The sequence below is a fragment of the Paenibacillus sp. DS2015 genome, from assembly GCF_050433705.1.
Lineage (GTDB): Bacteria > Bacillota > Bacilli > Paenibacillales > Paenibacillaceae > Paenibacillus_AQ.
The window spans coordinates 1-201,613 of record NZ_JBNPWS010000006.1 but is presented as its reverse complement, the minus strand read 5'-3'; the positions used below and the strand labels follow the sequence as shown (position 1 = coordinate 201,613).

Below are 201,613 nucleotides of genomic sequence, written 5' to 3'. Positions count from 1 at the left end.
ACGCATCGTCGCCTTGGTGAGCCATTACCTCACCAACTAGCTAATGCGCCGCAGGTCCATCTATAAGTGACAGATTGCTCCGCCTTTCAACATCTTCTCAGGAGAGAAAATGTATTATCCGGTATTAGCTACCGTTTCCGGTAGTTATCCCAGTCTTACAGGCAGGTTACCTACGTGTTACTCACCCGTCCGCCGCTGAGTATTAGGAGTGCAAGCACTCCATCAACTCCGCTCGACTTGCATGTATTAGGCACGCCGCCAGCGTTCGTCCTGAGCCAGGATCAAACTCTCCAATAGAGATGATTTCTAAATTGCTTTGCAACAATTTCGGAATCATCTGGAGATGAATGCCAGATCAACTTTGCAGCGACCCAACATCCATCGAATGAAAAGAGCGATATGCTCATTTTGAAACAAACTGGCGAGAATTTGCATTCTCTACCAAATGATTTCTCATTTGTTTTGATCTCACTTTCGTGAAATCTTTACTCACTCGTTGTTCAGTTTTCAAAGATCAATTACTCTTTCGTTGTCATCAGTTGTTCTCGGCGACAACTTCTATATCATATCATGTCTTATGTTTTAATGCAAGAACTTTTTTTGAAGTTTTTAATTGAATTATATCATTCTATTAAAATATCTCTTCAACCATTCGCCTTAACAACGACCGGATAAATAATATAACATATAAATAGCTAGTATTGCAAGCAGTAATTTTAATGAAATCAAAAGAAAGAAAAAATACAAAGGAAATCTCCAAATCCACTATTATAGTGATTTTGGAGATCTCCTTTGTATTTTTGAAGCACTAGGAAATCATCTTGTATCTATCTCCCCTTCACTTATCCATTAATCCACGGATTATGACGTCTTTGCCGGGAAGTTTTAGATTTCGCTTGTTTTTTGCGCGGTGTTACATTGCTCTTTGGAGCAGATTTAATTATTGCTTGATAACCATTAGTCGCCTCTTCACCTTCTACTTCCTCTCTTGGACCCAACAGTTCATCAGAGTTCTCAATGGTGGCTTCTTCAATTGAATCAAATTCAGATACTTCTGCTTGTAGTAATTCATCCGGTTGTCGGCAACCGCAGTCTTTTGGAGGAGCATTCTCCGGCATTGAATGACCTGAACCATATGCTCCATATGGAGCCATTGGGACTGTTTGATATCCACCTTGTACCTCTGGCTGTGGGTAAGTCCATTCATAAGGTGGTGTGCATGAATAGTAAGGAGAATAGTTTACGGATACCGATGCCATTTCATTTGCCATAAGCATTGGTGTAGGAGCAAAGTTCACAAATTGAGAATTCTCCTCGAATACTGACTGTGATAGAGGTGTAGGCATACTAGATGAAATGTAACTTTCCGGGTTCGCATAACTCATTGGGAATACTTCAGGATAACAAGGCTGCTCGCCTTGAGCATTAGCCCAATTCTGTCCTCCTAAGTTCGATTGTTCATAGAATGGTGAACAGTTAAACTGCGTAGGTTGCGTAAAAAAACTATTGTCTGTTAAACCTGGATAATATGATGTTTTCTCCATACCTTGAGGTATCGTATCACTACAAGATATAGGATTAACTTCTACTACTGGTTGTTTCTCATACATTACCTCTTGAGCTGGAACTGGAAACTGAATGAATAAATGCTGCTTCATCTCGAAATGCTCAACCTCTAAGCTTTCTTTAGTAGGTAAAGGTTGGACAGGAGCTACTGACTTCTCAAAGACTGGTGATTGTATTGGTGCTACAGGTGTTGGTGTTGGTGTTGGTGTTGGTGTTGGTGTTGGTGTTGGTGTTGGTGTTGGTGTTGGTGCTGGTGCTGGTGGAGGATTCGGCAGAGGTGTAGTGGATACTTTCTCCTGCTGTTGCACTGGCATTTCTGGAAGTTGGGGCAATTGCGGTATAACGGGTGGCATAGGCTTAGGAGCAGTCACAATTTCCTTAGGTACTGTCACAATCTCTTTAGGTGCAGTCACGTTCTCCTTAGGCCCTGTGTAAGTTTTACTACCCGGCACCGTCTTATCCACAACCTGATTATGCTGCTGCGGTTGTTCCGATACCCCTGATTTAGGAATATTCACAATTTCACCAAGCAGCAGAGCATTAGGATTCTTCAGTTGCGGATTAGCCTCAATCATCTCTTGTAAAGAAATACCCCAAGCCTTAGATAACTTCCAAAGACTATCTCCTTGCTTCACAGCATGTTTATGGATAATATGTTCAGGTACTGGAACTGGGGTAGCTTGCGATGGAATTTTAATCTTATCTCCCACGCTTAGTTGATCTGGATTAGAGAGTTGAGGATTGACCTCGATTATCTTTTCCAATGCGACCCCGTACTTCTTAGATAATTCGTATAAAGTATCACCCTTCTTAACCATGTGTATTTTCACGCGACAATAACCTCCTAAACTTCTTATAAGCAGACTATAGCCCGCCTTCGTTACTTTCATCTTATGCAAGTGTTGGGCGGATGACATCATTCATCACAAAAAAAATCCTTCCATGCTTATGCATGAAAGGATTTTCCTCATATATTAGAACCTAACATCCGTTTTATTTACGCTTCCCACACCTTATATCCGTCTAAACTTACGATTTTGCGGAACTCTTCAAGCAGCTTTAATGTAATTGGTCCTGCTTGTCCCGAACCGATCACTCTTCCATCAATTTCTCTTGCCGCAATAACTTCAGCAGCAGTTCCTGTGAAAAAGACTTCATCCGCAATATACACATCATGCATTGTAAAAGGTTCTTCTTTAAGTTTATAACCTAATGTTTCACATAATTCGATAATCGCCAATCTAGTGATACCCTCAAGTGCTCCTAGATAGCAAGGAGGGGTATAAATGACATTATTTTTCACTATAAAAATATTGTCTCCCGATCCTTCCGTTACATAACCCTGAGCATTCATCATGATAGCTTCATCAGCATCGGCAAAGTTAGATTGCATTTTCACTAGAATATTATTCAAATAGTTCAATGACTTTATCTTAGGATTAAGAGCATCCGGAAGATTCCGACGTTGGGATACAGAAACTGCTCTAAGCCCGTTAATATATGCTTCCTCAGGATAAATAGCAAGTTGCTCCACTATAATTAATATCGTGGGGTTTGCACAACGACGAGGATCTAGGCCCAAGTTACCAACACCACGAGATACAACTAAACGAATATAGCCATTACGCATATCATTGCGGCGAATCGTTTCAGCCATAGCTTCACGTATTTCGTCTTGGGCGAGTGGAATAACAAGACCAATCGATTTCGCTGAATCGTAAAGGCGACCCAAATGCTCAGCACACTTGAATATGTTACCGTCGTAGATTCGGATTCCCTCAAAAATACCGTCCCCATACAAAAAACCGTGATCAAACACAGACACCTTTGCATTTTCTTTTGTTACATATTGTCCATCTAAGTATATCCATTGCTCTGACATGAATTACTGCACCTCCGAATTTTGTTTCTCATAGCTATAAATAGGATAACAACCCAAGATACGCACCTGACAACCCACTGCTTCAATCTCAGCAATAGAAGCTTGTAGCAATAACTTATTCATTTCTTCAAGTATATCAATATAAAAATAATAACTCCCAAGCCTCTTCTTCGTAGGGCGAGATTCAATCCGAGATAAATTCAGTTTTCTCCATGCGAAGGCTGATAATACCTGATGAAGTGCTCCTGGATAATCTTCAGGAAGTGTAACAGTAATACTTGTTTTCGTCTGGGTACTTGGACGTTGAAGCTCAATCGAGTCTGCACCAATAAGCACAAACCTCGTAAAGTTGTTATCATGATCCGTTATACGTGTTGCTATGACATCCAAACCATGAGTTTTCGCTCCAAGTAACGTTCCAATAGCAGCCCACCCTTGTCCCGTATGAGTCTTAACGATCTCAACAGCCTCAGAAGTACTTCCTACGTTCTCCAATATAGCCTGTGGAGCATGATTACGTATAAACTGCTGACATTGCGCAGTCGCTACCGGGTGAGATAAAATTTTAGTGATTTTACTTAGATCTAAGTTATCATTTTCGTTCATAAATTCTTCTTTATTACCAATTAAATTCTGTATTGAGGGATATACCCATTCCAATTGCATAGGGATATCCACCTCATTCACTAACCAATCCATATGCAGGCTTACAGAACCCTCAATTGTATTCTCAATCGGGATCACGCTATAATCACTGTTTCCTTGAACTGTAGAAAGAAATACATCTGATATTAGTTTATGGTGAACGAATTCCACCGGCTCATTTCCAAATAAGTGAACTACAGCCTCATGGGAGACCGATCCCTCTGGCAGCAACGCTATTCGTTTCATGCCTTAACTTCCCCTTTTATCATATCTATAAACGCTTCCGTCTGAACATCTGTATAGATAACAACACCGTCTTTTGAGGGTTCAAGCCATCTTGCAGATACTTGAATACCATGTTCATTCATCGTCCGAATCAAATAGGATTCTAGATTATGTTTCTGCTGACTTCCTCGATCCACCAGGGCAAGCAAAGTTGGGCCAGCACCACTCAGCGCAATACCTAATGCTCCATGATTGGATGCATCCCTTAAGATCGTTGACATCCCAGGGACTAGACTTGCACGATAGGGTTGGTGAAGCCGATCACGCATAGAAGTTCCTATCAGATCAAACCTCCCACTTGAGAGTGCCGCTACTAACAATGAAGAGTGACTAATATTGAATACAGCATCCTCTCGACTTATCTGCACGGGGAGTACTTTACGCGCTGCGGACGTAGACAACTGGAACTCAGGAATAACCACAAGTACTTCTAAATCTTCATGCGGTTCCATTCTTATATAATCTGCATGTGTACCGTCCCAAATAGCTGTAATAATACCACCGAATAACGACGCTCCAACATTGTCAGGATGTTTCTCTAGAGCCGCTGCCATATCAAAAAGTTTAGCATCAGTTAATGGTGAGCCTATTAAAGCATTAGCAGCAGCCATTCCCCCTACAATTGCCGATGCACTACTTCCAAGTCCTCTGGTTAACGGTATTTCTGAATACATAGAAATTTCAATATCTGGGATCTGCACACCCGCTTCATCAAACACCATTTGGGCAACTTGATACACGAGATTACTTTTATCCTTAGGGATTCCCTTCATTTCATCTCCATAGAAATGGAATGATGTCTGTTCAGAGACTTTCATTTCTATCCATGCATATAGCGATAATGCCATACCTAACGTATCAAACCCCGGTCCCAAATTGGCTGTACTCGCTGGTAGCTTGACTCGTACACCTTCCGATCTAATCATACTCGTACCTCTTTCAATTCCGTCTTTAATTCCGCAGTAGAACTCACAGTCATCTTCCGACCCTGCCTGATCACCTATTCAGATCATTGTTGTACAGACTGAGTCTGTATTCATCCTTAATACAAACTTCTAGAATTAACGATTAACCTTCGACACGATACACACTTTTGATTCTACGAATGACTTCAAGCCCTTCAAAATGATGTAGCACTTTATTCATACTTGCCTTGCTTGCATCATGTGTAACAATAATGATTTCAGCTTCTGGGTTATGTTCACTCGGCTGTTGTACTACGGATTCAAGACTGACATCAAACTGAGCAAATACCTGTGTAATTTGAGCAAGCACACCCGCTTTATCATCTACATGTAATAGAATAAAGTTCTTATATTTGATTTGTTCATCACTCTTGAGCTTTTTCTCTTTGTACGGAACGATTGCCTTAAGGCCATTCACACCAAGCTTCAAATTCTTAATAACAGCCACGAGGTCAGCTACTACTGATGTTGCTGTAGGCATTGCCCCTGCTCCAGCCCCATAGAACATCGTTTCTCCAACAGCTTCTCCGTATACATATACCGCGTTAAAGACTCCGTTAACAGAAGCTATTGGATGATTACGACGTACCATCGTCGGTTGTACACTAATGCTGAACTCTTCATCTTCACGTTCAGCAATACCCAGAAGCTTCATTTCATAACCTAGACGCTTGGCATAGGTAATATCCTCTTTGCTTACCTGGGAAATACCCCGCACACTCACATCATGAAGTTCGACATTAGTACGGAAACTAAGGGTCCCTAGAATTGCCATTTTACGTGCAGCATCTAAGCCTTCGACGTCAGATGTAGGGTCAGATTCAGCATATCCAAGCTGTTGAGCTTCTTGTAGTACATCATCATAAGAGGCACCTTCCTGACTCATTTTGGTCAGAATAAAGTTCGTTGTTCCATTCACAATGCCCATTACTTTCAATATTCGATCTGAAGAAAATCCTTCTATTAATGTACGAATAATGGGTATCCCACCGGCAACACTTGCTTCATAGAACACATCACATTGCTTCTCTTGAGCCTTCGCTAAAATTTCTGAGCCATGGAGGGCCATAAGATCTTTATTAGCTGTGATAATATGCTTACCACGTTCTAGAGCTTCTAAAATATAAGCCTTGGTCGGCTCAATACCTCCCATAACTTCTACTATGACATCAATCTCAGGGTCACGAATAACTTCCCATGGATCTTCTGTAAGTTTATTAGGATCAATCGGTATATCTCGAATTTTATCGCTGCTTCTCACTGCAATTTTCTCAATAATGATGGGTGATCCCACTTGACTACTTAGATCCTCTTGGTTACCTTCTACAATACGAACAACACCTGTTCCTACAGTTCCTAAACCTAATAAGCCTACTTTTACTGGTTTCATTTAACATAACCTCCCGAACTACTTATCCTTATATTCTATATTTCTACAATGCTACAATGACTAGCCTTGACCAATCATATGAACACGTTTAACTCCTGGGACAGCCTTCATCCCTATAATCATATCACCAAGCTCCTCACTCATTCGCGAAATCTCCACCGATATGACCACATTTGCAACACCTTGCAACGGAATACTCTGATGCATCGTTAGAACATTACCTCCAAAACCTGCTACAAGACTGAGCACCTTAGATAACATTCCTGAGCGATGTTCTAGATCAATGGATATGGTGACAATCCGTTCACGTTCTAATTGATGAATGAGATGGATTCCATCTTTATATTTATAAAAGGCACTGCGACTTAAACCAACTTGTTCGACGGCTTCATGTACCGTCTTCACTTCTCCGGCAGCAAGTAATTGCTTCACTCGCATCGTCTTAATGACCGCTTCCGGTAAAATGTCCTCCCGAACTAGGTAATAGCGTTCTTTCACGAACGTCCTCTCCTCAAAGACTGCTGTTTGCGTATTGTGGACAATTATAATAGATTTTACCTTTAGTGGTCAATAGACTCTAACCTTTTTCCATAAAAAAAACCGTATACAGTACTTTGAAAGTACCACATACGGTAGTGTCTCACTTAATAATAACTGCTTCCTTCGACAAATTCGAACTCGAAATCAGCAATTCGAACAATCGTTCCATCAACAGCTCCAAGCTCACGAAGCTCGTGGTCCACACCCATACTACGAAGAATACGAGCTAGCTTTAAGATCGCTTCATGGGAATTCAACTGCATTCTTTTCATGATATGCTCAATTTTGGCGCTATGAACAACAAAGGCCTCATTCTCACGAACGATCTTGAATGAATCTTCATCCTTCTTGTCTAACTTGTATACTTTTCTTTCGGCTATTTCTGAGACTTCCTCAATTACAGGCTCTTCAGAAATTTGGTCAAGGATATCCGTGGCACGATACAATAATTCCTGAACTCCATTACGTGTAACTGAGGAGATTGGCATAATCACCATTTCAGGTCTGAGTTGTTGTACACGCTCACGGAAAGAGGCCAAATTTTCTTCGGACTCAGGCATGTCCATTTTGTTAGCTGCAACAATCTGCGGACGCTTCATAAGTGCAGGGTTATACAATTCAAGCTCTTCGTTAATCTTAATCCAATCTTCAAAAGGATCTCGTCCCTCAGAACCAGACATATCCACAACATGGATAATAACTCTTGTTCGCTCTACATGTCGCAGAAACTCATGTCCAAGTCCGATGCCTTCATGAGCACCTTCAATAAGTCCTGGTAAATCGGCCATAACGAAACTACGTCCATCCCCTACATCCACCACTCCAAGATTAGGTGTTATCGTTGTAAAATGATACGCACCAATTTTTGGAGTAGCTCCAGAAACAACAGATAAAAGTGTTGATTTACCTACACTCGGAAATCCAACTAATCCGACATCTGCCATAACTTTCATTTCAAGTACGACATATCGTTCTTGACCTTCTTCACCATTCTCAGCAATTTCAGGTGCGGTGTTACTGATCGTAGCGAATCGCGTATTCCCTCTTCCGCCTCGTCCACCCTTTGCAATTACAATTTGTTGACCATGCCGAGTTAAATCCGCAATGACCTCACCTGTATCATCATCTATCAATGTAGTCCCCGGTGGAATACGAACAATCACATGCTCTGCATTAGCACCATGTTGATTTTTATTCCTACCTTTTATTCCGCGGTTTCCCTTGAAATGGCGTTGATAACGGAAATCCATAAGTGTGCGAAGACCTTCATCCACTCTAAAGATGATATCGCCACCTTTACCTCCATCACCACCAGCTGGTCCACCCTCTGGTACATATTTCTCACGTCGGAAAGCGACAAGCCCATCTCCACCGTCGCCACCTTTTACATACACCTTTGCTTTATCTACAAACATAACTTCACCTTCCTCATGTATCACACGGTACTCGCAATTGAATCGAAGCTTGTGAGGACTGAAGCTGCTTCGTTGTTAATCTTCCGCTCTGCACCACATTATGAATTTGCTTCTGCAACATTTCTGAATCAACCTGAGATCCTTCACCTTCAAAATGAGCCACAACTTCACCTTGCTCCTCGTACAAAGTAAGGATAAGCTTTCGACTCTCCCCCGAGGTTACAAAGTGACTATATTGATACGCTCTCACTGTCTGCATAATGGCAGAGACCCAAATCTCACTGTCTTCCTGTCTCATTCTGTCCGCCAGTTGAAGGTCATTCAAGACAACGACCTCAAGCTCAATATTGCTTCCTATTGTGCGAAAGGATTGTAGGTAAAATACCAAAGAAGGAATTCCGAGCGTTGAAATCTTACTTTCAACTTCCATCCTCTCCTTTATTCTACCCACACATCCTACCGATTTATCATGTTTTCCGAGTTGGATATATCCATACAGAATTTGTAGTTCATTCATCCAATCATGTCGATGGTGATTCAAAGTCTTGATAGCTGTCTGTTCAATACTTCGAATCGCCACTTTCTGTTTCACTTCACTGTTTCTTTGAATAGATCTCATTCCGATCCAGAGCACTGCAACTACCCACAAAGTGAATAGGACACCCCACAGTAAAGACTCATACCTCAATAAGAAAAACAAAGGAAACCATATGGATATGACAGCTAAAGCCAATAAACTTGTCCAGGATTTCACGGCTTCTCCCCGTTCCTCTTTTTGCAATTGGTTGTTTTAACCAATTATAAGTATAGCACAGTCCTTCTCTCCAAATCATCCTAAAACCTACAAAGAAGCCCCCGGCACTTATTGGCCGGAGGCTTCTTGTCCTAACTCTACTGTTACGTTAGCAATTTAAGCTTCCAATGCTGCCGCTACAGGAGCGAGATTTACCGGGTAGACGCTCACTTTCTTGCGATCGCGGCCCCAACGTTCGAATTTCACAACGCCTTCCACTTTAGCAAACAAAGTATCATCTTTACCGATGCCAACATTTGTTCCTGGATGAATTTTTGTTCCGCGTTGACGAACCAAGATACTTCCACCAGTAACCACTTGACCGTCTGCACGTTTCACACCAAGACGTTTCGACTTACTGTCGCGACCGTTCTTTGTGGAACCTACACCCTTTTTCGAAGCGAATAACTGAAGATTCAACTTTAACATGGTTTCTACCTCCTTCTTTAAAGAATAACTTCCTCTATTTGAATATACTCACCGTATGATTCAGCAATATCATTCAACATAAGTACCATGGACTCCAGTAATAGCTGCACTTTACTTGCTGTTGACTCATCCTCAATATGAGGGAGTACTCCACTCAAGAAACCATCATGCATTGTAGCTTCCAACAAGATACCCGTTAATGACTCGATCGAGTTAACCGTTCCGACTGTGACTACTGATACTCCAGCGCACACAATGTCTTCTCCGGCTTTCGCGTAACCAGCATGTCCCTTTACCTTGAAACTTTGGATAGCTCCATAACTATTCCGAAAAATACGTACGATAATCAATTCATCGCACCTTCTTATGCCTGGATTTTTCCGATTGTTACTTTAGTGTATGGTTGACGATGACCTTGTTTCACATGATAGTTTTTCTTAGGTTTGTATTTGTATACAACAACCTTATGACCTTTACCATGTTTCTCAGCTGTAGCAGTTACAGTCGCACCAGAAAGTAATGGTGTACCTACTACCAAACCATTGTCACCAGAAACCGCTAGTACACGATTGAAAGTTATACTTTCTCCGTCTTCTACGCTCAATTTCTCAATGAACAATACATCGCCCTCTTGAACTTTGTACTGTTTACCACCTGTTTCAATAATTGCGTACATATTCTTGCACCTCCTTCATGTCTCAGACTCGCCTAGTCTAGGTGGCAGCATTGTATACAACACTGCACTTTATAACCCGATTGGAGCGGTTACAGCATGTGTAGGAGAAATCTTCACCAAACACATACTAATAGATGATAGCACAGTCAGATACATGAGTCAATATACATGTAAAAGATTTATCCTGCCTGTTCCACCACAAGTATCACAAGGACAATAGAACATCATGGATGTATCATCCCTAACTTTTTTACGGGTGATTTCAAGCAAACCTAACTTCGTCCAGCCAACAACTTGACTCTTGGTTCGATCTTCCTTTATTCCCGCTTCTAGAACTTCAATTACGCTTTGGCGATTCTCTTCTTGTTCCATATCGATGAAATCGATCACTATAATACCACCTACATCACGTAATCGAATCAACCTAGCAATTTCTTCGGCAGCCTGTAGATTCGTCAATGTTACCGTATCCTCCAGACTATCTCCGCCCGTATATTTCCCAGTATTAACATCGACTACAGTCAAAGCTTCCGTATGGTCCCACACAATAGTTCCCCCACTTGAGAGTGTGACCTTACGGGCGAGGTCTTTTTCCAATTGTTCTTGCACACCATAGGCATTAAATATCCATTCAGACTCACGATATACCCTCACAGGGTTATATCCCACACCTGCAATTTCCTCTAGGAAGGTTTCCGCTTCTCGAGCTTCTCGATCATTATTTATGATAAGTTCATCATGAAATGGATCCAACACATCCCGAATGAGACGCTGAACAATACTAAGGTCTTTATGTAGTAAGCAAGGTGCCGATGCAACCTCTGCACGCTCTTGTATCAACTTCCATTGTGATCGTAAGAAATCCAGATCACCATGAATGGCCTCTGGATTCTCGTCCTGAGAAACAGTTCTCACAATGATTCCTTCGCCACTCGCTCTCATTCGTTCACTGATCGCTTTAAGTCGATTTCGTTCACTTTCTCTTTGAATTTTTTTGGATACCGCTACATAATCAGCAACAGGCATATAGACAATCCATCGTCCTGGAAGAGAATAATGAGTTGTTACACGAGGACCTTTACCTCGTAATGGTTCTTTCATCACTTGAACAACAACCTCTTGTCCAATTTTCAATAACTCTTCTATCGAAGGCTTATCCTTCGGCTGCTTCTCAAGATGGGGGTGTAACACATCATCAACATATAGAAAGGCGTTCTTCTTATGACCGATATCAACAAAAGCTGCCTGCATCCCCGGTAGAACATTGACGACACGGCCCTTGTAGAAACTGCCAACCAGACTTTGACTCTGGCTTTGACTACGCTCAGCTGCGAACTCCACAAGCTTTCCTTCCTCCATGAGAGCCATCTGTGTGAACTTCGGTTCACAGTGAACAATCATCTGTTTCATTTCATGGGTTCACCTCTGCTAGAAGAAATCTCATGTTCTATATGAGATCTCAAATATTAATGTTATTCTATTCCATGTTAAACGTCAGGGTAGACGACGGTCTTGGGCAAAATAGGCTGAAATTATACTTTGTTCTGGAAGTACACCTTTAATTATACCTCGTTTATTCATTACATAGATTAAATGATACTTATCTCTTTTAAATAGACGTAATATACCACCTAAATGTTTCGCTGGATCAGCGATAATGGGATGCCCATAATTACCATTAATAGAATTTTTTATATATAACGGCTCTCGATTCATTAAAAACCTCATAAATCGGTAAGGTAGATTCTTATAATCTACGTAATTTGAATAAAATAGAAATATTCCAATCATGAGTACATTGAGTTGAATCGTCCCTTCACCTCGAGCTAACGGCAATAAGGAATACGAAATTACAAAACCGCTTGCTACAATGCTAATTCTCGATGACCACAGCAAGGTGGAGTGATAGGCGATATAACGACTAACAAAAGCTTGCGTAATTTTCCCCCCATCAAGTGGAAGAATAGGAAGCAAATTAAATAAAGCAATAACAGCATTACCCTGGATCACATAAGATAGAAACGCACTATCTCCTGAACCTATCTCCTTGAAGAACATTGCGATTGCAATCATAATTACATTCTGTAAAGGTCCCGCCAAAGCAATTGCGATTTCCTTCCAGACAGTCATCTTACCTCCATCTTCAATCGTAACGACTCCGCCAAAAGGTAACAATTGAACCGACCGTACGCGAATTCCGAATATCATAGCTGCGCTCATATGTCCCATTTCATGAATTAACACAATCGCAAACAACGTAATTAATTCTATGAAGTGACCGGTTAAGATGGAAGTTAGCATTACAATCACAAAGAGTGGATGCAAGGATAAGCTTATACCCCCGATATTAATCAAGATGAATCACTTCCGCTGGATCAATATACGTGTTGTCCTGCTTAACAGCAAAGTAAAGGTTGGAGAGCTGACCATTTGCGCGATTCGGCAATTGACCCACAATATCTCCCGCCTCTAGCCAATCGTTGACTTTGAGCTCAGTGTTAGATAAATGCCCATAGATCGACACAATCCCACCACCATGCCGAATGGTAACGGTCCTTCCCGTTAAGGAATCGTCCGACACCTCTAGTACCAGACCTGTTGCTACGCTTTTAACCTGAAGCGCCATATTTGAATCTCCTGTTGGAGCAATTTCTATTCCTTTTAAACTTAAAGCATAAGATTGAACAATGTTTCCTTCAATAGGCTGGACTAATGAAAGGGATGCGTTCATTTTCTGTGGCGTTTCAGCTTCACTATTAAATATGGGTATGAATGAGGGAGCGCCACCAAAATGAGCAACGTACCAAGCTTCAGTTGCCTGAAAATTCATTTCTCGATTCAATGATTGGGTAATATAATGTTGGATGGGCAATGCCCATGACTGATGTGTACGAAATACCCCCCATATCATTCCGAACAACACACAACTAACGATGATTCGCCAAATAAAGCCTGACACAAAAGAATGTTTATTATTCTCCTCTTCTATCCCCCCCCATCGTCCATGTTCTTTCTTCCATAAGGCTTCAGGGTCCCGTTCTTGATATTCAGAATATTCGTATGACAACTGATCTTGCGGGTCATACGATCTAACTGTAGCAACAGGTGACACTGGCAGTTTCTTGAATTGTGGACTGACATCGAGGAGTTCCTGTATGCGTTCCTCTCTACGTTGCTTCATTGATGAATTTTTTATCATCTCGTCAATCCCCCTTGGGAGGCTTTTACTCCCATGTTTATGTAGGATGTCCGGTTATTTAGAACAAGCTATTCCCTATATAAATAACAAACGATAAGAAGAAGCATCTAAGGATGCCTATCTTATCGCTTATAAATCACTAGAAATAGTGAGATTCACAGACTATGGTCTTTATCTTTTTGAACCTTTGGCCCAGAACCCACCGTGCAATTGAATAGGCTCAGTAATAACTATAAAAGCCTTAGGGTCCATGTCGAGAATCGATTGATAAAGTTTCTTTTGATTTTTCCGTTTAGCTAACACTTCAAATACCAGTCTATCACCGTCTCTACCACTTCCTACCCATGCTGTTACACCGTAGCCTAAGTCACGAAGATGATTAGCCATGTTACTCTCTGGATCATTTAGGATTACCTTCATCGTAATATATCCTAGTGCAATTTTTCCCTCAAGCCATGAACCTGTGAGTACACCAAGTCCATAGCCTAAAGCATAAACGGCCAGACTCAAAGGCTGATTCACATACTTCAATACCATATTTAATCCGAGAACATATACAGTGATTTCAACAGTACTTAGAGCTGCCGCAAGATATCGTTGGCCCTTCAATGTAAATATCATACGCAAAGTAAAAAAAGAAACATAAATAATTTGTATAATTAATATCGTAGCTAAAGTGGTTAGCATGCGAGTCAACTCCTCAGATGTACAATTCCTCCAGCTAATCACAAGAAGAACCAGTTTCGCTATCCCTACCTAAGGGAGGCTAACCGCTTCACTTATAAGTATAGATAGTATACTGAGAGGCCATACTTGCTATATTAAAAAGACCAGTGCAAATGCACTGGTTCAACATGAAAGAAATAACCCGTATTATCCCATTCCAAATAACTTCTTAAATCGTTTAAATGCACCCTTTTTATTATCCAATTGCATCAATGGAACAGTATCCCCCAAAATACGCCGCGCAATGTTACGGTAAGCAATGGCTGCTTTGGAGTCTGGATTCATGACGGTCGGTTCTCCGTTATTAGCCGCTTTAATGACATATTCATCATCAGGAACAATTCCGATGAGATCAATGTTAAGCACTTGAAGTATATCCTCAATATCTAACATATCTCCTGATTTCACCATATTAGGACGTATTCGATTCACAACTAACTTAGGTGACTCCACATTGGAACTTTCGAGCAATCCAATAATTCGGTCAGCGTCTCTTACAGCCGCATTCTCAGGTGTTGTAACTACGATGGCTTTATCGGCTCCTGCAATGGCATTCTTGAAGCCTTGTTCGATCCCTGCTGGACAGTCGATAATGACATATTCATATTCTTTCTTCAATTCAAGAATAATATCCCGAACTTGTTCTGGTGAAATAGAGTTTTTGTCTTTAGTCTGCGCTGCTGGCAGCATATATAATTCGTCGAATCGTTTATCCTTCACAAGCGCTTGATTCAGGCGACATCTTCCCTCAGCAACATCACATAAATCATATATAATACGATTCTCCAATCCCATGACAACATCCAAATTACGCAATCCAATATCGGTATCCACCAAACACACCTTTTTGCCAAGCAGCGCAAGTGCTGTTCCAATATTAGCTGAAGTCGTTGTTTTGCCAACACCACCTTTACCTGAAGTGATGACGATTGCCTCTCCCATGTGCTACACCCCCTTAAACATGTTAAAATCACGCCGTAACCGCACAATATTATTCATCTTGTCAATCTGCATCATACCATCCTGCAAGTATGCAAATTCCATACTCGTCTCTCGGGTCTCCCACTCATCAGGTGGGCGGCTAATGATTTCGGATATTCTTAGCTGTGTGGGAGAAAAATGAGATGCTGCAATAATAGACTCATTGTTACCATCTACACCCGCATGGGCCATACCACGAAGTGCACCCAAAATATAAATATCTCCTGTACAAGTTATTGAACCACCCGGATTTACATCCCCTAAAAAAAGAAGCTGGCCATCGTGATGTAAAATTTGTCCAGAACGCACCATTCCGCTCATTACAGTGATACCACTATCACTTTTTTCTTGAGGTAGTAGTTCCGCTGATTCAACTGAGCGTACCAGTAGATTACCTTTTTGCTTCAAAATATCTAAGATACTTTGCTTTTGACCTTCTGTTATTTGTCGGGAGCCCATCTTCACGTCCACGTGAATAATAGGACCCGTCAAAATATTTTGGTGGCTGTGTTCTAACTTAAACCGAAGCTCAGTCAACACTTTCTCAAATTCACACTCGTCATTAAGTAAGAAAACCAGGCCATCTTTGATGCCCTTAATCACAACGTGATTGGATTTTACAGTCATAGGCCTGTCCCTCCCATCTTCTTTCATTTCGTGCATGGAGTCCAAAGTTCCTGCTTTGACCTCTAAAATGTCGGAATAGGTCTAAGCTGTCTTCTCATTGCTGCTGCGTTTATTCACCTTCTCCAACTGCGATCGTAGGGGAACATAGATAACTAATCCAAAGACAAAATGAAGAAACAAATTGGGAAGTATATGGTTTACTAAAGCCCAATCGTACGTCATGTGATTCAACTGAAATATAGTATAAAGACCAAACAAAGTACTATCCAAAACCAGACTGCCCAGGACAATAACAGTCATCATGATCGGCATTGGCGCTCGTGGAGTTTGAAATATGAAGCCCATTAAGTACGCCGAAAAACCCATAGCAAAAGAATATGTACCCATAATTTGTCCGTAATAAACGATATCGTGCAACATCCCAAAAGTGAGTCCTAGTACCAATGCTGTATGCCGATGATTATATATCGTGACAAATAAAATGACGATATAGACTAAATTTGGAACGATTCTAGTCTGCCAAGAATCGGGTACAAGCCAAGGTATAACAGCCCCCTCTAAGATGAACAGGACAAATAACAAAAGGATAAGAATCGGTCTACGCATCATCACTATTCTTCAACCTCTGGTGTAAACACCACAAATAATTGCTTCCAGTCCACGAAGCTTGCAGATGGTGTAATCGTTGCTGTTCTCAACAATCCCATCGAGCCTTCTTGAACGCTATCCACAGTTCCAATTACAATTCCTTTGGGATAGAGACCGCCACTTCCCGAAGATACAATCGTATCATCTTTTTTCAAAGGATCATCGGCTTTGATACTTGTCATTAATAACTTCTTCGTTTCCTCATTGTAACTCTCAATAATTCCAAATGTTTTGTTCTTATTATCAAGTGCTGTCACGGCAATAGAATTGATGTTAGGATCATTAGCATCCATAGTTGTGATCAACTTAACCGTGGAAGAAAAGTTACTCACCTGACTAATTACACCAACAAGCCCTTTTACGGAGGTCACAAACATATTGAGTTTCACACCCTCACGGGAACCAATATCGATGACTAAAGATCGGTTATTAGGATCAGAATTCACACTTACCACTTGTGTAATATTAAATTCATAATTATTTTTGGTACTCTGTGCAGTAGTGAATTTAAGATCCTCTTTAAGCTGTTCATTCTCTGTTTCCAGAATGTTGAAGTGCGTTTTCTCACGCGCATACTGTGCTAACGCAATTTTCAATCTCTCATTTTCATCGTAAATCTCTCTCATATTACCAACATCTTCAAACAAGCCCGCTATATAGCCAGCGGGCTTATAAAAGATATTTTGTACGAATCCTACCGTGTCCCTGACAAACTTCTCAGGCCAAGTCAACGTTGTTCTAGGTCCAATTGTGAATCCCATTAAGCCAATAAACATAACTAGCCCAATTAATATAACAAACAGTCTCTTGTTACCAAGCATCTTAAACAAGTTTCAGCACCCTCTAACATTACTGATTTCTCTCCCATATTAGGGGTTGACACACATCCATCCTACCGTCTTGATCTAGCAGAGGATTTAAACAAATGAATGTTCTCAAGTGCCTTACCCGTCCCAATTGCCACACAATCCAATGGGTTCTCCGCTACAATAACTGGCATACCCGTTTCTTCAGCAAGTAATTTATCCAAATTACGTAAGAGTGCTCCACCACCTGTTAATACAATACCACGATCCATAATATCCGCTGCAAGTTCAGGCGGGCATTTCTCAAGTGTTACTTTAACAGCCTCAATAATGGCATTTACTGTATCACCTAGTGCTTCACTGATTTCATCCGAGGTAATTGTAATCGTCTTAGGTAAACCCGACACTAGATCGCGACCACGAATTTCCATCGTCTCCACTTGTTCTAGCGGTAGAGCAGAGCCCACTTCCATTTTCAACTGCTCAGAAGTACGTTCCCCTATCATTAAATTATACTGACGTTTAATATACTGGATAATAGACTCATCCATCTCATCGCCTGCTACGCGAACAGAACGACTTGTTACAATGCCACCAAGGGAGATGACCGCTACTTCAGTCGTTCCTCCACCAATATCGACCACCATGCTTCCTGTGGGTTCCCACACCGGAAGATCTGCACCAATGGCTGCTGCAAATGGCTCTTCTATAATATAGGCTTCACGTGCTCCTGCCTGCTTCGTAGCATCCTCTACTGCACGTTGTTCTACAGCCGTAATACCTGAAGGTACACATACCATAACATTAGGATGACGTTGAAATAATGAACGTTGCTTCTGAGCTTGTTTGATAAAGTATTTAATCATCGTTGCTGTGATATCAAAATCAGCAATAACGCCATCTTTCATCGGTCTGATTGCCTGAATGTTACCAGGTGTACGACCAATCATTTTTTTGGCTGATTCACCAACCGCTTCAATGCTCTTCGTATCTAGTCTAATAGCCACCACAGAGGGCTCTCTCACAACAATACCTTTGCCACGAACGTACACGAGTGTATTCGCAGTCCCCAAGTCAATTCCTAAGTCTTTCGTGAAACTACCAAACATGCTGTAATCTCCCTTTCTCATCAATTTCACTTTATATTACATCATGCCTTTTTCCTTCAAACTCACATATTCACCATCACCAATAATAATGTGATCCAATACGTCAATCCCCACAATGTTCCCTGCCTCCACTAATCTGGATGTCAGAGAGATATCTTCGGGACTAGGCGTCGGATCTCCACTCGGATGGTTGTGTGCACATACAATAGATGCACTGCTACATTTGATAGCAGCCCGAAACACCTCACGTGGATGTACAATGGAGGCATTTAGACTCCCAATGGAAAGCGTTTCTTGGGCAATGATGTGATTTTTTGTATTTAGAAACAAACAAATGAAATGTTCCTTTTGCAAATACCTTAATTGCTCTCTGAGAACATCTGCTGCATCACGTGGACTACGAATGGTCACTGGATCGCCCATACGTGCTTTGACCAATCTCTGTCCCAATTCAATAGCTGCCTTGATCTGAACAGCTTTAGCATTCCCAATTCCTTTGATCTGTGTTAATTCTTCGATGCTGAGGTCTACCAGATTCCTAATACTTCCCACTTGATTCAAAATACGCTGAGCCAAGTGAATAGCCGATTCCTGATAAGATCCGGTTCGTAGCAATATAGCCAGCAATTCAGCATGGCTTAAGGCATCTACCCCATAATGCATCATGCGCTCTCTAGGTCGTTCTTCATGGGGGATGTCGCGTAATAAAATAGATTGCGACTCCACTTCTTTCCCCTCTTTCCATTGATCTCAAACAACACACACTAGCATTATAATACGTCTAGGCCCAGTTCCGATAACATATCTGAGAGAAGAGATACCGGTAATCCCACAACATTGAAATAACAGCCATCAATTCTATCGATCAGTGTTGCACCAAGCCCTTGAATAGCATAAGCACCGGCCTTGTCCGATGGTTCCCCACTGTTAACATAGGATTGGATGGTCTGTGCAGACAAGGACTTCATTGTCACTGAGGTTACTCGATGATTCACCAATGTTCTTCCAGTCGCTGCATCAATACATGCTACACCTGAATATACCTCATGCGTTCGACCCTGAAGTAATGACAACATCTCATATGCTTCATTATCGTCATTGGGTTTACCCATGACCTGATTGTCTAACAGCACAATCGTATCACTGCCTACTACAATGCAAGGTTCCTCAACGTGTGAGACCTTATTATACACCGTTTCTGCTTTGCGTAAAGCTAATCCCTCAACGATTTGTCGAGGGGTCCAGTCTGGAGGTGTATCCTCGTCTACAAAACTAGGCTGTATTTCATATGGGATGCATAGGGAGGCAATAATCTCCTGCCGACGCGGTGAAGTTGAAGCTAGAATAATTCGACGTGATTGTTGTGATATCAATGGAGTTCTCCTTTTTGTCCTAGTTACAGTCTGCGATACAGCCACACGGAGACAATGATGCCGATCAAACTAAGCAGGCTGAGTTTCATTTGAATGGTAAAATCATAGCTAATAATGTCTAAATTTGCTTGAGGTGACCATTTAATCATGGTTGATGCAGTAAGAAAAGAAAGACTTTTGACAGGTTCAAGCGCTTTAGCAATCCATGCCCCTACTAGCCAGCCAAGCAGAAGAAACAATAATAGTAAACCTTTGTTTTTCTTCATTCTTCTCTTCCCTCGCCATTTTTTGACACTCACATTATTATACGGTTAATTCAACTTCAATACAAACAAAAATCCGATAGGGGGAAGTATTTCCATATTCCCTAACGGATTGAACCCTCTGTGCTTATATTTAAATTCATTAAACAACGACCCTTCTCAATCCTCTAGCTCTTTTTGATCCTATCTATTAATTGTTTCTGTCCCATAATATATTGCATCATATTAGACTGAATTTCCCATAAATGCCCTTTAGACATATTCTTATTATACTCTGTCATAGAAGACAGAGCGCTGTTCATAGATTGTTCCATTTGTTTACCTATTTCGGCAGCCTCTACTGTAATTCCACCCTGCATGGTTTTCATAGTCTCGATCCATTGCTGATGTAATTTCGTTAACTCATTCGTCTCGTCACTATTCAAAGCTGTTGGACGTTCAATGCCAAGTCGCGTAGCGGAAATATTACTTAATGAGGAAATTAATGCACTGCTAACAGTATAGTATTGACTGATGCTCTCTGAGTCTCCAGCGAAGGCAAGCTCAGTAGCCGCAGGCAATTGAATCTCTCTCACATATAACTCTACACCTTGAGTCTTCAGTTGATTGCTTAACAATTTAGCCTGCTCCCGGTCAGGAGATACTCCTGCATAAACACGATTTTCTTGATCAGGATCGTTCCCTGCCGCAAGACCTATGCCTTGTAGTTCTTTTTTGGCCTGTTCTACCCTGTCTACACTGCTAAAGACACCATACTGTAGCATATAGTAAGTCTGAGGTTCGATATTCACCATAACCGTCATCAGCTGTTCTCCCGCTCCACCTTGTTCGGGACTACTGACAATGTCAGATTGTTGTATTGACACAGGCACAGCATCCTGCCCCATTATATCGCCTATATCAAAAAATGAGAGCACTACAAATCCAAACAACCCTCCCGTAACAACGGCAGCCGTTACAGTTCCAAATACCTTCCACAATGAAGTAGGGCGGCGTGGACGGTGTATTCCATAATACTCCTTATTGGAGTTCTCATTCTCCACCTCGTTCGACTGAATATTCATTTCGTATACAGAGTTAGATTCGTATAAAGAATTTGATTCGTATAAGGAGTCAGCTTCTGCCTCTTTAGAATCATTTAGTTGCTCAAGATTATCGAGTGTCAGCATCGTTTCCCAATGGTCCCTCTTACTGAAGGGATCACCCCAACCTTCCATCGATTCAGGTATTATCGCTATATGGGGAGATTTACGCATCTTAGGAACTTCTAAAGAGGGCAGGTCCTCGCCCTTCTGCAGCTCACCACTCCTATCCTCATGTAGATCTGGCAGACGTTTTCCTTCATCAAATCGGAATGTCATTTTTGCTTTGTTCACCGTGAACACCTCACCTTGTCTCATCTTCTATTATTAGTTATATGATAGATTCCGAGAAGATATGTTCACTATCTGTTATATATAAAAAAAGGCAAATTAAGGGGGATATCCTTAACTTGCCTTTTATATATAGTGTGTTCTTAACAATATAGATACAGTCTTATTTCACATATCATTTCATATCTTTGGCGAGTTCAGCTCCAACTTTCCAGATGTCACCCGCCCCCATGGTTAGCACTAAGTCTCCAGATGTTAGACGTTTCTTCAGGTCCTCTAGCACTTCTTCTTTAGTAGGAAGATATCTAGCGCCTGCGTTACTATTCTTTACAATGAGCTCAACTAATTTAGCTGAGTGAATACCTTCTATTTGCAACTCACCCGCAGGTGAGTAGATGTCTGTAATAATGACTTCATCCGCCTCACTAAAAGCACGACTAAAAGCATCAAGCAAGAAAAAAGTTCGGCTATATCTCTGAGGCTGAAACACAGCTATAATTCGCTTGCCTGTTGCCTTCGCAGCGCTAATTGTAGCCTCTATTTCAGTTGGATGATGAGCATAATCATCAATGATGAGAATACCGTTCTGATCACCCAGTACTTGGAAGCGCCGCTTGGCTCCATGAAATTCAGAGATCCCTTCTACAATAGAAGCAAAAGGTATACCCGCCTTTATGCAGACAACCACTGTAGCCATAGCATTGTAAATATTGTGAAGACCTGGTACCGGCAATTCCACACTACCTAGCATGTCACCTAAATGACTCAGAGTAAAAGAAACACGACGGTCTCCAAGAATAATGTCACTTGCCATATAGTCAGCATCTGATTTAATACCATACGTCGTAATGTTGCAACTTAGACTCGGAAGAATAGACTGAATATTGTGGTCATCGCCACATACAACAGCCATTCCATCCTCTCTAATCTGATTCAAAAACTGGACGTATGCTTCTTTGAGCTGCTCGAAGTCACTATTATAATTCTCCAAGTGATCTGCTTCAATATTAGTTACAACACCAAGCCATGGATGATATTGAAGGAATGAACCATCGCTTTCATCTGCTTCAGCTACCACATGTTCTCCCTGTCCCGCTTTCGCATTGGTACCCATATTCATAATTTCCCCACCAATAATATAGGTTGGGTCTACACCACACTTCTCCATTACGAGCGCAATCATAGAGGAAGTTGTTGTTTTTCCATGAGCACCTGCGACAGCTATTCCTTTACGTTCATTAAGTAGTCTGGCTAACATTTGGGAACGATGCAAGACTGGAATGTTAAGATTCTCTGCCTCTACTCTTTCTACATTATCTTTAGACAATGCAGTTGAATAGATCACTAGATCAGCACCATGTACTTGCTCTGCCACATGTCCGATATATATTTTGGCTCCTTTAGCAGCCAATTTCTCTGTCAACTCTTGTGAAGCCACGTCAGAACCCGTGACTGTATAACCCATTTCTAACATGACTCGTGCAATGGCGCTCATACCGTAGCCGCCAATACCTATAAAATGAACATGTTCTGAAGTATTCAACAGTTATTCACCAACCTTTTTCAGAATCGGATTGATTTAAGAGAGATCCCCGCACGTCGGCAATTAAGTACAATGTACCGGATATCACCCCAAGATCCTCCTCTTCCGTCCGTAACTTCAATATTTCTAGTGCTTGTTTCCAATCTGGTTCTACAATAATTTGCAAGTTCGGTTTGGCATAGTCAGGCTTAAGCCGCTCTACAATGTCCAGTAATGAATAAACATCCATTTTTTTACGGAAATTAGGTTCAGTAAGAATTAAGGTATCCACTATAGGAAGTATATGCTTCATATAGGATTCATGATGCTTATTGGAGAGCATCCCCATCATCAAATTTAATGATCGATAGTTATAATGTTGAGGAAGGCTCTTCGCAAGAGACATGGCACCTTCAGGATTGTGTGCACCATCTACAACAATTCTTGGAGAACTACCCATCTCTTCTAGACGTCCTGCCCAGAATGTATCTCTGAAACCCTTGAGTATATCTTCATCTTCCATAACATAGGCACTATATTGACGTAATAATTCAAGTACCATCATAGCCCCAGCAGCATTAGCAATCTGATGCTCACCCTTCATGGAGATATCGATCTTGAGTTCACGAAAGGGTCCGTCAAATTGAAAGGATTGTAATCCTCCCTCATAGTTGAAACGATGGACCTTAAATTGATCCCCTGCAAGATATAACGTCGACTTATTTCTAGCAGCTGTTTCTTTTAGCACTTCTATTACCTCAGGCTGCTCAGCACAACTAACGACGGGCACACCTGGTTTAATAATCCCTGCTTTTTCAGAAGCAATCTGCGTCAGAGTATCTCCGAGAATATCTGTATGATCCATTCCTACATTCGTAATGACAGAAACAACCGGATTTACAATGTTCGTTACATCCAGCCTTCCCCCAAGCCCCGTCTCCCATACGACCACATCAGGAACACAGACCTCAGCATAATATAACACAGCCAGTGCTGTAGATATTTCAAAAAAAGTGGGCGAACCCTCAGATGTAATCGAAACTTTATCCACTATTGGATGTAATCGATTCGCAAGCTCTAACAAGGTTTCCTCTGGAATGTCTTCGCCGTTATACTGAAATCGATTGGTGAATTTTGTGATGTATGGAGATGTGAATGTACCCACAGAATATCCTGCTTGTAAAAGTGTAGAAGTCAAAAAAGCACATGTTGATCCTTTTCCATTGGTTCCAGCAACATGTATAAATTTGAGTCTCCGCTCGGGATGACCTAACAGGTCCATCATCATTTCCATACGTGACAATCCAGGCTTAATTCCAAAAGGAATCAAGCCATTAATCCAATCTACCGCTTCTGTATATGTTGTCAAAGGAGTCTGAAGTTCAGCTCCAAGATGATCCCCCATGCATTCTCACCTTCAGATCCATTAATATAGTGTGTCCTTAGCCTTTTAACTCTTCAATTCTTGCTAGCACTTTACTACGTTTATCCGAATAATCCGCTTGCTTAGCACGTTCTTCCTCGATGACCTTAGCAGGCGCCTTAGATACGAATCCCTGATTGCTCAGTTTCTTCTCCACACGATCGACTTCACTATCTAAGAGCTGCACTTCTTTCTCAAGACGTACAATTTCTTCTTCGATATTAATTAGCCCAGCTAGTGGCAAATATAACTCAGCTCCAGTTATAACAGCAGACATCGCTTTATCTGGCGCAGGCATATCAATACCTACTTGGAAGCTTGATGTGTTACAGAAACGCTTCACATATTCTTCATTCCGGCTAATAATATTCAGCACGTTAGCATCCCCTGCTTTAATGATTAGCTCTACCTTTTTACTCATAGGTACATTTACTTCTGCACGTATATTACGAACCGTCCTAATGATATCCATCAGCGTATTCATCTCAGTAACTGCTAAATCATCCACAAAAGCTGCATCGAACTTAGGCCACGCAGCCAAAGTGATGGTATCTCCTGAATGCGGAAGGTGTTGCCATATTTCCTCAGAGATAAACGGCATGAATGGATGAATCAGACGTAATGTCCGATCTAACACAAAGCTAAGAACAGATTGAGTTGTCTTCTTGGAACCTTCATCTTCTCCGTATAAAGAAAGCTTGGCGAACTCAATGTACCAATCACAGAGGTCATCCCATATGAAATTATAGAGCAACCTCCCTGTCTCACCAAATTCGTAAGCATCTATTAGACGCGTAATATCACGCGAAGTTTCGTTCAGACGATGCAATATGAAACGGTCTGCCGTCTTCAAGTCACCTGTGATGTCAATATCATCATATGTGAATCCTTCTAAGTTCATGAGAGCAAAGCGAGAGGCATTCCATATTTTGTTAGCAAAATTACGAGCCTGTTCAACTTTCTCCAAGCGGAAACGTAAATCTTGCCCTGGAGTACTGCTCGTTGAAATCATGTAGCGCATAGCATCAGCGCCATATTGCTCGATTACATCAAGCGGATCTACTCCATTCCCAAGTGACTTGGACATTTTACGTCCATCGGCGTCTCTTACGAGTCCATGCATAAGCACATCTTTAAAAGGAATTTCTTCAGTGAATTCTAACGCTGTAAATATCATTCGAGCTACCCAGAAGTAAATGATATCATAACCCGTTACGAGTACATCCGTTGGATAATAACGTTTCAAGTCTTCTGTTGTATCCGGCCAGCCTAAAGTAGAGAAAGGCCACAATGCCGAGCTGAACCACGTATCAAGTACATCATTGTCTTGTCTCAGTTCAGTACATCCACATTTGGTGCAGACCGCTACATCCTCGTAAGCAACATGTAGTTCGCCACATGACTCACAATACCAAGCCGGAATACGGTGCCCCCACCATAGTTGTCTCGAAATACACCAATCACGAACATTCTCGATCCAGTGCAAATAGATTTTATCAAATCGATCTGGAACGAAATTAACACCGTCCCCTGATTTCTGAGCTTCAATAGCTCTCTCAGCTAAAGGCTTCATTTTTACGAACCATTGCGTAGATAGATAAGGCTCTACTACAGCTCCTGAACGCTCACTGTGCCCTACTTGATGAACATGGTCCTCGATCTGGTTAAGAATACCTGCCTCTTGCAAATCCTTAACAATTTGCTTCCGGCATTCTGTCCGATCTAGTCCTTGATATGGGCCTGCTTGTTGATTCATCTTACCGCTCTCATCCATAACAGTAATCTGAGGTAGGTTATGGCGAAGTCCCACTTCGAAATCATTCGGATCATGGGCAGGGGTTATCTTCACAGCACCGCTACCGAAATCTTTCTCTACATATTCATCGGCAATAATAGGAATTTCGCGGCCTACAAAGGGCAACACAAGCATCTGACCAATCAAATGGCTATAACGTTCATCCTCAGGGTGAACAGCAACAGCAGTGTCCCCTAGCATCGTCTCTGGCCGTGTAGTAGCCACAGTGATATGACCACTTCCGTCTTTGAGTGGATAGGTCAAGTGATAGAGATGCCCTTGTACTTCTTTGTATTCTACTTCGATATCAGATAATGCTGTTCTAGCCACGGGGTCCCAGTTAATAATATATTTACCGCGATAGATCAGACCTTTATTGTATAGTTTAACGAATACTTCACGAACTGCTTTAGATAACCCCTCATCTAGGGTGAAACGTTCCTTAGAATAGTCAAGGGATAGTCCCATTTTTGCCCATTGTTCGTGGATCGTATTTGCATACTGATCTTTCCATTCCCATACTTGTTCCAGAAATTTCTCACGCCCTAAATCATAACGAGATATACCCTGCTCACGTAGCTTTTGCTCTACTTTCGTCTGGGTAGCGATTCCCGCATGGTCCGTTCCTGGTAACCACAATGTGTCATACCCTTGCATTCTCTTCGTGCGGACAAGAATGTCCTGTAATGTAAAGTCTAAAGCGTGACCAATATGGAGCATTCCCGTCACATTAGGTGGTGGAATTACAATCGTATAGGTCTCTGCATCTGGACGTTGTCCAGCCTGGAAGAAGTTATTATCAATCCAGTATTTATACCACTTCTGCTCGGCTGCCTTTGGATCATACGTAGTCGGCATCTCAGCCGTCATCTTCGATTCATTCTCAGTCATTATTGTATACCCCCATTACATATAATCATCATAGCCAAATCATCAGCCAAAAACACAAAAAAACCTTCCGTCCTCAAAGGACGAAAGGTTACTCTTTCGCGGTACCACCTTTGTTTCGCGAAAATCAGGCAAAGTCCCTAATTAAACACGACACTCATACAGATAACGGCTGCAACCGGCTTATTCTACCCTATAAATATGCACAGAAATGCACAAAGGCTCAAATAGGCAACTCCAGGGTGACTTTCATTAGTCTGTACCCCACGGAATCTTTCAGCGCTGCAATTCCGCTCTCTGATGGGCATTCTAATTACTCTTCCCGTTCACAGTTTCTAATTAAATATTCTACTCCATAATAACTTGCTAGATGTTCTTAGTCAACTTCTCAAAATTATGAAGAACCCCATACATCAAGAATGTACGGGGTTCTTCACCAAATATAAGTCCAATCCTACACTTATGGAATATAAAGAACTTGCCCCTCTTCAATCGTCTGCTCTGATAGGCGGTTGTATAGAAGTAGCTCTCGCGAGCTCATTTGATATCGATCTGCAATCATATCAAGCGTCTCTTCCCTTTGTACTATACACAACCGAACCTTACTAAATGGGCTTTTTTCTGATGAACTACCCAGAAAAATACTCTTCCATTGTACGTCCTCAGCCCCACCTTTATCCAGTTCGATCTCTTCCGCTAATTGTTGTACTTCCTGAGCTTGTTGTTCTAATTCTCTCCTCGAACGACTAGATGACAAGATAGATGACAATCCAAAGTTTTCTTTCGCTTCCACTGATGGTTGCTTAGTCCCTAAGGCTACTCGCATCTCCAATTTCTCATCACTCGACTCAGTAGAGTGAATGCCATGCGCGCTTGTAAAAGGAGAGTTCGTTTCTTCTTCGCTGTCTTTTTCCAGTGAATTTAATGAGATCCCACCGTATTGGTTTTCTCCACTCACTTCTGCATCTACTAAATTCATGTTAATCTCAGGATACATCAATTCCGTCTCATCTTCGGGTTCGAAATGCCATACATTCGAGACTCTTGCAGCCCTATCCGCATCATTGGATTCGTTACCCGTATGTAATACGGATCTCTCAGGTAAATCCTCCCTAACCTCGTGGTCAGATATAACGTCCGTGTCCTTACTTACCTTATCAGGATCGTGAAGCTTGCCTGACTGTTCTGTGTGGGCGTTGTTCTCCGATGAAGACTGAGCACTTAACACATCATCTATCGGCCAATCTGGTGCGTGCACAACCGTAAACTCATCGGCATTCCATGTAGACTGCTCAATGGGTGGAGCCTCGATCCCCCGCAAAGAAAGAACACCTGTGATGTTAAGACTGCGCGTAGATAGAAGATCAATATCAAAATTCTCAATTTCTACAGCAATTTCATCAAGCGAAGTAACGCGGCTCAAGGGAACGGTAATTTCCACAGGAATGAAGTGTTCCAAACGCTGCGTCCCTTCTTCTTCACCTTCTCCTCTGTACAAACCAGTCAAAAGTAAATGACCTCGTAAAGTAGCTTGGTCTTCTTGACTGATCACCTGAATATGCGGAAGTAGTTCAATCTCCTCTAGCTCGGCAATTCCTGCAACATTGTCCGATAGTTGTATACGTTCATAAATATCAAAGCGCAAACCGTAGGACTGGTCAAACACAGTTAACGTCCTCCTTTTTGGCATATTCTTATAACCATGAGTCTACTCACGGCATGAGCCCAATATTCTTAACTCATTTTATTTATATGCTATAAAAAGGAGAGCATGACTCTTTTGACGTTATCCACTCCTTTTATGCTCGTAAAAGATCGTACAATTCAAGCATATCTTCTGGCCACGGATCATCAATTTCAATATATTCTTGGGTGATTGGATGTGTAAAAGCTAATCTTTCGCCATGTAGCGACTGTCTTGTCATTATAGTAGTATGACCACCGTATAACGCATCCCCTACCAGCGGATGCCCCACATGACTTAAGTGAACACGAATTTGATGTGTTCTTCCTGTCTCCAGTCTAAGACGAACTAGGCTGACTTCCTTGAATATTTCCTCAAGCTGAACATGGGTAATCGCTGTCTGGCCTGTGGAAGAAATACGACGTCGCTGTGGATGGTGTCTATCTTTACCAATAGCAAGGTCTATCACAGATAAACTCTGCTTAACGTTTCCTTCCACGAAAGCAACATACTTACGTTCAATTCTTTTATGTCGCATATCTTCATCTAGCTTTAATTGGGCCCATTCATTCTTTGCGTAAAGCACAGGACCTGTTGTATCCAGATCCAACCGATGAATATGCCTTACTGCCACTTCTTGACCCGTAGCTTCATAATGAGCAGCCACAACATGATCAAGCGTGACTAACCCTGCACGACCATCGGGGTGAATCGGCATTCCCACGTGTTTGTGAACAACTAGGCAGAAATCATCCTCATAAAGAATCTCAAGTTCCTGCCAAACAGGTGCAATTCCTAAAGGTTGAGAGGGAAAAAGATGTAGTTGTATCCGATCACCTTTCCATTGAATCTTCTTCTCATGTTTAAGGCGCTTCAACAGCTTCTCAGGCATCTGTGCTGAATGAAGTAACCAATCCAGTACTGCAGTGTCAGGATCCCCCGCACTTGAGATCGCTTTTCCTGGGATCAATTCCAGCCATTCACCTCGTCGGCTCCAGTTCACTAGATGACTCAAAGGCTTTCGAGAGCCTTATAATTGGCCGCAATCGTTGCATCAATATCTTCAATCGTGTGGGCAGCTGACACAAACATTCCTTCAAACTGGGAAGGGGCTACGCTAACGCCATTCTGAACCATCGCCGCGAAATAACGGCGGAAATGATCAATATTACTACTCTTAGCCGTGTCGAAGTTAATAACGTCGCTATCTGTGAAGAATGGACATACCATCGAACCTACACGGTTAATGGTGACCGGAACTCCTAGCTTCTGAGCATTGCTCTCAAATCCAGCCTGCAAGCGTGTAGCACGTGCTTCTAATTGCGCGTATACTTCTGGCGTTAGCAACTTAAGCGTTGTATATCCTGCGATCATAGCTAATGGGTTACCACTAAGTGTTCCCGCTTGATAAATAGGTCCAGTTGGCGATATTTGCTCCATAATCTCTCTTTTGCCACCATATGCCCCTACAGGTAGACCTCCACCAATAACTTTACCAAGGCAAGTCAAATCTGGTGTAATCGCGTACAGTCCCTGCGCACAATTTATATCCACACGGAATCCAGTCATCACTTCATCAAAGATGAGCAAGGAACCATACTGGCTAGTGATATCGCGTAACCCTTGTAAAAATCCAGGTAAAGGAGGGACAACCCCCATATTTCCCGCGATAGGTTCAACAATGATGCAGGCTAGTTCTTCACCATACCGTTCAAATGCGATTTTAACAGATTCTAAATCATTATATGGAACTGTGATCGTATTCGTTGCTACCCCTTCAGGTACACCAGGACTATCAGGCAATCCAAGCGTTGCAACACCCGAGCCTGCTTTGATTAGTAAACTATCAGCATGTCCGTGGTAAGAACCTTCAAATTTCAAAATTTTACTTCTCCCTGTATAACCACGCGCTAAACGGATCGCACTCATCGTCGCCTCAGTGCCCGAATTGACCATTCTTACAATATCAATGGACGGCACACGTTCACAGACTAGCTTTGCCATTTCCGTCTCAATTAAGGTTGGAGCACCGAAACTTGTGCCCTTCAAAGCCATTTCACGAATGGCTGAGATGACCTCAGGATGGGCATGTCCCATAATTAAGGGTCCCCAAGAACCGATGTAATCTATGAAACTATTTCCGTCGATGTCATAAATGGTTGAGCCTTCACCACGCTCAACATAGATGGGCGTAAGCCCAACACTTTTAAACGCACGTACCGGGCTATTCACTCCACCTGGAATGTACTGTTTCGCTTCTTCAAAAGCTGTGCGTGAAGCCTCTTCCTTACGAATACCAGAACCATTGCTCATTCTCGACACTCCTATCATCTCTAAGTAAATTTATCGTTCAAGCAACCAGCGAGCCGAATCTTTGGCAAAATAAGTGATGATAATATCTGCTCCTGCACGCTTCATTCCCGTCAACATTTCTTGGACGATTGCCTTCTCGTTAATCCACCCCTGTAATGCAGCAGCCTTAACCATGGAATACTCTCCACTAACATTATAAGCAACTAATGGCAGATCAAATTGATCTTTGATCATGCGCATGACATCCAAATAAGCGAGCGCAGGCTTAACCATTAACATATCTGCACCTTCAAGTACGTCTGATTCTGCTTCTCTAAGCGCTTCTCTGACATTTGCAGGGTCCATTTGATAGGTTTTACGATCTCCAAATTGAGGGGCTGAATCAGCAGCTTCGCGAAACGGACCGTAGAAGGCTGAAGCATATTTAACCGAATAAGACATAATCGGCACATTCTCAAATCCTGCCTCATCCAATCCACTGCGGATCGCATGTACGAATCCATCCATCATGTTAGAAGGTGCGATAATATCGGCTCCTGCTTTGGCTTGAGAGACCGCTGTCTGAACTAGTAAAGTAAGAGATTCATCATTTAGTACATCACCATGAATATGACCTTCATGTTCAAATGTATGTACCATCCCACAGTGCCCATGATCCGTAAATTCACATAGACAGGTATCCGCAATCACTAATAGCTCTGGATACCAAGTTTTGATCAATCTTGTTGCTTCTTGCACAATGCCATCTTCAGCAAATGCAGAAGATCCAATACTATCTTTCGTTTCGGGTATGCCGAATAACAACACTGCCGGTATTCCTAAAGCAGCAATTTCATCTACTTCTGTCTTTAGGGTATCCAAGGAGAAGTGATAAACGCCTGGCATCGAGGAAATTTCATTTCTAACGTTAGTTCCATAAGTCACGAAGATAGGTTGTACTAAATCTTGCACATTCAGAACCGTTTCACGAACCATATTACGTATGCCAACGGATTGACGCAAACGACGATGACGCATCATTGGAAAACTCATATTTATTGCCTCCTAAATATTTATGCCTGCACGGGCATCCTGTTGTATCTTCATTTTCTTAGTCATCAGTATTTAAAGACTAGCCTAAAAAGGTTTGCATATGTGATTAGACCTTAGCGTATGTTTGGGTATTGCCATTCCAGTGGCACAAAGCTTGCACTAGACTGGCAAGTGTAGCCTCCTCAGCAATCATTCCAACTGACAGACCCGCTTCCTTAGCTGTCCGAGCTGTAATTTCTCCAATACATGCCGTTTCGATACCCTCAAGTTGCTTCACTGGATCTTCAATTCCCATCCTCCGCATAATTTCCAAGAGATTCGTTACCGTTGAAGAACTTGTGAAGGTTATGGCATGAATACTGTGCTCCTCAAACATCCTCAACAACTCATCATCATCTTCACCACTGATAATCGTCTGATAGGTCACTGCTTCTGTTACTTCAAGTCCCATTTCTGTTAGCTTCTCTGGTAGCCACAAGCGTCCTTTGTCCCCTCTAGGTAAAAGCACCTTCTGCCCAGGCTGCAATTGATTAGCGAACGTATCGACCATCCCCTCAGCCTGAAAGCGTTCAGGAAGTTGTTCCGAAATAATTCCTCTTGATCTAAGCGATTCAGCAGTTGCAGGACCAACGGCTATCACTCTTGCTCTATATAACGCCCGAACATCACATTGCTGTTCCATCAAGTGCTGAAAAAAGAAATCTACACCGTTGGTACTAGTGAAGAATATCCAATCATATTGATCTAATTGCGAAAAGGCATTCTCTATCCCTAATACATCTTGCGGTTCTGAAGATTTAACAATCTCAATAACGGGGAATTCATAAGGCTCTCCACCCAGTTCTTCAATCATATCTACGAGTTCACTCGCCTGAGAACGAGCACGGGTAACAAGAATTCGTTTGCCAAACAAAGGTAGGAACTCTGCCCACTTGAGCTGCTCACGTTGCAACACAACATCCCCAACAACAATAACAGCCGGTGCTTTGAAACCCGCAGCCAACACCTTCTCTTCAATGTCTGAGAGTGTTCCTACCAATGTCTCCTGCTCTGCTCGTGTTCCCCAACGTATAAGTGCCACCGGCGTCGTAGCCGGTCTACCATGAGTGATCAATTGCTGACTGATGTATCCAATCTTAGCCACACCCATCATGAAAATTAGTGTGCCCGTTGCATTCGTAACTTTATCCCAATGAATAGACTGATCAAGCTTATCTGGATTTTCATGTCCTGTGATAATAGATAATGAAGAAGCCATCTCACGATGAGTGACTGGAATTCCCGCATAGGCTGGAACACTGATAGCCGAAGTAATGCCCGGAATAATCTCGTAAAAAATTCCGTTTTGTCTAAGCAGTTCCGCTTCCTCACCTACACGCCCAAAGATCGTTGGATCTCCACCTTTGAGTCTAGTTACTATCTTTCCCTCTAAGGCTAAGTCAACCAATAACTGGTTAATCTCTTCTTGTTTCATGGTATGACGGTCTGGGAGCTTGCCCACATATACTTTTCTCGCACCTTGCTTCATCGATTTCAATAGTTGTGGATTGGCAAGACGGTCATAAACAACGACATCAGCCTTCTTGATACATTGCAATCCTTTGACTGTAATCAATCTTGCATCTCCAGGTCCTGCTCCAACTAAATACACTTTCCCCACCATCTACATCAGCCCCTAACTTGTGCCAATATCTTCTCTGCTCCCTGAGATATTAGTTTATCTGCGACAGCTTGACCCAGCTTCTCCGGATCGTCCCCAATTAGCGTTTCTTTCAGAATGAGGTCACCTTCTGGCGATCCCACCATTCCTGTCAATTGTATCGTATTTGCTTCTTCTTGTGAGTGCTCAGATACACGATTTACCCAGATTGCATGAGCTCCAATGGGAACTTGGCATCCACCATTTAATACACGAAGAAATTTACGTTCAGCTCTTACTGTTAAAGAAGTCTTCTCGTCATTATATAGGGCAAGAAGCTTCCGTAACTCCTCATCATCTTCTCTGCACTCAATACCTAATGCACCTTGACCTACCGCTGGAAGACAAGTATCTACAGAAATATAAGAGGTCATTCGATCCTCCCATCCCATACGATATAACCCTGCTGCCGCCAGTATAATCGCATCAAATTCACCACTCTCTAGCTTTCCTAGTCGTGAATCGATGTTTCCGCGTATAGGCTCTAACTGCAGATCTGGGCGATATGCCTTAAGTTGGCTAGATCTACGCAAACTACTCGTTCCCACCTTAGCTCCTTGTGGAAGTTCTTCTAGACTCAAACCCTCACGAGAAATGAAGCAATCTCGACTATCTACACGACGCGGAATAGCAGCATTAATTAAACCTTCTGGCAATTCTGAGGGCATATCCTTCATACTATGTACGGCTATATCGATCTCACAATCCATCATAGCCTGTTCGATCTCTTTAACGAATAGCCCTTTACCACCTATTTTCGAAAGAGTCACATCTAAGATCCGATCCCCCTTGGTCACAATTTTTTTAACCTCAAAATCAAAATGAAACCCATGCTCAGCGCACAGGTTCTCTAAGTCACGAATCACTTGCCCTGTTTGCGTTAACGCTAGCACACTTTGTCTACTACCTACTACAATGGTCCGCATTACACTATTCCTCCTCATTATTCTCAATCCATGCAAGTACATCTGCTGGACTCCACTCTTTATATATACCCTGCTGTATATCATCAAGAATATGACACTGAGTCAATTTCTTTAAAAGCCTTTGTCTTTGTTTAGGAGAGGCCACGACTCGCTTGATTTCTGTACGTACCCTATAGAGAAAATCAAGATAGATTTCATACTCTTCTCCGAATTGTTCCTCTAGAAGGGAACAGATATCAACGGCTACTCCAGGACCCGCACCTTCCGTTGATACAGCGACCGTAAGTCGCCCACGCTGCATCGAGGCTGTATTCATAAAAGTACTTGCAGTAGCATCGCTTGCAACATTTACTGGAATTCCTTTAACACTTGCTTCCATTGCGATCTGTATGTTTACACTCTCGTTATCTGTAGTAGCATGAACCAGTGAATATCCTTCTGTATCACCCGACTCAAAGTTTCTACATATCCAATGGATCTTCCCAGCTTCAAATATCTCTTGCAGTCCCTTTGTGAGTTCAGGTCCAATAATCGTCACCTCCGCCTTCACTTCTAGGAGACGCAACGTCTTACGTTCAGCGACTACTCCTCCCCCTACAATGAGACAAAGTCGAGCTTCGCAGTCCAGCATAATAGGCAAGTAAGTAGCCATTATTAGCCTCACGCTCCATCCATATAGATTGGACTAAAGACCAACCCTCAAGTTCAACATATTGTATTGGAATAATTGAACTTCTGAGCACAACCTTAGTTTAATCTATCCATTAGTGAAAATTAGACCCCAAGTTGAACAAGAAATTAAACATAATAAAAACATACCCAATCAACGCCCACTTCGCCATCGTTGTCCCTGAGTTCTGCTTGGAGTTTCTTTTAATAAAATAATATATAAATATACCCAATCCTACAAATGTAGATAACACTTTCAGATCAAGGAATAAAGCAAATCGACCTTCAGCAATAATAGATAATACAGCAACAATAAGTGAGACGCCGAGAATGGGTGTCCCCACCAACATACCGTAATATGAATATTTATCCATTTTATCGAGACTAGGCAAACGTCTTACCGTATCATTCCACTTTTTGTTCTTAAGTTTTCTGTGTAGAAATAGATACATTGAAGCAAATACGGCTGATACAGTAAATGCTGCAAAACTTAGATTAGCAAGGATGATATGAAATATTAATAATCCATGTACCGCTTCCCAACTTGTAAGCAGACTATCACTTACAGGAAACCACAGACGATTAAGTACCATCACACAAAATCCAATAACGCTAAGTAGCAATACGGTAAATTCTGATCGTTTAAAGAAGCTCATACATAATGCTGAAATAACTAAGCTAAAGGAAAATATAAGCAAAAAATCATAAAGAGTAAATAAGGGAATCCTGCCTTCCTGCCAACTTTTCTTTCCAAGCACAGCAGATTGGACTAACCCTACAACTATAAGAAGCCCTGTGCCCATCCGCTTCGCACTCAAATTGCGTCGTATGCAATCCAAGAAAAAAAACAGAAGGCTCAGGGCATAAATATAAATGCCTGCATCATAAATTCCACTAAGTAGTATCATGCCTCTCACCGTCCTTACAGACCTGCTGGCGTCAACGACTTATTGTAGGTAGGGGGAGAGATTAACTCTGAATACCTACTCCCTAAACTTGAAACTTCACGTTTAACTTCACGTTTAGATTCTCTAGCTACCTTATCATCCTGATTTCCAGAGTCATCACCCATCTGGTCCTCAAGAGCAAATATTTGAGTAAAGAAATCCAATGCTTCGTTTCCTTGATTACCACCTGTCAATTCCTTAATCCGATTAATCGGATCATGCATCATCTGATTCACGACACTCTTCGTTAAGCGACGAATCACTTTACGCTGATGGTCGTCCAATTCAGGTAGCTTATTGAACAGACTTTCCATTGTTTCTTCATGAATTATGGAAGACTTCTCCTGCAATGCACGTATTGCAGGTCTAACACCTAATGTTTTCAACCAATGATAGAACACGTTCATTTCCTCTTTGATCATGACTTCTATTTTGGCGGATTCGGTACGGCGCATTTCAAGATTACTTTCTACAATGCCTTCCAAATCATCAATATCATATAGAAATACATTGGGTTGATCACCAATAGCTGGATCTAAGTCCCGTGGCACTGCAATATCAATAAGGAAAAGCGGACGAGCTTGACGATTCTTCATGCTCTCTCTAACCTGTGAGGCATTAAGAACATATTCCTCGGCACCTGTAGAACTAATAATAATATCAACCTCATGTATTCGCTCAATAGCCCTCTCAATCGTACACGGTGTACCATTAAACTTCTGTGCGAGCTCAGTAGCGCGCGAAAGTGTGCGATTCGCAACAATGACTTCATCTGCTCCATTAGCATACAAATGTTTCACCGTAAGTTCACTCATCTTTCCCGCACCAAGAATAAGCACTTTCTTATCCGTGAACATACCAAAAATTCGCTTACCTAGCTCTACGGCTGCATAACTAACAGATACAGCACTCTCGCCGATGGAGGTTTCCGAATGAGCTCGTTTCCCTAAAGTAACCGCTTGTTTAAAGAGCATATTAAACCAAGTTGCTGTAGCCTTATTCGTTTGAGCTTCTATGAAAGCATTACGAACTTGACCCAGAATTTGTGTCTCTCCAATGACCATCGAGTCTAAACTACAAGTGACACGAAAAAGATGAGAGATAGCTTGTTCGTCTTCATAAATATATAAATGTTGCGTGAACTCTTCACGTGAAATACCGAACCATTGCTCCATAAAGCTACGTATAAAGTAGCCACACATATGAAGTCGATCCACGACCACATAGATCTCTGTACGGTTGCAGGTTGCAACAATGACTCCTTCCAACACGCTCTTGGTCAGCTTCAATTGGTGCAGCGCTTCAGGCAATTCCTTGTCAGTGAATGAAAACCGTTCTCTCACTTCAACAGGCGCTGTGCGATAATTCAACCCTACAACAACGATATGCATTCCAATGTCACCTACCTCAATTATGATAAATATCCGAGTATGATGTTGTACATAGATCATCATTCTTAAACTATATATGTTAATTATATCACAATCGCCCAAGTCAACCTGTCGATTTTATGACATGTTTATGAATCCCAATAAACCTACCCTTAGTCTTGGTTGGAACTACAATAAGTATACCACGTTATGACTCCGAGAAAAGACTTTCTAAGGTTTCCCCTATCTGCTTTATATGATCTGCCTGAGAAGCCACGATTCTATTGTTGTTGTCTAGAAGCAAGGTGTATCCCGGAAGTAACTCTGCAAAAATAGTGCTATATTTCGTCAGAAGTTCATGTTCATTGTCAGTAAGTGGACGGTTCCCACCGATCTGCCATTGGGTGATCATATCGAGCAATTTCCTTAGAGCAGATAATGATTGTAAGTTATCCGTACCATAAGCTCTAACCATTCGTTCATGACTGTAATGGGCTGAATAGGCTGCAAGTTTTAACGCGTTAAGATCCTCCGTATGACTGGCCTGGAGTGCCTCCATCAGCGAAGTGTTTAGCACCTCCATTTGGAAATGTGTCACTTCAAAGAGCATCTTCCCCGCATCTTCTTGCTTCACAGAAGGCCTCATCATTCGGTAGCCTTCATACACTATACACGCAACTAACACCATAAGCACACATAAAAACAAAATATCTTTACCCTTTCTTCTACTCAACATCAACGCCCCCTGTTCCATACATAACTTCATAACTTGTCATTCTGTTATCAACAATCTATAGAACGAGCTATAGACTATATAACATTGTATGGGGGTGTGAAAAAACAAATAACCATGGACTTCTCCATGGTTATCGTATATAAAAAAATTAGTGACGTTGTTATACGAGTTCGACCTGTTTCATTACAGGAGTTTCAACTGTCATTTCTCCCAAGCCACGAACAAGTTTTTTAGCATAAGTTTTTTCAGGTTTAAGCACTGACACTAAATAATCAATAGCCATTTGTGGATCTACAGTTTCACCGCAGGTATAACAATCAATTGCTGCAAAACCTCTTTCAGGGTAAGTATGAATCGATAAATGACTTTCTGACAATAACACCAGCACAGTAGCGCCTTGTGGTTCAAACTGTTTGGATTGTACAGACATTACCGTTGCTCCGCACGCCTCCGCAGCTTCCACCATTTGAGATTGTAAAAATTCAGCATCGTTCAGTAGTCGGAAATCGACTCCCCAAGTATCTACAGCAACGTGTCTTCCGAAAGTTGAGTATTCCATTTCCATCTCTCGGTTTCCCCCTTCCTAGGAATAAAATGTTTGAAAAATTTCATCCGCTAGGACCTACGTCATTCACTTCTCGAGGGAATAATCTCTCGTAACATAATGTCCTGAGTGAATCCTGGTTCCTAATTATTCTTTTCAACGAGATTAAAAATAACATCTATCGATATGAAATGCAATACTTTTTTTGGAATTTATATAATTTAATTAATATAAAAAATGAACTTTTTTCTGTGATAGAAAAAAGTTCATTTTTTATAAGCTCATTATGCTTCCAAAAAAAATAATTTATTGCTATACAACTGTAGCATTACGTCAATGTTAGTAATATCTTCGTCGCTCAGAGCTTTGTTACGTTGATCTAGCCAAAAATTGATATCTCTGTATAATAGCGATATTTCATTCTCCACTTCAGTGCATTGATATAATTGCTCCAAGTCACTCATAGTGTTCTTATATTCATATACCAAGCGAGAACCCTTAGGTGTAATTTCAGCAATTCTTCTGACTGATCCTTGCTCATAATAATACATCATTGTGAATCCTTGATAAATACGATTCACCATTCCATGCCCTTTGAAGGTAACGAAAAGTTTACGCACCACATTCGTCAATCGAGGGTTCACCAAGCGGCATGATAACTCACAGACGTATACGCCATCATTACATACAATAGGTAAATGAACTTCCTCCCCATTCACATCTTCGAGTACAATTTCTTGTTCTCCACTACCTATCACTTTGATCAGAGATTGTACGTGGTAGCTTTCCGCAGAATGCAGAAACTGATTCAATTGAAGTTCTGTTAACTGTACAGTGGCTTTTACATATTCTGTGGCTAACCGCTGAGCCATAAAAATCTCCCCAATTCTGTTTAACAATCCTAAGTAATATTATACAGCACAATTTGGAATTATTTCTCGTCAACAAACCGATGATTTTCCACCGTATTTCATAAAATAACGGATTAATCTGGATTGTACAGCTAAATTCTTATAGGATGCTCACTTTCCTACCATTAAAACGTTAAAATGCTACATCATGCGTTGAAAAAATAGAGCTGGCTCATCCTTCAACATCCGATTCTTCTTCATCTCTATTACTTGTGTGCGATTGAATAATACTCCATAATTCATCCTTACCCAATCCGGTGTCAGATGAAAACAAAACCATCGGATGATCCAAACGCAGACTTAAACAATCTTTCATCTGCTTAATTTGCTTTGCCCAACGACTCCGCGGAATTTTATCAGCTTTGGTAGCCACAACACATATAGGAAGATCATAATGTGATACCCAGTCATACATGATAACATCATCTTTAGACGGTGGATGACGTAAATCTACAACTAATAAGAGCAGTTTCAACGTCTCACGCTCTAAGAGGTACTTCTCAATCATTGCACCCCAAGCTTGTCTCTGTACTTTAGAGACTTTAGCAAATCCGTAGCCCGGAAAATCCACGAAATATAGTTCATCATTAATACGATAATAGTTCAATTGTTGTGTTTTACCCGGTGTAGAACTTGTACGTGCTAGATTTTTACGATTAATCATTTTGTTAATTAAGGATGACTTACCCACGTTGGAACGCCCTGCCAGAGCAATTTCTGGCAAGGCATCCTCCGGGTATTGATCAGTGCCAACCGCACTGATCACAAACTCGGATTTAGTTACTTTCATAGTTACAATTCCTCTCTATTACACTTTCGTTTGTTCTACAAGCGCATGTTGCAGTACCTGATCCATGTGAGCTACAGGAATAAATTCCACTTCATTCTTTATGCTATCAGGGATATCACGCAGATCTCGTTCATTATCTTTAGGAAGTAGTATCTTCTTGTAACCCGCTCGATGAGCGGCAAGCGACTTTTCCTTTAGCCCACCAATAGGTAATACACGTCCACGCAAGGTTATCTCACCTGTCATGGCCACATCTTTAGATACAGCTCTTTTCGTTAGAGCAGAGACTAGCGCTGTTGCAATCGTAATTCCAGCTGACGGACCATCCTTCGGTATAGCCCCTTCAGGAATATGGATATGAACATCGTTCTTCTCGTGGAAATCAGCAGCAATACCCAGATCATCAGCTTTAGTACGGATGTAACTAAATGCTGCCTGTGCAGACTCCTTCATGACATCACCCAATTGTCCTGTCAGAATAAGTTTACCCGCCCCTGAGACAACTGTCACTTCAATCATGAGTGTTTCTCCACCTACTTCTGTCCAAGCAAGGCCCGCTACTGTTCCAATCTGATCTTCTAGATCTGCAATACCATGACGGAATCTAGCGATTCCCAAATAATCCTTTATCATATCAGGTTCAATCATAATGTTCAATTGTTCATTAGAAACAATTTTCTTGGCTGCTTTGCGACACAACGCTGCAATCTGTTGTTCCATATTCCGAACCCCAGATTCCCGTGTGTATTCACGTATAACTAAAAGTAAAGCCTCTTCACTTACTTGTAGTTGCTCAGGCTCAAGTCCATGTCCAGTTAGTTGCTTAGGTAGCAAATAACGCTTCGCGATCTGTAGCTTCTCGAGCTCCGTGTAACCAGGAATATTAAGAACTTCCATCCGATCCAATAATGGACGGGGAATATTATGAATGGCATTTGCAGTCGTAACAAACATGACTTGAGATAAGTCAAAGGGAGTTTCAATGAAATGATCACTAAATGTATTGTTCTGTTCTGGATCAAGCACCTCAAGTAATGCAGAAGAGGGATCACCTCGGAAATCAGCCGCCATTTTGTCAATCTCATCTAGTAGAAACACTGGGTTTATTGTCCCAGCAGATTTCATACCCTGAATAATACGCCCAGGCATTGCCCCCACATAGGTTCTACGATGCCCACGAATTTCCGCTTCATCCCTTACGCCACCGAGCGAAATTCGCACGAATTTACGATCCAATGCTCTTGCAATAGATCTAGCTAGAGACGTTTTACCAACTCCTGGAGGACCTACCAAACAAAGAATAGGACCCTTCATTTTCTTGACAAGTTGCTGTACGGCTAAGTATTCAAGCACACGTTCCTTAGGTTTCTCAAGCCCGTAATGATCTTCATCCAACACTTCTTCAGCCTTCATAATATCAAGGTCATCTTCCGACTTGTTCGACCATGGTAAACTTAATAGCCAATCCACATAATTGCGGATCACGCCACCTTCGGCTGAGCTCGTCGGCATTTTCTCCAGACGATCAATTTCCTTCTCAAGCTTTTCTTTGACTTTATCCGGCAGTTCTTGATTATCCATTTGCTCGCGAAGCTCATCTACCTCGCCAGCTCTGCCTTCCTTTTCACCCAGTTCTTTCTGAATAGCTTTCATTTGCTCACGCAAATAATATTCCTTCTGGGTTTTCTCCATCTGTTTCTTAACCCGTTGGCTTATTTTGCGTTCTAATTCAAGCACTTCACGTTCGTTATTTAGAATATCTAGTAGCTTCTCCAGTCGTTTATGAACATCAACCGTTTCTAGAATCTCTTGTTTATCCTTAATTTTCAACGCGAGATGACTCGTTATAACGTCAGCTAAACGACCCGGCTCTTCTATATCTGATACCGCTGCCAATGTCTCGGGTGTAACCTTCTTAGACAAATTAATATAATGTTCGAATTGGCTAAGTACGGCGCGCATTAATGCATCTACCTCAGGATCATCCGTCTCCTGCTCAGGAAGTTCCAGGGCAACTACTTCGTAATATTCCTCATTATCTACATAGTGAAGAATCTCAGCCCGTTCCATTCCTTCTACAAGTACACGAATTGTCCCATTTGGTAGTTTCAACATCTGCCTTACGTTTGCTACTGTACCTATCCTAAATATATCTTCTTGTGTTGGTTCTTCAATGTTCACTTCAGATTGAGAACAAAGGAGAATCAAACTATCTTCCACCATTGCTTTTTCCAAAGCCTTGACTGATTTCTCGCGACCCACATCCAGGTGTAACACCATACTTGGGTAAACAAGAAGTCCTCTCAAAGGCAGTAAAGGAAAACGACGACCTTTAGGTTTACCGGTCCCCATCGCTTTCGCACCTCCAGTTGCTCTCAGGTTATAACATTGTTTTATTTTAACAAAAGAAACTGTAAAACACCAATAACCTTAAGCCTTCAGTAATTCCCTGCATCTGTAACTTGACCAGGACGAACAGGTTTAGCATGCAAGAAAGCGGCCGGTATATCCGTATACCCATCCGATACAAGTGTTTCCTGCAGATTATTAGCAAGTTCCTTGCCGAATACGTGATGAAATACTTCCTGTACAGATTCCACAGGTATGACCCGTAAACCCTCCAAGTCCGCAAAAAGGGATTGCCAGTTCTCCTTAGGTATAATTACTGTCGTTGCTCCAGCCTGAAATGCCGCCTCTACTTTGGCAATGACGCCCCCGATTGGCTTCACTTTGCTGTGGATGCTAATCTCACCTGTCATAGCAATCCGATTATCCACAGGAATACCCTTAACTGCCGACACGATCGCTGTTGCCATTGCAATACCTGCGGAAGGTCCATCAATAGGGGTTCCACCTGGAAAATTAATATGAAGCTCATAGTCTGTCGTATCAAGACCCATTAGCCGCAGAACGGTTAGAACATTCTCTATAGATCCTCTAGCCATACTCTTACGACGAATGGTTCTAGACCCAGACCCTATCTCTTCTTCTTCTACTACACCTGTTATATTAAATTTACCTTGCCCTTTGACAGAAGCAGGTATCGCTGATACTTCTATCTCAAGTAGTGTACCCATGTTAGGACCATATACAGCCAACCCATTAACGACACCAATCTGTGGATGAGGATGAATAGCACGCTCAGGACGAGGTTGAAGCTGACTACTGTTAGCCACCCACTCTACATCAGCCGCTATTAGCGTATTTCTATTCTCCGTTAATGCCATACCCGCAGCAAGTTGAATAATATTAACGGCTTCTCGTCCATTCGTCGCATACTGCTTTACTACCTCAACGGCTTCTGGACAAGGTTGTAATCCGATTTTTAGAATAGCATCCTCAGTGATGGTTCCAATTTCTTCGGGCAGTAGTGGTCGAAAAAATATTTCCATACACCGCGAACGAAGTGCAGGTGGAATTTCTTGTGGAGAACGAGTAGTAGCTCCAACAAGCCTAAAGTCAGCAGGCAATCCATTCTGAAAAATATCATGGATATATGCAGGCGTGTTGCTATCCTCGGAATTATAATACGCACTTTCTAATAGAACCTTACGATCTTCTAGAACCTTTAATAGTTTATTCATCTGAATGGAATGTAATTCGCCAATCTCATCAATGAACAGAATTCCACCATGAGCTTTTGTAACCGCACCAGGTTTAGGCTGAGGAATACCTGCCACGCCCATCGAACCCGCTCCTTGATATATGGGATCATGCACAGAACCTATTAAAGGATCTGCAATTCCCCGTTCATCAAACCTTGCAGTGGTAGCATCTATCTCTGTAAATTTAGCCTCATTCTTAAATGGAGAGTTAGCATTCTTCTTCGCTTCTTGTAACACCACACGTGCGGCTGCTGTCTTTCCTACACCCGGTGGACCGTAAATAATTACATGCTGAGGATTAGCACTACATAGTGCCGCTTTTAAGGCGCGTAGACCATCCTTTTGTCCTACGATATCCTGTAATGTTTGTGGACGAGTCTTCTCCGCAAGTGGTTTAGTTAATGATATTGAACGGAGCTTACGGAGCTTATCCAACTCCTTACGCGACTCTCGATCGATGGCCGTGCGGTTCGTTTTCTGGCCACGAAGTAAATTCCAGAAGTATATACCGATAACGACACCAAAAAACAATTGAATCAACATAAATACCATACTTAAATTCATCGTAAACCCTCCCTTTTATTCATTGCCGCTTTCTGGCTAATACTTACTAGTATTGCCTGTTCCTTATCCCATAAACGCAGAACTTACGAATTTCGGTGAGAGGTCACCTAGAAATAAGGAAAAACGTTTACCCTTCATAGCGGAACGGTAACCGTTTCTCGTATAAATATAAGAATAACTACAGAAATACTTTCTTATATTAAAAAAAGCCACAAACCCATGTATAGGGTCTGTGGCTAATATGCATCGTCTAATGATGTTGTTTACGCCCAGGAATTTCTCCAGTTGCGTCGTATACCTCAACAATATGATCAATTTCTTTCTTCAATTCACTAACTAAGTCTGCTTCAGGAACTTTCCGAATCATCTCTCCGTACCGGAAAAGCATCCCTTCTCCGCGTGCACCCGCAATTCCAATATCTGCTTCACGTGCTTCACCCGGACCATTCACTGCACAACCAAGTACGGAAACCTTAATAGGAACTTTCAACTTAGAGATATATTCTTCGACTTCATTGGCAATGGAGAATAAATCAATATCAAGGCGCCCACATGTAGGACAAGAGATAAGTGTTGGAGCGTTAGAAATAAGTCCATAAGTCTTCAAAATCTCACGAGCAACCTTCACTTCTTCTACTGGATCAGCAGAGAGTGAAATGCGTAATGTATTCCCTATTCCTAAATTTAACAATGCACCAATACCAGCAGCACTTTTAATGGTACCTGAGAACAATGTTCCTGCTTCAGTGATCCCTAAATGTAGTGGGTAAGGAATGACCTCAGCAGCCTTGCGATAAGCTTCAATTGCCATAGGTACATCGGAAGCTTTAAGAGATACGATAATATCATGGAAATCTAACTCTTCAAGAATACCGATATGAAAAAGGGCACTTTCAACCATAGCATCTGGTGTTGGATAACCATACTTCTCTAGTAAATGATTCTCTAAAGATCCCGCATTAACTCCGATACGAATTGGAATATTACGCTCTTTACAAGCCTTTACCACTTCTTCTACCTTTTCCCTACGACCAATATTCCCCGGATTAATCCGAACTTTATCAATACCATTCTCAATTGCTGCTAGAGCTAATTTATAATTAAAATGAATATCCGCCACGAGCGGAATATGAATGCTTTTCTTAATTTCTTTGATTGCAGCTGCGGCTTCTTCATTGTTGACGGTCACACGGACCATCTGACATCCGGCTTCTTCCAACCGCAATATTTCAGCAACCGTTGCCTCCACATCAGCTGTCTTGGTAGTACACATGCTTTGAATAATAACGTCATCGTTTCCACCTATAGTTAGGTTCCCAACTTTAACAGGACGTGTGTCTTTTCTCAAGAACATGATTACTCTCTCCCATAACGCCAATTCTCCACCTCCAACCCTGACGCAAGTACACGACATGATGGGTGAAAGTGGAGAACGGGCAATCAATTTACAAGTACCTTGAGGTCATGATGACCTAGGCACTTTCTTCTTGTTTTTTATCTTGTTTGTCATCTTCTTTAGCGTTCAAAAGTTCCGGAATGTTCTTGTCCCGAACCACTTGTTCCGTAATTACACAATCCTTAATATCATCACGAGAAGGAACCTCATACATGACATCCAGCATAATGCCTTCAATAATGGCTCTTAGACCACGGGCACCTGTATTTCGTTTGATAGCTTCCTTCGCAATAGCAACTAAAGCGTCAGGTTCGAATGAAAGATTAACGTTGTCCATTTCAAGTAGCTTCTCATATTGTCTAGTCAAAGCATTCTTTGGCTCTGACAAGATACGAACAAGCGTATTCTCATCAAGAGGTTCTAAACTTGAAATAACGGGTAAACGACCCACAAATTCAGGAATCAAACCGAACTTAAGTAGATCCTCAGGAAGAACCATGGATAGATACTCACCTGGTTTAAGATCTTTTTGACCTTCACCCGTAGAGCTGAAACCAATCACTTTCTTACCAATACGACGTTTAATAAGTTGCTCTAGTCCGTCAAAGGCACCACCGCAAATGAACAATACATTCGTTGTGTCAATTTGAATAAACTCTTGATGTGGATGCTTACGTCCACCCTGAGGTGGTACAGAAGCTACGGTACCTTCAAGGATCTTCAATAGTGCTTGTTGCACACCTTCACCCGATACATCACGAGTAATGGAAGGATTCTCAGACTTCCGTGCAACTTTGTCGATTTCATCAATGTAAATAATACCGCGTTCTGCCTTTTCAACGTCATAATCTGCTGCTTGAATCAATTTAAGCAAGATATTCTCTACATCTTCCCCAACATAACCAGCTTCTGTTAATGAAGTCGCATCCGCAATAGCAAAAGGAACATTTAGAATTCTAGCCATCGTCTGAGCAAGTAATGTTTTACCGGAGCCTGTAGGACCCAGAAGAAGGATATTACTCTTCGATAGTTCTACATCTTCGATTTTGTTTTGTGTGTTAATACGTTTGTAGTGATTATATACCGCAACAGAGAGCGATTTCTTCGCTTGGTCCTGTCCGATTACATATTGATCTAGAATATCGCAAATATCTTTAGGTTTCGGGATATCCTTAAGGTCTAATTCGCCCTCTTCATGACCGAGCTCTTCTTCTACAATCTCAGTGCACAATTCGATACATTCGTCACATATATAAACACCAGGTCCAGCAACTAGTTTCCGTACCTGCTCCTGAGTTTTACCACAGAAAGAACATTTAAGTTGTCCTTTTTCATCATTAAATTTAAACATCTAACCACCCCTTTAAGATTTGATCGGTGATGTGAGAACTTGGTCAATTAGGCCATAAGCCATCGCTTCCTCCGCACTCATGAAAAAATCACGATCTGTATCGCGTTCAATTTTTTCAAGGGGCTGACCTGTACGTTCCACATATATTTGGTTAAGCTTTTCTCTAGTCTTAATGATCCATGAAGCATGAATTTGGATATCAGATGCCTGCCCTTGTACACCACCCAATGGCTGGTGAATCATAACTTCACTATTGTTTAGTGCATATCTCTTACCCTTAGCCCCTGCTGTTAAAAGCAGTGATCCCATACTGGCAGCCATTCCCACACAAATTGTAGATACATCTGGCTTAATATATTGCATCGTATCAAATATGCCCATTCCCGCAGTCACAGAGCCACCCGGTGAATTTATATATAGACTAATGTCCTTCTCCGGATCTTCAGCAGCTAGGAACAAGAGCTGTGCAATGACGAGATTGGCAACATCATCATCAATTGCATTACTTAAAAAGATAATGCGATCCTTAAGCAATCTGGAGTAAATATCGTAAGATCTTTCTCCTCGACTGGTTTGTTCAACAACCATAGGTACCAGACTCATTTGTCCAACCTCTTTTCTCTTATAAAAATGACATTTAAACCATTAACATACCATAGCTTCAAGGGTATTTTAACACGTTAGAAGCATGATGTCATTTTTTCAGCTACTTACAATCACATGATCACTCTAAAAAAACAATATGTATGAGCAAATAAAAACCATTTCATGCTAATATAGCCCATAAAATGGATGTCATAAGCTAGAAATAAGGCACGCAAAAAGACATACGTGCCTTAACCTAATTATGAAAAAACTAAGAGAATAGTTTTATTTATTTGTCTTCTGTAGTTGATTCTTCAGTGCTCTCTACAGGAGCGCCTTCCACGCTATTAGCAAGCAAGAAGTCAATCGTTTTGCGTAAAGAAATTTCTTCACGTAGGCTGTTAAGTGAACCATTAGCCTCAAGAACGCTACGAAGCTCTTCAGCGGAACGCTTATAAGTGTCAGCCATTGTTTCCAATTCTTTAGTTACGTCTTCTTCCGAAACTTCAATCTTCTCTTGCTTAGCTACTTTCTCAAGAACGAGATTGTTACGAACACGTTTCAATGCATCATCTTTCATTTGTCCTTGCAGATCTGCTGTAGTTTGACCAGAGAAGCTGAGGAACATTTCAAGATTCATGCCTTGAGCACGTAGACGGTTATCGAAATCACGTACCATATTCTGAACTTCACTATCAACCATGGATCCTGGAATATCGATTTCAGCAAGTTCTGCTACTTTGTCAACAACAGCACTTTCGCGAACGCCTTGTGCTTCTTGTTGTTTGCGAGCCTCTAATTGTTTGTTTAGATCTTCTTTGTACTCATTCAAAGTTTCGAATTCACTTACATCTTTCGCAAATTCATCATCCAATGCTGGAAGCTGTTTACGTTTAATTTCGTGAATTTTCACTTTGAATACAGCTTGTTTACCCGCTAAATCTTCGGCATGGTAGCTATCTGGGAACGTTACTTCAACGTCTTTCAGATCGCCTGTAGCCAAACCGACAACTTGCTCTTCAAATCCTGGAATGAACGTGTTGCTTCCAAGTTCCAAAGAATAACGCTCCGCTTGTCCACCTTCAAAAGGCACGCCCTCTACAGAACCATCATAGTCAAGAATTGCGATGTCGCCATTCTCAGCAACGCCTTCTTCAATTACAACAAGTTCAGCGTGACGTTCTTGAAGACGAACGAGTTCTTCATTCAATTCTTCTTCAGTAACTACTACCTTCTGTACAGGTACTTCTACGCCTTTGTATTCGCCCAATGTTACTTCAGGTTTAACAGTAACTTTAGCTTTGAACTTGAAAGTTTCACCTTTAGCAAATTGGTCGATATCAATATCAGGGCGGTCTACAGGAAAGATATCTGTTTGATCAACAGCCTCTGTATATACTTCTGGAAGTAAAATATCAATGGCATCTTGATACAAACTTTCTACTCCATAACGCGCTTCAAAAATGGAACGAGGTACTTTACCTTTACGGAAACCAGATACAGTTGCTTTCTTAACGACTTTGTTAAAAGCCTTATCCAGCGCTTCGGAAACACGGTCTGCTCCAACTTCTACTTCAAGAACGCCAAGGTTCTTCTCTATTTTTTCCCAAGTTGCTTTCATTTTATGCTTTCCCCTCCAAAAAAAATTCACATGGTTAACATGGTTAACTTCATTAACATATTATCACGCACAGAACAACCATTATAGTATAAACAAGATTCAATTCTTTTACAATAGCAGGCAACGCTCCAATTGACAAGAAAGTGAACGTTAATAGACTACTTATTCACTTAAACCTGCAGAAATAAATTGTTTCATGGTTCTATAGGCTTGCTCGAATCGAAACCGAATATTTTCCGTTATCCCATACATGGCCCTAATCTCTTCTTCATTACGACTTCCTGTCAGGCTCTCAGACACGATCTGATGTAGTGTAGCAGCCCATATATCCATTGCAAGATCTTCCTCAATAAGCATCGATTGATAATCTTGTGTTCCATAGATAGACATTACAAATTGAGACCATAGTTCTTGCGCAAAATAGTACAGTGTGGGTTCTTTTACTTCCGTATGTTGCGCTACCCGATCTAGTATTTGTTGCACAGATACCGGGAATTCTGCTTGAGTTAACGGAAGCGCCTCAATGTCAATATCAACTTCTTCTTGTCCACGTGTAAAAGTAATATTCCCTTGCATACCACGCTTATGAAGTGTCTGAAGAACACGATATTGCAATAGAGATGGCAGCTTACTAGTCTGTAACCATTCCACAAGGGCCTCGTCTATCTTATTATTTCCTGTCAGATGAGAAAGCTGTCCTAACGCTAGCATCGTTTGTTCAGACAAAGGCTCCTCCATAACAATATGGAGCATTTTATCTGCGTATAGAGAATCCTCTGCTAACTTGAAATGAGCATTCCGACGGGAGAGTTCTTCTTCATCGGGTTCATCCGGATCCAAATCTGAATTTGTACCTTCAGTTGAATGGATATATTGGGGAAACGCAGTTTCCAACCACTCTAGTAGCGCTTGCCATTCTTCATAATGCCGTTCTTCCTGACCTTGGCATTGTAATAGAAAACGCAGCAACGCTATAGCTTCCCCGTATCGTTCATTTTCCAACATGACTGTTAATTGAATCTGATAATAGTCAAGGGTCTTTGGAAAGAGCACAATGTTATCTTTTGCGGGGGATTTCGTGCTGTCTATAAATAGCCCTCCTTTTATTCCGATGCTTCTGCTAATTTGTAAATTATAGCATACCCAACTTTGAAGATTAAAAAAATGTTTTTATTCACAAATTAAATATTTCATAAAAATTGTTGAAATTTAGATCCCCTCATGATAAGATACTTCTTGCATGAATTTTTCTTGTCTCAGTAGCTCAGCTGGATAGAGCAACGCCCTTCTAAGGCGTCGGTCGGGGGTTCGAATCCCTCCTGGGACATACTAAGAAGCAGTCTTCCCTTTTGGGGAGGCTGCTTTTGCATTCAATGAAGGAGGACTCCTCTGAAGAGTCTCCTTTGTTGAATGTCTGTCCAGAAAATACAACAACTCACGCACATTAGAGCACCAAGCAAGGGTCGCTCGTAGAACGAGTGGCCCTTGCTTGCCTACTTGTGTAAATTAATTTTATCTACGATTCTATCGCTTTAAGTATCGATTATTTATCCATAGTGGTACACGAAATAAAGCATTAATGAGCAGGACTACAATGACAAGTACTGCCGCTGATCGATCAGCAATTTGATGTGCATCTTCTACGATAGCCTCTGATTGAACATACCAAAGATGGACAGCCAATGTCTCTCCAGGTGAAAAGAGGTTGAAGTCCCACATCTCACCAGAGGTGCTTAAGCCTGCCGTTAGTAATATAACAGCAGATTCACCAAATGCACGCCCTGCCACTAAGCAAATGCCCGTTACAATGCCTTGCAGTGCCATCGGTAACACGGCAGTACAAATACATTGGAACTTGGTCATACCTAGTGCATATGAGGCGTTACGGAGATCACTCGGCACAGCACGAACAGATTCCTCCGTTATACGCGCTAACATTGGCAAATTTAAAAAGGCTAAACTAACAGCCCCTCCTAATATCGTTAGACCGACCTGAAAGTATTCGGCAAAAATAGCTAGTCCTAGCATTCCGAACACAATCGAGGGAACAGAAGATAAGCTCTCCACACAAATTCGTAACAGATCTGTCCACTTGTTCTGAGGTGCATATTCTGCCATATAGATCCCTGCTCCTACACCGATTGGGATAGAAAGAACTAAAGATAGCCCTAATATGTAGAATGAATTAAATAAAACGGGCCCAATCCCACCGCCCACATCCATTTCTTCCGGGAGTTTCGTTAGAAATCCGAAGGAAAGACTCGGTAATCCTTTACTAAGAATCGTAAACAACAACCAACCTACAATGAGTAGAACACATGCTCCCAATCCATAAAATCCAATCGTAGCTAGTTTATTAAGCCACAGAGAACGTGTCATTTTTGCATTACGTGTAAATCCACTCACCTCACATCTCCCCCTTTTTTACCAAGGAATCTAATAAGCAAGATCAGTGAAAATGAGATTAATAGTAATAGAAAGGCCATCATATGCAGAGCATAATTCCATGTCGAATCAAAGTCGACATTCGAGATTTGCATCACAATATTACTCGTCAGCACGGAAGTTGGAGAGAATAAGGATTTGGCTAGCTGCGCCGTGTTTCCTATAACCATGACAACGGCCATCGTCTCACCGATCGCTCGGGTCATGCCCATAATAATCGCCGAGATGACACCTCTATTCGCAGCTGGAAGAATAACTCTATTAATCACTTGAAGACGAGTTGACCCCATAGCATATGCGGCATCACGGTATTTATTAGGAACAGAAGAGATGGCTTCGTCACTGATTCGACTAATCGTTGGCAGAACCATTAATGCTAATACTAGAGCTGCCGCAAGCAAACCATCGCCTAAATTTTCACCACTTAATTCACGTAAGAAAGGGATCAGTACAGTCAATCCTAAGTAGCCATATACAATAGAAGGAATACCCACTAACAAATCTAATACAGGTCGCATAAAGGACTTAAACCAATGAGGTGCGATCTCAGCAATAAGAATGGCCATCCCCACAGATACCGGTACAGCAATCAGAAGAGTTAGGAACGTCAAAGACAGCGTGTTAATGATAAATAAAGCGGCTCCAAACCGTCCCTCTTCTGGTGTCCAATCAAAATAGAAAAAGAAATCCGCGATCGAGACATGCTGAAATGTCAACAACGCCGTTCTGCCAATAAAGAAAATAACGAGTCCTAGCACAAAACATAGGGCCATAATACTGAATAGAAAATAATAACGGAACATCTTATTCGTTAAATGTACTCGCGCATATCGGTCGAAACGAAATTTCCTGGATAACTTCTGCGGAATGGTAGGTTCTTGGGGTAACGACTGATGTATAGGACTGCTCATTTTAATCCTCCCATACAGCAGCCAGCCTCAATATTCCGAGGCTGGCTGCCGAAGTATGCTATATCTTACTACAGACTTATTTCATCGCAGAAATCGGAATGAATTTCAATTTCTTAAGTGATCCTTGTTGGAACTTTTGACTCTGTACGTACTCAATAAATGCTTTAGTAGCACCGGTAGGTTGCCCTTTAGTCATGTAATATCCGTAAGCCCATACTTTGTACTTACCATTAATAACGTTATCTGTCGTTGGCTCAACCCCGTTATGTTTCACAGCTTTCAAATCACTATTAACATAGACAAGGTCAATGTATCCGATAGCATTCGGTGTGGTCGCTACAGCCGTTTTCATATCCCCACTTGATCCAACTTCTTTATAATTTTTCTCCTTCTTCGTAATATCACCACCACCAAGTGCCTTTGCTTGGTAATTTACACGAGTTCCAGAACCGAAAGCGCGAGTAATGACTACGATATCAGCGTTAGCTCCACCTACATCCTTCCAATTCGTGATTTTACCTGCGTAAATTCCTTTTAATTGGTCCGTCGTTAAGTTGCTAACACTGACATTCTTGTTTACGACTGTAGCAAATGGAATGACCGCCACTTTATTCGCTACCTGTCCCTCAAATGCTTTGAATCCAGGTACATCCATACTGGCATCCCAGTCACAAGCGCCAATATCCGCGATTCCTTTTTTGACAGCCTGTGGTCCTGTTACTGATCCTTTACCCGAAGCAGCTATTTTAACTTTTGGGTTTAGTTTCTGGAATTCTTTAGCTGCTTGCAACGTTAAAGGGAGTAAAGCTGTAGAACCATTTATTGTAATTTTACCGCTTAATTGACCCGGAGCTGCTGATGCTGACCCCATTAATGTAGACACTAACATGACTGATGTTATGGCTACTAAAGACACTTTTTTAAATAATTTCATTGAATTAAGTCCCCTCTCGATTTCACCTATTATTATTGGGTAAGCTCTAATACTTGCTCATTAACTACTACAATCACTTTACCGTCAGCGATAAGCGCCAATTGACTACCATCAGGTGAGAGACATGCTTCCGTAACATTACCATCCGTACTATATAATTCTTGAAGAGCACCTTCATTTGAGAGCTTGAGTACTTTCATCTGACCATCATGAGCAATTCCTACCACAATACTTGTTCCATTGTAGGACGTATTAGCATAGGTAACGTCCATATTCCGGACAATATTTTGCAATTTCCCATCTGGGCTGATGAGCTTCAGTACATTGGTGGCTGTAATATCATCAGGGTCTGCGCTGAGGTATACAGTACTGCCTCCACTTAATAGAGAAGGATAAAGTTTATTATCATTACTTGTTGTTAATGCCTTAGGTTTAGCGTCCTTCGTAGTTAAATCAAGAGTGTATAGTTGTGCTCCAGCACCCGAGTAGTCGATGGTTAAAGACTCCTCAGAACTGCTGTTATCATTCTTAGCAACACCCGTAATATTTACAATATAGACTAGCTTTGTTTCATCTGCAGATAGATGAACTTCAGATTTGTTCTCTACTTTATCTGCTAGTACAACCGTTATTGTCGCGGAGTCCACATTTATGTAAGAAATCTTATCCTGTTTGTCTCCTTGAACAAAGTATACTTTCGAACTATCAGAAGACCATGTAAGATCCGTTTTCACTGTTGTATCCTCACCAAGAATTTGCACTTGTCCATTGGATAAAGTCAGTAGAACCAAACGATCTTTGTCATCGGTGTAAATTCCCCACTGACCATTCGGAGATACTTCCATACTGGCTACCTCTGCATTTATAGAAAGCAGTTCTGCGTGGTACGTCTTATTCAATCTGAATACTTTAGGTGTAGTTTCATCCTGCTTAACTGCGATTACATGATCTGAACTATCCCAATGCAGAGAATCAAATTCACCCGTGAGTCTTTTCACACTTAACAATTGGTTAACGTGAGATGCATCACTAATCCATTCACCACCCAGTGCTATAACAATAGAAGGAAGTTCAACATACGTTCTTCCATCTTGTACTACAGGCGCAGATTTGAATGTATTGCTGCTACCATTCACTTGATACTTAGAAGACTTCGAATTCATTTGAATCGTATTTGCTGCCGTCGCATCTGTAATGGTGATCGTTCCTTGGGACGACTTGATCGTAGCTCCAACAGCCTGAGCAATGTCATTAAGCGCGTATAATGACACGTCTTTGACGAGAATGGATTTCATGGTGACGTTGACTCCATTTGCGCTAACTACAACGCTGTCCACTTTGTATTTTGCTGCTTTTACCTTAGTGCTTGATGTCTTGCTAGTTTGCTTAGGGGCGCTTGCTGCTTCTGCTACTCCAACCGATAAAGCTGATGTTACAAGTGCACCTGCTACCATCATCGTGAACACTTTACTGTTTCTCATTAATTGGCTTCACCCTTTTCTTCTCATTCGAGCTACAGCTTTATTGTCGTCTATCATTGTTAATTCTGTACCGCTGAAATGTTATCAAATAATTAAATACGTTGTTTTTTTCAAAATTTAGATCTATTCTGTTAAAAAGATCTATTATCACCCAATAGTTAGGAGCCGAAAATTTGTTATATGCTATCGCCTTTATTCTTTCCATGATCATTGTTCTGGTTTTAATTCCTCCATTGCGTAGATTAGCAGTCCGTATGGATTTTGTGGACAGGCCGACAAGCAGAAAAATACATAAAGAACCTGTCCCGCATCTAGCCAGTATTGCTATATTTCTTGGATTCATGATTCCTTATGTTCTGCTTACGAAACATTGGGATAAAGAGATGCTTGGCATTGTTATAGGATCTTTATTGATTCTAGGGATCGGTATGATCGATGATTGGTATAAAACAAAGGGTAAAGATTTCGGTGCGCTTCCCAAAACACTAGTTCAGGTGTCGGCTGCCGTCATCGTGTATTCTGTAGGTATTTCATTCGAGGGTATGAGCGTTCCTTTCTCTGGACACATGATCATCTTCCCTGAGTGGCTACAATTTTTGCTCACTATTCTCTGGGTTTTTGGAGTGACTACCGTTATTAATTTTATGGATGGTTTGGATGGGCTCTCTGGAGGGGTTGCTGCAATCTCTGCATTCACGCTGTTCATCGTAGCTATCGTAAAGGGACAACCACAATCTGCGATGATGGCAATCTTACTTATCGGAATCACATTAGGTTATCTCAAATATAATAAGCCACCAGCCAAAATATATATGGGTGATGCCGGAGCTACATTCATCGGGTTCATGCTCGGGATTATCGCTTTAGATGGAGCCTTCAAACAGGTTACTGTCATTTCCATTCTAGTACCTGTACTAGCACTGGGTGTTCCTATCTTCGATAATATTTACGTCGTTATCAAACGATATCTAAACGGACAACCTGTGTATAAGGCTGATCGCAGTCAACTTCACTACCGACTTCTCTCTTGGGGATTAAATCCTAAGCAAGCTGTCCTTTTCATTTATCTTATAAGTGCATGCTTATCACTATCCTCCATCATTCTGATGTTGCTAAGTTAAGTAGGTAATCTCAAAAGACCTCCCTGAAAGTGGGAACGAAGGTCTTTTGAGTCAATAAACAAAGGAATGTCATTTGAGATGATCGCAAATCGTTGTCCTTCTGCATCAAAATTGTACATTAAGAGCCACTCGTAAGTTTGAGTGGCTCTTTACTTATGGGTCATCTGTAGTTGTTCAAACGCAAAAACCGCCATCATTCACTTGGAAGATGGCGGTTCAATTTGGCTGCTGTCCTTCCGTTGTCCAAATACCTTTAAAGGACCACCGATGAACAAAATACTTTAACACTTTTAAATTCTATAAGTACTAAAAAGGAGCCCGTAGACACGGGCTCCGAAATATACAGGCTAAATGTCCCAGGAGGGATACTCTCCCTTTGTCGAGTCTGCGAAGGTTATGCTAACGCTGATTATGCTCCGACGAACCCCTATTGGGGTTCTCACCCTCTAGTACATAAAAAAATCTCTCCATATAGGAGAGATTTTTATGTGATGTCCCAGGAGGGATTCGAACCCCCGACCGACGCCTTAGAAGGGCGTTGCTCTATCCAGCTGAGCTACTGAGACACATTATGCAAACTACATGATCTCGAAAAGTCTGCAAGAAAGATTATATCATATAACCATGCAGAATCAAACATTAATTTTAAACCCCTCTTAAATAGAGGGGCATATTGAGTTTTTCCTACTTATTACCGCGTCGCCAATTTATTTTATCTTGCGTATGTTGAGCTGGATTTTTGGCTATCACTTCTTCTGCAAATTCATATTGATGTGCATATTTGTTACCTTTGACCTTCTTATACTTTTCTGCCATCTACAGCACCCCCTTTAAGGATAGTATGGATTTGCTGAAGCAGAGTTATGAGCTTTAATTATTGGTTTTTTCTTATCAGTAAATCGTTCTGCTTAAATTTATGCTGTTACAAACCAAGAAATGCATTAATTCCGGAACCTTTCATTTGTTCGCGTGTGTCTTCTGAACCTAACTCATAAATTTTCTGATATACATCGTCCAGTGCATCCTCATATCTGACGTTAACGACTTGTTCCGGAGTATCGGGCCAAGGAAAGACATAACCAGGAAAGGCTTCTTCTTCCTTCTCCTGTACCAATCCCATCAACAATAACATTTCCTCTGCCTGCGCTGGTGTCGCGTAGATCTCCCATTCATAAGCTGCCAGAGTCTTGTCAGGCAATACGGATCTTCCATGTACGGATACATAATATTTATGTTTGTCCAAGGTCAGACACCTCCTGTTGCGAACTACGTGCTCCCCTATAGTTTTATATAAGGACAGACATTTTATGCCTAACTTCGTCATATATCTGTATCACTTTGGTAAAAAAGAAAGGACAGCATGGACAAACGACAAAGAGAGGATGAACCACCATGTGCGGAATAACAGGTTTTATACAATGGAATGGCGATTTAACACAGGATTCGCAGTTACTTGTCCAAATGACCGAAAGCTTGAGTCATCGCGGTCCTGATGCTTATGGGACATGGATTTCTAATCCTTGTGCCTTTGGTCATCGGCGGCTTTCAGTCATTGACCCAGAGAATGGTGCTCAGCCAATGATTGTTCATCGAGATGAAGATGTATATGCGATCGTATATAATGGAGAACTATATAATGCAGCTGAACTTACTGCTGAATTACTCCAGCGAGGACATCAATTCCGCACACACTGTGACACGGAAGTCCTTCTTGTCTCTTACATTGAATGGGGGCCAGATTGTCTCGATCGTCTGAATGGCATATTCGCATTTGCGATATGGGACAGTGTTCAAGAACAAGTCTTTTTTGCACGTGATCGAGTGGGTGTCAAACCTCTCTTTTACAGCCATATAGATGGAACACTCATTTTCGGTTCAGAACCTAAATCTTTGCTTCAACATCCGAAGGTAGAGCCTATTGTTGGACCTGAAGGCTTAGCCGAAATCTTTATTGTGGGCCCGGCGAGAACACCAGGTCACGGTGTTTACCGAGATATATCTGAGTTACGTCCAGGGCACGCCATGATATTCAATCGCCGCGGACTTCGTAATTATACTTACTGGAAGCTAGAGAGCCATGAGCATGAAGATAATGTAGAGGCCACGGCTGCTAAGCTAAGAGAACTGTTGCAGGATACCATGGAGCGCCAACTTATATCTGATGTTCCTGTATGTTCCCTACTCTCTGGTGGACTGGACTCAAGTGCTCTAACAGCTCTTGCTGTAGACTTCTACCGACGGAGCGGTCAAGGCAATCTTCACACCTATTCTGTAGATTATGTAGATAACGACAAGCATTTCAAATCTCACGCCTTCCAACCTGGTGCAGATGCTCCTTGGATTAAACGAATGGTGGATGAACTAGGAACACAGCATCATTCTATGGAGATTGATACACCAGAACTTATTGCTGCACTTAATGCTTCAACAATAGCTAGGGATCTGCCAGGCATGGCAGATGTCGATTCTTCACTATATTTATTCTGCCGTGAGATCAAGAAAGATGCTACAGTGGCGATCTCTGGTGAAGCAGCAGATGAAATATTTGGAGGATATCCTTGGTTTCACCGTGATGACATGTTGAATTCGGGGACCTTTCCTTGGTCAGTCGCCCCCGACATGAGAGCGAGCCTACTGTCTCCGGAGATTAAGGACTGGATTTCCCCCCTAACATACCTTGGAGATCGTTACAGTGAAGCCGTCAACGAGGTCCCTACTTTACAAGGGGAGACGGGAAAGCAAGCTCAGATGCGAGTCATGTCTTATCTTAATATCACCCGCTTCATGCCTACATTATTAGATAGAAAAGACCGCATGAGTATGGGTGCCGGCCTTGAAGTTCGCGTCCCTTTTTGTGATCATCGACTCGTTCAATATGTATGGAATATTCCGTGGGCTATCAAGATGACGGGTGACCGCGAAAAAGGGATTCTTCGTAAAGCACTCGAGGGTGTACTCCCTGAAGATGTTCTTTACCGCAAAAAGAGTCCTTATCCCAAGACACACAATCCTGACTTTCTATCCGCTGTGAAGAACCAGGTACTATCGATATTAGATGACCCATCTTCTCCACTACTTCCCCTTATTGATACCGTCAAAATTCGGGAGTTAGCTTCATCACCGGATGCATCTACGAACCTGCCTTGGTTTGGCCAGCTCATGTCAGGCCCTCAATTATTCGCTTACTTAGGGCAAGTGGATCACTGGCTTCGCACATATAATGTCTCCATTCGCTAGTCTCATTATTCACATAAAGATATACGCCTTCGCTCACAGGAACGGCATTCGTTTACCGATGATTGTTACATGATAAGTCAGCGTTTTCGCTTTCCATATTGTAAAGAAGGCTACCCCTAATCAAACGAGGGGTAGCCTTCCTTTACAATCTATCCTATGACTTCTGTTAGCAGAGTTACTAATTTCCGCAATGCAGCACCACGATGGCTAATGGATTGCTTCTGTTCTAATGTTAATTCGGCCATCGTCTGCTCATATTGGGAAAGAAAGAACAAAGGGTCATAACCAAATCCTCCCTGACCCGCTACCTCAGTCGTAATCCAACCGTCTACTGTACCAGATGTTTCTATATGCCTTTTGGTAAAGGGATCGTATAGAACCAAAGCGCATTCGAAGCGAGCAGGACTGAGTAGGATCTGTTCCGTATCTTCTCCTTGCTTCAGTTCTCCAAGCTCGAGTAGAAGTTTATCATTATTTTCTTGGTCACTAGCATGCTCGCCTGCATAACGTGCCGAGTATACACCTGGACGACCTTCTAATGCATCTACACATAATCCAGAATCATCAGCCAGAACAGGTAAGCCTAGAGCATCACCAACTTCCGTGGCCTTTTTCAATGCATTCTGAACAAATGTATGCCCATCTTCAATCACATCAGGCAGTTCACTGTAATCGAACATACTCTTTACCTTCAACCCTAGTGGCGCGAAAGCATGCTCAAACTCACGAACCTTCCCTTTATTCTTCGTTGCAACTATAATTGTATCTTGGTCGAACTTCATCGTTACACTCCTTTGGCCGTTTGACCGGAACCAATCATTAATGCAATCGGACCTAGAACTTCCTTCTGACGCATAATAATCTCCCGAATACCTTGTTCACCAAGCTGAAGCAATTGATCCAATTCTTCACGTGAAAAAGGACTCTCTTCCCCCGTACCTTGAAGCTCTACGAATTTCCCATTTCCAGTCATCACCAGATTCATATCCACTTTAGCCTTAGAATCTTCTTCATAATTCAAGTCTAAACGTGACTCTCCTCCAATCACACCCACGCTGACCGAAGCCAAGAAATCAGTAATCGGAAAAATAGGAAGCCGATGTTGCTGAGCAATCTTATCTACGGCTATTGACAATGCTACAAAAGCACCTGTAATGGAAGTTGTACGTGTACCTCCATCTGCTTGTATAACATCACAATCGATCGTAATCGTACGTTCACCCAAAGCTTTAAGATTCACAATGGATCGAAGCGCTCTGCCAATCAACCTTTGAATTTCCATCGTCCGGCCACTAAGTTTACCGCGAGTAGCTTCCCGTTGATTACGTGTATGTGTTGCCCGTGGGAGCATAGAATATTCTGCGGTTACCCAGCCTTTCCCTTGTCCTTTCATAAATGAGGGAACCTTTTCATCTACAGTAGCTGTACAAATAACCTTGGTATCTCCCATCTCAATGTAAACGGAGCCTTCAGCATATTTGTTAACATTTGTTGTTAAATTCATCGGGCGCAGCTGATCGTTATCTCGTCCGTCTGATCTCATCTTTTCTGCCTCCTACATCATTAGCGATCCTTTAATTCAAGCAAACCAACCTTATTTTATCAAAGTGTCAACATAAAAGCATCTTTTTAGAGAAATCTCAGATCTCGTGGTGCATATACAAATGTAGATCTCTCTTAAAGAGGGATTTCGTTAATATACTCTGGTCTAGATACAGGTTCGCTATAATTTAATTGATCTAATCCAATAACAGGAGTCGTTCCGTTCAATTGAATTTTCACTTTAGGGTTTCCGGCATTCTCTGCAACGGTTAGAACTACTGACTGTAGCATTTCTTGCGGCACTTGCTCACCTTCTGCAAACATATCATCTTTTAGTGCTACCGTCACAGTCCCGTCCTTAGCAGTCTTTACGGATTCTAATGAAGTACCTGAAGTCATGACCTGTTCCAGACTCCCTCTTATTCCAGGTCCATGAATCAGCTCACCAAGCGCCGTATGTAGCTTATTCTCACCTGACTCCACTAACCTCGTGATCGGCACATAATATTGAATGCCTGTTGGTGATAGTGCAGAGAAATATACAACTACAGGGCTTGAAGTTAAATAACTCGCACCTTCTCCCTTTTCAAGGTTAATCCCAAATTCACGGCCAAGCGAATGATCAAGTGGTGTCTGATTTATCGGCATTTGTGTTAGCTTCTCACCATCTACCCAAATTTGGACATGTTCAATACTTGCATCCCCAGTTAGCGTCCACGTGATTGCTTCCAGCATAGCGCGTTCATTCTTTGCATCATACGTAACGAAAGGTTTACTAAATTCTACAATTGCAAGTTTCTTCTCCTTCTCCACACTAACATTCTTCACTTCAGTCCCTGCTGGCAACACTCCCGTAAAACCTTCGGGTATAAGGTCCTTGTATAGGCCATCCTTCACAATAGACTCAAGTGCTACACGAAGAGAGGCGCCAATGTTCTTATCATCTGATTGTGGAAGGGCTAGTGACACCGGAGCCAATAAGCCGTTAGGATTAGATAGATACACGGTTGCCGTAGGCGAACCAGCCGTGGTCTTCGTCGCTCCATCAGGGGCAACCAAACCGTTCATTGTCTGTAACATCTGAGCCTCCTGCTGTGCTGGCGGTGGATCTACATCCATAGATTCTTTACTAAAACCACTACATCCGGACAGAATAATAGGTACAGCCAACAACCCCGCGGCAGAAAAATTGCGTATTCTATAAATTTTAGACATAATCTATATTCTCCTCCTAACAATTTCATACAGTTTGTACTAGTATATATACGAGCCCCTTATTGAAAAAATAACCGTTTTTTATTTAAAATTCTGGAGTATACTACAAGAAAACGAGGTGATTTTATGGATAACGAGAAAATTCCATATAGTCTTAACAGCAAAGCGGTCGCAAATGCGACTCATGAATGGTTACATAAGAGAGGTATTAAAATACCGGAAATTGCTGAGCTAGTCATGTTTTTACAACAGAAATACTATCCCAGCCTTACTATGGAAGAATGCATTGAAAACGTTGAGATGGTTCTCAATAAACGTGAAGTTCAGAATGCTGTATTAACAGGAATTCAGTTAGATATTCTAGCTGAAGAAGGAAAACTAATCTCTCCTTTACAAGAAATGTTAGTGAATGATGAGGGACTCTACGGCGTGGATGAGATTCTTGCCTTCTCTATTGTGAATGTATATGGAAGCATTGGATTTACGAATTACGGGTATGTGGACAAGTTAAAGCCAGGAGTATTAGAAAGATTAAATGATAAAACCTCAGGACAAGTTCATACCTTCCTGGACGATATCGTAGGTGCAGTAGCTGCAGCCGCTAGTAGTCGAATTGCCCATCGAAAGCAAGCTGAGAAAGAAGAGCTCTACGCTAAGGATAATAAGGAATTTAATCCCCTCTAAAGAGATCAAAGAATAAGTTGAAGACCTTTAACATTATTGAAAGAAACAAACTAGGCTGAAGTCGTCAATGATCCCTGAATTAAACGAGCGGTCAACAATAAGGAAACCTCCAAAAAACCTCCAAGTTGACTTCTTAAAGTGAACTTGGAGGTTTTTTAGTTACTGTAAAGATGATGCCATCACCCAAAGCGGACGCTGAAGATTGTGCTTTACCCTGACGCACCAATTCCTGTAAATGAGCGAGAGCTTCACACATGGCAAACCTCATTTGGTGTAGGGATAATCTATTTCCAAATAGGGCAACACAAATTTCATACCCACTCTGTGGAGACTCCGTTAGAAGCTTCTCAATCTCTAATAAACGTTGTTCATGATGTGTGAGCAGCTGTTCTATTCGTTTATGGAAAGTAGTAAATGGATTCCGATGTCCTGGAAAAGCATGTTTCACCTCAACGTTGTTAAGTTTCAATAAACTGTTCAAGAAGGTATTCAATGGTTCAGGGTCACTACCCGGAATCAGACTGACATTGGGTGAAATCTGAGGTAAGACAGCATCACCACACATCATCATGCCGAAGTCACGATTGTATAAGGATAGATGTCCCGGTGCATGTCCTCCAGTCTCTATAACCAACCAAGAAAGACCACCTAATTCAAGGTGAGTGCCATCTTCTACTATTGTAATTTCAGGTCTGGGTGAAACCTGTGGCAAGAAATCAAGTAAATGTTGCTCAATCTGACCTGCCCACTCATTGGGCAACCCATGCTTTCGCAACCATAACGGTAGTTCAGCATTAATATCGGAGTCATTTCCCCACATCATAAGAGACTCATCAAAGGCTCTTTGAGACATGTATACCAAGCAGTCGCTTTGCAATTGAAGCCAGCCGGCTAGTCCATAGTGATCTGGATGATGGTGAGTAACAAAAACTTCAGTTACATCTTGAAGCGTGTAACCCAAATATTCAAGTGCTTTCTCCCATTCTTTTTCTGTTAGGCTACTGCGTGGTCCCGGATCGATAATGGCCACACCACCGATTGAACTTTGTAACACATAACTATTTACCCACCGTAAAGGATAGGACATGGATACTTTGACTTGATTGATCCCATAATCCCAAGTTATCATTTCTGGCATATTCACCATTACTTGCAATCTCCTTCCTCTTAAACCATACTCGTTTCTCAATTATAGTGTACCCTATTGACATTAACTTTGAAAAAATATATGATTTTACTATATTATTCTTTCAATTACTTCAACAACTAAATATCTTCCACCTGTAAAGGGGAGTAGCTGTACAATAAAGTCGTCAATACGAGAGAACCTTCTCCGGCTTTGTTGACAATTCACAACTGTTAGCGAGACCTTTACCAAGTAGTAAATCCTTTGTTTTTTAGAGGTTTTTACTTTCTTGGTAAAGGTCTTTTTTGATGTTATTAGTTTGGAAGAAGTCGCTTCATAGCGATTTCCTAACACCCGTAGAGAGTACTTTTATACTCTCTACATGATCCATTTAAACCACGGCTTAAAAAACCGTAGATGTTTATACTACAGAAATAGACATGAACAAGGAGGAGTAACGTTGGATATCGGTTTAATATTAGAGTATGGATGGGTACTTATTGTACTCGTTGGATTAGAGGGGTTACTCGCAGCAGATAATGCGTTGGTGTTAGCAATTATGGTAAAGCATCTTCCAGATGAGGAACGAAAGAAAGCACTTTTTTACGGATTGGCAGGTGCCTTTGTTCTTCGCTTCGCTTCATTATTTGTTATCTCATTCTTAGTAGATATTTGGCAAGTACAGGCTATTGGCGCCCTTTATCTATTGTTTATCGCGGCAAATCATATCATAAGAAAGGTCATTTCAAAAAAATCAAAAACAGAAGAAGACATTCATGGCAGCTCAGCTCAACCCAAAAAGAAAGCTGGCTTCTGGTTCACGGTACTTAAAATTGAAGTGGCGGATATCGCTTTTGCCGTAGACTCTATATTAGCTGCTGTAGCATTGGCAGTAGCCTTACCACCGAGTGGACTTCCGAAAATCGGGGGATTAGATGGTGGACAGTTTCTAGTCGTCTTTGCCGGAGGAATCATTGGATTGATCATCATGCGTTTCGCCGCGTCATACTTCGTGAAATTGTTGCATTCCCGTCCGGGTCTAGAAATTGCAGCCTTCTTCATCGTAGGTTGGGTAGGTGTCAAGCTTGCTGTGATCACACTTGCACACCCATCTCTTGGTGTTCTATCCGAATCTTTTGCACATGGTACCCTATGGAAAACCACCTTCTATATCATTCTAGTCTTGATTGCTGTCTTAGGTTGGTTCCTGAGCAGTAAGAATGAAGAACATAGTGAAGAAATTTCTGACTCTGATATGGATAAAAAACAAGCTAAAGTATTGAAATAAGATCATTTTATTCAGTTACTAAGGACCGCCTTCTGAGCGTATAGAAGGCGGTTTTTTCATATCTAATTACATATATACTTTCTAATTCCAAACACACACTGTGTCCATTTACCCTTTCGGATTTCAAGATAAATCTTTATAATTGTAAGTTTCCGATGATGTATTCAATCGTACAAGATTATAATTAGTAGAAATATTCCCACAACTAAGACAGGAATCAGGAGATATTTTGAGGTTAAGTCTCTTTTTTTCTCAGTTGGCAAAACAGCTATATTCCTTTCCATTCGTGATTCATTATTTCTAAGTTGAGCTTTGAAAGATGCATATAACAGAATGCCACAACGATCACAGAATTTGGCTGTATGGCTATTCTCAAAATTACACTTAAGACAGTTCAATGTTCATTCTCCTCTCTTCAATCCAATAAAAATAGAACCCATTAAAGTAATTATATACCATTTAAAACAAACAGTAAACATAATGAAACTAACAGTATATTAAATTTCTGTTAACCTTTCACTACTGTTTAGGGTGGAGGTTGATATCACGATGGATTACATGCAATTAGGAACACGGTTACGTCAAGAACGGCTTAAACATAATTTAACCCAAGAAAGATTAGCAGAAAAGATCGACGTCTCTCATGCCTATATAGGACAGATTGAACGAGGAGAACGAAGCCTTACTCTCGAAACACTTCTTAAGTTAGCCAATCAATTAGAAGTAACGGCAGATGAATTACTTCACGAGTCCCTCAAAATGAACGAAGGTCACTTTATCCATAAAATTACACAGTTGCTTCAAGAACGTCCAATAAGAGAGCAAGAAATGGCATTGAATATGCTCGAGGTTATGTTTACTCATTTGGATCAATTGAACTCAACGGAGCCGAAGAACTACAAATAACCTTCTAACGGGGAGCTCTCTAGTTAAGGAAGACTTCAGTCAGAAGGACAAAGAGAAATTGAAGGTTTAGGTAAATTGGCTTAGCTGGATTGTAATTTACAAGGGTGTCCTACAGCTGTTCATGGCTCGTGGGAAAAAGGAAGTAATCCGACGACCGTTTGTCACGGTACTGACAATGTGCGGAAAGAGAATAATGCTCAGTACGACTGTCTCGCCATCCATGAGCGGCTTCAGGTCTGGGTCTGGTATTTCGCTGAAGTTCCTACGTCCGAAGAATTTAAGCGTGTATGTACTCCGTTCTTTGCAGTCCCAGACGGACATTCCGTGCATGTAGGTTCCAGCCATTTCTACACACATGTCCTTAAGAGTGCCTATGCCGAGGCAAAGAGAGCCTGCGACTCTGGCGTTTACAGCGACTTTTTACTTTATTACGCCAACTAAGGAACTGCATGAGTTTGACGACTTCGATGGACAGGATGTCAGCAAGGCTGTAGAGAATGTGAAAAGCTGGGTTTCAGCAAACTGTAACCAGATATGAAAGTTCATAAACTTGGAGCAGAAGTCGGATATGCAGACCCCGCTTATTTTAATAAACTGTTCAAAAGGGTTGTAGGGATCACTCCAAACGAATATAAGATAATTTCACACTAGTCCGCTTTACCCTTATTCATGTACAACAAATAACCTTCTGACGGTGCGCTTCCTACTTAAAGGATGGCACAATCAGAAGGCCAAGGGGTATTGAAGGCTTAGGTCTTAGGTCAAATGATGAGTTCGCCAAGCTTGATTAGTTCGACAACTGCTTGAGAACGGCCTTTGACATTTAGTTTTTGCATGACATTGGAAATGTGGTTACGCACCGTTTTTTCGCTTATGAATAACTGCCCGGCGATATCTCGCGTAGTTTTATCTTGAACAAGCAATTCAAAAACTTCACGTTCACGGTGGGTCAACAAAAATTTGCTCTTGTGGTTGTCAATTCCCTTCAATGGTGTCACCCCTCCTTGCCCGGGTTTATATGGTCTAACAAGGTAAAGGGATACAGTCAACACATATTATGTTAGGTTACAGACATTGGTGTCGTGTATGCTTAAAAATGGGCAATTGATTCCTACTCTTCGCTCACAACGACTGCATCGCGGATCTGTTCGAAGGATAATGGCTTATAGTCCCAATGTTCAACACAGATATTGAAATAGTTCTTCCCTTCATACTTCTGCCCGTGGGTATGCCCATGAACGTTAACGAAAGGCATATGCTTGTTCATGTACATGGGTTCATGTGTGAGAAAAAAGAAGTCCTTATAAATAAGCGGGAGTTCACTCACTTCATTAAATCCTGCCTCAAGCCACCAGTTTCTTGTTCTTCCTCGATCATGGTTTCCCATAATAAGAACCTTATAACCATTAAGCTTATTTACGATCTCTCTCGTCTTATCTTGATTCAGAAAAGAAAAATCCCCCAGATGAAAAACCTTGTCCTCTTTGCCTACCCTTGCATTCCAACTTGTAATCATATATTCATTCATCTCTTCTACGTCAGTAAAAGGTCTAGATTCAAAATCTATAATATTTTTATGGCCAAAATGATGGTCTGAGGTGAAATAGACATTTTGCATACTTAAAATCACTCCCCAATGAATTATCATTTCTATTTTATACCAAACATCAAATAATATATATATTGACAGCTTCTCCAAAAGTCACTATGATAATGTCATTGCTTTGAAATTGATAATCATTATCACGCTAATAACCTGAATTATATATATTTTATTTCCATAAAAAAAAGGAGCTATTCTATTCATGAAATTTAAAGCCGTATTACCTGCTAGTGTACTTACTCTCTCCATCCTTTTTACCGGATGTGCCGAGAAAGACAACGCCGAAGTGTCAACAACGGAAGTATCAAATGAATCTGTGAAAGTAACACCTGCTGACACTACTCAAGTAGCGGCCACTGACTTTACAAAGGAAACAGAGCAATACCGAACCTTTGTCGTGGAGCAATGTGATCTTTTTGTAAAGGAAACTGAAAAGTTCACGAATGCTGTGAAATCAGGTAATCTTGAAGAAGCCAAAGCTCTTTACGCTCCAGCACGTATGTATTATGAACGAATTGAACCTATTGCAGAAGCACTAGGCGATCTTGATCCTAATATCGATGCCCGTATCAATGATGTTGAAGAAGCGGATTGGCGCGGATTCCACCGCATAGAACAAAGTCTATGGGAAAATGGCACAACGGATGGCCAGGAAGAATATGCTGACCAATTACTTAAAGACGCTCAATTGCTACGTGCAAAGGTTGAGACCGTAGAAATTGATGCTGCTATGATGGTAACAGGTGCTGTTGAACTATTAAATGAAATATCTTCATCTAAAGTCACAGGTGAGGAAGAATTATACTCTCATACCGATTTATATGATTTTGTAGCCAACGTAGAAGGAGCTAGTAAGATCTATGAGATTCTAAAACCTGCACTAGCAATCAAAGATGCTGATTTGGAAAAACAAATTGGAGAACGCTTTGCTGGGTTGCTCAAAGAGCTTGAGCCCTTCAAGGAAGGCGAAGGATATATTTCATATGAGCACTTAAAAGAGGAAGAAGTTCGAACTCTCAGTCAAAATTTAGATGCACTTGCCGAACCCCTCTCAAATATGGGTTCTCTACTGGGAGTGTAAATGATGGAATCTTCAGACTCTAAGCATCAATCAGAATCCATTCTTAAGAAAAAAATAAATCGTCGCGAACTATTACGTATCGCTGGCGTGGGCGGTATAGGTCTTATGCTTGGTGGAGCCGGTATGGGCGGCGTCCTGTCAACACGCACCAAAGTAAAATCTAATGATGCTACCGTTAACACTAGCTTGGATAGTATTCCTTTTCATGGTAAACATCAGGCAGGAATTATTACGCCTGCTCAGAATTTCATTTACTGTGCAGCTTTTGATGTCACCACTAGTGATATTAATGAAGTGCGTAAACTATTCCAAGCTTGGACTGAAGCTGCCTTCACCATGACACAAGGCAGTCTTATTGGTAATATTAATAGTCATCAGAATCTCCCACCTTCGGATACAGGCGAAGCTGTAGGTCTTTCGCCTTCTCGAAGCACCATTACCTTTGGTGTAGGTCCCTCCTTCTTCGATTCACGATTCGGGTTGCAGTCCAAACGCCCTTCTACCTTTCAAGATCTTCCGTCATTCCGTGGGGATTCGCTACAGCCCCAATGGTGTGGGGGTGACCTGATGGTACAGGTCTGTGCCGACGATATGCAGGTTGCCTTTCATGCCATTCGAAATTTAACAAGAATTGCTAGAGGGAAGGCCGTGCTACGCTGGACACAAGACGGATTTCAGCGAACGACTCAAGCAGATCCATCTGCCGGGACACCTCGTAATCTTCTTGGATTTAAGGATGGTACGGGTAATCCAGATGTGTCGGACCCTGATCTAATGAACCAAGTGGTATGGGCGCAAAATACAGATGGGGCGACATGGATGACGGGTGGCAGTTACATGGTTGTAAGACGTGTCCGCATGCTCATAGAAGTATGGGATCGATCAAGTCTCAAGGATCAAGAAACAACCTTTGGACGTTACCGTGATAGCGGTGCACCCATGGGAGCTAAACACGAATTTGATCCTGTAGACGTCAATGCTACAACGCCTGAAGGTAATCTTCATATCCCAGCTAATTCGCATGTGGCTCTATCTCATGGCGATGGCACTCTAAAGTTACTACGACGCTCTTATTCTTACTCTAGTGGGATCGATTCTACAAGAGGACAACTCGATGCAGGATTACTTTTTATAAGCTTTCAAAGAGATTTATATAAACAATTTGTGCCTATTCAGCAGAAGCTTGCTGCTGGCGATAAACTTAACGAGTATATATCAAATATTGGAAGTGCAGTCTTTGCTTGTTTTGCCGGCGTCGAACAAGGAAGATATATAGGCGATTCTTTACTATAACTTCATGAAATAAAAACCAAGGAGAGCTATTTCAATGCTATTACCTGCTCAACTCTCACGCTTAAGAAGTACAGCATGGATGACGTTCCTCGTCATCCTCTGTTGCATATGTGCTTATCCTCTCTCTGCCTCCGCAGAAACGGACAATAATTCCGCAATCGATCAACTTATGCCTGCAGTTGGGAGCGTTCTTGTAGAAACAGGTCAACAACAATGGCAGGCTGCGTTGGACGATTTACAGCAAGTACAACAAATGTGGGATACATTACAAATCAAAGAACCTCCAATTGATACTACCCTGACTAATGCTATCGACACTGCATTAACTGATTCCAGACAAAAGCTAGAAACCAAAGATGTCCAAGGATCTAAACAATCCTTATCTTTATTAGCCAAATCCATAGATCAATATATTACTGCTGTTCAGCCTAAGTCAGAGCAGGATACGACTAGCGGGCCCGAAACAGCTGGTAAACTCCTTCCTTATGCCAAAGAGAGTATGATTGCCATGGAGCAGCAAGATTGGAAAATAGCAGAGGAAAGCTACCAAAAGATTGTTAATGATTGGAAAAAATCAGAGTCAGCCATCCGTCTAGACCAATTTAATGTTTATGGGCAACTAGAAACTCAGATTAGTCTAATCCGCATAAATCTTCAGGCAGATCCAATGAAAGAAGATCAAGCAAAGCTTCAGATGCAGAAGCTCATCACCATCCTTGAAGATTATTCAGCAGGTAAAATAAATAATAGTCTCACCACCGACAAACATTCGATCAAAGATTTACTTCAAGTTCTACAATCTGCACGTAGTCAGGTCCAAAATGGACAAATAGATCAAGCTGCTCAGCAGATGGAACAATTTATTTCAGTGTGGCCTTCCGTTGAAGGTGAAGTACAATTATATTCTGCTAAACTATATACAGAAATCGAGAATCAAATGACCGCCGTATCAGGCTATTTACTATCCAATCCTCCTGTGCTTGCAAAAGCTACACAGACCATGGATGATATGCTTGCTTCTCTTGAGCCCATTTCAAGTAATCAGACATACACCGCTTGGGATGCTGCGCTTATCCTACTTCGAGAGGGATTAGAAGCCATCTTAGTGTTAGCAGCTCTACTCTCCTACCTTAAACGTAGTGGTAATAGCAATGCAAGAAAGTGGGTCTGGTCCGGCGCAGGTATCGGCTTAGTCCTAAGCTTCATACTCGCTATTGTGCTTCATTACACGATCTCTCAAGCAACTTCTGGGAGTACACGCGAATTTATTGAGGGTATTACAGGTCTCGTGGCGGTGGTCATGATGCTAACGGTCGGTTACTGGATGCACAGCAAAGCGAGTACCACGGCGTGGAACAATTATGTGAAAGATCAAGTAAATAATGCCCTTGCTAAGGGTAGCCTGTGGTCCGTATTTGCCGTATCAGGACTAGCTATTCTGCGGGAGGGTGCGGAGACAACCATCTTTTATGTAGGGATGGCACCTTCTATTGAGCCTTTTCAGCTCATCTTAGGGATTAGCATTGCATTAGCCATTCTTATTGTTGTTGGCTACGCCATTATCGTATTAAGTGTACAATTACCTATCCGAGGGTTCTTCCTTACAGCCACCCTATTAATTTACTATTTAGTATTGCGATTTCTTGGGCAAAGTATTCACTCGTTACAAGTTGCAGGTCAATTTCCTGCACACACCCATGAATATTTACCCTCCATTTCATGGTTAGGCATGTATCCTACTTGGGAAACCTCTATTCCTCAATTCATATTACTGGGTTATATCATCTGGCAATTTGTTTTCAAAAAATCGAAGTAACGAAAAAACCCTTGTTGAAAAACAAGGGTTTAATTATTGTATCGAACACATATTATTTATCTGGATCCATGGTACTATCATGCATTGGGAATATACGATACACTAATTTTTTGAAGTCAGTTACCAAATTCGTATTATCGACTTTATTAGCTCCATTACTGTATGTTGTAGCATATGTGCCTAGACGTTCCACAAAATCAGGATCAGAAGATGCATATACCTTTTTAATAGCAGGTACTTGCTTCTTTACGATGGATGTAATTTGCTCTCTGATCTTAGTAGGAATATTGTCCACGGCTGCACTATTAGTGCTAGTTCTATTATATCTTACACCTTCATTATCTAATGGTGTAACCTTGTTCTTGGTATTGAGGCCTGATATATTATCGTTTTGAACATTAAGACCTCTTCTTCCGATATTTCCAGTTTCTACCTTACCACTGTTATTGTTATTATCAGTAGTCATACCACGTAAAATTCCGTAGCTTCCTGTCCCCATCGTTCCATATAATCCTCTGTTTCCATCTAAATGATCAGTATGCGTCGTTGTGCCACGTTTCGCACTTAAATTATTCACTGTATTGCTGGCTGTGTTATCCAAAGAAACCGCGACATAAGCATTGTCATTCGTCAAGAATACATTCGCTGAACGTACTCCTTTGATTGCTGCGATCTTAGCCGAAAGTTTGCTATCGAAATGCAGATTCGTCATCTGATCAGTTACATTGTTATTACGTACAGTTAATCTGTCTCCACCATCTCTTAACGAATTAACACCAATACGTCTAGTAAGATCTGTGTTACGGACGTTCTTCGTGTTAATATTCGTGTTCGCAGGCTCTTTCGTCATACACCCCGATACACCGAACATACTTACAAGAAGCGCTGTAGTCAAGGATAAATTAATTGCTTTCGATCGTATCATTCATTCAGCCTCCATTCAACAGTGTGTGTTACATTGATTAGGATGACCCGCTGAACTAAGTGCTATGCTGAAAGGATTTGACATAAAAGCAATACTTACACAAAAAGAACCCAAATTGATTGACCATAGACACAGTAGCAGGAATAAGGCGTATTCTATAATATAAGAGGAGCTTGGAGGTGATCTGTATTGAAGGTATTATTCACATTCTATGTCCCCAGTGGTGGAGTTGAAACACTCAACCGCCTACGCTGTATTGCGCTACAAAAACAAGGTATTGAGGGACACTCCCTATATCTCCAATGGGGAGCAGGTCAGCAAAATAACCATGCTACGTCGACCTATATAACATCTGACGATTCAGAAATTTCAGCTATATTGCACAAACACCATTTTGATGCCATCATCGTGATCTCAGATTACTTTATGTTGGAACGCCTGCGTTCACTCGGATACCAAGGTCCACTTATATATGAGGCACAAGGTTTTGGGACACTTGAACAAGCTACAGCCACAGTAACCGGAGCGACGACTTATCTAGAACGTTATTGTAGCGGTGTACTACTCCCACAAACTACCCACTTAATTGAAACCTTTCGTTATCTATGTCCATGGTTACATCAATTTATCATTCCAAATATACTAGATGCTTCATCCTTTACGTATGTTACGAATGAGCCTCCCCCTTATCCTATAATTGGATGGGTTGGTAGACTAGAAGCCAATAAAAATTGGAGAGAATTATTGAATATTGGTTATCAACTATTACAGGTACAACCTGATATAAGAATCTGGTTGTTCCAAGATGCTAATTTATTCGAAGCACATGAACGCCAAGAATTCAAAGTCATGCTCAAACAACGCCATTTAGACACTTTAATCAGAGTTTTCTCTAATATTCCTCATCATGAAATGCCTAGATACTACTCTATAATTGGAGATTCAGGAGGATTTCTATTATCAACATCAATCCTTGAAGGATTCGGTTATGCCGTTGCAGAAGCTATGAGCTGTAAATGTCCTGTTCTGAGTACCGATTCTGATGGTGTCCGATCTTTCATTACTCATAATACTACAGGTAAATTCTATCCCCGTGGCAACCTAACCCAAGCTGTTGACGAAGGTATAGATCTCTTACGGAATAAGCCATTACGCCATTTGATTCAGACTCAAGGACAGGAACACATAACTTCACAATTCTCTCCCTCGAAATATATGGATTCCTTTCTTCAAATGATAAATGCAGTAAGCGTTTGTTAGAAAATTCGTCTTATACTGCGCACTATCCTACTGAACATGCAACAACGCTCACATCTATAAAGAAACTTCCAAGTCACTAGACAAGTGGCTTGGAAGTTTCTTTATGTGTATATTCATAGACTCTTCCGACTAACTATATCTACTACAGCTGATTCAAATGCGATATAACTTTTCTCCCAAGTAAAGCGATATGAATCTTGTTCTCCTCTCCTTGCCAAGTTCATTCGAAGAACTGGACTTTCTAAGAGTCTAATAATATCTGTAGCCAACTTATTCTCATATCTATAACTCATCAAACAATTCACTTCGTTTACTGCATATTCCGCATTCCCCCCCGCGTAGAGGGTCACTAATGCTGCCCCACATCTCATAGCTTCAAGACCTGGTAAAGAGCCGGCATCATAGGTACCAGAGCTCACGAAGATGTCTGTATGATTATAGTGATATCTCAGTTCCAGATCGTCGGCCGGTGTGAAGATCACGAAATGACCTGTCTCCTTCAACTTTTGTAAGATCGGTGACTGATAATATTCATTTGGTGGACAGATCAAGTTAATCCGAAGTGAAGGATGCTGAGTTTTAACCTGTATTAATTGCTCAATTAGATAATCCTGTTCTCGATGCCATGCAAATCCACCTTCAGGCATTCTGAGTATGGCGGATATATTTACAGCATGCACCCCCTCTTGGCGGATTTGAAGATTCCTAAAGAAATCATGGACTCCAATAGGAACGATACTCCCACAAATTCCGTGATTAGAAAGTATCATTTGCTGTTGCCAGCGAGATAAAACAAGTAAATGAGGAACCATGTGATAACTTGGAAAGGATACTTCATGATCTGACAGGAATGTCGGTTCATAACATAAGGAAAGACGAATATGAATCCCCTTTCCATTCATACTTGCTTGCTCAGCTATTGGAACCGTCGTATAAAAATTAGAAATAATAATATCACTTATCGGAAAATCAGCTTCAAACAATTGTGTTCGGGTTGTCTGAATGATATTGGAGTTGATTTCGTACTGAATAACACCTTGCTTTGGCATGACAATGTCAACCTCATGTCCACTCGCTATAAGTCGATTAGTAATTTCCGCCAACATTCGCTGGGCTCCGCCATGACACAACGTCAATATCGGAAATGTAAATCGCATCCCTCATCCCTCCTTCTCTAACACCCAATTCTTTGCAGTAATTGCACATACCGATCAAAATAACGTGCCTTAGTAGCAACGATCTCTTGTTCAATCGTAGTTTGATGTTTTAAAGTTCCCATTCCATCATGTATACGGTAGGCCGTTAACGATTGGTTGAGAAAAGGAAAGTCGAAGCCATCCAACAAGACGCGATACCACAGATCGAAATCGTGTGTGTACGGTAGTCCTTCATCAAATAATCCAACAAAACTAAACAGTTCCTTTCTCATCATAATGGTGCATCCGTTTATTGGATTCCCTTGTTTAAAGCAACTATAAAAGTCCTTAATATTACTGAAAGTTGCGCCTGCATTCGCTATTGTCACGTTACTGGTCGCATCCATTAAATTAAAATTAGTAGAAGATATATAAGCACGATGTTTCTGCATAAAGAGAACCTGATTATTAATTTTGGCTGGATAGAATTTATCATCAGAACTAAGCCAAGCCACATATTCTCCTGAGGCGTGTATGATGCCGTGATTAAGCGCCGTCGCGGTCCCCCCATTCCTTTTACTCAAATATTTTATATAAGGAAGGTAGGGTTCGATTCTATCTACTTGCTGTGTCGAGCCATCATCCACAACGATAACCTCAAGCTGGTCATAGGATTGCGAAAGGGCTGATTGTATGGCTTGATCAATATAAGGACAATTATAAAAAGGAATTACTATGGTTACCAACGGTCCTGTCATTCAACCTTTACCTCCTCCATTACGAAAGTACTCCATAATCTCGACAAGCGACTGCTCCCAAGGGATTTGCGGTTTCCATCCCATCTCATGCAAATCCTCACACGAGTAGTCATCATCTGTCGAAGAGGATTGAGGTGCGTTTCCCATTTCTAACACGATCGATACGTTGCCCAACTCCAACATAGAAGTCACGACATCTCCTAGGGAACATTCAATGCCCGAACATATAGGATACACCCTCCCCGACTCCCCCTTCCTAAGAATCAAATCGTAAGCTAGAATAGCATCCCTTACATCTACGAAATCACACATGTCATAACGTGAGGAAATACGAAAAGAATTCATACCCCTTCCCTGCTCACTATTGACAATGTGCCTAGCAAGCAATGCACAAATTCCTGTGGAGGACCCGGGTCCTATTAAATTACTCGGCTCAGCAAGCAATATGTGCTGGTGAAACAGCTCCCTCCACGATAATACCGCACACTCCTCTAACGTCTTACTCAAACTGTAAGGATGTGGAGAATAAGGAAAACTTACCAACGGAAATTTCAAACGTGAACCTACAATAAGAATGCGACATTCTGGATGGTTACGTAGTGCATCCAGCAAAGTTAAAGTGGATAGAACATTTTTCTCCATATATAGCAAAGGATCGTTCCATGATTCAGGAACCGAGTTTTTGCCTGCTAGATGTAGAACAAAGTCTGGGCTTATATCATCAACCATCGCCAAGACTTCATTCTTCACAGTCAAATCGCATACCCTTGGATCAACCCCTGAAATGGCTGGCAGACTATTCTGCCGACGGATCGCAGCGACAACCCTATTTCCCTTTGAGGCAAAATAATCACAAGCATGCCTTCCTGTAAATCCATTAGCGCCTGTTATAAGTAATGTCTGATCCTTCATCACATGTTCATCCAGGTAGCAAGTTCTTCGAGCATGAATCTATAAGAAGGTATGGAATAAGTCATATCAGAACGGGTTGCCTTCAAGGTTCGATCTTGTTCAAAGCTATCGTCTGCAATGACGTGAATATGGCTGATCTCCCATATCTCCTTCATCAGTAGAAGTAAGTTGTATTTACTTATAGGAACACTCGCTGTCAAATGAATAATCCCAGAGATATCCGTGTCTAGGAGATGTTCTATCGCTTTTGCAAGCTCTAGGGTTGTTATTCCATTCCATAATACACACCTATATCCTAGAACTTCTCCATGTTGCTTCATGAACCAACTCATCAGTCCTATCCCATTAGAGCGGGTCTCAGGTCCAATGATGGAGGTACGAATGGTTAAATGACCCGCCGCTCGAACTTCACCAAGTGCCTTAGTTAATGCATAAGGTGTTACTCCATCTGGGCATTCTCCCTCCCCATACTGACCCCGTGTTCCCAGAAATACGCAATCTGTACTTATATGAATAAGACGTGCAGAAATTCGATCAGCAGCTGTTTGAAGGCGATGCGGTAACAATCCATTAATATAATAAGCCTGGATCATGTCTTGTTCGGCATGATGATTGAGCACCCCGATTGCGTTAATGATCGCATCAGGATGGACAGCTTCAATGAGGTTATCTACCTTATGCATATCCATTACATCTAGCATAAGACCTGATGGGTCTTTGTCATTTCTTGTTGTGTAGAACACACTATGTTTCCCTTGTTTTGTAAAATAATTAACTATCATATGCCCTGCCATGCCATTCCCACCTAGAATCAGTAGCTTCATGATAAGAAGCCTCCTCGAACGAGGATATCTTTGATCTCCTCTTTAGTCATTACATTTTGTTCCGAACTGAAGCTACTGAAAGAAACATGAGGATAAGCGTCATACTGTTTTTTCACATGGGGAATATCAATAGTCGGAAGAATAACAAGATATTGTTCATCGTAAACAATCGTTGTTTGGCTCTCAAAATCACTCATCAAGATTTCGTGGATTTTCTCACCTGGACGAATACCTGTTTCAATCATGCTCACATGCTCAATCCCTGAAGCTTCGATGAGCACCTCTGCTAAATCCACAATTCGACAAGTAGGCATCGTCATAATAAATATTTCTCCACCTACACTTTCAATCGATGCCTTGAACAATAGCGCAATCGCATCTCTAAGTGTTAAGAAGAATCGTGTCATTCTCATATCCGTAATGTTGACTAGTCCCTTACGCTCAATTTGCTCGATGAATAGGTGGACCACACTACCATTTGTACCTAACACATTCCCACCGCGTACAGTAACAAATTGAGTCTTACTACGCAGTAGATTTGCATATACAATTAATTTCTCACCAATTGCTTTAGTCATACCGTAGAAGTTAGATGGATTAGCTGCTTTATCTGTAGATATATAGATAACCTTCTTCACATGATTCACAATAGCCGCTTCAATCACATTCTGCGTTCCGATGACATTGGTCTTAAGCGCTTCGTACGGTTGCTCCTCGCATACTGGCACATGCTTTAGTGCGGCTAAATGGAATATATAATCAACCTCTTGACAGGCCACTGTTAAGGCTTGGCGATCTCTAATATCACCGATGCGGAAACTTAGAAGGTCACTCTCAAATTGGCGACTCATGGCTACCTGAGTAGACTCGTTGCGCGAATAAATAATAACTTCCTTAGGCTGACGTGGCAGTAATTGTGCGATAAGCTCGTGCCCCCAAGATCCTGTCCCTCCAGTTACCAAAATACGCTGATTCTCAAACATATACTTTCCCTCCAAGCATAAATTTGACAACCTTATCGGATACATTGTCTACCAAATACCCTTCGGGACACTGCCAATTTCTTGGCATGTTCAACATCATCGATGCCGAATTAACAATAGCGTCAGCATCTACTCCCGATACTATATTGCTACCACAATCCACAGTCTCAGGACGTTCTGTAGACCAACGCATCGTAACGGTTGGAACATGCATGATACAACATTCCTCCTGAACGGTTCCGCTGTCTGTAAGAGCACAGCAAGCATGGCGCTCAAGCATGATGAAATCGAAAAATCCAAAAGGCTCATGAAATTCCACTAGTGGATGCATCTTCAATGACAAATGTTGCTTCATTTGAGAAGCTGTCCGTGGATGAATACTACATATAAGGCGACGCCCATGTCTCTCAGCAACAGCGTTCAATCCATTCATAATTTGAAATAAATGATCAGGTCGATCTACATTCTCCGCACGATGAGTAGTTACAAGAAAATATTCATCTGGTTTAAGCGATAGACGACTCATCACATTGCTATTTATGACCTTAGATTCATAGTGCTGCATAACCTCATAAATCGGATTACCCGTCAAAATAATGCGCTGACTTGGAACACCTTCACGAATAAGATGTTCTTTACTCTGCTGCGTATATGGCATATTAATAGAAGAAATTGCATCGATGACACGTCGATTTTTTTCCTCTGGAACATTCAAGTCGAAACAGCGATTACCTGCTTCCATATGCACGACAGGATAGCCAAGTCGCTCGCTTAAAATGGCGCATAATGCACTATTGGTATCCCCCAGGAGCAGAATAGCATCTAGCTTCTCTTGGCTCAGTATATGCTCGAGCTGTAGAAACATCGATGCCAACTGACCTCCAAGAGAGGCTGCCTCGTCTTGTAATATATAGTCTGGCTCCCGCAGACCTAGCTCCCGAAAAAACACACCACTTAAGCTCTCCGTGAAATTTTGTCCGGTGTGTACGAGTACATGCTTCTGTGCATATCGGTCCAGCTTAGGAAGGATCAGGCTGAGCCGAATAATTTCGGGACGTGTACCCAAAATCGTCATAATTCTCATGTTTCGCTTCCCTACCTTCTTTTTTCAATTGCCTATGAAGAATTCACTCTTCAAGGACTTACCCCTCTTCGAGATTACATGGTTCCAAACAGCAATTTGGAGAAGACGATAGAGATTTTATTTTTCTACGCCTAGCATGAATAGCCCTCATAATAGAAGGCTGTAATTGGTATTTAAAACCCTTGTATCTATGAAAACACAATAGACAACAGCTCATTTACTCTTATGCTATACGAATGGTCTCTATAGGTTCTTTCTAGCGCTGCCAAAGCTATTTCTTGGCGCTCCTTCTCATGCGTAAGATAGAACTCGATCTTCTCCAAAAGATCCTGTGGAGAACTATAAGTGACAATTTCCTTACCTGGCTCATAGAATCGTGCTAAGTCATCTCGCTCATCGCTCAGTTGCAAAGTTCCACAGGCGGATATTTCAAATGTTCGAGGATTAGGAGAGGCTGCAGCAATATTATTCGAATTCTTGTTAACGGTGTCGTCTTCATGAGAACGATGTAGATTAATGACAATTTTCGAAGCATTATATGCAGCCGCTGTTTCTACAGGCCCCATCCACTTTCCTAATTCAATCTTATGCTGATAAATAGGAAATTCGGGCAGTCGGTCCCACCATATCCCATTAAAACTTGTATTGTACTTCATCAAATGGGGGAGGATGGGATGCAAGAAGTGGATTCGATTCCAATAGGCAGAACCAATAAATCTGACATCACGTTTTAGTGTGGATGCTACTTGGACAGAATGAGGTTGGTAGTGTTCTGTATGAACACCAAAAGGGAGATAATATACCTGCTCACATCCCAATTGCTTATACAACCTGACGCAATTCAATTCTAATGTAAATACGTAGTCGTAATGTCTAACTTTCGTAATCGACAGATCCGAATAATACGGATCGTCTGTTAACCACACAGCTGTTAGAACTCCTTGCTCACGTACATTGTCGATTTCCTCAGTGTCTACATACGTCCCATCCAGAATGAGTACAAGATCTGGTGAGATCTGAGCTGTAGCTTCAGCAATCGAAGTCCCAGCATTAATGACAGTTACCTCGGTTACTAAGGAGTGCAAGGTGGTTGTAATAGCTTCATCAATAGGTGAATAGGGATATCCCTTACCTGATGAAACGAATAGAATATGAAGCTGTCGCATAGAGAATATTTCGGGGGGCTGACTAATAATTTTACTTGCACGTCCACGTAAATACCCTTCTTCATATCCATCTTGATATGGCTCTCCCAGTCGTTGATAAGTTGATTCAAAGCCTTGAAGATTAGAAGGAGGCCTTCCAGCCTCAGTTATGCTCTTAATTTTCGGCATTTGCTCACTCCTCTTTTCTGCTACCATCTTCATATGTCCTGTATAAGAATGTGCTTGTGGAATACGTCCTATCAGTCTCTCAAGTTCTAAGATGGTAACCATCGCAATACCCTTGCTTGTAGTAATTGCTATTCTTTTGGGAACTACGCTGTCCAGTCAGTCATGCTTTAGATGACCTGTATAACTATATGCCAAAAAGGCTAATGTATCGTGGACGGTAGCCTTGAAATGGGGAAATTGGCAGATGCCCTAACAATAACGACAAGAGCCTGGCCCGTAGTAAGTATCATGTTACTGTGAAGAAGCGACCTTGCTCTACAAGAAATGGATTCCAAAAAAAAGGCGACCCTCCCCCGTAGAATACCGAGAAGCGCCGCTTAAGCAAACTTTTTAAATTACTGTCTACTTGACAGGGATATGCCCAGAATACCTTCTGTAACTACGTTCCAAGCATGCTTCTTCACTAGAATACAAATAGTCGTTCTACTCAGCCAATATGATCGCCATCTTCAAATCCTTTAGTGAATCCTGCATTAAAACCTTCATCATACGTTTTTTCAATTGTAGGATTGAATGCACTATTCGGTGGAGTATTCTCTGCCACGATTGGCAGAGCAGTCAGAGCCGGTAGACATACCTTCGGCTCTTTATACCTCCGCTGATGCCTTTTTTTCTTAGAACTCTGTTTTCTGCGTCTTGAAGCGGCTTGGGAAAGTTGACGCCCCCTTACTAACTTTAATCTTTTACGTCTACGGTTGCGAATCTTGAGTGCACGTTTCTTCCGTAGGAGCAACAATCTATGATACCGGGCTCTTGCTTTTCTAAGAAGCAACAGCCTTCTCTTATTAATCATCCTTATTCCTCCTGTAATCCTCTTGGTAAATTAAGATTAGATACTTGAGTTAGATTCAGCCAGGGTAATGTAGGTACGCCATCTTTATGACAATGTAGCTCTATGCCTGTCATCATTCGGCACATCGTGCTCTGATATTGCGTAAGTAGTCTTATATTGTCTTGTAATCCGCGGGCTGATATTTCAGAATGGCAAGATACATCTGCTATGCTATTGAGAATTCGGGCAAGTGCGTTTTGACTAAGAGCAATAGAGTTTACTAGTGAAATTTTGGCCTCCTGCTGTTTGCCAAGATAATTCATCTGTCCATCTCTCCCATACCAAAGCCGCCACCCTCTCCAGAACCTTGCCCTTCCAAAACGGCCTTTAAGTTGCTACACATGCCGTTCTCGAGCTTAGTCATCCCTTCAAGAAGTTCTACAATTTGTCCATGGATTTGCATCGGTACACTTAGTTGTTTATCTAGACAATGTAGAGCATCTGCATCCAAACAATTCACAATCCAATTCCGAATCTTCTCTGCTTCAACAGCTTTAGCTTCAAGAATCAGAGCAATATTTAACTGTATTTTGGAGGAAGCTTCAAGCATTTGTAAAAAGGAACGTTCTCTGCTCATTTGTAGTCCTCCTCCTCATAACTTCTATTACTCTTCCTCGTCATGGCACAATTCCTTTACGACATGTTTTAAATTTTCTGCCAAGGCTTCCTGCAAATCAGCAAGACTTACCATGTAAGAAATAATGCTTTTATTAATCTGCTCAGAATTCTCGATTAAAGATTCTATCTCCTCACATTTTGGTTTAGGATCCGGTAAATCATGAATAATTTGAGCTATATGCACCGCCACATGTCGTTCAGCAACTAATATTCGAGCCATTTGCTGTTGGGAATGCGACAGATGATTAATGATCTCGTCGATCTTGGACTGCATCCAATTCCCCCAATCTAGAATTCATATCACCTGCACCAACAAAGTGATCTTGCTTTTATTTCCGCTTCTACCTGCTACATCATATGCAGCCCATATAAAGACAGTTACGGAATATTAGAATTAACAGCAAAAAAAGGAACTCTCCTTCAGATCTCTTCAGACCTTAAAGAATAGCCCCTATCTCATATCTAAACCCTAGGGTAGTAATCCTTTCAATTAGCGATCAGCTTGTTAATCCGCTGAATTCTGATACAAATGTGTACCCGTTTCATACACCGAAATAATGCCTTTTACTGCACTTCTCCTCCTTTAGGAGTGGATCTGATCTTTGAATCTATAAATAGATGTGGATCTACATGCCATTTATTTATGAATAGATGATAGTTCCTAGCGATTATGGCTTCAATATCTTCGGATGTATATGATGCTTTATAACTCACACCACCTTCATGGTAGAGAATCACATCTTGGCATACCAACAATTTATATCCAGCTGCCCGTGCACGAAAACAATAGTCATCATCCTCATAATGTCCGGGAGAGAAGGATTCATCAAACAACCCAACTTTATTCAGAACCTCTCTCCTGAACAAGAAACACCACCCTGCAATTCGTTGTGCTTCCAGCCAGCGATTCGGATCCAAACTATTATTAAGAGCTGCCATTTGCTGAAACTCTTCCATACTCGAATAGGTAACCTCAACATGCTGTAATCCAAGCGCATCATTACTACTAGGACCAACGATACCAATATCCGGACTGCTAGATAAAGCCTGAGTGAGATTAGATAACCAGTGTGGAGTACAGATAACATCATTGTTAAGTAGTAGCAATTGATCTCCTGAGGCTATCGATATCCCGATATTACAAGCATTTGGACATCCCATATTTACTGGAAGAGAAACGAACGTTATTCGTTCACGAATACAATACTCTGCTGTTCCATCCGTCGATCCGTTATCCACGATTATCAGCTCATATTGCTCAGCTATCGTATGACTTCGAATAGACTCAATACAATTTGATAGCCGTGTTAGTGCATTATAAGTAGGGATAATAATACTTATCTTCGTCATCTGCTATTCCTCCTTATAGCAACCTCAGAACGAGATTCCAAAGGTGTATCTAGCGGTATTCCATATTTCGACATGAGTTCATACAGCGCTTCTGCATGATCCCCCTTGATCATATCGGCTACTACATTATGTTTGCCACGATTACTAGTATGAGATCGATTTCTTGAGATTACATCTACCGAGTGAACAGATGCGACTCGATACCCTTGAGCTAGCGCTATTGCCTGTGCTTTGGGTGGAACCATCAATGAAGCTAACCCGATGCCTGAGATACATCGACTGGACAGGGCATGAGGTACAGCGGTGAGAGAATCAGCATGTAACTCTTGGCGTTGTAATATCATATTCAAGAAGCTTTTATTACGTGTCACCTCATCATGATAGTTAAACGAGGGCAGATAGGGTGTAATATGATTCAACGCCACATCCACCCCCCCATCCACTTCGTATAGAAATGGAGCTAATTCCTCAGCTGGAATTACAATATCCCCATCCGTGAAGAGCACGATATCGTCCTTAACAATGCCAGCCCCAATAGAGCGCCCTACATCATGTCCAAGACGCTGATCATAATGGACAATTGTTGTCCCTTTATGTCTTCTGGCAACATTAAAGCTATGGTCCTGACAGCCATTCAGAATAACGATGATGTTCATTAGAGGAAGCCTCTCTAACTCATTCAATACGAGGTGCAGACTCTTCTCTTCATTACTTGCACACACAACGGCAGCCGCGCTTCCTCGAAGTGCCAGAGGAATTCCCTGAACCTTCTTGCCTGTAGAATTCCCAACACCACGACAGTAAGCAGAAGAAAGCTTCTTCATGAGTAGGTAATTCGGTCGCTCCTTGAATTCAGTAAAGCACCAAGTACTGAAAGATTGTTGTACAGATTGAAACATCTCAGCTGATGTACCCAGTGCAGCTTCAATCTGTGAACCTACTTTTTCCCCTTCAAGAAAAGCTTGTTTCGTCCAACGGGATTGGCGATCCATTGAAGCTAAGTCACGGACTCTGGGCCTACTTATTCTGCGAATTTTCGATTGCATTTTCAATTGCCTTATGGATTGTTGTTTGGATTGTCTCTTCGGTAGTTGTTGGGATTGTCTCTTCGGTTGTCTCTTCGGTTGTCTCTTTGGTTGTCTCTTTGGTTGTCTCTTGGGTTGTCTCCTCGGTTGTCTAAACACACACATCACCTGACCCTATTTCGCTCTCGATATAAATCTCCACATCCATTCCTTTCATTCGTTTGCTCCATTAACCAACGAATCGCTTGCATGTGGTCTGAGACAATGATATTTAATAATGGATCTACGCTACCTCGTTTGGTACGCTTGCGGTTCATACGCCCTACCTGAAGAACACGAACTGCAGCTACCTTCAATCCGGAGTGTACAGCTATGGTTAACGCTAATGGTGGAACTGATAAACACTCGGATCCCAGAATATTGAGCGCCTTTCGACTTAATGCATGCGGAACAGCTGTCATTGAAGCACCTTTAAGATCTGAACGAGACAACATTCCATTCAATACATGCTTGGCTAACACAACGGGGTGAGCTTGTTTGTGATTAACAGGACCACTATATTGATTAAGAGCGACGTCAGTCCCCGAAAGAACAGCATCCACAAATGGGCGTAATTCCTTAGCAGAAATGATCATATCGCCATCTATAAACAACAATACTTTTCCCCTAGCAGCCTGCGCCCCCACAGTTCTTCCAACGTCATGACCTAGTGGGTTCTCATATTCCAGTACCGTCGCACCGTACCTTCTAGCTATAGAGGATGTTCCATCTGTACAACCATTAGCCACGACAAGTACTTCTACGCTCCGATGGACCTGTCTAGCTTCTCGAACGATCGCGCCAATCGTCTTTCGTTCATTCATCACTGGAACGATGACAGAAACAATGGGCACATCATGATGATTTCTCTTAGCTCTTTGTCGCACATCACGTAACGGATGCCGATCCTTGATGGGTCTCTTAGAGAAATGGAGTCTGGTTCTCATACTGACCCTCTCTCCTCCCTAATGCGAGTATAGATAATCTTGTTAATATTCAGTTTATGTTAGGTCAATCATCCCGTAACGGCGTTTGTACATCGAATATGTATAAATGTATGAAATAAAAATAGGTATCTCCCGAATGGAAAGATACCTAACTAAGATTCGATTATCTATCCGATGTTCTAATGACCTAGCTAATATAAGGTGAAGAACCCACTACAATCCAAGATAAATATCCAAACGACTGTGATCCCATACCTTCACGTCGAACAACTTCAATTTTGGCGCTTTCCTCTCGTTGTGATTTCAGCGATGCATAAAAGTCAGGATGGTTACACATGGCGACAATCACATAATGAATGTCTGGAAAAGATTTCTCAAAGGTAACCGACACCTCCACGCAATTCTCTCCCATTTTGAAAATAAAAGGTGTCATTCCGAACTGCTGTAGCGTCGGCTCACTTGAACTACTGCATACAGGAGTAAATGTGAGATGCTCTGGTGTGACAGATTCCGTCACCAAATGTTTACCCTCAACGGCACCCTCCTGCAAATGATCTGCTCCAACCAGTTTAGACCCGAGATGCCATTCTTGCACACTCTGCGCTTGCAGATGCTCCGAACCAACCGCACCCTCTTGCAGTGCTTCACTTCCTACTGCTTCTATGCCCATCTTCTCAGCTGTAACCGCATGATCCTGGATCGCTTGAGTTCCTACCGCTTCTGGACCCAATTTCGCCGCAGTAACGGCTCCCTCCTGGAGCGATGCAGTATTCACCGAGGACGCCGCCATGTGGTCATTGACAACCGCACCCATTGCGATATGCCACTCCTGCACACTTTGCGCTTGCAGATGCACCGAACCGACCGCACCCTCTTGCAGTGCTTCACTTCCTATGGCCTCCTTACCCACCTTCTCAGCCGTAACCGCATGATCCTGGATCGTTTGAGTTCCTACCGCTTCTGCACCCATCTTCGCCGCAGTAACGGCTCCCTCCTGGAGCGCTGCAGTATTCACTGAAGACGCCGCCAAGTGATCATTGACAACCGTACCCGATGCGATATGCCACTCCTGCACGCTCTGCGCTTGCAAATGCACCGAACCGACCGCACCCTCTTGCAGTGCTTCACTTCCTATTGCTTCTATGCCCACCTTCTCAGCCGTGACCGCATGATCCTGGATCGCTTGAGTTCCTACCGCTTCTGCACCCATCTTTGCCGCAGTAACGGCTCCCTCCTGGAGCGCTGTTGTATTCACTGAGGACGCCGCCAAGTGATCATTGACAACCGCACCCATTGCGATATGCCACTCCTGCACACTTTGCGCTTGCAGATGCACCGAACCGACCGCACCCTCTTGCAGTGCTTCACTTCCTATGGCCTCCTTACCCACCTTCTCAGCCGTAACCGCATGATCCTGGATCGTTTGAGTTCCTACCGCTTCTGCACCCATCTTCGCCGCAGTAACGGCTCCCTCCTGGAGCGCTGCAGTATTCACTGAAGACGCCGCCAAGTGATCATTGACAACCGTACCCGATGCGATATGCCACTCCTGCACGCTCTGCGCTTGCAAATGCACCGAACCGACCGCACCCTCTTGCAGTGCTTCACTTCCTATGGCCTCCTTACCCACCTTCTCAGCCGTAACCGCATGATCCTGGATCGTTTGAGTTCCTACCGCTTCTGCACCCATCTTCGCCGCAGTAACGGCACCCTCTTGAATCGCTGTAGTATTCACTGAAGACGCCGCCAAGTGATCATTGACAACCGCCCCCATTGCGATATGCCACTCTTGCACGCTGTATGCTTGCAGGTGCTCCACTCCTACCGTTCCTGTCTGCAGCGCTTCGCTTCCTACGGAATCTACACCGAGCTTTGCTGCTGTGACCGCACCTTCTTGCAGCGCTAAACTTCCCACGGAAGAAGCTGCTAAATGGTCGCTACCGACTAGGCCTGAAGCTAAGTGCCATTCCTGCACGCTCTGCGCTTGTAAATGCTCTGAGCCCACTGCTCCTGCCTGTAGTGCTTCGCTTCCTACTGCATCATTCCCCAGCTTCGCAGACGTAACCGCACCTTCTTGCAGCGCCAGACTGCCCACAGAAGATGCTGCTAGATGAACGCCATCTAACGCACCATCTGCAAGGTGTCGCTTATGCACACTCTGAACCTTCAGATGCTCTGAGCCCACAGCACCTGCCTGTAGTGCTTCGCTACCGACCGATTCGACACTCAACTTATCGGCTGTGACAGCACCTTGTTGTATCGCTAATTCGCTCACTGAGGATGCCTCTATCTGCTCAAATCCAACCGATTCAGGCGCAAGATGTCCTTTGTGCACACTTTGGGCCTGAAGATGCTCAGCACCTACTGCGCCTGCCTGTAACACTTCTCTTCCTACGGAAGCTGCGCCAAGCTTCGCCGCCGTGACCGCACCCTCTTGGAGCGCTGCATGGCCAACAGAAGAGACTGCCATATGAGCCGCATCTACCGTCCCTGGTGCAAGGTGCCATTTCCGCACACTCTGTGCTTGTAGATGCTCTGAGCCTATAGCTCCGGACTTCAGCGCTTCACTTCCAACCGAAGCCGCGCCAAGTTTTGCAGCCGTAACTGCACCTTCTTGCAACATAGAGCTAGCTACAGAGGATGCCGCCAAATGGTCGCTACCGACTGCACCAGGCATGATATGCCATTCCTGTACGCTTTTCGCTTGTAGATGAGCAGCCCCTACAGCTCCAGATTGTAACGCTTCGCTCCCTACAGCTTCCGTGGCAAGCTTCGCGGCAGTGACTGCACTCTCCTGCAGTGCTGCATTACCTACAGAGGAAATCGCTAAGTGTTCTGCAGTTACTGCGCCTAACACGAGGTGCTCCTTCTGTACGCTCTGTGTTTGTAGATGCTTTGAGCTCACTGAATTCTCTTGGAGTGTCTCGCTACCTACTGCGGCTTTGCTCATATTCACAGCTGTAACCGCACCCTCTTGCAGTGCAGCACCACTCACTGACGAAGCAGCCAAATGTTGACTCTTTACGGCTCCTAATCCAATCTTAGAAGTCGTAACGGCACCCTCTTGCAAAGAACGAGTGCTTACGGTCTCTCCCGCCAAATGTTCACTAGTAACAGCCTCAGGTGCGAGATGATACTCCTGAATACTATGCGTTCGCAGATGATCTGAACCTACAGAATCAGCTTGTAGGATATTTCCCCCGATCGAATCGGGTGCATAATGTCTTTCCTCCACGCTTTCCTCTTGCAAATGCTCAGAGCCTACCGCATTTATATCCAGGGCATCAGCTCCTACTACTGCTGAAGAAAGATGCTCACTCCGTATAGATGCAGCTTTGATCTTGGAATGTCCAATACTCCCATCTGCTAGCTTAGAGGAAGTCACCGCCAAATCCTGAATCTTATCACTGGATACACTTTCAGGGGACAATTTGAGCGAAGTTACAGCATGATCGGCTAGATGCTGCGGGAACACCACTCCATGGGCTAACTGCTCGGTCTTAATACTCCCCAAAGCTAATTTACTACCTGTTACAGCGCCATCCTTCAATATGTGCGTGTCTACACTTGCTTCTTGTAAGTGATGTGTCGATACGGCTCTCGATGCAACATGTCGAGACTGAACCGATTCAGCCTGAATCTGGGCTGAGCCAATACTCTGTTCTGCGATATGCTTATCCTTTATGGCACCCATAGTAATATGATGAGAAGCAACACCATTATTAGCGATAATATGTCCTCCAACAGCGCCAGCAGAGAGTTTACTAAAAGTCACACTACCTTCAGCAAGCTTATCTGTTGTAATACCTGAATTCTGAACATGTCTTGTCACAATGCTGTTATCTGCAATATGCTGTTCTTCAATACTCCGTACTTCGATTTTATCTGCCGTCACGGAACGCGACTGTAAATGAATATCAGACAGACTATCTGCTGTGATATGTCCACCATGGATTGCTCCAGGACGAACATGTGCAGCGACAATCGCTTCAGGCGTAATATGAATTTCAGTAATGGCAGCTTTGGAAATATGTCGAGTCATTACAGCTTCATCAGCAATCTTATGTGGCAAAATACTTTGATCCGCAATTTTAGATGCTGTCACGGTCTGTTCCACAATATGAATGGTTCCGACGGATTGGTCTGCAAGTTTATTAGATCCTATACTTTGATTCGCAAGATGCGTACTTGTAATTTCACCTACACCGATATGCCTTCCGGTCAATTTGATTCCTAATAAGTGCTCTATTGTCAGAGCATCCAGTGATAGCACCTGTGAAGTAACTGCCCCTTGTTGAAGGTGTGTTCTTCCAACAGAGTCTGGAGCTAATTGCTCGGAATTCACACTTTTCGGAGCTAATTGATCACTACCAATCGATTCCTTCGCAATATGCTCTGTGGTTACGGAGTGATCACTAAGATGAATACTTTCTATAGTCTGTTTCGCAAGTTTATCACCTGTAATTTCACCGTTTCGAATTTTAGATCCTGTTACTGCTCCCTCGCTAAGCTTAGAAGTCTTGATCACTTCATTTACTAAATGATGATCCTGTATGCTAGATCCAGCAATCTTGCTTCCAGTAACAGAATCATCCTGCAACAGCTCATTTGAGATTAGCATATGACTCAGATGGCGTGGACCAATCGCACCATCTGCGATTTTGCTGGCATCCATGATTTGATTAGCAAATTTGGAAGAAGTGATACTTCCATCTTTGATTTTCTCCCCACCTATAGATCGATCACGAATTTTATTACCTGATAAGGAACTGTCTACAATGTGCTCCTCAATGATCGAATCAGGAGCAATTTTCGAAGAAATAACGGAGCCGTCAGCAAGTTGTATATGTGTCACAGCGTAGTCTGCAATAAATTCACTACCGATAATACCTGGCTGCAACTTCGTACGATCAATAGCTCCTTTCGCAATTTTATCTGTTGTTACAGATCCAAGACTTAGATCTTCTGTATAGATGAAAGCTTGAGGGGCACCGGGCATTTTCTTCTCCGCCAGAATCCACTCTACCTCTCTATTCTCCTCCTCTACCACAACCACATCATCAACCGAGCTCATCTCTTCAACTTCTACTTTCTGCTCTGTATGCACGGGCTCTGTTTCTGTTATGCTCGTGGCTTGGAATTCGACCTCATCTGCAACAGGCGCCGATACAGAATGAACACTAACTTGATTGCCCTCATTTTGCGATTGACGTCCTACCTTCTTGGATTTATTGATTAAATCCAGTTCTTGTAAATCCGGGTTATCAACAAAATAGAGACGCTTATTGGCTTTGGCCGATGGACTGCTCACCTTTTTTTTCAAAGCACTCGCTCCTTCCTGACGTAATGCATCTTTGGCATCATATGCGGATTTGTGGGCGATTGTCACCAAGTCTAATTAAAAATAGGCGCTAGTGCAGGGACAGCCGCCCGTCTTCTCCTCATCTCCTAGACATACAATATGAAATACAAATCCTAGAACAGTTACAGAAAAGGAGGGTGGCTGGCTGTGCACAGAATACATGTGGGGATTTTATTCAATAATAAAACGTACCTAGGAATACCGAATAGAGTAACTGGAGCAGAGTCCATTGATAATTACGAGGAAGCAGCGGCAATGTATGGGTTAATTCCTTGTTATTTCAGATTACAAGATTTGAATCTTAATACAGGTCAATGCACAGCCTATCTCAAAAAAAAACAGAACTATGTGCGGACTGCTATGCCCATCCCGAGCATTATCCATAATCGTGCCATTTATACAGACGCCAAAGCAATGTATAAGATAGAGACGTTACTTAAGAAAGGATTCATTATCTTTAATAGCTTTAATCGATATGGCAAAGATGAGATACACAAGTTACTCAATCAGAATGCCACATTACAACCCTATCTTCCTCATACGGTAGACGCCTCTATATCTACCATCGCTGACATGAAGACACGTTACGACGATCTGATACTCAAACCTTGTAGTGGCAGTATAGGACGGGGAATTATGAGACTTCAATATGTCAAATCGAGCTGGAGAGTAACATACACAAAGCCTGGATTAGATCCGAAGTCAGTTACCGAATTATTACCGAACGGCAGACTTCCGCTATTTCTACGCAACCATATCTACCATACCCCCTATCTAATACAAGAACGCATCCAACTTGCAACATATAAGGATTGTCCTTATGATCTTCGAGTTACGATTCAACGCGGTCATACTAGTCACTGGCAAGTTACGGGGATGTTTGCTAAAGTAGCCATGTCTAATTCATTCGTTACTAATATTGCTCGCGGTGGTGGGGTTTTTCCAGTCGGATATATTCTCTCAAAGAGCCATGACAACCTTCAACCAGAATCCTTAATCCATCGAGTGGAACAACTAGCTCTTCGCATTGTATATCAGCTAGAGAAGTATATTCCCTTTGCCGCTGATTTAGGAATGGATATCGGTCTTACAGCCTCAGGTCATCCGTATTTTATCGAATGCAATGGAAGAGACCAACGTTATGGGTTTCGGAAAGCAAATCTTACGGAAACTTGGAAAAGTTCTTATAAACAACCGATGGGGTATGCTCGTTTTCTATATGATCATGAGCTCAAGAGTACAGACTAGCCGGTACGTAATAATACATGATATTAAATCATCGACCCAACGTAATAGAATTGACATCCCCCAAAAGCAGATCCTAAGTCAATTAACAATCATGGTTAAATGACTTCATCGTCCAAAAAAGACGGCATTCGTTTACCGATGAAAAGGAACTGCCTTCTTCCCATTCTAGCCTCACGATTTCGCTTCTCCCCTTATATTTCATGAGCCCCTGTTGGCAAGAATAGCGTTAACCTTATTGATTTAAAATCTATTCTATGTCAATATATTGCAGAGTGCTTACTTAGATCTGAAGGGAGAATTGACCATGGCAAAAAAAATAATGCGACTAATGACTGAGCTCTCCTCCAGAAAATCAATTTCCAAAATAATGGGTCGCTTTTCTCACAGCAGAGTAAGCCGACACTTCATCCCAATGTTTATCAAAACCTATCAAATCCCCGTATTTGAAGCGGAGAAAGATATACTTGAGTACCGTACACTTAATGCCTTCTTCACACGCAAGCTCAAAACGGGTATGCGACCCATCGATGAATCTGAACATTCATTAACAAGCCCTGTAGACGGCCTAATTACAGCAATGGGTCCAATTTCTTCTGGAACAATATTAAACGTTAAAGGGCAGAACTATACGGTAAAGGAGCTTCTTCATCACTCCCCTCATTTAGAGCTATATAATAATGGTTATGTATTCGTGTTATACCTTAGTCCAACCAACTATCATCGCATTCACTCTCCAGTCACTGGAATAAAGGTTGAAAGCGAACATATAAAAGGTCGGGTATATCCCGTGAATGATTTCGCTATGACACATATGCCCTCGGTGTTAAGCCGTAATGAAAGGCTCATCACATACATCAAGCATGAATTTGGAGAAATCGCTGTTGTAAAAGTCGGCGCTATGAACGTTAGCAGTATTCAATATAGTGATTCGGACGTAACAGCATGGGACAAGGGTGATGATTTAGCATATTTCGAATTCGGGTCAACCGTCGTCTTGCTGACTGAGAATGGTTCTTTTACACCATCTGGGGATCTAAAGGTTGGAGATGCTGTACGTATGGGCCAATACCTAGGTCATATGCATGTTTCTGAACAGTCTACTCAGCGTTAAGATTTCCTTGCTAGAAGCTTGAGTATCATACGCTGGAACCAACGTTCTGGCAACCCTCGCTTCGCAAGCATAGTGACTCTTGTTCCAAAAGGCGTCCGATATCGAAATGCTGGGGACTTCATTGCAACGATACGTGCCACAAGTTTGGCCACCTCCATCGGATTACCCGCATTCTCTGCACTCCTTTTGGAATAGTTCAGAATAGATTTCAATAACTCCTGATAAGGCGAATCTGCTTGGCTACTCATGGAAGAGAATCCTTTGTCCCAGATCGGTGTCCCGTATGCACCAGGTTGAATCAGAACGACGTCAATGCCAAAGGGCTTCACCTCGAGTGCCAGACATTCACTAAATCCCTCCACCGCAAATTTAGAGGAAGCATAGGGACCAAAGCCGGGAAACCCCACTTCGCCACTAATGCTGCTCAGCTGAATAATTCTTCCACTATTGTTTGCTCTCATCAGAGGTAGGACAGCCTTAGTAACACATACCATTCCAATGAAATTTGTCTCCATCTGCTCTCGCCAGACAGATAAAGGAATTTCCTCGATTAATCCTCCTAGTGCTTCTCCTGCATTATTAACCAACACATCCAAACGACCATAACATTCACTTATTTGTTGAACTACCGATGTCACTTGTTCTTCATTCCGTACATCCATTCCTTTTACAACGATAGATGATTCTACTCCTGCAACACGGGCCGCTTCCAACAATGCACCCTGTGCCTCGGGTCGGCGCATACTTGCCACGACTACATATCCTTGCTTGGCAAGTGCTATGCTTGTAAGGAGCCCGAATCCACTTGAGCAACCTGTAACAAGAGCAACACGCCCAAACTCAGTACCTCTCCCCATGATCACTCACCTCAACCTTCCTCATTTCACTTTCCTGAAGATTACATAACAATCACACAAAAAACAACTTTAGGAAAATACATTTCCCAAGCTGTTTTCTGTACTTCATATATAATTTCATCTTTTTCATTTTCATTGATAGGTTTAGAACCACATTGCGCTCTCAGCTTCACTTCGTTTCAATCGTCTCAAACGATTCTGAAACAAACTTCCGCAAATTACAACACTGACCCGGCTGCGAAACCGCCGTCTATAACTCATGCATTATACCTCCTTTCCTTCAATTAGAATAACAAAAGTATTTACCCTCGTTTCACACAATCGAATCACACTACTAAAGACTACATATTCCATTAGCGAATTTCCGAAGGATTCTGTCCTGTATATTGTTTGAATTGACGACTGAAAAAAAAGATATCACGATAACCCAACGCATCAGCTACTTCTGTGACATTCATCCCAGCGTGAAGTAATAAATGTTGAGCTCTCTCGATACGTGTCTTTATAATATAGGATTGTACAGGTGATCCAATTAACTCCTTAAATTTGATCGAGAAATAACGTGGCGACAATCCCGCACGAGCCGCCAAATCCTCCACGCGATGTTGAATACCAGGATGTTGTTTGACGTAGTTCGCTATTTCATGAATCACTTCCGCTAGCTGGTTACTAACGGTTTTCTCTATCGGCTTCTCCTTATCTTCCCGCAACAAATGAATCATTAATTGCTTTAGAATGAGCTGCCCCTCTTCTTCAGCTCCATAGGTATGTACTAAGAACAAACGTACATAACGGGCCAGCATATATTCAAAATCCAGCGTTTCTCGCACGGTTCGATAAGGAAGTGGAATTTCATTCACTGGCTCTAGTACATCAAAATGAATATAAGTCAGCACAAGTGGCTTCTGTGGATTGTGCGACGCACTTGTATGGTCTCCGGGACGGAAGAGAAAACAGCTTCCTTTACCGACAGAGAATGATTCATCATTCTGAAATACCGTACCCTCTCCACTCCAAACGTAGAACAGATCATAATTTTGCATTGGATTCTCTCGCTTTTGCCACTTCCAATTCGGTTCACATACAATTTTGGCCAAAGCAGGCTTGATCTCAAAAGAGGACGGCGATGCATGCAGCATGTCGTGATTCCCCCCTCATTTATGTATTCAACTACTGTCTATCCATAATACTCTGTCCTGACTGTTTTTGCACATCTTTCCATGCCTGTACGAGTCGTAGCACACCCTCTGTTAACATATTCTCGTCTAAATGCGCGAAACCAAAACAAACAGCTGGTGGACCAGATTCGAGCCGATATAACGAAGCATCCCTGAACTCTACACCTCTCGCTTTCGCAGCTGATACAAAAGCTGTAAATTGTTGTGGTGACTGTTGCCAAAGGGCATATACATGTAAACCTGCATCTCCGGGTACGATTGTGAACAATTCTGGAACATGCTTTGTCATGAGGCTACACAATATATCATACTTAGCCCCAAAAATGCGAGTCATCCGCCGTAAATGTCTCCCATAATGACCTCGACTCATAAAGTGTGCAAGCGCCCTCTGTTCAAGTACACCTGTCGAGAATGGGTCATACAGTGCCTTTGCACAAGCTACCGGCTCCACAAGTGAGCTTGGAAGGACAGCATAGCCTAGACGTAACCCCGCAAACATGGTTTTAGAGAACGAGCCAAGATAAATGACCCTATCCCCATCATCTAGGGTCTTCAAAGGTTCAATCGGACGACCGCCCCACCGGAACTCACTATCATAATCATCTTCAACAATCACTGCAGCATTCTTCTGGGCCCAAGCTAGAAGTTGCCTGCGCCGCCCTAGACTAAGTACCGCTCCAGTAGGATATTGACGACTAGGGGTTACGAAGAGCATTCGCGCCTTCCAATCCTGTGGGATGATCCCACTAGCATCCACATCAGCTGATAATATCATCCCACCACAAGCTTGCACGGCCCTATGGATGCCATGATATCCTGGATTTTCAACGATAACAGGATCTCCTTCGTTAACGAGTAATTGCGTAAGCAGAACGATCCCTTGCATAGATCCACTGAATAATACGATGTTGGAAGCTTGGGCATCCATGCCTCGCGTAACTCTTAAATGACCTGCAATAGCCTCACGAAGCTGAATTTCTCCTGCAGGATGAGTGAAATGGTGCAAAGACTCACCACCCCTTCCCCCTGCATATGCTAAGGAACTTCTCCACTCTGCATAGGGAAAGTAATCCATTGACCCCGCCTCAGGCAAGAATCTAATCACCTCAGGCAAGCTAGGTTCCATCGTTGAGATGCCTTGCAAATGGGTCATCCTCTGTCCCCATGATGATAATTGAATATCACTCGGGGATGGCTGAAATAGTTGAGGTGATGGGCCCGAATGTGCAACAAAAGTACCCCTACCTAATTCCATTTGAACATACCCCTCCGAGAGTAACATCTCATAACTCTGAGTCACCGACCCTCTAGAGATGCCATATAGATTCGCTAAATATCTAGTAGAAGGAAGCTTACTTCCGGCAGGCAACCTTCCTTCTCGAATGGCATCTCTCAGACTATGGTAAAGGGCCAAGTACTTATAGCGATATTTCTCCATGTAGGAGGTCATGGGTAATGCTAATTCCATATTCTATTCCCTCCTTGGTGAATCCTTGGTGAACCTTGGTGAACACTGAACAAGTCGAGTGGACTATAAAAATAACTCTAAATGGGATCTTTTTTATTGTCAATGAATGCCATAGGATGAGTCATAAGCAGCGAATATGAGTTGTATTTGACCAGGAGGCTCTAACCTATGAGAAGAAAAGAATTTAACATCCCTAACGAACATGAAATCGAACAATTTCTATCCAAAATGAGCTTTGGTTTTCTAGGAACTGTAGATGAAGATGGATCTCCCCGTGTGACACCGCTTAATTTTGTATTTGATCAAGGCTCCTTCTTTTTCCATGGAAGCCGTGTTGGGGAAAAAATGGATCACTTATCTGCTGATCCGCGGGTAAGCTTTACAGTGGCTGAAGAATTAGCCATCATTCCATCCTATTTCACGGATCCGAATATGGCTTGTCCAGCCACAGCCTACTTTAAAAGTGTAACGACAAGCGGAACAGCACAGATCGTTGTGGATCCCTTAGAAAAGGCAAGAGTTTTCACCCTACTCATGAACAAACTCCAACCTGAAGGAGGTTACGACCCTATAGACCCAACTGACCCGAGATATACATCAAGGCTGAAGGGGGTGGCTATGATTCGGATTACTCCTAACCATGTGACTGCTAAGTTCAAGTTCGGTCAGAATTTAGCAGAAGCTAGTATGGACAAGGTAATAAAGGGACTTCAAGAGCGTTCTTTACTTCATGATGAAGAAACCATTGAGCTCATGAAAAAATACTGCCCATACATGCCATAGTTTGTTATTTATCAGTGACGCTTCCTGAGCTAGGTGGTATAATATGAACCAGCGAAAATCGATTCTTACCATATCTAAACAGACTCGGAAGGATGGAACAAATGAACCCAATTGCTGGACAGTTAAATGAGAGTATCAAAGCAGCTAATACACACGTTTACGACATGTTATCGACACTCGGGAGGGAAATCTATTTCCCTAAGGAAGGTATTCTTAGTCAATCCGCTGAGGCCACCAGTCACGCTAAGAAATACAATGCAACGATTGGTATCGCCACTGAGGGTGGAGTTCCGATGCACTTAGGTGTTATTCAAGAGAAGCTATCTGCCTTTGAACCCAAGGATCTTTACAGCTATGCTCCACCAGCAGGTAAACCGGAGCTTCGTACAGTGTGGCGCAGCAAAATGCTGCAAGAAAATCCTACCTTACAAGATAAATCCTTTGGGAACCCCGTTGTAACCAATGCGCTAACACATGGTCTGAGCATTGTCGCTGATTTGTTCTGTAATGAAGGGGACGCTGTCATTTACCCTGATAAGAATTGGGAGAACTATGAGCTCACTTTTGGCGTTCGCCGTCATGGTGTCACAGTTAACTACCCACTATTCAGCGAAGATCAGACATTCAATAGTAATGGACTTCGTGATGCTCTGCTCTCTCAGAAAGACAAAGGTAAAGCAATCGTTCTACTGAACTTCCCTAACAACCCTACAGGTTATACCCCAGGTATTCAGGAAGGTGAAGAAATCGTCGCAGTCATCAAAGAAGCTGCTGATGCAGGTATTAATGTTGTGGTCGTTACTGATGATGCCTACTTTGCCCTTTTCTTCGAGGATTCCTTGAAAGAATCCCTGTTTGGTAAACTTGCTGGAATCCACCCCCGGGTCCTGGCAGTCAAAATAGATGGAGCAACAAAGGAAGAATTCGTATGGGGCTTCCGCGTTGGATTTATAACCTATGCATCGGACAGCAAGGAAGTTCTAGCCGCCTTGGAACAAAAGACATTAGGTATTATCCGGGCTACCATTTCAAGTGGACCTCATCCTTCACAGACTTTTGTTCTGGATGCTCTTAAATCTCCTGAGTTTAAAGCTCAGAAAGAAGAGAAATTCCAAATCATGAAGGGTCGGGCGAACCGAGTTAAAGCATTGCTGGATAATGACAAGTATAAAGAAGTTTGGGAGTACTATCCCTTTAATTCTGGTTACTTCATGTGTCTTAAGCTTAAAACTGTAACGGCTGAGGCTCTGCGTGTTCACTTAATTCATGAATATGGCGTGGGTACCATTGCTCTTGGAGAGCATGATCTACGAATCGCTTTCTCATGCATTGATGAAGAGTATTTAGAGGATCTTTATAGTCTGATCTATAAAGGCATTCAAGATCTACAAACTACGACAAAATAAGTACAGATTTTTACGATTTATTTGTATAGTGTTATGCCCAGTCATCCAATTGCCCACTTTCATACAATAAGATCGTACAGCATTACTTCGTTATGAGAGGGGAATGGGCATGGGTGCAGAAGAAGTAAGAGAGGGTTATGATAGTGGTGATTTTTCTAACACTGGTGCTATCTTAGTTCTCTTCATTCTTTTGGTTATCATCGCACGTTCTTTGTGGTAATAACGCCATGCAAAAAGGTACCGTCCATGTGGGCGGTACCTTTTTCTTTTAAAGAAATTGTTCCTCTATTAGACTACCTACCTAGATTATTCATCATCCGAATCTACGTTTCCTTTACGTGAAAGACGGATCCGGAATAACAAGGACATTAATAATCCTGCAACTAATGTTCCCACTAGCAGACCCACTTGTGATAATCCTGTACCCAGTAAAGGTAACCATAGAATACAAGCACTGAGTACAAGCGCGCGAAATACAAACTCAGTCGCATTCTCTTGTCTGCTGTTCGGCTGAATTGGATATATATTCAACCAAAAGGATTCACTGTGAAATCGTTTAAGAGACGATAACTGCATCCCAATAATGAATAAGAAGAACAAATAAATACCGCTAGCAAGCAAGCTCCCACGTGTCCACCATACAAGTAGTAATCCAAGTAGACCTGCGCGAATAATAATGCCTAGAATATCACTACGTATGAAACTTTTCGTAATAAGATATCTGTAAGCATATTGAGATTTCCAGGGTATCCCACTTCCTAATCTTGAGAGCAGACGGCGTGAATACACACGTTGCTGACGTTCTGGAACATTCACGAACCAACCTAGAACTAACATCACTCGGCCGATTTGAGTTTTCTCTTTCGCAATAAGTCGCTCCCATGCCACTAGATGCTTAACAGGAAAAGTACCCGCTACGATAAAGGTGATGCATAGTAACCCTATATAGACAAGACTCTTACCCGTAGGCTCCCATAGCCAGGACGCAATAGCAAGTGTCATAACTGCCCACCGGAGTAACCGATATCCCAGAGCAGCACGTATCGAGACCATAGATAGTTCCTTCCACCCACCATAGCTAGAAATAATTTTGAGGATAATGAGAAGTATCATAAAGCTCAAGAACGACTTGGGCTCAGCATCAGCTCGCACATAAAGCGGCCAGGAAATTAAGAAAACTAACACAAGGCCCACTACCTTATACACTACACCGCTAGTCCAACTTCCTGATAAGTACTCTTTCATTCTCGACTCCTGTGGTAGCAGGAATACAACATCTGGTGATTGTAAATAAGTTCGAAAACTACTGTGTATCGTCAAGGGTACTAACAGAATTAGCATGATCCAGCGAATAGGTAGCCCGTCCGGAATATGCTGTACAAAAGATGTATACCATGCAGAGAACGTAATGAATGCAAACATAAACATTACCGCAACACCACTCTGCATGACATATCCTAAATAAGGGATGATTTCACCCCAAAATTGTCGACGCCGATCAACTCGTAGACTCTTCAGATCCATACTCAGACCTTACCTTGAACAAGTGTATAGAAGAGTTCCTCAAGTGGAGCTCCTGGCATTCCTGCTTGTTCGGCAATTTCTTGCAACGTGCCATGAGCTATAATACTACCCTGATGTAGAACAATAAAACGATCACAATAATTCTCAATGGTCGATAGAATGTGTGAACTCAATAGAATGGAAGCTCCTGTTGCTTTGAGTTCCAACATGAAATCTAACAAGGAGCGAATTCCAAGAGGATCTAGTCCCAAGAATGGTTCATCGATAATATACAATGAAGGGCGTGCAATAAATGCACACATAATCATAACCTTCTGCTTCATTCCTTTAGATAAGATGGAGGATAAGCTATCCATCTTATCTTCCATCCGGAATAGCTCAGATAGTTTACTCGACCGTTCTTCATAATCTTTTTTCGATACATTATAAGCTCGTGCAGTGAACTCTAGATGTTCTCTAACCGTCATCTCTTCGTATAACAGTGGGGATTCCGGCACAAATGCAAGCGCACTATGATAAGCTTCAGAGTCTTCTTCTCTTTTTTTACCTTGCACACGAATATCACCCTTTTGAGGTGTCATAAGGCCTAAAATATGTTTCATAGTCGTACTTTTCCCAGCACCATTAAGACCGATCAGTCCGATCATTTCCCCAGTTCCCACCTCAAAATTTACATCATGTAGGACAGGACGATTCAGGCTATAGCCGCCGGTCAATCCTTGAATATCAAGTACAGGCGTATCACTCATTATTCTCACCTCGATTACATAGTAGCTACTGCCGAGCAGAAGGGGGACAATCTTATGATATTCTCTGCTCGCATACCCCTTGCAGTATATTACACACGTGGTGGCTTATTCTTCAGCCATTTAGGTGCACCTTTATTCTTACGTATACGCTCACGTTCTGCTTTACTACCTCCAGCGGACTTATCTCTAGGTTTTTTTGAATTCGATTGAGGCTGATTGTTAGTCGGAATAGTTATAGGGAGCACACCCTCCTGCCCCTTCGTTTGCACCACTTCTCTTGGCTCTGATGCAGCTTTAGCACTGTAGGAAACATCACCGCCTACCTTCCTCTGCTTAACCTCACCAGCACCTGTTACGTAAGGCTTACGTTTAACCTCATCAACCTTGCGTGGAGCTACAGGTTCACCTTTGTCGGGATACACTTTACGTATCTGGCTACCTGATGATACTTCGTTAGGATTCATGACTTTACCGCCAAACATCTCACGCAGTTCAATGGTAACATCCAGCTCTTTCATAAATTTTTTAATAATGAAGACTTGGCGATCCGTAACAATGGATAATACCGTACCGCTGCGTCCCATTCTCCCCGTTCGACCTGCACGATGCACATAGTGCTCAGAATCTGTCGCTGGGTCATAGTTGATAACCATCGTTAAGCCTTCGATGTCCAAGCCACGCGCAGCTAGATCACTCGCTACTAGCACTTGGAATTTTCCGCTACGGAAGCCCGCCAACACGCCGCTACGAGCCATCTTATCAGCGTCACCGTAAAGTGCTTTCGTGTTAAGTCCCATATGGTTCATCTTAGCTTCCACTTCAGCAATATCTTCTGAAGTATTAACAAAGACAATGGCCTTCTGTGGTTTATAGTGGCGAATTAATCTCCGAAGTGTATCCGGCTTGTTACGTTCTTCAGATACAAAATACAGATGCTCCAATCCTGAAGCGGTCATCTGTTCTGGATCGATTCCAACCTCTATCGGTTCCTTCATTTCACGCTTAACGAGTGCTGCGGTCTCCTTACTGACCGTTGCTGAAAGAAATACCAATTGCCGATCACGTTGAGCGCTGCGAATAATATGATCTACATCGCCAGCTGAACCAAGTTGAAATACTTGGTCTACCTCATCCACTACAATCGTTTTCACTTCATGCATTTTTAATTTACGCAATTCGATTAATCCCTTTATTCGTCCAGGGGTTCCCACTACCAGATGGCGGGGTACTTTCAGCTTCTCTATCTGCCGCTTAATTGCAGCCCCTCCGATTAAGCCGAGTACAGAAATTCCAAATTGCTCACCATATCGCTCACTCTCTCGCACAATTTGCATCGCTAGCTCTTGCGTAGGTGCTAGAATCACCTTTTGCGTAGATTTGTTGTTAACATCTATACTTTGCAGAATAGGTAACAAATACGCTAATGTCTTGCCCGTTCCTGTTTGTGAGTGAGCTAGAACGTCCTTGCCCTCTAGAATAGCAGGAATAACTTCCGCTTGTACTGGAGAAGGCTGTTTAATGTCGAATTCAGATAGTTTATTAACCAAATCCGTATGGATCCCTAGTTCTTCAAAAGAAGTTAAATTCATTTAAGTCCATCCTTTATGTTCATATCATTCATGATCTTTCAATATCATTATATGCTAAAATAGATTTCCCACCAAATGGTTGGCCAATAAATTATATTAAACCTAGTCATATTTCAAAAAGGCCAGCTCTCTTGAGCCGGCCTTGCTCACTTCTTATTCATCATTCGGTAAGTCAGTTTATCTGCAAACCGTGGACATAACTGATACAACCCTATCCCCACAGCAGCTAACCAAGGAAGATTAATCTCCTCCTGTTTCTTCTCCATGAGCTTCACCATTTTTCGGGCAACAAGATCAGGCTTCATCATGAACCAACGAATGTTATTCACATAACCACCTGTAGGATCAGCCAACTCAAAAAAAGGTGTATCGATCGGCCCAGGATTAACAGTGGATACCGTAATCCCTGTCCCGCGTAACTCTTGGCGAAGACTATTACTAAATCCATACACAGCGTGCTTAGTTGCCGTATACGCCGTGGACTTAGCTGTTCCGATCTTAGCTGCGATAGAAGCCACATTCACAATGTGACCTCCCCCCCTATCCAGCATATGGGAGAGAACGGCTTTCGTACAACGGACAGTACCCATATAATTGACATCCATCATATCGTTATAATGTTCCGCGGGCATGTCCACAATAGACTCAAATTTACCATAACCAGCATTATTAAGCAGAACATCTATACGTCCATACTTATGAATAATATCTTTCATCACTTGCTGTACTTGATCTTGTTTCGTGACATCCATAACCATAAGTCCGTATTGCCCTGATAGTTGATTCGCCACAGCTTCAAGCTTATCTTGAGAGCGTGCAATCAGTATCGGAATAGCCCCTTGCTTGGATAGAAGCTTTGCTGTCAGAGCTCCAATCCCACTGGAGGCCCCGGTTATTACTATTACTTTATCTTTCATCATAACTTCTTTGTTCCTCCTATGGAGAAGAGATATTCAGTTCATCGTATACTCTACGATATCATAACTTGAATATCCAGTTCTCCAATACCTTCCATAAGCAATGGAATGCAGAGCGCCCTTTGAGGTAAACTTGAAGTTAGATTCTCAAGCATGATAAGCTTAGGAGGAGTAATATCAACAATCACACCGCGATTGTAAAGGATCGTACTCGCATTCCCACTAATCATATTACCAAGTTCAGAGATTGCACTTTGTCCCATCTCATCCATCTCTGTCATAACAAAACCGCCCATCATCGCAGATACAATTCTTAATGCAACATCCTCTTGAAGTCCAAACACGATATTACCGGCTAATTGTCCTGTCATCCCCACTTGAATCCAGATATGGTTTTTATTAAACACAATATCCTTGATTCCGAGACTCCCCGTAGAGGGTGATATCTGAATGACCTGTTCGATTACAATCCGTGCTGATTCAAGGAACGGATTAATAATTTCTGCTTTCATTGTTAGTAGTCCCCCTTAAAACAGGAAATTTGTCACGGTTTCAAAAGTCCCATTTTCTTTAAAGTCATTATACTTTAATCCCTAAAATAAAGCACTTAATATTGTCGAACATTCTTGTATTAGTTCGAATTAACTATGTTTCTAGTTGCATACTCACTCATTCACTCAAGATTGCACATTTCGACATTTTTATCCTTTATATTTATCGGTCAAAGATCTCAATAAGTGAATGGAAAAGTAATGCCACATTGCTCTGCCCAACGGAATAACCTATAATTTAATGAACGATATAAACGAAAACGATATATAACAAATATATTCCTAGGAGGTCATGCATGAACATTAGTCAGTTGGAGACACTTCTAACCATCTCAAAGACCATGAGTTTCCGCAAAGCTGGAGAATTACTAAATCTAACCCAGCCCGCTGTCTCTGCCCAAATTAAAAGTTTAGAGGATGAGTTCAAAACTGTACTTGTGGATCGAAACCAGCCTGTTACATTAACAGATCGTGGGGATGTATTTCTCGAACATGCTGAGCGAATTTTGTCCATTGTCGAAGAACTTAAACAACGACTTTCGGATTTAAATCAGACACCTCAAGGACATATTACTCTTGGGACAACAACTTCTATTGCCATTCAAATGTTACCTCGTGTTTTATCATATTTTCAGGATCAATTTCCTTTAATCAAAACTTCCATTCAATCTATGCCCTCTTCCCAAATCTATAATAATGTTGAAAATGGGACTATCGACGTTGGCATTGGTTATCTAATTGAAAGGAACCCCAATTTAATTACATCTGTCCTTTATTATGATACTTTTCAACTTGTTGTATCACCACATCACCCTCTAGCCAAGCAAAACATTGCTACCATAGAGGTTCTACGAGATGTTCCGCTCATTCTACTCTCACCGGATACGGTTGGCCGGAGATTTATGGATGACTTATTCAAGAAATATAAAATTGCTCCTAACGTTGTAATGGAGTTATCCAGTAGTGAAGAAATCAAGCGAATGGTAGAACTTAACCTGGGCGCTGCTATTATTTCTAAATTGGCAGTCTCGTCAGAGCTTCGCTCAGGCTCACTCAAGGTTATCCCCATCTGCGAACTTGAGGTTACACATCCTGTAGGTGTTATTTATAAATCAGGTCGATATATAAACTCTGCTATGCAGCAGTTTATAAGTGATCTGAAAGGTATGCCAGAAACACAGTTTATCAGTTCAGAATAACTATATATAAAGGGAGTGCCTTCAACATGAAATTTGACCTTCACACACACCATTTTCGCTGCGGACATGCGTCCGGAAATATTCGGGATTATATCGAATCAGCCATTTCATCTGGCCTTCAAGTCATTGGTATTTCCGATCATACGCCTTACTTGGGCAGAGAAGAGGAGCAAGCATTCCCTTTAATCTCTATGGGTAAATCTGAGCTATCCTCCTATGTACAAGAAGTACTTGAACTTAAAGAGGAGTATTCTGGAGTCATTGATGTGCTTCTCGGTATTGAATCTGATTACTTCCCAATCCATGCTGAGCTCTATCGCAAAACACTTGCAGCATATCCTTTTGATTACATCATCGGGTCTGTTCATCATGTAGAAGAGATTAGTATCTTCAATGAAAATCGTTGGAAGAAGTTAGATACAGAACAACAAATCGCAGTCAAAAAAGAGTATTACCGCATGATCCAAGAATCTGCACAGAGTGGTATGTTTCAAATTCTAGGACATATTGACGCTATGAAAGGAAACTACCCTCCCTTCTCAGAAATTGCAGCTCATGAAGAGATCGATGAAACGCTGAAGGTCATTGCAGCCTGTGATGTCGCCATTGAGATCAATACTTCAGGTAAAACGAAAAAAAGTGGGGGCTGGTACCCCTCAGATGCCATACTCGAACGGGCATGCTACTTCGGTGTCGATGTGACTTTTGGCTCTGACGCACATAAACCTGAACGTGTCGGAGATGAGTTATTAGAAGTGAGTAACCGCCTTAAAGAAATTGGATTTAAAGAGTGGGTATACTACAAACAGAAGCAAAAACAAGTCGTTCCGCTTACTTAAACGACATGATAATAGGGGAGCCCGAGAGATTACATTCCTCGAGCTCCCCATTATACTGTAAGTGCAATCCCCCACACAACATTCTTCGTCAGTTTCTCATCTGCAAAAGTAAGTCTCCCGCAAAAAAAAAAGAGGACCCGTTAGCAACGGGTCCAAACGATATATTTCAAAAGGGGGTTATGTGATAATAATACCCCATCACTGTTAGAGTTGCGTAACGACTATATTTCATTTGTGTAACAAACGCTTACCTCTATGCAACAATAGGTAAAAGTGCTGCTTATACTTCTTGTGCCTCCTGTTTGGATTGTCGCCCCGATACATTTACAGTAATAATTCCCGCTACGACGAATAGAAGTGATAATCCGACCCAACTTGACACCTGTTCTTGCAGAATGATTGCAGATAGAATAACTCCAAAGACAGGGATAAAGAATAGATACATGGATACCCTACCTACCGAATTATATTTCATGACTGTATTCCATAATGCAAATCCAGCCGCAGATAATAAGGATAAATAGAGTAACAATCCCACAGCCTGTCCATCGAATGAATAGGGGACAAAACCTCGCTTCACTCCCCCAACAAGAAGCAGTCCCAAACCACCAATGAGCATTTGTTTGCCTGTTAATGAGATCACTGATTCATGCATACTTTCCTGCCGCGCCAGTACATTACCGAAGCCACCAAAGACCGCCGAAGCTAGTAGCAAGACTGAACCTATCCCAAACTGAAAATGGAGGCCACCACTTTGCCCGAAGCCCATGACAACAATACCTGCAAACCCCATAAGGAGTCCCCACCATTTAGCTGCAATAAGCTTTTCTCGAGGAGCCATAAACCGTGCAGTCAATATTTGAAAAAAAGATGTTGAGCCTACGAGAATTGAGCCTTCGATCCCTGAGCTATAACTTAATCCTACATATAACAATAAATATTGCATAAAGGTTTGAATCGCACCTAACCGAAATAACCTAGACAAAGATAATTTAGGTCTACCGATGTTTGTATTCTTTCCCAATATTGTTGAAAGTAAGATTAGAATGATACCCGCCATTGTAAATCGATAACCTGCAAATACCCATTGACCAAAAAAATCTCCCTGCTTCATATCCAGATGAGCATAGCTCAATTTAACGATCGGTAATGCACTTCCCCATAGTACCGTCGCTCCTAATGAGCTAATTAAAATCCCCATAGGGTGTCTAAACCATGTTTCTGCCTTCACAATTACTTATGTCCCCCTCGTTGATTCCCTACTCGTCTTCCTTTCATTTAAATGGTCTGGTTATGATCCTCAATGTTCAGGCCATAAATGTGAATGCCATCTTCCCCCGCTTCCAGTGATCCATCCATGCGTGGAAGAACCCGTTCCAATAGAAGTCCGTTCTTTAGCATAACTCTAGCTGAAGCCGTATTACCTTTACGGCATCTTCCTTCAATTCTACGCAGACCAAGCTTATTTATCGCATAATGAAGGAGAAGTGAAACTGCCTCTGTCGTTAAGCCTCGGTGCCAGTAAGCACTGTCTAACATGTAACCCAGCCTAGCCTCACCTTTATAACAATTCCAATGTTGAAGAGAAACAATCCCAATCAACTTCTCTTCTTCGTTACATAAACATATGGCTAAATGCAATGAGCCTCGCTGATTTTGACTAAGAAGCTGTGCTAATATTCGTTCAGTACGACGATAAGAAGAACCCGTGCTCCTATTCATGGAAAGCATAATCTTAGGATTAGATAATATTGACCATACGTTTGCTTCATCATGAACTCTTAGCGATCTTAACCGAACCTGTTTTCCTAGGATCACATGATCATTTACTGAACGCTCATTATTAAGCAAGCTCCTCTTCCCCTCATACAACCTAGATACACGCGAAATTATAGAATACTCATATTCACTATTCGTTTCGTTATCCTTATTTTAGACGGAGTTACTAATCAGCAGAATTTAACGTGAACACCGTCAGCTCAGGCTTACACAACAACCTTATAGGCAACTGTGTCGTTCCAATGCCACGATTAACATAGAGTAGCATATCGCTAGATTTAAAATCATATACGCCCTGAATATACCGTTTCGAACCCGGAGGTGTCGTAATTGCCCCTATCAAAGGAAGTCTCACTTGTCCACCATGACTATGTCCTGACAATTGTAGATCGAACGGATATAATGCTGCGGTATCGGCATAATCGGGTTCATGCATTAGCAACAAAGTGAATGTCCCTTCAGGGACTCCTTTAAGTGACTCATCTGGATCAGGCGAACCCTGTAAATAGTCATCCAACCCAACAACCGCTATGACCTTCCCATCCTTCTTCAGAAGTCGATGCGCGTTACGTAGGAAGGTGAAGCCTGCCTCTCTTAGCATACGAGCTACCTCATGAGCCTTACCCCAAAAATCATGATTCCCTAGAATAGCAAATTTCCCTAGCGGGGCTTCAAGTGAAGCCAAGTAAGGCACATAGCTCTCCATTTGCTTAGCATGGTGATCTACAATATCTCCTGTTAAGCAGATCATATCTGGTGACTGGTCCATAATGCTATCCATGAGCTTGCTGAAATCCTCCTCATGCGAGTGGTGGCCTAGATGAAGATCACTGAACTGAACAACCTTCAATCCATCAAAAGCAGCCGGAAGCCTTGTAAAACTAAGCTGAACACGTTCTATAGATAATTGCCGTGGCTCCCATAACCAAGAGTATCCACCGGTAAACAATCCGGCACCTATAATGGATGTTGCACTCGTACGAAGAAATTGCCTTCTTGTCATCTTATTATCGACTTTATACCTTCCAGAATCCTTCCTAGAAGGAATCTCTGCCGGAGGATGCCCATAAGAACGATCCTTACTATTCATTATATTGTACCCTCCAATATCATTAGTCCCTATAAACGATACCACGAGTCTTGCACAGACACAAAAATAAATGTAAAAATATGAGAACGGATACGATTATATCCCATAATATTCCAAAAGAAAACAAAAAAAGCTATCTCATAAGTAGTTTTTCACTACTAATGAAACAGCCCTGTATAGGTTCACAGGCTCGTATAGATTTTAGTTCATTCTAGTTAGCGGTAATTTCAAAGCGATGACGAACTTCCTCACTCTGCGCATAAGCATCTGATAGTCCTAACTTCTGAATATCACTTTTGGATACATAACGGCAAGGCAGTTCAATAGTTAATGATGATTCAAATGAAAATGGCGTAAGCTTCACTTGATTACGATCTATCCAGTTCGCTTGCATCATCTCTCCGCCTGGTAGGTTTAATTTCTCAGATACAGTGAAACCATCGCGCCACCATGGATGCTCATGTTCCTTATCCGATCCAGGCTCATTCAGACATAAATAGAGGGATAGATCATCACAGAGCTGTAATATAGACAAATGATAGATTAGCTCTCCCTCTGTTTCCAGATCTATAATTCCCAATTGTTCTTGGATATGATCTCTACGCAGCCGTTCCTGCTCCATATATTTACGGATTGCAGGATGCTGTAACTCAGCTTGGATCAATAACTTCTCATAATGTAAGCTACATAACAATGCTCCATAGGGACTTATTGCTTGCACTTCATCTAATCCTTTCGTGTAAAAGGCTAATTTAGGGACAATTGGAAAGTCCAAAAAGGTATAGGGAGTATCCTCAGAAGTATTCAAAAAAGGAGTATCATCCAAATCAATCCAACCTCGATCATGCTCGTATATGGCAAATATGGCTTCATCTTTACGTATACTCTCAAGAAAATCCTTAGAATTGAAAGCCTTTGCAAATTGACCTGCTATTAGTCCGTGCTGATGTTGTTCGATCATGACCCAAGCTTCCTTCAATTCTCGGCATATCATATCAATTCCTCCTGAATTAACGAGTTTATTCTGACCATTTCACTACATCACTCGTGTCCTGAAACGGGACCTATCCTTCATTCTCTTTACCCATTCTGGAGGTTGGGGACGCAGCAACACATCTTTCTACTCCTTTACCTTACTATTCTATGCCAAGCATGAAAACACCTCCACAAACTCGCGTGTGCGAAATGTAGAGGTGTCTATATAATATCATTTCATTCATTTTATCGTGAATTATACACTCAACCAGCGCTTGAACATATGCTTCGTGGTTTGTTTATTAAGCTCTGCAATAGAAGTTGTCAATGGAATACCTTTGGGGCACGAACGCACACAGTTCTGAGAGTTACCACAACCATCGATGCCGCCATCTTCCATTATCGTCTCAAGACGTTCATCTGCATTCATCTCACCTGTAGGGTGTGCATTAAAGAGGCGAACTTGAGAAAGAGCAGCAGGACCAATAAAGTCCGTCTTCTCATTCACGTTAGGACAGGCCTCGAGGCAGACCCCACAAGTCATACACTTTGATAATTCATAAGCCCATTGACGTTTCTTCTCAGGCATACGAGGTCCAGGTCCTAGATCATATGTTCCATCGATCGGAATCCACGCTTTAACTCGTTTCAGAGCATTAAACATTCTGCTGCGATCAATGACTAGATCACGAACGACAGGAAATGTACTCATCGGTGCTATACGCACGGGTTGTTCTAAGTTATCAATGAGTGCTGCACAAGCTTGCCGAGGTTTACCGTTAATCACCATCGAGCAAGCACCACATACCTCTTCTAGACAATTGGAATCCCAGCATACAGGTGCGATATCTTGACCTTGGATATTCACTGGATTACGCTGAATTTCCATAAGAGCGCTAATCACATTCATATTGGGACGATAAGGTAGATCAAACTCCTCGATATATGACTTCGCCTCAGGTCCATCTTGACGAGTAATTATGAATTTAACACTTTTACTTTTTGTTGGTGTCGTTGTATCAACTGCCATATGAATTCCTCCTTCCTATTTCTCTTTCGAATAGTCACGAATCCGCGGCGGGATCAAAGACACGTCAACTTCATCGTAAGTGATCTCTGGACCCGTAGACGTCCACTTAGCCTTCGTTGTCTTCAAGAACCTCTCATCATTACGTTCTGGGTAATCTGGCTTGTAATGCGCACCACGGCTCTCATCACGTAACAGAGCCCCTACTGTCATTGCGTGCGCCAGCTCTAACATATTCCATAACTGACGAGTAAAAGCTACACCTGGATTACTAAAGCGAGATTTATCTGTCATATTAATATTAGCATAGCGTTGCTTAAGCTCTTTAATCTTCTCTATGGTAGCTTCCAGCTTATCGTTGTAGCGAACAACTGTCATGTTGTTCGTCATCCACTCACCCAACTCTTTGTGAATCACATATGCATTCTCTGTACCGTTCATACTCAACAGATCCTCGTATTTATCCGTATGTTGCTTCATATAACGATCAAACAAGGATGTAGGTAAATCTTCAGCTTTCTTCTTGAGACCTTTAATATATTCAACAGCCTTAGGACCCGCAACCATACCACCATATATAGCCGATACTAAAGAGTTCGCACCCAATCGGTTTGCTCCGTGGTATTGATATTCACACTCACCAGCGGCAAATAGTCCTGGGATGTTCGTCATTTGATTGTAATCCACCCATATACCACCCATAGAATAATGAACAGCTGGGAATATCTTCATCGGTATTTTTCTTGGATCGTCACCCATGAACTTCTCATAGATTTCAATAATGCCACCTAACTTTACATCTAGCTCTTTCGGGTCTTTATGAGATAGATCGAGATACACCATATTCTCGCCATTAACACCCAATCCCTGATTAACGCATACATCAAAAATTTCTCTTGTTGCGATATCGCGTGGGACTAAATTTCCGTAAGCAGGATATTTCTCTTCGAGGAAGTACCAAGGCTTACCGTCTTTATAAGTCCAGATTCGTCCGCCTTCTCCACGTGCTGATTCCGACATAAGACGTAACTTGTCATCCCCCGGGATAGCCGTAGGATGGATCTGAATAAATTCCCCATTTGCATAATACGCACCTTGTTGATAAACAGCACTTGCAGCTGTACCTGTGTTGATGACAGAATTCGTTGTTTTACCAAAAATAATGCCGGGACCTCCACTTGCTAGAATAACCGCATCCCCAACAAAAGTATGGATTTCCATACTCTTGAGGTCTTGTGCACAAATTCCTCGGCATATGCCTTCATCATCAATGACTGCTGATAGGAATTCCCAGTTCTCATGCTTCGTGACTAATCCTTCTGATTCATAGCGTCTTACCTGCTCATCAAGTGCATACAATAATTGTTGTCCTGTCGTTGCACCTGCGAAGGCTGTGCGGTGATATTTCGTACCTCCAAAACGACGGAAATCAAGTAGCCCTTCTGGTGTACGGTTAAACATAACACCCATCCGGTCCATCAAGTGAATAATGCCAGGTGCAGCATCACACATCGCCTTCACAGGCGGCTGATTCGCTAGAAAGTCTCCCCCATATACAGAATCATCGAAATGTTCCCAAGGAGAATCCCCTTCTCCCTTCGTATTAACGGCTCCGTTAATACCACCCTGCGCACATACGGAGTGAGATCTCTTCACAGGTACTAATGAGAACAAATGAACATGTGTTCCTGATTCTGCCGCTTTAATGGTGGCCATCAATCCCGCTAAACCGCCACCCACTATAATAATATTCGTTGTTGCCATTTCAGTTCACTCTCCTTAACTACAAAACTGACTTGAATGTTTCTATGATTGCTGAAGCTGTATCGAATTCAACTGCACGGAAAGCAATAAGAGATAATACAAACATGATAGATACGACCACAAACATACTCATACATACATAAGAGGATACACGCTGTGCACGTGGTCCAACTGTAATTCCCCAACTTACGAGGAATGACCAAATGCCATTAGAGAAATGGTATGCCGTTGATAGTACACCAATTAAATACAAAGTAAAAGTGACAGGATTCATTACAGCAGCGTGAATAATGCCGCCCAGTTCTTCATGTGTGACATTTCCAAGAGCCACTTGAACTCTTGTCTCATATACATGCCAAATGACGAACATGAATGTGAGGACACCTGTGATCCGTTGAAACAAATAACGCCAGTTCCGTTCGTATTTATAATTCCCTACATTCGGATTAGACTGATATGCGATGTATAAACCATATACACCATGATAAAGCAATGGTAACCAAATAAGGAACATCTCCATGAACAATACCAGTGGTAAGCCGTTAAGAAAAGCTACACTGTCGTCAAAAGCGTCCTTACCTCCTTCAAACGCGGCAAAGTTCGTTACTAAATGCTCCAGAATAAAAAAGCTGAGCGGAATAACACCAAGTAGCGAATGCAGCTTTCTGGAATAATAGCCTTTCATAAATAGTTGTTCCCCTTTCGATGAGACAGCGTTTTCAAAAAAAATGTGATTTTAGAGCAATAATTATAAATAAAAAGTGAGAAATGCCGCAAAAAACATCTAAATTTAGCCGCCATTGTCACAATTATGTGAACAACTTGTGGCACTTTCATGTTACTCTAATTTATCTTATAATGGAATTGCAATATAATTATTAATGATTATAACATAAACGCATAAGCGAATATACGAATGAGGTGATTGAGATGTTTGAAGCCTTAGATGTTTTTGCAACCGTTGTAGAACAATCCAGTCTTAACCAAGCCTCTAAGCTCCTTAATCTGTCTCAGCCTGCTCTATCGCGTAAAATATCCAAGCTTGAAAGTGATTTAGGCGTGAGCCTCTTTAACCGTAAGGGAAAAAGACTCGTCCTAACTTCCGTGGGTCAACTAGCTTACACCTTTGCCTTGGAGCAAAGAAAACAACAACATATCTTTCTTCGTACATTGGCTCAATTTAAGGATGGAAGTCAAATGACCGTTACTCTTGGAGCTAGTCTGACTACTTTGCAGACGACCCTTCCGCCATTAATAAATGCCTTCATGGATAAACATCCATCCGCAGAGATTAAGCTCGTCACGGGCAAAACACATGAAATCGTATCTGCCGTACGTGAGAAGAAAGTTGATGTAGGCATCGTCGCTTCCTCCATAGCTGAACAAGGATTGCAGTGTATTCCCCTATTTGAAGATCATTTAGAATTAGTTCTCCCCCGTCATCATCCCCTTGCCGAATCCAAAGAAGTCCGAATGGAGCACTTACATGATCTACCCATGATTGTTTTCTCCAATGGAAGCTGGTATCGGAAATTAACGGATGAGCTATTCCAGCACTGTAAAGTGAAACCAGATATCAGGATGGAGATAGATTCTTTCGAAGCTATCGTTCGTTTACTGCCTACTTCCAAAGCGGCAGCACTACTTCCCAAATCCTATTTACGCCAACAACTACTTGATGATAATGAACTTATTGTTATTCACATCCCAGATTTAAAAGAAACAAGACGAACTACATCACTCATCTTTGGAGAACACGCAGAGTTAAGTACAGCCGCTAAACAATGGGTTCAAGAAACAGAAGCACTCTTTAATTCTCGTTAATAACTTCATTCTTAAATTGATCGATACTTTCATTAGAACCAATGACAACCATAATATCATTCGTATGGACCTGATCCATCGCTGTAGGAGCTACAATAACGCCACCAGTTCTATGAAGAGCTACAATGCTACAACCATACCTAGAACGAGTATTAATCTCTGAAAGGGTCTTCCCATCTAGGCATGATGGGACACTCATCTCTGCAATCGTATAATCTTTAGAAAGCTCAATGTAGTCTAGCAGATTCGGGGATACCAGTTGATGCGCAACTCTAATCCCCATATCTCGCTCGGGGTAAATGACTCGGTCCACGCCTATTCGTTCTAGAACCCTACCATGTAGCACAGAGATCGCTTTAGCTACAACCTTCGAAACCCCAAGCTCCTTTAATTGTATGGTTGCCAGTATGCTCATTTGAATATCATCTCCAATAGCCACAATACCGCAATCAAAGTTACGAACACCTAACGACTTCAGTACCTCTTCGTCCGAAGCATCCGCTACCACTGCATAAGTCAGCGACTCTACCATATCACTCACAATCTCTTCATTCCGATCGATTCCTAGTACCTCATAATTCAAGGCCATTAACTCAAGCGCTAGAGCCGATCCAAAGCGACCTAGACCAATAACTACAAACTGGTGTTTTTTCATTTTTAGTTCTATACCCCTTTTATCGTAATCCACTTCTTATATTAACCAATAATTATTTTCCCTTCAGGGTGTCGATATAGTTCTTTACCCTTTTTCGGCCCGATTGCATAGGCAAGTGTGAGTGGACCTAGACGACCTGCAAACATCGTCAGACTAATGAGTATCTTACCAACCATTGATAGTTCAGGTGTTATCCCCATACTGAGCCCAACCGTGCCAAATGCTGATGTAGTCTCAAAGAGTATCATTAGAAAATGAGTATCTTCTGTTGTAGACAGCACCATAGATACGCTTATTACGAGCAATAGAGCAAGAAGCATCACCGTCAGTGCCTTGAATATTCTCTCTTGAGCTAGCCGATAACGGAACAATACAATATCATCACGCCCTCGCATCATAGCAATAACGGCAACGACAATAATAGTAAATGTAGTGGTTTTGATCCCCCCACCTGTAGATCCGGGAGAAGCACCAATGAACATCAGAATAATCATGAAGAATTGAGAGGCCTGGCGCATGCTTGCAATATCTATCGTATTCGCCCCAGCCGTCCGCGGCGTAACAGATTGGAAGAGAGAACCTAGAATCTTACCTCCCCAATTGAGCGAGCCCAATGTTCTAGGATTGGTAAACTCAAACACGAATATCACGAGCGCTCCGAATATAATCAAAGCTGCTGTCATAGATAATACTACTTTAGAGTGTAATGAAAATTTACGATGCTTACGAAAGTCCACAAGGTCAGCGAGTACTATAAATCCAATCCCACCAGACACGATGAGGAACATCACTACAAAGTTTACTACAGGATCATATACATAATCTGTTAAACTGTGGAAGTGACCAAATAAATCAAAACCAGCATTATTAAACATCGACACGGCATGAAATACGCCAAAATAAAGAGCTTTGCTGAAGGGCATATCAAAGGCCCATCGTATCGTCAGAATCACCGCCGCTGTTCCCTCAATAATAAATGAAAAGAGCAATACTTTACGGATCAGGCGAACGATACCCTCCATCGTACTTTGGTTCATAGCCTCCTGTAGCAATAGTCGATCTCGTAGAGAAATTCTACGCTTCAAAATTAAAGAGAATAACGTTGCCATCGTCATAATGCCAAGCCCACCCACTTGTATGAGTGCCATAATAACCACTTGTCCAAATGTACTAAAGAAGATCCCCGTATCCTTTACAACAAGACCGGTAACACAAGTCGCCGAAGTTGCCGTGAAGAAAGCATCAATGAACCCAAGTGGAATTCCCGTAGTATTAGAGATCGGTAGCATAAGCAAAAGCGTTCCAATCAGTATAATGCCTGCAAATCCAATCACCAGAATTTGTGGTGGAGAAAACCTTAACCATTTTAAATGAAATCTCAAATTGTTTTCCCCCTTTAAAAAATCAACGAAAAAAGACATTGGAAATCCAATGCCTCTCGGGTTGGTTCCTGCTATTGTAGAAGTATACATAAGACTATACTTTCTAAATTACTTGTTATAATGGTCCCACCGTCATCTTCAAGAATACCAGCGAGATTGCATACCGATTATAATCCTTATATCAGGACTATACAAAGCATTATTTTTATTGAAAGAATGGAAATAAACCCAAATGGAGCATACTGAATAGACAGGAGATACACTTTCCTTGCGATTACGTAATATTTCTTCGTTTTTGTCATGTTTTCATCATTTTAATATAGAAACTGGTCCTAAAGTTAAGCCGTATGTTATGTTTACTTTATTCGTTCAGACTATACATTTAGGGGGTATTTAATGAATTCCATGGGGCAACCTTTAAAGCTCAAAGCAAACTACAAGGTTTTGGGTATACTCGGAGCATTGGGTCTAGTTGTATTTTTTATAATTAATTTTGTAATGCCTGCCATAAACGTTAGTTCTACAGAACTTCAAAGCGTGAAGATGATCAGTAAGGAGCAAGCTACACAAACAGCCACACAATTTGCACAATCTCAATTAAGTAACGACATATTTAACCATTCGGATACGATTGTCACCTATCAGTCCAACTCTGACTTGTATGGATACTTGTCCAAAAATAAGCTGATAAAAGACTATACAACCAAATTTGAAGCAAGTTATCCTTATGATGTTTTTCGTGTCCGTCTCGCTGAAGCAGATACTTATCTGAATGTAGATGTACATATGAACACAGGCAAAGTCGTTGCTTTTAGTTATGAATCTATAGGTAGTCGTCAACTCGAAGTACAAACCATGGACGAGACATTAAATTTGGAATCCAGATACAAGCTCACAGAACCATGGCTTGAACAATGGGGGTATACAAGCGCCAAGCTTAAACTCACCAAGAATGATAAATCCGGCCTCATTTACACGGATCCTAACACTAAAATTGGCGATTCTACTCTGCAATTTAAATTTACGTTCGACATGAATACGATCTCTTCTTTCGAGCCCTCCTTTTCAGTACCAGCGGATCATGTGGCCTATGTTAAAAAGGAAACAATGACAGCATTATGGTTAACGATACTTGGCTATGGACTGCTAACTTTAGTACTCGGTATATTGGCTATCATATACAGCGCACTAACCCATACGCATACTTCATTTCTAAGAGGAATTTTCCTAAGTGTATTTTATTTTGCTGTATCCATGTTGAGTACCTATAATATGATACCTGCATTAAAGGCTGAAGGGGGAACTACGGGGGATATAACCTTCACACTTGTTTCAACAGGCATCATTTCATTCTTCATGGCAGCCCTCCTCTATTTCTCACTCGTTGGCGGGAATGGCTTGTGGCGAAAAGAAGCGGGGTTAAATCCATGGCCTCGAGCCAAAGAACCCGGCTATGGATCGTATGTGCTAAATAGTATGTATGTAGGCTATTTATGGGCATTTATACTACTGGGTGTCCAATCTGTCATATTCCTTGTACTGGAACATACCTTGCATACATGGTCTACGACCGATTCATCTCAATCACCTTATAATATGCTTTATCCTTGGACATTTCCGCTACTGGCTTGGCTAGCAGGAATATCAGAAGAAGCCATTTACCGTTTGTTCGGTATCAAGATGATGAAGAAGATCGTTAAGAACACTTTTATCGCCTGTCTGATACCAACGATAATCTGGGCGTTAGGTCACACCCTTTATCCCATCTATCCCGTCGTATCCAGACCGATTGAGTTACTTGTCATCGGGTTAATCTTTAGCTTTATATTTCTGCGGTATGGTTTCATTGCTGCACTCTTCAGTCATGTTATCTTTGACAGCATCTTGATGGGCTTCAGTCTATTCGCACTTGGAGATACAGCCAATGTGTCAGCAGGCATTGTCTCTATGATCATGCCCGTGATTGTAGCCTACGTCATCTACGTATTCAATTCCAAAAAGAAAGAGAAGCCGTATGTTACGACTCCTCCTGAAGTGCTGCAATAATCGAAGCGGCGAGCTTATCGCCAATAGAGAGAGGCTTAAAGTCATCGAGACTGGCCTCTCTTATTTTTTTGAGCGAACCAAAATGCTTCAATAGCAACTTACGCCGCTTCTCGCCCACCCCAGGGATGGAATCTAAGCGAGAGGTTACCATGGACTTACCACGTTGCTCACGGTGGAAAGTAATCGCGAATCGATGCACCTCATCCTGAATCCGCTGCAACAAATAGAACTCTTGGCTATCTCGCGGAAGAGTCACAGCCTTAGCCGGATCACCAACCATAAGTTGTGATGTTCTATGCTTCACGTCCTTGACTAAACCACATACAGGAATAAACAAGCCAAGTTCATTCTCTAGCACGTCCACAGCGGCTGAAATTTGCCCCTTACCGCCGTCGACTACTATAAGATTGGGCATCTCAAGGTTCTCCTTCATCACACGCTCATATCGACGCCTAATGACTTCACGCATCGTCTCATAATCATCCGCTCCAACAACAGTACGAATCTTGTATTTGCGGTACTCTTTTTTCTCAGGCTTTCCATCGATAAATACGATCATGGCAGATACAGGATGGGTTCCTTGAATATTAGAGTTATCAAATGCTTCAATGCGGTGCAGAGAATCTAATCCTATGACCTGTCCAAGATTGGATGCCGCTTTAGAAGTACGTTCTTCATCACGTTCAATGAGAAGAAACTTCTCATTAAGTGCTACCTTGGCATTCTCTGTAGCCATCCCAATCATTTGTTTCTTTAATCCCCGAATCGGCACAAGCACCTTAATACCTAGCCATTCCTGCAATGACGAGGCACCAATTTTCTCATCGATTCCACCTGATCTAAGAGACATCTGACTTGCATCTGTCGCTTCTTCGGTCTCGTTTGCAGAACGAAGTTCTCCCCCAACCTCAAGCTCTTCCTTTAGCATATCAGGAAGCAGAATTTCCTGGGGCAATGCTGGATTATCACTATAATATTGAGTAACAAAAGAAATAAAGTCACTATACGGATCCCCGTAAAATGGTACGACAGAGGTGTGGCGTTGAATCATTTTACCTTGGCGCATATATAGAATCTGTACACACATCCAACCCTTATCTACCGCAAATCCGAACACATCTCGATCTCTCGCATCTACAGTCGTAATCTTCTGTTTCTCCATAATCGCGTCAATATTTATGATTTGATCCCTAAGCTCTTTAGCTCGTTCGAAATAAAGTTCCTCTGCAGCTTCCTCCATCTTCCGTTGAAGCTCCTTCTTGATCTGCTCATGTCCACCCCCAAGGAATGCGCTTATCTCCTGTGTGATCTGTTCGTAAGCAGACGGTGGAACCTCCTTCTCACAAGGTGCCAGGCATTGGCCCATATGATAATACAAGCAGACTTCCTTCGGCATAACCCCACATTTACGTAGTGGATACATACGATCAAGTAGCTTCTTCGTCTCTTGAGCCGCATATGCATTGGGATAGGGTCCGAAATACTTTGCCTTATCCTTCAATACACGCCGAGTGACTTCTAATTTAGGATGAGTTTCATTGGTTATTTTGATATAAGGAAAGGTCTTATCATCTTTAAGCAACACGTTATACCGCGGTTGATATTGTTTGATCAAATTACATTCTAAGATGAGAGCTTCCATGTTACTACCTGTCACAATATATTCGAAATCCCGAATTTCAGATACAAGTAGCTGTGTCTTCCCATTATGACTTCCAGTAAAATAGGAACGGACACGGTTCTTTAGAACCTTTGCCTTACCGACATAAATAATGGTACCTTCGCTATTCTTCATTAAATAACATCCCGATTGATCGGGTAATAAGGCCAGCTTATGCCGAATATTCTCCAGGGCTTTATCACGGTCATGATCAGTCATCGTTAACTTATCCATCGTTATATACTGCACCTCCCTTCTTGGAGATTGTACTGCTATTTAATAAAGCGCCCCCGAAAATTCGGAGGCGCTGTGGTATAACATACACCTTATTGGTGTTTAGAGATCATGTTCTTCAATGCTTCTTTAGAATTCAATCCAACCACTTTATCTACCGGTTGACCGTCTTTAAAGAAGATCAATGTTGGGATACTCATTACACCGAAGCGAGAAGCTGTTTCAGGATTTTCGTCGACGTTCAACTTTGCAATCTTCACATCGTCACCTAATTCAGTAGCTAGTTCATCCAAGATTGGAGCAATCATCTTACAAGGACCACACCAAGGCGCCCAAAAATCAACCAAAACCGTTCCTTGACCTCCTACTTCTGTGCTGAAGGACTGATCGGATACATTAACAATTGCCATGATATTACTCCTCCTTATAGGAAAGTTATAGAATTTCAAACTGATACGTCTTTGTGGACAGTTATAAGTATATCACATTATTATAGTCAATGTGAAATCTGTTTTTTCAAAGTTTATAGATATTCTTTACAAAATCTTGGGAAATTGGTTATACTTATTGCAACTCTGGTCTCCTTTGTCTATGATACTTATCATGTACAAAAGAAAGGACCTTTATGAGGGGGAATTGTTCATGGATACTAACGTACATTTCAACGATGCACGAGACCATGTGAATGAAGAGCCACGAAATGATCTATTCGATTTAATAGCTGGTGTTGGTGGAATGGCTGGTTTTATGACTGTTATTTTCGCCGCAATGGTTATTATCAAGTTCATCATCTCAGGTTAACATGCATCAAGCAAGAAATATAAGTCATTATATTTCGAAAAAGGTCTGATCTCCTTCATGTAAGAGAGAGCAGGCCTTTTTTTTACATTTAAATGAAGATGCAACACCTAAATCAGTACTTTCAAAAGAATGATGAATAGCCGCTTTGCGCATGGATCGTCCAATTTGAATCGCTGTTTCCTTCGCTACGCCTACCCTAGACGAAGAGATTTAGACTTAACTCTTTCCACGTTGGTTCTCTCCATGCAGATACACTACATCTACGAATGGAGAAATACGATCCATTAATCTTTGACCCTTATTGCCCTCTTCTCCATCCTTATTGGTGAAACTTAAATGCTTCTCCAGACCCTCAAGCGTATAATTGGATGTATAAAAGGTGGGCTTCCGATTCATTCTATAATTCAAAATTGAGCCCATGATATGATCTCTTGCCCATGGATTCAAATTCTCTGCTCCAATGTCATCAAAGATCAGAAGATCACAGTTCTTCATGATTTCTGTGCTTTCCTTTAGCTTCTGATTATCTGTCATCATCGACTTCAAATCTTCCACGAATTCAGGCATATATACAATCACGCCGGTATGTCCAGCAATAGCAAGCTCATGTAGTAAATAACTCATCAGAAAGGTCTTTCCCGTTCCAAAAGAACCGTAAAGATACAACCCACGCGTGGAAAGACCCTTTTCTTTCGTATCTTCAATATACCGGAACACTTGATTCACGGCCGGGGCACGAAGCCGATCTTTACTCATTATTTCAACTTCATTATAACCCTCATTCAAGGCGCGTTCATCAACATAAAAGCTACGAATTCTCTTCTTCACCTGATCCTCATGTTGCTTAGTTCTATGCAGAGCACAAGGAACCTTACGTTCATATATCTCCGATGCACCATTCACAATCTGCACTTCTAACTTACTATAATGTCCCTGAAAATCGTTAGGACAACGTTCAAGTCCTTGACAGTTATCACAATTACGCTTGTCACCAATATATTGATATAACCGACTCATATTTAATTTTAACGTCGAATCATCCAGTTCAGGGTGTTGCTCCCGAAGTTCCTTCACAAGTGGATTGTTCATGACTTCATTAGTAATTTCTTGTGATTGTTTGCGAAACGACGGATTCTTCATTTGTCGAAGAAGATCACCTATTGATTCCATTGACAAGTCCTCCTTCCCACATAAGTTAAGATTGATATCTTTTACGCGCCGCCCTTTTTCTTATTCGCTTGCATCTCAGCTGCCATCTTCATCATCTGTTCAAATTCTTCCTCAGATACCGTGTTATCCTCCCCATTGTCCTGAACAATAGGAATCTCGGGCTTCATCTTCACGGCCTTACCATACGATCTGGCCCGTCCACCTCCAGATGCCGCGGCGGCAGCTTGCTTACCTTTTACTTTCGATTGATCCTTAATATACTGTACAGCTTTCTCGTACGAATGAACCTGCTTAAGGAGCATGTTAGAAGCAATAGCCTCCACGAAATTACGGTTAATGCGCTGATCACCATCAGCAGACATGAGAGACATCAGATAATGAATTAACACATTGATGACTTCTCCAGGCAATTTATAGCTAAGATCAATTTTTTCAAATATATCAATTAAATTATCAGGCACTGAGCCTGGAAAGAATGTCTTGAGTAATTTCGTATAGGGTTCATTCCGAAGCATCATATTATATTGATGAATGTCACACTTCGTCTTGAACTGCATAGGAACTTCAACATAGTACTCCATTTGCACAGCGTGCTCCAGCTGAAGTGCACCCTCTGAATTCTCCTCATTCTGACGAATGGCAACAATCTTGCCGCTTAACACTTCACGTTGCTCTTGGCGTTTCTTCCCTTGACGGAAATGTAGATTCGCTTGGTGTTGAAGTTCATCGACCTTAATGTCCCCCTCAGGAGTGAATATACCATCCTCATCCAATAATCGGCATAAATCCTGCACACTAAGATCGTATTTATTCACGACATAATTGATTGTACCCATCTGCTCGAAGTTGAAGCGAAGTTTCTCTACGAAATGTCGATTGGCAGAGCCACGTGGGAAGCGAAGAATAATTTCGGCATAGTTCAGACCGCCGCCTTCTTCTCCAAATTGTATTCCGGGCTGTCTCGTGGTAGAGACTTCAGTTAAAGCCTGCTCCAACTCATAATCGATAACATGCGTATTGAGTTCAAAAATATCATAGAAAGGTACCGAAATATTTTCTTTATTCCGCGAAGTACCTGTCCATTCCTCAGGTTCCTTTGCCCAAAGTTCTTCCCGCAAGGAGAGAACAGCAAATTTACCAATTTTGTCACGCAGCAGAAGTGTTAAATGCTGTGTATTAAAAAATTCCGTAGGTGACAAAGGCGCCTGCAATTCATATTCGTACATATAATCATCGCTCTCAGGAACATAAATACGACTGGTTTGCAAAAGACCTACCGCTTCCAATTTAGAAGTCTGCTCGACAAGAAATTTCCGACCTGTTTCACTTGGCTCGAGCCCTAATGTTAGGAAAAGACCTCGCTGTTGTTCTGTATGCGAATAACCTATTTTCTCAATGGGAACCTGTTGAAATAGTAATTGATACAAGCTAATAGCGAACGCTCCGACCATGGGCTGGTATGTGTTGCTCAACATTCTGTTATCCAGACTGCTAAGACAGAAATCACGATAAACGCAGTATCTATGATTCTCTGTATAATGTAATAGACTCTTCATGCGCATCGGTTAACCCCCCATCATTTATATAGACTTCTTCCATTCTAACATAAATCCTCAGCAACGTTCGACGTAATTCGTGTTAAATACTGACAACAAAGCAGCCCTTCCTAAGGAAGAGCTGCCTCTCAATGTTTATATCCTTTAGTACATCTTGTATCCGGCGTTGCGCAGTTTCTTAATTGCCCATCCACTCAGTAAAGCCCCTACTAATCCAGCAATACCCGTGAAATAATCGACCATTTGGAATGAGCCTAGGTGACTCCATAACGTGTTGTTTCGATCCCACAAGGAATACACAACGATGGGTAAGATCACAATAATAAATAAATAGGACGGAAACCATGTTGTCTTCATTAACATATTAAGAATGAATCCAATGCCGAACATCATAACAAAGAACAATACCATCAGCACAAGCACAGGAATAAATTGCATTCTGACCAGTTCACCTCATCTTTATTGAGCCTGTTCTATTAACTATGTCACAGACAATACAAGCTAGTAGATAGTTTACTAAAAAAATTATAACGAAGCAACGAACATTTCATGAAGCGCGTGTTCAAAAAGACAGATTTGTAGCACTAAAAGCAAATGCTTACGATGCTGCGTTTATTCAAAACGCTTCAGATGGTGTCATCGTTTGCTCTAATCATTCTTAATGGGATACAATAGTAAGCAAAGTTAAAGGAAGCTACATACCCTTAGGAGTGATAAATCATATGTCAGAGGTTGCCTTAACATTAGAAGGTTGGTACGCACTACATGATTTCCGTTCTATTAATTGGACAGCTTGGAAGTCTGCTGATGATGAAGATCGAGCGATGGCGCTTGATGAACTTCAAGCATTTATTCAGGATTGGTCTGAGATTGAGGCCAGCAAACTAGGGAGCAGCACAGTGTACACGATTGTTGGTCAAAAAGCCGACTTTGTATTCATGCACCTTCGTGAAACGTTAGAGGAGTTAAATGCTGTCGAGACTGCTTTTAACAAAACAACATTTGCTCAATATACAACCAAAGCTTATTCATATGTAAGTGTTGTTGAACTGAGTAACTATATGGGTGGTGCAAGCGGTGGAGATCCGATGGAGAATCCAGATGTCATCGCTCGCTTGAAACCAACCTTACCTAAGAATAAATATATTTGTTTCTATCCAATGAACAAGAAACGTGATCTAGACGATAACTGGTACATGCGTAGCATGGAAGATCGTAAATCAATGATGCGTAGCCACGGTATGATTGGACGCAGTTATGCAGGTAAAGTGAAGCAGATTATCACAGGTTCCGTAGGTCTTGATGATTGGGAATGGGGCGTAACCCTATTCTCCGATGATGCGCTTCAGTTCAAGAAACTTGTATATGAAATGCGTTTCGACGAAGTTAGTGCTCGATATGGTGAATTTGGTGCATTTTACGTGGGTAGCCTGTTAAATGAACAATCTTTTGAAGAATTACTTAAATTGTAATTAGATAATACATGAATAGCTTTAATACAAACGATGCCTTATCCAGCTTCAGAACTGGAGAAGGCATTTTTGTATAAACACCTTATACAAGAAGGGTTTGCCATCGCTCAATTGGAGGCAAACCCTTCTTGTATTTCGTTATTCCTCTTCTTCATCCTTTAAAGAGTTTAGGAATTCCACTGTCGCTGCGTCCCTAGCTCTGCCCTTATCCTTCAACCTTTCAATAGCAGGAAGAATAAGAATATCCACCTCTTTTTGAATGGTATAAGCTAGGTCGTAGGACTCCTGCGACTCTAGATAAGAGCCAACTTCCATTAATGCATTGTACCGATCCAGTTCATCTCTCGTAAGCAGTCCGCGGACTTGAACGCTGCAATGGCGCATATTATAGGAATCTTCCCTTTCTTAGCATCAACGGAATACCCCCAATAGTAATGAGATATCTCATATCAACCACTTTTTTCAGTTGCGCGGCACTCCAACCTTTTAACAATTTATCACCGATAACAGCAATACCTTCGCCTTTACCAAGCGATGCAACGGTACCTTTATTACTGAATTCAAATTTCTTAAGTGGTTTATTACGAATCGTAGATACGACATTCTTTGCCGTACACACACCTTGTTGCATAGCAATTTGTGCCGTAGGTGGATATGGACGGCCTTCTGGATTCATCACAAGTGAATTATCGCCGATAATGAACACATTGTCATATCCTGGTGCACGTAAATGCTCATCCACTTTGACACGGCCTCTCATCGTTTCGAAACCAGCAGCTTCGATCATATGATTCCCGCGAATCCCTCCAGTCCATATTACAGTAGCTGCCTTGATCTCTTCACCTGTTGCTAGTAATACGCCTTCTGGTGTACATTCTTTGATCGCAATACCAATCTTGAATGTAACGCCTTTTTTTCTAAGCACATCCATCGCATACTCAACAAGTTCAGGCGCAAATCCAGGTAAGGCCGTCGGAGCTGCTTCACAGTTATAAATATTCACAAGATGTGGATCAACATCATACTCCTTACATAGTTCAGGAATACGGTCTGCTAGCTCAGCTACGAATTCAATCCCACTAAATCCAGCTCCACCTACAACAAAATTAATGCGTTCTTGTGGACTCTTCTCATTCTTATATAGTGCAAATTGATATTCGATATGTTTGCGGATCAAGCGTACCGAGTTAATGCTGCGGATGGTCATCGCATACTCATCAAGTCCTGGAATACCAAAACTTTCAGGTTCCCCACCTAGAGCAATAATTAAATGATCATATGAAAGAGTTCCATCTACCAATATTACCTTTTTCTCTTGCGGACGAATTTCTTTTACCGAGGACTTTACTAGGTCAATCTTAAATTCGTCAATCAACTTAGAAATAAAGACACGTGTATTTTCAATGCTGTCTGTACCTGCAGCAGGCATATGCAAATGGGTTGTAATATAATGGTAATCATGACGATTAACTAACGTCACGTCGGCTTCATTGTAATTCAATTCTTTTTGAAGACGTTGTGCCGTTAGAATTCCTCCATATCCAGCACCAAGAATTACTATTTTAGGTATGTTACTCATGATCTGATTTTACTCCTTCCAAATATCTATCTTTTTTCTCTCTCTATATATAGAAGGAACTAATTATGTAATCGAGCTAGTTCAATCTATATAGCATACTGTCTTTCTCGCTTAGTGAAAATATACACATTAATAGCGTGAGATACTCCATCATTCGGAGAAATGAGGCATTTCTCACATCCATTTTAAATGCTGACTCAGATTTCATCAAAAAATAATAAATGAGCCTGATCATGAATGATTATTTGTTCGAAGATAGACGAATTGCAACTTAACATACTATAGAAATACTAGCTATTTTGGGCCAAAAGATCAAGTGTTATTTCATGTTAAACCTCATTTATTGGTCTATTCTAGCTTAGTTTCATGTAAAGAATTACAAAATCCATTATTTTTATTTGTGTTTTGACAAATCTGAACTTTGCAGATATGCCTGGCCAGATTATAATGAATAAGATGATATGAACTACAACACTTTTCCTTGGAGGTGCTTTACCTAATGATATTCCCACAAACTGGTGATGAAATATCCGACTTGATCATTATTGGAGGCGGTCCAGCAGGTATGTTTGCTGCATTTTATGGTGGAATGCGACAAGCGTCCGTAACTATAATTGAAAGTATGCCACAATTGGGTGGACAACTTGCTGCGCTATATCCCGAGAAATACATCTACGATGTCGCTGGATTCCCTAAAGTGACTGCACAAGAGCTTGTAAATAATTTGTCCAAGCAAATGGAGCATTTCAATCCCACTTTGCGACTTGAAGAAAAGGTCGCCTCTGTTGAGAAGATCGAGGAACGTCACTTTGTCGTAACCACGGATAAAGGTAAATACGCTTCTAAAGCTGTTATCATTACTGCAGGTGTTGGTGCATTCGAGCCACGCAGACTTGAATTAGAAGGTGCAGATCGCTTTGAGAAGAAGAACCTCCATTACTTCGTGAATGACCTCAACGCTTTTAAAGGTAAAAAAGTACTTATTAGTGGCGGTGGTGACTCCGCTGTAGATTGGGCGCTTATGCTAGAACCTATAGCCGAACAAGTAACACTCATTCATCGTCGTGATAAGTTCCGCGCCCATGAACATAGTGTTGAGAACTTAATGGCCTCTAAGGTGAACATTATAACACCTTCAGAGATTGTAGAGCTTCACGGCGAAGAAACGATCACCAAAGTAACTCTTTCCCATATCAAGACTAAAGAAACACAAGAGATCGAAGTGGATGATGTTATTGTTAATTTCGGGTTTATATCTTCATTAGGACCTATTGCAGAGTGGGGCATTTCTATTGAGAGTAATTCAATCGTGGTGGATACACGTATGGAGACTAATATCCCAGGGATTTTCGCTGCTGGAGATATTACAACGTACCCGGGTAAACTGAAACTCATCGCTGTTGGTTTTGGCGAGGCTCCGACAGCTGTTAATAATGCTAAGGTGTACCTTGATCCTGATGCACGTCTTTCACCAGGTCACAGTAGTAATATGAAACTGTAAAAACAACTATATCATTTGTATAACGATAGAAATAGGGTATCCTACTTGACGATCTGTGCTACAGCCGTCTTTAGGATACCCTTGTTATTTGTGTTATGTCATGTAAGTAATTAATGTATGGACACCTCCGTAAGTCTAATAAAGATACGAAAACGTTCCATTAACGTGAGCTATGCTATAACTACACCATGATAAGTTCTTGAGATTGTAATTTGCGTTTGTGTATTTCAGCTAGCAATAACGTTATGAAATCATGCTCAAGCTTTAAATCTATTGCTAGATAATAGGATTCCAACAGCATTTCATCACTTAGTATAGCCATTTTCCTCACAACCTTTCCTCTTATTTCCTGAATCTATCATATCAAAGAATTGATAACGGAACAAGCGTTCGCTTTATCCACAAGCAGCTGTGGAGATCCTGTGTATAATTTGTTGGTAAGTCCATTAAGGCTAGTTAAACAGCAGTGGATATTGTGGATAATTGTTATACACAGGCTATCCAAACCTCAAAAAATGTCAAAAATTATTTTCTTTTTTTGGAATATATATACTATTTAACCCAATTACACATTATCAAACTATTAAACTTCAAATATATTATTAGGATAATATCAGCTTTTGAGGAATGCATGGAACAACTCTAGGATCAGTCAGCAGCGCTTGGTCTCTATCTATTTGCTCACTAATTGTCTTCCCACCACTCTTAGCACCTCCTCCTTGGCCGATAACACTTAACATAGTCGCAAACCTAGCATATTTCTTGTATGATTGTCTATGAACATGACCCTAATTCGGAAATGTCTGTACCAAATCATTCCAATAGAAATATTGGCTTACATCTATAAATCAGATATACTATGGAATAAATAATAAAGGGGGTTGGAATCAAGTTGGCACAGTTATTCGAAATATTGTACTGGATCGCCATCGTCGGCATGTCTGCTACACTTGCTTTAACGACCGCTATGATCTTTGCCATCGGCTTTAAGTTTATAAAGAACAAACGAAGTATTCTCGGCATGAGCTGTATTGCCTTTTCAATAGTAACAGCTTCTATGATCGTCCTGATGATCAATCACACATTTATAGCCCCTGTGTCCTAGCTATTTTTCAAACACCCACCTTATTCCTTATTTATCGGAATATAAGCGGGTTTTTTTTACCTTTTTCACACAATATTTATAATTGATACCTATTTTTTACTATTTAAAGGCTTTTCTCCAGCATTTAATAGGCCTATGGTAGGAACTTTTCATGATTTTATCCAGTAAAACAACAAAAATAACCTCCAAGAAACGTAAGTGTATTCACACTACAGTCTTGGAGGTTAACTTCATAACCAACATTACCAACTTAAAATGAATAAACACTTGGTACGTGTACAGTTTAAACCCTTCCTAACACTCACCCTCAGCAGCTGGTTTACCCGCATCCAGCGCCGTACGGAAGCTTGATCCACACCCACACGTGGCGGATGCATTCGGGTTGTTGATGGTAAAGCCTCCAGACATGCCGGATTCCTCGAAGTCGATTTCTAACCCATCCAAATACTTAATACTTTCTTTATCCACGACAATCTTCATATCGTTCACATTCATATATAGATCATTCTCTGTCTCATCATCATCAAATCCCATTGCGTATGAGAAACCGCTACATCCACCTGGCTGTACGCCAAGACGAAGAAACATATTGGGAAGTTCTTGTTCAGAGAGCATTACTTTTAATTGATCTGTTGCTGTTTCGCTAATATTAATCATGGTTCAACCTCCTTCTTTATATCCTACCTACTTATTATACTTACCAGAAACAAGTGTTGTTCAAGGTAACAAATCCTAAATTATTTCTATATGTTCCTATCTCAAGTATACCCTACAACCTCATTGCTCTCAAGTGAATCAGTGAAGTTCATATTAGTCAACCCCCTCTTTTCCTCTTCATCATATTGCGAAGCTTACAAACAGAGGTCTATAATGAGAAGGAATGTAATTAGGATAATTGTCATTATTTATTCACATATAGACTAGGGTCTATTGAACAGGAGGAATGAACACGATGTCTACACTTATAACGCCTTTTACAGATAACAAAATGACCGCGATCATAGAGAAGGTTCAGAACGGAGAGCGTCTTTCCATTGAAGATGGTGTCTTTCTTTATGAAAGTGATGATATTTTGACATTAGGGCAGTTAGCTAACCAAGTTAACTTACGTAAAAATGGTAAGAAAGTATATTTCATTGAAAACATGAGCCTTTATTTCACAAACGTATGTGAATCTTATTGTGCTTTCTGTAATTTCCGTAAAGACCAAGGGGAAGAAGGATCCTACACCCTTTCAGGTGAAGAGATGGTTAAATACGTGGATCAACATATTCATCCAGGTATTCGCGAATTCCATATTGTTGGGGGTCATAATACACATGTTCCTTTCCAATACTATGTAGACTCGCTACAAACTTTAACTGATCACTACCCCAATGTAACTTTAAAAGCTTACACTGCAGCTGAGATTGAATTCTTCACACGTATAAGCGGCCTCAGTACTACGGAAGTATTAAAAAGTCTTCAGAAGGCTGGGTTACAATCCTTAACGGGTGGTGGAGCTGAAATTTTGTCAGATCAATACCGGCAAAAAATGAAGGTTGATAAAGCGAATGTAGAACAATACTTAGACGTGCATCGTTCCGCTCACCAATTAGGAATGAAGACACACACAACCATGTTATACGGTTCCATCGAAAGTAAAGAAGATCGCATTCGGCATATGGTTCAAATTCGTGAGCTTCAAGACGAAACTAATGGATTCATGGTATTCATTCCATTGTCAATGCAACCTAAGAATAAAAATGCGGGTATTATGCGTCGTAACTCTGCTTACGAAGATCTTAAGACCATCGCTATTAGCCGCCTCATGTTAGACAATATTGACCATATCAAAGCCTATTTCATTAACATCGGTGCTCAGTTAACTCAAGTAGCCTTAAGCTTTGGCGCTTCTGACGTACATGGTACCATCATTAATGAACGAATTAGCCATGCAGCAGGTGCTTTAACTCCCGATGGTCTAACACGTAAGGAATTAATTTGGCTCATCAAAGGTGCTGGACGTATTCCTGTTGAACGTGACACATTCTATAATGAGATCGAGGTATTCGAATAACAAGCCAATATCAGCAATGTATAGATAAAGAGGGGTCTTATTATGAGGAAATTGGTGGTGCTTGGCGGAGGTTATGGAGGGCTTGCTATCATTCAAGAGCTGCTGAATAACCATCTTCCTGCAGATGTGGAATTAATATTAGTCGATCGTATGCCTTTTCAAGGGCTCAAGACAGAATATTATGCTTTAGCCGCTGGAACAGCATCTGATTACGATTTACGTGTTTCCTTTCCAGTACACCCTAAACTCAGCATCAAATATGGTGAAATCACTTCGATTGATCTTGAAGGTAAAAGAGTGCTCTTATCGCAATCAGAAGATATTATAGAATATGATTACTTAGTTATCGCTTTAGGTTGTACTGATAGTTACCATGGTATTGAAGGTGCTGAGGACTTCACTAGAAGTATTCAGACGTTCTCAAATACTCGTCACACCTATCAACAATTGAACAATGTGAAGCCTTATGGGATCGTGAATATCGTTGGGGGAGGCCTCAGCGGTGTCGAGCTGGCAGCAGAGCTCCGTGAGAGTCGACCTGATCTTAATATCGCCATTCTTGACCGTGGCAGTCGAGTATTATCCGCCTTTCCATCTAAATTATCAGTCTATGTGGAACATTGGTTTCAGTCACATGATGTCGATACTCGATCTCAAATTTCAATATCGCGTGTAGAAGATGGTGCTCTGTATAACGGGGATGAAACCATTCTCAGTGATGAGACGATATGGACCGCAGGTATTCAACCTGTCAAGGTCGTACAGAATCTCCTTATTGCTAAAGATCGGGGTGGACGTGTAATACTGAATCCCTTTTCTCAAATACCGGAATATCCAGATGTTTATGTCATTGGTGACTGTGCAAGTCTTCCCTTCGCTCCAAGTGCACAAGCTGCTGGCGCTCAAGCAGAGCAAGTAGCTCATGTCATTCACGCTTTGTGGCGAGGAGAAACACCTAAACTGAATGCTCTCCACCTCAAAGGTACATTAGGAGCCCTAGGCAAAAAGGCTGGATTCGGACTTATGGGTAAAACATCCGTTATGGGAAGAGTGCCACGTATCCTTAAAAGTGGTGTACTCTGGTTATCTAAACGTCATTTCGGTTAGTCTATCTCTAAGTTATCCCAGGCTTCCGCTTCCTTGATTTTTTCTATAATGGCAATATATAATTCATCGGAGCTGTTCGCTGACACAATCTCACCATCAACCATAGCATAGGGCATCATGTAGCATTGACCACAGTTGCTCAGACAGCCATACTCAATGACATCATAATCAGGATTGGCCTCCAACTTACTCATCACTTCATCCGTACCAAAATGCATATTATTGGTGCAAAATTCTATTATAGGTCTCATATTCTTATCACCTGCTCAGTTAGCCATTTTATTTTGTGTTCATTTATACTATAATAACACTTAGGAAGGAGTTGAACAAAATGAGCGAAAATGCACAAAGTACCATGTATGATGAGGTATTAGAAGTGTTGGATAAACTTCGTCCGTTCCTACAACGCGATGGCGGTGACGTAGAATTGGTTGATGTAGAAGACGGCATCATAAAACTCAGATTAATGGGTGCCTGCGGCAGTTGCCCAAGCTCCACCATTACTTTGAAAGCTGGGATTGAACGTGCACTTCTTGAAGAAGTTGAAGGTATACAAGAAGTTGTCCAAGTATTCTAAATCCTACATCTATAGAAATATAGAACAATATATGGTTAAAAATGAAGTCTTGGTGTTCTCGAAAGAGTCTACCAAGACTTTTTTTTATTATTTGATTTTTATGGCTCAAAGCAAAAATCAGCGGTTGACCGTAGAATATAGTGAAAACAGCGTTCCGTTTTGGGGGATGTTAACCTACAAAGAATACGTCGTCATTTATCCTTGATTACTTATCCAGGGCCTGATAGGATCTAGACCTCCAGAAATGTCCATGATGTTTCCTGTAATAAAGTCGGAATTCTGGTGACATAAGTATTGGATAACCCGTGCAATATCTTCCCCACTTCCAGGTCTCCCACGCGGAGTCTCCAAGTCCTCTATATGTTCAACCTCAGCAATTGTTTTTTCTTTGTTCAATCCCCTGATGTCTCCAGGACACACCATATTGACCGTAATACCATAGGGTGCCTCTTCCACAGCTAATGTCTTCGTAAATGAGACAAGGCCGGTCTTAGCTGCTGCATAAACAGCACGATGTGGCCAAGCTCTTGCCTCCCCTGCATGTCCGAATCCGAAATGAATAATCCGGCCCCAGTTCTTTTTGCGCATAGAGGGAATAACCAAATGGTCAAGTAACATGGCTCCAATCAAATTACCTTGGATAAGGGACATGATCTCAGTCTGTGTATACTCAAGAAATAATCTCCGTTCACGAATAAATGGACCCGCGTTGTTAACAACAATGTCTGGACTTTCAAGTTGTTTAGTCACTTTATCCACCAGCATTTCAAGCTGCTTCGGGTCAGATATATCTGCACGAACTGCAATACACTTCACACCTTTAGCTTGAATGGCAGCACGTAATTGTTCAGCCTCTGCGGCACTATGCACATAATTAAGAGCAATATGATAACCTTGATCGGCTAAGGCGAGCGCAGTTGTCTTGCCTAACCCCTTTGCACTCCCAGTAATAAGAGCTACTCTACCATTCAAGCCTTCTCCTCCTCCAAACAACCATGATACATTAAGTATAGAAGATTTAGGTCTACGCTACAAATAGAAATCCCGTAGAACCGAATCGGCTCTACGGGATTTGATTGGTAAATCGTATAATCGTTATATCAACCTTTTAAAGGGACTGTTCAAAAAGTCGACCTTTTACATTAAAATGCTGGGATAACCGCGCCTTTATACTGATCTTCTATAAATTTTCTCACATCTTCAGATGTAAGTGCCTTCGCCAACTTTTGAATGGCTTCGGAATCTTTATTATCTGGACGAGCTACTAGAATATTTGCATAAGGATTGTCTTTAACTTCAATGATAAGTGCATCGTTCACGGGATCTAGACCCGCATCAAGCACAAAGTTTGTATTAATAACAGCTAGATCTACTTCCTCTAATTGACGTGGCAAGATCGCTGCGTCGTTCTCTGTAATGACAAAATTTCTTGGGTTCTCCGTAATATCACTTAGTTTAGATTCAACTTTATTCTCATCCTGAAGCTTAATTAAACCATTTTTAGCTAGTAAACTAAGCGCTCGGCCACCATTGGTTGCATCATTAGGGATAGCGATTTTGGCACCATCAGGAAGCTCATCTATCGATTTGTACTTTTTGGAGTAGGCTCCAAGCGGCTCTACATGAACAGCAATAACAGAGACAAGATCCATACTGCGCTGCTTATTCTCTACATCAAGATAGGGTTGATGTTGAAAGAAATTAGCATCCAATTGTTTCTCAAATAACTGTGTATTGGGTTGAACATAATCTGTGAATTCTATAATCTCCAGATTGATGCCTTCCTTTTCTAGTACAGGCTTAATGTGCTTTAGAATCTCTGCGTGAGGTACTGCTGTAGCGCCTACCTTCAATGTTGCTTCATCACTCTTACCACATGCGGATAAAGCTACCACCAGTGCAAGACTTACTAAACCAAGTGTCCATTTCTTCATTTGTCAATTCCCCTTTTCTTCGATATGAATAATATGAATTATATGCGACCGAATTTCCATTCGGGTATTACCTTAATCACATAACGCTTATTTTCTTATAAAATGACGCACAACTCGATCGCCAACTACTTGAAGTAATTGTACTAATACGACCATCAGTGCTACGGATATCAACATGACTTCTGTCTCATAACGATAATAGCCGTAACGTATTGCTAAGTCACCTAATCCACCTCCGCCTACTTGACCCGCCATTGCGGTGTAGGACACAAGCATAACTATTGTAACCGTCATAGCTGCTAAGAGACCCGGTCTAGATTCTGGAAGTAGAACACGTAAAACAATCTGACTAGTAGAAGCTCCCATCCCCTCTGCAGCTTCAATAACACCACGATCTACCTCTGCTAATGCTGTCTCCACAAGCCGTGCGAAGAAGGGTGCTGCACCTACAACTAGCGGTGGAATGGTTCCTAGTACGCCCATAGATACCCCAACAATCCCTCTCGTAACAGGAATCATAGCCACAATTAGAATAATAAAAGGTACAGAACGCAATATATTTACAATGAAAGACAGGAGGGTATAAGTAACGCGTACTTTACGTGAAGCCGAACGTGAAGCAAGGTAAAGTATTACCCCGAGTGGAAGTCCTATAATAAAAGTAAATACAGCAGAGGCTCCCAACATACTCAATGTAGCTATTATGGCAGTTCCAATTTCATTCCATACAATTTCAGAAAAGTCTACCGCAAGAATCATGCCATCACCTCCACATCAAGACCTTGCTGAACAAGTTTATCAATTGTTCTGATAATACCTTCTTGTTCTCCCTCAAAACGTACAATCAATTGACCGTATGGCGTATCCTTGATCGTAGATATCGTTCCCTGTAGGATGGCAAAATCAACCCCCGTCTCTCGAACCGTCCTCGACAGTATCGAGCCATACGTGGTCTCACCTAGGAAGGTAATCTTAACAGCTTGTGAAAATGCAAGATGCGTCGCATGAATAGCTTGCTGTAACAGCTCATTACCACTAGCTTCGCCTCGAATAAATTCTCGTGTAACCACATGTTTCGGTTTAAGAAACACTTCGGTTACCGGTCCATACTCAACAATCCCACCCGCATGTATAACCGCAACGCGATCACAAATACTTTGAATAACATGCATCTCATGAGTGATGAGAACAATTGTTAGATTGAAGCGTTTATTTATGTCTAGCAATAGCTTCAGAATAGAATCTGTAGTCTGTGGGTCAAGCGCTGAAGTTGCTTCATCACACAGCAGTACTTCGGGATCACTTGCAAGTGCACGCGCAATCCCTACCCGTTGTTTCTGCCCACCTGAGAGCTGCGCTGGGTACTTATCACTATGCTCATCTAGCCCTACAAGAGCTAACAATTCATTCACCTTAGCTGCAATGGTTTCTTTAGAGGTATGAGCTATGCGCAATGGAAAGGCAATATTGTCATACACTGTTGCAGAGGATAGCAGATTGAAGTGTTGAAAAATCATCCCTATTCTTCGCCGTTCTTTCTGTAACTGCTGGGTATTCAGCGAAGTTAAATTGACGCCATCTACCCATACTTCGCCTGATGTGGGTCGCTCTAATAAGTTAATACATCGAATGAGTGTACTTTTACCAGCACCAGAGTGTCCGATAACTCCAAATATTTCACCCTTCTCAATTGAAAGATTCAAATTAGATAGTGCGGTAGTCACTCGATCGCCTTTACCGTACTCTTTCGTCAATTGCTTTAATTCAATCAATCAAGGTCTCTCCTTCGTAAATCTTACTGTTATTGACATATATTTCAAAGGGATTCAGGTAAAAAAATATAGAAAAAGCCCCTTTCACAGTATGAAAAAGGGCTCTCTTTGCGTAAAGACAATGCCATCTCATCTGCCAGACACGCTTGTTGTGCGATCTGTAGGAATTAGCACCATGACATCAAGGGAGAACATTCACTCTCCTTAATCGGTTGCCGGGCTTCATCGGGCCTATCCCTCCGCCTCTCTCGATAAGAAAAAATCCATATGAAATTATTATTGTTAGTATAGAATTTTTCAAGAAGATTGTCAAAAAGAAAAATCCACCTGTTATGTTAAATTAGCATCCGTATTTATGCTCCTGTTGTGCCATTGATCATAGATATAATGATAAGCGGCAGAAAGAGATTGGCAAATCATATCGATACCTAGCTTTAACTCCAACAAATGTTGATCCACATCTTCCAGCACGATTTTGTCGTGAAGCCCTTGGTGTCGTTGCCAGAGATCATCTTCCATCTCCGTATTCATATAATGAATTTCTGCATTCCTTCGTTTCCTCAGGATGTTAATAGGCTCACGATAATTATCCCTGATCGTTGATAACTGCCCACTTAAGGAATCGTGTTGCTTGTAGAGGGTCAGTTGACGTAGTACTGAAAAATACGAATATTGTGCTTTAACCTTTGCTGTCTGTAGATCATACTGCTCATTCAAGACCGTACCAAGCTTATCTAGCACAGAAAGGACACGAATAAATCCATTCTTATAGAAATATACATATCTTGAGTAATCCGTTTGCTCCGATTCTGTCATGTCATCCATAAATCCCATTTTTATAGATTTTCTAAAGAAGGAGGCCGCAGCGTAACTTTGCTCCAACTCCGAGAGTGAGAAAATAAGTCCCCGTGTCCAGATCTCTATCTTACGTAGATCATGCGTAGGGTCTTCGCTATCACTCATTTCCTTCTGTAATAGCTGGATCGTCTGTAGCATAGCTTGGTTAGCATCTTCCAGTAACGGATTGTTGTCCCCATGGGACAAATCTACAAGTAACTTACGCAGCATGGCAAGCGCTCCCTGATTATATTTGTGGAGAAGTCTACTGGAACTATCGCAACATTACGATGCCTCCTAGGGTTCACTTATATTACAGGGAAACCATGGATTAATGAGTTTGGTTCTTGATCATAGGTTTACTTAATTGCCACACTCTTACACTAAGATAACAAAGAACACCGAATAAGGAGGATACTAACAAGTTATGCAATAAGGCTGCAAACACATAAAGTTCAGGATTTCCTAGAGCGTAAATGATAAAAGCACCGCTGAATACCTGCATTAAGCATAAGGAAACCGCTGCAACACCTAACATTTGAAGTTCACGATTACCGTGATGTCTACGATATGCGAAGTGAGCCATGATAGCTATTAATATAAATAGCAATAGCGCAGCAAGTCTGTGAATGAAGGCAACTCTAACTCCACCTACCATTTCCGGAATCACTTCACCATTACAAAGTGGCCAACCGGAACAGCCCCCTGATGAATCTGTATGGCTAACATAAGCGCCAATATAGACTACTATGTAGCAGTAAATATTTGTTACCCATGTGAGATTACGGAAAGATATACTTACTCGTGGTAATATTACAAGTTCTACATCTACTATGGATTTAGATTTACTAACTCTCCTTATCCCTAATGCGAGCATAAGTGCACTGGCAAAAGCGATGAGTGAAAACCCAAAATGAAGGGCCTTAATGGCAGATGATTGATCCATGACCACCGCGAGAGCGCCCATGGTAGCTTGAACTAGAACGAACACTAAAGTCATTGCAGCATATACTCTTAAATCACGACGTTTGTTATACAGCCAGAATGCAATGACAGAAGCGAGCGCCAATAATCCTGCCATTCCGCTGACTAACCGATGTGAATATTCAATGAGCGACTCCACCGTGTGTGCTGGGATAAACTTACCATGGCACAACGGAAATTCATGACCACACCCAAGGCCCGATCCGGTCTTAGATACAAAAGTTCCTCCTACCGTAGCAAAAAACATGACAAAAAAAGTTAAATAACTCAACCATTTCAATTGCTTAACATTCAAATATCTCACCTGCTGATCAAATTGATAAACACATATATCATACTACCCAATTATACCTGATAAGTATAAGTCCCACATAGCCCTTATGTGACAAAATGTTCACAGAAAATCACGCCACTCATCTGAGCGACGTGATTTTCTTACTTGTGAATCGTACCATACACATCAACAGCCGTTTGTAGAAATTGCTCGATTTCCTCTTGAGACTTCCGAAGCTTGTTCACATACCGAACTAATTCTCTTCCGTCTGTATACGCTACAAAACTCGGAATTCCCAGTATGTTCTGTTCTTGACTTACAGTACCCACCTGATCTACATCTACTTCAACAAGCGTTAATTCGTGTGTAAATTTCTTCTCCACCTCAGGCATAAATGGATGAATATATTTGCAATCAGAACACCAATCTGCCGTAAATACTGCAACTGTTAATCTTGGAGATTGAATAGATACATCAAACTCTTCCTTCGAAGTTATCTTTTCCATTAATATCAGTCCTCTCAGTGTCGCTTTTATTTTATATAAGTGAATCAAAATAGAGAGTGGAAGTCAAACTTTTGACACATACTGTGGATAATACTCTAATCGGCTATACCAAATTATTTAGAAAGGAACATCATGATGCCTGATATCCATTCAATAAAACCCAACCGATTTACTGAGATTATAAGTCTTGTAAGCACGTATCCTAAAAATGCAACAGAAGTTGTCAAAGGTAAATACACCTGCTGGAGATTATCTCGTCGATTTCACAAACAACGCCGACCCTTACGATGGAATGAACAAACAGCCCAGATCATTCGCATGCAAGTGCTGAGGGTAAACGAAGATATTAATCGCTCATATGACAATTCTTTATACAAGCAAGACAGTAGTCAGCAATCGTTAACAGAGCAGGATTTCTCTATTTTACAACAAATTCGAGATGCCACCACTCAGGCCAATCGAAGTAATTTAACACGGACCAAAGCTTATTTAGCATGCTATGAAGCATATCCAGAGCTCCACTGGGCACTATTAGCCCATCTTGTATCTCGGAATGGTGGCTGGAATATGAGCGATCTCAAGGGCGGGTTAATGAACGACTTGATGACATCTCCTTTACGAGATGATATTTACCGAATGCTGGAACGTTGTAATGCACTTATTTTTCAAGATGCTTATCCACAGCTACAGCTCTACATGCATAGTAAACGTATCGGGAGCAGTTGTTTTCACCTCTTACCAAGCTTTCATACTTCAGCTTTCATGACTCCTTTTTGGAACAATTTCTGGATTGATCGGAACAGTGCGCTTTTAGCTGTCGGCCTCATTATTAATGAGCAACATTATATTGAAGAGCGCGTAGTTAAGCATAACTACTTCCAGAAAAATATTTTCCAAAGACCAGAGTATCGAATACAACATCTCGCTCATATCAATCAGATTTTATTTCCTTTAGGCAGAAGCAGCCTTACCGAATCCCCTCTCGATCGTACTACAGATCATGAACCTACTTGCGGATTAGTAGGCCTAGTACTTGAGAATTTCGCTGATTTAGATGAACGAATCAACCTTGGCAAAGCTCTATACGGTCTTCTATTTGGCTACAAAGAAGTGCTAGAACGAGTAACAATTTACGCCTTGCACACCGAACACCACGGTTCCCGCAGTGAGTACTGGCCTCAATTGTTCACCACTGACAAAGAAATAGCCCTGAACTCCCTACACGAGAGCTCAGAGCTATTAAAGCATGAATGGTTACCGCTTAAGAAGAGAATTTATAGCCCTATCCTAAATGATGTATGGTACGACATGCCGTATGATCCTATTCCTCGTTACGATTGGCTTCGGGATAAAAAAGAACTGACTTTATATATCTCTCAACCGCCAAGACCACTCTTCATTGAAATGAGTCATGCTCATCGGAATGCGATACACAAGACAAGCTTAGCCCATGATGTCATGGGCATGATGAACTGACTGCCTTTCATTACGATTCATCATCATGTTGTCGTGTTCTTAGCCGCGAAGATTGTAGTTTCATGAGGGGTGTAAATACTTTTCTAAGTATACGTGGATAACTCGCTAATTCTTGCTCCCTCAATACACCAAGTACAATAAGCAATACCAAATATACAACAACTACTACTCCTCCAACGATAAGACAGGTCAATAGAAACGCTAATCTACTCGGCATGATATGTACGAGCTGAATACCCGCTTGATTGAGTCCAAGTCCAACTCCTCCTGACACGGCCACGGTGATAAGGAAGCTCACCCAACGCGATCCAAGAATAGAGAAAGATACAATCTTCTTGAGGGCTCTCAAATTAAGTAAAGTGATGACTAAGAAACAGAGACCCGTTGCTGCGATAATCCCGTATATCCCAAAGAATGGAGCTAATAAATAACTGGCGCCAAACTTCACCACAATCCCTATCATGACATTTACCATGGATATTTTTGCTTTACCGATCCCTAGTAGAATAGCGTTGGATGTCATCATCGTAATTTGAAAGATCGTCCCAAACGTGAGCAACATAATAATTCCACTACTATCGAGGCTACTAAATAAAAGACCATTTACAGAATAAGATGCTGCACAAAGTGCGATAACAATAGGCATTCCCGTTAGAATAGCAATCCGCATCGCTAACGTAACCTGATGTTTTAGATGATCCTCATCACGCCGAGCAAACGCAGCAGAGATAATCGGTATAAGCGATGTACTCAGTGCAATGGCCAGAATAGGCGGAATACCAGCCACACTCTGAGCCCGGCTAGTCAGAATCCCTAGCAAATATGTTGCTTGGGCTTCACCCGTTTGAGGAATAAGCAAGCCTTTGATAATGGAAGAGTCAATAAAATTGACTACTGGAACGGCCAATGAAGACAACACGATCGGAATAGATAGTGTAAAAATATCCTTGTATATCCTCATCAAGGGTATGGTTGTATCGGGTCCATCTTGGAGGAGAGCAGCCTTGTCCTGCTTACGCAATTTGACCGTAAAGTACAGCATAACTCCAAATGCACCGATACTTCCTAACACCCCACCAAATGAGGCTCCAGCCGCAACCCAGCTATCACTATAATCCAAATTTAATAACACGAATGCCAGTATAATGGCTGTACCCACACGCGCAAACTGTTCAACGATCTGGGAAATTCCGCCGGCTGCCATGTTGTTGCGACCTTGGAAATAACCTCGCATCATAGCAATAGCAGGGAATAATAGTAAGGCTGGAGCAAGCGCACGGATCGCTAGTGCGGATTCCGGTACCTTTGCAACGTAGGTTGCATAATAAGGCGCACCGAAATACACCAACAGTGTCATAATAACCCCGATCACAGCAGCAAACAGTAAAGCTGCATGATAGACCCGCTGAGCCTCACCCGGTCTATCCAATGCATAACGCTCCGAGACCATTTTACTGAGTGTACTTGGAATCCCAGCCGTCGCCACCGTTAATAACATCAAATACACGGTATTAGCAATACCGAATGAAGCATTCCCGACACTTCCAAGCATATGCTCCAAAGGAACACGCTGTACAAGTCCGAGTACACGAGCAACTAAAGCCGCCGCTGCAAGAATAAGTGTACCTTTAATAAAAGATTCTTTTTTCGCCAAACCTTGTCCCTTCTTTCTATACTAAGCACCCATCCAAATAAAGAAAATAATGATCATACCAATCTGTAAAATCACCTTGACGACCATACTGCTAAATAAGCCCACCAAAGAACCCCAGCCTACTTTTACCGACTTCGATAACGAGGAACCCGATATCAATTCACCGACCAAGGCTCCAATAAACGGTCCAATAATAAGACCGAAGGCTGGAATGACAAAAGGACCAATAATAACACCGATCGTACTTAGAATAACCGATAGACGAGAACCTCCAAATTTCTTAGTTCCCCAGGCACCTACAATATAATCAGCTACAATAAGAACGACGACAATTAACGTCTGTATAATCCAGAACCATACTCCAAAGGCATCAAAGCCAAAAAACCAACCATATACAAAAAAGGCTGCATAGATAGCTAGTGCTCCTGGAAGAACTGGGAACACCGCACCCGCCAGTCCTATGCCAAACAAAGCAATAATGAGAATCCATCCGAGTATAGTCATTCTACTCCCAACTCCTATCCAAAGATATACTTCTGGATAACCTCTACAATTCCATCTTCGTTATTCGTTGCTACTACCACATCAGCTTCATCCTTCACAACCTGTTGCGCATTTCCCATAGCCACACCAAGACCCGCTTGCTGGATAACCGCTAGATCATTCATGCTATCCCCCACAGCGATGACTTCAGACATTTCGATCCCAAGTAACCGACATACTTCCAGAATCCCAGTTGCCTTGTTCACTCCTTGTGGGTTAATCTCCAAGTTAAACGGTGAAGAATTGGTAATTTCAAGCCCACCCATGTTCTGTAACTCCATCAGTATTTCATGACGGACGTCATGGTCCTCCGTGTGATAACCGAACTTAAGCCACTGCTCATTCTCAATCGGCTTCTGGATCCAATGCTCCTTGTTATAGACCGTATCCACTGAATAAGCCCAGAACCACGAATTCTTCCTTATCCCAATATCGTACATATCCTTAACTAATTGGACATCCATGTAAGAACGTCGATACAGATCGTGTGGTGCCTTCCATACCTCACTTCCATTCACAGTAACCATAGGCGTAGAAAGCCCTAGTTGCTCACCGTAAGGCAAAGCGCTAGCGAAACCTCGCCCTGTAGACAAACAGACGTGTATGCCATGTTCAACAGCTTTCTTAATCCATATTACTGTCTCTGGGGATATCTCATGATCATCTCTAAGTAATGTGCCATCCATATCTAGTGCCAACAATTTGTATTTATTACTCACAGTAATCCCCCTAATTCTCTCTGCAATTCTACCCTTTAAATGCGTAGTTGACTTTTAGACAACATATTTTAGCGGATGTTTATGCTTATTCTTCTGTGTCTACGTCCACTATCCCATCTGTCTTAGGGTGAGGTGTTCCATCCAATCCATAAACCTCGTCATACGCTTCGAACATTTTGAGTGCCACAGGTCCAGCACTGTTGGAACCAAATCCCCCTTCGGGAATCATCACAGCTACAGCCAATACCGGATTATCACGGGGAGCGAAGGATATGAACACACCGTTATCGACATCTTTTCCCCCTACCAACTGGGTCGAGGTTCCTGTTTTGCGGGCAACATCGTATTTGTAACCGTTGAAGGCTGTTACGCTACTATTCATACCCTTTTTAATTTCATTCCAATATGATTTATCGAAATCAACGGTATTCAGCACCTCTGGCTCGAATGTCTTCACTACATTCCCATTACTATCTTTAATCTCACTTACAAGCTGGGGCTTCATACGTTTACCTTCATTAGCAAGCATTGCCGTGTATTGGGCAAGTTGAAGTGTCGTATATTTTCCTTGTTGACCGAAAGATGCATATGCCATTCTAGACTGCGTACTTTCATCATCGTTCTCATACTCACGTATTCCTTTTTGCTCACCAGGGAGACCACTGCCTGTAACAACCCCGAGACCGAAATCCGTCATATACTTATCCCATACACCAATCACTTTAGAACCATATTTATTGTTGAGAGGTACCCCAACTTTATCCACCATAAATGCATTAGAAGAATGCAAGATCGCTTTAGCAGGGTCCATCATCCCATAAACATGCCCACCTGAGTTACGAACCCTTGCCTGATGACCTTCCTTACCAAAGTAAGCTGCACCCGTGTCATTATACCAAGTATCCGTTGTGAAAAGTCCTTCCTTCAATCCAACCAGCACACTAAGTGGTTTAATCGTAGAACCTAGAAGAACCACGGACTCCGGGTGTGCCCCTGTTTTACCTGGATTGAAGGAACGAATGGTCCCGTTCTGATAAATAAATTCAACTTTGTTAGTCCAATCCTTCGAGGCTATCGTCCCCGAACTCCAAAGGTTCGTATCGTAATCAGGCATACTCGCCATGGCAACAATCTTTCCAGTCTTCACTTCCATCGCTACAGCAAAGCCCGTTGTTGCATCAGGATGAAGCTTTCCAGAGACAGGGTTTCTATGCAGCCAGTCTAATTGATCCATAATGGCCTCTTCGGTTTTCACCTGAATCTCTTTGTTAATGGTCGAATAGATATCGTTCCCCTTCTCCGGTGCAACAATTTCATCTACACCTTCGGGCATATTCCTTGGATCGACAGGGACCTTTCTATATCCATTCTTGCCACGCAACTCATCTTGGAACATCAACTCTAAACCATCAAACCCTACAAACTCAGGTTCAGTGTAGATTAAGCCTGGATCTAGCTGCCTTCCACTTGAGATATCTTCACTAATGGTACTATATTTCGTCAATGTCTTGGATCTTTTGAAATCCTTAATATATCCAATAGTCTGTACAGCGACTGTATCTGGATCATAATGACGAATATTCTCCTCAACAACTTCTATACCAGGGAAATCCGTCTTATGCTCCATAAAGTATGCAACTTCATTTTCTGTAAGATCCATCTTAATACGCCGAGGGACGTATCCTTGATATTTTCTATAATTATTATCCATAGCATCCAGAACATCTTCTTTGGTTAATGGCGTACTGTTAGGATCGGCATATTTATCAAATACAACTACGATATCTTCCGCTATTTTCTCTAACTCAGGGTAATTTTTATCTCTTACCTTTTCACCATTATCATCCAGTTTATCGCTATAATTTTTCTGTAACGTGATATATAAGGACTGCGTCGGGGTGGAATAAGCTAATTTCACCGATCCCGTCGCGTCGAATATGGTTCCTCTTATTGGATTAAGCGGTACATTCTTAACATCTCTTCTTGTTTCTTCCCCCGCGAGTGTTGGTCCTTCTACGAACTGTAGAATTGCCAACCTTACGATAATGACACAAAATATGAGGAATGTACTAAAGAAAAACAGATTGATTCGCAAGTTAAAGCTATTCTTGTCTTTCGAAGATTCCTGCTGCGATCGATCTGGCACGTAATCACTCACCGATTCTCCTCCTTGTATTGTTAGTTTTTTCATGATGATATTCTCCATGAGAGCGTCCTTACTATTCTAGCACAAAAAAAAGCTACCTACATTAAATGGACTCCCCGTTTATTTCCAGATAAGAAGAAACGGATGCCGTCCTTTCAAGGGACGGCATCCGTTTCTCGTACAAATATAAGGACCATTTATTATGTACAGCATATAAATTCTTATATTTCAAAAAAAGCCAAAATCCCTTGTAGATTTTAGCTGAAGTACCCTTCGTTTGGTTGTTTATTGTCAATGCCCAATAGAACTTGTTCGACTCCCTCATCATGAGAGTCCTAGATCATCTAATTGTTGAACTAATTCGGCCCTATCACTCCTGTACTTGTAATCGGCAGCCATCACTTTCTCATAGGCACTTTGAAATTCAACCGGAAGTAAAGGTACGATCAGCTCCATCACTGTATTCAGTTGCGAGAAGGCATGCATCTCTTCATCCGTCCAATCTAACGGATATAGAGCAAAGTTACCTATGAATGCATACCCCTTTCCATATCCCTGGTGTATCACAGGGATATGCATTGCACTAAGGGCAACCATATCCCTATAAATCGTACGTTCTGTAGTTCCACAACGCTCCGCAAGTTCCCTAGTAAGAATACCAGGTCTCGCTTGAATTAACGTAATGATACGCATTAAGCGGATTAGCCTGTCAGTCATATAAACTCCCCTAGCAATTGTAGTAAAACAGACTCGAGAATATCTTATAACTAGTCCATTCGACCCTCTAGGTATATTTTCCTTCAATACTCTTATATTATTTAGAACTATTTAACTATTTATTTATATAGTAACCCAAAAAAATGATATTATAGTCCTAATTTTAGTTAATCTAGTGAAATTCCTTGGTATGCATCAACATATTGTTTGCTTAAACGATACAGCGTCTCTGCTTCTTCAATAAACTTGGGATCTCCCGAATGAATTGCAAACAATAGCAATTCATCTCCCTTTCTCCTTAATATGAATTCAGCGTGATCTGCCTCTCCTAAATTAAACCATTTATCTGCCTCCTTTATCACTGTAGGAGTTTTCAGTAGTTTAATATGCTTCTCTACATTGATATCTCCTGAATTCCGAAGGCGCCCCAGGTCATAGCTGTAATGGATATAAATTTCCTCAACAGAGCGTTGCCTAGCTCTCCCTCTACTCCCCTCCTTGTATCTCCATTGAGCTGAGAGTACATGCTTCTCACCTGGTGTTTGAGATAGTAGTGTGCACTCGATAACTAGACTCTGCCTTATTCCATTATAAAGATGCCCTAGCTGGACAATTAATAACTGCTGCTGAGATCTTTTCATTCCTTCACATCCATAGATATTTCCAACTAATATATAGGGTTCAAGCCATAAGTATAATTCAACGTCACGTGCTAGTAATTTCGGCGTGGATTTTCTTCTCGTTGTTGGCGTCATACATGCACTCCATTGAACTAATAAGTATATTTTGTTGGTACTTCCAGCAAATATGTACTCATGGTCCCAAAAATAACTGGCTTCAATCTCCATATCCATACGCTTCCCCTCTTCCTATACCTAATGTACCAATATAGATTGACAACTAGTTGTCACGGAACGTACGTTCGTATTATGTTTCTTGTAAAATATAGCAAAAAGCCGGTTGCATATGAGCAAACCGGCTCTTTTGAAGAATATGATTACATAGATGATAGATTTGTATGAAGGATTTATACAACAACCTGCAGTAGAAGTAATATAATTAAAGCATAAATACTAACTGCAATAGCAGATAATTTCAATTGTTGGCTACCTTGAACCCCATATATTTGAGATACTATCGTATTCGTACATACTAGAGCCAATAATAGACTGATCACCATTAACAATATAGAAAATTTAAAAGTAATAAAGGCTAACAATGCACTTAAGATAAATACAACTCCAAAAACGAGTTGGAATGCGCCTACCTTCGTAATAAAATCTAGCTGAGCCATCTTCTTCTTCGATACTGCATTCCCAACCAACCAATAGGTTGCCAGTAGAGCAACCGCAGATACTAATCCAATCCATAGAGCATTCCATCCCAAAGACAATTGACTAGCTATTCCTCCACTAAAACTATTCCCTATGCTCCCAGCTCCATCAAAAAAACCAGACAACTCACCAAATACGCTTGATATCATGTTGATCATCACTTGCTTGAGCGCTAGTGCATATAACAAAAACCCAATCAAACTTACGCCTAATCCTATTAACCCATACACCAGTCCTCCTTCAGAAGCATTCAACTTCAGAGCATTCATAGGATTCTTCAAGATCCCTAACAGCACGTGAAGATCAACTTTAACAGATTGAGGTTTACCCGCTGATGATACCATGGGGATAGCGTTATTTGCCGCACATTGATGAGAAGTACCTTCTTCTAAACTTTGACCACATTGAATACAGAATGACATATTATTGTCTCCTCTTCTAAGCTTACTTTTTTTTGTGGATCCACTCGAATATTCACTAATTTTATGTAATAGAGTCGAAGCGCTAACTATGTTATTTTAGTATAAAGGAACTGATAGAAATCCGCTGTCGAAGTTTGTCGCCTGACTATCAATTTTTTCAACAAAAAAGCCCTACTCACGTAGGACTGTATTCTATATTGATTCACGGTGAATTTGTTGTCTTAGTGGAATGAATTGAGGGTTCATCTTGCATCTTTATAGGTGCATAAGTGATTGTATCTATTAAGATGCCATTTCCTACGGGCTCACCATTAACAGTAATAATAATTTTTTTAACATTTTTTTCAGAATTTTGCATCCTTTTCATACTCCTTTAAGTAGTGTAATGATAGATATATAACCCCAATCAATCCTTTCCAAACTTTTAATTCAGTTTATATCGTTAACAACAACCTTATCAGGCGGTGATTATATTGAGAAATTATCGAAAACGTATCATCCATTGCACCCTTTTACTCTTGAGTGGCTTTCTTCTAATGTTGTCACCCACAGCTCATGCTAATTATTTCACAGATTTCTATAATGGGGTTGAACAGTTCTCAGAACTTCCGAGCGAAGTAAATAAACTGAAGGAGAGCTACCAACAAACGCTTAGTGAACTAGCGGAAGCACGAGCAAGCATCAAGAATTATCAGCTACAACAAGAGAGTCTGATGGATCAGAATCGTCAACTTACAGAGACCATTACGTTATTACAAGATGCTGAAAGTTCAAAACAAAGTCGTATGGATCAGATCAAAGTCGTTGTGATCTGGGCAGTTGCCCTCCTCATTGGTTATTTCATTCTTATACGTACCCTCAGATTCCTAATGCAAAGATCTAATAAAAGATAATTCCAAAGGGAGCGATATGAATGAAGATCCAGGCAAATAATCACGACAACGGCGGGATCGGACAAGCTGTAACCTTCTCTCTTAAAGATCAAGAACAGCTTCATATGCTCCATCCTGAACAGATTGTATCTTATCGGGGGCATTCAGAAGGCCGTAGTGACCGCCTGATGAACGTGAAGGGGATCTTTCGTAAACGAAGACTTATCCAAGCAGACATGACAGGACCTTGCCAATTTGTTGCTGCCTTACCTCCTGGATTTGCTGTGAAATCGGTGGAATTGAAAGATGGAAGTGATCTACTTTATAATTTCCGCAGTCTTTTTTTCTATAGTTATGGCATCACGATGCAGACTAGGCTTTTACGAATCAAAAATATGTTTATCACACGTGATGCTGTCAAAGTAAAATTCACAGGTACAGGAACTGTTGGAATTCTAACACAAGGTCCCGTATGTGAAGCTGAACTCCATCCTACAGAACCTCTGTATGTAGATGCTGGTAGTCTAGTCGCTTATCCTGAGAATGCGAAGCTTGAGCTTACAGTCTATGGAAACACCCTGGCCAGCCAACATATGAGTTATCATTGGAAGATGACTGGGCGTGGCACTGTTCTATATCAAGCTGGAAGGCAGAATCATAAGCTGGAGAAGGAAATGAAGAATGATGGCCTCCTCAAACGTATTCTGAGAGAAGTAATTCCCTTCGGAGGTGTGTTTATTAAATAGGTTCATGTTATAATAAATCTCGTCAAACACCCCTTAAATGAGTGTGAGACAATTGAAGATGATCCATGCATACGTGCATGGGAGAGGTTCGCGAACTCCCTCTATAAAAAACTATTCTCCTTATTGCATCATGGGTAAGGGTTGTTTTTGAGTTGGAAACTAGTTCATGAATCTTTCTCTCTTCTATAAATCTAAGAAGATGGAGAGGTTTTTTTATGTTTACAAACGAAAAAGCAGTCGTCGTATTTAGCGGTGGGCAAGACAGCACCACATGTCTATTCTGGGCCAAACAACACTTTACTGAGGTAGAGGTCGTGACGTTCGATTATGGCCAACGTCATAAACTAGAAATTGAATGTGCAACAAGTATAGCCGCGGATCTGGGTGTTAAACAGACGATTCTCGATATGAGCCTTCTGAATCAACTCGCTCCCAATGCACTTACCCGTAGTGACCAAGAAATATCCCATGAAGAAGGGAAGCTGCCTAGCACCTTCGTAGAGGGTCGTAATTTACTGTTCCTTAGTTTCGCCGCTGTTCTCGCGAAACAAATAGGTGCCAGACATCTTATTACAGGTGTATGTGAAACTGACTTTAGTGGCTACCCTGATTGCCGAGATGTATTCATCAAGTCGATGAATGTTACGCTTAACCTATCCATGGATTATCATTTTGTCATCCATACCCCTCTAATGTGGCTAAATAAGGCTGAGACTTGGAGCATGGCTGATGAGTTAGGCGCCTTTGATTATGTACAGGAACGAACACTAACTTGCTATAATGGCATCATTGGCGACGGATGTGGAGAATGCCCTGCATGCAAGCTTCGGAAGGCAGGTCTAGACCAATATTCTGCCGAGCGCAACCTTTCCTCTAGTCAAGCTGAGGTGCAATCATGATGCGAACTCCTGGGGAATTCCGCATTGTTGACCAACTTCAGCGTTTAGGTGAAGATATAGGTCATCAAGAACTACGTTATCATCGCAAAAGAGTACTCGTCTGCAAAGAATTCACCTTCGATGCTGCTCATCATCTCCATGCGTATGAAGGTAAATGTAAAAACTTACACGGACACACCTACAAAGTTGTCTTCGGGATCAGCGGTGTCCCCGATGAAGTGGGAATCACCTTAGATTTCGGAGATATCAAAACGATCTGGAAAGAACGCATTGAACCCTTTGTAGATCACCGTTATTTGAATGAGACTTTGCCAAAGATGAACACAACAGCTGAAAATATGGTTGTATGGCTATTCGAACAAATAGAGCTAGCCCTGAACACTAGAACACACCCGTCCTCGGAGAATGTAACACGTACAGAATTTGTGAGGTTATATGAGACACCAACCAGCTATGCTGAGGCTAGACGGGAGTGGATGCTTGATGAGTAAGATCAAATCCTCTCCTCCTATTCCGGTTATGGAAATTTTCGGCCCTACTGTTCAGGGGGAGGGTATGGTCATCGGGACGAAGACCATGTTCATTCGTACAGCGGGCTGTGAGTATCGCTGCTCATGGTGTGACTCTGCCTTCACTTGGGATGGTAGTGGTGCTGACCAGATCACACCCATGCAACCTGAAGACATATGGACTGAATTATCCGATATTGGTGGTCAGCGATTCTCTCATGTAACTCTGTCAGGCGGTAATCCCGCCTTACTTCCGCAGTTAGGACCGCTAATTGAATTACTTCATGCACACCATATTAAAGTCGCGGTTGAGACACAAGGCTCCAAATGGCAAGATTGGTTATTGGATATTGATGAGGTCACTTTATCTCCTAAGCCCCCAAGCTCTGCAATGAACACGGATTGGGAGAAGCTTGATTATATATTGGAACGCCTAAAGCAACGTACCACCCCTTATTCACATAGTCTGAAAGTCGTTATCTTTGATGCCATTGATCTAGACTATGCTGAAAAGATCCATGTACGTTATTCTTCGGTTCCTTTATTCCTGCAGATTGGAAATCCAGACGTGCATACGATGGACATAACAGAGCACACTTCATTTCTATTGCAGCGTTATGAATGGTTAATTGAACAAGTTATGGAATCGTCTATTCTTAATAACGTTCGAGTGCTTCCTCAGCTTCATACGTTAGTATGGGGAAATAAACGAGGTGTATAAAAAAATTTGGCTATGAGCATAGCAACTAAGGAGAATATATATGCCAGGAAGACAACAACATGAATTGAAAGATATTACCTTACTCGGCAATCAAGGAACACAGTACTCTTTGGAATATGATCCTGATATTCTAGAAAGCTTCGAGAACAAACATCCCTACCGGGATTACTTCGTCAAGTTCAATTGCCCTGAATTTACTAGCCTTTGTCCGATCACAGGTCAGCCAGATTTCGCTACAATTTATATCAGTTATATCCCGAATATTCATATGGTTGAGAGTAAATCACTGAAGTTATACCTATTTAGTTTCCGTAACCATGGAGATTTCCACGAAGATTGTATGAATATTATCATGAATGACCTGATTAAGCTAATGGACCCTAAATATATTGAAGTATGGGGTAAATTCACACCGCGTGGAGGCATATCGATTGATCCCTATTGTAACTATGGTCAAGAAGGTACGAAATATGAAGCGATGGCGCAACATAGACTGATGAATCATGACATGTATCCTGAAAACGTAGATAATAGATAGAAAGAACTGAAAAATGAACCCTCATATTCTTGATTATCAAGAAATATCAGGAAATTGCAGCCCTAGGAGGTCACCTATCTGAGCCTGTCTATTCCCAAAGCAGGTGTGAAGTTACAGCCACGCCCTGAAAAAAATAACCAGCCGACGATATTTTGGATATTAATTGCCATTAGTTTAGTGCATTTATTTAATGATTCCATTCAATCCGTTATTCCAGCTATCTTTCCAATTCTGAAGCAATCCATGAATCTTAGCTTTGCTCAGATCGGCATGATTTCGTTCGCCATTAATTTCACAGCGTCTATTATGCAACCTGTTGTGGGATGGTTCTCAGATAAAAGACCCACACCCGCCATACTTCCTATCGGGATGGGATTTACGTTCACAGGAATGCTATTGCTTGCGTACGCTGCAGACTATTCTTCTGTTCTTATCGCGGTCATTTTCGTAGGACTCGGTTCAGCTGCTTTTCACCCCGAAGGTTCACGCGTGTCCCATATGGCTGCTGGCTCACGCCGTGGTCTTGCACAATCTATCTTTCAAGTTGGGGGTAATGCCGGTCAATCGCTTGCACCTATGCTGACGATGTGGATCTTTATTCCGCTCGGACAATTCGGGGCGATATGGTTTACAGGTGTAGCTGCGGCAGGGATCGCTTTACAGATGGTAATCGCAAGATGGTATGGACGCACATTAATAAGAAATCAACATCAGAAGAAAACAAACACTCGAACAATGAACCCTGACGTAAGGCAAAAAGTGATGTATGCCCTTATTGTCCTGATCCTTCTTGTGTTTGTTCGTTCGTGGTATGCTTCCTCCGTAAGTAACTATTATTCATTTTATTTAATGGAGGTATTCCATCTTTCAGTTCATGATTCGCAGATTTATATCTTTATGTTTCTAGCCGCTGGCGCTGTGGGTACCTTCTTAGGAGGACCACTCTCAGACCGTTTTGGCAAAAGAAATATGATATTCGCCTCGATGATTTGTGCAGCCCCATTAGCACTATTACTGCCCTATGCTAATCTATTCTGGACAGGAGTTCTACTCGCTTTCATCGGCCTTGTCATATTCTCTAGCTTCTCTGTAACGGTTGTATATGCACAAATGCTTATTCCAGGCAAAATAGGTACCGTATCGGGACTTATTACAGGTCTTGCCTTCGGAATGGGTGGGCTAGGTTCACTTATTCTGGGTAACTGGATGGACTCCATCGGTATCACGTCCGTGATGCAAATGTGTAGTTTTCTACCGTTACTAGGAATTCTGACATATTTGCTTCCTTCAGATCAAAAGTTAAAGCAGTGGTCATCACCCGTCTAAACCCTTTACAATTTAAATACATGCACACCGTTTGGATCATGGGTAATCATGTTATCCAAGCGGTGTATTTGCGTTATGTGCCTTCATCTCTTCTAATCGCTGCACAATTCTACGCTTCCTGTAGAGCATTTTACCCGCTTCGCCGACCCCTTCCATCATCCCCTTATTACTCATAGATCCAAATACAATTCCAGCGATCGGAACGAGCTGCAATAACTTCTTCCATCCAAAGCTATCTACATAAGTCTGGACAACCTCACGCCATCCCTGCAATTGAGAGAACACTTGAGCATCGTGATTTTTCTGGTCGAAATGGGCTGTAAGCTCCTCTAGAATAGCCTTCCTTCCCACTACATCTGCTGAAGAGAATTGCAGACATTTCACAATAAATATACGTTCCTGCTTCTCTTTAGGATCATAACCGTAACAAATCGCGAGTTCTTGTAGCACTTTAAGCGATGTGCCCAGAACGACAGGAATATCTATGGCTACAGTGAATATCCCCCCGATTCCAGTTGTTGCTCCTTGAGCCGCTGCGAACTTCACCCTACTAGCAATTAACTCATCTGCCACCTCATCCATCGTGCATAAGGGCAGTAGACTGACATTCGCAATCGAGGAAGGTTGATCTTGCTCGTCTCCCTTTACCCCCTTACGGCTATCCTCAGCTACAGAAACATCCTGAAATGATTTAGCTTTTCTTAGCTGGTCAGCCTTAACCAGACGTTTCAACATGGACTTCTCTTGCACTAAATATTGTCCACCCGTCTGAATAAATCCTCCAATTTCATTAAGTGCAACACCTAACTTCTCGCGTACTACCTTCGGAGTGAGCTTATCTAAGAGCATAAAAGGTATCCGACCTATTTTCTCCCAGATCCAAACCTTCTTCTGCGTCTTTTCCCACTTATTAATTTGGTTTAGTTGTTCTTGCAACTGTTCTTGCGTCTCTATCTGATTCTCCATATAAGCCATTCACTCCAACCCCTTCATTTTATTCACATTTACCTATACGTACAACGAAGTTAATGGATTCAAATAAGGCTCTATATCCACCTTAATTACCACCATTCTAGTGGTATTGATCTTATAACACCAACATAGCTATTCTTCATCTGCTGGCATTTCTGTTACTTTCTCTGTAGATGGCTGTATATCTTTCATATAAGTAACTGGTAGAATCGGTGAGGTCAGAATAGTCTTTAATTGCTTACGCTTAGCCTTCGGACTTAGAATATACAGGGTATCACCTGCTTCAATGGTTGTGTTGCCTCGTGGAGTAATAATTTGCTCATTACGAATCAACGCTGTGAAGAGAATATCGTCTGGTAGATCTAATTCTATAATTTCCTTGCCCGCTATAGCCATTGAGCTATTCACCTCAATATGGTTAATCTCCGATTTAGTTTTACCTAGAGCAGTCAATTCTAGAAGTGAAGGGTTAGAAGGCTTCACTTCTCCTGCTAGTCCAAGCCTCTCAGCCAGGGGAGATATCGTAGCCCCTTGAATAATAGCTGAAGTCAGAACTACGAAGAATACGACATTAAAGAATAAATGACCATGCTCCAGTTGCGCCATCAAAGGATATGTCGCTAGAACGATCGGAACTGCACCTCTCAGTCCAGCCCAAGAAATTAATAATTTCTCCTTAAATGAATATTTGGTAAATAGAGTACTTAAATATACACCCATTGGCCTTGCAACAACCATTAGAATGAAAGACAACATTAAAGACTTCCATATTATACCAGGCAACTGTTGTGGGAATACTAGCAGACCAAGCAGAACAAACATCATAATCTGCATCATCCATGCGAAGCCTTGGTTAAAATGCATAATAGAACGCCCATATGTCAGATCTGAGTTTCCCATCACGATCGCGGTTACATATACTGCCAGTAATCCACTACCCTGTAGTAACGAGGTCGCACCATACGATAGTACGGCAAAACTCAGAGCCATGACAGGATATAATCCTGAAGAGTCAAAGTTTATTTGATTAATCATATAGACAGCAAGTCGCCCAATTAGAATACCTAAGATTAGGCCGATTCCCATTTCCCAAAGGAATGACAAAATCATACTAACTATAGAGTGATCAGGTTTCTGTATCCATTCGATCAAGGAGATAGTGAGAAATACTGCCATGGGATCGTTGCTACCAGACTCTGCTTCGAGTGTCGTAGTGATTCGTTTTCTAATATTTTTCCCTCCGAGTACAGTAAATACAGCTGCAGCATCTGTTGACCCTACAATCGCGCCGAACAGAAATCCCTCCACCCAGTCTACGCCTAGAATATATCGTGCACAGACACCTACAATAAAGGTCGTCACTAACACACCAATCGTTGCTAAGGATAGTGCAGACCCTATTACAGGCTTAATATCCTCAAATTTCGTCTGCATACCACCATCAAACAAAATAACAATCAGTGCAAATATCCCAACGATTTGCGTAAGAAAAGCATTATCATAATAAATAAATCTGCTCAAAACCATACCCACCACAATAAATAGAACCAATGCTGGCATTCCAAATCTAGAGGAGAACTTGGTCGTTAGAACACCAACTAATAATAATCCAGCCACAAGTAGTGTTAAAGAATTAACAAGCATCGTAGAATCCATATTATTCTCATTCTCGCCTCTGTTCAATAAATTAAAATACACTGTATCCAAGACTCTGTCACCTAAGGTGTTACATCACATTCTCATTCTGTATAAGAAATATAACCACCGATCTATCGCTTACAAACCATTACAATAAATTTAATCACAACTTTATATCATTCTTCACTTTGATTACTCTCTTTAAAATATCCAGATGCAAGCTCATGTATTCTCGAACACAAATAACCCCTTCGCTTTATGCTTAAGGGGTATTTCTATTTCTATTTCTATTTCTATTTCTATTTCTATTTCTATTTCTATTTCATTTATATGATTCAATTCAAAAGTAATACCAAGTAGAGCATTTAGGAGTGGTCTTCATAATCTAAAAACTTATACGAACATTATATTTATTATAAATATCCGTTTAATTGAAGTTGTTACTACAACCTGTCTATTCCTCTACCTTCAGCTGCAGTCGCTGGAAATGTTATGATCGCTTCCGTGCCGATTCCTTTCTCACTCTTAAACTTAATATTGCCCTTCATTGCTTCAATAATGCGATATGTGACCATAAGACCGAGCCCTGTTCCTTTCGTTTTATTAGAATAGTAGGGCTCCCCAAGCCTCATGATCTCTGCTTCCCCCATCCCTTCACCGTTATCTTGGATATGGATGATGATCTGATCCTTTTCTTGATAGGCCCAAATATGGATGAACCCATGATCTTCAAGAGCCTCGATGCTATTCTTAATCATATTTATAAAAGCTTGCTTGAACTTAGAAGAGTTACCTTCGATTGTTAATCCTGGAGGAATGCTAGTATGTAGACTACCTCCTTGTAAATTAGCTAACGGTATAAGAATTCCTTCGATATGTTTGAATTCACCCGAGATGTCTAGTGTAGCCACTTGTTCAATCTCCGGTTTAGCAAAAGTTAGGAAGTCCGTAATAATATTTGAGGCCCGTTCTAATTCTTCAAGAGCTAACTTAAGGTACCCTTTTTCCTTCCCATTGGATTTCTCCTCTAGTAGTTGTAAGAACCCTCTTGTCACTTGCAATGGATTCCTGACCTCATGCGCAACGGATGCTGCTAACTCACTAATAATGTCCATCTTCTCTGATCTTTGTAGCTCATTGTTGAATAATGCTAATTCCTTGGAATATTCCACTACGCGCTGATGATTCAGAGCGAACTTTCGGCCCAACAGAACGATTAAGGACATAACAAATCCCATCACGCCCCATTTCCACATAAATAAATTATAGTCACCATCTTTGATATAGAACCATATCATTTCAGATATTCCACACAAGGAAAACACGGCAAAGCCTGCGGATATAATAATCGCATCCTTGTTTCTTTTAGATGCGTAATATCCTGCACTCGTCACAAGTAGAATTCCTTGTATAATGATCAGTATTCCTAGAATCGTAACAGAAAAAACATAGTACAAATCAAACAGTGCATTATGAGCCAATAGATTAACAAACATAAATGCTAGGCCAAACAATGAATATGCTACTTGAAATTTCCTATATTTCCGAATAATTGAGCGGTATCCCTTCCCGATCATCGTCTCAAATATATAGGTGAGTCCTGGAAAACATACGTACAGAGATATATCGAATAAGCTGACAAATACTTTCCCGTATTCACCATAATAAGTATATAGAAATGGAGAATACGTCAAAATTAATGTTCCTATCGATATTAATACAATACTAAGAGATAACCAGTTAGGCATTTGGACTTTTTTTAGAAACAAAGTACAAATCAGCATAATTAACGCTATAAAAATAACCGAGCTTCCCAAAATAACATCGATTAAGTTCTCTCTCACAAATACATTTATCATCGTTGAGTAATCACCTATTCTCAGTTCTTCTAACAGACCTATTTCGCTACTTTTTATATTCGTTTGTACGTGTATATATATGTCCTTGCCCCCATCTTTTTGATGCAGTGGTAACAAAATCTTATTTAAATCATATCCATAATCCCGGTTAACTTCATAGATTAGAGTTGTATTTATATATACAGATACTTTTTGAGCATATATGGGATTAATCAAAAGAGCTGGATAGGGTAACTCTAATGGTGGCAATTGAAGCTTAATCCATGCAGCATCACTTTTAGATCTATCAGCGGGTAGAGCCTGATTCGCTTTTAACCAAGTCCATTTACCAGAAGAAGGTATGTCGCTGACCTCAGATCTAGGTTTACTTGTATGCTCCCACATGAATTGCCATTGAGTAACATTACTTGATGATTCCTCTAACTTAGAATGTTCTTTAGATGTATCCACGAACAGCACGATCATCAACACAACTATTATGTATACAAACCATTTTAAACCGAACTTCATACCAGCACCTCAAGCTTAAGTTATAAACATAACACCTAGACTACAAATTCTATAATTCGACAAAGTTCCCTAACTTCCCTTTAAAAAAATATGTAATAGCTAAAATAAATATACAATTATTCATTAGAATTTCAAGATTAATAATGGGTTATTTTGTAAGACTATGATAATATAGCTATGACATAATTTCATGACTCTAAAGGAAAATGAAATCTTAATAATTAGGGTGATGATATGGATTGGTTAGAAGAATTTGATAATGAACTATCGCAGGTTTTTGTAGAAGCGCAAGCTATGGTTGCACTATTTCCTCCTCCCCTTGATCAAAAGGGACTCTCTTACTTAAACAAGTTTAATGTCCATAGTGAGGATAGTAGCAAAAATTATATATGCTATCTCTTACCTTTTTGGATGAAGGAAATTTCAACCCTTCCCGAAGAAGATTACCGTAAGCTTTCCTTAGGCAATGTGTTCGCTATGCTGTACTTTTTCATTCAGGATGACCTCATGGATGAACCTTCAAGAGACAGATCACAACTCATCCTAAGTAATTTATTCTACCTACATTTCCTTGACATCTATAGATCTTATTTCCCCTCGAATTCACCATTTTGGACTTACTTCAACCAATACATAAGAGAATGGTCAGACAGTCTTACGAATGAGAACCATCTAGATTACTTTCAGTCAAATCCAAGTATGATTGCCAAAAAGTCTGGTCCTCTCAAACTATCAAGCACGGGTATTCTGCTGTTGTCTGGACAAGAAGAGCTTATTCCTCCCGTATCTGATCTCATTGACCGTGTCTTAATTACACTGCAAATGTCCGATGACTGGATGGATTGGCACGAAGATCTTGCAGACGCTAACTATAACAGCTTATTATCTATGATCAAGAATGAACACTATCCAAGCCAAATATTAACTGTAGAGAATGTCAAGATATCAATCTATGTCCGCAGTATCATGAATCGCTATGTGGACATTGCTGCTGCTAATCATCAATATATTCTAAGCTTGGGTATCCCACTTAAACACTTGCTCTCCTTTCATGAAACGATAATACACGATCTATCCCGAGATGCTCAAGAAATTGAACATTTAAGAGTCTCACAACAGCACGGTGGTCTTCATTACTGGTTGATAGAAAATACTAAAAAGTAATAGATTTAAACTTATGTCCATGTTATACTTTTATGGAAATATTAACAAATTTGAAAGGGTGATTCTATTGACAACTCAAGCTCTCCTTCAAACACAAATTATTAACAGAGCATGGGAGGATCCAAGTTTTAAGGCACGCCTCTTAACAGATCCGAAAGCAGCAATAAAAGAAGTACTTGGGGTTATTATCCCTGAACACATCAAACTTAAAGCTGTCGAGGAATCCTCTGATGAACTTTACTTAGTTATTCCTTCCAGCCCATCTGAAATGACTCTTTATAATATGCAAAAAAGAGCCATGTGGTAATCAGGTACTATACATCATAGATCTTTAATAAAGGAGTAGGAACAAGAGCTCTTCCAATTTCTATCTCTCCTAGGATTTGTTCTAGAAGGATGGAAATTTGATTACAGCCTCCGTTCCTACTCCCTTTTCACTTGTAAAGGTCATACTCCCATTCATTACTTCAACAATGCGATAGCTCACCATTAACCCAAGCCCAGTCCCCTTCGTCTTATTAGAGAAATAAGGCTCTCCTAATCTAGATAGCTCCATTGGATCCATGCCTTCACCGTTATCCTTAATATGAATTACGACTTCATTCTCTGCTTCATACGCCCATACTCTAATCTCACCACTGTCATTTAGGGATTCTATACTATTCTTCATCATATTAATGAAGGCTTGCTTAAATTTCGAAGAACTACCTGCGACGTAGAGATCCCCGGGTACATCGATTGTTATAATTCCTTTCTGAAAATTAGCTAAGGGTGAAATGATTCCCTCAATATGTCTTAGTTCTTCACTGATACTCAATCTCGTTACCTGATCAAATTCAGATTCTCCAAAGGTTAGGAAGTCTGTAATAATACTAGAGGCTCTATCTAACTCCTCAAGTGCCATTAATAAATATTGCCGCTGTTGTTCTTCCTGCTCTTCAATAATAAGCTGAATGAATCCACGGGTTACTTGGAGCGGATTTCTCACTTCATGCGCAACTGATGCTGCCAACTCCGTAATAATCTCCATCTTTTCAGACCGTTGCAATTCAATATTAAATAACTCCTGTTCTTTGGAGTATTTCACAATTTGCTCGTGACTATCAGCAAATTTCCTTCCTATGATAATGATGAGGACACTAATAGAGCCCACGATTCCCCATTTCCACAGAAAGAATTCGTAATCACCCGATTTAAGATAGAATAATATTAGATCCATTAATGAAGATCCAGTAAATAATCCCAGACCGATCGAGAAGATAACCGCATCCTTATTTCCATTAACGGCATAAATCATTGACATAATCAGCAACATTAAACACTGAATGATCATCGTATAACCTATTACCGTGACTGATATAAAGTAACTGAGCTCATGGGAATTAGGTAGATTAAGGAAGCTTAAGATCGCAACAATAAAACAAAGACATGAATAGACAACTTGAAATTTTCTATATTTAGAAATAATGCCACGATAGCCATCCCCAAATATTTTTTCAAAGAAATAAGTTATCGTAGGTAAAAGAATAAATAAAGCACAATCGAATAGAAGTGTATACAGCCTTCCATAATTCCCATAAAGATCATACAAGTACGGAGAATACATTAACGCCAGAACTCCAGTCGATATAATAATAATACATAAAGCAACCCAGCTAGATACAAAACTTCTAGTAATAAAAATGGTGCAAATGATCATAACAGCAGCTATAAAAATAAAAGAACTTCCGAGAATGACATCGATGATGTCTTGCTTTATAAACTGTGAGAACAACTCCGTATATTCTCCTAAGATTAGATTACTATGTATTCCTATCTTTGCATTCTCTGCAACTATTCCTAGATATAGTGATTTATTAGCATCACTTGGCTTGAGTGATACGATAATCTTGTGCGCATCATAGTTATAATCTCGTTTAGACTCATATATCAGCTTATTATCTACACTCATTACGATATGTTGACCGTAAATTCTACTTATTAGAATAGCAGGATTGTTCCAATTCATATCAGGAATAGTTACTTTGATCCATGCTATATTCGTATTTGTGGGTCTACTTGGTAAAGACTCACTAAGTCTATACGTAGTCCAATCCTCAACCTGATCTAAAGCTGTATTATTTATGTTCAATACAGCTTCTGATCCCCACTTGAGCTGCCATTCCGTGATCACTTTTGTTTTCTTCTGCACTCCATCACCATAGGTCAGAACTATAGCCAAGGTGAGCGCGAATGAGCATGATATCAACGCAATGAGAATGACCGTCAGTTTGGGAACACGCTTCATAGATGCAGCACCTCAAATATTATATTTGGTAATAATTATGTTGTATATATTCTATGTATTTATACAAAGTACCTTCTAAAGTTTACAACTTTTATCATTTTCCAATAAATATTCTCCTTTTCTACTATATAATATTGAAAATATTAAGGGTAAAAATAACTAACAGCCCGAAATATAAAAAGTTCGGACTGTTAGTTATTCTTCTGCTATTTAATTAGCCACCGATGTGAGACATCTCAACCTTCTCGCCATCGTGACCGTCCTTACCTCTATCTAGTGAATACCGATCATGACGGTTATGCCATATGTTAACCAGATATGTGGTTATTTCTTCCGTACTAGCCCCTGAACGAAGAAGCGTCCGGAGATCATATCCCTTGCTTGCAAATAGACAAGTATATAATGAACCATCTGCTGACAACCTAGCTCTTGTACAAGAAGAGCAGAATGCCTCACTGACAGAAGATATAATGCCAATCTCGCCTTTCCCATCTAAAAATTGATATCGCGAAGCAACCTCGCCTGGATAATTAGGCTCCACGGATTTTAATGGCCATTCGGTATGAATAGTTTCTAATAGTTCCTTCTTACTCAGTACCTGATTCCAGTTCCAACCATTGGTATTTCCGACATCCATATATTCAATTAATCGAAGAATATGACCCTTAGAGCGAAAATACTCGACCATAGGCAAGACTGCCTCATCATTCTTTCCCTTCTGTACGACCATATTCACTTTCACTTTCAGTCCCGCGTCTGCTGCTGCTTCAATACCGTCTAGAACAGGTTGTACATGTGAACGCCCCCCATTCATTTGCATAAAGGTATCATCATCTAATGCGTCTAAGCTTATAGCTACCCGTAATAAACCTGCCTTCTTTAATACTTGTGCCTGCTTAGCCAATAAACTGCCATTCGTTGTAAGGGCAATATCCTCAATTTCGGGAATTTGAGCCACGCGTTTAATAATATCAGCTAGATCTTTACGTAATAATGGTTCTCCCCCCGTAATGCGGAGCTTCTGTACACCAAGATTCGTGAATATAGAGGCTAGCCGTACGATTTCATCTACAGTTAGAATACGATCTTTAGATAAAAAGGCATAATCCTTACCGAATATTTCTTCCGGCATACAATATCTACAGCGAAAATTACAACGATCAGTCACGGAAATCCGTAAGTCCCTCAAAGTACGTCTGTATTGATCCCTGATCTCCATGTGTATCACTCCATAATTTCAGCATAGAATTCTATTCTCAGCAAACACTAATATGAATTAGAGCTTTAATTCATTCTATATATCTACTTATGAAATATTATAACATATCAAGCAGAAACGGCTTCGCCGTACTTAACGCAGCAAAGGTTTCTCATAAAAAATAGACCTGAGCAGCGGACTCAGGTCTATTCTAAATCTATATATATATCTAAAGGGGATATATATATTATAGTTGGACTATATTAAAGTAAGATGAAAATTTCCTGTAATTCAGATTAAAATTATCCTAATATCACTTCTACTTGATGCGTTTTACCATCTCCGATAGCCGGAAGTACGTTGCCTTCAATTCCCTTACCATCAATAGTAACAGAAGCCACACCTTTGGATACATGATTTGGATTCTTAATCTGAATTACAAAAGTATCACCACGGTAAACCCGAGTAATTGTAAAACCATCCCAATCTGTTGGAATACATGGGTTCACTCTAAGTCCATCATATTCGGGTTGAATTCCAAGAATCGATTGAGTGATCGCTACAAAATTCCATGCTGCTGTACCTGTTAACCAAGAGTTCTTCGCCTCGCCATGACGTACAGCATCTTTACCTGCAATCATTTGTGAATACACATAAGGCTCTGTACGGTGAATATCACTAATCTCTTCTAAATAAGCTGGAGCAATCTTAGTATATAAATCAAATGCACGGTCCCCGCGTCCAATTTCCGTCTCAGCCATCATAATCCAAGGATTGTTATGGCAGAATATGCCGGCATTCTCCTTGTATCCTGGTGGATATGAAGAAATTTCACCTAGGTTAATATAGTATTTAGAGTAGGGTGGATTCTGTAGAACGATACCGTACTTCGTATCCAATCTTTCCTGTACTGAATCGAGTGCCTTCTTCGCTAGACCTTCTTCTACACCAATACCAGCCATAACACAGAAACCTTGTGGTTCAATGAAAATTTGTCCTTCTTCACATTCCTTACTACCCACTTTATTACCATAGTGATCATAAGCTCGAAGGAACCACTCACCATCAAATCCATGTTCTAATGTTGCTGTAGTCATATCATCAATATGTGTTTGAGCAACAGAAGCCTCTTCCACAAGCCCTCTACGCTTACATAGCTCCACAAATTCTGGACCAGCGTAGACGAATAGGCCGGCAATAAACACAGATTCTGCTGTTCTTCCTTCTAAGTTCTGCGTTGTCTGATAAGATTCATCAGGGACATTAGAGAAACAATTCAGGTTCAAGCAATCATTCCAGTCTGCACGTCCAATAAGTGGAAGGCCATGTGGACCTAGGTTCTCAATCACGTGATAGAAGGAACGTTTCAAATGTTCGAATAACGTTGCTGTGTTGTTTGGATTACTATCGAAAGGAACCTGTTCATCCAGAATACTGAAATCTCCAGTTTCTTTAATATAAGCAGCGGTTCCAACAATCAGCCATAATGGATCATCGTTAAATCCACCACCGACCTCATTATTTCCTTGTTTCGTTAGAGGTTGGTACTGATGGTATGCTCCACCGTTCTCAAATTGCGTCGATGCGATATCAATAATCCGTTCCTTCGCACGCTCTGGAATTTGGTGTACGAATCCTAGTAGATCCTGATTAGAATCACGGAAGCCCATACCACGTCCGATACCCGATTCGAAATAAGATGCTGAACGCGACATATTAAATGTAACCATACATTGATATGGATTCCAGATGTTTACCATCCGGTTCAATTTGTCATCGCCACTTTGAATTGTATATTTAGACAAGAGATTATTCCAATAAGCTTGAAGTTCATCCATCGCTCTGTCCACATCTGATTCGTTCGCGAATTGTGCAATCATGGCTTCAGCGCGTGTCTTGTTGATGACATCTAATGCTTCCCATTTCTCTTCCTCTGGGTTCTCTACATAACCTAATACAAAGTTGTAACTGATTTCTTCACCTGGAGCTAGCTCAATCTCCATACAATGTGAACCGATCGGAGACCAACCACTAGCAACCGAATTTGAAGATTGTCCAGCAGCCACTACTTGTGGGTTCTCAAGACCATTATATAGACCTAGGAAAGATTCACGATCTGTATCGAATCCATCCATTGGACGGTTAGCAGAGAAGAATGCGAAGTGATTCCGACGTTCACGATATTCTGTCTTATGATAGATAACTGAATCTTTCACTTCAACCTCACCTGTATTTAGGTTACGTTGGAAGTTAGTCATATCGTCATAAGCATTCCACAAACAGAATTCTACGAAGGAGAATAGTTTCACTTTTTTGGTAGCAGCTGATGTATTGGTTACTGTTACTTTATGCACTTCACCATTATAGTTCAGAGGTACAAGTGCCAACTGATTAACCCGTATACCATTTCTTTCGCCTGTGATCGAAGTATAACCAAGCCCATGACGACATTCATAGAAATCAAGGTCTCTCTTCACTGGCATCCAGCCTGGTGTCCAGAAATCGCCTTCATCATAAAGATAGAAGTAACGCCCCCCATTATCGACAGGGATATTATTGTAGCGATAGCGAGTCAATCTCCGTAAGCGAGCATCACGATAGAATGAATAACCTCCCGAAGTATTGGACATCAATCCGAAAAATTTATCATTACCTAAGTAGTTAATCCATGGATATGGGGTTTTGGGCGTGTTGATTACATACTCTCTATTCTCATCATCAAAAAAACCGTACTTCATCTTAACAAAACTCCTCTCAGAATTAAAAAAATAATTTATGAACGCGCGTTTATTTCGCGTTGGATGAACCCCTAACTCGGGGGCATCTTCGATAGTTATACTTCATTGTTGTGTGGAACTAATCTTTAACTAATCTTTGACAAGACTCTCTAACCATCAGTTGTGTTGGAAAACTAAGCATACTGAAGGATTCGCTACCCTTCTCACACATATCGATAATACTATGTGCCGCTGCCTTAGCCATCTCAAAGATCGGAAGACGCACAGAGCTCAGACTTGGATTTAATTGAGCTGCTACTTGAATATCATCAAATCCGATTAGAGATAATTCATTTGGAATAGAGACCCCTAGTTCTTTACAAGCCTCTATGGCTCCAAGAGCCATCTCATCATTAGCTGAGAAAATCGCAGTAGGCCGTACACCATCAGCCATCATTAACATTCGTTTTACTTCTTCATACGCATTCATTTTTAAGAATTCACCCTGCAAAATGTAATCCTTGTTTACTTCAAGTCCATTGCTTTCCATAGATGATATATAAGCTTCATATCTTTGCCTACCAGAATAAGTATTCTGTCTACCACTAATAAAAGCAATACGCTGATGTCCAAGACCAATCAAATGCTCTACAGCCTTCGCTGCGCCTTCATAATCCTTAGAATTAATCACGGCTAAATTGTTACGATCCAGACGATTCTCAAGTAACTCCCTCATGTCGTAGTCAATTAGAATAAAAGGAACTTGCAAATCAGCGATAATTCTCGCCATCTCCATATTATTCTCCGTACCTACGATAATGCCACCGTCTATTCTTCCCTGCTGGAATGCCTGTCTAACCTTCTGGAAATCATCCTCAGAGTACACCGTATGAATCAGCACATAATAACCCATTGCGTTAGCTGAATCCAGCAATGCATCTACGAATGGAGCAAAATAATTATTCTGGTATATGCGATTTGGATTATGCTTCTCAGTAATACTGACAACGAATAATCCAATCGTATTGGTCTTCTTACCAGCTAAAGCTCTTGCAGAAGTGTTAGGCTCATAATGATGCTCTTCAATAATCTTCATGACCTTCTTGCGTGTCTTGTCTGGTACATTGGAGTAATTGTTAATCACGCGGGAAACCGTGCTTCTGGACACCCCCGCAAGTTTGGCAATATCTTCGCTGCGCATAAGCTCCCTCTTCACTGTGAACACGTGTTTATTATTTAATAATAACTGTAGAAACAACATAACACAATCAAAAAATTTGTGAACAACAACAAACATTTCCTAAAGCTACTGCGTTAAGACTCTTTAAGCATAATTGATACATTCACTCGAATTATAATCATAATAATTTCACGATAGCTAAGATAACTAAGTGAAGTGGATAGAAAGAACGCCATATCCATTTACGAACTCGTATAGATTCTAACTTACGCCACAACTCTGGACCATATACGATGACCATTGTTGGTAGAATACTAAGAATTTGCAAAAGCCACCCTGAGTAGAACAAATAAACAATATTTAATAGGAAGTGCCCCGCGACTAATCTATACCCGGATAGATACCTAAACATTAAGACTAGTAACAACCCATATGCCCCATAATCAAATGGGAAAATATCCATGACTATACAGCATAGAAAGATAAGCCCCCCTGATAACACTTTGGAAGAGCATCTATCGAGAATATTCAGAATACCTGCGGCCATAAATAATGTCACAACGACATTAAGACCCTTAGGATTAAGTGCTAATTGATATGGAATCTGAGATATCAGAGCAATAAAAAACAATCGAGAGACATACCGAATTCTGTTCGATGTATGTACATGACCTTGTACCAAGGCATATGCGTAGATGGGAAAAGCAATCCTCCCCAACATTCTCCAGGTCATATCATCAGCAAAAAAAATGTACCCAATATGATCAATGAGCATCGTCAACATAGCGATCCATTGCATTTAAATAGGCTCCTTTCGTGAAAAATAAGACTACACCTCTATAATCATCCTCGCGAGTATAACCTTCGCTTTCTTCCCTTCAGAATAACATAGTGTGGATGTATTTCTCATACCTATTATCTCAACTGCAGTGAGCCGCATACATATATAATAATCAACCATTTAGGAGGGACCCTCGGTGTTAAAAAGTCCATTTCACACAAAGATATCTCTTCAAGAGCGCCTATCCCAATTGACAGGTCATCTTGTTGAGATTAATGCAGCACGCTTGGGACTGGAACCCGGTCGTCTGCAAAAAGTTTATAAGAGAAACTTTATTCAGGTACAGCAAGAGTTATTCGTAGCTACCAGTCTGAATTCAATTCGTGTATTCGATATCTCCGAACCTCGGAGGAGCCTTCTTATTGGGATACGAACCACTTTCCCCTCCGGCAATGCTTTTAATCAGATGAAACTAGTACAAATCGGTCTTAATTTCATTGAAGTACAAGCAAAAGGGAAGAAATACCCTTCCAGAATCCTCTTCCCTCTTAACAAAATCGAAGGAATATTCCGTATTACTCCGGCTTAGCTATAACCAATAAGCAAGTACTGTCGGGTAAATCTACTTCATTCCCTTGTTCATCCATGATCTTTATTCGTTTGCTAAGCTCCTCTGTATATCCCGCTTGGAGAATATGCTGACTGATAAGAACTTGAGCCTCTTCTCCTAATGTTTCTACAATGAAAGCAGTAAATTGTGAGGGTGTAAAGTATCCAAACTGTTCTTGGACTTCATGAACATATGCTTCTTCACCCCACGTATACGTATACAGGAACTCCATTGCATCATTCACTAGCATGATTACTTCGTTATCGCTCAATACCTCAAACTCAATTTCTCTGCCAGCAAAATCCTTAGCATAACGACGTAGCCAATCCACACCATCGGGTTCATAAAAAACAATTCTGCGTTTCTGATCGAAAGGTTCGGTCATTATCCCATCACGTATAATGATTCGCCCTCCCGGTGACAGTACCGCATAAGCACTTGTCAATGCTGCTGCGACGGTATCATGGTTAAATTTACGCCCATTGTATGGAATATAAGAGTAAAGCTCATGCAAAATAGATGAGAAAATAACCGTATCGATTGTCCCCTTCTCTACATACTCTTGTAAGGCAAGCGCATCCCCCTTCATTACTTCCCATGTATGTCCTTCAAGCTGCTTCTTACGCTCCAGAGCTTCGATAACATTCGAAGATATATCGATTCCAATAGGCTTCACATGTGGAAGTTCCTGTTCAATAAGATCCAACATTACCCCACCGCCTGGACCAATATCCAACACTTGCTGACCTACAATGTGTTGAAGCATCACTTTTTTATAGTCTGCGGTCTGGTTCATATCAGCCAAATATTCTTCTTCATTATTGAAGCGATCATAAGCGTCTCTACGCAAATCAAATAGATCGAACAAGAGTAATACTGCTTTCTCATAGAGAGGTGATTTCTCCGCTTCTATACAAAATTCAATTAATTTTTCGGCCGCTGCTGAGAACTCAAAGGAAAAGAATAGTGTGTCGGGAAGATCTCTTTTACCCAATATTGAATGTTTAAGATGTTGATTATTAATGGTGGCCCCACTACGGATCATTTCCCATGAGAATTCCTGCAAATATTTCTCAATAATCCGTTTTTTATAAACATTCATTTTCTTAACACCTTTATAATCATAATACATCGTATTCATGAGTGGCTCGAAGCTGATATGTCTAATGTTCTGGATCTTCTCACTATGAAGCACTAACATGAAGACCTTAATAAATTCTTCTAATGTGAAATCTTGCAACGCCGCTTCGACATACCACAAGGTGTAGTGTTCCATGGGCGCCAAATCTAGTTCTACTTGGATGCTCTGATCAAGTTTGTTAAGCTCGATTTCGAATGATTCTCCCCGTTTAATTGTAGCTGTTCTCAATTTGCGAATTCGATCCTTCACAGCAGAAGTGTCGGAAATATGCCCATGTACAATTTGCTGAATGCTGTGTTCAATTTCGGACTGAATACTAAGACTCAATTCAGGTGAAACCGCGCCAATAATACATTCATTCAGGGGAATTAACACATCTGTTAGTTCTTGTGCCGATAACAGCCCTTGCGTAACGAGTTCTGTTAAAGGTCTATTTTCCGCAAAAATAACTTCACCACGCAAATACTGCCCGACCAATCCATGGGTTGCAATTAACGTCTGGATCACATTCATTCTCTCGCTTACTCCAGCATTTCCATATCTACTGAATAGCTCAGCTGACCCTACATTATGTACGAACAAATTCACGCCTTCCTTTTGCCAAGCTATTCTTTCTTTAAGCGTCCCCCCCTTAGCCACTTCTGACCAGATTAATACTTTTTCTAGAATCTCCTTAACCCAAAATGAAAGCGCCAGCTCATCCAAAATTACAAGGGTCTTCTCTACATAATCAAGTACAGGATTTCCTATCGAGAGTTCCTTGATGGAGTCAATTCTTTCGATGTTTACGATAACCTCTTCGGCAGAAGTTATCATTTGTAGCCAAGGCTCCTGTCTCAGAATACTTAAATCACCTTCATGATACGATGTAATGGCTGCTAAGGATTTGAGCATATTTATGAATCACCATCTCTTTCCGATTGTCTGAATCTATTCCTTCATTCGATGTTATAATAATATCTTACTTATCATTATGACACGTATATCATCTAGGGGGATAAATCATGGATTTCAATCGTAAAATTAACCGTCAGAATACAGCTTCAGAGAAATGGGACGGTCTCGAAAAAGTATTTGGAGTAGCGGATGTACTACCCATGTGGGTCGCCGATATGGATTTCGCTGCACCTCTTGCTGTACGCCAAGCACTACAACAAATTGTGGAACATGGTGTATTTGGCTATACGATGCAGACTGAATCGTACTATCAAGCTATTGTATATTGGATGAAAAAACGCCATCAGTGGGATATTAATAAAGATTGGATTGTCTTTAGTCCAGGCGTCGTTCCCGCATTGAGCATCATTGTACAGGCCTTTACTGAACCTAACGATAAAGTGATTATACAGACACCCGTATATCCACCATTCTATAGTGTGGTAGAATCTCATGGAAGACAACTTGTTCAGAATCCTCTTCGCTTAGAGGATGGCAAATATGTCATGGATTACGATGGATTAGAGAAGCTCATCGACAAGGATGTCAAGGATGTCAAGCTACTCATTCTATGCAGTCCCCATAATCCCAATGGACGAGTCTGGTCACAAGTTGAACTCAGTCGTTTAGCGGCTATTTGTGCCCGTCATCAGATCCTTGTCGTGTCCGACGAGATTCATGCTGATCTACTTTTCGAAAAGGGATCACATACACCCTATGCACTTCTCTCTAAGGAGACTGAGCAGCATTCAATCGTCTGCACATCACCAAGCAAAACGTTTAACATTGCTGGACTGAACACTTCTAATATTATTATACCTAATCCGGAACTACGGAATATCTTTGAGCAAGCTATGCAGAAGTATGCATTAGGCTCTATCACCCCCTTCGGATTAGCTGCAGCCCAAGCTGCATATCAAGAAGGAGAGGAATGGCTTGATGAGTGTCTATCCTATATTCAGGATAATATGAGCTATGTTATAGACTACATAGAGACACATATTCCAGAACTTAAGGTTACAATGCCAGAGGCTACCTACTTATTATGGATCGACTTTCGAGAACTCGGAATATCTTCAGAGGAACTCGCTACTCTTATGTTGAATAAAGCTAAGATAGCTTTCAATAATGGAACTTTTTTTGGAGAACAGGGAGAAGGGTTTATGCGGATGAATGTGGCCTGTCCACGTGAAATTATCGAAGAGGTGATGATAAAGTTGGAAACCACGATTCAAGAGTTACGTACAACCGTATAAGTGTATAAGAAGGAGGAATATCAATATGCCAAAAGGAAAAGGTTGTCTGATTCCCATCGTAGTTGTAGGTGCCATTATCGTTATTCTAATCATCATGCTGGTGAGCAGCTACAATAAATTTGTTAGCGCAGAAGAAACGGTAGATCAGCAATGGGGCAAAATTGAGGTTGATTTACAGCGTAGGTTCGATCTCATCCCCAATCTTGTAAATACCGTTAAAGGATTCGCTAAGCAAGAAAAAGATGTCATTAAACAAGTCACAGATGCTCGTGCTGCACTAGGGGGAGCTAGAAATCCAGATGAAAAAGCTATCGCTGATGAAGAACTTTCAGGAGCCCTAAGTCGATTACTCGTTATTGTAGAAAACTACCCGAACTTGAAATCTGATGCACAATTCACACAGCTAATGGATGAACTTGCTGGCACTGAGAATCGAATTGCCGTATCCAGACGTGATTATAATGAAGCAGTGGCCAACTACAATAGATCCATTAAGCGATTTCCGAGCAATCTCCTAGCTGGATTACTTGGATTTGATCAAAAAGGATATTTCTCAACAACCCCAGAATCTAGAACGAATCCTGAAGTTGACTTCAGCAACGATGATACCTCATTTCATTTGAAACAACATGACAATTATGTCGGTATCGTTGGTATAAGTACATGAAGAGGACGCATAAACAGCTTGCGAATAAGGGGGCCCGTGGATTGTCCTTCAATTACTTCCGAAAATTAACAATATGTTCAACGGTAATGGTACTCCTTATGATATTCAGCATGCTGTCATCGACTGTAGCATTGTCAGCTACAGAAATCCCTGCTCCTACAGGGGATATATATGTGCAAGACTTCGAGGATCTACTCTCACAAGAACAGGAGAATGAACTTAGAAGTTTAGGCCGAGCACTAGAAGATACTACAAAGGCCCAGATTACGGTACTCACCGTACCCACTTTAGGCGATTTAACGATTGAAGAATATGCTAACAAGGCATTCCGGAAATACAAACTTGGGGATAAAAAACTAAATAATGGTGTACTTTTACTTCTCTCTATGGGACAACGAGAGGTTCGAATTGAAGTCGGTTATGGACTTGAAGGTGCTCTTCCTGACGGTAAGGTTGGAAGAATGATAGATAACGTAACCATCCCTTATATTGTAGAAGAACAACCTGATCAAGCGATTATGGAGACCTATAAATCTTTGTATAATGAAGTGGCGATTGAATATGGTGTTCAAGATAGCTTATCCCCTGAATCTATTCAATTACCTGTGGGACAGGAAGAAGCGAGCAATGATGTTGATGGCTCCTTCCTATGGATTATTATTATTGTTATATTCTTAGTGTTAGACTTCACTTTATTCAAAGGCGCTATCACGTTCGCACTTCTATCCATACTAGGAAATAGTGGTGGTAGTCGAGGTGGCCGAGGCGGCGGTGGTAGCGGTGGAGGTGGCTTCCGTGGTGGCGGTGGTGGATCTTCTGGAGGTGGCGGTGCCAGCCGCAAGTTCTAGCTTCAACACAGACAAAGGAGTGGACCCGTCATGACAAGTTTAACTTATAAACCAAGCCGAGTCGTCATTATCGGAGCAGGAGCCGTCGGCACAACGACTGCTTATACATTGCTCTTGAGACATCGCGCAACAGAACTGGTACTCATTGATGTCAATCATAAAAAAGCTATGGGAGAAGCACTCGACATGAACCATGGTCTCCCTTTCGTAGGGGGTGTAAAGATATGGGCAGGCGACTATGAAGATTGTGCCGGTGCCGATATCATCATTGTTACCGCAGGCGCTTCTCAGAAACCCGGAGAAACCCGTATTGATCTACTCAAGCGCAATGTCGGGATCTTTCAAGATATCATCCAGAAAATAACAAAGTATAACCGTGATGGTATTCTGCTTATTGCAACTAATCCGGTGGATATATTGTCTTATGTGACATGGAAGATTAGCGGCTGGGACGCTCGCCGAGTTATCGGTTCAGGAACGCTTCTCGACAGTGCAAGATTCCGTTATCTTATCGGTTCACACAAAGAAATTGATCCTCGAAGCATTCACGGTCATATCATTGGAGAGCACGGTGACTCTGAATTACCCGTATGGAGCTTAGCTAATATTGCAGGGACTAGCCTTGATTTTGACGAAACAGAGCGCAATGAAATATTCGCTGATACGAAGAATGCAGCTAGTGAAATTATTAACTCTAAAGGCTCCACTTCCTATGCTATTGCCTTGGCCCTTGATCGTATCGTAGCCGCTATTCTGCTAAATGAGAGTGCCGTCCTCAGTGTTTCTACCCTACTTCAGGATACCAACGGTGTGTCCGATATATACCTTGGTGTGCCAAGCATTGTAGATCGAAGAGGGGTTCGGGAGATCTTGGATCTTCCTCTTAATGATGAAGAGAAGTCCTTATTCAAGCGCTCTGCCGACCTATTGAAATCTGAAATCAGCAAACTAGATTTATAAATTCTCATTAGATAAAAAAAATAACCACATGAGGTAGCCTCTCATGTGGTTATTTGGCATCCGTTCAGAAGTCACGCTGCTCTTAATACTACTAGTGAAATATAAATTAGGGGTGCTATAATAGACATCGTATTCTCTTCATCTAAGACAATCTTCACTTAAAGGAAGCTGAACCCATGATTGCAGACATCATCTTGGAAGTCGTATTGCCCGTATTCGTGCTCATCGGAATTGGCTCTTGGATGCAGCGGGTGTTTAAGCTCGATCTATACACACTCGCCAAAATAAATTTTTACTGTATTACACCCGCAGCTGTATTCATGAGTATGTATCATTCGGATATCTCTGGGGAACTTTTAGGAACAATTACGTTGTTCTATGCCCTGTATGTATTTGTACTCTACATCATTGGTTCTATAATTGCGCGTTCAATGAAATTAAGCTCAGGAATGAAAGCTGCTTTTAACAACAGCATTATGCTAGACAATTCTGGAAACTACGGAATGCCTATAAATGCACTTGTATTCAAGGGTGATCCTCTCGCCGCCTCCATCCAAGCACTTATTATGTCATTACAGAGCCTCCTCACCTTTACATACGGTGTTATTTCCATCCAAGGTGTGAAGCTTAAGGGCAATTACCGAAGTGTAATTATTGGCTTTTTAAAAATGCCTGTCCCCTACGCATTAGTTCTTGGTTTGCTATTACATGCTTTAGACGTACCGTTACCTACTTTTGTATCACAGCCATTAACGTACGCGCAACAATCTATGGTTGCCATTGCATTATTGACTCTGGGTGCGCAAATTGTGAAATACCCGTTACAACTTTATCGAATAGATGTTTATGTGAGCGTGTTTCTTCGTCTCCTTCTTGGTCCTGTAATAGGTTGTATTCTCGTATTTGTATTGGATATTAAGGGCATACCAGGTCAAGCTCTACTGATTGCTTCCGGAATGCCCACCGGGGTTAATACATCCATTCTAGCTGAGGAATATGATAATGAGCCTGACTTTGCAGCTCAAACCGTTCTTATATCCACTTTATTTAACGTGATTACTATTACCGGTTTAATTACTCTTGCCAAGACTTTGTAATATCAGATATTTATATATACTTGAAACAAAGAGGTTGTGCAGAATTCATATTCTGCTCAGCCTCTTTTGTATCTCCGTTGCACTTCACACTTTTCCAAATAAAAAAATGTCATTACAACTTCCCAATTACTACATAAGGATCACATAAATATTTCAGACTTATTTCATCAATACTAACTTAACTGACCTAGAAAGGTGATTCATCTAAAAAAACGCGATTCTAATTGTGACAATTCAAGTAACAATCGTCAACATATGAACAAATGTTGAACTCCTTGTAAACATTGATTTAATCAGTGATTTTCATCACATACTCCAGTACTTGTAACACATTGTACACAGTTTATTACGAAATTAGACATGAATACACCATAAAATGTTAATGTTCCTTCCTTTTGGGTTTTGCAAAGTTCTCAAGTACTTTCTAATATAAGAGTTAGGAAATTAAAGCGTACTACCAATTAAAAAAGGGATAGCTTTATAAAGGAAGGAGTTCATCATGAAAAAAAGAGGATCATTATTAGTTCTATTCATGAGCGTTGTTTTGCTCTTGTCTGGATGTAGTTCAATCGCGGTATTCGATCCTAAAGGTCCTGCTGCTAGAACCTTATCTAGCACAATACTTTTCTCGATCGCCATGATGGCCGGGATATTAATCGTTGTATATGTCCTATATATCGTAATATTGATGAAGTACAGAGCAAAGAAATCGGCGGAAGACTATATGCCTCCACACGAGGAAGGAAATAAATGGCTTGAGGTTCTGTGGATCGCTATTCCTATTATTATTGTGACTGTTCTCTCTGTAGTAACCGTGAAGTCTACAATATCGGTGGAGAATGTTCCAGAAGGATATGAGAATCAAAAACCATTAGTAGTGTATGCAGCATCCTCTAACTGGAAGTGGCATTTCAGCTATCCAGAAGAAGGGATTGAAACTGTCAATTACTTAAACATCCCAACTCATCGTCCAATTGAATTACGCTTGTACTCATTCGGTCCTATTACAAGCTTCTGGGTTCCTCAGTTAGCTGGACAGAAATATGCGATGAGTGACATGGTCAATACGTTGAATTTAGTTGCTGATGTACCCGGATCTTATTTAGGTAAAAACACCAATTTCAGCGGTCAGGGCTCTTCTCAAATGGAATTTGAAACACTGGCTATGTCAGCGAGCCAATTTGATGAATGGGTTGAAGAGGTCAAATCAAGCGCTCCAGCCTTAGAAGAAGGAAAATTCACAACCCTATTAGCTACATCTTACGTAGGACGCGAAACCTTCTCTACAACACATCTTTCCTTTAGTCCGGCACCTGGTGATCACTCGGATCATATGAATCACACAGATATGGAGAATGGAAATAAAGAGCACCAAGAGAACAAAGAAGTGCACCCAGCACCTGCTACTAGCCCTGAAGAAACAGAGTTCGATTCTGTTCCCAATGTGGATCCAAATGAACCAGTACCTCCAACTCCAGCTGAGGAAAGTCCTCATGATATCGAACATACAGATCACGAAGGCCAGTAACTATTGCTATAATTACAATCTGAAAGGAGTCAAATCCTAATGAAATGGGACGAATTTTTCGTTACCGGTGAGCCGATGATTTACGGTGCAATGGCGAGTATTGTTCTTGCTACAATTGCAATTATCGTTGGGCTGACCTACTTTAAGAAATGGGGCTACCTGTGGCGTGAATGGTTAACCACCGTTGATCATAAACGTATCGGGGTTATGTACATCCTCTCCGCGTTGATCATGTTGTTCCGTGGGGGCGTCGATGCCATCATGATGCGGTTTCAGACCGCTGTTCCAGAGAATAAATTTCTAGATGCACAACATTACAATGAGATCTTTACAACTCATGGTCTAATTATGATTCTATTCATGGCAATGCCATTTATTATCGGAATTATGAACGTCGTTGTACCGCTTCAGATTGGTGCAAGAGACGTAGCATTCCCTCGATTAAATGCCATTAGCTTCTGGCTATTCTTCGCTGGAGCTATGCTACTAAACCTTTCATTCGTCATTGGGGGATCTCCTGATGCTGGTTGGACAGCTTACTTCCCATTAGCAAGCATAGAGTTTAGCCCTACGGTAGGGAATAACTATTACTCGCTCGCCTTACAGATCTCTGGTATCGGTACATTGTTAACAGGGATTAACTTCATTGTCACCATTCTTAAGATGCGTGCACCAGGCATGAAGCTTATGCGTATGCCAATGTTTACATGGTCTTCCCTTATTACGAGTATCATCATTACTTTTGCTTTCCCGATCTTGACGGTAGCACTTGCTCTAATGATGTTTGACCGAATATTTGGGTCGCAATTCTTCACCATGTCAAATGGCGGGATGGATATGTTATGGGCTAACCTATTCTGGGTATGGGGGCATCCTGAAGTATATATCGTTATTCTTCCTGCATTTGGGATATACAGTGAAATTATCGCGACCTTCTCGAAGAAAAACTTGTACGGATATTCATCCATGGTCTGGAGTATGGTCATTATTTCACTCTTATCCTTCTTAGTATGGGCACATCACTTCTATACGATGGGTCAAGGGGCTATGGTTAACGGATTCTTCTCTATTACAACCATGGCGATCTCTGTTCCTACAGGCGTCAAAATATTCAACTGGCTATTCACCCTCCGAAAGGGAAAGATCAGCTTTACAACACCCATGTTGTATTCACTAGCCTTTATTCCAATCTTTACTATTGGTGGTGTTACAGGTGTCATGCTGGCAATGGCCAGTGCCGATTATCAATACCATAATACGATGTTCTTAGTAGCACATTTCCACTATGTTCTAATTCCAGGTACAGTCTTTGCCGTTATTGCTGGCTTCCATTATTGGTTCCCGAAGGTATTCGGCTTCAAGCTGAACGACCGTCTTGGAAAACACGCATTCTGGTGGATTGCTGTTTCCTTTAACGTAACATTCTTCCCATTGTTCTTCCTAGGTCTAAAAGGAATGACTCGTCGGATGTACACGTATTCGGAAGAAACGGGCTTTAGTGGTCTGAACATGCTATCATTCGTTGGTGCATTAGGCCTTGCCATCGGATTCGTTATCCTTGTATATAACATCTATTATAGTATTCGTTACAGTCCTCGTGAAACGAATGGAGATCCTTGGGATGCGCGTACGTTGGAATGGGCAACAAGTAGTCCAATTCCTGCATACAACTTCGCTGTCACTCCAAATGTGAAATCGAGAGATGCATTATGGGCTGCTAAGCACGATAACCTTCCTATTTTCGAAGACAAGATAGAACCGATCCACTTACCAAGTAATTCGGGTAAACCTATTATTCTTGCAGGTATCTTCTTCGCCTTTGGGTTCTCATTGGTATTTAGCTGGTTTATTCCAGCCATTATCGCGGGAATTGGAATTATTATCGTCATGGCTACCATGTCCTTCGATAGAGATCATGGTATAACCATATCTGTTGAAGAAATTATGGAAACTGAAAAGAAATTGCGGGGTGAAACACTATGAATATAGATGCTACTAAACCGCTTGAGTATGGATCTGAAGAAAATAAGAATAAAATCTTTGGTTTTTGGATATTTCTAGGGGCAGAAATCGCACTATTCGCCACCCTATTCACCGTCTATTTCGTTTTAGTAAATCGTTATGCCAGTGGCCCAAACGGTGCTGAAATATTTGAACTTTCAGGCGTATTGATTGAGACCTTCTTGCTACTCACAAGTAGCTTTACCATTGGTCTTGCAGTTCACAGTATGCGACTTGGTTTAAAGAAACCGATGATGATTTTCTTTGGTATTACTTTACTCTTGGGATTAGGCTTCCTAGGTATTGAAATCTCGGAATTCTTCACTTATGTAGAAGAAGGAGCGAAATTATCGACTAGTGCCTTCGTATCCGCCTTGTTCGTTTTATTAGGAACTCATGGTGCTCACGTTGGTTTTGGTCTACTGTGGGGAGCGTCTATCTTACTCCAAGTTAAGAGACAGGGCTTTACACTGGCTACTGCCAATAAATCCTTTATATTCTCTCTTTACTGGCATTTCCTAGACGTTATATGGGTCTTTATCTTTAGCTTTGTTTACCTGAAAGGACTGATGTGACATGATGAAACAGCTATTTCCAATTCGCCATGTAATGGGCTATCTATCCTCCCTGGTCCTTTCTGCTATTGCATTAACTGCCTTGCTCGATATCCCCTTTGCTTCTAAAATAGGGATCTTGACAGTAACGGCTATCATTCAGGCTTCTGTTCAGCTGTTTGTGTTCATGCACATTAATGAAATGGCTAGTACAAAGAAAGAACTATACATCAATATCGCTTATGCCCTTTTCGTTGGTCTGGTCACGATCTTCGGATCGTTATTCATCTTCGTATGGGGTTGGTATAGTTAATTAGCAATGTATAACAATAAAAAAAGCAGCTTCCCTACCCTGTAGGAGAAGCTGCTTTTTTAATATCTATTAGGATGGAAACGAGTTCCTATATCCACGATTTATTAAGCATTAAACGTGACATGTTGATGGGCACCTTAGAATCGCGAATTCTTCTGGTATAGGATCTAATATTGAGTATTGCCAGATTACTGGTTTTACCTGATGCAAAGCTTGATATCATGTCTAATGAATAGCCTAAAATTTTAATTAGACAAACAGTCATTTAATCATATATATGTGATAAAAAACTATTATTTTACACATTAATTCACATCCACTAGCTCTTCTCTATACCATTTCTATAAATATTCCGCTCCCAATGTTCCAACATCATAGTATACAGTTGTTCTAAGGGTAGTTTCATACCCGGTTGAGCAATATTGATCGGAGACTTAACCATTCGAGCATTTATCTTCATCAGAACTCGCTTAAAGCTACTTTTTTGTGATAAAAATGCTTCTAGATCATATAGTTGAATTCCGATGAACTTTTGTCCCATAAATTGATATACTTTTATTTCTTGAATCTCAGACCATTTCAGTTCTCCTGCACTAATTAAAGATGAGGTATCCATTATCCCCTCTTCATTAATAATTAGCATAGGTTTTAAATTAAATAATCGATAAATAAAATAGACCATACAAGGTCCAAATACGACAATACTCAATCCTCCAACCAACGTAACTTTAATGCCCCCAAAATCTTCTGTCCCACCATATTTCATTAATACCATTCCAATAACAACAAACATCATTGCACCCAAAGTTAATCCTAGCATCTTTAGAATGCTAGGATATTCTACATGCTCATTCATATTCTTGTCCCCCTTGGATCCCATGTTGTCTATCTAGCTATATTTCAACAGGGATACGGGTAATGAATCATGATGCATAACTTTACTCTTCATTGTCCTTGTTAGCATATATACTTGTACGATTCCTACCCCTCCCCTTAGATTGATAAAGAGCATGATCGGCCATCTCTAATATCTCTTTAGGACTTCTCATTTGATCGGTAGGCTTAGCAATTCCTATTGACACTGTAATCGGCTCTCCTGATGGACTTATAGTGGTAGCAATACTTTTTCTTAGACGCTCTGCTGTCACGAATGCCTCAGAGGGTTCTAGGAATTTCACTAGAATACCAAACTCTTCTCCTCCATATCGGAAGCAAAGGTCCTCTGGACGTGCCACTTCTTGAATCTGACTCGCTAAATAAATTAAGACTTCATCTCCTACAGCATGACCATAATGGTCATTAACCAACTTAAAATGATCAATATCCATCAGAATGAAAGAAAATGGTATTCCATCATCTAGCCATTCGTGGATCGTCGAATTAAATGTTTTACGATTAGATAGTCCTGTTAAACCATCAATTTGGATCTCATCACTCAATAAGTTCAAATAATTGCCCATACTATAATGCAGCTGCTTGACTTCATATATCATGGAAACAATTCTAGGAATTGTCGGCGGAATTGCTCTCTTGGAAAGAAAAGCTTCCTCAGAAAACTTAGCCAATATATGTAGAGGGTTGGAAATATTCCGAGATACGATCCATGCTATAGCCAGAATAATGAGTAGTATCGGAAGAGCCTGCAATATCATGCTCCATAATAGTTTCTCTAAGGGTTTGTCTAGAACAGAGGTCGGCGTCTGTGATACGATCCCCCATCCACTATGAGGCTCATAAGCATAACCTGCAAAAAAGGACTTGCCTTTAGAGTTAGTAACTCTGTTGGAACCACTTTGACCCATAACTGCTTTATTAATAACTTCATTTCCTATTATAATTTCATTAACTCTACCTGGTTCTGGATGAAAGATAAGATGTCCCATCTTATCTGCTACATAGACATAAGAGCCATTCCCATAGAAATGATCATTTAATAACCTACTTAGTACATTATCTTCTTCTAAGTAAATCGTCCCACCCACAAAACCAAGATAATCTCCTTGATCATTAAATATGGGAGCCGAGATCATCACAATAAGACGACCTGTAATACTTACATAGGGCTCTGAAATTAATGGTTTATTGAGCTCAACAGCTTGTAAGGATGCTGTCGACGTTAGCTTAGTGCCAATAGCAACACCAACGGTATTCGGGCTAAGTACCTGTACCCTCCGGTTCGTGTCAACGATAACAATCGAATTATAATACTGTTCGTTTGCATAATACCAAATATCCAATTCCTTCTGAGAGATGGCATTCTCCCCTGCACCCTTGGCGATAGAATTCATATTGGCCTGCATTACATTCAATAAATTAGCCGTACTAGAAGATAATTTCTTTGCGTATTGATAATTGCTTTCTAAATAGTTAGAAGATAGAGATGTCAAATTAGCTGTAAATGCCACATAACCTCCGACAATACCTGCAATTAGTACAGAAGCTGTGACTAATATACCTAGAATAAGACGTAGTTTGATACCTTTACTTTTTCCCACTTTCTTACCTCTCTCGTTGTAAAGTACATACAGACTCTATATTATCCCATTAGTATAGTATAGTAAAACATAGTGACTTTCTATATCTCACGTAGTTATTGAAAGCACAAAGATACCCTTCTCTATATAGTACATAAGAGGGTATCTCTCTTGCACAGAGCATCCTGAGGTAATCCTTAAAGTTATTTAGAATTTCACTAAGCTATCAATGCTAACCGGAAGTCCTGTACGTATCGCCTTGTTCGCTGCAATTCCAGTTAGAATCGATCTGGCTCCATCTATATGATTTGCTGCGCGGTTGAATTTATCGGGTTTTGGCGTACCAAAGATATCATTTAGTAATACCGGGTCTCCTCCCCCATGCCCTCCTTCTGCGTCCTCTACATGAACCTCATATGGAGCAGCAAACATAGGGAATACGTTAATAGACTTTCCTTTTAGTGCTCCCTCCAAAGCCTTATCCCCGCCAGAGTTAACATAAGATTGTTCCGTAACATTCACCTCAATGCGTCCTTTTGTCCCATTAAAGGCAATTCGGTAGCCCTCCCAAGGCTGATAAGCTACTAATGAGTAGGTCAAGATGGCTTTATTCTTATAGCGTACTAGGACACCCATTGTATCTTCAATATTAATCCCATCTCCAAAAACGCTTTGATCCCGACGATATCCATCCTCATGCTCCGCGTCCAGATACATGGATTTCAAATGCTCATTGGAGTCTAACATCAATGCGAATGGATCCTCTTTCGCGATGGGGTTCCCTGTAGCCCGTTCATAAAAAGCGGTTACACCACGTTCCTCAGCATTCTCCTTGCCGTAGAACATTAGATCCCCAAAAGCAAATACCGTTTCCGGTTGAGATCCGATCCAGAAATTAACCAGATCGAAGTGATGTGTAGACTTGTGAACAAGTAATCCGCCACTATTACGTTTATCACGATGCCATCTACGGAAATAATCAGCACCATGTTGTGTATTAAGTAACCATTCGAAGTGGACGGATTTAACCTCGCCGATTACACCATCCATTATCAATTCACGTAACTTCGTATGATGTGGAGCATAGCGGTAATTAAAGGTTACACGTACATTCCTCCCTGTCCGTTGTACTGTATCCAATATTTCTTGACACTTCTCTTCATCTACTGTCATTGGTTTCTCTGTCACAACATCACAACCCAGTTCCATAGCACGAATAATATATTTATGGTGTGTTCGGTCAACACTTGTTACGATGACTGAATCTGGCTTCTCAGTTTCAATCATCTGATCGAACTGATCTGCTCCATAGGTATTTACCTCAGGGTGATCATATTTATCTTTCAACAGTTGATTGGCATAAGCCATACGGGTATGGTTAATATCACAAAAGGCTAGTAATTCAGATGTCTCTCTAAATTTTTCAGTCAATGCACCGTAGAAAAATTCTGCTCTTCCTCCTGCACCTACCAATACATAACGTTTCTTTGAACTCAATGTGAACGCCTCCTCTTTGTGTTATTCTTACAATAGAACAAATAAAAACTATAATCTCCGCAAATGATGCCTATATATTCTTAAATGCCGCTTTTCTTGCTACAACTCGCTAAAGAGGTGATAGAATTGCTAGAAATTCCCCCATCCCATATCATGACATTTCATGATCGCTTAGGGCTGCTTGAAATTGAATACGCACGAAGAACGGGATACTTCACCATGGAGAGTGATCACTTCCATGAACATTTTGAGCTATATTATCTAATCTCCGGCGAACGATTCTATTTCATTAAAGAACGAGCTTATAGAATTGTCCCTGGAGACCTTGTTCTAATAAACCGCAATGCTGTCCATAAAACATCGGATGCGGGCATTCCAGATCATGAACGAATCGTTATTTATTTGCATCGTAAACTCTTAGAAACCCTATATCCTGAATGGTTGAAGGTTCTAGAGAAGCCGTTCACATGGGATGACCCAATCCTTAGGCTATCCCCGCACGATAGTATGTATATAGTAAACTTAATGGCAGAGATGAAACGTGAGTTAGAACTCACACAAACCGAAAGTGCATTACTACTGCAGCATCGGGTCATTGATCTACTGCTGTATGCCCATAGACAACAACAGAACCGAATAAGCCTTTCACTTCAAATGGATACTCCGATAGGACGTAAAATTACAGATGTTGTTCGTTATCTTAATGAACATTTCTCCGAATCGCTTCCGTTGTCAGAAATCGCAAGTCTTTTCTATATTAGTCCATTCTATTTAAGTCGTATCTTTAAGGAGACTACTGGATTTAGTTACACCTATTATTTAAACTTAACTAGAATTAAGGAAGCCCAGCGCCTCCTACGTGAGACGGATCTGTCTATATCAGAAATCGCCTGGAGATCTGGGTTTGAGAACTTCTCTCATTTCGGTAAAATGTTCAAGAAGACTTCCCATCTGTCTCCACGAGATTATCGTAGACAGCATCGGCTGAGTGAACCTATATAACTTTAATCAAGTTTTTTCACTAAATAAAACAGGCTGTTATTAGATAAGATCTGCTGAGATCTTATCTAATAACAGCCTGAGCTTGGAATTCATATCTAAAGAACGATCCATACCTAACTTATCGAAGTCTTCATTGACATCTCAAGCGATAAAGTCACTCAATTGACGGTAGATCTCGACTATTTCATCCATAGGCATGCGAACAAGACCGCTAGATGAAGGGGCCACGAATTCGTGGAGCCCTTCAACCACTGATTCTTCTTGAAATCCCCATTTCACCTTGGACCTCTGGCTATATTGTGTGTAGACACCTTTGCCTACAAAGCAAGCAATATCCGGACGATATTCCTTCAATTTACCACGAAGAATTTCCCGTCCATTCGCATATTCCTCACGAGTAATGTCATCAATCCCACGCGTGGGCCGTTCCACGATATTTGTAAAACCATACCCTAACTTAAGCAGATCATGGTCCTCAGAAGCCTTATATACCCGAGGCGTTATTTGAGCCTTATGAAGAATTCTCCAAAAGTTATTACGTGGATTAGCATAATGGTGTCCAAGTTCCCCAGAACGAACACTAGGATTAAAACCAATAAAAATGACGGAAAGTCCATAGTCTAAATGATCAGGTATCGCCTGTATAATAACCTCTCCTCACTGCAATGATGTAGTATTGATCACGCAGTATACTAATCCCGTCTCATATTTTTCCCATAATATATTTCGTCCATCTCTTCGATAATTCTTTCGGTAATTTCCTCCTGCTCTTGCTCGTTTAATGTCTCCTTCGTATACCCGAATAAATAGTTGTCTAGGTCAAATTCTTTAAGCTTACATTTCGTATGAAAAATATTTTCTTGATACACGTTAACATCAATCATGTCAAATTGCCCCTGAACTTCCTCAGGAATATAATTCTGAATAGAATTAATATCATGATCAATAAACAACTTGTGCCCACTCATATCTCGCGTGAAGCCCCGAACACGATAATCAATCGTCATAATATCTGTATCAAATGAATGAATTAAATAATTAAGGGCTTTGAGTGGTGAAATCTCTCCGCATGTCGAGACATCAATATCCGCTCTAAAAGTGCTAATTCCCTCATCCGGATGGTACTCTGGATAGGTATGAACTGTAATGTGGCTCTTATCTAATTGCATGACAACCGTACTTGGAAGCGGTCCGGGCGATTCGTCGAAGGATGCAGTTGGAACTTCTACTACAGCTCCCTCTGACACTAGAATTGTTACGCTTGCTCCTTGGGGCACAAAGTCCTGTTTAGCAATATTTAATACATGCGCACCGATAATTTCGGTGACCGTCTGTAGGATAGTCGTTAATCGATCCGAGTTATACTGTTCATCAATATACTCTAAATAAGCTTCACGTTCTTCTTTTGTTTTGGTGTAGCAAATATCATACATATTGAAACTCAGCGATTTAGTAAGATTGTTAAACCCATGTAATTGGATACGTTGTTCTGGAGTTAGCTTCATCTTCATGTATCATTTCCCCTTATTAGTCCAATATAATTAACCCTTATCCCTTTAAGTAATAGCCTATTCTTACACAATCTATTCTTCCTGCATGCCATTGTGTATAAATATGTTTATACCCATTCTACCGGTTTTTGAACAACCTCTCCAAGTACAAAAAAACTGCCAAATGCGTATTCGCGGCAGTTTTTTTGTATCCTTCGTATTCATTGTAACATGACATACTTATTCAATTTGATTCTACTTTGTTTAAAAAAGACTTTGTCCGTGTCAGTTGTGGATTGCCGAAAATTTGCTCAGGTGTACCTTCTTCGGCAATTTCCCCTTTATCCATAAAAATGACCCGATCCGCAACATCTCTAGCGAAGTTCATTTCATGCGTAACAATGATCATCGTCATATGCTCCTCCGCTAGTTGTTTGATCACTCTTAGCACTTCACCCGTTAATTCAGGATCAAGCGCAGAGGTCGGTTCGTCAAACAACAATATATCTGGATTCATCATCAAAGCCCGTGCGATGGCCACACGCTGCTTCTGCCCTCCAGATAACTTAGCTGGGTAGACTTTAGCCTTATCCTCTAAACCCACCTTAGCGAGTAATTCTGTGCTTCTACGGCGGAGTTCACCGGAGGACTCCTTCTTCACAAACTTAGGAGCAAGCTCTAAATTATCTTGTACGTTCAGATGTGGAAATAGATTGAAATGCTGAAATACCATTCCCATCCGAGAGGTTATGCTTTTTATCTTAGCCCCACTTGAATACTTGCCGTCTTCTACTAAAGCCTCACTCTGGATATGAATACTTCCACCCGTCACTTCTTCGAGATGAACAAGACTACGTAACATGGTGCTCTTTCCTGAACCAGAGGGTCCAATGACAGCTACTACCTCGCCTGGATGAACAGTGAAACTCACATTGGTTAGTACTTCTAGATCTCCAAACGATTTCTTCAATTTATTAACTTCAATTATGCTCGTCATATTCCGACAGTCCTTTTATTCGAATTTGAATCTTTTCTCCAGCATCTTGAATAAGAGTGTAAGCACTAACGTCATTAGTAGATAGATGACCCCTGCCACGAAAAAGGGAGTTATCGTAAAATCACGATTAACTGCTGTTTGGGCATAATGCAGTAACTCTGGTATAGCCACAGCGTAGAGAAGCGCAGTATCTTTTACAAGTGTAATGGATTCATTAGCCATAGAAGGCAACGCCACACGAATCATCTGCGGCAGCGTTACTCTCGATAACGTATGCCACTTACTTAGACCTAAAACCTGTGCCGCTTCGTTCTGCCCTTTATCGATGGAAAGTAATCCTCCCCTAAAAATCTCCGCATAATAAGCAGCATAATTAAGAACGAATCCGAGACAGGCTGCAACGAATCGATCCATAACCAAATACTCCCCAATGACCGGTAGAAGCGGTAGACCGAAGCAAAAGAATAACAGCTGTAATAACAATGGTGTCCCTCGCATCACATAGATATAAGTATGTGCAATCCAAGCGATTACCTTCATTTGGCTCTTGGCCATTAAGGTAATGATAAACCCAAGGGGAACGGCTAATATGATGGCAATCAGGAACAGAATAATCGTCGTCTGTGCTCCTTCTAACATCGGCTTTGCTATTTGTACGATATAATCCAAACTCATCTCTCTTGTCGACTCCTAAGTAAAGAAACCGGATAGGGTATCCGGTTTCTATCCTATAATTTGATATCTAATTATTTCAGTACTTTATCTTCCCCGAACCACTTCTTGGAAATCTCTGCCGCTGTACCCTCTTTCTCTAACTCGTCAAGTGCCGTTTGCAACTCTTTCAACAAATCCTCATTCCCCTTCTTTACCCCGATCCCGTACTCCTCAGGTGCTAGAGATTCATCCAGTAGCTTAAAGGTTCCTGCTTGTTGAGACATATAATAGTTCGCAACCACTTCATCAATAACAACCGCATCAATACGACCTGTCTTTAAATCGCTTAATGCAAGTACGTTATCTGGGAACTCAGAGACGTTCTTCACCTTATCCTTAATTGTACTAGCCTCTAATGCATCTGCTGCAGAGGAAAGCTTCTGTAGTCCAATCTGCTTATCTGTGAGATCATCGAGCTTCGTTATCTCTGAATCTGTCAACACTACGACGCCCTGGCTATTCTTCAGATAAGGCTTCGTGAATAATACCTTTTCTTTCCGTTCATCCGTAATGGTATACCCGTTCCAGATCAGATCAATCCGACCACTATTTAACTCTGATTCTTTGGCTGACCAGTCAATCGGCTGAAAAGTGACTTTCTTACCCATCTTCTCCGTTGTCGCCTTAGCATAATCAATATCAAAACCAACAAGTTCATTAGAGTCATCTCTAAAACCCATTGGTGGAAACTTATCATCAATTCCGATGACAATGGTATCATCATTCTTATTACTGGAACACCCTGACAAGGCTAAAATAAGCACGCCTAATAGCACAATAAAAACTACATTCTTCTTCATTCTTACCCCTCCACAGATGGTTAATTCTAACATTACTTTAGTTCGTTAATACGTTATCAGAGTATTATGATACCACAGCATCATAGTGTAGTCGAGCGTTCTAACCATGATTATCTAACAAATATATGACAAAAATAGAACACATAGTGTGCGTTCAAAAGTCGACTATTCAGCACCTAGAAGCTGACATCAGGGCTGCTGAAGGAGTATTGGGATGTAGGTGAAGCACAAATAAATGAGTACATGCGCACTTACAAAAAAGGTAAGTTATGGTATTGTATATAGACCTAATATATCAGTCCTCTTAGAGCATCTCCACAAAAGTATATGTTGTTTAATCTTGTTTAATCTGAGAGGAGAGAAGACTGTATTGAATACGAACCAAACTTCAAAGCATCATGTCAAAAAAGTGATCGTTACCATGGCAGCACTACTCATCTTGCTTCAACAGCCTGCATGGGCAGCTGATAGTAAAGTAGCAAGCATTACTACTCAGGCGACCCTAGAGGAGTCCGAGAGCAGTGGTGAGGATCTCAAAGTAACAAGTAACGATATTCCCAAAGGAGCATCTATTTCTTCTGAGCAAGCATGGCAAAAACTGATTTCCGCTTTTCCAATGCTATCCGATGCCACTGTGAGTTCAGCCGAATATGGCAAAACCAATAGTTATCCTCCTGACTATACTCAAGTATGGACTTTTAATATAAGTTATTCATTCGGAAATTCTTCATTCGGCTTCTCTGCTACTATCGATGCTGTGAGTGGAGAAGCACTTTCGGTGCATTTGCCTTCAAACATTCTTGAGCGACTAAGCACAGCCAAAGATAAGATTGTCACTGATAAAGAAGCTGAAGTAATTGCCAAACAGTGGTTATCCAAAAATTTAAAAAATGCTGACTACGCAGGACTTCATGATCATTCTGAAATTTACATGAACTCCGAAACCCCATCCTTATTTGCACCAACAAGTTATAACTACTACTATACGATCTGGGTTAACGGCCTACCTTCTGATGTTGAATCTATCAATATCTCCGTTAGTCGAAGTGGAGACGTTGTATCCTACAATCGACATAAGACCACAGCAGCGTATCCTTCAGCAACGCCTACCCTATCTCAGTCAGCAATGGATACAAAGTATCGAGACTCTTTTGACGTCGAACTTGCTTATATTCCAGAATCTATCTACTCGAACTCGATTCAAAAGCAGAAATATTTCTTAGGTTATAAGCCATTAGATAGTCATGTTTACAGCTTCGATGCTCATACGGGCAAACCATTAGACAGCTTGAATGGCAATATCGAACAATTAGGTCTACTTGATAAGAAGATTGATCTTCCTCAGTCTGGAGACCCGTTTGTCTCCTCCTCTAAATCCATAAGTGCCGATGATGCAGCAGCATTATTAGCAACCAAGATTGGAGTACCTCAAGAGTATATACTCGAGAACAAACAAGCTCAAAGTAAATGGGATGATCCATCAACTAAAACATGGAATCTACATTGGAGAAGCGCCAATGATTCAATGAACTCTGATATTTCAGCCGAGGTTAATGTGAAGACTGGTCAGGTCTATAGTTATAATAGTTTCATTAGTTATAGCTCTCAAGGTGAGATCACCTACCCTACCCAAGGTCCAGCTCTAACCGATACTCAATTACAGCAGAAAGCGATTAAGCTTGTCACGAATCTAGTCCCTAATGCCAGCAATGAATATAAGCTAGCTTATATCAGTACCCCTAAAGCTAAAGCGAAACAACCTACTTATAATTATCATTTCCAACGCTACTTCAATGGTATTCCTGTATCCAATAATCAAGTTCAGCTCGCCTTAAGTGCAGATGGGACTGTACAATCCTTCTATCTTGGAGGTAATGTTGATCTAACTAAACTACCTCAGAATAGTAAAACATCGGTTAGTAAGGAAGAAGCCCGTAATGTGTATCTCTCCAAGTTGAACCTTCAATTGAAGTATGGTAATTATGGAGGAATGTGGTCTGGAAGCGTTGAAAGTCCAGCCATTACTAAGCTAGTGTATGCACCACAGTGGAGTGAATCCACCTCAGGTACAGTTTGGCTAGATGCTCAGAGTGGGAAATGGCGTAACACTTATTATGGAGCGGTTAGTACAACATCTGTCGAAGCCAAAGATATTAAAGATCATCCTTCTGAGAAATCACTTCTAGAGATAATAAAACATGGCATATTAATACCAGATGAGCAAGGAAATGTTCACCCTGATGCTACCCTAAAAGCAGGAGATTGGTTGAATATGTCCGCGCGTGCATTGTACCCAACCATAGACTCCATGAATCGTGGAGGAACAGAAACTCTCTACGGTGGAATAACTTCTGAGAGTCCTTATTATAATTCCCTCCAGTCCTTTATAGAACTTGGATGGTTGAATTACAATGTAAATACCGTATTAAACTTAGATAAAGTACTTACGCGCGATGAGCTCGCGGTAAGCCTTGTCTCGATGTTGCAGTATGAGAAGTTATCCCACTTCTATAACGAAAACTCAGATGTAGCAGGGATATCCGATGCTTCATCCATCCCCCATAAGGGAGCCGTTGGAATTACAATGAAACTCGGTCTTCTACCTGCGCTAGACGGCAAATTCCTTCCGGATCGTGCTGTAACACGCGCGGAGGCATCTGAAGTTCTGCTTCGGCTAGCCGATCTTATAGGGAAAACAGATCGGTTCATGAGCGAGAATTACCGTTATTAATTAACGTACTTAAGAGGCTACCCTGTACGCCATAATCATTGGCTACAGGGTAGCCTCTTTGTTGTTCTCCGCCTTATATTTCCCCATTCGATCCAGCTATAGTACAATTCTTCTCCGTTCCTTTGCCGAGCGTAAGCACGCTTCAAGTAACCTTGCATTACAAACAGCATCTTCAGGTAGAAAACGCTGCGGTATCTCTCCGAATATACTACGAGCAAAGCTCTCCACTTGATGAACATAGGCATTAGTTTCTTTCTCTCTATATTGCCTAAGCTGACGTCCCGAATATAAATAATATCCCGACTGTTCCTTGCCTGAGAAGATATGTGGAATTTCAAAACGTCCACGTGTCCCTACAATCTCGATGGATCTTCGTTCCTCTGCCCACAATCCGCAATCAAAGGTAAGTGATAATCCGCCCGCAAATTCTACGAGTCCTGAAGCCATCATATCTACCCCATCATGTTCCTCGGAGAAGAATGCATTTACCATCACGGCTTCTGGTTCAAGTCCCGTGAAGAAACGAGCAGCACTAAGGGGATAACTGCCTACATCATATAATGATCCTCCTCCCCAATCTGAACGATAGCGAATGTTACCTATATCATCTGAATTATTCAATGTGAAAGCACCGCGTAAACCGCGAATTTCGCCAATTCCTCCAGCTTTGATTAATCGTCGAACATGTTCAAGCACCGGATGGTAACGATACATTAAAGCTTCAGCCAGCTGCACGCCTGCTTTCGTGCTAGCCTCCACCATCTCCTCCGCCTCACGAGTATTCATTGCCATTGGCTTTTCACACAAGACATGCTTTCCTGCCTCGAGGGCACGAATAGTCCAATCTCTATGCATGTGATTAGGAAGAGGAATATATACGGCATCTATATCGCGATCTTGTAGTAGTTCTTCATAACTACTATATGCTTTAGGAACTTTGAATTGTTTGGCCATGGCTTTACTTTTCTTTAAATCTCGACTGGCCACCGCCATTATAATACCTGTAGATGATTGCTGAATTGCTGGCATCACACATTGCTCTGCAATACTCGCACAGCCAATAATCCCCCACCGAAGTCTCTTCTTCACACTTCTCATCCTCCCATTGTTCGTATATCCTCCAAGCAAAGCTTCACCGTTTAAATCATATTCTATATAACAAGGCATAAACGAAAGAAGCAGTTATGAAACAGAGCAAATTCATAGTCGCTATATACTAAACAGCCTCAGCCCAAAGACAATGTCTTCGAGCTGTGGCTGTTTAGTATTGGTCATTCAAAAAGTTATCTATTTTGAACACACATAAAGTCATCTATGTTGAACACGCATTAATAGTATAACTATTATATAACGTCCTTCTTCACTACCATAAATGGAGCTAAATCATGTCCGATCACGGTTCGTTCTGCGTTAACCACAACATCTTTATCCAAGATCGCATGTTCCACGAGAGCATTCTCATGAATGATGCCATTCTGCATCACAATGCTATTCTTCACATGTGACCCTCTGTGTACTTTGACGCCCCGAAAAAGAATTGAGTTCTCTACCGTCCCCTCAATAATGCATCCATTAGCTACTAATGAATTATTTGTATGGCTAGAGGGTTGATACCGAGTTGGCGGCTCATCCTTAATCTTCGTGTAAATTAGACCTGGCTGGAAGAACAATTGTTTCCAGACGGTAGGATCTAATAGATTCATACTATGTTTATAGTAGCTTTGCAACGTATTAATAATGCCTAAGTACCCTTCATAACGATATCCATATATGTTCAAGTGTTCTATGTTCTTAAGGATAGCGTCTTCTACTAAATGATGCTGATCCTCAGCCAAAGACGTTTCAATGAGGTCGAGAAGCAAGCTCTTTTTGAGAAAAAATATTTCCATCGATACTTTATCTCTGTGACTTGATCCATCTCGCTGCTCAATCGAAATCATTCGATCCTGATCATCTGTAATCAATCTGGTAGATACTGAATCCGATTCTTCCATTTCTTTATACATAAAGGTGATATCAGAACCCTTATCCTCATGATAATCACATAATGCATTAAAATCGATGTTACATACCAAGTATCCACGAGAGATAAGTACATATTCCTGACTACTCCGATTCAAATAGTCCCGGTGAGCATTAAATGCATGCAAATCACCTTGGCAAGCATCCGAGTCTTGCCCCTCGTTCACAGGAGGAAGAATAAAGAGTCCCGAACGTTTACGGTCCAAATCCCATTCCTTCCCTGATCCTAAATGATCCATCATCGCCCGGTATTTCGTCTGCGCGAATATCCCAACATTCGTAATTCCAGAATTAACCATGTTAGATAGAACAAAATCAATCAACCGATATCTGCCAGCAAAAGGTACGGAAGCAATATTGCGATGATTCGTTAATTCTTCTAGATGGTTCGGCTCATCTATCATATTAATAATACCCATGACATTCTTCATCTTGGCATCCCCTCCTTATCAGACAGGAACTCGGACGGTATAGACTCATGGTTCCCCACTAGCGTGACTTCTTCACTATCTGGCGAACCTACGACAATCCCGTCACCGATTTCAGAACCTTCGCCAACGATAGCCTTATAGATCTTAACATTATTTCCAATCTTGGTATTAGGCATAATGACAGAATCTACGATCACACTCCCCTTTCCAATCTCTACGCCATAGAATAGAACGGAGTGCGAAATTTCACCAAATACAATACAACCTTCATTCACGAGTGAGTGCGTAACGCTAGCAGATGGAGCAATATATTGAGGGGGTTGATTCGGATTCAGAGAATAGATACGCCATGTACGATCTTCTAGTTTTAGCCCATTCGGATCATCTAGCATATCCATATTCGCTTCCCAGAGACTTTTAATCGTTCCAACATCCTTCCAATAACCTTCGAAAGGATACGCCATGACTTGAACATTGTCTTCCAACATGGCGGGAATAATATCTTTACCAAAGTCATGACTTGATTTCGAAAGAGATGCATCATGCTCTAAATATTTCTTTAGTGTCTTCCACGTATAAATATATACACCCATAGATGCCAAATTACTATTTGTGTTATCTGGCTTTTCCTTAAAGTCTGTCACCTTGTGATTCTCATCCACGCTCAGAATCCCGAATCGATTCACTTCTTCCCATTTGACACCAATGACCGCAATTGTCGCGTCTGCCTGCTTATTCTTATGAAACTGCAGCATACGTTCATAGTCCATTTTGTAAATATGATCGCCTGATATAACCAGAACGTATTCCGGATTATATTGTTCTATATAATCCATATTTTGATAGATCGCATCTGCAGTACCTTTATACCAATCGCCACCCTTTTGCTTAATAAAAGGGGGTAGAATGGAAACGCCACCTTCTTTACGATCCAAATCCCAAGGTTTACCAATTCCGATATACCGATTTAATACTAATGGATGGTATTGTGTTAATACGCCAACGGTGTCAATCCCGGAATTCGTACAATTGCTTAGCGTAAAATCGATAATTCGGTACTTCCCACCAAAGAACACCGCAGGCTTGGCAATTTTGCGAGTTAACTTTCCTAGTCGCTTACCCTCGCCTCCGGCCAACAGCATTGCGATGCATTCCTTTTGTTTCATCACATGACTCTCCTCCTCAGGCCGGCTCCTATTTCCACCTTATAGTAGAAATATGTGTACAGTTAATCTATGAGATAATGGACAGGAATATGACCTAACGACGAGTTTCCAAGCGTTACATATTCACTATTCTTACACTCATATTTAACCGTATTGAGACCCTGAGAATCAAGTGTAATTTTGGATAAAAATAGAAATAAAATCTCACTATATCCAACATCCTAAGTAACGTTCTAGTCTGAATGCACAATCACTCGATTCTTCATTCTTGCTCTGACAAGTAGTGCCGATCCTATTAGGGCAGCACCATTAATTATAAATATCCATTGGATAGGAATCCACGCACCCAAGAGTCCTCCAATAATAGGCCCAGCCATTGTGGCCATCTGCGAAGCTGATTGATTCAGACCAAAAGCTCTTCCTCGAAAGTTCGAATCTGTCACTTCCACGATCAGCGCATTGATCGTGGGATACACAGCAGCAAAGAATAAACCGTATACGAATCTCAACACTCCGAATCCGATATAGCCCGTCACAAAAAACTGCAAAATATTCCCGACGCCTCCACCTATTAGTCCAATGAACAAAATCTTAACGTAACCTATTTTCCTACCCATTTTCCCCCATTGAGGTGCCATGATAATCGTTGCAACCCCAACAGCTGAGAAAATAATCCCCGAGCTAAGTGATGCACTATCTTTCGATACTCCCATATCCATGACATATACCGTTATTAGAGGCTCCAGAATCATAATGGAGAACGTTGTGATGAATACCAATCCCATCAGGGTCATGAAGACAGGATTGGCCGCTGCCATCTTAAGATCATCACGAACATGAGACCGAACTGCCTTGCGGTCAAAATTATGTTCTTTGGCGAAAAAAGTCGCAATTAATGCAGAAAACAACACAATCACACTGGAGAAGAGAAATGCATTTCTATTCCCATAATAGTGACTGACGATTCCACCAATCAGGGGACCAATAATGCTCCCTGTTGCGCCTGAAGTAGACATAATCCCTAGCGCATAACCTGTTTTGTCCTCTGGTGTGTTCGTAGCTACCATCGCAATCGCAGCCGGAACGAATCCAGCTAGTAACCCTTGAAGGATTCTGACTACCAAGAACCAGTAAGGATCTGTTACAAAATAATTCAAAAAATATAGGGCAGCAAGACTAAATCCCGAACGAATAAGCATCGGCTTTCGCCCATACTTATCAGCAAGTGAACCCCAATAAGGAGAGATTAATGCACTAGCTAGAAACGTAATTCCAAAGGCCAATCCTGACCAAATCTCTATATTACTCTCAACTCCAAGATCGGTGCTCAGAAAAATAGGTAAGAATGGAATGGAAATGGAGTACGCCGTACTACAAAAGAAAACCCCAATCCACAGCACAATTAAGTTCCGCTTCCACGAGTAATTCGTCCTCATCACGTCCTTTCGTTGCATTGCAGAACCTATTCTACGCCTATTCATTGTAAATCTCTAGGTTGATCCGGGTGTTTCATAATTCAGCACCAAAAGGTATTCATAAAATACACATCTATCTACCATTAAAGTCAATTTAGGAGAACTAAACAATGCCAGATTAATAATTTGGAAAACTAGATATTGTGTTTGCTAACGCAGGTATCAATGGCACAATGTCCCCTATTGAAACCAGGAGAATGGACGAATGGGATCAAACGATAAATATTAATCTGCGGGGAACTTTGCCACCGTTAAATATGCCATCCTTCATTTGAAGGAACAGGGTGGTAGCTAAAATAGCAGGTTAAGGTGGTTATCCTTGACCTGCTATTTGGTATGTCGTATTTCCATGTAAACCGAATTTTTTAGTTCTGTTTGTATTATTTTCCCACTGCTATTTAACTAAATTATAGGTATTTAATACCGATATTAATTATAAACAACAAAAGGGAGAACCGATCATGCAAACCATTTTCAATAAAATAAAAAAATTTCAACAGCGTCTAAAAATCACCCAGAAGCTCATCATCATGTTAGTAGTCATTACACTGATAAGTACTGTATCCGGAGTTACCATTATTCTCGTAAACCGTGATGTAGCTAAGCAGATCCAATCTTCACAATATGCAACTGAACAACAAAAGAACTATCTTGTAGTAGCAGATAAAATGCAACGAGATCTACTATGGATGATTGATATACTAGATACAAGAAACAATGAATTTCAGGAAAACCTAAGTTCGGATATTGCAACCCTTCCTAAGGATATAGAGAATCTATCCGTACAATTGAACGATTTCGATGTGCACTTGAATCTAACAGAAGGTAAGTTTGTAAATTATATCAACATTTTGGATTCCGTCTATGCTACCCTGAAGGATGCATTTCCCAAGATGACACGTAATCTAAATGATATAGAGAAGAGTTTATTGAAGCAAAGATTATTTAAGACCTACACATCAGAATTATCTATGGGCAATTCGATGTTGAAGGACAAATTCCAGGCTGTGTTAGATGAAAACCAAAGCAAACTAACCCTTAAGATTGGGCAAGCCAATCAGGCCATCTATATGAGCAGTGTAGCCCTTATCGTTCTTCCATTCCTAATGATCATCTATTTCATTTCCCATATTCGTAAAGGATTAGCAGGAATTATGAAACGAATTGATTCCTACCAGAAAAATGACTTTACCTACGAGGAAACTTTACATCGGAGTGATGAGTTCGGCGTGATTGATCAGACGCTATCGGTCATGGGGGCCAATCTTCGGAATACGATTCAATCCACGCTTGATGTTAGTAGGAATGTACTGGCACTCTCACAACAAATGGATAACATTGCTAGCGACAATAAAAAAGCTTCTATTTCAGTTAAGAAGGAAATTGAGAGTAGCGCGCCCATGCTATCATCTCAACTTGACGAGACCACATCGATCTCTGCTATTACAGAACAAGTATCCGCTAGTAGTCAGCAAATCATGGCATCAAGTGAATATGTTAATGGCAACATGCAACTGATGAAAACTGCCTCACAGCTTGGTGTTGGGCGCATGACGGAAGTGGTTAAATTAGTAGATCGAACGGGAATAGAGTTTGAACAATTAATGAACGTATTCGATACGATGTCTGAACGATACAGCCATATCGAACGCACACTTGCCGGTATCCAAGATATGAATACACAGACGAGTCTACTGTCTCTTAATGCTTCTATCGAAGCAGCTAGAGCAGGTGAACACGGAAGGGGATTTGCTGTTGTTGCTGATGAGGTTCGTAAGCTTTCTGTGAATACGAAATCGCTATCTGAGGAGATCAATAAAGACTTAGTCCTGATCCATTCCAACATGGCTTCCTGTCATCAAAGTCTAACAAGCTTCTCAACTGTCATCCAGGAAACAAAGGATATCTCTAAGGAATCAAGTACTACATTCCATGAATTTGAATCACAAAGTTCGACTCTAGCTGGCCAGGTTAGCGAGATCACCTTAGCCATCACCGAGATCTCTACCAGTATGAGCCATATTGTCACTTCGGTAGAGACGTTATCCACCACTTCCTCTGATGTTAACTCTCGCATGGAGCTTGTAAGTCATATTTCTCAGGGTCAGAATCAAATATCAGACCAATTATATGAGTTGACCCAAACATTAAAAGATACCTCAACCCAATTAAAGGATACTACATCTAAATTTACAGTGTGATGAACAAGAGACCTCATACGCGAGTTACGCGTACGAGGTCTCTTGTTGTTATACTTCTACTTTTCGATCAATGAGTTTCACGGTAACATAGAGGAAGAATGCTGAACAGACCAGTTCAAAGATACTCAAACCTATGAACCCTCCTGAAAGATATAAAGGATTGTAATTTACAATGGTGAATACAATCCCCTCTGCTACAGAGTTAGACTCATACGTGAGCTGTTCAAGAAATCCCCAATCATAATCTTCAAATAATATATTTTCGATCCATATTATAGCATTTACAATGAGAGTGAAAACGATACTCACGATCCTGTCAACACCAACTTAATAATCCCCAAAAGTAGCAGTTGAAAATTCCCTACATCGATCAAAATTATGAATCTTTGTCTTCCATAGAATCTGGTTTGAAAAACCCAGCCTTTTTCTTTTCTTTAATTCTGTAGCTCTCCCCTTTGATATTTATGGTTACGGAATGATGGAGGAGACGG

General features: G+C 41.3%; 191 protein-coding genes, 2 tRNA genes, 1 rRNA gene, 1 pseudogene, 2 riboswitches and 2 other annotated features. Of the genes and pseudogenes, 52 read left to right on the top strand and 143 right to left on the bottom strand.

Going from position 1 to position 201,613, the window contains the following annotated elements:
- From J2T13_RS08350 to J2T13_RS08115, 48 genes are all read right to left on the bottom strand, one after another.
- Positions 1 to 297 (bottom strand): 16S ribosomal RNA (locus tag J2T13_RS08350); the annotation flags it as partial.
- A 545-nt stretch (positions 298 to 842) separates the two neighbouring features.
- Positions 843 to 2,396 (bottom strand): LysM peptidoglycan-binding domain-containing protein, encoded by a 1,554-nt coding sequence (locus J2T13_RS08345; protein WP_429370165.1) that lies wholly within the window; start codon positions 2,394 to 2,396, stop codon positions 843 to 845.
- A 167-nt stretch (positions 2,397 to 2,563) separates the two neighbouring features.
- Entirely contained in the window at positions 2,564 to 3,448 is an 885-nt protein-coding gene (ilvE, locus tag J2T13_RS08340) for a branched-chain-amino-acid transaminase (protein WP_429370163.1), read from the bottom strand.
- A 3-nt stretch (positions 3,449 to 3,451) separates the two neighbouring features.
- On the bottom strand, positions 3,452 to 4,339 hold the full coding sequence (gene pheA, locus J2T13_RS08335) for a prephenate dehydratase (RefSeq protein WP_429370161.1): 888 nt from the start codon (positions 4,337 to 4,339) through the stop codon (positions 3,452 to 3,454).
- Positions 4,336 to 5,304, bottom strand: coding sequence for a homoserine kinase (gene thrB / locus J2T13_RS08330; protein WP_429370159.1), 969 nt, complete (start codon positions 5,302 to 5,304; stop codon positions 4,336 to 4,338). The genes pheA and thrB overlap by 4 nt, the downstream gene beginning before the upstream one ends.
- A gap of 142 nt (positions 5,305 to 5,446) precedes the next feature.
- Complete coding sequence (locus J2T13_RS08325; protein ID WP_429370157.1) at positions 5,447 to 6,733, bottom strand: homoserine dehydrogenase; 1,287 nt, start codon at positions 6,731 to 6,733, stop codon at positions 5,447 to 5,449.
- Positions 6,734 to 6,793: 60 nt separating this feature from the next.
- Complete coding sequence (locus J2T13_RS08320) at positions 6,794 to 7,231, bottom strand: ACT domain-containing protein (RefSeq protein WP_429370155.1); 438 nt, start codon at positions 7,229 to 7,231, stop codon at positions 6,794 to 6,796.
- Between the two features lie 146 nt (positions 7,232 to 7,377).
- Positions 7,378 to 8,688, bottom strand: a complete 1,311-nt coding sequence (gene obgE / locus J2T13_RS08315) for a GTPase ObgE (RefSeq protein ID WP_429370153.1) — start codon at positions 8,686 to 8,688, stop codon at positions 7,378 to 7,380.
- A 13-nt stretch (positions 8,689 to 8,701) separates the two neighbouring features.
- On the bottom strand, positions 8,702 to 9,442 hold the full coding sequence (locus tag J2T13_RS08310) for a Spo0B domain-containing protein (protein ID WP_429370151.1): 741 nt from the start codon (positions 9,440 to 9,442) through the stop codon (positions 8,702 to 8,704).
- A 156-nt stretch (positions 9,443 to 9,598) separates the two neighbouring features.
- On the bottom strand, positions 9,599 to 9,910 hold the full coding sequence (rpmA, locus tag J2T13_RS08305) for a 50S ribosomal protein L27 (protein WP_429370149.1): 312 nt from the start codon (positions 9,908 to 9,910) through the stop codon (positions 9,599 to 9,601).
- Positions 9,911 to 9,927: 17 nt separating this feature from the next.
- Complete coding sequence (locus tag J2T13_RS08300) at positions 9,928 to 10,260, bottom strand: ribosomal-processing cysteine protease Prp (RefSeq protein ID WP_429370147.1); 333 nt, start codon at positions 10,258 to 10,260, stop codon at positions 9,928 to 9,930.
- 14 nt (positions 10,261 to 10,274) lie between these two features.
- Positions 10,275 to 10,586 carry a 50S ribosomal protein L21 gene (gene rplU, locus J2T13_RS08295; protein WP_429370145.1) on the bottom strand — a complete coding sequence of 104 codons (312 nt, stop codon included), beginning with the start codon at positions 10,584 to 10,586 and terminating at the stop codon, positions 10,275 to 10,277.
- Between the two features lie 14 nt (positions 10,587 to 10,600).
- Positions 10,601 to 10,687, bottom strand: a sequence feature (ribosomal protein L21 leader region).
- Between the two features lie 58 nt (positions 10,688 to 10,745).
- Positions 10,746 to 11,996, bottom strand: coding sequence for an Rne/Rng family ribonuclease (locus J2T13_RS08290; protein WP_429370143.1), 1,251 nt, complete (start codon positions 11,994 to 11,996; stop codon positions 10,746 to 10,748).
- A gap of 84 nt (positions 11,997 to 12,080) precedes the next feature.
- Positions 12,081 to 12,941 (bottom strand): M50 family metallopeptidase, encoded by an 861-nt coding sequence (locus tag J2T13_RS08285; protein WP_429370141.1) that lies wholly within the window; start codon positions 12,939 to 12,941, stop codon positions 12,081 to 12,083.
- A complete protein-coding gene (locus J2T13_RS08280) occupies positions 12,934 to 13,785 on the bottom strand; it encodes a peptidoglycan DD-metalloendopeptidase family protein (protein WP_429370139.1) in 852 nt (283 codons plus the stop codon). Before J2T13_RS08280 ends, J2T13_RS08285 begins: the two co-directional genes overlap by 8 nt.
- Positions 13,786 to 13,956: 171 nt before the next feature.
- On the bottom strand, positions 13,957 to 14,472 hold the full coding sequence (locus J2T13_RS08275; protein WP_429370138.1) for a DUF2179 domain-containing protein: 516 nt from the start codon (positions 14,470 to 14,472) through the stop codon (positions 13,957 to 13,959).
- 186 nt (positions 14,473 to 14,658) lie between these two features.
- Positions 14,659 to 15,453 carry a septum site-determining protein MinD gene (gene minD, locus J2T13_RS08270; protein WP_429370136.1) on the bottom strand — a complete coding sequence of 265 codons (795 nt, stop codon included), beginning with the start codon at positions 15,451 to 15,453 and terminating at the stop codon, positions 14,659 to 14,661.
- Positions 15,454 to 15,456: 3 nt separating this feature from the next.
- A complete protein-coding gene (locus J2T13_RS08265) occupies positions 15,457 to 16,119 on the bottom strand; it encodes a septum site-determining protein MinC (RefSeq protein WP_429370134.1) in 663 nt (220 codons plus the stop codon).
- Positions 16,120 to 16,200: 81 nt separating this feature from the next.
- The gene (mreD, locus tag J2T13_RS08260) at positions 16,201 to 16,731 is read right to left on the bottom strand and encodes a rod shape-determining protein MreD (protein WP_429370132.1); all 531 of its coding nucleotides are present in this window, start codon (positions 16,729 to 16,731) and stop codon (positions 16,201 to 16,203) included.
- A complete protein-coding gene (gene mreC, locus J2T13_RS08255; protein WP_429370197.1) occupies positions 16,731 to 17,588 on the bottom strand; it encodes a rod shape-determining protein MreC in 858 nt (285 codons plus the stop codon). Before mreC ends, mreD begins: the two co-directional genes overlap by 1 nt.
- Before the next feature lie 71 nt (positions 17,589 to 17,659).
- On the bottom strand, positions 17,660 to 18,682 hold the full coding sequence (locus tag J2T13_RS08250) for a rod shape-determining protein (RefSeq protein WP_429370130.1): 1,023 nt from the start codon (positions 18,680 to 18,682) through the stop codon (positions 17,660 to 17,662).
- Positions 18,683 to 18,718: 36 nt separating this feature from the next.
- Entirely contained in the window at positions 18,719 to 19,408 is a 690-nt protein-coding gene (gene radC, locus J2T13_RS08245) for a RadC family protein (RefSeq protein ID WP_429370128.1), read from the bottom strand.
- Between the two features lie 44 nt (positions 19,409 to 19,452).
- Positions 19,453 to 20,055 (bottom strand): Maf family protein, encoded by a 603-nt coding sequence (locus J2T13_RS08240; protein WP_429370126.1) that lies wholly within the window; start codon positions 20,053 to 20,055, stop codon positions 19,453 to 19,455.
- Positions 20,056 to 20,078: 23 nt separating this feature from the next.
- Entirely contained in the window at positions 20,079 to 20,321 is a 243-nt protein-coding gene (locus tag J2T13_RS08235; protein ID WP_429370195.1) for a DUF4321 domain-containing protein, read from the bottom strand.
- A gap of 164 nt (positions 20,322 to 20,485) precedes the next feature.
- Positions 20,486 to 21,694: an SPOR domain-containing protein gene (locus J2T13_RS08230; RefSeq protein ID WP_429370124.1), complete on the bottom strand. Its 1,209-nt coding sequence runs from the start codon at positions 21,692 to 21,694 to the stop codon at positions 20,486 to 20,488.
- A 172-nt stretch (positions 21,695 to 21,866) separates the two neighbouring features.
- Entirely contained in the window at positions 21,867 to 23,234 is a 1,368-nt protein-coding gene (murC, locus tag J2T13_RS08225; protein ID WP_429370122.1) for a UDP-N-acetylmuramate--L-alanine ligase, read from the bottom strand.
- 7 nt (positions 23,235 to 23,241) lie between these two features.
- Positions 23,242 to 24,618 carry a bifunctional folylpolyglutamate synthase/dihydrofolate synthase gene (locus tag J2T13_RS08220; RefSeq protein WP_429370120.1) on the bottom strand — a complete coding sequence of 459 codons (1,377 nt, stop codon included), beginning with the start codon at positions 24,616 to 24,618 and terminating at the stop codon, positions 23,242 to 23,244.
- Positions 24,619 to 24,655: 37 nt separating this feature from the next.
- The gene (locus J2T13_RS08215) at positions 24,656 to 27,322 is read right to left on the bottom strand and encodes a valine--tRNA ligase (protein ID WP_429370118.1); all 2,667 of its coding nucleotides are present in this window, start codon (positions 27,320 to 27,322) and stop codon (positions 24,656 to 24,658) included.
- 73 nt (positions 27,323 to 27,395) lie between these two features.
- Positions 27,396 to 27,658, bottom strand: a binding site (T-box leader).
- Between the two features lie 121 nt (positions 27,659 to 27,779).
- Complete coding sequence (locus tag J2T13_RS08210) at positions 27,780 to 28,985, bottom strand: LysM peptidoglycan-binding domain-containing protein (protein ID WP_429370116.1); 1,206 nt, start codon at positions 28,983 to 28,985, stop codon at positions 27,780 to 27,782.
- Between the two features lie 133 nt (positions 28,986 to 29,118).
- Complete coding sequence (locus J2T13_RS08205; RefSeq protein ID WP_429370114.1) at positions 29,119 to 30,018, bottom strand: RluA family pseudouridine synthase; 900 nt, start codon at positions 30,016 to 30,018, stop codon at positions 29,119 to 29,121.
- Complete coding sequence (gene hemL / locus J2T13_RS08200) at positions 30,015 to 31,316, bottom strand: glutamate-1-semialdehyde 2,1-aminomutase (protein ID WP_429370112.1); 1,302 nt, start codon at positions 31,314 to 31,316, stop codon at positions 30,015 to 30,017. Before hemL ends, J2T13_RS08205 begins: the two co-directional genes overlap by 4 nt.
- A 30-nt stretch (positions 31,317 to 31,346) precedes the next feature.
- Entirely contained in the window at positions 31,347 to 32,348 is a 1,002-nt protein-coding gene (gene hemB, locus J2T13_RS08195) for a porphobilinogen synthase (RefSeq protein ID WP_429370110.1), read from the bottom strand.
- Between the two features lie 106 nt (positions 32,349 to 32,454).
- The gene (cobA, locus tag J2T13_RS08190) at positions 32,455 to 34,011 is read right to left on the bottom strand and encodes a uroporphyrinogen-III C-methyltransferase (protein ID WP_429370108.1); all 1,557 of its coding nucleotides are present in this window, start codon (positions 34,009 to 34,011) and stop codon (positions 32,455 to 32,457) included.
- A gap of 5 nt (positions 34,012 to 34,016) precedes the next feature.
- Positions 34,017 to 34,973 carry a hydroxymethylbilane synthase gene (gene hemC / locus J2T13_RS08185; protein ID WP_429370106.1) on the bottom strand — a complete coding sequence of 319 codons (957 nt, stop codon included), beginning with the start codon at positions 34,971 to 34,973 and terminating at the stop codon, positions 34,017 to 34,019.
- A gap of 4 nt (positions 34,974 to 34,977) precedes the next feature.
- On the bottom strand, positions 34,978 to 35,625 hold the full coding sequence (locus J2T13_RS08180; RefSeq protein ID WP_429370104.1) for a precorrin-2 dehydrogenase/sirohydrochlorin ferrochelatase family protein: 648 nt from the start codon (positions 35,623 to 35,625) through the stop codon (positions 34,978 to 34,980).
- 112 nt (positions 35,626 to 35,737) lie between these two features.
- On the bottom strand, positions 35,738 to 36,550 hold the full coding sequence (gene ccsA, locus J2T13_RS08175) for a cytochrome c biogenesis protein CcsA (RefSeq protein WP_429370102.1): 813 nt from the start codon (positions 36,548 to 36,550) through the stop codon (positions 35,738 to 35,740).
- 14 nt (positions 36,551 to 36,564) lie between these two features.
- Positions 36,565 to 37,980, bottom strand: a complete 1,416-nt coding sequence (gene hemA, locus J2T13_RS08170) for a glutamyl-tRNA reductase (protein ID WP_429370100.1) — start codon at positions 37,978 to 37,980, stop codon at positions 36,565 to 36,567.
- A 187-nt stretch (positions 37,981 to 38,167) separates the two neighbouring features.
- Positions 38,168 to 38,695, bottom strand: coding sequence for a hypothetical protein (locus J2T13_RS08165; protein ID WP_429370098.1), 528 nt, complete (start codon positions 38,693 to 38,695; stop codon positions 38,168 to 38,170).
- Positions 38,696 to 38,855: 160 nt separating this feature from the next.
- Positions 38,856 to 39,254 carry an adenosylmethionine decarboxylase gene (speD, locus tag J2T13_RS08160; protein WP_429370193.1) on the bottom strand — a complete coding sequence of 133 codons (399 nt, stop codon included), beginning with the start codon at positions 39,252 to 39,254 and terminating at the stop codon, positions 38,856 to 38,858.
- A 269-nt stretch (positions 39,255 to 39,523) separates the two neighbouring features.
- On the bottom strand, positions 39,524 to 40,111 hold the full coding sequence (locus tag J2T13_RS08155) for a non-ribosomal peptide synthetase module (protein WP_429370097.1): 588 nt from the start codon (positions 40,109 to 40,111) through the stop codon (positions 39,524 to 39,526).
- Positions 40,112 to 40,322: 211 nt separating this feature from the next.
- A complete protein-coding gene (yihA, locus tag J2T13_RS08150; RefSeq protein ID WP_429370095.1) occupies positions 40,323 to 40,940 on the bottom strand; it encodes a ribosome biogenesis GTP-binding protein YihA/YsxC in 618 nt (205 codons plus the stop codon).
- A gap of 18 nt (positions 40,941 to 40,958) precedes the next feature.
- A complete protein-coding gene (lon, locus tag J2T13_RS08145; protein ID WP_429370093.1) occupies positions 40,959 to 43,292 on the bottom strand; it encodes an endopeptidase La in 2,334 nt (777 codons plus the stop codon).
- 86 nt (positions 43,293 to 43,378) lie between these two features.
- Positions 43,379 to 45,109, bottom strand: a complete 1,731-nt coding sequence (gene lonB / locus J2T13_RS08140; RefSeq protein WP_429370091.1) for an ATP-dependent protease LonB — start codon at positions 45,107 to 45,109, stop codon at positions 43,379 to 43,381.
- A gap of 250 nt (positions 45,110 to 45,359) precedes the next feature.
- Positions 45,360 to 46,463, bottom strand: coding sequence for a flavodoxin-dependent (E)-4-hydroxy-3-methylbut-2-enyl-diphosphate synthase (ispG, locus tag J2T13_RS08135; protein ID WP_429370089.1), 1,104 nt, complete (start codon positions 46,461 to 46,463; stop codon positions 45,360 to 45,362).
- Between the two features lie 118 nt (positions 46,464 to 46,581).
- Entirely contained in the window at positions 46,582 to 47,856 is a 1,275-nt protein-coding gene (gene clpX, locus J2T13_RS08130; protein WP_429370087.1) for an ATP-dependent protease ATP-binding subunit ClpX, read from the bottom strand.
- A 12-nt stretch (positions 47,857 to 47,868) separates the two neighbouring features.
- Positions 47,869 to 48,459, bottom strand: a complete 591-nt coding sequence (gene clpP, locus J2T13_RS08125) for an ATP-dependent Clp endopeptidase proteolytic subunit ClpP (RefSeq protein WP_429370085.1) — start codon at positions 48,457 to 48,459, stop codon at positions 47,869 to 47,871.
- A 271-nt stretch (positions 48,460 to 48,730) separates the two neighbouring features.
- Complete coding sequence (gene tig, locus J2T13_RS08120; RefSeq protein WP_429370083.1) at positions 48,731 to 50,062, bottom strand: trigger factor; 1,332 nt, start codon at positions 50,060 to 50,062, stop codon at positions 48,731 to 48,733.
- Positions 50,063 to 50,224: 162 nt separating this feature from the next.
- A complete protein-coding gene (locus J2T13_RS08115; RefSeq protein ID WP_429370081.1) occupies positions 50,225 to 51,115 on the bottom strand; it encodes a hypothetical protein in 891 nt (296 codons plus the stop codon).
- A gap of 200 nt (positions 51,116 to 51,315) precedes the next feature.
- Here J2T13_RS08115 and J2T13_RS08110 point away from each other — a divergent pair.
- Positions 51,316 to 51,389: transfer RNA gene (locus J2T13_RS08110), tRNA-Arg, on the top strand.
- A 197-nt stretch (positions 51,390 to 51,586) separates the two neighbouring features.
- Here the strand turns inward: J2T13_RS08110 and pstA are convergent.
- From pstA to J2T13_RS08090, 4 genes are all read right to left on the bottom strand, one after another.
- Entirely contained in the window at positions 51,587 to 52,441 is an 855-nt protein-coding gene (pstA, locus tag J2T13_RS08105; protein ID WP_429370191.1) for a phosphate ABC transporter permease PstA, read from the bottom strand.
- A 23-nt stretch (positions 52,442 to 52,464) separates the two neighbouring features.
- Positions 52,465 to 53,418, bottom strand: a complete 954-nt coding sequence (gene pstC, locus J2T13_RS08100; RefSeq protein ID WP_429370079.1) for a phosphate ABC transporter permease subunit PstC — start codon at positions 53,416 to 53,418, stop codon at positions 52,465 to 52,467.
- Positions 53,419 to 53,494: 76 nt separating this feature from the next.
- Positions 53,495 to 54,352, bottom strand: a complete 858-nt coding sequence (locus tag J2T13_RS08095; protein WP_429370077.1) for a phosphate ABC transporter substrate-binding protein — start codon at positions 54,350 to 54,352, stop codon at positions 53,495 to 53,497.
- A gap of 32 nt (positions 54,353 to 54,384) precedes the next feature.
- A complete protein-coding gene (locus J2T13_RS08090) occupies positions 54,385 to 55,833 on the bottom strand; it encodes a stalk domain-containing protein (protein WP_429370075.1) in 1,449 nt (482 codons plus the stop codon).
- 203 nt (positions 55,834 to 56,036) lie between these two features.
- Here J2T13_RS08090 and J2T13_RS08085 point away from each other — a divergent pair, with 203 nt between their 5' ends.
- Positions 56,037 to 56,954, top strand: coding sequence for an MraY family glycosyltransferase (locus J2T13_RS08085; RefSeq protein WP_429370189.1), 918 nt, complete (start codon positions 56,037 to 56,039; stop codon positions 56,952 to 56,954).
- Positions 56,955 to 57,446: 492 nt separating this feature from the next.
- On the opposite strand, the gene J2T13_RS08080 is transcribed toward J2T13_RS08085, so the two are convergent.
- The 3 genes from J2T13_RS08080 to J2T13_RS08070 form a co-directional block, all read right to left on the bottom strand.
- Positions 57,447 to 57,520 (bottom strand) — tRNA-Arg (locus J2T13_RS08080).
- Between the two features lie 118 nt (positions 57,521 to 57,638).
- The gene (locus tag J2T13_RS08075; protein WP_429370073.1) at positions 57,639 to 57,770 is read right to left on the bottom strand and encodes a hypothetical protein; all 132 of its coding nucleotides are present in this window, start codon (positions 57,768 to 57,770) and stop codon (positions 57,639 to 57,641) included.
- A 106-nt stretch (positions 57,771 to 57,876) separates the two neighbouring features.
- Positions 57,877 to 58,197, bottom strand: coding sequence for a hypothetical protein (locus tag J2T13_RS08070; RefSeq protein ID WP_429370071.1), 321 nt, complete (start codon positions 58,195 to 58,197; stop codon positions 57,877 to 57,879).
- 149 nt (positions 58,198 to 58,346) lie between these two features.
- Here J2T13_RS08070 and asnB point away from each other — a divergent pair, with 149 nt between their 5' ends.
- Positions 58,347 to 60,191 (top strand): asparagine synthase (glutamine-hydrolyzing), encoded by a 1,845-nt coding sequence (gene asnB, locus J2T13_RS08065; protein WP_429370069.1) that lies wholly within the window; start codon positions 58,347 to 58,349, stop codon positions 60,189 to 60,191.
- A gap of 149 nt (positions 60,192 to 60,340) precedes the next feature.
- On the opposite strand, the gene J2T13_RS08060 is transcribed toward asnB, so the two are convergent.
- The 3 genes from J2T13_RS08060 to J2T13_RS08050 all read right to left on the bottom strand — a co-directional run bounded on the left by J2T13_RS08060 (position 60,341) and on the right by J2T13_RS08050 (position 62,948).
- Positions 60,341 to 60,973, bottom strand: a complete 633-nt coding sequence (locus J2T13_RS08060; protein WP_429370067.1) for an XTP/dITP diphosphatase — start codon at positions 60,971 to 60,973, stop codon at positions 60,341 to 60,343.
- A 2-nt stretch (positions 60,974 to 60,975) separates the two neighbouring features.
- On the bottom strand, positions 60,976 to 61,734 hold the full coding sequence (gene rph / locus J2T13_RS08055; protein WP_429370065.1) for a ribonuclease PH: 759 nt from the start codon (positions 61,732 to 61,734) through the stop codon (positions 60,976 to 60,978).
- Positions 61,735 to 61,868: 134 nt separating this feature from the next.
- Positions 61,869 to 62,948, bottom strand: coding sequence for a GerMN domain-containing protein (locus J2T13_RS08050; protein WP_429370063.1), 1,080 nt, complete (start codon positions 62,946 to 62,948; stop codon positions 61,869 to 61,871).
- Positions 62,949 to 63,074: 126 nt separating this feature from the next.
- Between J2T13_RS08050 and J2T13_RS08045 the strand changes: the two genes are divergently transcribed.
- Positions 63,075 to 63,632, top strand: coding sequence for a phosphatidylglycerophosphatase A family protein (locus J2T13_RS08045; protein WP_429370061.1), 558 nt, complete (start codon positions 63,075 to 63,077; stop codon positions 63,630 to 63,632).
- Between the two features lie 133 nt (positions 63,633 to 63,765).
- Here J2T13_RS08045 and J2T13_RS08040 read toward each other — a convergent pair whose 3' ends face one another.
- Positions 63,766 to 64,779: an MBL fold metallo-hydrolase gene (locus tag J2T13_RS08040; protein ID WP_429370059.1), complete on the bottom strand. Its 1,014-nt coding sequence runs from the start codon at positions 64,777 to 64,779 to the stop codon at positions 63,766 to 63,768.
- Between the two features lie 439 nt (positions 64,780 to 65,218).
- Between J2T13_RS08040 and J2T13_RS08035 the strand changes: the two genes are divergently transcribed.
- On the top strand, positions 65,219 to 66,046 hold the full coding sequence (locus tag J2T13_RS08035; protein ID WP_429370057.1) for a TerC family protein: 828 nt from the start codon (positions 65,219 to 65,221) through the stop codon (positions 66,044 to 66,046).
- A gap of 549 nt (positions 66,047 to 66,595) precedes the next feature.
- Entirely contained in the window at positions 66,596 to 66,952 is a 357-nt protein-coding gene (locus J2T13_RS08030) for a helix-turn-helix domain-containing protein (protein WP_429370055.1), read from the top strand.
- 96 nt (positions 66,953 to 67,048) lie between these two features.
- On the opposite strand, the gene J2T13_RS08025 is transcribed toward J2T13_RS08030, so the two are convergent.
- Complete coding sequence (locus tag J2T13_RS08025) at positions 67,049 to 67,297, bottom strand: hypothetical protein (protein WP_429370053.1); 249 nt, start codon at positions 67,295 to 67,297, stop codon at positions 67,049 to 67,051.
- Between the two features lie 10 nt (positions 67,298 to 67,307).
- Between J2T13_RS08025 and J2T13_RS08020 the strand changes: the two genes are divergently transcribed.
- Both J2T13_RS08020 and J2T13_RS08015 read left to right on the top strand, forming a co-directional pair.
- A complete protein-coding gene (locus tag J2T13_RS08020) occupies positions 67,308 to 67,490 on the top strand; it encodes a hypothetical protein (protein WP_429370051.1) in 183 nt (60 codons plus the stop codon).
- Positions 67,487 to 67,603 carry a helix-turn-helix domain-containing protein gene (locus tag J2T13_RS08015; protein WP_429370049.1) on the top strand — a complete coding sequence of 39 codons (117 nt, stop codon included), beginning with the start codon at positions 67,487 to 67,489 and terminating at the stop codon, positions 67,601 to 67,603. Before J2T13_RS08020 ends, J2T13_RS08015 begins: the two co-directional genes overlap by 4 nt.
- A gap of 110 nt (positions 67,604 to 67,713) precedes the next feature.
- On the opposite strand, the gene J2T13_RS08010 is transcribed toward J2T13_RS08015, so the two are convergent.
- Together J2T13_RS08010 and J2T13_RS08005 are read right to left on the bottom strand one after the other, a co-directional pair.
- A complete protein-coding gene (locus J2T13_RS08010) occupies positions 67,714 to 67,941 on the bottom strand; it encodes a helix-turn-helix domain-containing protein (RefSeq protein WP_429370047.1) in 228 nt (75 codons plus the stop codon).
- Between the two features lie 122 nt (positions 67,942 to 68,063).
- The gene (locus J2T13_RS08005) at positions 68,064 to 68,570 is read right to left on the bottom strand and encodes a phosphoesterase (RefSeq protein ID WP_429370045.1); all 507 of its coding nucleotides are present in this window, start codon (positions 68,568 to 68,570) and stop codon (positions 68,064 to 68,066) included.
- A 187-nt stretch (positions 68,571 to 68,757) separates the two neighbouring features.
- Here J2T13_RS08005 and efeO point away from each other — a divergent pair, with 187 nt between their 5' ends.
- The 3 genes from efeO to J2T13_RS07990 are packed head-to-tail and all read left to right on the top strand — an operon-like array spanning position 68,758 to position 72,745.
- Positions 68,758 to 69,636: an iron uptake system protein EfeO gene (gene efeO / locus J2T13_RS08000; protein ID WP_429370043.1), complete on the top strand. Its 879-nt coding sequence runs from the start codon at positions 68,758 to 68,760 to the stop codon at positions 69,634 to 69,636.
- Entirely contained in the window at positions 69,637 to 70,929 is a 1,293-nt protein-coding gene (gene efeB / locus J2T13_RS07995) for an iron uptake transporter deferrochelatase/peroxidase subunit (protein WP_429370041.1), read from the top strand.
- 34 nt (positions 70,930 to 70,963) lie between these two features.
- Positions 70,964 to 72,745 (top strand): FTR1 family iron permease, encoded by a 1,782-nt coding sequence (locus J2T13_RS07990; RefSeq protein ID WP_429370039.1) that lies wholly within the window; start codon positions 70,964 to 70,966, stop codon positions 72,743 to 72,745.
- A gap of 52 nt (positions 72,746 to 72,797) precedes the next feature.
- Here J2T13_RS07990 and J2T13_RS07985 read toward each other — a convergent pair whose 3' ends face one another.
- Positions 72,798 to 73,670, bottom strand: coding sequence for a YhcN/YlaJ family sporulation lipoprotein (locus tag J2T13_RS07985; RefSeq protein WP_429370037.1), 873 nt, complete (start codon positions 73,668 to 73,670; stop codon positions 72,798 to 72,800).
- A gap of 189 nt (positions 73,671 to 73,859) precedes the next feature.
- Between J2T13_RS07985 and J2T13_RS07980 the strand changes: the two genes are divergently transcribed.
- Positions 73,860 to 74,930, top strand: coding sequence for a glycosyltransferase family 4 protein (locus J2T13_RS07980; protein ID WP_429370035.1), 1,071 nt, complete (start codon positions 73,860 to 73,862; stop codon positions 74,928 to 74,930).
- A gap of 113 nt (positions 74,931 to 75,043) precedes the next feature.
- Here J2T13_RS07980 and J2T13_RS07975 read toward each other — a convergent pair whose 3' ends face one another.
- From J2T13_RS07975 to J2T13_RS07905, 15 genes are all read right to left on the bottom strand, one after another.
- A complete protein-coding gene (locus tag J2T13_RS07975; protein ID WP_429370033.1) occupies positions 75,044 to 76,087 on the bottom strand; it encodes a glycosyltransferase family 4 protein in 1,044 nt (347 codons plus the stop codon).
- A gap of 17 nt (positions 76,088 to 76,104) precedes the next feature.
- The gene (locus J2T13_RS07970; RefSeq protein ID WP_429370031.1) at positions 76,105 to 76,824 is read right to left on the bottom strand and encodes a glycosyltransferase; all 720 of its coding nucleotides are present in this window, start codon (positions 76,822 to 76,824) and stop codon (positions 76,105 to 76,107) included.
- Positions 76,825 to 77,736, bottom strand: coding sequence for an NAD-dependent epimerase/dehydratase family protein (locus tag J2T13_RS07965; RefSeq protein ID WP_429370029.1), 912 nt, complete (start codon positions 77,734 to 77,736; stop codon positions 76,825 to 76,827).
- A complete protein-coding gene (locus J2T13_RS07960; protein WP_429370027.1) occupies positions 77,736 to 78,560 on the bottom strand; it encodes an SDR family oxidoreductase in 825 nt (274 codons plus the stop codon). Before J2T13_RS07960 ends, J2T13_RS07965 begins: the two co-directional genes overlap by 1 nt.
- Positions 78,557 to 79,543 carry a polysaccharide biosynthesis protein gene (locus J2T13_RS07955; protein ID WP_429370025.1) on the bottom strand — a complete coding sequence of 329 codons (987 nt, stop codon included), beginning with the start codon at positions 79,541 to 79,543 and terminating at the stop codon, positions 78,557 to 78,559. Before J2T13_RS07955 ends, J2T13_RS07960 begins: the two co-directional genes overlap by 4 nt.
- Positions 79,536 to 80,627: a non-hydrolyzing UDP-N-acetylglucosamine 2-epimerase gene (gene wecB / locus J2T13_RS07950; protein WP_429370023.1), complete on the bottom strand. Its 1,092-nt coding sequence runs from the start codon at positions 80,625 to 80,627 to the stop codon at positions 79,536 to 79,538. The genes J2T13_RS07955 and wecB overlap by 8 nt, the downstream gene beginning before the upstream one ends.
- A 188-nt stretch (positions 80,628 to 80,815) precedes the next feature.
- Positions 80,816 to 81,961, bottom strand: coding sequence for a CgeB family protein (locus J2T13_RS07945; protein WP_429370021.1), 1,146 nt, complete (start codon positions 81,959 to 81,961; stop codon positions 80,816 to 80,818).
- 487 nt (positions 81,962 to 82,448) lie between these two features.
- Entirely contained in the window at positions 82,449 to 82,814 is a 366-nt protein-coding gene (locus J2T13_RS07940) for a hypothetical protein (protein ID WP_429370019.1), read from the bottom strand.
- 2 nt (positions 82,815 to 82,816) lie between these two features.
- Positions 82,817 to 83,116 carry a hypothetical protein gene (locus tag J2T13_RS07935; protein ID WP_429370017.1) on the bottom strand — a complete coding sequence of 100 codons (300 nt, stop codon included), beginning with the start codon at positions 83,114 to 83,116 and terminating at the stop codon, positions 82,817 to 82,819.
- Complete coding sequence (locus tag J2T13_RS07930) at positions 83,113 to 83,430, bottom strand: restriction endonuclease subunit S (RefSeq protein ID WP_429370015.1); 318 nt, start codon at positions 83,428 to 83,430, stop codon at positions 83,113 to 83,115. The genes J2T13_RS07935 and J2T13_RS07930 overlap by 4 nt, the downstream gene beginning before the upstream one ends.
- Positions 83,431 to 83,457: 27 nt before the next feature.
- The gene (locus J2T13_RS07925; protein WP_429370013.1) at positions 83,458 to 83,745 is read right to left on the bottom strand and encodes a nucleoside-diphosphate sugar epimerase; all 288 of its coding nucleotides are present in this window, start codon (positions 83,743 to 83,745) and stop codon (positions 83,458 to 83,460) included.
- 290 nt (positions 83,746 to 84,035) lie between these two features.
- Positions 84,036 to 84,821, bottom strand: coding sequence for a glycosyltransferase family 2 protein (locus J2T13_RS07920; RefSeq protein ID WP_429370011.1), 786 nt, complete (start codon positions 84,819 to 84,821; stop codon positions 84,036 to 84,038).
- Positions 84,818 to 85,867, bottom strand: coding sequence for a glycosyltransferase family A protein (locus tag J2T13_RS07915; RefSeq protein WP_429370009.1), 1,050 nt, complete (start codon positions 85,865 to 85,867; stop codon positions 84,818 to 84,820). Before J2T13_RS07915 ends, J2T13_RS07920 begins: the two co-directional genes overlap by 4 nt.
- 143 nt (positions 85,868 to 86,010) lie before the next feature.
- Complete coding sequence (locus J2T13_RS07910; protein WP_429370007.1) at positions 86,011 to 86,832, bottom strand: glycosyltransferase family 2 protein; 822 nt, start codon at positions 86,830 to 86,832, stop codon at positions 86,011 to 86,013.
- Positions 86,833 to 87,019: 187 nt separating this feature from the next.
- The gene (locus tag J2T13_RS07905) at positions 87,020 to 92,221 is read right to left on the bottom strand and encodes a WIAG-tail domain (protein ID WP_429370187.1); all 5,202 of its coding nucleotides are present in this window, start codon (positions 92,219 to 92,221) and stop codon (positions 87,020 to 87,022) included.
- Positions 92,222 to 92,341: 120 nt separating this feature from the next.
- Between J2T13_RS07905 and J2T13_RS07900 the strand changes: the two genes are divergently transcribed.
- Together J2T13_RS07900 and asd are read left to right on the top strand one after the other, a co-directional pair.
- Complete coding sequence (locus J2T13_RS07900) at positions 92,342 to 93,442, top strand: YheC/YheD family protein (RefSeq protein WP_429370005.1); 1,101 nt, start codon at positions 92,342 to 92,344, stop codon at positions 93,440 to 93,442.
- Between the two features lie 304 nt (positions 93,443 to 93,746).
- A complete protein-coding gene (asd, locus tag J2T13_RS07895; protein ID WP_429370003.1) occupies positions 93,747 to 94,553 on the top strand; it encodes an archaetidylserine decarboxylase in 807 nt (268 codons plus the stop codon).
- Here asd and J2T13_RS07890 read toward each other — a convergent pair.
- The 3 genes from J2T13_RS07890 to J2T13_RS07880 all read right to left on the bottom strand — a co-directional run bounded on the left by J2T13_RS07890 (position 94,550) and on the right by J2T13_RS07880 (position 98,056).
- Positions 94,550 to 95,410 (bottom strand): SDR family oxidoreductase, encoded by an 861-nt coding sequence (locus J2T13_RS07890; protein ID WP_429370001.1) that lies wholly within the window; start codon positions 95,408 to 95,410, stop codon positions 94,550 to 94,552. The genes asd and J2T13_RS07890 overlap by 4 nt on opposite strands.
- A gap of 353 nt (positions 95,411 to 95,763) precedes the next feature.
- Positions 95,764 to 96,549 (bottom strand): helix-turn-helix domain-containing protein, encoded by a 786-nt coding sequence (locus J2T13_RS07885; protein ID WP_429369999.1) that lies wholly within the window; start codon positions 96,547 to 96,549, stop codon positions 95,764 to 95,766.
- Between the two features lie 31 nt (positions 96,550 to 96,580).
- Entirely contained in the window at positions 96,581 to 98,056 is a 1,476-nt protein-coding gene (locus J2T13_RS07880) for a PLP-dependent aminotransferase family protein (RefSeq protein WP_429369997.1), read from the bottom strand.
- A gap of 168 nt (positions 98,057 to 98,224) precedes the next feature.
- On the opposite strand from J2T13_RS07880, the gene J2T13_RS07875 reads away from it, so the two are divergent.
- The 3 genes from J2T13_RS07875 (at position 98,225) to J2T13_RS07865 (ending at position 100,465) form a co-directional block, all read left to right on the top strand.
- Positions 98,225 to 98,839 carry a pyridoxamine 5'-phosphate oxidase family protein gene (locus tag J2T13_RS07875; RefSeq protein WP_429369995.1) on the top strand — a complete coding sequence of 205 codons (615 nt, stop codon included), beginning with the start codon at positions 98,225 to 98,227 and terminating at the stop codon, positions 98,837 to 98,839.
- Between the two features lie 101 nt (positions 98,840 to 98,940).
- Positions 98,941 to 100,245, top strand: coding sequence for an aminotransferase class I/II-fold pyridoxal phosphate-dependent enzyme (locus J2T13_RS07870; RefSeq protein ID WP_429370185.1), 1,305 nt, complete (start codon positions 98,941 to 98,943; stop codon positions 100,243 to 100,245).
- A gap of 109 nt (positions 100,246 to 100,354) precedes the next feature.
- Positions 100,355 to 100,465, top strand: a complete 111-nt coding sequence (locus J2T13_RS07865; RefSeq protein WP_429369993.1) for a YjcZ family sporulation protein — start codon at positions 100,355 to 100,357, stop codon at positions 100,463 to 100,465.
- 86 nt (positions 100,466 to 100,551) lie between these two features.
- On the opposite strand, the gene J2T13_RS07860 is transcribed toward J2T13_RS07865, so the two are convergent.
- The 5 genes from J2T13_RS07860 to J2T13_RS07840 form a co-directional block, all read right to left on the bottom strand.
- Positions 100,552 to 101,769, bottom strand: coding sequence for an ABC transporter permease (locus J2T13_RS07860; RefSeq protein ID WP_429369991.1), 1,218 nt, complete (start codon positions 101,767 to 101,769; stop codon positions 100,552 to 100,554).
- A gap of 2 nt (positions 101,770 to 101,771) precedes the next feature.
- On the bottom strand, positions 101,772 to 102,518 hold the full coding sequence (locus J2T13_RS07855) for an ABC transporter ATP-binding protein (RefSeq protein ID WP_429369989.1): 747 nt from the start codon (positions 102,516 to 102,518) through the stop codon (positions 101,772 to 101,774).
- A gap of 89 nt (positions 102,519 to 102,607) precedes the next feature.
- The gene (locus tag J2T13_RS07850) at positions 102,608 to 104,107 is read right to left on the bottom strand and encodes a DEAD/DEAH box helicase (RefSeq protein ID WP_429369987.1); all 1,500 of its coding nucleotides are present in this window, start codon (positions 104,105 to 104,107) and stop codon (positions 102,608 to 102,610) included.
- Positions 104,108 to 104,253: 146 nt separating this feature from the next.
- On the bottom strand, positions 104,254 to 105,027 hold the full coding sequence (locus tag J2T13_RS07845) for an SDR family NAD(P)-dependent oxidoreductase (protein WP_429369985.1): 774 nt from the start codon (positions 105,025 to 105,027) through the stop codon (positions 104,254 to 104,256).
- Positions 105,028 to 105,077: 50 nt separating this feature from the next.
- The gene (locus J2T13_RS07840; RefSeq protein ID WP_429369983.1) at positions 105,078 to 105,536 is read right to left on the bottom strand and encodes a chemotaxis protein CheX; all 459 of its coding nucleotides are present in this window, start codon (positions 105,534 to 105,536) and stop codon (positions 105,078 to 105,080) included.
- Between the two features lie 335 nt (positions 105,537 to 105,871).
- Here J2T13_RS07840 and J2T13_RS07835 point away from each other — a divergent pair, with 335 nt between their 5' ends.
- A complete protein-coding gene (locus J2T13_RS07835; protein WP_429369981.1) occupies positions 105,872 to 106,774 on the top strand; it encodes a LysR family transcriptional regulator in 903 nt (300 codons plus the stop codon).
- A gap of 26 nt (positions 106,775 to 106,800) precedes the next feature.
- The gene (locus tag J2T13_RS07830; protein ID WP_429369979.1) at positions 106,801 to 107,613 is read left to right on the top strand and encodes a histidinol-phosphatase; all 813 of its coding nucleotides are present in this window, start codon (positions 106,801 to 106,803) and stop codon (positions 107,611 to 107,613) included.
- Positions 107,614 to 107,893: 280 nt separating this feature from the next.
- Here the strand turns inward: J2T13_RS07830 and J2T13_RS07825 are convergent, their stop codons facing one another.
- The 7 genes from J2T13_RS07825 to J2T13_RS07795 all read right to left on the bottom strand — a co-directional run bounded on the left by J2T13_RS07825 (position 107,894) and on the right by J2T13_RS07795 (position 114,933).
- The gene (locus J2T13_RS07825; protein ID WP_429369977.1) at positions 107,894 to 108,844 is read right to left on the bottom strand and encodes a DMT family transporter; all 951 of its coding nucleotides are present in this window, start codon (positions 108,842 to 108,844) and stop codon (positions 107,894 to 107,896) included.
- Positions 108,845 to 108,891: 47 nt separating this feature from the next.
- Complete coding sequence (locus J2T13_RS07820; RefSeq protein ID WP_429369975.1) at positions 108,892 to 109,464, bottom strand: GNAT family N-acetyltransferase; 573 nt, start codon at positions 109,462 to 109,464, stop codon at positions 108,892 to 108,894.
- 94 nt (positions 109,465 to 109,558) lie between these two features.
- Positions 109,559 to 110,482 (bottom strand): metallophosphoesterase, encoded by a 924-nt coding sequence (locus J2T13_RS07815; protein ID WP_429369972.1) that lies wholly within the window; start codon positions 110,480 to 110,482, stop codon positions 109,559 to 109,561.
- Between the two features lie 211 nt (positions 110,483 to 110,693).
- Complete coding sequence (locus tag J2T13_RS07810) at positions 110,694 to 111,476, bottom strand: DUF3891 family protein (protein ID WP_429369970.1); 783 nt, start codon at positions 111,474 to 111,476, stop codon at positions 110,694 to 110,696.
- 237 nt (positions 111,477 to 111,713) lie between these two features.
- Entirely contained in the window at positions 111,714 to 112,487 is a 774-nt protein-coding gene (gene sdhB / locus J2T13_RS07805; RefSeq protein WP_429369968.1) for a succinate dehydrogenase iron-sulfur subunit, read from the bottom strand.
- 15 nt (positions 112,488 to 112,502) lie between these two features.
- Entirely contained in the window at positions 112,503 to 114,248 is a 1,746-nt protein-coding gene (sdhA, locus tag J2T13_RS07800) for a succinate dehydrogenase flavoprotein subunit (protein WP_429369966.1), read from the bottom strand.
- 19 nt (positions 114,249 to 114,267) lie between these two features.
- Positions 114,268 to 114,933 carry a succinate dehydrogenase cytochrome b558 subunit gene (locus tag J2T13_RS07795; RefSeq protein WP_429369964.1) on the bottom strand — a complete coding sequence of 222 codons (666 nt, stop codon included), beginning with the start codon at positions 114,931 to 114,933 and terminating at the stop codon, positions 114,268 to 114,270.
- Positions 114,934 to 115,178: 245 nt separating this feature from the next.
- Between J2T13_RS07795 and J2T13_RS07790 the strand changes: the two genes are divergently transcribed.
- Positions 115,179 to 116,072 (top strand): LysR family transcriptional regulator, encoded by an 894-nt coding sequence (locus J2T13_RS07790; RefSeq protein WP_429369962.1) that lies wholly within the window; start codon positions 115,179 to 115,181, stop codon positions 116,070 to 116,072.
- On the opposite strand, the gene J2T13_RS07785 is transcribed toward J2T13_RS07790, so the two are convergent.
- Positions 116,059 to 116,727, bottom strand: coding sequence for a potassium channel family protein (locus J2T13_RS07785; protein ID WP_429369960.1), 669 nt, complete (start codon positions 116,725 to 116,727; stop codon positions 116,059 to 116,061). The genes J2T13_RS07790 and J2T13_RS07785 overlap by 14 nt on opposite strands.
- A gap of 41 nt (positions 116,728 to 116,768) precedes the next feature.
- A complete protein-coding gene (locus tag J2T13_RS07780) occupies positions 116,769 to 118,148 on the bottom strand; it encodes a TrkH family potassium uptake protein (RefSeq protein WP_429369958.1) in 1,380 nt (459 codons plus the stop codon).
- A gap of 357 nt (positions 118,149 to 118,505) precedes the next feature.
- On the opposite strand from J2T13_RS07780, the gene J2T13_RS07775 reads away from it, so the two are divergent.
- Positions 118,506 to 120,155 carry a CPBP family intramembrane glutamic endopeptidase gene (locus tag J2T13_RS07775; protein ID WP_429369956.1) on the top strand — a complete coding sequence of 550 codons (1,650 nt, stop codon included), beginning with the start codon at positions 118,506 to 118,508 and terminating at the stop codon, positions 120,153 to 120,155.
- On the opposite strand, the gene uvrC is transcribed toward J2T13_RS07775, so the two are convergent.
- Entirely contained in the window at positions 120,127 to 122,049 is a 1,923-nt protein-coding gene (uvrC, locus tag J2T13_RS07770) for an excinuclease ABC subunit UvrC (protein ID WP_429369954.1), read from the bottom strand. The two genes, J2T13_RS07775 and uvrC, sit on opposite strands and share 29 nt — an antisense overlap.
- Positions 122,050 to 122,141: 92 nt before the next feature.
- Entirely contained in the window at positions 122,142 to 122,459 is a 318-nt protein-coding gene (trxA, locus tag J2T13_RS07765; protein ID WP_429369952.1) for a thioredoxin, read from the bottom strand.
- Between the two features lie 232 nt (positions 122,460 to 122,691).
- On the opposite strand from trxA, the gene J2T13_RS07760 reads away from it, so the two are divergent.
- Positions 122,692 to 122,850: a YqzM family protein gene (locus J2T13_RS07760; protein ID WP_429369951.1), complete on the top strand. Its 159-nt coding sequence runs from the start codon at positions 122,692 to 122,694 to the stop codon at positions 122,848 to 122,850.
- Positions 122,851 to 123,066: 216 nt separating this feature from the next.
- On the opposite strand, the gene dnaI is transcribed toward J2T13_RS07760, so the two are convergent.
- The 3 genes from dnaI to J2T13_RS07745 all read right to left on the bottom strand — a co-directional run bounded on the left by dnaI (position 123,067) and on the right by J2T13_RS07745 (position 126,014).
- Positions 123,067 to 124,020, bottom strand: a complete 954-nt coding sequence (dnaI, locus tag J2T13_RS07755) for a primosomal protein DnaI (protein ID WP_429369949.1) — start codon at positions 124,018 to 124,020, stop codon at positions 123,067 to 123,069.
- A 41-nt stretch (positions 124,021 to 124,061) separates the two neighbouring features.
- Complete coding sequence (locus tag J2T13_RS07750) at positions 124,062 to 125,582, bottom strand: helicase DnaB (protein ID WP_429369947.1); 1,521 nt, start codon at positions 125,580 to 125,582, stop codon at positions 124,062 to 124,064.
- Positions 125,583 to 125,720: 138 nt separating this feature from the next.
- Entirely contained in the window at positions 125,721 to 126,014 is a 294-nt protein-coding gene (locus J2T13_RS07745; protein WP_429369945.1) for a YuiB family protein, read from the bottom strand.
- A gap of 284 nt (positions 126,015 to 126,298) precedes the next feature.
- Here J2T13_RS07745 and hemQ point away from each other — a divergent pair, with 284 nt between their 5' ends.
- Positions 126,299 to 127,048 carry a hydrogen peroxide-dependent heme synthase gene (gene hemQ / locus J2T13_RS07740; protein WP_429369944.1) on the top strand — a complete coding sequence of 250 codons (750 nt, stop codon included), beginning with the start codon at positions 126,299 to 126,301 and terminating at the stop codon, positions 127,046 to 127,048.
- A gap of 138 nt (positions 127,049 to 127,186) precedes the next feature.
- On the opposite strand, the gene J2T13_RS07735 is transcribed toward hemQ, so the two are convergent.
- Positions 127,187 to 127,432 carry a hypothetical protein gene (locus J2T13_RS07735; protein WP_429369942.1) on the bottom strand — a complete coding sequence of 82 codons (246 nt, stop codon included), beginning with the start codon at positions 127,430 to 127,432 and terminating at the stop codon, positions 127,187 to 127,189.
- 1 nt (position 127,433) lies between these two features.
- Entirely contained in the window at positions 127,434 to 128,627 is a 1,194-nt protein-coding gene (locus J2T13_RS07730; RefSeq protein ID WP_429369940.1) for an NAD(P)/FAD-dependent oxidoreductase, read from the bottom strand.
- Between the two features lie 499 nt (positions 128,628 to 129,126).
- Between J2T13_RS07730 and J2T13_RS07725 the strand changes: the two genes are divergently transcribed.
- Entirely contained in the window at positions 129,127 to 130,128 is a 1,002-nt protein-coding gene (locus J2T13_RS07725) for an NAD(P)/FAD-dependent oxidoreductase (protein ID WP_429369938.1), read from the top strand.
- A 181-nt stretch (positions 130,129 to 130,309) separates the two neighbouring features.
- On the opposite strand, the gene sda is transcribed toward J2T13_RS07725, so the two are convergent.
- Positions 130,310 to 130,450 carry a sporulation histidine kinase inhibitor Sda gene (gene sda, locus J2T13_RS07720; RefSeq protein WP_429369936.1) on the bottom strand — a complete coding sequence of 47 codons (141 nt, stop codon included), beginning with the start codon at positions 130,448 to 130,450 and terminating at the stop codon, positions 130,310 to 130,312.
- A 570-nt stretch (positions 130,451 to 131,020) separates the two neighbouring features.
- Between sda and J2T13_RS07715 the strand changes: the two genes are divergently transcribed.
- Positions 131,021 to 131,233, top strand: coding sequence for a hypothetical protein (locus tag J2T13_RS07715; protein ID WP_429369935.1), 213 nt, complete (start codon positions 131,021 to 131,023; stop codon positions 131,231 to 131,233).
- 294 nt (positions 131,234 to 131,527) lie between these two features.
- Here J2T13_RS07715 and J2T13_RS07710 read toward each other — a convergent pair whose 3' ends face one another.
- Positions 131,528 to 131,890, bottom strand: a complete 363-nt coding sequence (locus tag J2T13_RS07710; protein WP_429369933.1) for a HesB/IscA family protein — start codon at positions 131,888 to 131,890, stop codon at positions 131,528 to 131,530.
- 295 nt (positions 131,891 to 132,185) lie between these two features.
- On the opposite strand from J2T13_RS07710, the gene mqnE reads away from it, so the two are divergent.
- On the top strand, positions 132,186 to 133,292 hold the full coding sequence (gene mqnE, locus J2T13_RS07705) for an aminofutalosine synthase MqnE (protein ID WP_429369932.1): 1,107 nt from the start codon (positions 132,186 to 132,188) through the stop codon (positions 133,290 to 133,292).
- Positions 133,293 to 133,334: 42 nt separating this feature from the next.
- Positions 133,335 to 134,399, top strand: a complete 1,065-nt coding sequence (locus tag J2T13_RS07700) for an NAD(P)/FAD-dependent oxidoreductase (protein WP_429369930.1) — start codon at positions 133,335 to 133,337, stop codon at positions 134,397 to 134,399.
- Here J2T13_RS07700 and J2T13_RS07695 read toward each other — a convergent pair.
- Positions 134,396 to 134,650: a YuzB family protein gene (locus tag J2T13_RS07695; RefSeq protein WP_429369928.1), complete on the bottom strand. Its 255-nt coding sequence runs from the start codon at positions 134,648 to 134,650 to the stop codon at positions 134,396 to 134,398. The genes J2T13_RS07700 and J2T13_RS07695 overlap by 4 nt on opposite strands.
- Before the next feature lie 80 nt (positions 134,651 to 134,730).
- Between J2T13_RS07695 and J2T13_RS07690 the strand changes: the two genes are divergently transcribed.
- Positions 134,731 to 134,976: a NifU family protein gene (locus tag J2T13_RS07690; RefSeq protein ID WP_044875793.1), complete on the top strand. Its 246-nt coding sequence runs from the start codon at positions 134,731 to 134,733 to the stop codon at positions 134,974 to 134,976.
- A gap of 195 nt (positions 134,977 to 135,171) precedes the next feature.
- Here the strand turns inward: J2T13_RS07690 and J2T13_RS07685 are convergent, their stop codons facing one another.
- The 7 genes from J2T13_RS07685 to J2T13_RS07655 form a co-directional block, all read right to left on the bottom strand.
- The gene (locus tag J2T13_RS07685; protein WP_429369926.1) at positions 135,172 to 135,948 is read right to left on the bottom strand and encodes an SDR family oxidoreductase; all 777 of its coding nucleotides are present in this window, start codon (positions 135,946 to 135,948) and stop codon (positions 135,172 to 135,174) included.
- A 170-nt stretch (positions 135,949 to 136,118) separates the two neighbouring features.
- Positions 136,119 to 136,910: a MetQ/NlpA family ABC transporter substrate-binding protein gene (locus J2T13_RS07680; protein WP_429369924.1), complete on the bottom strand. Its 792-nt coding sequence runs from the start codon at positions 136,908 to 136,910 to the stop codon at positions 136,119 to 136,121.
- An 87-nt stretch (positions 136,911 to 136,997) separates the two neighbouring features.
- Positions 136,998 to 137,666 (bottom strand): methionine ABC transporter permease, encoded by a 669-nt coding sequence (locus tag J2T13_RS07675; protein ID WP_429370183.1) that lies wholly within the window; start codon positions 137,664 to 137,666, stop codon positions 136,998 to 137,000.
- A complete protein-coding gene (locus J2T13_RS07670; protein WP_429369922.1) occupies positions 137,666 to 138,682 on the bottom strand; it encodes a methionine ABC transporter ATP-binding protein in 1,017 nt (338 codons plus the stop codon). The genes J2T13_RS07675 and J2T13_RS07670 overlap by 1 nt, the downstream gene beginning before the upstream one ends.
- Before the next feature lie 126 nt (positions 138,683 to 138,808).
- Positions 138,809 to 138,940, bottom strand: a riboswitch (SAM riboswitch).
- 72 nt (positions 138,941 to 139,012) lie between these two features.
- The gene (locus J2T13_RS07665) at positions 139,013 to 139,750 is read right to left on the bottom strand and encodes a Cthe_2314 family HEPN domain-containing protein (protein WP_429369920.1); all 738 of its coding nucleotides are present in this window, start codon (positions 139,748 to 139,750) and stop codon (positions 139,013 to 139,015) included.
- A 100-nt stretch (positions 139,751 to 139,850) separates the two neighbouring features.
- The gene (locus J2T13_RS07660; RefSeq protein ID WP_429369918.1) at positions 139,851 to 140,798 is read right to left on the bottom strand and encodes a COX15/CtaA family protein; all 948 of its coding nucleotides are present in this window, start codon (positions 140,796 to 140,798) and stop codon (positions 139,851 to 139,853) included.
- Between the two features lie 140 nt (positions 140,799 to 140,938).
- Entirely contained in the window at positions 140,939 to 141,283 is a 345-nt protein-coding gene (locus tag J2T13_RS07655; RefSeq protein ID WP_429369916.1) for a thioredoxin family protein, read from the bottom strand.
- A 132-nt stretch (positions 141,284 to 141,415) separates the two neighbouring features.
- Here J2T13_RS07655 and J2T13_RS07650 point away from each other — a divergent pair, with 132 nt between their 5' ends.
- Positions 141,416 to 142,759, top strand: coding sequence for a DUF2515 family protein (locus tag J2T13_RS07650; RefSeq protein ID WP_429369914.1), 1,344 nt, complete (start codon positions 141,416 to 141,418; stop codon positions 142,757 to 142,759).
- A 10-nt stretch (positions 142,760 to 142,769) separates the two neighbouring features.
- Here the strand turns inward: J2T13_RS07650 and J2T13_RS07645 are convergent, their stop codons facing one another.
- From J2T13_RS07645 to J2T13_RS07610, 8 genes are all read right to left on the bottom strand, one after another.
- Entirely contained in the window at positions 142,770 to 144,413 is a 1,644-nt protein-coding gene (locus J2T13_RS07645) for a putative polysaccharide biosynthesis protein (protein ID WP_429369912.1), read from the bottom strand.
- A 21-nt stretch (positions 144,414 to 144,434) separates the two neighbouring features.
- Positions 144,435 to 144,917: a DUF456 domain-containing protein gene (locus J2T13_RS07640; RefSeq protein WP_429369910.1), complete on the bottom strand. Its 483-nt coding sequence runs from the start codon at positions 144,915 to 144,917 to the stop codon at positions 144,435 to 144,437.
- A gap of 14 nt (positions 144,918 to 144,931) precedes the next feature.
- Positions 144,932 to 145,675: a Cof-type HAD-IIB family hydrolase gene (locus J2T13_RS07635; RefSeq protein WP_429369908.1), complete on the bottom strand. Its 744-nt coding sequence runs from the start codon at positions 145,673 to 145,675 to the stop codon at positions 144,932 to 144,934.
- An 85-nt stretch (positions 145,676 to 145,760) separates the two neighbouring features.
- Positions 145,761 to 147,866: a peptidoglycan D,D-transpeptidase FtsI family protein gene (locus J2T13_RS07630; protein ID WP_429369906.1), complete on the bottom strand. Its 2,106-nt coding sequence runs from the start codon at positions 147,864 to 147,866 to the stop codon at positions 145,761 to 145,763.
- Between the two features lie 279 nt (positions 147,867 to 148,145).
- Positions 148,146 to 148,538, bottom strand: coding sequence for a helix-turn-helix transcriptional regulator (locus J2T13_RS07625; protein WP_429369904.1), 393 nt, complete (start codon positions 148,536 to 148,538; stop codon positions 148,146 to 148,148).
- Positions 148,539 to 148,705: 167 nt separating this feature from the next.
- Entirely contained in the window at positions 148,706 to 149,392 is a 687-nt protein-coding gene (locus J2T13_RS07620; protein ID WP_429369902.1) for a hypothetical protein, read from the bottom strand.
- A gap of 173 nt (positions 149,393 to 149,565) precedes the next feature.
- Entirely contained in the window at positions 149,566 to 150,294 is a 729-nt protein-coding gene (locus J2T13_RS07615) for a hypothetical protein (RefSeq protein ID WP_429369901.1), read from the bottom strand.
- 202 nt (positions 150,295 to 150,496) lie between these two features.
- A complete protein-coding gene (locus tag J2T13_RS07610; protein WP_429369899.1) occupies positions 150,497 to 150,652 on the bottom strand; it encodes a hypothetical protein in 156 nt (51 codons plus the stop codon).
- 115 nt (positions 150,653 to 150,767) lie between these two features.
- Here J2T13_RS07610 and J2T13_RS07605 point away from each other — a divergent pair, with 115 nt between their 5' ends.
- The 7 genes from J2T13_RS07605 (at position 150,768) to J2T13_RS07575 (ending at position 155,905) form a co-directional block, all read left to right on the top strand.
- Positions 150,768 to 151,187 carry a hypothetical protein gene (locus tag J2T13_RS07605; RefSeq protein WP_429369897.1) on the top strand — a complete coding sequence of 140 codons (420 nt, stop codon included), beginning with the start codon at positions 150,768 to 150,770 and terminating at the stop codon, positions 151,185 to 151,187.
- Positions 151,188 to 151,207: 20 nt separating this feature from the next.
- The gene (locus J2T13_RS07600; protein WP_429369895.1) at positions 151,208 to 151,912 is read left to right on the top strand and encodes an AIM24 family protein; all 705 of its coding nucleotides are present in this window, start codon (positions 151,208 to 151,210) and stop codon (positions 151,910 to 151,912) included.
- A 77-nt stretch (positions 151,913 to 151,989) separates the two neighbouring features.
- A riboswitch (PreQ1 riboswitch) is annotated at positions 151,990 to 152,027 on the top strand.
- 100 nt (positions 152,028 to 152,127) lie between these two features.
- Positions 152,128 to 152,811 (top strand): 7-cyano-7-deazaguanine synthase QueC, encoded by a 684-nt coding sequence (gene queC / locus J2T13_RS07595; RefSeq protein WP_429369893.1) that lies wholly within the window; start codon positions 152,128 to 152,130, stop codon positions 152,809 to 152,811.
- Positions 152,811 to 153,302, top strand: a complete 492-nt coding sequence (gene queD, locus J2T13_RS07590; protein WP_429370181.1) for a 6-carboxytetrahydropterin synthase QueD — start codon at positions 152,811 to 152,813, stop codon at positions 153,300 to 153,302. Before queC ends, queD begins: the two co-directional genes overlap by 1 nt.
- Complete coding sequence (gene queE, locus J2T13_RS07585; protein ID WP_429369891.1) at positions 153,295 to 154,041, top strand: 7-carboxy-7-deazaguanine synthase QueE; 747 nt, start codon at positions 153,295 to 153,297, stop codon at positions 154,039 to 154,041. Before queD ends, queE begins: the two co-directional genes overlap by 8 nt.
- A gap of 40 nt (positions 154,042 to 154,081) precedes the next feature.
- Complete coding sequence (gene queF, locus J2T13_RS07580) at positions 154,082 to 154,579, top strand: preQ(1) synthase (protein WP_429369889.1); 498 nt, start codon at positions 154,082 to 154,084, stop codon at positions 154,577 to 154,579.
- A 105-nt stretch (positions 154,580 to 154,684) separates the two neighbouring features.
- Positions 154,685 to 155,905, top strand: coding sequence for an MFS transporter (locus J2T13_RS07575; protein ID WP_429369888.1), 1,221 nt, complete (start codon positions 154,685 to 154,687; stop codon positions 155,903 to 155,905).
- Positions 155,906 to 155,956: 51 nt separating this feature from the next.
- Here J2T13_RS07575 and J2T13_RS07570 read toward each other — a convergent pair whose 3' ends face one another.
- The 3 genes from J2T13_RS07570 to J2T13_RS07560 all read right to left on the bottom strand — a co-directional run bounded on the left by J2T13_RS07570 (position 155,957) and on the right by J2T13_RS07560 (position 160,884).
- Positions 155,957 to 156,880: an EcsC family protein gene (locus J2T13_RS07570; RefSeq protein ID WP_429369886.1), complete on the bottom strand. Its 924-nt coding sequence runs from the start codon at positions 156,878 to 156,880 to the stop codon at positions 155,957 to 155,959.
- 129 nt (positions 156,881 to 157,009) lie between these two features.
- Positions 157,010 to 158,533: a potassium/proton antiporter gene (locus tag J2T13_RS07565; protein WP_429370179.1), complete on the bottom strand. Its 1,524-nt coding sequence runs from the start codon at positions 158,531 to 158,533 to the stop codon at positions 157,010 to 157,012.
- A gap of 425 nt (positions 158,534 to 158,958) precedes the next feature.
- A complete protein-coding gene (locus tag J2T13_RS07560; RefSeq protein ID WP_429369884.1) occupies positions 158,959 to 160,884 on the bottom strand; it encodes an ATP-binding protein in 1,926 nt (641 codons plus the stop codon).
- Between the two features lie 234 nt (positions 160,885 to 161,118).
- Here J2T13_RS07560 and J2T13_RS07555 point away from each other — a divergent pair, with 234 nt between their 5' ends.
- Both J2T13_RS07555 and J2T13_RS07550 read left to right on the top strand, forming a co-directional pair.
- Entirely contained in the window at positions 161,119 to 162,048 is a 930-nt protein-coding gene (locus tag J2T13_RS07555) for a hypothetical protein (protein WP_429369882.1), read from the top strand.
- Positions 162,049 to 162,115: 67 nt separating this feature from the next.
- The gene (locus J2T13_RS07550) at positions 162,116 to 162,355 is read left to right on the top strand and encodes an NHLP leader peptide family RiPP precursor (protein WP_429369880.1); all 240 of its coding nucleotides are present in this window, start codon (positions 162,116 to 162,118) and stop codon (positions 162,353 to 162,355) included.
- Positions 162,356 to 162,436: 81 nt separating this feature from the next.
- Here J2T13_RS07550 and J2T13_RS07545 read toward each other — a convergent pair whose 3' ends face one another.
- The 5 genes from J2T13_RS07545 to J2T13_RS07525 all read right to left on the bottom strand — a co-directional run bounded on the left by J2T13_RS07545 (position 162,437) and on the right by J2T13_RS07525 (position 170,229).
- Complete coding sequence (locus tag J2T13_RS07545; protein ID WP_429369878.1) at positions 162,437 to 164,335, bottom strand: ATP-binding protein; 1,899 nt, start codon at positions 164,333 to 164,335, stop codon at positions 162,437 to 162,439.
- A 214-nt stretch (positions 164,336 to 164,549) separates the two neighbouring features.
- Positions 164,550 to 165,554: a GTP 3',8-cyclase MoaA gene (gene moaA, locus J2T13_RS07540; RefSeq protein WP_429369876.1), complete on the bottom strand. Its 1,005-nt coding sequence runs from the start codon at positions 165,552 to 165,554 to the stop codon at positions 164,550 to 164,552.
- A gap of 281 nt (positions 165,555 to 165,835) precedes the next feature.
- Positions 165,836 to 168,271: a GH36-type glycosyl hydrolase domain-containing protein gene (locus J2T13_RS07535; RefSeq protein ID WP_429369874.1), complete on the bottom strand. Its 2,436-nt coding sequence runs from the start codon at positions 168,269 to 168,271 to the stop codon at positions 165,836 to 165,838.
- Between the two features lie 118 nt (positions 168,272 to 168,389).
- Positions 168,390 to 169,451 carry a LacI family DNA-binding transcriptional regulator gene (locus J2T13_RS07530; protein WP_429369872.1) on the bottom strand — a complete coding sequence of 354 codons (1,062 nt, stop codon included), beginning with the start codon at positions 169,449 to 169,451 and terminating at the stop codon, positions 168,390 to 168,392.
- A gap of 157 nt (positions 169,452 to 169,608) precedes the next feature.
- Complete coding sequence (locus J2T13_RS07525; protein ID WP_429369870.1) at positions 169,609 to 170,229, bottom strand: TraX family protein; 621 nt, start codon at positions 170,227 to 170,229, stop codon at positions 169,609 to 169,611.
- Positions 170,230 to 170,407: 178 nt separating this feature from the next.
- On the opposite strand from J2T13_RS07525, the gene J2T13_RS07520 reads away from it, so the two are divergent.
- On the top strand, positions 170,408 to 170,800 hold the full coding sequence (locus tag J2T13_RS07520) for a hypothetical protein (RefSeq protein ID WP_429369868.1): 393 nt from the start codon (positions 170,408 to 170,410) through the stop codon (positions 170,798 to 170,800).
- On the opposite strand, the gene J2T13_RS07515 is transcribed toward J2T13_RS07520, so the two are convergent.
- Entirely contained in the window at positions 170,787 to 172,856 is a 2,070-nt protein-coding gene (locus tag J2T13_RS07515; RefSeq protein ID WP_429369866.1) for a class I SAM-dependent methyltransferase, read from the bottom strand. The genes J2T13_RS07520 and J2T13_RS07515 overlap by 14 nt on opposite strands.
- 110 nt (positions 172,857 to 172,966) lie before the next feature.
- On the opposite strand from J2T13_RS07515, the gene J2T13_RS07510 reads away from it, so the two are divergent.
- From J2T13_RS07510 to qoxD, 9 genes are all read left to right on the top strand, one after another.
- Positions 172,967 to 174,154, top strand: coding sequence for a MalY/PatB family protein (locus tag J2T13_RS07510; protein ID WP_429369864.1), 1,188 nt, complete (start codon positions 172,967 to 172,969; stop codon positions 174,152 to 174,154).
- 25 nt (positions 174,155 to 174,179) lie between these two features.
- Complete coding sequence (locus J2T13_RS07505; protein WP_429369862.1) at positions 174,180 to 174,821, top strand: LemA family protein; 642 nt, start codon at positions 174,180 to 174,182, stop codon at positions 174,819 to 174,821.
- A complete protein-coding gene (locus J2T13_RS07500; RefSeq protein ID WP_429369860.1) occupies positions 174,818 to 175,669 on the top strand; it encodes a TPM domain-containing protein in 852 nt (283 codons plus the stop codon). Before J2T13_RS07505 ends, J2T13_RS07500 begins: the two co-directional genes overlap by 4 nt.
- 30 nt (positions 175,670 to 175,699) lie before the next feature.
- Positions 175,700 to 176,629, top strand: coding sequence for an L-lactate dehydrogenase (locus J2T13_RS07495; RefSeq protein WP_429369858.1), 930 nt, complete (start codon positions 175,700 to 175,702; stop codon positions 176,627 to 176,629).
- 176 nt (positions 176,630 to 176,805) lie between these two features.
- Positions 176,806 to 177,726: an AEC family transporter gene (locus tag J2T13_RS07490; RefSeq protein ID WP_429369856.1), complete on the top strand. Its 921-nt coding sequence runs from the start codon at positions 176,806 to 176,808 to the stop codon at positions 177,724 to 177,726.
- A 499-nt stretch (positions 177,727 to 178,225) separates the two neighbouring features.
- Positions 178,226 to 179,254, top strand: coding sequence for a cytochrome aa3 quinol oxidase subunit II (gene qoxA / locus J2T13_RS07485; RefSeq protein WP_429369854.1), 1,029 nt, complete (start codon positions 178,226 to 178,228; stop codon positions 179,252 to 179,254).
- Between the two features lie 39 nt (positions 179,255 to 179,293).
- Positions 179,294 to 181,237, top strand: coding sequence for a cytochrome aa3 quinol oxidase subunit I (gene qoxB, locus J2T13_RS07480; RefSeq protein WP_429369852.1), 1,944 nt, complete (start codon positions 179,294 to 179,296; stop codon positions 181,235 to 181,237).
- Positions 181,234 to 181,830: a cytochrome aa3 quinol oxidase subunit III gene (qoxC, locus tag J2T13_RS07475; RefSeq protein ID WP_429369851.1), complete on the top strand. Its 597-nt coding sequence runs from the start codon at positions 181,234 to 181,236 to the stop codon at positions 181,828 to 181,830. Before qoxB ends, qoxC begins: the two co-directional genes overlap by 4 nt.
- Before the next feature lies 1 nt (position 181,831).
- A complete protein-coding gene (gene qoxD / locus J2T13_RS07470; RefSeq protein WP_429369849.1) occupies positions 181,832 to 182,122 on the top strand; it encodes a cytochrome aa3 quinol oxidase subunit IV in 291 nt (96 codons plus the stop codon).
- A 319-nt stretch (positions 182,123 to 182,441) separates the two neighbouring features.
- Here the strand turns inward: qoxD and J2T13_RS07465 are convergent, their stop codons facing one another.
- The 3 genes from J2T13_RS07465 to J2T13_RS07455 all read right to left on the bottom strand — a co-directional run bounded on the left by J2T13_RS07465 (position 182,442) and on the right by J2T13_RS07455 (position 186,093).
- Positions 182,442 to 182,978: an STM3941 family protein gene (locus tag J2T13_RS07465; protein WP_429369848.1), complete on the bottom strand. Its 537-nt coding sequence runs from the start codon at positions 182,976 to 182,978 to the stop codon at positions 182,442 to 182,444.
- An 82-nt stretch (positions 182,979 to 183,060) separates the two neighbouring features.
- The gene (locus J2T13_RS07460; protein WP_429369846.1) at positions 183,061 to 184,617 is read right to left on the bottom strand and encodes a sensor domain-containing diguanylate cyclase; all 1,557 of its coding nucleotides are present in this window, start codon (positions 184,615 to 184,617) and stop codon (positions 183,061 to 183,063) included.
- Between the two features lie 186 nt (positions 184,618 to 184,803).
- Complete coding sequence (locus J2T13_RS07455; RefSeq protein WP_429369844.1) at positions 184,804 to 186,093, bottom strand: Gfo/Idh/MocA family oxidoreductase; 1,290 nt, start codon at positions 186,091 to 186,093, stop codon at positions 184,804 to 184,806.
- Between the two features lie 84 nt (positions 186,094 to 186,177).
- Between J2T13_RS07455 and J2T13_RS07450 the strand changes: the two genes are divergently transcribed.
- Positions 186,178 to 187,095 (top strand): helix-turn-helix domain-containing protein, encoded by a 918-nt coding sequence (locus J2T13_RS07450; protein WP_429369842.1) that lies wholly within the window; start codon positions 186,178 to 186,180, stop codon positions 187,093 to 187,095.
- 141 nt (positions 187,096 to 187,236) lie between these two features.
- On the opposite strand, the gene J2T13_RS07445 is transcribed toward J2T13_RS07450, so the two are convergent.
- The 5 genes from J2T13_RS07445 to J2T13_RS07425 all read right to left on the bottom strand — a co-directional run bounded on the left by J2T13_RS07445 (position 187,237) and on the right by J2T13_RS07425 (position 191,096).
- Positions 187,237 to 187,740: a mismatch-specific DNA-glycosylase gene (locus J2T13_RS07445; protein ID WP_429370177.1), complete on the bottom strand. Its 504-nt coding sequence runs from the start codon at positions 187,738 to 187,740 to the stop codon at positions 187,237 to 187,239.
- A gap of 47 nt (positions 187,741 to 187,787) precedes the next feature.
- Entirely contained in the window at positions 187,788 to 188,600 is an 813-nt protein-coding gene (speD, locus tag J2T13_RS07440) for an adenosylmethionine decarboxylase (RefSeq protein ID WP_429370175.1), read from the bottom strand.
- Between the two features lie 229 nt (positions 188,601 to 188,829).
- Entirely contained in the window at positions 188,830 to 189,582 is a 753-nt protein-coding gene (locus J2T13_RS07435) for an amino acid ABC transporter ATP-binding protein (protein WP_429369840.1), read from the bottom strand.
- 15 nt (positions 189,583 to 189,597) lie between these two features.
- Positions 189,598 to 190,257: an amino acid ABC transporter permease gene (locus J2T13_RS07430; protein ID WP_429369836.1), complete on the bottom strand. Its 660-nt coding sequence runs from the start codon at positions 190,255 to 190,257 to the stop codon at positions 189,598 to 189,600.
- Between the two features lie 71 nt (positions 190,258 to 190,328).
- Positions 190,329 to 191,096 (bottom strand): amino acid ABC transporter substrate-binding protein, encoded by a 768-nt coding sequence (locus tag J2T13_RS07425; protein ID WP_429369834.1) that lies wholly within the window; start codon positions 191,094 to 191,096, stop codon positions 190,329 to 190,331.
- Between the two features lie 370 nt (positions 191,097 to 191,466).
- Between J2T13_RS07425 and J2T13_RS07420 the strand changes: the two genes are divergently transcribed.
- Positions 191,467 to 193,827, top strand: a complete 2,361-nt coding sequence (locus J2T13_RS07420) for a YcdB/YcdC domain-containing protein (protein WP_429369832.1) — start codon at positions 191,467 to 191,469, stop codon at positions 193,825 to 193,827.
- 96 nt (positions 193,828 to 193,923) lie between these two features.
- Here J2T13_RS07420 and J2T13_RS07415 read toward each other — a convergent pair whose 3' ends face one another.
- From J2T13_RS07415 to J2T13_RS07400, 4 genes are all read right to left on the bottom strand, one after another.
- Entirely contained in the window at positions 193,924 to 194,925 is a 1,002-nt protein-coding gene (locus J2T13_RS07415) for a Gfo/Idh/MocA family protein (RefSeq protein ID WP_429370173.1), read from the bottom strand.
- 245 nt (positions 194,926 to 195,170) lie between these two features.
- A complete protein-coding gene (gene glgD, locus J2T13_RS07410; protein WP_429369830.1) occupies positions 195,171 to 196,280 on the bottom strand; it encodes a glucose-1-phosphate adenylyltransferase subunit GlgD in 1,110 nt (369 codons plus the stop codon).
- Positions 196,277 to 197,446, bottom strand: coding sequence for a glucose-1-phosphate adenylyltransferase (locus J2T13_RS07405; protein WP_429370171.1), 1,170 nt, complete (start codon positions 197,444 to 197,446; stop codon positions 196,277 to 196,279). Before J2T13_RS07405 ends, glgD begins: the two co-directional genes overlap by 4 nt.
- A 233-nt stretch (positions 197,447 to 197,679) precedes the next feature.
- Positions 197,680 to 198,882 carry an MFS transporter gene (locus J2T13_RS07400; RefSeq protein WP_429370169.1) on the bottom strand — a complete coding sequence of 401 codons (1,203 nt, stop codon included), beginning with the start codon at positions 198,880 to 198,882 and terminating at the stop codon, positions 197,680 to 197,682.
- 164 nt (positions 198,883 to 199,046) lie between these two features.
- Between J2T13_RS07400 and J2T13_RS07395 the strand changes: the two are divergent.
- Positions 199,047 to 199,213 (top strand): annotated as a pseudogene (locus tag J2T13_RS07395) (SDR family oxidoreductase); the annotation flags it as partial.
- 169 nt (positions 199,214 to 199,382) lie between these two features.
- On the top strand, positions 199,383 to 201,122 hold the full coding sequence (locus tag J2T13_RS07390; protein ID WP_429369828.1) for a methyl-accepting chemotaxis protein: 1,740 nt from the start codon (positions 199,383 to 199,385) through the stop codon (positions 201,120 to 201,122).
- A 48-nt stretch (positions 201,123 to 201,170) separates the two neighbouring features.
- Here the strand turns inward: J2T13_RS07390 and J2T13_RS07385 are convergent, their stop codons facing one another.
- A complete protein-coding gene (locus J2T13_RS07385; protein WP_429369826.1) occupies positions 201,171 to 201,431 on the bottom strand; it encodes a hypothetical protein in 261 nt (86 codons plus the stop codon).
- Positions 201,432 to 201,498: 67 nt separating this feature from the next.
- Positions 201,499 to 201,613 (bottom strand): ATP-binding protein (locus J2T13_RS07380; protein WP_429370167.1); only part of this gene is annotated, 115 nt, incomplete at its 5' end.

Bases quoted from the DNA above. Each gene is read 5' to 3' on its own strand.
- J2T13_RS07425 (WP_429369834.1), bottom strand. From the start codon at position 191,096: ATGAAGAAGAATGTAGTTTTTATTGTGCTATTAGGCGTGCTTATTTTA.
- J2T13_RS07940 (WP_429370019.1), bottom strand. From the start codon at position 82,814: ATGATTAATAAGAGAAGGCTGTTGCTTCTTAGAAAAGCAAGAGCCCGG.
- J2T13_RS07760 (WP_429369951.1), top strand. From the start codon at position 122,692: ATGGATACTAACGTACATTTCAACGATGCACGAGACCATGTGAATGAA.
- J2T13_RS07570 (WP_429369886.1), bottom strand. From the start codon at position 156,880: ATGGCTTATATGGAGAATCAGATAGAGACGCAAGAACAGTTGCAAGAA.
- J2T13_RS07500 (WP_429369860.1), top strand. From the start codon at position 174,818: ATGAAGAGGACGCATAAACAGCTTGCGAATAAGGGGGCCCGTGGATTG.
- J2T13_RS07870 (WP_429370185.1), top strand. From the start codon at position 98,941: ATGAACCCAATTGCTGGACAGTTAAATGAGAGTATCAAAGCAGCTAAT.
- ccsA (WP_429370102.1), bottom strand. From the start codon at position 36,550: ATGATACTACTTAGTGGAATTTATGATGCAGGCATTTATATTTATGCC.
- J2T13_RS08250 (WP_429370130.1), bottom strand. From the start codon at position 18,682: ATGTTTGGTAGTTTCACGAAAGACTTAGGAATTGACTTGGGGACTGCG.
- J2T13_RS07915 (WP_429370009.1), bottom strand. From the start codon at position 85,867: ATGCAATCGAAAATTCGCAGAATAAGTAGGCCCAGAGTCCGTGACTTA.
- J2T13_RS08045 (WP_429370061.1), top strand. From the start codon at position 63,075: ATGGATAACGAGAAAATTCCATATAGTCTTAACAGCAAAGCGGTCGCA.
- sdhA (WP_429369966.1), bottom strand. From the start codon at position 114,248: ATGGCAACAACGAATATTATTATAGTGGGTGGCGGTTTAGCGGGATTG.
- J2T13_RS07545 (WP_429369878.1), bottom strand. From the start codon at position 164,335: ATGAAGCGTGTTCCCAAACTGACGGTCATTCTCATTGCGTTGATATCA.
- J2T13_RS07990 (WP_429370039.1), top strand. From the start codon at position 70,964: ATGCTATTACCTGCTCAACTCTCACGCTTAAGAAGTACAGCATGGATG.
- J2T13_RS07875 (WP_429369995.1), top strand. From the start codon at position 98,225: ATGAGAAGAAAAGAATTTAACATCCCTAACGAACATGAAATCGAACAA.
- hemC (WP_429370106.1), bottom strand. From the start codon at position 34,973: ATGCGGACCATTGTAGTAGGTAGTAGACAAAGTGTGCTAGCGTTAACG.
- sda (WP_429369936.1), bottom strand. From the start codon at position 130,450: ATGGCTATACTAAGTGATGAAATGCTGTTGGAATCCTATTATCTAGCA.
- J2T13_RS08325 (WP_429370157.1), bottom strand. From the start codon at position 6,733: ATGAAACCAGTAAAAGTAGGCTTATTAGGTTTAGGAACTGTAGGAACA.
- J2T13_RS08280 (WP_429370139.1), bottom strand. From the start codon at position 13,785: ATGATAAAAAATTCATCAATGAAGCAACGTAGAGAGGAACGCATACAG.
- J2T13_RS08180 (WP_429370104.1), bottom strand. From the start codon at position 35,625: ATGGCTACTTACTTGCCTATTATGCTGGACTGCGAAGCTCGACTTTGT.
- pstA (WP_429370191.1), bottom strand. From the start codon at position 52,441: ATGACACGTTCTCTGTGGCTTAATAAACTAGCTACGATTGGATTTTAT.
- J2T13_RS07680 (WP_429369924.1), bottom strand. From the start codon at position 136,910: ATGAAGAAATGGACACTTGGTTTAGTAAGTCTTGCACTGGTGGTAGCT.
- pheA (WP_429370161.1), bottom strand. From the start codon at position 4,339: ATGAAACGAATAGCGTTGCTGCCAGAGGGATCGGTCTCCCATGAGGCT.
- hemL (WP_429370112.1), bottom strand. From the start codon at position 31,316: ATGAGCAATGGTTCTGGTATTCGTAAGGAAGAGGCTTCACGCACAGCT.
- efeO (WP_429370043.1), top strand. From the start codon at position 68,758: ATGAAATTTAAAGCCGTATTACCTGCTAGTGTACTTACTCTCTCCATC.
- J2T13_RS07880 (WP_429369997.1), bottom strand. From the start codon at position 98,056: ATGGAATTAGCATTACCCATGACCTCCTACATGGAGAAATATCGCTAT.
- J2T13_RS07745 (WP_429369945.1), bottom strand. From the start codon at position 126,014: ATGCAATTTATTCCTGTGCTTGTGCTGATGGTATTGTTCTTTGTTATG.
- J2T13_RS08165 (WP_429370098.1), bottom strand. From the start codon at position 38,695: ATGTTGAGTAGAAGAAAGGGTAAAGATATTTTGTTTTTATGTGTGCTT.
- rpmA (WP_429370149.1), bottom strand. From the start codon at position 9,910: ATGTTAAAGTTGAATCTTCAGTTATTCGCTTCGAAAAAGGGTGTAGGT.
- J2T13_RS08060 (WP_429370067.1), bottom strand. From the start codon at position 60,973: ATGAAGTTCGACCAAGATACAATTATAGTTGCAACGAAGAATAAAGGG.
- J2T13_RS08075 (WP_429370073.1), bottom strand. From the start codon at position 57,770: ATGGCAGAAAAGTATAAGAAGGTCAAAGGTAACAAATATGCACATCAA.
- J2T13_RS08020 (WP_429370051.1), top strand. From the start codon at position 67,308: ATGTCCTTAAGAGTGCCTATGCCGAGGCAAAGAGAGCCTGCGACTCTG.
- J2T13_RS07515 (WP_429369866.1), bottom strand. From the start codon at position 172,856: ATGCTCAAATCCTTAGCAGCCATTACATCGTATCATGAAGGTGATTTA.
- J2T13_RS07505 (WP_429369862.1), top strand. From the start codon at position 174,180: ATGCCAAAAGGAAAAGGTTGTCTGATTCCCATCGTAGTTGTAGGTGCC.
- J2T13_RS07730 (WP_429369940.1), bottom strand. From the start codon at position 128,627: ATGAGTAACATACCTAAAATAGTAATTCTTGGTGCTGGATATGGAGGA.
- minD (WP_429370136.1), bottom strand. From the start codon at position 15,453: ATGGGAGAGGCAATCGTCATCACTTCAGGTAAAGGTGGTGTTGGCAAA.
- lon (WP_429370093.1), bottom strand. From the start codon at position 43,292: ATGGGGACCGGTAAACCTAAAGGTCGTCGTTTTCCTTTACTGCCTTTG.
- J2T13_RS08095 (WP_429370077.1), bottom strand. From the start codon at position 54,352: ATGAAATTATTTAAAAAAGTGTCTTTAGTAGCCATAACATCAGTCATG.
- J2T13_RS07490 (WP_429369856.1), top strand. From the start codon at position 176,806: ATGATTGCAGACATCATCTTGGAAGTCGTATTGCCCGTATTCGTGCTC.
- J2T13_RS08005 (WP_429370045.1), bottom strand. From the start codon at position 68,570: ATGCAAAATGTCTATTTCACCTCAGACCATCATTTTGGCCATAAAAAT.
- speD (WP_429370193.1), bottom strand. From the start codon at position 39,254: ATGGAATACTCAACTTTCGGAAGACACGTTGCTGTAGATACTTGGGGA.
- J2T13_RS07845 (WP_429369985.1), bottom strand. From the start codon at position 105,027: ATGATGAAAGATAAAGTAATAGTAATAACCGGGGCCTCCAGTGGGATT.
- J2T13_RS08085 (WP_429370189.1), top strand. From the start codon at position 56,037: ATGATCATTGTTCTGGTTTTAATTCCTCCATTGCGTAGATTAGCAGTC.
- J2T13_RS08275 (WP_429370138.1), bottom strand. From the start codon at position 14,472: ATGCTAACCACTTTAGCTACGATATTAATTATACAAATTATTTATGTT.
- J2T13_RS07530 (WP_429369872.1), bottom strand. From the start codon at position 169,451: ATGCGCAGCGAAGATATTGCCAAACTTGCGGGGGTGTCCAGAAGCACG.
- moaA (WP_429369876.1), bottom strand. From the start codon at position 165,554: ATGGAGATCAGGGATCAATACAGACGTACTTTGAGGGACTTACGGATT.
- J2T13_RS07785 (WP_429369960.1), bottom strand. From the start codon at position 116,727: ATGAAAAAACACCAGTTTGTAGTTATTGGTCTAGGTCGCTTTGGATCG.
- queE (WP_429369891.1), top strand. From the start codon at position 153,295: ATGAGTAAGATCAAATCCTCTCCTCCTATTCCGGTTATGGAAATTTTC.
- sdhB (WP_429369968.1), bottom strand. From the start codon at position 112,487: ATGGCAGTTGATACAACGACACCAACAAAAAGTAAAAGTGTTAAATTC.
- J2T13_RS07930 (WP_429370015.1), bottom strand. From the start codon at position 83,430: ATGAGCAGAGAACGTTCCTTTTTACAAATGCTTGAAGCTTCCTCCAAA.
- J2T13_RS07840 (WP_429369983.1), bottom strand. From the start codon at position 105,536: ATGAAAGCAGAAATTATTAATCCGTTCCTTGAATCAGCACGGATTGTA.
- qoxD (WP_429369849.1), top strand. From the start codon at position 181,832: ATGATGAAACAGCTATTTCCAATTCGCCATGTAATGGGCTATCTATCC.
- J2T13_RS07560 (WP_429369884.1), bottom strand. From the start codon at position 160,884: ATGAAGTTCGGTTTAAAATGGTTTGTATACATAATAGTTGTGTTGATG.
- dnaI (WP_429369949.1), bottom strand. From the start codon at position 124,020: ATGGAATCAATAGGTGATCTTCTTCGACAAATGAAGAATCCGTCGTTT.
- J2T13_RS07620 (WP_429369902.1), bottom strand. From the start codon at position 149,392: ATGGATATGGAGATTGAAGCCAGTTATTTTTGGGACCATGAGTACATA.
- J2T13_RS07890 (WP_429370001.1), bottom strand. From the start codon at position 95,410: ATGGGGAGAGGTACTGAGTTTGGGCGTGTTGCTCTTGTTACAGGTTGC.
- J2T13_RS07630 (WP_429369906.1), bottom strand. From the start codon at position 147,866: ATGAAAAAACTAACAATACAAGGAGGAGAATCGGTGAGTGATTACGTG.
- hemB (WP_429370110.1), bottom strand. From the start codon at position 32,348: ATGAGTTTTCCAATGATGCGTCATCGTCGTTTGCGTCAATCCGTTGGC.
- J2T13_RS07960 (WP_429370027.1), bottom strand. From the start codon at position 78,560: ATGAAGCTACTGATTCTAGGTGGGAATGGCATGGCAGGGCATATGATA.
- qoxC (WP_429369851.1), top strand. From the start codon at position 181,234: ATGAATATAGATGCTACTAAACCGCTTGAGTATGGATCTGAAGAAAAT.
- hemQ (WP_429369944.1), top strand. From the start codon at position 126,299: ATGTCAGAGGTTGCCTTAACATTAGAAGGTTGGTACGCACTACATGAT.
- J2T13_RS07970 (WP_429370031.1), bottom strand. From the start codon at position 76,824: ATGACAGGACCGTTGGTAACCATAGTAATTCCTTTTTATAATTGTCCT.
- J2T13_RS08220 (WP_429370120.1), bottom strand. From the start codon at position 24,618: ATGGGGGATCATCTTGGAGCTGAACTTCAGACTCCTTTGACAACATAT.
- qoxB (WP_429369852.1), top strand. From the start codon at position 179,294: ATGAAATGGGACGAATTTTTCGTTACCGGTGAGCCGATGATTTACGGT.
- rplU (WP_429370145.1), bottom strand. From the start codon at position 10,586: ATGTACGCAATTATTGAAACAGGTGGTAAACAGTACAAAGTTCAAGAG.
- J2T13_RS07860 (WP_429369991.1), bottom strand. From the start codon at position 101,769: ATGGATCTGAAGAGTCTACGAGTTGATCGGCGTCGACAATTTTGGGGT.
- J2T13_RS07535 (WP_429369874.1), bottom strand. From the start codon at position 168,271: ATGAAGTACGGTTTTTTTGATGATGAGAATAGAGAGTATGTAATCAAC.
- J2T13_RS07985 (WP_429370037.1), bottom strand. From the start codon at position 73,670: ATGATACGATCGAAAGCAATTAATTTATCCTTGACTACAGCGCTTCTT.
- glgD (WP_429369830.1), bottom strand. From the start codon at position 196,280: ATGAAGAATGTCATGGGTATTATTAATATGATAGATGAGCCGAACCAT.
- J2T13_RS07655 (WP_429369916.1), bottom strand. From the start codon at position 141,283: ATGGAAAAGATAACTTCGAAGGAAGAGTTTGATGTATCTATTCAATCT.
- J2T13_RS07735 (WP_429369942.1), bottom strand. From the start codon at position 127,432: ATGCGCCATTGCAGCGTTCAAGTCCGCGGACTGCTTACGAGAGATGAA.
- J2T13_RS07885 (WP_429369999.1), bottom strand. From the start codon at position 96,549: ATGCTGCATGCATCGCCGTCCTCTTTTGAGATCAAGCCTGCTTTGGCC.
- J2T13_RS07690 (WP_044875793.1), top strand. From the start codon at position 134,731: ATGAGCGAAAATGCACAAAGTACCATGTATGATGAGGTATTAGAAGTG.
- J2T13_RS07650 (WP_429369914.1), top strand. From the start codon at position 141,416: ATGATGCCTGATATCCATTCAATAAAACCCAACCGATTTACTGAGATT.
- J2T13_RS07695 (WP_429369928.1), bottom strand. From the start codon at position 134,650: ATGAGACCTATAATAGAATTTTGCACCAATAATATGCATTTTGGTACG.
- J2T13_RS08040 (WP_429370059.1), bottom strand. From the start codon at position 64,779: ATGGTGAATATGCCAGAAATGATAACTTGGGATTATGGGATCAATCAA.
- J2T13_RS07945 (WP_429370021.1), bottom strand. From the start codon at position 81,961: ATGCCGAAAATTAAGAGCATAACTGAGGCTGGAAGGCCTCCTTCTAAT.
- J2T13_RS07430 (WP_429369836.1), bottom strand. From the start codon at position 190,257: ATGAGTTTGGATTATATCGTACAAATAGCAAAGCCGATGTTAGAAGGA.
- speD (WP_429370175.1), bottom strand. From the start codon at position 188,600: ATGAAGCTAACTCCAGAACAACGTATCCAATTACATGGGTTTAACAAT.
- J2T13_RS07450 (WP_429369842.1), top strand. From the start codon at position 186,178: ATGCCGCTTTTCTTGCTACAACTCGCTAAAGAGGTGATAGAATTGCTA.
- J2T13_RS07390 (WP_429369828.1), top strand. From the start codon at position 199,383: ATGCAAACCATTTTCAATAAAATAAAAAAATTTCAACAGCGTCTAAAA.
- J2T13_RS07600 (WP_429369895.1), top strand. From the start codon at position 151,208: ATGAAGATCCAGGCAAATAATCACGACAACGGCGGGATCGGACAAGCT.
- ispG (WP_429370089.1), bottom strand. From the start codon at position 46,463: ATGTTCTTGAGAAAAGACACACGTCCTGTTAAAGTTGGGAACCTAACT.
- J2T13_RS07855 (WP_429369989.1), bottom strand. From the start codon at position 102,518: ATGAGTGATACGCCTGTACTTGATATTCAAGGATTGACCGGCGGCTAT.
- tig (WP_429370083.1), bottom strand. From the start codon at position 50,062: ATGAAAGCAACTTGGGAAAAAATAGAGAAGAACCTTGGCGTTCTTGAA.
- J2T13_RS07935 (WP_429370017.1), bottom strand. From the start codon at position 83,116: ATGAATTATCTTGGCAAACAGCAGGAGGCCAAAATTTCACTAGTAAAC.
- trxA (WP_429369952.1), bottom strand. From the start codon at position 122,459: ATGGCAATTGTTAATGTATCCGATCAGTCCTTCAGCACAGAAGTAGGA.
- J2T13_RS08050 (WP_429370063.1), bottom strand. From the start codon at position 62,948: ATGTCTAAAATTTATAGAATACGCAATTTTTCTGCCGCGGGGTTGTTG.
- J2T13_RS08265 (WP_429370134.1), bottom strand. From the start codon at position 16,119: ATGACTGTAAAATCCAATCACGTTGTGATTAAGGGCATCAAAGATGGC.
- queF (WP_429369889.1), top strand. From the start codon at position 154,082: ATGCCAGGAAGACAACAACATGAATTGAAAGATATTACCTTACTCGGC.
- J2T13_RS07565 (WP_429370179.1), bottom strand. From the start codon at position 158,533: ATGGATTCTACGATGCTTGTTAATTCTTTAACACTACTTGTGGCTGGA.
- J2T13_RS08290 (WP_429370143.1), bottom strand. From the start codon at position 11,996: ATGAAACAGATGATTGTTCACTGTGAACCGAAGTTCACACAGATGGCT.
- J2T13_RS07525 (WP_429369870.1), bottom strand. From the start codon at position 170,229: ATGCAATGGATCGCTATGTTGACGATGCTCATTGATCATATTGGGTAC.
- mqnE (WP_429369932.1), top strand. From the start codon at position 132,186: ATGTCTACACTTATAACGCCTTTTACAGATAACAAAATGACCGCGATC.
- J2T13_RS08090 (WP_429370075.1), bottom strand. From the start codon at position 55,833: ATGAGAAACAGTAAAGTGTTCACGATGATGGTAGCAGGTGCACTTGTA.
- thrB (WP_429370159.1), bottom strand. From the start codon at position 5,304: ATGATTAGATCGGAAGGTGTACGAGTCAAGCTACCAGCGAGTACAGCC.
- J2T13_RS07925 (WP_429370013.1), bottom strand. From the start codon at position 83,745: ATGCAGTCCAAGATCGACGAGATCATTAATCATCTGTCGCATTCCCAA.
- J2T13_RS07615 (WP_429369901.1), bottom strand. From the start codon at position 150,294: ATGTCATTCTGTATTCAATGTGGTCAAAGTTTAGAAGAAGGTACTTCT.
- queD (WP_429370181.1), top strand. From the start codon at position 152,811: ATGCGAACTCCTGGGGAATTCCGCATTGTTGACCAACTTCAGCGTTTA.
- J2T13_RS07700 (WP_429369930.1), top strand. From the start codon at position 133,335: ATGAGGAAATTGGTGGTGCTTGGCGGAGGTTATGGAGGGCTTGCTATC.
- clpX (WP_429370087.1), bottom strand. From the start codon at position 47,856: ATGTTTAAATTTAATGATGAAAAAGGACAACTTAAATGTTCTTTCTGT.
- J2T13_RS07400 (WP_429370169.1), bottom strand. From the start codon at position 198,882: ATGAGGACGAATTACTCGTGGAAGCGGAACTTAATTGTGCTGTGGATT.
- J2T13_RS07465 (WP_429369848.1), bottom strand. From the start codon at position 182,978: ATGAATGAGCATGTAGAATATCCTAGCATTCTAAAGATGCTAGGATTA.
- J2T13_RS07555 (WP_429369882.1), top strand. From the start codon at position 161,119: ATGGATTGGTTAGAAGAATTTGATAATGAACTATCGCAGGTTTTTGTA.
- J2T13_RS07965 (WP_429370029.1), bottom strand. From the start codon at position 77,736: ATGAAGGATCAGACATTACTTATAACAGGCGCTAATGGATTTACAGGA.
- J2T13_RS07865 (WP_429369993.1), top strand. From the start codon at position 100,355: ATGGGTGCAGAAGAAGTAAGAGAGGGTTATGATAGTGGTGATTTTTCT.
- J2T13_RS07975 (WP_429370033.1), bottom strand. From the start codon at position 76,087: ATGCGATTTACATTTCCGATATTGACGTTGTGTCATGGCGGAGCCCAG.
- J2T13_RS07850 (WP_429369987.1), bottom strand. From the start codon at position 104,107: ATGAATTTAACTTCTTTTGAAGAACTAGGGATCCATACGGATTTGGTT.
- J2T13_RS08155 (WP_429370097.1), bottom strand. From the start codon at position 40,111: ATGGCTCAGCGGTTAGCCACAGAATATGTAAAAGCCACTGTACAGTTA.
- J2T13_RS07725 (WP_429369938.1), top strand. From the start codon at position 129,127: ATGATATTCCCACAAACTGGTGATGAAATATCCGACTTGATCATTATT.
- J2T13_RS08025 (WP_429370053.1), bottom strand. From the start codon at position 67,297: ATGGCTGGAACCTACATGCACGGAATGTCCGTCTGGGACTGCAAAGAA.
- J2T13_RS08030 (WP_429370055.1), top strand. From the start codon at position 66,596: ATGGATTACATGCAATTAGGAACACGGTTACGTCAAGAACGGCTTAAA.
- J2T13_RS07815 (WP_429369972.1), bottom strand. From the start codon at position 110,482: ATGAATAGTAAGGATCGTTCTTATGGGCATCCTCCGGCAGAGATTCCT.
- J2T13_RS07625 (WP_429369904.1), bottom strand. From the start codon at position 148,538: ATGACTGACAGGCTAATCCGCTTAATGCGTATCATTACGTTAATTCAA.
- J2T13_RS07790 (WP_429369962.1), top strand. From the start codon at position 115,179: ATGTTTGAAGCCTTAGATGTTTTTGCAACCGTTGTAGAACAATCCAGT.
- cobA (WP_429370108.1), bottom strand. From the start codon at position 34,011: ATGGTGGGGAAAGTGTATTTAGTTGGAGCAGGACCTGGAGATGCAAGA.
- rph (WP_429370065.1), bottom strand. From the start codon at position 61,734: ATGAGATCAGACGGACGAGATAACGATCAGCTGCGCCCGATGAATTTA.
- mreC (WP_429370197.1), bottom strand. From the start codon at position 17,588: ATGCTTGGTAACAAGAGACTGTTTGTTATATTAATTGGGCTAGTTATG.
- J2T13_RS07495 (WP_429369858.1), top strand. From the start codon at position 175,700: ATGACAAGTTTAACTTATAAACCAAGCCGAGTCGTCATTATCGGAGCA.
- yihA (WP_429370095.1), bottom strand. From the start codon at position 40,940: ATGAAAGTAACTAAATCCGAGTTTGTGATCAGTGCGGTTGGCACTGAT.
- efeB (WP_429370041.1), top strand. From the start codon at position 69,637: ATGATGGAATCTTCAGACTCTAAGCATCAATCAGAATCCATTCTTAAG.
- pstC (WP_429370079.1), bottom strand. From the start codon at position 53,418: ATGAGCAGTCCTATACATCAGTCGTTACCCCAAGAACCTACCATTCCG.
- J2T13_RS07835 (WP_429369981.1), top strand. From the start codon at position 105,872: ATGAACATTAGTCAGTTGGAGACACTTCTAACCATCTCAAAGACCATG.
- J2T13_RS08215 (WP_429370118.1), bottom strand. From the start codon at position 27,322: ATGACTGAGAATGAATCGAAGATGACGGCTGAGATGCCGACTACGTAT.
- wecB (WP_429370023.1), bottom strand. From the start codon at position 80,627: ATGAGAATTATGACGATTTTGGGTACACGTCCCGAAATTATTCGGCTC.
- J2T13_RS07920 (WP_429370011.1), bottom strand. From the start codon at position 84,821: ATGACGAAGATAAGTATTATTATCCCTACTTATAATGCACTAACACGG.
- J2T13_RS07750 (WP_429369947.1), bottom strand. From the start codon at position 125,582: ATGCGCATGAAGAGTCTATTACATTATACAGAGAATCATAGATACTGC.
- J2T13_RS07910 (WP_429370007.1), bottom strand. From the start codon at position 86,832: ATGAGAACCAGACTCCATTTCTCTAAGAGACCCATCAAGGATCGGCAT.
- qoxA (WP_429369854.1), top strand. From the start codon at position 178,226: ATGAAAAAAAGAGGATCATTATTAGTTCTATTCATGAGCGTTGTTTTG.
- J2T13_RS08235 (WP_429370195.1), bottom strand. From the start codon at position 20,321: ATGAAGAAAAACAAAGGTTTACTATTATTGTTTCTTCTGCTTGGCTGG.
- uvrC (WP_429369954.1), bottom strand. From the start codon at position 122,049: ATGGATAAGTTAACGATGACTGATCATGACCGTGATAAAGCCCTGGAG.
- J2T13_RS07640 (WP_429369910.1), bottom strand. From the start codon at position 144,917: ATGACTATACTCGGATGGATTCTCATTATTGCTTTGTTTGGCATAGGA.
- ilvE (WP_429370163.1), bottom strand. From the start codon at position 3,448: ATGTCAGAGCAATGGATATACTTAGATGGACAATATGTAACAAAAGAA.
- J2T13_RS07780 (WP_429369958.1), bottom strand. From the start codon at position 118,148: ATGTCTTTTTTCGTTGATTTTTTAAAGGGGGAAAACAATTTGAGATTT.
- J2T13_RS07415 (WP_429370173.1), bottom strand. From the start codon at position 194,925: ATGAGAAGTGTGAAGAAGAGACTTCGGTGGGGGATTATTGGCTGTGCG.
- J2T13_RS07510 (WP_429369864.1), top strand. From the start codon at position 172,967: ATGGATTTCAATCGTAAAATTAACCGTCAGAATACAGCTTCAGAGAAA.
- J2T13_RS07610 (WP_429369899.1), bottom strand. From the start codon at position 150,652: ATGCAAAATTCTGAAAAAAATGTTAAAAAAATTATTATTACTGTTAAT.
- J2T13_RS08015 (WP_429370049.1), top strand. From the start codon at position 67,487: ATGAAAGTTCATAAACTTGGAGCAGAAGTCGGATATGCAGACCCCGCT.
- J2T13_RS07710 (WP_429369933.1), bottom strand. From the start codon at position 131,890: ATGATTAATATTAGCGAAACAGCAACAGATCAATTAAAAGTAATGCTC.
- queC (WP_429369893.1), top strand. From the start codon at position 152,128: ATGTTTACAAACGAAAAAGCAGTCGTCGTATTTAGCGGTGGGCAAGAC.
- J2T13_RS07435 (WP_429369840.1), bottom strand. From the start codon at position 189,582: ATGACGAGCATAATTGAAGTTAATAAATTGAAGAAATCGTTTGGAGAT.
- asd (WP_429370003.1), top strand. From the start codon at position 93,747: ATGGCAAAAAAAATAATGCGACTAATGACTGAGCTCTCCTCCAGAAAA.
- J2T13_RS07830 (WP_429369979.1), top strand. From the start codon at position 106,801: ATGAAATTTGACCTTCACACACACCATTTTCGCTGCGGACATGCGTCC.
- obgE (WP_429370153.1), bottom strand. From the start codon at position 8,688: ATGTTTGTAGATAAAGCAAAGGTGTATGTAAAAGGTGGCGACGGTGGA.
- J2T13_RS07810 (WP_429369970.1), bottom strand. From the start codon at position 111,476: ATGATATGCCGAGAATTGAAGGAAGCTTGGGTCATGATCGAACAACAT.
- J2T13_RS07795 (WP_429369964.1), bottom strand. From the start codon at position 114,933: ATGAAAGGCTATTATTCCAGAAAGCTGCATTCGCTACTTGGTGTTATT.
- J2T13_RS07405 (WP_429370171.1), bottom strand. From the start codon at position 197,446: ATGAAACAAAAGGAATGCATCGCAATGCTGTTGGCCGGAGGCGAGGGT.
- lonB (WP_429370091.1), bottom strand. From the start codon at position 45,109: ATGAATTTAAGTATGGTATTTATGTTGATTCAATTGTTTTTTGGTGTC.
- asnB (WP_429370069.1), top strand. From the start codon at position 58,347: ATGTGCGGAATAACAGGTTTTATACAATGGAATGGCGATTTAACACAG.
- clpP (WP_429370085.1), bottom strand. From the start codon at position 48,459: ATGAGTCTGGTACCTATGGTTGTTGAACAAACCAGTCGAGGAGAAAGA.
- J2T13_RS07775 (WP_429369956.1), top strand. From the start codon at position 118,506: ATGAATTCCATGGGGCAACCTTTAAAGCTCAAAGCAAACTACAAGGTT.
- hemA (WP_429370100.1), bottom strand. From the start codon at position 37,980: ATGCATATCGTTGTTGTAGGGTTGAATTATCGCACAGCGCCTGTTGAA.
- J2T13_RS07665 (WP_429369920.1), bottom strand. From the start codon at position 139,750: ATGCTGCGTAAGTTACTTGTAGATTTGTCCCATGGGGACAACAATCCG.
- J2T13_RS07955 (WP_429370025.1), bottom strand. From the start codon at position 79,543: ATGTTTGAGAATCAGCGTATTTTGGTAACTGGAGGGACAGGATCTTGG.